This window comes from Enterobacter sp. LU1 (genome assembly GCF_008271405.2).
GTDB classification, from domain to species: domain Bacteria; phylum Pseudomonadota; class Gammaproteobacteria; order Enterobacterales; family Enterobacteriaceae; genus Enterobacter; species Enterobacter hormaechei_C.
The window spans coordinates 1,147,232-1,376,112 of sequence record NZ_CP043438.2 but is presented as its reverse complement, the minus strand read 5'-3'; the positions used below and the strand labels follow the sequence as shown (position 1 = coordinate 1,376,112).

At 56.3% G+C, this 228,881-nt stretch carries 218 protein-coding genes, 8 tRNA genes and 5 pseudogenes (2 of these 231 running past the window's edge); 106 read left to right on the top strand and 125 right to left on the bottom strand.

The annotated features are described in order from the left end of the window. The 8 genes from sucD to sdhC all read right to left on the bottom strand — a co-directional run. Window positions 1-309, bottom strand: partial view of a succinate--CoA ligase subunit alpha gene (gene sucD, locus FZF21_RS06615; protein WP_003858609.1) — the beginning only. Its footprint begins 561 nt before the window's first position; the window shows 309 of its 870 coding nt (coding positions 1-309); its start codon is at window positions 307-309; its stop codon lies off the left edge, out of view. Beyond that, complete coding sequence (gene sucC / locus FZF21_RS06610) at window positions 309-1,475, bottom strand: ADP-forming succinate--CoA ligase subunit beta (protein ID WP_017384968.1); 1,167 nt, start codon at window positions 1,473-1,475, stop codon at window positions 309-311. Before sucC ends, sucD begins: the two co-directional genes overlap by 1 nt. A gap of 85 nt (window positions 1,476-1,560) precedes the next feature. Then, window positions 1,561-2,787 (bottom strand): 2-oxoglutarate dehydrogenase complex dihydrolipoyllysine-residue succinyltransferase, encoded by a 1,227-nt coding sequence (odhB, locus tag FZF21_RS06605; RefSeq protein ID WP_003858613.1) that lies wholly within the window; start codon window positions 2,785-2,787, stop codon window positions 1,561-1,563. A 14-nt stretch (window positions 2,788-2,801) separates the two neighbouring features. Then, window positions 2,802-5,609, bottom strand: coding sequence for a 2-oxoglutarate dehydrogenase E1 component (sucA, locus tag FZF21_RS06600; RefSeq protein WP_003858615.1), 2,808 nt, complete (start codon window positions 5,607-5,609; stop codon window positions 2,802-2,804). Between the two features lie 238 nt (window positions 5,610-5,847). Further along, complete coding sequence (locus FZF21_RS06595; RefSeq protein WP_023303307.1) at window positions 5,848-6,564, bottom strand: succinate dehydrogenase iron-sulfur subunit; 717 nt, start codon at window positions 6,562-6,564, stop codon at window positions 5,848-5,850. A gap of 15 nt (window positions 6,565-6,579) precedes the next feature. After that, window positions 6,580-8,346, bottom strand: coding sequence for a succinate dehydrogenase flavoprotein subunit (sdhA, locus tag FZF21_RS06590; protein ID WP_003858619.1), 1,767 nt, complete (start codon window positions 8,344-8,346; stop codon window positions 6,580-6,582). After that, complete coding sequence (gene sdhD / locus FZF21_RS06585; protein ID WP_003858621.1) at window positions 8,346-8,693, bottom strand: succinate dehydrogenase membrane anchor subunit; 348 nt, start codon at window positions 8,691-8,693, stop codon at window positions 8,346-8,348. Before sdhD ends, sdhA begins: the two co-directional genes overlap by 1 nt. Further along, the gene (gene sdhC, locus FZF21_RS06580) at window positions 8,687-9,091 is read right to left on the bottom strand and encodes a succinate dehydrogenase cytochrome b556 subunit (protein ID WP_026080740.1); all 405 of its coding nucleotides are present in this window, start codon (window positions 9,089-9,091) and stop codon (window positions 8,687-8,689) included. Before sdhC ends, sdhD begins: the two co-directional genes overlap by 7 nt. 639 nt (window positions 9,092-9,730) lie before the next feature. Here sdhC and FZF21_RS06575 point away from each other — a divergent pair. Beyond that, window positions 9,731-11,014: a citrate synthase gene (locus FZF21_RS06575; protein WP_006809584.1), complete on the top strand. Its 1,284-nt coding sequence runs from the start codon at window positions 9,731-9,733 to the stop codon at window positions 11,012-11,014. A gap of 84 nt (window positions 11,015-11,098) precedes the next feature. Here the strand turns inward: FZF21_RS06575 and nei are convergent, their stop codons facing one another. The 7 genes from nei to FZF21_RS06540 form a co-directional block, all read right to left on the bottom strand. After that, on the bottom strand, window positions 11,099-11,890 hold the full coding sequence (gene nei, locus FZF21_RS06570) for an endonuclease VIII (RefSeq protein ID WP_149121003.1): 792 nt from the start codon (window positions 11,888-11,890) through the stop codon (window positions 11,099-11,101). Window positions 11,891-11,908: 18 nt separating this feature from the next. Continuing rightward, a complete protein-coding gene (pxpA, locus tag FZF21_RS06565; RefSeq protein ID WP_149121004.1) occupies window positions 11,909-12,649 on the bottom strand; it encodes a 5-oxoprolinase subunit PxpA in 741 nt (246 codons plus the stop codon). After that, window positions 12,636-13,568: a 5-oxoprolinase subunit PxpC gene (pxpC, locus tag FZF21_RS06560; RefSeq protein WP_047728001.1), complete on the bottom strand. Its 933-nt coding sequence runs from the start codon at window positions 13,566-13,568 to the stop codon at window positions 12,636-12,638. Before pxpC ends, pxpA begins: the two co-directional genes overlap by 14 nt. Then, window positions 13,562-14,218 (bottom strand): 5-oxoprolinase subunit PxpB, encoded by a 657-nt coding sequence (gene pxpB, locus FZF21_RS06555; protein WP_003858633.1) that lies wholly within the window; start codon window positions 14,216-14,218, stop codon window positions 13,562-13,564. Before pxpB ends, pxpC begins: the two co-directional genes overlap by 7 nt. A 14-nt stretch (window positions 14,219-14,232) precedes the next feature. Continuing rightward, the gene (locus FZF21_RS06550; protein WP_026094364.1) at window positions 14,233-14,976 is read right to left on the bottom strand and encodes a type 2 GTP cyclohydrolase I; all 744 of its coding nucleotides are present in this window, start codon (window positions 14,974-14,976) and stop codon (window positions 14,233-14,235) included. Window positions 14,977-14,986: 10 nt separating this feature from the next. Further along, window positions 14,987-16,399, bottom strand: coding sequence for a deoxyribodipyrimidine photo-lyase (gene phrB, locus FZF21_RS06545; protein WP_023303302.1), 1,413 nt, complete (start codon window positions 16,397-16,399; stop codon window positions 14,987-14,989). A gap of 601 nt (window positions 16,400-17,000) precedes the next feature. Further along, window positions 17,001-17,207 (bottom strand): YbfA family protein, encoded by a 207-nt coding sequence (locus FZF21_RS06540; RefSeq protein WP_003858637.1) that lies wholly within the window; start codon window positions 17,205-17,207, stop codon window positions 17,001-17,003. A gap of 309 nt (window positions 17,208-17,516) precedes the next feature. Between FZF21_RS06540 and kdpF the strand changes: the two genes are divergently transcribed. The 9 genes from kdpF (at window position 17,517) to potE (ending at window position 29,449) form a co-directional block, all read left to right on the top strand. Next, a complete protein-coding gene (gene kdpF, locus FZF21_RS06535; protein WP_003858638.1) occupies window positions 17,517-17,606 on the top strand; it encodes a K(+)-transporting ATPase subunit F in 90 nt (29 codons plus the stop codon). Beyond that, the gene (gene kdpA / locus FZF21_RS06530) at window positions 17,606-19,285 is read left to right on the top strand and encodes a potassium-transporting ATPase subunit KdpA (protein ID WP_023296127.1); all 1,680 of its coding nucleotides are present in this window, start codon (window positions 17,606-17,608) and stop codon (window positions 19,283-19,285) included. Before kdpF ends, kdpA begins: the two co-directional genes overlap by 1 nt. Before the next feature lie 18 nt (window positions 19,286-19,303). Continuing rightward, entirely contained in the window at window positions 19,304-21,352 is a 2,049-nt protein-coding gene (kdpB, locus tag FZF21_RS06525; RefSeq protein ID WP_023296126.1) for a potassium-transporting ATPase subunit KdpB, read from the top strand. A gap of 12 nt (window positions 21,353-21,364) precedes the next feature. Next, window positions 21,365-21,940, top strand: a complete 576-nt coding sequence (kdpC, locus tag FZF21_RS06520; RefSeq protein ID WP_015571119.1) for a potassium-transporting ATPase subunit KdpC — start codon at window positions 21,365-21,367, stop codon at window positions 21,938-21,940. Further along, window positions 21,941-24,628: a two-component system sensor histidine kinase KdpD gene (gene kdpD, locus FZF21_RS06515; RefSeq protein WP_149121005.1), complete on the top strand. Its 2,688-nt coding sequence runs from the start codon at window positions 21,941-21,943 to the stop codon at window positions 24,626-24,628. After that, window positions 24,625-25,302: a two-component system response regulator KdpE gene (gene kdpE / locus FZF21_RS06510; protein WP_003858643.1), complete on the top strand. Its 678-nt coding sequence runs from the start codon at window positions 24,625-24,627 to the stop codon at window positions 25,300-25,302. Before kdpD ends, kdpE begins: the two co-directional genes overlap by 4 nt. A gap of 278 nt (window positions 25,303-25,580) precedes the next feature. After that, a complete protein-coding gene (gene speFL / locus FZF21_RS06505) occupies window positions 25,581-25,685 on the top strand; it encodes a leader peptide SpeFL (RefSeq protein ID WP_003858645.1) in 105 nt (34 codons plus the stop codon). A gap of 255 nt (window positions 25,686-25,940) precedes the next feature. Then, window positions 25,941-28,139: an ornithine decarboxylase SpeF gene (gene speF / locus FZF21_RS06500; protein ID WP_015571121.1), complete on the top strand. Its 2,199-nt coding sequence runs from the start codon at window positions 25,941-25,943 to the stop codon at window positions 28,137-28,139. Continuing rightward, window positions 28,136-29,449 (top strand): putrescine-ornithine antiporter, encoded by a 1,314-nt coding sequence (potE, locus tag FZF21_RS06495; RefSeq protein WP_003858648.1) that lies wholly within the window; start codon window positions 28,136-28,138, stop codon window positions 29,447-29,449. Before speF ends, potE begins: the two co-directional genes overlap by 4 nt. Before the next feature lie 145 nt (window positions 29,450-29,594). On the opposite strand, the gene pgm is transcribed toward potE, so the two are convergent. Together pgm and seqA are read right to left on the bottom strand one after the other, a co-directional pair. Further along, complete coding sequence (pgm, locus tag FZF21_RS06490; RefSeq protein WP_017384980.1) at window positions 29,595-31,235, bottom strand: phosphoglucomutase (alpha-D-glucose-1,6-bisphosphate-dependent); 1,641 nt, start codon at window positions 31,233-31,235, stop codon at window positions 29,595-29,597. Between the two features lie 24 nt (window positions 31,236-31,259). Further along, a complete protein-coding gene (gene seqA / locus FZF21_RS06485; RefSeq protein WP_003858650.1) occupies window positions 31,260-31,805 on the bottom strand; it encodes a replication initiation negative regulator SeqA in 546 nt (181 codons plus the stop codon). 183 nt (window positions 31,806-31,988) lie between these two features. Between seqA and ybfF the strand changes: the two genes are divergently transcribed. The 4 genes from ybfF (at window position 31,989) to fur (ending at window position 34,602) form a co-directional block, all read left to right on the top strand. After that, entirely contained in the window at window positions 31,989-32,762 is a 774-nt protein-coding gene (gene ybfF, locus FZF21_RS06480; protein WP_047737873.1) for an esterase, read from the top strand. A 128-nt stretch (window positions 32,763-32,890) separates the two neighbouring features. Beyond that, window positions 32,891-33,178 carry a LexA regulated protein gene (ybfE, locus tag FZF21_RS06475; RefSeq protein WP_003858652.1) on the top strand — a complete coding sequence of 96 codons (288 nt, stop codon included), beginning with the start codon at window positions 32,891-32,893 and terminating at the stop codon, window positions 33,176-33,178. 155 nt (window positions 33,179-33,333) lie between these two features. Further along, on the top strand, window positions 33,334-33,864 hold the full coding sequence (gene fldA / locus FZF21_RS06470; RefSeq protein ID WP_003858653.1) for a flavodoxin FldA: 531 nt from the start codon (window positions 33,334-33,336) through the stop codon (window positions 33,862-33,864). Between the two features lie 291 nt (window positions 33,865-34,155). Beyond that, window positions 34,156-34,602 carry a ferric iron uptake transcriptional regulator gene (gene fur, locus FZF21_RS06460; protein ID WP_010428651.1) on the top strand — a complete coding sequence of 149 codons (447 nt, stop codon included), beginning with the start codon at window positions 34,156-34,158 and terminating at the stop codon, window positions 34,600-34,602. A gap of 142 nt (window positions 34,603-34,744) precedes the next feature. Here the strand turns inward: fur and chiQ are convergent, their stop codons facing one another. Further along, window positions 34,745-35,071, bottom strand: a complete 327-nt coding sequence (chiQ, locus tag FZF21_RS06455; RefSeq protein ID WP_032102682.1) for a ChiQ/YbfN family lipoprotein — start codon at window positions 35,069-35,071, stop codon at window positions 34,745-34,747. 47 nt (window positions 35,072-35,118) lie between these two features. Further along, window positions 35,119-36,516, bottom strand: a complete 1,398-nt coding sequence (chiP, locus tag FZF21_RS06450) for a chitoporin (protein WP_047737876.1) — start codon at window positions 36,514-36,516, stop codon at window positions 35,119-35,121. Between the two features lie 87 nt (window positions 36,517-36,603). Here chiP and FZF21_RS22180 point away from each other — a divergent pair. Next, window positions 36,604-36,702: pseudogene (locus tag FZF21_RS22180) on the top strand (methionine synthase); the annotation flags it as partial. Between the two features lie 260 nt (window positions 36,703-36,962). Here FZF21_RS22180 and glnS read toward each other — a convergent pair. Together glnS and nagE are read right to left on the bottom strand one after the other, a co-directional pair. After that, window positions 36,963-38,630, bottom strand: coding sequence for a glutamine--tRNA ligase (glnS, locus tag FZF21_RS06445; RefSeq protein WP_015571127.1), 1,668 nt, complete (start codon window positions 38,628-38,630; stop codon window positions 36,963-36,965). A 169-nt stretch (window positions 38,631-38,799) separates the two neighbouring features. Then, window positions 38,800-40,749, bottom strand: coding sequence for a PTS N-acetyl glucosamine transporter subunit IIABC (gene nagE, locus FZF21_RS06440; protein ID WP_017382457.1), 1,950 nt, complete (start codon window positions 40,747-40,749; stop codon window positions 38,800-38,802). 325 nt (window positions 40,750-41,074) lie between these two features. On the opposite strand from nagE, the gene nagB reads away from it, so the two are divergent. The 12 genes from nagB to FZF21_RS06380 all read left to right on the top strand — a co-directional run bounded on the left by nagB (window position 41,075) and on the right by FZF21_RS06380 (window position 47,940). Continuing rightward, on the top strand, window positions 41,075-41,875 hold the full coding sequence (nagB, locus tag FZF21_RS06435) for a glucosamine-6-phosphate deaminase (RefSeq protein ID WP_003858663.1): 801 nt from the start codon (window positions 41,075-41,077) through the stop codon (window positions 41,873-41,875). A gap of 55 nt (window positions 41,876-41,930) precedes the next feature. Further along, window positions 41,931-43,079, top strand: coding sequence for an N-acetylglucosamine-6-phosphate deacetylase (gene nagA, locus FZF21_RS06430; protein ID WP_032671309.1), 1,149 nt, complete (start codon window positions 41,931-41,933; stop codon window positions 43,077-43,079). Between the two features lie 8 nt (window positions 43,080-43,087). Then, entirely contained in the window at window positions 43,088-44,308 is a 1,221-nt protein-coding gene (locus FZF21_RS06425; protein WP_017694286.1) for an N-acetylglucosamine repressor, read from the top strand. A 45-nt stretch (window positions 44,309-44,353) separates the two neighbouring features. After that, the gene (gene nagD, locus FZF21_RS06420; RefSeq protein ID WP_003858667.1) at window positions 44,354-45,106 is read left to right on the top strand and encodes a ribonucleotide monophosphatase NagD; all 753 of its coding nucleotides are present in this window, start codon (window positions 44,354-44,356) and stop codon (window positions 45,104-45,106) included. Between the two features lie 250 nt (window positions 45,107-45,356). Next, entirely contained in the window at window positions 45,357-47,021 is a 1,665-nt protein-coding gene (gene asnB, locus FZF21_RS06415) for an asparagine synthase B (protein ID WP_015571128.1), read from the top strand. Between the two features lie 225 nt (window positions 47,022-47,246). Continuing rightward, window positions 47,247-47,323 (top strand) — tRNA-Met (locus FZF21_RS06410). 8 nt (window positions 47,324-47,331) lie between these two features. Further along, window positions 47,332-47,416: transfer RNA gene (locus tag FZF21_RS06405), tRNA-Leu, on the top strand. A gap of 23 nt (window positions 47,417-47,439) precedes the next feature. Then, window positions 47,440-47,514, top strand: a tRNA-Gln gene (locus tag FZF21_RS06400). Between the two features lie 32 nt (window positions 47,515-47,546). After that, window positions 47,547-47,621, top strand: a tRNA-Gln gene (locus FZF21_RS06395). A 17-nt stretch (window positions 47,622-47,638) separates the two neighbouring features. After that, window positions 47,639-47,715, top strand: a tRNA-Met gene (locus tag FZF21_RS06390). A 41-nt stretch (window positions 47,716-47,756) separates the two neighbouring features. Then, window positions 47,757-47,831, top strand: a tRNA-Gln gene (locus FZF21_RS06385). 34 nt (window positions 47,832-47,865) lie between these two features. Then, window positions 47,866-47,940, top strand: a tRNA-Gln gene (locus FZF21_RS06380). Between the two features lie 108 nt (window positions 47,941-48,048). On the opposite strand, the gene ubiF is transcribed toward FZF21_RS06380, so the two are convergent. Next, window positions 48,049-49,224, bottom strand: coding sequence for a 3-demethoxyubiquinol 3-hydroxylase (ubiF, locus tag FZF21_RS06375; RefSeq protein WP_047737878.1), 1,176 nt, complete (start codon window positions 49,222-49,224; stop codon window positions 48,049-48,051). Window positions 49,225-49,359: 135 nt separating this feature from the next. On the opposite strand from ubiF, the gene miaB reads away from it, so the two are divergent. From miaB to rihA, 10 genes are all read left to right on the top strand, one after another. After that, complete coding sequence (gene miaB, locus FZF21_RS06370) at window positions 49,360-50,784, top strand: tRNA (N6-isopentenyl adenosine(37)-C2)-methylthiotransferase MiaB (protein ID WP_017382461.1); 1,425 nt, start codon at window positions 49,360-49,362, stop codon at window positions 50,782-50,784. 163 nt (window positions 50,785-50,947) lie between these two features. Beyond that, window positions 50,948-51,994, top strand: coding sequence for a PhoH family protein (locus FZF21_RS06365; protein WP_003858674.1), 1,047 nt, complete (start codon window positions 50,948-50,950; stop codon window positions 51,992-51,994). Then, a complete protein-coding gene (gene ybeY / locus FZF21_RS06360; RefSeq protein ID WP_017694310.1) occupies window positions 51,991-52,458 on the top strand; it encodes an rRNA maturation RNase YbeY in 468 nt (155 codons plus the stop codon). Before FZF21_RS06365 ends, ybeY begins: the two co-directional genes overlap by 4 nt. A gap of 84 nt (window positions 52,459-52,542) precedes the next feature. Then, window positions 52,543-53,421, top strand: coding sequence for a CNNM family magnesium/cobalt transport protein CorC (corC, locus tag FZF21_RS06355; protein WP_003858679.1), 879 nt, complete (start codon window positions 52,543-52,545; stop codon window positions 53,419-53,421). A 5-nt stretch (window positions 53,422-53,426) separates the two neighbouring features. Then, window positions 53,427-54,965 (top strand): apolipoprotein N-acyltransferase, encoded by a 1,539-nt coding sequence (gene lnt / locus FZF21_RS06350; protein ID WP_063946096.1) that lies wholly within the window; start codon window positions 53,427-53,429, stop codon window positions 54,963-54,965. Between the two features lie 380 nt (window positions 54,966-55,345). Continuing rightward, window positions 55,346-56,251 (top strand): amino acid ABC transporter substrate-binding protein, encoded by a 906-nt coding sequence (locus FZF21_RS06345; RefSeq protein WP_003858681.1) that lies wholly within the window; start codon window positions 55,346-55,348, stop codon window positions 56,249-56,251. 155 nt (window positions 56,252-56,406) lie between these two features. Beyond that, window positions 56,407-57,147 carry a glutamate/aspartate ABC transporter permease GltJ gene (gene gltJ / locus FZF21_RS06340; protein WP_015571133.1) on the top strand — a complete coding sequence of 247 codons (741 nt, stop codon included), beginning with the start codon at window positions 56,407-56,409 and terminating at the stop codon, window positions 57,145-57,147. Then, complete coding sequence (gene gltK / locus FZF21_RS06335; protein ID WP_003858686.1) at window positions 57,148-57,822, top strand: glutamate/aspartate ABC transporter permease GltK; 675 nt, start codon at window positions 57,148-57,150, stop codon at window positions 57,820-57,822. After that, window positions 57,822-58,547: an amino acid ABC transporter ATP-binding protein gene (locus tag FZF21_RS06330; RefSeq protein ID WP_017382465.1), complete on the top strand. Its 726-nt coding sequence runs from the start codon at window positions 57,822-57,824 to the stop codon at window positions 58,545-58,547. Before gltK ends, FZF21_RS06330 begins: the two co-directional genes overlap by 1 nt. A gap of 119 nt (window positions 58,548-58,666) precedes the next feature. Next, window positions 58,667-59,608, top strand: coding sequence for a pyrimidine-specific ribonucleoside hydrolase RihA (gene rihA / locus FZF21_RS06325; protein ID WP_032671312.1), 942 nt, complete (start codon window positions 58,667-58,669; stop codon window positions 59,606-59,608). Between the two features lie 56 nt (window positions 59,609-59,664). On the opposite strand, the gene FZF21_RS06320 is transcribed toward rihA, so the two are convergent. After that, window positions 59,665-60,147 (bottom strand): zinc ribbon-containing protein, encoded by a 483-nt coding sequence (locus FZF21_RS06320; RefSeq protein ID WP_032649991.1) that lies wholly within the window; start codon window positions 60,145-60,147, stop codon window positions 59,665-59,667. 214 nt (window positions 60,148-60,361) lie between these two features. Here FZF21_RS06320 and leuS point away from each other — a divergent pair, with 214 nt between their 5' ends. From leuS to lipA, 14 genes and pseudogenes are all read left to right on the top strand, one after another. Next, window positions 60,362-62,944 carry a leucine--tRNA ligase gene (leuS, locus tag FZF21_RS06315; RefSeq protein ID WP_015571136.1) on the top strand — a complete coding sequence of 861 codons (2,583 nt, stop codon included), beginning with the start codon at window positions 60,362-60,364 and terminating at the stop codon, window positions 62,942-62,944. Window positions 62,945-62,958: 14 nt separating this feature from the next. Continuing rightward, window positions 62,959-63,444: pseudogene (gene lptE / locus FZF21_RS06310) on the top strand (LPS assembly lipoprotein LptE); the annotation flags it as partial. Window positions 63,445-63,527: 83 nt separating this feature from the next. After that, the gene (holA, locus tag FZF21_RS06305) at window positions 63,528-64,559 is read left to right on the top strand and encodes a DNA polymerase III subunit delta (protein ID WP_032671314.1); all 1,032 of its coding nucleotides are present in this window, start codon (window positions 63,528-63,530) and stop codon (window positions 64,557-64,559) included. Continuing rightward, the gene (gene nadD / locus FZF21_RS06300) at window positions 64,552-65,217 is read left to right on the top strand and encodes a nicotinate-nucleotide adenylyltransferase (RefSeq protein WP_047737886.1); all 666 of its coding nucleotides are present in this window, start codon (window positions 64,552-64,554) and stop codon (window positions 65,215-65,217) included. The genes holA and nadD overlap by 8 nt, the downstream gene beginning before the upstream one ends. Window positions 65,218-65,485: 268 nt before the next feature. Beyond that, window positions 65,486-65,803, top strand: coding sequence for a ribosome silencing factor (gene rsfS / locus FZF21_RS06295; protein WP_003858696.1), 318 nt, complete (start codon window positions 65,486-65,488; stop codon window positions 65,801-65,803). Between the two features lie 3 nt (window positions 65,804-65,806). Next, complete coding sequence (rlmH, locus tag FZF21_RS06290; RefSeq protein WP_003858701.1) at window positions 65,807-66,274, top strand: 23S rRNA (pseudouridine(1915)-N(3))-methyltransferase RlmH; 468 nt, start codon at window positions 65,807-65,809, stop codon at window positions 66,272-66,274. 28 nt (window positions 66,275-66,302) lie between these two features. Then, on the top strand, window positions 66,303-68,204 hold the full coding sequence (gene mrdA / locus FZF21_RS06285) for a peptidoglycan DD-transpeptidase MrdA (protein ID WP_015571138.1): 1,902 nt from the start codon (window positions 66,303-66,305) through the stop codon (window positions 68,202-68,204). A gap of 2 nt (window positions 68,205-68,206) precedes the next feature. Continuing rightward, window positions 68,207-69,319 (top strand): peptidoglycan glycosyltransferase MrdB, encoded by a 1,113-nt coding sequence (mrdB, locus tag FZF21_RS06280; protein WP_015571139.1) that lies wholly within the window; start codon window positions 68,207-68,209, stop codon window positions 69,317-69,319. Window positions 69,320-69,335: 16 nt separating this feature from the next. After that, entirely contained in the window at window positions 69,336-70,442 is a 1,107-nt protein-coding gene (gene rlpA / locus FZF21_RS06275; protein ID WP_023303295.1) for an endolytic peptidoglycan transglycosylase RlpA, read from the top strand. A gap of 139 nt (window positions 70,443-70,581) precedes the next feature. Then, entirely contained in the window at window positions 70,582-71,793 is a 1,212-nt protein-coding gene (dacA, locus tag FZF21_RS06270; RefSeq protein ID WP_003858714.1) for a D-alanyl-D-alanine carboxypeptidase DacA, read from the top strand. A gap of 107 nt (window positions 71,794-71,900) precedes the next feature. Next, the gene (ybeD, locus tag FZF21_RS06265) at window positions 71,901-72,164 is read left to right on the top strand and encodes a DUF493 family protein YbeD (RefSeq protein WP_003858718.1); all 264 of its coding nucleotides are present in this window, start codon (window positions 71,901-71,903) and stop codon (window positions 72,162-72,164) included. 94 nt (window positions 72,165-72,258) lie between these two features. Continuing rightward, window positions 72,259-72,900, top strand: coding sequence for a lipoyl(octanoyl) transferase LipB (gene lipB, locus FZF21_RS06260; protein ID WP_149121006.1), 642 nt, complete (start codon window positions 72,259-72,261; stop codon window positions 72,898-72,900). Between the two features lie 291 nt (window positions 72,901-73,191). Then, window positions 73,192-74,145 carry a YbeF family transcriptional regulator gene (locus FZF21_RS06255; RefSeq protein ID WP_017694314.1) on the top strand — a complete coding sequence of 318 codons (954 nt, stop codon included), beginning with the start codon at window positions 73,192-73,194 and terminating at the stop codon, window positions 74,143-74,145. Window positions 74,146-74,352: 207 nt separating this feature from the next. Continuing rightward, complete coding sequence (gene lipA, locus FZF21_RS06250; protein ID WP_006809637.1) at window positions 74,353-75,318, top strand: lipoyl synthase; 966 nt, start codon at window positions 74,353-74,355, stop codon at window positions 75,316-75,318. Window positions 75,319-75,397: 79 nt separating this feature from the next. On the opposite strand, the gene tatE is transcribed toward lipA, so the two are convergent. Continuing rightward, window positions 75,398-75,601: a twin-arginine translocase subunit TatE gene (gene tatE, locus FZF21_RS06245; RefSeq protein ID WP_003858723.1), complete on the bottom strand. Its 204-nt coding sequence runs from the start codon at window positions 75,599-75,601 to the stop codon at window positions 75,398-75,400. 125 nt (window positions 75,602-75,726) lie between these two features. Beyond that, window positions 75,727-76,515 (bottom strand): deaminated glutathione amidase, encoded by a 789-nt coding sequence (locus tag FZF21_RS06240; protein WP_045907127.1) that lies wholly within the window; start codon window positions 76,513-76,515, stop codon window positions 75,727-75,729. 67 nt (window positions 76,516-76,582) lie between these two features. On the opposite strand from FZF21_RS06240, the gene crcB reads away from it, so the two are divergent. Beyond that, the gene (gene crcB / locus FZF21_RS06235) at window positions 76,583-76,966 is read left to right on the top strand and encodes a fluoride efflux transporter CrcB (RefSeq protein ID WP_017382474.1); all 384 of its coding nucleotides are present in this window, start codon (window positions 76,583-76,585) and stop codon (window positions 76,964-76,966) included. A 219-nt stretch (window positions 76,967-77,185) separates the two neighbouring features. Here the strand turns inward: crcB and cspE are convergent, their stop codons facing one another. The 7 genes from cspE to FZF21_RS06200 all read right to left on the bottom strand — a co-directional run bounded on the left by cspE (window position 77,186) and on the right by FZF21_RS06200 (window position 84,648). Further along, on the bottom strand, window positions 77,186-77,395 hold the full coding sequence (gene cspE / locus FZF21_RS06230) for a transcription antiterminator/RNA stability regulator CspE (protein ID WP_002439184.1): 210 nt from the start codon (window positions 77,393-77,395) through the stop codon (window positions 77,186-77,188). Between the two features lie 190 nt (window positions 77,396-77,585). Continuing rightward, window positions 77,586-78,161 carry a lipid IV(A) palmitoyltransferase PagP gene (gene pagP / locus FZF21_RS06225; protein ID WP_017382475.1) on the bottom strand — a complete coding sequence of 192 codons (576 nt, stop codon included), beginning with the start codon at window positions 78,159-78,161 and terminating at the stop codon, window positions 77,586-77,588. 161 nt (window positions 78,162-78,322) lie between these two features. After that, the gene (locus FZF21_RS06220) at window positions 78,323-81,439 is read right to left on the bottom strand and encodes an efflux RND transporter permease subunit (RefSeq protein WP_063946094.1); all 3,117 of its coding nucleotides are present in this window, start codon (window positions 81,437-81,439) and stop codon (window positions 78,323-78,325) included. Further along, window positions 81,436-82,635 carry an efflux RND transporter periplasmic adaptor subunit gene (locus FZF21_RS06215; protein WP_149121007.1) on the bottom strand — a complete coding sequence of 400 codons (1,200 nt, stop codon included), beginning with the start codon at window positions 82,633-82,635 and terminating at the stop codon, window positions 81,436-81,438. Before FZF21_RS06215 ends, FZF21_RS06220 begins: the two co-directional genes overlap by 4 nt. Then, window positions 82,632-83,888 (bottom strand): TolC family protein, encoded by a 1,257-nt coding sequence (locus FZF21_RS06210; RefSeq protein WP_015571145.1) that lies wholly within the window; start codon window positions 83,886-83,888, stop codon window positions 82,632-82,634. The genes FZF21_RS06215 and FZF21_RS06210 overlap by 4 nt, the downstream gene beginning before the upstream one ends. Window positions 83,889-83,899: 11 nt before the next feature. Then, the gene (locus tag FZF21_RS06205) at window positions 83,900-84,193 is read right to left on the bottom strand and encodes a copper-binding protein (RefSeq protein ID WP_047737894.1); all 294 of its coding nucleotides are present in this window, start codon (window positions 84,191-84,193) and stop codon (window positions 83,900-83,902) included. Between the two features lie 53 nt (window positions 84,194-84,246). Further along, the gene (locus FZF21_RS06200) at window positions 84,247-84,648 is read right to left on the bottom strand and encodes a hypothetical protein (RefSeq protein ID WP_032620077.1); all 402 of its coding nucleotides are present in this window, start codon (window positions 84,646-84,648) and stop codon (window positions 84,247-84,249) included. 340 nt (window positions 84,649-84,988) lie between these two features. Between FZF21_RS06200 and dcuC the strand changes: the two genes are divergently transcribed. From dcuC to ptsP, 7 genes are all read left to right on the top strand, one after another. Further along, window positions 84,989-86,356 carry an anaerobic C4-dicarboxylate transporter DcuC gene (gene dcuC / locus FZF21_RS06195; protein WP_017382481.1) on the top strand — a complete coding sequence of 456 codons (1,368 nt, stop codon included), beginning with the start codon at window positions 84,989-84,991 and terminating at the stop codon, window positions 86,354-86,356. Between the two features lie 94 nt (window positions 86,357-86,450). Further along, a complete protein-coding gene (gene rna, locus FZF21_RS06190; RefSeq protein ID WP_047737896.1) occupies window positions 86,451-87,260 on the top strand; it encodes a ribonuclease I in 810 nt (269 codons plus the stop codon). A 173-nt stretch (window positions 87,261-87,433) separates the two neighbouring features. Beyond that, window positions 87,434-87,757: a fructose PTS transporter subunit IIB gene (locus tag FZF21_RS06185; protein ID WP_017382483.1), complete on the top strand. Its 324-nt coding sequence runs from the start codon at window positions 87,434-87,436 to the stop codon at window positions 87,755-87,757. 27 nt (window positions 87,758-87,784) lie between these two features. Continuing rightward, the gene (locus FZF21_RS06180) at window positions 87,785-89,035 is read left to right on the top strand and encodes a PTS fructose transporter subunit IIC (RefSeq protein WP_017382484.1); all 1,251 of its coding nucleotides are present in this window, start codon (window positions 87,785-87,787) and stop codon (window positions 89,033-89,035) included. An 11-nt stretch (window positions 89,036-89,046) separates the two neighbouring features. Then, window positions 89,047-90,159 (top strand): aminopeptidase, encoded by a 1,113-nt coding sequence (gene ypdF, locus FZF21_RS06175; RefSeq protein WP_047737898.1) that lies wholly within the window; start codon window positions 89,047-89,049, stop codon window positions 90,157-90,159. Continuing rightward, complete coding sequence (gene ypdE / locus FZF21_RS06170) at window positions 90,132-91,172, top strand: aminopeptidase (RefSeq protein WP_047737901.1); 1,041 nt, start codon at window positions 90,132-90,134, stop codon at window positions 91,170-91,172. The genes ypdF and ypdE overlap by 28 nt, the downstream gene beginning before the upstream one ends. 22 nt (window positions 91,173-91,194) lie before the next feature. Further along, on the top strand, window positions 91,195-93,690 hold the full coding sequence (ptsP, locus tag FZF21_RS06165; protein WP_047737904.1) for a phosphoenolpyruvate--protein phosphotransferase: 2,496 nt from the start codon (window positions 91,195-91,197) through the stop codon (window positions 93,688-93,690). A 3-nt stretch (window positions 93,691-93,693) separates the two neighbouring features. On the opposite strand, the gene FZF21_RS06160 is transcribed toward ptsP, so the two are convergent. After that, window positions 93,694-94,548 (bottom strand): AraC family transcriptional regulator, encoded by an 855-nt coding sequence (locus tag FZF21_RS06160; protein ID WP_063946092.1) that lies wholly within the window; start codon window positions 94,546-94,548, stop codon window positions 93,694-93,696. 1 nt (window position 94,549) lies between these two features. Next, window positions 94,550-95,170 (bottom strand): flavin reductase family protein, encoded by a 621-nt coding sequence (locus FZF21_RS06155; protein ID WP_003858756.1) that lies wholly within the window; start codon window positions 95,168-95,170, stop codon window positions 94,550-94,552. 262 nt (window positions 95,171-95,432) lie between these two features. Between FZF21_RS06155 and rnk the strand changes: the two genes are divergently transcribed. Continuing rightward, window positions 95,433-95,843 carry a nucleoside diphosphate kinase regulator gene (gene rnk / locus FZF21_RS06150; RefSeq protein WP_047737907.1) on the top strand — a complete coding sequence of 137 codons (411 nt, stop codon included), beginning with the start codon at window positions 95,433-95,435 and terminating at the stop codon, window positions 95,841-95,843. 137 nt (window positions 95,844-95,980) lie between these two features. Continuing rightward, a complete protein-coding gene (gene yldA / locus FZF21_RS22275) occupies window positions 95,981-96,070 on the top strand; it encodes a small membrane protein YldA (RefSeq protein ID WP_015571155.1) in 90 nt (29 codons plus the stop codon). Window positions 96,071-96,080: 10 nt separating this feature from the next. On the opposite strand, the gene FZF21_RS06145 is transcribed toward yldA, so the two are convergent. Then, window positions 96,081-97,319, bottom strand: coding sequence for a zinc-dependent alcohol dehydrogenase (locus tag FZF21_RS06145; protein ID WP_015571156.1), 1,239 nt, complete (start codon window positions 97,317-97,319; stop codon window positions 96,081-96,083). A gap of 181 nt (window positions 97,320-97,500) precedes the next feature. Between FZF21_RS06145 and uspG the strand changes: the two genes are divergently transcribed. Then, complete coding sequence (uspG, locus tag FZF21_RS06140) at window positions 97,501-97,929, top strand: universal stress protein UspG (protein ID WP_006809652.1); 429 nt, start codon at window positions 97,501-97,503, stop codon at window positions 97,927-97,929. A gap of 59 nt (window positions 97,930-97,988) precedes the next feature. Here the strand turns inward: uspG and ahpF are convergent, their stop codons facing one another. Beyond that, window positions 97,989-99,554, bottom strand: a complete 1,566-nt coding sequence (gene ahpF / locus FZF21_RS06135) for an alkyl hydroperoxide reductase subunit F (protein WP_017382489.1) — start codon at window positions 99,552-99,554, stop codon at window positions 97,989-97,991. A 188-nt stretch (window positions 99,555-99,742) separates the two neighbouring features. After that, entirely contained in the window at window positions 99,743-100,306 is a 564-nt protein-coding gene (gene ahpC / locus FZF21_RS06130; RefSeq protein ID WP_014882974.1) for an alkyl hydroperoxide reductase subunit C, read from the bottom strand. A 620-nt stretch (window positions 100,307-100,926) separates the two neighbouring features. On the opposite strand from ahpC, the gene FZF21_RS06125 reads away from it, so the two are divergent. The 3 genes from FZF21_RS06125 (at window position 100,927) to FZF21_RS06115 (ending at window position 103,808) form a co-directional block, all read left to right on the top strand. Continuing rightward, window positions 100,927-101,847: a LysR substrate-binding domain-containing protein gene (locus tag FZF21_RS06125; protein WP_017694326.1), complete on the top strand. Its 921-nt coding sequence runs from the start codon at window positions 100,927-100,929 to the stop codon at window positions 101,845-101,847. Window positions 101,848-101,973: 126 nt separating this feature from the next. Beyond that, a complete protein-coding gene (locus FZF21_RS06120; protein WP_017382491.1) occupies window positions 101,974-103,197 on the top strand; it encodes a phosphoadenosine phosphosulfate reductase in 1,224 nt (407 codons plus the stop codon). Beyond that, window positions 103,182-103,808 carry a ParB/RepB/Spo0J family partition protein gene (locus tag FZF21_RS06115; RefSeq protein ID WP_017382492.1) on the top strand — a complete coding sequence of 209 codons (627 nt, stop codon included), beginning with the start codon at window positions 103,182-103,184 and terminating at the stop codon, window positions 103,806-103,808. Before FZF21_RS06120 ends, FZF21_RS06115 begins: the two co-directional genes overlap by 16 nt. On the opposite strand, the gene FZF21_RS06110 is transcribed toward FZF21_RS06115, so the two are convergent. Further along, window positions 103,809-104,969 carry a pyridoxal phosphate-dependent aminotransferase gene (locus tag FZF21_RS06110; protein ID WP_032620087.1) on the bottom strand — a complete coding sequence of 387 codons (1,161 nt, stop codon included), beginning with the start codon at window positions 104,967-104,969 and terminating at the stop codon, window positions 103,809-103,811. It abuts the gene before it with no gap. Between the two features lie 122 nt (window positions 104,970-105,091). Between FZF21_RS06110 and FZF21_RS06105 the strand changes: the two genes are divergently transcribed. The 3 genes from FZF21_RS06105 to FZF21_RS06095 are packed head-to-tail and all read left to right on the top strand — an operon-like array spanning window position 105,092 to window position 106,931. Beyond that, entirely contained in the window at window positions 105,092-105,706 is a 615-nt protein-coding gene (locus FZF21_RS06105; RefSeq protein WP_017382494.1) for a methylthioribulose 1-phosphate dehydratase, read from the top strand. Then, a complete protein-coding gene (gene mtnC, locus FZF21_RS06100) occupies window positions 105,703-106,392 on the top strand; it encodes an acireductone synthase (RefSeq protein WP_017382495.1) in 690 nt (229 codons plus the stop codon). Before FZF21_RS06105 ends, mtnC begins: the two co-directional genes overlap by 4 nt. Beyond that, entirely contained in the window at window positions 106,389-106,931 is a 543-nt protein-coding gene (locus FZF21_RS06095) for an acireductone dioxygenase (protein ID WP_023296108.1), read from the top strand. The genes mtnC and FZF21_RS06095 overlap by 4 nt, the downstream gene beginning before the upstream one ends. Window positions 106,932-106,997: 66 nt before the next feature. Here FZF21_RS06095 and FZF21_RS06090 read toward each other — a convergent pair. Together FZF21_RS06090 and mtnA are read right to left on the bottom strand one after the other, a co-directional pair. Next, a pseudogene (locus FZF21_RS06090) lies at window positions 106,998-107,181 on the bottom strand (hypothetical protein). Window positions 107,182-107,223: 42 nt separating this feature from the next. Further along, window positions 107,224-108,240, bottom strand: a complete 1,017-nt coding sequence (gene mtnA / locus FZF21_RS06085) for an S-methyl-5-thioribose-1-phosphate isomerase (RefSeq protein WP_023296106.1) — start codon at window positions 108,238-108,240, stop codon at window positions 107,224-107,226. 102 nt (window positions 108,241-108,342) lie between these two features. Between mtnA and mtnK the strand changes: the two genes are divergently transcribed. Continuing rightward, window positions 108,343-109,542 carry an S-methyl-5-thioribose kinase gene (gene mtnK / locus FZF21_RS06080; RefSeq protein ID WP_047737910.1) on the top strand — a complete coding sequence of 400 codons (1,200 nt, stop codon included), beginning with the start codon at window positions 108,343-108,345 and terminating at the stop codon, window positions 109,540-109,542. Window positions 109,543-109,632: 90 nt separating this feature from the next. Here the strand turns inward: mtnK and FZF21_RS06075 are convergent, their stop codons facing one another. The 4 genes from FZF21_RS06075 to FZF21_RS06060 all read right to left on the bottom strand — a co-directional run bounded on the left by FZF21_RS06075 (window position 109,633) and on the right by FZF21_RS06060 (window position 114,545). Beyond that, on the bottom strand, window positions 109,633-110,874 hold the full coding sequence (locus tag FZF21_RS06075) for an LVIVD repeat-containing protein (protein ID WP_074173113.1): 1,242 nt from the start codon (window positions 110,872-110,874) through the stop codon (window positions 109,633-109,635). Window positions 110,875-110,966: 92 nt separating this feature from the next. Beyond that, a complete protein-coding gene (locus FZF21_RS06070) occupies window positions 110,967-112,031 on the bottom strand; it encodes a sugar ABC transporter substrate-binding protein (RefSeq protein WP_015571167.1) in 1,065 nt (354 codons plus the stop codon). Between the two features lie 19 nt (window positions 112,032-112,050). Next, on the bottom strand, window positions 112,051-113,046 hold the full coding sequence (locus FZF21_RS06065) for an ABC transporter permease (RefSeq protein ID WP_032103096.1): 996 nt from the start codon (window positions 113,044-113,046) through the stop codon (window positions 112,051-112,053). Next, window positions 113,043-114,545 carry a sugar ABC transporter ATP-binding protein gene (locus FZF21_RS06060; protein ID WP_023296101.1) on the bottom strand — a complete coding sequence of 501 codons (1,503 nt, stop codon included), beginning with the start codon at window positions 114,543-114,545 and terminating at the stop codon, window positions 113,043-113,045. Before FZF21_RS06060 ends, FZF21_RS06065 begins: the two co-directional genes overlap by 4 nt. A gap of 159 nt (window positions 114,546-114,704) precedes the next feature. On the opposite strand from FZF21_RS06060, the gene FZF21_RS06055 reads away from it, so the two are divergent. The 4 genes from FZF21_RS06055 to FZF21_RS06040 all read left to right on the top strand — a co-directional run bounded on the left by FZF21_RS06055 (window position 114,705) and on the right by FZF21_RS06040 (window position 117,459). Then, complete coding sequence (locus FZF21_RS06055) at window positions 114,705-115,793, top strand: oxidoreductase (RefSeq protein WP_047063326.1); 1,089 nt, start codon at window positions 114,705-114,707, stop codon at window positions 115,791-115,793. Window positions 115,794-115,850: 57 nt separating this feature from the next. Next, window positions 115,851-116,594 carry a 3-oxoacyl-ACP reductase family protein gene (locus FZF21_RS06050; RefSeq protein WP_017382507.1) on the top strand — a complete coding sequence of 248 codons (744 nt, stop codon included), beginning with the start codon at window positions 115,851-115,853 and terminating at the stop codon, window positions 116,592-116,594. A 183-nt stretch (window positions 116,595-116,777) separates the two neighbouring features. Next, window positions 116,778-117,074: a type II toxin-antitoxin system RelE/ParE family toxin gene (locus FZF21_RS06045; protein ID WP_023303272.1), complete on the top strand. Its 297-nt coding sequence runs from the start codon at window positions 116,778-116,780 to the stop codon at window positions 117,072-117,074. Then, the gene (locus FZF21_RS06040; protein ID WP_047737915.1) at window positions 117,055-117,459 is read left to right on the top strand and encodes a helix-turn-helix transcriptional regulator; all 405 of its coding nucleotides are present in this window, start codon (window positions 117,055-117,057) and stop codon (window positions 117,457-117,459) included. The genes FZF21_RS06045 and FZF21_RS06040 overlap by 20 nt, the downstream gene beginning before the upstream one ends. Here the strand turns inward: FZF21_RS06040 and FZF21_RS06035 are convergent. From FZF21_RS06035 to entC, 7 genes are all read right to left on the bottom strand, one after another. Further along, a complete protein-coding gene (locus FZF21_RS06035; RefSeq protein WP_006809671.1) occupies window positions 117,456-117,653 on the bottom strand; it encodes a YbdD/YjiX family protein in 198 nt (65 codons plus the stop codon). The two genes, FZF21_RS06040 and FZF21_RS06035, sit on opposite strands and share 4 nt — an antisense overlap. Before the next feature lie 60 nt (window positions 117,654-117,713). Next, a complete protein-coding gene (gene cstA / locus FZF21_RS06030; RefSeq protein ID WP_023303270.1) occupies window positions 117,714-119,819 on the bottom strand; it encodes a pyruvate/proton symporter CstA in 2,106 nt (701 codons plus the stop codon). A gap of 149 nt (window positions 119,820-119,968) precedes the next feature. Beyond that, entirely contained in the window at window positions 119,969-120,382 is a 414-nt protein-coding gene (gene entH, locus FZF21_RS06025; protein WP_015571173.1) for a proofreading thioesterase EntH, read from the bottom strand. Further along, window positions 120,382-121,134: a 2,3-dihydro-2,3-dihydroxybenzoate dehydrogenase EntA gene (entA, locus tag FZF21_RS06020; RefSeq protein WP_017694337.1), complete on the bottom strand. Its 753-nt coding sequence runs from the start codon at window positions 121,132-121,134 to the stop codon at window positions 120,382-120,384. The genes entH and entA overlap by 1 nt, the downstream gene beginning before the upstream one ends. Next, on the bottom strand, window positions 121,134-121,988 hold the full coding sequence (locus FZF21_RS06015) for an isochorismatase (protein ID WP_015571175.1): 855 nt from the start codon (window positions 121,986-121,988) through the stop codon (window positions 121,134-121,136). The genes entA and FZF21_RS06015 overlap by 1 nt, the downstream gene beginning before the upstream one ends. Before the next feature lie 10 nt (window positions 121,989-121,998). After that, window positions 121,999-123,609 carry a (2,3-dihydroxybenzoyl)adenylate synthase EntE gene (gene entE / locus FZF21_RS06010; protein ID WP_149121009.1) on the bottom strand — a complete coding sequence of 537 codons (1,611 nt, stop codon included), beginning with the start codon at window positions 123,607-123,609 and terminating at the stop codon, window positions 121,999-122,001. 9 nt (window positions 123,610-123,618) lie between these two features. Then, a complete protein-coding gene (gene entC / locus FZF21_RS06005; RefSeq protein WP_047737926.1) occupies window positions 123,619-124,794 on the bottom strand; it encodes an isochorismate synthase EntC in 1,176 nt (391 codons plus the stop codon). A gap of 187 nt (window positions 124,795-124,981) precedes the next feature. Here entC and fepB point away from each other — a divergent pair, with 187 nt between their 5' ends. Continuing rightward, entirely contained in the window at window positions 124,982-125,941 is a 960-nt protein-coding gene (gene fepB / locus FZF21_RS06000) for a Fe2+-enterobactin ABC transporter substrate-binding protein (RefSeq protein ID WP_017382513.1), read from the top strand. Window positions 125,942-126,018: 77 nt separating this feature from the next. Here fepB and entS read toward each other — a convergent pair whose 3' ends face one another. Continuing rightward, complete coding sequence (entS, locus tag FZF21_RS05995) at window positions 126,019-127,245, bottom strand: enterobactin transporter EntS (protein WP_017382514.1); 1,227 nt, start codon at window positions 127,243-127,245, stop codon at window positions 126,019-126,021. 109 nt (window positions 127,246-127,354) lie between these two features. On the opposite strand from entS, the gene fepD reads away from it, so the two are divergent. The 3 genes from fepD to fepC are packed head-to-tail and all read left to right on the top strand — an operon-like array spanning window position 127,355 to window position 130,145. Then, window positions 127,355-128,359: a Fe(3+)-siderophore ABC transporter permease gene (fepD, locus tag FZF21_RS05990; protein ID WP_023303266.1), complete on the top strand. Its 1,005-nt coding sequence runs from the start codon at window positions 127,355-127,357 to the stop codon at window positions 128,357-128,359. Then, on the top strand, window positions 128,359-129,348 hold the full coding sequence (gene fepG, locus FZF21_RS05985; RefSeq protein WP_074133898.1) for an iron-enterobactin ABC transporter permease: 990 nt from the start codon (window positions 128,359-128,361) through the stop codon (window positions 129,346-129,348). The genes fepD and fepG overlap by 1 nt, the downstream gene beginning before the upstream one ends. Beyond that, window positions 129,345-130,145 (top strand): iron-enterobactin ABC transporter ATP-binding protein, encoded by an 801-nt coding sequence (fepC, locus tag FZF21_RS05980; protein ID WP_047737932.1) that lies wholly within the window; start codon window positions 129,345-129,347, stop codon window positions 130,143-130,145. Before fepG ends, fepC begins: the two co-directional genes overlap by 4 nt. 89 nt (window positions 130,146-130,234) lie before the next feature. Here fepC and entF read toward each other — a convergent pair whose 3' ends face one another. From entF to fes, 3 genes are read right to left on the bottom strand one after another with little or no spacing between them, the layout of a single operon-like run. After that, window positions 130,235-134,092: an enterobactin non-ribosomal peptide synthetase EntF gene (gene entF / locus FZF21_RS05975; protein WP_047737934.1), complete on the bottom strand. Its 3,858-nt coding sequence runs from the start codon at window positions 134,090-134,092 to the stop codon at window positions 130,235-130,237. Continuing rightward, the gene (locus tag FZF21_RS05970) at window positions 134,089-134,301 is read right to left on the bottom strand and encodes an MbtH family NRPS accessory protein (protein ID WP_015571182.1); all 213 of its coding nucleotides are present in this window, start codon (window positions 134,299-134,301) and stop codon (window positions 134,089-134,091) included. Before FZF21_RS05970 ends, entF begins: the two co-directional genes overlap by 4 nt. Window positions 134,302-134,311: 10 nt before the next feature. Continuing rightward, window positions 134,312-135,511, bottom strand: a complete 1,200-nt coding sequence (gene fes, locus FZF21_RS05965; protein WP_047057852.1) for an enterochelin esterase — start codon at window positions 135,509-135,511, stop codon at window positions 134,312-134,314. A gap of 146 nt (window positions 135,512-135,657) precedes the next feature. Here fes and FZF21_RS05960 point away from each other — a divergent pair, with 146 nt between their 5' ends. Together FZF21_RS05960 and entD are read left to right on the top strand one after the other, a co-directional pair. Further along, window positions 135,658-137,907, top strand: a complete 2,250-nt coding sequence (locus tag FZF21_RS05960) for a TonB-dependent siderophore receptor (protein ID WP_032620108.1) — start codon at window positions 135,658-135,660, stop codon at window positions 137,905-137,907. A gap of 62 nt (window positions 137,908-137,969) precedes the next feature. Continuing rightward, a complete protein-coding gene (gene entD, locus FZF21_RS05955) occupies window positions 137,970-138,659 on the top strand; it encodes an enterobactin synthase subunit EntD (protein WP_039271382.1) in 690 nt (229 codons plus the stop codon). On the opposite strand, the gene FZF21_RS05950 is transcribed toward entD, so the two are convergent. The 5 genes from FZF21_RS05950 to betT form a co-directional block, all read right to left on the bottom strand. Beyond that, entirely contained in the window at window positions 138,595-139,434 is an 840-nt protein-coding gene (locus FZF21_RS05950) for a metal ABC transporter permease (RefSeq protein WP_023303259.1), read from the bottom strand. The genes entD and FZF21_RS05950 overlap by 65 nt on opposite strands. Further along, window positions 139,428-140,279: an iron/manganese ABC transporter permease subunit SitC gene (gene sitC / locus FZF21_RS05945; protein ID WP_023296090.1), complete on the bottom strand. Its 852-nt coding sequence runs from the start codon at window positions 140,277-140,279 to the stop codon at window positions 139,428-139,430. Before sitC ends, FZF21_RS05950 begins: the two co-directional genes overlap by 7 nt. Then, a complete protein-coding gene (gene sitB, locus FZF21_RS05940) occupies window positions 140,276-141,082 on the bottom strand; it encodes an iron/manganese ABC transporter ATP-binding protein SitB (RefSeq protein ID WP_032647626.1) in 807 nt (268 codons plus the stop codon). The genes sitC and sitB overlap by 4 nt, the downstream gene beginning before the upstream one ends. A gap of 2 nt (window positions 141,083-141,084) precedes the next feature. Continuing rightward, entirely contained in the window at window positions 141,085-141,996 is a 912-nt protein-coding gene (gene sitA, locus FZF21_RS05935; protein WP_040117351.1) for an iron/manganese ABC transporter substrate-binding protein SitA, read from the bottom strand. A gap of 235 nt (window positions 141,997-142,231) precedes the next feature. Beyond that, window positions 142,232-144,265, bottom strand: a complete 2,034-nt coding sequence (gene betT / locus FZF21_RS05930) for a choline BCCT transporter BetT (RefSeq protein ID WP_023303253.1) — start codon at window positions 144,263-144,265, stop codon at window positions 142,232-142,234. 128 nt (window positions 144,266-144,393) lie between these two features. On the opposite strand from betT, the gene betI reads away from it, so the two are divergent. Genes betI through betA form a run of 3 tightly spaced genes read left to right on the top strand, consistent with a single transcriptional unit; the run spans window position 144,394 to window position 148,145 of the window. Then, window positions 144,394-144,981: a transcriptional regulator BetI gene (gene betI / locus FZF21_RS05925; RefSeq protein ID WP_017382531.1), complete on the top strand. Its 588-nt coding sequence runs from the start codon at window positions 144,394-144,396 to the stop codon at window positions 144,979-144,981. Window positions 144,982-144,994: 13 nt separating this feature from the next. Next, window positions 144,995-146,467: a betaine-aldehyde dehydrogenase gene (gene betB / locus FZF21_RS05920; RefSeq protein WP_017694352.1), complete on the top strand. Its 1,473-nt coding sequence runs from the start codon at window positions 144,995-144,997 to the stop codon at window positions 146,465-146,467. Between the two features lie 13 nt (window positions 146,468-146,480). Further along, window positions 146,481-148,145, top strand: coding sequence for a choline dehydrogenase (betA, locus tag FZF21_RS05915; RefSeq protein ID WP_048209187.1), 1,665 nt, complete (start codon window positions 146,481-146,483; stop codon window positions 148,143-148,145). Window positions 148,146-148,238: 93 nt separating this feature from the next. Here the strand turns inward: betA and FZF21_RS05910 are convergent, their stop codons facing one another. Next, complete coding sequence (locus FZF21_RS05910) at window positions 148,239-148,937, bottom strand: GNAT family protein (RefSeq protein ID WP_032103078.1); 699 nt, start codon at window positions 148,935-148,937, stop codon at window positions 148,239-148,241. A gap of 200 nt (window positions 148,938-149,137) precedes the next feature. Here FZF21_RS05910 and FZF21_RS05905 point away from each other — a divergent pair, with 200 nt between their 5' ends. The 5 genes from FZF21_RS05905 (at window position 149,138) to FZF21_RS05885 (ending at window position 154,171) form a co-directional block, all read left to right on the top strand. Continuing rightward, window positions 149,138-150,706: an ABC transporter substrate-binding protein gene (locus FZF21_RS05905; RefSeq protein WP_063859374.1), complete on the top strand. Its 1,569-nt coding sequence runs from the start codon at window positions 149,138-149,140 to the stop codon at window positions 150,704-150,706. Window positions 150,707-150,804: 98 nt separating this feature from the next. After that, entirely contained in the window at window positions 150,805-151,818 is a 1,014-nt protein-coding gene (locus FZF21_RS05900; protein ID WP_023303249.1) for an ABC transporter permease, read from the top strand. Then, entirely contained in the window at window positions 151,818-152,651 is an 834-nt protein-coding gene (locus FZF21_RS05895) for an ABC transporter permease (protein WP_149121010.1), read from the top strand. The genes FZF21_RS05900 and FZF21_RS05895 overlap by 1 nt, the downstream gene beginning before the upstream one ends. Further along, window positions 152,644-153,480 (top strand): ABC transporter ATP-binding protein, encoded by an 837-nt coding sequence (locus FZF21_RS05890; RefSeq protein WP_023296076.1) that lies wholly within the window; start codon window positions 152,644-152,646, stop codon window positions 153,478-153,480. Before FZF21_RS05895 ends, FZF21_RS05890 begins: the two co-directional genes overlap by 8 nt. Further along, the gene (locus FZF21_RS05885; protein WP_032670418.1) at window positions 153,467-154,171 is read left to right on the top strand and encodes an ABC transporter ATP-binding protein; all 705 of its coding nucleotides are present in this window, start codon (window positions 153,467-153,469) and stop codon (window positions 154,169-154,171) included. The genes FZF21_RS05890 and FZF21_RS05885 overlap by 14 nt, the downstream gene beginning before the upstream one ends. 69 nt (window positions 154,172-154,240) lie before the next feature. On the opposite strand, the gene FZF21_RS05880 is transcribed toward FZF21_RS05885, so the two are convergent. From FZF21_RS05880 to budA, 4 genes are all read right to left on the bottom strand, one after another. Further along, entirely contained in the window at window positions 154,241-154,714 is a 474-nt protein-coding gene (locus FZF21_RS05880) for a cold shock domain-containing protein (protein WP_017382537.1), read from the bottom strand. Between the two features lie 137 nt (window positions 154,715-154,851). Then, the gene (locus FZF21_RS05875) at window positions 154,852-155,622 is read right to left on the bottom strand and encodes a (S)-acetoin forming diacetyl reductase (protein WP_015571194.1); all 771 of its coding nucleotides are present in this window, start codon (window positions 155,620-155,622) and stop codon (window positions 154,852-154,854) included. Window positions 155,623-155,642: 20 nt separating this feature from the next. Beyond that, window positions 155,643-157,277 (bottom strand): acetolactate synthase AlsS, encoded by a 1,635-nt coding sequence (alsS, locus tag FZF21_RS05870; RefSeq protein ID WP_225561392.1) that lies wholly within the window; start codon window positions 157,275-157,277, stop codon window positions 155,643-155,645. A gap of 58 nt (window positions 157,278-157,335) precedes the next feature. Further along, entirely contained in the window at window positions 157,336-158,115 is a 780-nt protein-coding gene (budA, locus tag FZF21_RS05865) for an acetolactate decarboxylase (protein WP_026080550.1), read from the bottom strand. A gap of 105 nt (window positions 158,116-158,220) precedes the next feature. Between budA and FZF21_RS05860 the strand changes: the two genes are divergently transcribed. Next, entirely contained in the window at window positions 158,221-159,102 is an 882-nt protein-coding gene (locus FZF21_RS05860; protein WP_149121011.1) for a LysR family transcriptional regulator, read from the top strand. A gap of 548 nt (window positions 159,103-159,650) precedes the next feature. Here FZF21_RS05860 and FZF21_RS05855 read toward each other — a convergent pair. Further along, a complete protein-coding gene (locus FZF21_RS05855; RefSeq protein ID WP_023296073.1) occupies window positions 159,651-160,319 on the bottom strand; it encodes an epoxyqueuosine reductase QueH in 669 nt (222 codons plus the stop codon). 369 nt (window positions 160,320-160,688) lie between these two features. Next, window positions 160,689-160,841 (bottom strand): annotated as a pseudogene (locus FZF21_RS05850) (ketopantoate reductase C-terminal domain-containing protein); the annotation flags it as partial. Between FZF21_RS05850 and FZF21_RS05845 the strand changes: the two are divergent. The 4 genes and pseudogenes from FZF21_RS05845 to FZF21_RS05830 all read left to right on the top strand — a co-directional run. Beyond that, a pseudogene (locus FZF21_RS05845) lies at window positions 160,837-161,060 on the top strand (glutamate-cysteine ligase family protein); the annotation flags it as partial. The pseudogenes FZF21_RS05850 and FZF21_RS05845 overlap by 5 nt on opposite strands. Before the next feature lie 343 nt (window positions 161,061-161,403). Beyond that, a complete protein-coding gene (locus tag FZF21_RS05840; RefSeq protein ID WP_100135175.1) occupies window positions 161,404-161,895 on the top strand; it encodes an Hcp family type VI secretion system effector in 492 nt (163 codons plus the stop codon). Window positions 161,896-161,905: 10 nt separating this feature from the next. Continuing rightward, complete coding sequence (locus FZF21_RS05835) at window positions 161,906-162,262, top strand: tlde1 domain-containing protein (RefSeq protein ID WP_006809708.1); 357 nt, start codon at window positions 161,906-161,908, stop codon at window positions 162,260-162,262. Next, entirely contained in the window at window positions 162,259-162,693 is a 435-nt protein-coding gene (locus FZF21_RS05830; protein ID WP_017694362.1) for a hypothetical protein, read from the top strand. The genes FZF21_RS05835 and FZF21_RS05830 overlap by 4 nt, the downstream gene beginning before the upstream one ends. A 50-nt stretch (window positions 162,694-162,743) precedes the next feature. On the opposite strand, the gene FZF21_RS05825 is transcribed toward FZF21_RS05830, so the two are convergent. After that, window positions 162,744-163,634 carry an oxidoreductase gene (locus tag FZF21_RS05825; RefSeq protein ID WP_149121012.1) on the bottom strand — a complete coding sequence of 297 codons (891 nt, stop codon included), beginning with the start codon at window positions 163,632-163,634 and terminating at the stop codon, window positions 162,744-162,746. 105 nt (window positions 163,635-163,739) lie between these two features. On the opposite strand from FZF21_RS05825, the gene FZF21_RS05820 reads away from it, so the two are divergent. Next, a complete protein-coding gene (locus FZF21_RS05820) occupies window positions 163,740-164,861 on the top strand; it encodes a YbdK family carboxylate-amine ligase (RefSeq protein ID WP_015571201.1) in 1,122 nt (373 codons plus the stop codon). Here FZF21_RS05820 and FZF21_RS05815 read toward each other — a convergent pair. The 3 genes from FZF21_RS05815 to FZF21_RS05805 form a co-directional block, all read right to left on the bottom strand. Continuing rightward, the gene (locus tag FZF21_RS05815) at window positions 164,791-167,946 is read right to left on the bottom strand and encodes an efflux RND transporter permease subunit (RefSeq protein WP_149121013.1); all 3,156 of its coding nucleotides are present in this window, start codon (window positions 167,944-167,946) and stop codon (window positions 164,791-164,793) included. The genes FZF21_RS05820 and FZF21_RS05815 overlap by 71 nt on opposite strands. 9 nt (window positions 167,947-167,955) lie before the next feature. Further along, the gene (locus tag FZF21_RS05810) at window positions 167,956-169,020 is read right to left on the bottom strand and encodes an efflux RND transporter periplasmic adaptor subunit (RefSeq protein ID WP_047737957.1); all 1,065 of its coding nucleotides are present in this window, start codon (window positions 169,018-169,020) and stop codon (window positions 167,956-167,958) included. A gap of 106 nt (window positions 169,021-169,126) precedes the next feature. Then, window positions 169,127-171,835 carry a cation-transporting P-type ATPase gene (locus FZF21_RS05805; protein WP_017382547.1) on the bottom strand — a complete coding sequence of 903 codons (2,709 nt, stop codon included), beginning with the start codon at window positions 171,833-171,835 and terminating at the stop codon, window positions 169,127-169,129. Window positions 171,836-172,323: 488 nt separating this feature from the next. On the opposite strand from FZF21_RS05805, the gene FZF21_RS05800 reads away from it, so the two are divergent. Then, window positions 172,324-172,572, top strand: coding sequence for a DUF1158 domain-containing protein (locus FZF21_RS05800; RefSeq protein WP_032103885.1), 249 nt, complete (start codon window positions 172,324-172,326; stop codon window positions 172,570-172,572). On the opposite strand, the gene FZF21_RS05795 is transcribed toward FZF21_RS05800, so the two are convergent. Further along, window positions 172,558-174,126, bottom strand: coding sequence for an alpha/beta hydrolase-fold protein (locus FZF21_RS05795; protein ID WP_047737959.1), 1,569 nt, complete (start codon window positions 174,124-174,126; stop codon window positions 172,558-172,560). The two genes, FZF21_RS05800 and FZF21_RS05795, sit on opposite strands and share 15 nt — an antisense overlap. A gap of 123 nt (window positions 174,127-174,249) precedes the next feature. Between FZF21_RS05795 and FZF21_RS05790 the strand changes: the two genes are divergently transcribed. Then, window positions 174,250-176,394, top strand: a complete 2,145-nt coding sequence (locus tag FZF21_RS05790; protein ID WP_047737962.1) for a TonB-dependent siderophore receptor — start codon at window positions 174,250-174,252, stop codon at window positions 176,392-176,394. 162 nt (window positions 176,395-176,556) lie between these two features. On the opposite strand, the gene FZF21_RS05785 is transcribed toward FZF21_RS05790, so the two are convergent. Further along, entirely contained in the window at window positions 176,557-176,898 is a 342-nt protein-coding gene (locus tag FZF21_RS05785) for a RamA family antibiotic efflux transcriptional regulator (RefSeq protein ID WP_032670430.1), read from the bottom strand. A gap of 32 nt (window positions 176,899-176,930) precedes the next feature. Then, entirely contained in the window at window positions 176,931-178,034 is a 1,104-nt protein-coding gene (locus FZF21_RS05780) for a RomA family MBL fold metallo-hydrolase (RefSeq protein ID WP_017382551.1), read from the bottom strand. Between the two features lie 191 nt (window positions 178,035-178,225). Between FZF21_RS05780 and FZF21_RS05775 the strand changes: the two genes are divergently transcribed. From FZF21_RS05775 to nfsB, 3 genes are all read left to right on the top strand, one after another. Beyond that, window positions 178,226-178,816, top strand: coding sequence for a TetR/AcrR family transcriptional regulator (locus tag FZF21_RS05775; RefSeq protein WP_003858882.1), 591 nt, complete (start codon window positions 178,226-178,228; stop codon window positions 178,814-178,816). After that, a complete protein-coding gene (locus FZF21_RS05770) occupies window positions 178,806-179,174 on the top strand; it encodes an MmcQ/YjbR family DNA-binding protein (protein ID WP_003858883.1) in 369 nt (122 codons plus the stop codon). The genes FZF21_RS05775 and FZF21_RS05770 overlap by 11 nt, the downstream gene beginning before the upstream one ends. Before the next feature lie 120 nt (window positions 179,175-179,294). Continuing rightward, window positions 179,295-179,948, top strand: coding sequence for an oxygen-insensitive NAD(P)H nitroreductase (gene nfsB, locus FZF21_RS05765; RefSeq protein ID WP_003858884.1), 654 nt, complete (start codon window positions 179,295-179,297; stop codon window positions 179,946-179,948). Between the two features lie 36 nt (window positions 179,949-179,984). Here the strand turns inward: nfsB and FZF21_RS05760 are convergent, their stop codons facing one another. The 3 genes from FZF21_RS05760 to FZF21_RS05750 form a co-directional block, all read right to left on the bottom strand. Further along, on the bottom strand, window positions 179,985-180,272 hold the full coding sequence (locus tag FZF21_RS05760) for a helix-turn-helix transcriptional regulator (RefSeq protein WP_015571209.1): 288 nt from the start codon (window positions 180,270-180,272) through the stop codon (window positions 179,985-179,987). Continuing rightward, the gene (locus FZF21_RS05755; protein ID WP_017382553.1) at window positions 180,253-180,582 is read right to left on the bottom strand and encodes a type II toxin-antitoxin system RelE/ParE family toxin; all 330 of its coding nucleotides are present in this window, start codon (window positions 180,580-180,582) and stop codon (window positions 180,253-180,255) included. Before FZF21_RS05755 ends, FZF21_RS05760 begins: the two co-directional genes overlap by 20 nt. 139 nt (window positions 180,583-180,721) lie before the next feature. Next, window positions 180,722-181,591, bottom strand: a complete 870-nt coding sequence (locus tag FZF21_RS05750; protein WP_017382554.1) for a helix-turn-helix transcriptional regulator — start codon at window positions 181,589-181,591, stop codon at window positions 180,722-180,724. A gap of 107 nt (window positions 181,592-181,698) precedes the next feature. On the opposite strand from FZF21_RS05750, the gene FZF21_RS05745 reads away from it, so the two are divergent. Together FZF21_RS05745 and FZF21_RS05740 are read left to right on the top strand one after the other, a co-directional pair. Continuing rightward, the gene (locus FZF21_RS05745) at window positions 181,699-183,135 is read left to right on the top strand and encodes an MFS transporter (protein WP_017382555.1); all 1,437 of its coding nucleotides are present in this window, start codon (window positions 181,699-181,701) and stop codon (window positions 183,133-183,135) included. A gap of 67 nt (window positions 183,136-183,202) precedes the next feature. Next, entirely contained in the window at window positions 183,203-184,447 is a 1,245-nt protein-coding gene (locus FZF21_RS05740; RefSeq protein ID WP_015571212.1) for a mechanosensitive ion channel family protein, read from the top strand. Here the strand turns inward: FZF21_RS05740 and FZF21_RS05735 are convergent, their stop codons facing one another. From FZF21_RS05735 to FZF21_RS05690, 10 genes are all read right to left on the bottom strand, one after another. Further along, window positions 184,448-185,419, bottom strand: coding sequence for a LacI family DNA-binding transcriptional regulator (locus tag FZF21_RS05735; protein ID WP_015571213.1), 972 nt, complete (start codon window positions 185,417-185,419; stop codon window positions 184,448-184,450). 75 nt (window positions 185,420-185,494) lie between these two features. Beyond that, on the bottom strand, window positions 185,495-186,637 hold the full coding sequence (locus tag FZF21_RS05730; RefSeq protein WP_149121014.1) for a Gfo/Idh/MocA family oxidoreductase: 1,143 nt from the start codon (window positions 186,635-186,637) through the stop codon (window positions 185,495-185,497). Next, the gene (locus FZF21_RS05725) at window positions 186,630-187,655 is read right to left on the bottom strand and encodes a sugar phosphate isomerase/epimerase (RefSeq protein ID WP_017694374.1); all 1,026 of its coding nucleotides are present in this window, start codon (window positions 187,653-187,655) and stop codon (window positions 186,630-186,632) included. The genes FZF21_RS05730 and FZF21_RS05725 overlap by 8 nt, the downstream gene beginning before the upstream one ends. A 15-nt stretch (window positions 187,656-187,670) precedes the next feature. Next, window positions 187,671-188,906, bottom strand: a complete 1,236-nt coding sequence (locus FZF21_RS05720; protein ID WP_015571216.1) for an MFS transporter — start codon at window positions 188,904-188,906, stop codon at window positions 187,671-187,673. 294 nt (window positions 188,907-189,200) lie between these two features. Continuing rightward, complete coding sequence (gene pheP / locus FZF21_RS05715; protein ID WP_017382559.1) at window positions 189,201-190,589, bottom strand: phenylalanine transporter; 1,389 nt, start codon at window positions 190,587-190,589, stop codon at window positions 189,201-189,203. A 102-nt stretch (window positions 190,590-190,691) separates the two neighbouring features. After that, window positions 190,692-192,665, bottom strand: coding sequence for a PhoX family phosphatase (locus FZF21_RS05710; protein ID WP_017694375.1), 1,974 nt, complete (start codon window positions 192,663-192,665; stop codon window positions 190,692-190,694). Window positions 192,666-192,792: 127 nt separating this feature from the next. Beyond that, window positions 192,793-194,976, bottom strand: coding sequence for a TonB-dependent siderophore receptor (locus FZF21_RS05705; RefSeq protein ID WP_017382561.1), 2,184 nt, complete (start codon window positions 194,974-194,976; stop codon window positions 192,793-192,795). A gap of 200 nt (window positions 194,977-195,176) precedes the next feature. Next, window positions 195,177-195,452, bottom strand: a complete 276-nt coding sequence (yahO, locus tag FZF21_RS05700) for a DUF1471 family periplasmic protein YahO (RefSeq protein ID WP_015571217.1) — start codon at window positions 195,450-195,452, stop codon at window positions 195,177-195,179. A 565-nt stretch (window positions 195,453-196,017) separates the two neighbouring features. Beyond that, window positions 196,018-197,286, bottom strand: a complete 1,269-nt coding sequence (locus FZF21_RS05695; RefSeq protein WP_047737973.1) for a Y-family DNA polymerase — start codon at window positions 197,284-197,286, stop codon at window positions 196,018-196,020. Beyond that, the gene (locus FZF21_RS05690) at window positions 197,286-197,591 is read right to left on the bottom strand and encodes a hypothetical protein (protein WP_047737976.1); all 306 of its coding nucleotides are present in this window, start codon (window positions 197,589-197,591) and stop codon (window positions 197,286-197,288) included. The genes FZF21_RS05695 and FZF21_RS05690 overlap by 1 nt, the downstream gene beginning before the upstream one ends. Before the next feature lie 111 nt (window positions 197,592-197,702). Here FZF21_RS05690 and FZF21_RS05685 point away from each other — a divergent pair, with 111 nt between their 5' ends. From FZF21_RS05685 to FZF21_RS05665, 5 genes are read left to right on the top strand one after another with little or no spacing between them, the layout of a single operon-like run. Continuing rightward, window positions 197,703-198,065 (top strand): GtrA family protein, encoded by a 363-nt coding sequence (locus FZF21_RS05685; RefSeq protein WP_047738158.1) that lies wholly within the window; start codon window positions 197,703-197,705, stop codon window positions 198,063-198,065. After that, window positions 198,062-198,976, top strand: a complete 915-nt coding sequence (locus tag FZF21_RS05680) for a glycosyltransferase family 2 protein (protein WP_047737979.1) — start codon at window positions 198,062-198,064, stop codon at window positions 198,974-198,976. Before FZF21_RS05685 ends, FZF21_RS05680 begins: the two co-directional genes overlap by 4 nt. Before the next feature lie 5 nt (window positions 198,977-198,981). After that, the gene (locus FZF21_RS05675) at window positions 198,982-199,443 is read left to right on the top strand and encodes a hypothetical protein (RefSeq protein ID WP_047737981.1); all 462 of its coding nucleotides are present in this window, start codon (window positions 198,982-198,984) and stop codon (window positions 199,441-199,443) included. After that, a complete protein-coding gene (locus tag FZF21_RS05670; protein WP_047737984.1) occupies window positions 199,430-200,677 on the top strand; it encodes a DUF6056 family protein in 1,248 nt (415 codons plus the stop codon). Before FZF21_RS05675 ends, FZF21_RS05670 begins: the two co-directional genes overlap by 14 nt. Then, entirely contained in the window at window positions 200,667-201,773 is a 1,107-nt protein-coding gene (locus FZF21_RS05665; protein ID WP_047737986.1) for an acyltransferase, read from the top strand. Before FZF21_RS05670 ends, FZF21_RS05665 begins: the two co-directional genes overlap by 11 nt. 34 nt (window positions 201,774-201,807) lie before the next feature. On the opposite strand, the gene FZF21_RS05660 is transcribed toward FZF21_RS05665, so the two are convergent. The 24 genes from FZF21_RS05660 to FZF21_RS05545 all read right to left on the bottom strand — a co-directional run bounded on the left by FZF21_RS05660 (window position 201,808) and on the right by FZF21_RS05545 (window position 222,160). Then, entirely contained in the window at window positions 201,808-203,868 is a 2,061-nt protein-coding gene (locus tag FZF21_RS05660) for a hypothetical protein (RefSeq protein WP_167497060.1), read from the bottom strand. Between the two features lie 58 nt (window positions 203,869-203,926). Further along, a complete protein-coding gene (locus tag FZF21_RS05655; RefSeq protein ID WP_047737989.1) occupies window positions 203,927-206,404 on the bottom strand; it encodes a host specificity factor TipJ family phage tail protein in 2,478 nt (825 codons plus the stop codon). After that, the gene (locus FZF21_RS05650; protein ID WP_149121386.1) at window positions 206,391-206,756 is read right to left on the bottom strand and encodes an NlpC/P60 family protein; all 366 of its coding nucleotides are present in this window, start codon (window positions 206,754-206,756) and stop codon (window positions 206,391-206,393) included. Before FZF21_RS05650 ends, FZF21_RS05655 begins: the two co-directional genes overlap by 14 nt. Before the next feature lie 13 nt (window positions 206,757-206,769). Beyond that, window positions 206,770-207,240, bottom strand: a complete 471-nt coding sequence (locus tag FZF21_RS05645; protein ID WP_149121015.1) for a hypothetical protein — start codon at window positions 207,238-207,240, stop codon at window positions 206,770-206,772. After that, entirely contained in the window at window positions 207,240-207,737 is a 498-nt protein-coding gene (locus FZF21_RS05640) for a hypothetical protein (RefSeq protein ID WP_047737995.1), read from the bottom strand. Before FZF21_RS05640 ends, FZF21_RS05645 begins: the two co-directional genes overlap by 1 nt. After that, a complete protein-coding gene (locus tag FZF21_RS05635; protein ID WP_149121016.1) occupies window positions 207,737-210,253 on the bottom strand; it encodes a tape measure protein in 2,517 nt (838 codons plus the stop codon). The genes FZF21_RS05640 and FZF21_RS05635 overlap by 1 nt, the downstream gene beginning before the upstream one ends. 57 nt (window positions 210,254-210,310) lie before the next feature. Then, a complete protein-coding gene (locus FZF21_RS05630; RefSeq protein ID WP_032668722.1) occupies window positions 210,311-210,673 on the bottom strand; it encodes a hypothetical protein in 363 nt (120 codons plus the stop codon). A gap of 109 nt (window positions 210,674-210,782) precedes the next feature. Continuing rightward, on the bottom strand, window positions 210,783-211,457 hold the full coding sequence (locus FZF21_RS05625) for a DUF6246 family protein (RefSeq protein WP_058681664.1): 675 nt from the start codon (window positions 211,455-211,457) through the stop codon (window positions 210,783-210,785). Between the two features lie 57 nt (window positions 211,458-211,514). Then, window positions 211,515-212,258 carry an Ig-like domain-containing protein gene (locus FZF21_RS05620; protein ID WP_063946073.1) on the bottom strand — a complete coding sequence of 248 codons (744 nt, stop codon included), beginning with the start codon at window positions 212,256-212,258 and terminating at the stop codon, window positions 211,515-211,517. A 63-nt stretch (window positions 212,259-212,321) separates the two neighbouring features. Beyond that, window positions 212,322-212,705: a hypothetical protein gene (locus FZF21_RS05615; RefSeq protein ID WP_063946072.1), complete on the bottom strand. Its 384-nt coding sequence runs from the start codon at window positions 212,703-212,705 to the stop codon at window positions 212,322-212,324. After that, entirely contained in the window at window positions 212,702-213,070 is a 369-nt protein-coding gene (locus tag FZF21_RS05610; protein WP_032652844.1) for a hypothetical protein, read from the bottom strand. Before FZF21_RS05610 ends, FZF21_RS05615 begins: the two co-directional genes overlap by 4 nt. 2 nt (window positions 213,071-213,072) lie before the next feature. Then, window positions 213,073-213,429 carry a hypothetical protein gene (locus FZF21_RS05605; RefSeq protein ID WP_063158903.1) on the bottom strand — a complete coding sequence of 119 codons (357 nt, stop codon included), beginning with the start codon at window positions 213,427-213,429 and terminating at the stop codon, window positions 213,073-213,075. Further along, window positions 213,429-213,602, bottom strand: coding sequence for a 50S ribosomal protein L13 (locus tag FZF21_RS05600; RefSeq protein ID WP_149121017.1), 174 nt, complete (start codon window positions 213,600-213,602; stop codon window positions 213,429-213,431). Before FZF21_RS05600 ends, FZF21_RS05605 begins: the two co-directional genes overlap by 1 nt. Before the next feature lie 45 nt (window positions 213,603-213,647). After that, window positions 213,648-214,139, bottom strand: coding sequence for an HNH endonuclease (locus FZF21_RS05595; protein ID WP_167497059.1), 492 nt, complete (start codon window positions 214,137-214,139; stop codon window positions 213,648-213,650). 109 nt (window positions 214,140-214,248) lie between these two features. Beyond that, window positions 214,249-214,647 carry a hypothetical protein gene (locus tag FZF21_RS05590; protein WP_149121019.1) on the bottom strand — a complete coding sequence of 133 codons (399 nt, stop codon included), beginning with the start codon at window positions 214,645-214,647 and terminating at the stop codon, window positions 214,249-214,251. Window positions 214,648-214,709: 62 nt separating this feature from the next. Beyond that, window positions 214,710-215,003, bottom strand: a complete 294-nt coding sequence (locus FZF21_RS05585; protein ID WP_023296439.1) for a hypothetical protein — start codon at window positions 215,001-215,003, stop codon at window positions 214,710-214,712. Between the two features lie 9 nt (window positions 215,004-215,012). Then, complete coding sequence (locus tag FZF21_RS05580) at window positions 215,013-216,089, bottom strand: major capsid protein (protein ID WP_063928195.1); 1,077 nt, start codon at window positions 216,087-216,089, stop codon at window positions 215,013-215,015. Window positions 216,090-216,106: 17 nt separating this feature from the next. Beyond that, a complete protein-coding gene (locus tag FZF21_RS05575) occupies window positions 216,107-216,556 on the bottom strand; it encodes a hypothetical protein (RefSeq protein WP_023300384.1) in 450 nt (149 codons plus the stop codon). Window positions 216,557-216,568: 12 nt separating this feature from the next. Beyond that, window positions 216,569-217,834: a hypothetical protein gene (locus FZF21_RS05570; protein ID WP_149121020.1), complete on the bottom strand. Its 1,266-nt coding sequence runs from the start codon at window positions 217,832-217,834 to the stop codon at window positions 216,569-216,571. A gap of 2 nt (window positions 217,835-217,836) precedes the next feature. After that, on the bottom strand, window positions 217,837-218,763 hold the full coding sequence (locus tag FZF21_RS05565) for a phage minor head protein (protein WP_149121021.1): 927 nt from the start codon (window positions 218,761-218,763) through the stop codon (window positions 217,837-217,839). Further along, a complete protein-coding gene (locus FZF21_RS05560) occupies window positions 218,723-220,072 on the bottom strand; it encodes a phage portal protein (RefSeq protein WP_149121022.1) in 1,350 nt (449 codons plus the stop codon). The genes FZF21_RS05565 and FZF21_RS05560 overlap by 41 nt, the downstream gene beginning before the upstream one ends. Window positions 220,073-220,249: 177 nt before the next feature. Next, window positions 220,250-221,503, bottom strand: coding sequence for a phage terminase large subunit (locus FZF21_RS05555; RefSeq protein ID WP_149121023.1), 1,254 nt, complete (start codon window positions 221,501-221,503; stop codon window positions 220,250-220,252). Continuing rightward, on the bottom strand, window positions 221,500-221,934 hold the full coding sequence (locus tag FZF21_RS05550) for a ubiquitin carboxyl-hydrolase (protein WP_149121024.1): 435 nt from the start codon (window positions 221,932-221,934) through the stop codon (window positions 221,500-221,502). The genes FZF21_RS05555 and FZF21_RS05550 overlap by 4 nt, the downstream gene beginning before the upstream one ends. Before the next feature lie 7 nt (window positions 221,935-221,941). Continuing rightward, entirely contained in the window at window positions 221,942-222,160 is a 219-nt protein-coding gene (locus FZF21_RS05545; RefSeq protein WP_149121025.1) for a hypothetical protein, read from the bottom strand. 54 nt (window positions 222,161-222,214) lie between these two features. Between FZF21_RS05545 and FZF21_RS05540 the strand changes: the two genes are divergently transcribed. Beyond that, window positions 222,215-222,856, top strand: coding sequence for a hypothetical protein (locus FZF21_RS05540; RefSeq protein ID WP_149121026.1), 642 nt, complete (start codon window positions 222,215-222,217; stop codon window positions 222,854-222,856). 278 nt (window positions 222,857-223,134) lie between these two features. Here the strand turns inward: FZF21_RS05540 and FZF21_RS05535 are convergent, their stop codons facing one another. From FZF21_RS05535 to FZF21_RS22175, 14 genes are all read right to left on the bottom strand, one after another. Further along, a complete protein-coding gene (locus FZF21_RS05535; RefSeq protein ID WP_149121028.1) occupies window positions 223,135-223,611 on the bottom strand; it encodes an Rz lytic protein in 477 nt (158 codons plus the stop codon). Beyond that, window positions 223,599-224,243: a glycoside hydrolase family 19 protein gene (locus FZF21_RS05530; protein ID WP_149121029.1), complete on the bottom strand. Its 645-nt coding sequence runs from the start codon at window positions 224,241-224,243 to the stop codon at window positions 223,599-223,601. Before FZF21_RS05530 ends, FZF21_RS05535 begins: the two co-directional genes overlap by 13 nt. After that, window positions 224,227-224,598 carry a phage holin family protein gene (locus FZF21_RS05525; protein ID WP_048961198.1) on the bottom strand — a complete coding sequence of 124 codons (372 nt, stop codon included), beginning with the start codon at window positions 224,596-224,598 and terminating at the stop codon, window positions 224,227-224,229. The genes FZF21_RS05530 and FZF21_RS05525 overlap by 17 nt, the downstream gene beginning before the upstream one ends. 172 nt (window positions 224,599-224,770) lie before the next feature. After that, window positions 224,771-224,845 (bottom strand) — tRNA-Thr (locus FZF21_RS05520). Window positions 224,846-224,849: 4 nt separating this feature from the next. Continuing rightward, window positions 224,850-225,356, bottom strand: coding sequence for an HNH endonuclease (locus FZF21_RS05515; RefSeq protein WP_063963200.1), 507 nt, complete (start codon window positions 225,354-225,356; stop codon window positions 224,850-224,852). Window positions 225,357-225,605: 249 nt separating this feature from the next. Continuing rightward, window positions 225,606-226,295 (bottom strand): bacteriophage antitermination protein Q, encoded by a 690-nt coding sequence (locus tag FZF21_RS05510; protein ID WP_149121030.1) that lies wholly within the window; start codon window positions 226,293-226,295, stop codon window positions 225,606-225,608. Then, on the bottom strand, window positions 226,292-226,432 hold the full coding sequence (locus tag FZF21_RS05505) for a YlcG family protein (protein WP_045332081.1): 141 nt from the start codon (window positions 226,430-226,432) through the stop codon (window positions 226,292-226,294). The genes FZF21_RS05510 and FZF21_RS05505 overlap by 4 nt, the downstream gene beginning before the upstream one ends. Beyond that, window positions 226,429-226,653 (bottom strand): hypothetical protein, encoded by a 225-nt coding sequence (locus FZF21_RS05500; protein ID WP_063452511.1) that lies wholly within the window; start codon window positions 226,651-226,653, stop codon window positions 226,429-226,431. The genes FZF21_RS05505 and FZF21_RS05500 overlap by 4 nt, the downstream gene beginning before the upstream one ends. Further along, window positions 226,650-227,261, bottom strand: a complete 612-nt coding sequence (locus FZF21_RS05495) for a recombination protein NinG (RefSeq protein WP_149121031.1) — start codon at window positions 227,259-227,261, stop codon at window positions 226,650-226,652. Before FZF21_RS05495 ends, FZF21_RS05500 begins: the two co-directional genes overlap by 4 nt. After that, a complete protein-coding gene (locus tag FZF21_RS05490; RefSeq protein WP_149121032.1) occupies window positions 227,254-227,424 on the bottom strand; it encodes a NinE family protein in 171 nt (56 codons plus the stop codon). Before FZF21_RS05490 ends, FZF21_RS05495 begins: the two co-directional genes overlap by 8 nt. Beyond that, window positions 227,424-227,879, bottom strand: coding sequence for a YbcN family protein (locus tag FZF21_RS05485; protein WP_032104836.1), 456 nt, complete (start codon window positions 227,877-227,879; stop codon window positions 227,424-227,426). The genes FZF21_RS05490 and FZF21_RS05485 overlap by 1 nt, the downstream gene beginning before the upstream one ends. A 212-nt stretch (window positions 227,880-228,091) precedes the next feature. Next, window positions 228,092-228,373 carry a hypothetical protein gene (locus FZF21_RS05480; RefSeq protein WP_097414431.1) on the bottom strand — a complete coding sequence of 94 codons (282 nt, stop codon included), beginning with the start codon at window positions 228,371-228,373 and terminating at the stop codon, window positions 228,092-228,094. Between the two features lie 144 nt (window positions 228,374-228,517). Next, the gene (locus FZF21_RS05475; protein WP_047359648.1) at window positions 228,518-228,802 is read right to left on the bottom strand and encodes a DUF4752 family protein; all 285 of its coding nucleotides are present in this window, start codon (window positions 228,800-228,802) and stop codon (window positions 228,518-228,520) included. After that, on the bottom strand, window positions 228,802-228,881 hold the end of the coding sequence (locus tag FZF21_RS22175; protein ID WP_244323626.1) for a hypothetical protein. The gene runs 673 nt beyond the window's last position; 80 of the gene's 753 nt are visible here — the last part of the coding sequence; its start codon lies off the right edge, out of view; it ends in the stop codon at window positions 228,802-228,804. Before FZF21_RS22175 ends, FZF21_RS05475 begins: the two co-directional genes overlap by 1 nt.

Below are 228,881 nucleotides of genomic sequence, written 5' to 3'. Positions count from 1 at the left end.
CAGCGTCGGGATGCCTTCGGTGATGGTGATGATCAGCTTAATGCCTGCGTCGATCGCTTCCAGAATAGAGTCTTTGCAGAACGGCGCCGGTACGTAGATCACGGTCGCGGTTGCGCCCGTCGCTTCTACCGCTTCACGCACGGTGTTGAACACCGGCAGGCCCAGGTGGGTGGTGCCGCCTTTACCTGGCGTTACGCCGCCAACCATCTGCGTACCGTAGGCAATCGCCTGTTCGGAGTGGAAAGTCCCCTGGCTACCGGTGAAGCCCTGGCAGATAACCTTGGTATCTTTATTAATTAAAACGGACATTATTTCCCCTCCACTGCGGCAACAACCTGCTGAGCTGCATCCGTCAGACTTTTCGCTGCAATAATATTCAGGCCGCTGTCAGCCAGTTTTTTCGCGCCGAGTTCAGCGTTGTTCCCTTCCAGACGTACAACAACCGGAACGTTAACGCCCACTTCTTCTACCGCGCCGATGATACCGTCGGCGATCAGGTCGCAACGCACGATACCGCCGAAGATGTTCACCAGAACCGCTTTCACGTTGCTGTCAGAGAGAATGATTTTGAACGCTTCGGTTACGCGCTCTTTGGTTGCGCCACCGCCCACGTCGAGGAAGTTCGCTGGCTCACCGCCGTGCAGCTTAACGATGTCCATGGTGCCCATTGCCAGGCCCGCACCGTTAACCATGCAGCCGATGTTGCCATCCAGCGCGACGTAGTTCAGCTCCCACTGTGCAGCCTGTGCTTCACGCGGATCTTCCTGAGACTGATCGCGCATTTCACGCAGATCGGACTGGCGGAACAGCGCGTTGCCGTCAGCGCCCAGCTTGCCGTCGAGGCAGATCAGGTCGCCCTGGGTGGTGATCACCAGCGGGTTGATCTCGATCAGCGCCAAATCGCGCTCCAGGAAGATGGTCGCCAGACCCATGAAGATCTTGGTGAACTGCTGAACCAGCTTGCCTTCCAGACCCAGTTTGAACGCCAGCTCACGCCCCTGGTAAGGCATTGGGCCCGCCAGCGGATCGATGGCCACTTTGTGGATCAGGTGCGGGGTTTCTTCCGCCACTTTTTCGATTTCCACGCCGCCTTCGGTAGACGCCATGAACACCACGCGACGGGAGCTACGGTCTACGACTGCGCCGAGGTACAGTTCTTTCGCGATGTCGGTTGCCGCTTCAACCAGGATCTGGTTAACCGGCTGGCCGTTCGCATCTGTCTGGTAGGTTACCAGACGCTTGCCGAGCCAATGTTCAGCAAACGCACGGATCTCTTCTTTGCTCTTAACAACCTTCACACCGCCCGCTTTACCACGGCCACCAGCGTGAACCTGACATTTAACTACCCACGGGCCGGAACCGATTTTAGACGCGGCTTCTTCTGCTTCACGCGGGGTAGTACAGGCATAACCCACCGGAGCCGGTAAGCCATACCGGGCAAACAGCTGTTTGGCCTGATATTCATGTAAGTTCATGTGTTCTATCCATCCTTCAGGTAATCGTTAGGTAGTGCTTTTATAGGCCCGGCAAGCAACGCGCCGCCGGGCAAGACTGCAAAAACTAGACGTCCAGCAGCAGACGCGTTGGATCTTCCAGCAGCTCTTTAATGGCAACCAGGAAGCCTACGGACTCGCGGCCGTCGATCAGGCGGTGATCATAAGAGAGCGCCAGGTACATCATCGGCAGGATCTCAACTTTACCGTCTACCGCCATTGGACGATCTTTAATGGCGTGCATACCCAGGATCGCGCTCTGCGGCGGGTTGATGATCGGGGTAGACATCAGCGAGCCGAACACACCACCGTTGGTAATGGTGAAGTTACCGCCAGTCAGGTCCTCAACGGTCAGCTTGCCGTCGCGGCCTTTCACGGCCAGCTCTTTGATTTTCTTCTCGATGTCAGCCATACCCAGGGTATCCACGTCACGCAGAACCGGGGTAACCAGGCCGCGCGGGGTAGAAACCGCCATGCTGACGTCGAAGTAGTTGTGGTAAACCACGTCATCGCCATCGATAGACGCGTTCACTTCCGGGTAGCGTTTCAGCGCTTCAACTACCGCTTTCACGTAGAAGGACATGAAGCCCAGACGGATACCGTGACGTTTTTCAAACGCGTCACCGTACTGCTTGCGCAGATCCATGATTGGCTTCATGTTGACTTCGTTAAAGGTGGTCAGCATCGCGGTGGAGTTTTTCGCTTCCAGCAGACGCTCGGCCACGCGCTTACGCAGGCGGGTCATCGGCACGCGTTTTTCGCTACGTGCGCCCAGAGCTGGCTGTGCCGCTGGTGCTGCCGCAGGGGCTTTCGCTTCCGCTTTCGCCTCAGAAGGCGCTTTTGCCAGATGCTTGTCGATGTCTTCGCGCGTCAGACGGCCACCCACGCCGGTGCCTTTGATGGCTGCCGGATCGAGGCTGTGCTCAGCCAGCAGGCGACGGATCGCCGGGCTGAGCGCGTCGTTGGTCTGATCGGACAGAGACGCCTGCTGGCGCTGGGCCGGGGTAGACGCTTTTTCTTCAGATTTGGCGCTGGACTCTTTGCCCGCGCTATTGCCTTCACGCAGGCGACCCAGGATCTGGCGAGAAGTGACGGTCGTACCTTCATCTTCCAGGACTGCATCCAGAATGCCATCCGCTGAAGCCGGTACTTCCAGTACCACTTTGTCAGTTTCGATTTCTACCAGCACTTCGTCACGGGTTACCGCGTCGCCTGGTTTTTTGTGCCAGGTGGCGACGGTTGCATCTGCTACGGACTCAGGCAGGTCGGGAACAAGAATATCTACGCTACTCATTATGTATCCTTTAATTAATCGACGTTCAGCGCGTCATTGACCAGATCTTGTTGCTGCTTCTGGTGAACGGACATATACCCTACCGCCGGAGAGGCGGAGGCCGGGCGACCTGCATAACGCAGGGCAGACCCAAATGGAATCACTTCACGGAAATGATGCTGGCTGCAATACCATGCGCCCTGGTTGAGCGGCTCTTCCTGGCACCAGACAAAATCATGAACGTGAGCGTACTGTTTCAGCACTTCCTGCATCGCCTGATGCGGGAACGGATAAAGCTGTTCGATACGCACGATGGCGACATCTTTCTGATCGTTCTTACGGCGCTGTTCCAGCAGGTCGTAATAAACCTTACCAGAACACATTACGACACGCTTAACGGCCTGCGGATCCAGCTCGTCAATTTCACCGATGGCCGGCAGGAAGGTGCCGTTTGCCAGCTCTTCCAGGCTGGAGACCGCCAGTGGATGGCGCAGCAGGGATTTTGGCGACATGACCACCAGCGGACGGCGCATACCGCGCAGCGCCTGACGACGTAGCATGTGGTAAACCTGAGCCGGAGTGGACGGCACGCAAACCTGCATATTCTGCTCGGCGCAGAGTTGCAGATAACGCTCCAGACGCGCGGAGGAGTGCTCCGGACCTTGTCCTTCATAGCCGTGCGGCAGCAGCATCACCAGACCGCACATACGGCCCCACTTCTGCTCACCGGAGGAGATGAACTGGTCGATGACGACCTGCGCACCGTTGGCGAAGTCACCGAACTGCGCTTCCCAGATGGTCAGAGTGCGGGGTTCTGCGGTGGCGTAGCCGTATTCGAAGGCCAGAACTGCTTCTTCTGACAGCACGGAGTCCCAGACCTTGAACTGGCCCTGACCGTTATGCACGTGCTGAAGCGGAGTGTACGTTGAACCGTTAGACTGGTTGTGCACAACCGCATGACGGTGGAAGAAGGTGCCACGACCCGCATCTTCACCGGACAGACGAACCGGAATACCTTCGTCAACCAGCGTCGCATAGGCCAGCGTTTCCGCGCCGCCCCAGTCGAACAGCTTCTCACCCGCCGCCATTGCCTGGCGATCGCCATAGATCTTGGCCACGCGGGACTGCATCTCGATCGCTTCCGGCACGGTGCTGATGCGTTTAGCCAGCTCCTGCAAACGCTTCATCTCAACCTTGTTCGGGTAGCTCTCGTCCCACTCGTGGTTGAGGTACGGCGACCAGGTGAAGGAGTGCATGTTCATTGGACGCAGCTCTTTCACTACGCATTCACCCGCATCCAGCGCGTCGCGGTAGAGGTTGACCATCTCGGTCGCATCTTCCAGCGTCGCCACTTTTTCGCTTTCCAGCTTGTCAGCATAGATTTTACGCGGCGTCGGGTGTTTTTTGATTTTCTGGTACATCAGCGGCTGGGTTGCACTTGGCTCATCCGCTTCGTTGTGGCCGTGACGGCGGTAGCAGAAGAGGTCAATGAACACGTCGCGCTTGAAGGTGTTACGGAAGTCCAGCGCCAGACGGGTAACGAAAGCAACGGCTTCAGGGTCATCCGCGTTAACGTGGAAAATTGGCGCCTGAACCATTTTACCGATGTCGGTGCAGTACGGGGTGGAACGCGCATCCAGCGGGTTAGAGGTGGTGAAGCCCACCTGGTTGTTGATTACGATGCGAACGGTACCGCCCACTTCATAACCACGCGCTTTCGACATGTTCAGGGTTTCCTGAACCACGCCCTGCCCTGTGACCGCCGCATCACCGTGAATAGTGATTGGCAGTACTTTATTGCTGCTCGGCTCGTCCAGACGATCCAGACGCGCACGCACGGAACCGATAACCACCGGGCTGACGATTTCCAGGTGCGACGGGTTAAACGCCAGCGCCAGGTGAACCTGACCGCCCTCGGTTTCGATATCGGACGAGAAGCCCATGTGGTACTTCACGTCACCGGTGCCGAGGTGCTCTTTATGTTTACCCGCAAATTCGTCGAACAGATCCTGCGGCTTTTTACCCAGCACGTTAACCAGCACGTTCAGGCGACCACGGTGCGCCATGCCCAGCACCACTTCGCGCGTGCCGCTCTTACCGGCATGACGAATCAGCTCTTTCAGCATCGGGACTAACGCATCGCCGCCCTCCAGTGAGAAGCGTTTTGCGCCAGGGAATTTCGCGCCCAGATAGCGCTCAAGGCCTTCCGCTGCGGTCAGTTCGCTGAGGAAACGTTTTTTCTCTTCTGCTGAGAAATTCGCGTGGCCTGCCACGGATTCGATACGCTGCTGGATCCAGCGTTTCTCTTCGGTGGAGGTAATGTGCATATATTCCGCGCCGATGGAGCCGCAGTAGGTTTGCTTGAGCGCGTCAATCAGATCGCCCAGCTTCATCGTGTCTTTGCCGATGGCAAAGGAACCTACGTTAAAGCTTTCCTGGAAATCGGCCTCGGTCAGATCGTGATAAGCCGGATCGAGATCCGCTACACGTTCCTGCTGCCACAGTCCCAGCGGATCGAGATTCGCATGCTGGTGACCACGGAAGCGATAAGCGTTGATAAGTTGCAGGACTTTAACCTGCTTCGCATTGGTGTCAGGGTCGGAAATCGCAGAAGAGTAACGTGAGGCATCCTTCGCCAGACGACGGAAATAATCACGTGTTTTTGAATGGAATTGATCCGGTTTGACCCCTGTACCAGGCAACTGCTGGAACATGGAACGCCAGTTTGCGTCCACTGAGTCAGGATCGGTTAAGAAGTCTTCATAGAGCTGTTCTATCCAGCTCTGGTTTGAACCAGAGAGGTAAGAAGAGTCCAGCCAGGCTTTCATTGCGCCGTTCTGCATCGTGATCCCTTAAGCATTTTTATGCTTACTTTCGCCGTAGAAACTACCACGCACACCACGTGTACGTGCCGGGGTTCACCTGCGAGCTCTTTTCATTTGGCCCGCGAAGGAACCTTTAGAAACTGTCTAAACTTCAGGGCAGTTTTTAAAGGTTTCTGCAATTTGCCCGGTGACGCTACGCTTACCGGGCCTACTGTTACGTAGGCCGGATAAGCGCAACGCCATCCGGCGTTGTTACTTACGCACTGCGCTGCAACAACATCGACTTAATATGCCCGATGGCGCGCGTCGGGTTCAGCCCCTTAGGACACACACTGACGCAGTTCATGATGCTATGGCAGCGGAATACGCTGAAAGCGTCACTTAGCCCTTCCAGACGATTCTCGGTTTCGGTATCGCGGCTGTCGATCAGGAAGCGATAGGCAGCCAGCAGACCCGCAGGGCCGATAAATTTATCCGGGTTCCACCAGAATGACGGGCATGACGTTGAACAGCATGCACAGAGAATACACTCGTACAACCCATCGAGTTTTTCACGCTGCTCAGGAGACTGTAAGTGCTCGCGAGCGGGTGGATTTTGCCCATTATTCAATAAGTAAGGCTTAATCTTCTCATATTGTGCATAGAATTGCCCCATGTCCACCACCAAATCACGCACGACCGGCAGGCCAGGCAGAGGACGGATCACAATTTTCTGGCCAGAACGCTGTAGCGCTGAAATTGGCGTAATACAGGCCAGACCGTTTTTGCCGTTCATGTTTACACCGTCAGAGCCACACACCCCTTCACGGCAGGAGCGGCGGAACGACAGCGTAGGATCTTTCTCTTTCAGCTGGATTAAGGCATCCAGCAGCATCATGTCACGACCTTCTTCCGCTTCGAGGGTGTAATCCTGCATACGCGGAGCATCGTCTACATCCGGGTTATAACGATAAACTGAGAATTCGAGTTTCATTATCCTGTCTCCGCATTAGTAGGTACGAATCTTCGGCGGGAACGCCGGACGCAGTTTCGGTTCCATGTTAACGCTACGACGCGTCATGGTTTCCGACTCTGGCAGATACAGGGAATGACACAGCCAGTTTTCGTCATCACGATCCGGGAAGTCGAAGCGGCTATGGGCGCCACGGCTTTCGGTACGGAAGTTTGCCGACATCGCAGTGGCGAACGCGGTTTCCATCAGGTTATCCAGCTCCAGGCACTCAACGCGCTGGGTGTTGAACTCGCTTGAGGTATCGTCCAGACGGGCATTCTTCAGACGCTCACGGATCGCTTTCAGCTGCTCAAGCCCTTTGGCCATCGCGTCACCTTCACGGAATACCGAGAAGTTGTGCTGCATACACTCCTGCAACGCCTTACGGATCTCCACCGGATCTTCGCCGTTACGATTACCGTTCCAGCGATTGAGGCGCTCAAGAGAGGCATCTATTTCGTCATCGGTCGCATCACGCAGCGCGCCCTGCTCGGCAATAGATTCCTGGAGATGCAGCCCCACCGCACGACCAAATACCACCAGGTCCAGCAGGGAGTTGCCGCCCAGACGGTTTGCGCCGTGCACGGATACGCAGGCAATTTCGCCTACCGCGAACAGGCCAGGGATGACCACGTCTTCGCCCTGCTCGTTCACGGTCAGCGCCTGACCGGTCACTTTGGTCGGAATACCGCCCATCATGTAGTGACAGGTTGGGATAACCGGAATTGGCTCTTTCACCGGGTCGACGTGCGCGAAGGTGCGGGACAGCTCCAGAATGCCCGGCAGACGGGATTCCAGCACTTCTTTACCCAGATGGTCGAGTTTCAGCTTCGCGTGTGGACCCCAAGGGCCGTCACAGCCGCGGCCTTCACGGATTTCGATCATGATGGAACGCGCCACCACGTCACGGCCCGCAAGGTCTTTTGCGTTTGGCGCATAACGCTCCATGAAGCGCTCGCCATGTTTGTTCAGCAGGTAACCACCTTCACCACGGCAGCCTTCTGTCACCAGTACGCCTGCACCGGCGATACCGGTTGGGTGGAACTGCCACATCTCCATGTCCTGCACCGGCACGCCAGCGCGGATCGCCATCCCAACGCCGTCACCGGTGTTGATATGGGCGTTGGTAGTGGACTGATAGATACGGCCTGCGCCGCCGGTCGCCAGCACGGTTGCGCGGGCTTTGAAGTAGACCACCTCACCGGTTTCGATGCACAGGGCGGTACAACCCACCACGGCGCCATCGGCGTTTTTCACCAGATCCAGCGCATACCACTCGGAGAAAATTGTGGTGTGGTTTTTCAGGTTCTGCTGATACAGCGTGTGCAGCAGCGCGTGGCCGGTACGGTCAGCCGCCGCTGCGGTACGTGCCGCCTGCTCGCCGCCGAAGTTTTTCGACTGGCCGCCAAACGGACGCTGATAGATGGTGCCATTTTCCAGACGAGAGAACGGCAGACCCATGTGGTCCAGCTCCAGAATCGCTTCCGGGCCGGTTTTACACATATATTCGATGGCATCCTGGTCACCGATGTAATCGGAACCTTTTACCGTATCGTACATATGCCATTCCCAGTTATCTTCATGGGAATTACCCAGCGCAACGGTGATACCGCCCTGCGCAGACACAGTGTGGGAACGGGTCGGGAATACTTTAGAGAGCAGCGCACAGGTCTGGCCGCTCTGGGAAATTTGTAGTGCGGCGCGCATACCTGCGCCACCCGCACCAATCACAACAGCATCAAATTCTCTGACTGGCAGTTTCATTACACACCCCACACCACAACAAATCCATAAATGACGTAAACCAGCAGAGCAACAACAATAATCAGTTGCAGCGGAAGGCGAATCGCCAGCGGTTTAACGTAATCGGTCAACACCTGCCACATGCCGATCCAGGCATGAATAAGGATGGAGAACAGAGCCAGCAGGGTGAACACTTTGGTGAAGGCCGATCCGAAGAAACCACTCCAGATTTCCCACGTCAGCGTGCCGCTGGTCGCGAAGAAACCGATCATATAGATGATGTAAAGGGTGAGAACGATGGCGGTAGCACGGACCAGGATGAAGTCATGTACGCCGTTGCGTCCTAATGCGGAGGCGTTGCTTACCATACGAGAACTCCTGCGAGAAGTGAAAGCACGACAGTGATCACAAATGAAATGTTAGCGGTACGTTTACCGGCCTCGAACGTCTCTTCCAGGTAGCCAAAGTCCATCAGCATATGGCGAACGCCGCCAACCACGTGATAGGCCAGCGCGGTCAGAATGCCCCACATGATAAATTTCACGAAGAAGCTGTTCATAATGGCTGAGGCCTGGAGGAATCCTTCAGGGGATGAGAGGCTGGTTCCCAGTAACCACAGCAAGATACCGACCGCCACAAACGTAATCACACCAGAAACACGGTGCAGAATGGACGCTATTGCTGTTACAGGGAATCGGATCGTTTTCAGATCCAGATTGACAGGTCTTTGTTTTTTCACATTTCTTATCATGAATAACGCCCACATGCTGTTCTTATTGTTTCCTTCCTCCGGACTGCGATGCGGGTCAGACAGCGTTCCTTTTCTATAACTGCGCGTCATGCAAAACATTGCTTCCAAATGCTAAAACGACACGTTACAACGCTGGGTGGCTCGGGATTGCAGGGTGTTCCGGAGACCTGGCGGCAGTATAGGCCGTTCACAAAATCATTACAATTAACCTACATACAGTTTGTTGGGTTTTCTCTGGAACAGTGATCGGGGTCACGATAACAACATCTTTTTAATTTTTAATCATCTGATTTGACAAATGTTAAACAATATTGTTACAAACGTCATCAGAAAAGGCATATAATGCGCAAAAGTTATGAGGTCTCTCTTTCACCTGACAAATAGTTATGTAACAGTGTGATGGTATTGACCGAAGTTATCAGGACAGTTATTAGTGATATACAGGTTTGAATAATTCGGACTGCAAAAACGCTGATTTGCTGTTGTTTCACTGATATTTCATTCGTTTACCTGCAAGGCGCCATAGCTCTGTACCCTGGTTTCTCCTCGTGAGCTGAGCGGTAAGCCAAATAACAATCTGGTAACGATGATTAACAGCTGAAAGCAAATCCGGTAAAGCGCAGTCTTAAGCATAAGGCGCTAAGGAGACCGTAAATGGCTGATACAAAGGCAAAACTCACCCTAAATGGTGATGATGCTATTGAACTGGATGTGCTAAAAGGCACGCTCGGTCAGGATGTTATTGATATCCGTACGCTGGGTTCCAAAGGAGTTTTCACCTTTGACCCTGGATTTACCTCTACCGCATCTTGCGAATCCAAAATCACCTACATTGACGGTGACGAAGGTATCCTGCTCCATCGCGGCTTCCCCATCGATCAGTTAGCCACCGAATCCAACTATCTGGAAGTGTGCTACATCCTGCTGAACGGCGAAAAACCGACGCAGGCGCAGTACGATGAATTCAAAACCACCGTGACCCGTCACACCATGATCCATGAGCAGATTACCCGTCTGTTCCATGCGTTCCGTCGTGACTCTCATCCGATGGCGGTCATGTGCGGTATTACCGGTGCGCTGGCGGCGTTCTACCACGATTCTCTGGACGTGAATAACCCACGTCACCGTGATATCGCGGCGTTCCGTCTGCTGTCTAAAATGCCTACCATGGCGGCGATGTGTTACAAATACTCTATCGGTCAGCCGTTTGTGTACCCACGCAACGACCTCTCCTACGCGGGTAACTTCCTGCGTATGATGTTCTCCACGCCGTGCGAAGAGTACGAAGTGAACCCGGTGCTGGAACGCGCGATGGACCGTATTCTGATCCTGCACGCTGACCACGAACAAAACGCCTCGACCTCTACCGTCCGTACCGCGGGCTCTTCCGGCGCGAACCCGTTCGCCTGTATCGCTGCGGGCATCGCCTCCCTGTGGGGACCGGCGCATGGCGGCGCGAACGAAGCGGCACTGAAGATGCTGGAAGAAATCAGCTCCGTTGAGCACATTCCTGAGTTCGTGCGCCGCGCGAAAGACAAGAATGACTCCTTCCGTCTGATGGGCTTCGGTCACCGTGTTTACAAAAACTACGACCCGCGCGCGACCGTCATGCGTGAGACCTGCCACGAAGTGCTGAAAGAGCTGGGCACCAAAGATGATCTGCTGGAAGTGGCGATGGAGCTGGAACACATCGCGCTGAACGACCCGTACTTCATCGAGAAGAAACTCTACCCGAACGTCGATTTCTACTCTGGCATTATTCTGAAAGCGATGGGCATTCCGTCTTCCATGTTCACCGTAATCTTCGCCATGGCCCGTACCGTGGGCTGGATTGCGCACTGGAACGAAATGCACAGCGAAGGCATGAAAATCGCGCGTCCTCGTCAGCTGTATACCGGCTACGAGCAGCGTGATTTTAAGTCTGACATTAAGCGCTAAAAAACACGCCCGGCGGCGCTTCGCTTGCCGGGCCTACAAGTGCGAGATGTAGGCCGGGTAAGGCGTAGCCACCACCCGGCTTTTTTACATCTGGCACCCAGGACACCAGTAAAACGGCCTGGAAGAGATCGTCGCCTTCTCAATCACCCCGCCGCACCGCTCGCACTTTTTACCTGCCCGATGAAACGTCTTGAAGCGGAACAGCGCCCCGTGATGCTTGTTCTCATCCACCACGCCGCGCGTGTTGTACGACAGACGTGGAATATCCAGTAACGCGTGCGACAGCGCCTCCAGCTGTTCATCGCTCAGCTGCGACGCTTTGCGCTGCGGCGCCAGCCCCACTTCCCAGAGGATCTCCACCCGCAGGTAGTTTCCCAGCCCCGCCAGAAATGCCTGATCGAGCAACAGCCCGGAAAACTGCCGGTTGCGGAATGTGGCGGATAACAACCGGGCTTTCACATCGCTTGCCGTCAGACGCATGTCGAGCACGTCCGGCCCGACCCGCTGTAAGAACGGATGCGTCAGCAGCTGCTCCGGCGTTAACATTTCGATATCAGAGGCGCTGTAAAGCAGGATCGCCTTATCCGCCGTTTGTAGCCGCACGCGCAGCACGCGGGTCGTTTGCGGCTGCTCGTCCGCCTCCACCACCCGCCAGACACCGTAAAGCTGATTATGGCTGTATAACGTCAGGTTATGGGAAAAGTGGGTGAGTAACGCCTTGCCGCGCGTTTCAATGTGGGTCACCGTCTGCCCCACCAGCTGCGATTCAAACGGCTTGAGTTGAGGAAAGGCAAACCAGACGTGTGTCAGAGGTTTGCCCTTTATCGCCGCCTCCAGGCTATCCGCCGCGCGGCGGATCTCCGGACCTTCTGGCATGTTATTGTCCTTTCATGATTATTCTGCGCTGACAACAATGCCCTCTTCCGAGAACGCCGCCCGCAGGCGTCGCGCAAACTGGAGCGCATGCTCGCCGTCACCGTGTAAGCACACCGTATCAGCCTGAACGTTTGCCGTTGTCCCCTCCGTTGAGGTTACTCGCCCGAAGCGCACCATCTCCAGGGTCTGCGCCAGCGCTTTACCTTCGTCGGTGATCAGCGCACCGGCCTGCGTACGCGGAACCAGGCTACCGTCCGGCAGGTATCCCCGATCGGCAAACACTTCCTGCCGCGTAGTCAGCCCCAGCCGTTCTCCGGCACGAATAAGCTCGCTGCCCGCCAGGCCTACCAGAATCAGTTGCGGATTACAGTCCCGCACCGCGCGGGCAATGGCGTCTGCCAGCACCGGATCTTTCGCCGCCTGGTTATAGAGCATGCCGTGCGGCTTGACGTGGCGCAACACGCCATTCTCAGCGCGCACTATCGCCTCCAGGGCGCCGATCTGGTAGAGCATTTGCGCGTAAACCGTCACAGGCGGCAGAACCATCACCGTGCGACCAAAGTTTTCCCGGTCGGGAAAGCTGGGGTGAGCGCCAATCGCCACGCGGTTTTTCATGGCATTGCGCACGCTCGCCAGCATGGTCTGCGCATCGCCGGCATGAAACCCGCAGGCGATGTTCACCGAGGAGACCAGCGTCATCAGCGCCGCATCGGCGCTGCTGCCCTCCCCCAGATCGGCGTTTAAATCAATCTTTACCATCGAGCCTCCACGCCAGCTGATCGAGATAACGCTGCTGATCCTGCCGGGCTTTCAGCGCCTCCTCCAGCGAACACTGCACAAAATGAATGGGCTGACCGAGAGGAATTTGCGCCAGATGGTAGCGATCCGCTTCGATAATGCAGGCAATACGCGGATATCCCCCCGTGGTTTGCGCATCGTTCATCAGTACGATGGGCTGCCCGTTGCCCGGCACCTGAATCACCCCGGGCAACAGACCATGGGAAAGCAGCTCCCGGTCAGTCGTGCGGGTCAGCGGCTGGCCCTGAAGCCGGTAACCCATGCGGTTACTCTGCGGGCTGATCTTCCATGGCGAGCGCCAGAAAGACTCTTTCGCGGCTTCATCAAACTCATGGTATTCCGGTCCTGGTAAGGCGCGGATCACGTTCCCCCACAGCAGCTGTTTCACGCCCTGCGTGGTGGTGAAATGGCGCGTTGAGATCTTTATCCGCAGACGATCGCCGTCACGCAGCAGCCGTCCTTCATGGCCGCCCATTCCCGCTTTCTGGTCGGTGCTGGATGAGCCCAACACCTCCGGCACGTCGATCCCCCCCGCCACCGCAAGATAGCTGCGCACGCCGTGCAGAGGACGCTTGAGCGTCAGACGCTGCCCGGCCTTCGCCCGCAGGCGCCAGCCGGTCCACACCGCTTTGCCGTCCAGCGTCGCGTCACAGCCCGCGCCGGTTAAGGCAAACCAGGTTTCCTGACCAAACTCAATCACGCACTGACCCAGCGTAATTTCTAACGCCGCCGTGCTGCCTGCGTTACCTACCAGCAGGTTGGCAATCTCCAGCGAAGGGCGATCGAGCGCACCGCAGTAGCTCACGCCCGACTGACGCAGCCCAAAACGCCCGGCATCCTGTACCGAGGTGTAAAGCCCTGCGCGAATAAGCGTTAACATACCCCCTCCTTCTGCGGGATAAAGCGCAGGGTATCCCCCGGACGCAGGAGTATGGGCGCATCCTGGCCTGGTTCAAATAACGGCGTGGACGTGTGCCCAATCAGCTGCCAGCCTCCCGGTGAGGCGAGCGGATAAATTCCCGTTTGCTCGCCACCAATCGCCACGCTGCCCGCCGGTACGCTCAGGCGCGGCTCAGCCCGGCGCGGAGTATGCAGCTGGGGCGATAACCCGCCCAGATAGGGGAAACCCGGCTGAAATCCCAAAAACCAGACAACATAGTCGACTGAGCTATGCAGCTCCACAACCTGCTTCTCCGTTAATCCACAGTGTTCGGCCACCACGCCAAGGTCGGGACCTCCCTTGCCGCCATAGACAACCGGGATCTCAATCGTCCGCGATTCCGGCTCCAGCGCCTCGCTCTCCTCCCACCAGCGTTGCAGACGCTCAATGGCATCCAGCGCCCCCGTGTGCGGATCACGCAGCACCACGGTGATATTATTCATACCCGGAATAGCTTCAACCACGCCGGGTAGCTCGGGCAGTCGCTGAGCCAGACGCCAGATACGCTTTTGCGTGGCAAGCGTCACCGGAGGCTCAAGCTCCAGAACTACCGCGGTTTCACCCAGAAGATAACAACGCGCTCGCTGCACTTAACTACCTCTCATCAGGCCGGATTAGGGATATCAATAAACGTCACATCCAGATCGGTATTTTCCGTCAGCCACTCGCTGAGGGCGCGGATGCCGCCACGCTCGGTGGCGTGATGGCCCGCCGCGTAAAAATGCAGGCCTTGTTCACGGGCTGAGTGAATGGTCTGCTCGGAGACTTCGCCGGTAATGAAGGCGTCGACACCAAAACGCGCCGCGCTGTCAATAAAGCCCTGGCCGCCGCCGGTGCACCATGCCACGCGCTTCACGGTATCCGGCCCGGTGTCGCCGCACCACAGCGGACGACGCCCCAGGCGCGCTTCGATCCACGAAGCCAGCTCCAGACCCGGAACCGGCATCGACAGTTCGCCCCACGGCACCAGAGGTTCAATTTCGCCCATCACGGTAATCCCCAGCAGCTGCGCAAGCTGAACGTTATTTCCCAGTTCAGGATGCGCATCGAGCGGCAGGTGATAGCCGTACAGATTGATGTCATTCGCCAGCAGCGTTTTGAGTCGGTTGCGCTTCATGCCGCGAATAATCGGTGATTCGTTTTTCCAGAAATAACCGTGGTGGACAATCACCGCATCGGCTTCCTGACGCACCGCCTCATCCAGCAGCGCCTGGCTTGCCGTCACGCCGGTGATGATTTTTTGCACCGCCTCGCGCCCCTCCACCTGCAAGCCATTCGGGCCGTAGTCGCTAAACGAAGCCGTGTTGAGTTTTTCGTTAATCAGGCGTTCCAGTTCACTGTTTTTCATCATCATTCTCTCAAACTTTTCGGGCGGCTTCGTACGCCGCCAGCGTGGCGACGCGCGCCTGTTTATGGTCGACAATGGGACGGGGATAGTTCAGGGTAACACGCTGTTTATCCGCCCATACCCAGGGCTCATGAATGGCTTTGGCCGGGACATCCTTTAGCTCAGGCAGCCAGCGACGGATAAACTCGCCGTCGGCGTCAAATCGTTGTCCCTGCGTGGTCGGATTGAAGATCCGAAAATAGGGAGCCGCATCCGTTCCGGTGGAGGCCGCCCACTGCCAGCCGCCGTTATTCGCCGCCAGATCGCCATCGATCAGCTGAGAGATAAAATAACGCTCTCCGGTTCGCCAGTCGATAAGCAGATCCTTCACCAGGAAGCTGGCGGTAATCATACGCAGACGGTTATGCATCCACCCGGTTTCATTGAGCTGCCGCATAGCCGCATCAACAATCGGGAAGCCGGTGAGCCCACGCTGCCATGCTTTAAGCAGCTTCTCATTCGACTGCCACTGTACCTGTTCGGTCCAACGAATAAAGGGCCGATGTTTACACAAATCAGGATGATACGTCATCAGATGGCGATAAAACTCACGCCAGATCAGTTCGTTCAGCCACACTGCGCCCGCCCCCCCGTCTAAGGCCTGAGGCTGTTCCGCCAGCAGGCGATGTAAACACTGGCGCGGAGAGAGCGCGCCCAGCGCTAAACAGGCCGACAAGCGGCTGGTGCCTTCAGTCGCTGGAAAATCCCGACGCGCCTCGTACTCTGCCGCCCCCTGCGTGCAGAACTGACGCAACCGGTCAATAGCTGCTTTCTCACTGGCGGGGAATACTGTTTCATCGAACGACTGCTGGGGATAATTCAGCCTGATCGCCGGCAGATCCGTTATCGTTTCCCCTCTCACGGTCGGGGCGGTAACGCACTCAGGTAGTCCCTCTTTCAGGCGTTTGATAAAGGCATTTTTAAACGGCGTGAAAACTTTATACATTTCGTGGCTACCGGTCATTACGCTGCCCGGCGCGAGCATCACGCTGTCATCAAAGCCTTCACAGACCACGCCCGCAAGGGTTTTCTCCAGCTGACGATCCCGCTGTTGCTCGTTGAATTCATACTGATAGTTGTAATAAAGATGCGTTACTGCGTGCTGCTGGCAGATTGCCTGCACCGTCTGGCGCTGCGCGGCAAAATCATGGGCCTCTTTATAGATCAGCGGAATGCCTTTTTCAGCCAGTGAATGTTGCAGGTCATTCAGATACGCGCTGAGTAGTGCCGCTTGCCGGGGCGCCATGTCGTGCTGTCGCCACTGTTCAGGCGTGGCGATAAACAGGGCCAGCACATTCGCGTCTTTAGCGCGGCAGGCCGCCGCGAGAGCGAAGTTGTCGTGAATGCGTAAATCCGCGCGAAACCAAACCAGATGGGTGGGCATAAAACTCCAGGCAATTGTCCATTATGTCCGTAAGGGCATGCCGTAAAAGGAAAAAGGCATGCATTGAACTACTTTGCCATGAAGTGTAGACGGGATGAAATAAAAAAGGCCGCCCGAGGCGGCCTTAACGCTACTTGTCCTGCGCTATCAGGGTAAAGGCAATAAACACATCCGGTTTATCACTCTTTACAACGAGTGCGCTGGCGACAATGAACGCGATGCATAAATAGCGTTTCACTATGCGGTCCCTGCTGCTAACCGCTCCACCTATCACCACCGGTGATAAATCGGTGGACACAAGCTCTGTGTGGAGCCTGACTCACGGTTGTGGTAACACCTTTCCCGGGACCGGTGCCCATTTGCGAGATGGCGGAAAGGGACGCTGCATAGTAGGCATCACGTGAGCAAAACGTCATCCATTGAACCTGTTTTTAAGAATTTATTTAGGAGTGAAGCGTTTGCTTATTAAACCAGCAGAAGTATGCTTGTAAGCCTCTGTGTGAGAGCTTGAAAACTACCCAACGGACCGCGAATCCCGAGGGACAAAAAAACCGCCACATTGCTGTAGGCGGTTTTTTTATGGCTACGATGTCACACCGTATCAGTAGAAATCGCAGGTCGCTTTCTCGGCCTGATCCATCCACACCGGCTTCTCGCTGGTTTTCGCCCAGACGCGGTGCAGGTAACTGTAGAAACGTGCGCGATCTTTCCAGAACAGCATCACCGGCAGGGCCAGCACGCCAGCCACTACGGCGAAAGTGCGACGCATGAAAATGATATGAGCCGGAAACTCTTTATAAAGATCCATAATTTTCTCCCCTGTAGTTGGCCGGAAACCGTCTCCGGAAAATGTGAAATCTGTGACCTGGTTAAAATAATACCGCTTTGTTTGTAATTTTACTACTCATCCGACCACTTATTTTCATTCATTTCGTGAATATTTACATTCCCGCCTGTAATTAAGTTACAAAAAAGTTAACGATTTACTTACCAATAGTTAAATTGTGGTCTTTCCCTTTTTATACTTTTTTTACACCTGCCCTTCTGATTTTTGCGAAATCTTTGCGCCATAAATCCTACCGTTTGTACAACAACAAAAGTCACCCGGAGGTGGATTGTGAGTGCAGGTCTGATTGCCGGCATCGTGCTGGTGTTCCTGTTATTGGGTTATCTGATTTATGCCCTGATTAATGCGGAGGCATTCTGATGGCTGCTCAGGCGTTTTTGCTTATTGCCAGCTTTTTACTGGTGCTGTTTGTGCTCGCCAGGCCGCTGGGAACAGCGCTGGCGCGTCTGATAAACAACGTGCCATTGCCGGGCACGCGAAATATTGAAAACGTGCTCTGGCGCATTTCAGGTATCAGCGATCGGGAAATGAACTGGCGCCAGTACCTAATGGCGATACTGCTTCTGAATATCCTGGGGCTTATTGCCCTCTTTACGCTGCTGATGCTCCAGGGCAGTCTGCCGTTGAACCCGCAGCAGTTACCGGGTTTATCCTGGCATCTGGCGCTGAACACGGCGGTCAGCTTTGTCACCAACACCAACTGGCAGTCTTACGCTGGTGAAACCACGCTCAGCTACTTCAGCCAGATGGCCGGGTTAACCGTGCAAAACTTTCTTTCTGCGGCCAGCGGTATCGCGGTGATCTTCGCCCTGACGCGCGCGTTTGCCCGTCAGAATGTCAGCACCCTCGGCAACGCCTGGGTTGATGTCACGCGCATCACCCTTTGGATCCTGGTGCCTGTTGCGCTGATTATTGCCCTGTTCTTTATTCAGCAAGGCACTCTGCAAAACCTGCTGCCTTATACCCCTTACACCTCGCTTGAAGGGGCCAGGGAACTCCTTCCTATGGGGCCGGTGGCGTCGCAGGAAGCGATCAAGATGCTGGGCACCAACGGCGGCGGCTTCTTCAACGCCAACTCATCGCATCCGTTTGAAAACCCAACGGCATTAACCAATTTTGTACAGATGCTGGCGATCTTCCTGATCCCCGCCGCGCTCTGCTTCGCCTTTGGCGATGTGGTTAACGATCGCCGCCAGGGACGTACGCTGCTGTGGGCGATGTCGTTGATCTTCGTGGTCTGCGTAGCACTGGTGATGTGGGCCGAATGGAACGGCAACAGCCACTTCATGCAGCTGGGGGCTAACAGCAATATCAACCTGGAAGGCAAAGAGAGCCGCTTCGGCATTCTTGCCAGCAGCCTCTATGCGGTGGTCACCACGGCGGCCTCCTGCGGGGCAGTGAACGCCATGCACGACTCTTTTACCGCGCTCGGCGGCATGATCCCGATGTGGCTGATGCAGATTGGCGAGGTAGTTTTCGGTGGGGTCGGTTCGGGGCTGTACGGCATGCTGTTGTTCGTTCTGCTCGCCGTGTTTATCGCCGGGCTAATGATCGGTCGCACGCCGGAGTATCTCGGCAAAAAAATCGACGTCCGCGAAATGAAATTAACCGCGCTGGCAATTCTGGTCACCCCCACCCTTGTGCTGCTCGGTACCGCGCTGGCGCTGATGACCGACGCCGGGCGCAACGGCATCTTTAACCCGGGCATTCACGGCTTTAGCGAAGTGCTTTACGCCGTTTCGTCTGCCGCCAACAACAACGGCAGCGCCTTTGCAGGATTAAGCGCCAACTCGCCGTTCTGGAACTGTTTGCTGGCGTTCTGCATGTTCATCGGACGTTTCGGCGTGATTATTCCCGTCATGGCGATCGCTGGAACACTGGTGAATAAGAAGATCCAGCCGACCACCACCGGTACGTTACCGACTCACGGCGCGCTGTTCGTCGGCCTGCTGATTGGCACCGTTTTGCTGGTGGGTGCCCTGACCTTTATCCCCGCCCTCGCGTTAGGCCCGGTTGCGGAATATCTCTCTTTACGCTGATTTTGCGGAGAATTTGTCATGAGTCGTAAACAACTGGCCCTGCTCGAACCGACGTTAGTTCGTCAGGCCCTCATGGATGCGGTAAAAAAACTGAGCCCGCGCGTGCAGTGGCACAACCCGGTGATGTTTATTGTCTGGACTGGAAGTTTACTTACCACCGCACTGGCGATTGCCATGGGAACGGGACACCTTTCGGGGAATGCAACCTTTACCGCCGCCATCAGCCTGTGGCTGTGGTTTACCGTGCTGTTCGCCAACTTCGCCGAAGCGTTAGCGGAAGGCCGCAGTAAGGCACAGGCCAACAGCCTGAAAGGAGTAAAAAAGACCGCCTTTGCGCGCAAATTACGCGAACCTAAATACGGCGCGCAGATGGACCACGTTCCGGCGGATGAACTGCGCAAAGGTGACGTGGTGCTGGTGGAAGCTGGCGACATCATCCCCTGCGACGGTGAGGTGATCGAGGGCGGCGCGTCGGTAGACGAAAGCGCCATTACCGGGGAATCCGCACCGGTGATCCGTGAGTCGGGCGGAGATTTCGCCTCAGTTACCGGCGGAACGCGCATTCTTTCCGACTGGCTGGTGATCCAGTGCAGCGTTAACCCGGGCGAAACCTTTCTCGACCGGATGATCGCCATGGTGGAAGGCGCACAGCGTCGTAAAACGCCGAACGAGATCGCCCTGACCATTCTGCTGGTGGCGCTCACCATTGTCTTCCTGCTGGCAACGGCGACCCTGTGGCCCTTCTCCGCCTACGGCGGTACAGCGGTTAGCATCACCGTACTGATCGCCCTGCTCGTCTGTCTGATCCCCACCACTATCGGCGGCCTGCTTTCCGCGATTGGCGTGGCGGGGATGAGCCGGATGCTGGGCGCGAACGTCATCGCCACCAGCGGACGCGCCGTTGAAGCGGCGGGTGACGTAGACGTGCTGCTGCTGGATAAAACCGGGACCATCACCCTGGGCAATCGTCAGGCCTCTGACTTTCTACCTGCTCCCGGCGTGGATGAAAAAACGCTGGCTGACGCGGCGCAGCTTTCCTCGCTGGCCGATGAAACGCCGGAAGGCCGCAGTATCGTGATCCTCGCCAAGCAGCGCTTTAACCTGCGCCAGCGCGACGTTCAGAGCCTGCACGCCACGTTCGTGCCCTTCACAGCGCAAACCCGAATGAGCGGAATTAACATTCAGGACCGGATGATCCGTAAAGGGTCCGTTGATGCCATTCGCCGTCATATTGAAGCCAATAATGGACACTTCCCCCCGGAAGTCGACCACCTGGTGGAAAGCGTGGCGCGTCAGGGAGCAACCCCGCTGGTGGTGGCGGAAGGTGCAAGCGTTCTGGGGGTTATCGCCCTGAAGGATATCGTTAAAGGCGGTATTAAAGAGCGTTTCGCCCAGATGCGTAAGATGGGCATTAAAACAGTGATGATCACCGGGGATAACCGTCTGACTGCGGCGGCCATTGCCGCCGAAGCGGGCGTGGATGATTTCCTTTCCGAAGCGACGCCGGAAGCGAAGCTGGCACTCATTCGCCAGTATCAGGCGGAAGGCCGTCTGGTGGCGATGACCGGCGACGGCACCAACGACGCCCCGGCGCTGGCGCAGGCCGACGTGGCGGTGGCGATGAACTCCGGTACCCAGGCGGCAAAAGAGGCGGGCAACATGGTGGATCTCGACTCGAACCCGACCAAGCTGATCGAAGTGGTACATATCGGGAAGCAGATGCTGATGACGCGCGGCTCGCTGACCACGTTCAGTATCGCCAACGACGTGGCGAAGTATTTCGCCATCATTCCGGCGGCTTTTGCGGCAACCTACCCGCAGTTGAATGCCCTGAACGTGATGCACCTGCACTCTCCGGCCTCGGCCATTTTGAGCGCGGTGATCTTCAACGCGCTGATTATTGTCTTTCTTATTCCGCTGGCGCTGAAAGGGGTGAGCTATAAGCCGCTGACGGCCGCCGCCATGCTGCGCCGTAACCTGTGGATTTACGGTCTGGGTGGGCTGGTGGTGCCCTTTATTGGGATCAAGGTTATCGACATGCTGTTAACGCTGTTCGGGCTGGTTTAAAAGGTGGATCCAATGACGATGTTACGTCCCGCTATACTGTTGTTTATTCTGCTGTCTCTGATTACCGGCGGGCTTTACCCGCTGATGACTACCGCGCTGGGCCAGTGGTGGTTTAAAGATCAGGCCAACGGCTCGCTGATTATCCAGAACGGTGAAAACCGCGGCTCGCGTCTGATTGGGCAGAACTTTACGGACCCGCGCTACTTCCAGGGACGCCCTTCCGCCACTGCGGAAAGCCCGTATAATCCAATGGCCTCCGGCGGCAGCAATCTGGCTGGCAGTAATCCTGACCTGGACAAAGCCGTTGCTGAACGCGTTGCCGCCCTGCGCGCCGCGAATCCGCAGGCCAGCCGTGAGGTGCCGGTTGAGCTGATCACCGCTTCCGCGAGCGGGCTGGATTACAGCCTGACGCCGGATGCGGTGGTGTGGCAGATCCCACGCGTGGCAGCCGCCCGTCAGCTGACCGTCGAGCAGGTGAGCCAGCTGGTCGCAGAACATACGCAAAAGCCGCTGGTCAGCTTCATCGGCATGCCGGTAGTGAACATTGTTGAGCTGAATCTGGCGCTGGACGCGCTAAGGAAGAACTAAATGACCGACGAGCCCATGCGCCCGGATCCGGACAGGCTGCTTGAACAGACGGCTGAAGCCCACCGCGGCAAGCTGAAAATTTTCTTCGGCGCCTGCGCGGGCGTCGGGAAAACCTTCGCCATGCTGACGGAAGCCCAGCGGCTTCGGGCGCAGGGGCTTGATATTCTCATCGGCGTGGTGGAAACCCACGGTCGCAAAGAGACGGCTGCGCTGCTGACGGGGCTGGCGACGCAGCCGCCCCAGCGTATCAGCCATCGCGGGCGGCTGGTCACGGAGTTTGATCTTGATGCCGCCCTCGCCCGCCGCCCTGCCCTGATCCTGATGGACGAACTAGCGCACAGCAATGCGCCAGGCTCCCGCCATCCGAAGCGCTGGCAGGATGTTGAGGAGCTGCTTGAGGCAGGCATTGACGTCTTCACCACGGTAAATGTTCAGCATCTGGAAAGCCTGAACGACGTAGTGAGCGGCGTAACCGGTATCCAGGTGCGGGAAACCGTCCCCGATCCGTTTTTTGATTCTGCCGATGAAGTCGTACTGGTTGACCTGCCGCCGGACGATCTACGCCAGCGCCTGCACGAAGGCAAAGTGTATATTGCCGGCCAGGCCGAACGCGCCATCGAACATTTTTTCCGCAAAGGAAACCTGATTGCCCTGCGCGAGCTGGCCCTGCGCCGCACCGCCGATCGCGTTGATGACCAGATGCGCGCCTGGCGAGACATACAGGGACAAGAGCGCGTCTGGCACACGCGGGACGCCATTCTGTTATGCATTGGTCACGGCAGCGGCAACGAAAAACTGGTTCGCACCGCCGCCCGGCTGGCAGCGAAATTTGGCAGCGTCTGGCACGCGGTCTACGTCGAAACGCCGCAGCTGCATGGCCTGCCAGAAAATCAGCGTCGCGCCATTTTGAGCGCGCTGCGGCTGGCGCAGGAGCTGGGTGCCGAAACCGCCACCCTTTCCGAACCGCAGGAAGATAAAGCCATTCTGCGCTACGCGCGCGAGCACAACCTGGGCAAGATTGTCATTGGACGTCGACAGCATCGCCGCTGGTTTAGCCGCGAATCTTTTGCCGACAGGCTGGCCCGCCGCGCGCCGGATCTTGATTTAGTCATCGTCGCGCTGGATGACAAGCCCGCCCCTCTGCCCAACCGTACGCCGGACGCTCGCACCTTTGGCGATAAATGGCGCATTCAGATCCGGGGTTGCCTGGTGGCAGTAGTCCTTTGCGCCCTGATTACGGTGATTGCCAGCCAGTGGCTCATCGCCTTCGACGCCGCCAATCTGGTCATGATTTATCTGCTCGGCGTCGTTGTGGTCGCGCTCTTTTATGGCCGCTGGCCGTCGGTGCTGGCAACGGTGATCAACGTCATCAGCTTCGACCTTTTTTTTATCGCTCCGCGCGGGACGCTTGCTGTCTCGGACGTGCAGTACATTCTGACCTTTGCCGTGATGCTTACCGTCGGGCTGGTGATCGGGAATCTGACGGCAGGCGTACGCTACCAGGCACGCATTGCCCGCTATCGCGAGCAGCGCACGCGCCATCTGTATGAAATGTCAAAATCGCTGGCGGTTGGCCGCACGCAGCGGGATATCGTGCAGACCAGCGAGCAGTTTATCCGTTCGACCTTTCATGCCAGTAACCTGATTTTGCTCCCCGACGAACAGGGGCGCCTTCGCCCGCTGACCTCCCCTTCGGGGATGACGCCCTGGGATGAAGCGATTGCCCGCTGGAGTTTCGATAAGGGGTTACCTGCCGGCGCCGGCACCGACACTCTGCCCGGCGTGCCTTACCGGATCCTGCCGCTGCGCAGCGCGGATAAAAATCACGGGCTGGTCATCGTCGAGCCGTCTAACCTGCGTCAGCTGATGATCCCAGAGCAGCAGCGCCTGCTGGAAACCTTCACCCTGCTGGTCGCCAGCGCCCTTGAACGGCTGGCGCTCACCGCCAGCGAAGAGCAGGCGCGGCTGGCAAGCGAGCGCGAAAGTATTCGCAATTCGCTGCTGGCAGCGCTGTCTCACGATTTGCGCACCCCGCTTACCGTGCTGTTTGGCCAGTCCGAAATTCTGACGCTGGATCTGGCGGCGGAAGGATCAAAGCACGCGATGCAGGCCAGCGAAATTCGCCAGCACGTGCTGAATACCACGCGCCTGGTGAACAACCTGCTGGACATGGCGCGCATTCAGTCCGGCGGGTTTAACCTCAAAAAAGAGTGGCTCACCCTTGAGGAGGTTGTCGGCAGTGCGCTGAAGATGCTGGAGCCGGGTCTCGGCGGGCGCCATATTGAGCTGGACATGCCGGAACCCCTGACGTTAATCCATGTGGATGGCCCGCTGTTTGAGCGCGTGCTGATTAATCTGCTGGAAAACGCGGCTAAATACGCCGGGACAAAGGCCCGGCTGGGGATTGCTGCCAGGGTGGATAAACGTGTGCTGCGGCTCGACGTCTGGGATACCGGGCCGGGTATTCCGGCTGGTCAGGAGCGCGCCATATTCGAAAAATTTGCGCGCGGTAATAAGGAATCCGCCATTCCGGGCGTTGGGCTGGGTCTGGCGATCTGCCAGGCGATTGTCGACGTGCATGGTGGCACCATTTCCGCAGAGAACCGCCCGGAAGGTGGGGCACGCTTTTGTGTTACACTTCCTCTTGAAACCCCACCAGAACTTGATGAATTACCAGAGGATTTGTGATTAACGTTCTGATTGTTGAAGATGAGCTCGCTATCAGCCGATTTCTGCGTACCGCGCTGGAAGGCGACGGCTTGCGCGTGCATGAAGCCGGTACGCTTCAACGGGGGTTAATTGAAGCCGCCACCCGCAAGCCAGATCTGGTGATCCTGGATCTGGGACTTCCGGATGGCGACGGCATCGATTTTATTCGTGAGGTGCGTCAGTGGAGCCAGATGCCCATTCTGGTGCTCTCTGCCCGCACCGAAGAGACGGATAAAATCGCCGCGCTGGATGCCGGAGCGGATGATTATCTGATCAAACCGTTTGGCATTGGCGAGTTACAGGCCCGGCTTCGTGTGGCGCTGCGTCGACACAGTGCCACGTCCCCTTCCGATCCGGTGTACGCCTTTGGCGATATCCGCGTCGATCTTGCCGCCCGCCGCATCGTGCGAGGGGAAGAAGAGATCCACCTTACGCCTATCGAATTTCGTCTGCTGGCCGTGCTGCTCAATAACCACGGAAAAGTGTTAACGCAGCGACAGCTGTTAAGCCAGGTCTGGGGACCGAATGCTGTCGAGCATAGTCACTATTTACGCATTTATATGGGACACCTTCGCCAGAAACTTGAAGCCGATCCCGCGCGTCCTCGTCATTTATTAACAGAAACCGGTATCGGATATCGGTTTATGATCTGAATAAGTATTCACTTTAATTTTAAATAAAAAACATACCAGCCTTAATAAAGCCATGAAAATAACGATGAGTTTATTTTCATGGCTATATTCGCCCTCTTTAAACACAATTAAAACATCAATTTAACACCAAACCAACAAAACAGCATTTTGATCTGCGTTATTCACTCAAAACGACTAATTATTTCTGAAATGATCGGTTATTGGTGATCTGTTTCACAGTTAATCCCTTTTTCCTGGATAAAATGACCATGCTTTCAATTACTGAAAGGAAACTGAACATGGAAAACAATAATCGTTTAATGCCCCATATAAGGCGGACAACACATATCATGATGTTTGCCCACCGTAACTGTTTTGACTTTCATCTCTTTAACGCCCGGTAGTCCTTCGACTTCTGGCGCATCTGCTTACAGGTTATCCTGAAAAACGCTATTTTACAGGCTGTTGCCTGTGAACACCTGCGCTCATTCCTTGTGATTCAGATTCTCCGCAACCGGGCGGACTGAATTCTACTCAGCAAAAAAGCAATTAACTGATTTCGTATCAGCGGACACGCTTTGCTTTTTTTTCCGGAAATAATCGATTTCTTTACCGCAAGAAGTCGAGGGCCCCATATTGCCTGAAATAAAGAGATAAAGATGAAAACGTTAAAAATTGCCGTCAGCCGTGCCTGCCCTGAATGCTTTACCACTTCGCGCGACATCGTGGATATCACCGCATCAGATTATATTGATGTGGCAGCCGTGGTTCTGGCCGTCAGCGATATTTTCAATGGCGCCATAGAAGAAATAGAAGCCACGGGATTCGGCATCCCGGTGTTTATTGCCACGCATAAAGAAGAAAGGGTTCCGGCTGAATTTCTGTCGCGTATTCACGGCGTTTTTGAGTACTCTGACACCAGCAATGCGTACTACGGACGCCAGCTTGAAGCGGCTGCGCAGAAGTACGAAACCCAGCTCCGCCCGCCGTTCTTCCGCGCGCTGGTCGATTACGTCCAGCAGGGGAACAGCGCGTTTGACTGCCCCGGACATCAGGGAGGCCAGTTCTTCCGCCGCCATCCGGCCGGAAACCAGTTTGTCGATTTCTTTGGCGAAACGCTTTTCCGCGCCGATCTGTGCAATGCCGACGTGGCAATGGGCGATCTGCTGATCCACGAAGGCGCGCCATGCATCGCCCAACAGCATGCGGCAAAAGTCTTTAATGCGGATAAAACCTACTTCGTGCTGAACGGCACCTCCTCTTCCAACAAGGTGGTGCTCAATGCTCTGCTCACGCCAGGAGATCTGGTGCTGTTCGATCGCAATAACCATAAATCTAATCACCACGGGGCGCTGTTACAGGCGGGCGCGACGCCGGTGTATCTGGAAACGGCGCGCAACCCGTACGGGTTTATCGGCGGTATCGACGCACACTGTTTCGACGAGAGCTACCTGCGGGAGCTGGTGTCAGAGGTCGCGCCTGGCCGTGCGCGGGATGAACGTCCGTTCCGTCTGGCGGTGATCCAGCTGGGCACCTACGACGGTACCATTTATAACGCCCGTCAGGTGGTGGATAAGATTGGTCACCTGTGCGATTACATTCTGTTTGACTCCGCCTGGGTGGGTTACGAGCAGTTTATCCCGATGATGGCCGACTGCTCGCCGCTGCTGCTGGAGCTGAACGAAAACGATCCGGGCATTCTGGTGACCCAGTCGGTGCATAAGCAGCAGGCGGGCTTCTCGCAAACCTCGCAAATCCATAAGAAGGACAGCCACATAAAAGGCCAGCCGCGCTATGTCCCGCATAAACGCCTCAACAACGCCTTTATGATGCACGCCTCCACCAGCCCGTTTTATCCGCTGTTTGCCGCCCTGGATATCAACGCCCGCATGCACGAGGGGCAAAGTGGGCGCAACATGTGGATGGACTGCGTGGTGACGGGTATCGAAGCGCGGAAACTGATCCTTCAGAACTGTCAGTTTATTCGTCCGTTCGTGCCGGAGACGGTGGATGGCCGTCCATGGGAAAGCTGGGATACGGCAGAGATTGCGACCGATCTGCGCTTCTTCCATTTCGTTCCGGGCGAACGCTGGCACGCCTTTGAGGGATACGCCGAGCATCAGTATTTTATCGATCCCTGCAAACTGCTGCTGACTACGCCGGGCATCAACGCCCGCACCGGTGAGTACGATGATTTCGGCGTGCCCGCGACCATCCTCGCCAACTTCCTGCGTGAAAACGGCATCGTGCCGGAAAAATGCGACCTCAATTCCATTCTGTTCCTGCTCACCCCGGCGGAGGACATGGGCAAATTGCAGCAGCTCGTCGCCCAGCTGGTGCGCTTCGAAAAACTGCTCCAGAGCGATGTGCCGCTGAAAGAGGTTCTGCCCTCTCTTTATAAGCAACATCCGGAACGTTATGCGGATTATACCCTGCGTCAGATTTGTCAGGAGATGCATGACCTCTACGCCCGCCATAACGTGAAGCAACTGCAAAAAGAGATGTTCCGCAAGTCTCACTTCCCACGCGTCATGATGAACCCGCAGGAGGCGAACTATGCCTATCTGCGCGGTGAGGTCGAGCTGGTGTCCCTGCGCGACGCGGAAGGCCGTATCGCCGCGGAAGGCGCGCTGCCTTACCCACCGGGGGTGTTGTGCGTGGTGCCGGGAGAAGTTTGGGGCGGTTCCGTGCTGCGCTATTTCGCCGCGCTGGAAGACGGGATCAATCTGCTGCCGGGTTTTGCGCCGGAGTTACAGGGGGTTTACGTCGAGGAGTGTGACGGTCGCAAACAGGTGCGCTGCTACGTCATCAAACAACCTGCCGCTCAGCCATCGCTGCTGAAAGGAGAAAAATTATGAGTAAGGCCAACAAGATGGGCGTGGTGCAACTCACTATTCTCACCATGGTGAATATGATGGGTTCGGGGATCATCATGCTCCCCACCAAGCTCGCTGAAGTGGGGACGATTTCGATTATCTCCTGGCTTGTTACCGCCGTGGGTTCGATGGCGCTGGCGTGGGCGTTTGCCAAGTGCGGTATGTTCAGCCGCAAGTCCGGCGGGATGGGTGGCTATGCCGAATATGCGTTTGGTAAGTCCGGTAACTTTATGGCGAACTATACCTATGGCGTGTCGCTGCTGATCGCCAATGTGGCGATTGCCATTTCCGCTGTCGGTTACGGCACAGAGCTGTTTGGCGCGACGCTGACCCCGGTGCAAATTGGGCTGGCGACCATCGGCGTGCTCTGGATCTGCACCGTCGCTAACTTTGGCGGCGCGCGCATCACCGGACAGCTCAGCAGCATCACCGTCTGGGGCGTCATCATCCCGGTTGTCGGCCTGTGCATCATCGGTTGGTTCTGGTTCAGCCCGACGCTGTACGCCAATTCCTGGAATCCGCATCACGTACCGTTCTTCACCGCCGTGGGATCGTCCATCGCCATGACGCTGTGGGCCTTCCTCGGGCTGGAGTCGGCCTGTGCGAATGCGGAAGTGGTGGAAAACCCGGAGAAAAATGTGCCGATCGCGGTACTCGGCGGGACGCTGGGGGCGGCGGTGATCTATATCGTCTCAACCAACGTGATTGCGGGAATTGTGCCCAACATGGATCTGGCTAACTCCACGGCGCCGTTCGGACTGGCGTTTGCGCAGATGTTTACGCCGGAGGTAGGGAAAGTGATCATGGGACTGATGGTGATGTCCTGCTGCGGCTCGCTGCTGGGCTGGCAGTTCACCATCGCCCAGGTATTCAAATCTTCCGCTGACGAAGGTTATTTCCCGAAAATCTTCTCCCGCGTCACCAAAGCGGATGCACCGGTGCAGGGCATGCTGGCGATTGTCATCTTCCAGAGCGGATTGTCGCTGATGACCATCAGCCCGTCACTGAACAGCCAGTTTAACGTGCTGGTCAACCTGGCGGTGGTGACGAACATCATTCCGTACATTCTGTCGATGGCGGCGCTGGTGATTATTCAGAAGGTGGCGAAGGTGGATCCGCGCAAAGCCCGGGCGGCCAATATCGTGGCGCTGATTGGGGCGATTTACAGCTTCTATGCGCTCTACTCGTCCGGTCAGGAGGCGATGCTGTATGGGGCGATGGTGACATTCATGGGCTGGACGCTGTACGGTCTGGTCTCACCACGGTTTGAACTGAAGAATAAACATAGTTAAAAAAGAAGCCCGGTGGCGCTGGCGCTTACCGGGCCTACGAGGTCAATGCAAAACGGCAACCCTGAGGTTGCCGTTTTTTATGTTTTCTCCCTCTCCCAGTGGGAGAGGGCCGGGGTGAGGGCATCAGCCCGCACCAGATCACGACTTACGCGTTTTTCAGCACTTCGCTGACAATCTCTACCGCTTCTTTCTCAATCTGCTGACGATGCTCAGCGCCGAGGAAGCTTTCACAATAGATTTTGTACGCATCTTCCGTACCGGATGGACGCGCGGCGAACCAGCCGTTTTCGGTCATCACTTTCAGGCCGCCGATCGATGCGCCGTTACCCGGCGCCGCCGTCAGACGCGCGGTGATCGGGTCACCTGCCAGGGTACTGGCACTGACCATCTCCGGAGAGAGTTTTGACAGGGCTGCTTTTTGCGCAGACGTGGCGCTAGCCTGAATACGGTTATAGCTTGGCGCACCAAAACGTTCCGCCAGCTCGTTGTAATGTTCCTGCGGGTTCTTACCGGTGACCGCGGTGATTTCCGCCGCCAGCAGGCACATGATGATGCCGTCTTTATCGGTTGACCATGGGGTGCCGTCGAAGCGCAGGAAGGATGCCCCCGCGCTCTCTTCACCGCCAAAGCCGAAGCTGCCGTCGTGCAGACCATCAACAAACCACTTAAAGCCCACCGGCACTTCCACCAGCTTGCGACCCAGCGCGTCGACCACACGGTCAATCATAGCGGAAGAGACCAGCGTTTTACCCACCGCGACCTCTTTGCCCCACTGCGGACGGTGCTGGAAGAGATAATTGATTGCAACAGCCAGGTAGTGGTTCGGGTTCATCAGCCCTGCCGGGGTGACGATACCGTGGCGGTCGTAGTCCGGGTCGTTGGCAAACGCCAGATCGAACTTGTCGCGCAGCGCCAGCAGGCCAGCCATTGCGCATTCGGAGGAGCAGTCCATACGGATCGCGCCGTCTTTGTCCAGGTGCATAAAGCGGAAGGTCTGATCGACGTGATCGTTCACGATGGTCAGATCCAGCTTGTAGTGCTCGGCAATGCGTTTCCAGTATTCAATACCGGAGCCGCCCAGTGGATCCACGCCCAGCTTCAGACCGGCTTTCTGGATAGCGGCCATATCGACGATATCCGCCAGCCCTTCCACGAACGGCTGCACCAGATCCTGCTCTTTCACGTGGCCGGAGGCCATGGCTTCATCCAGCGAGATGCGTTTCACACCGTTCAGACCGTTAGCCAGTAACGCGTTGGCACGATCTTCCACCACTTTCGTGACGTTGGTATCCGCCGGGCCACCGTTAGGTGGGTTGTACTTGATGCCGCCATCTTCCGGTGGGTTGTGGGACGGGGTGATCACAATGCCGTCAGCCTGCGCGCCACCTTTTTTGTTGTGTACCAGAATAGCGTTAGAAACCGCTGGCGTTGGCGTAAAACCGTTGTTCTCCTGAACAATCACGTCTACGCCGTTCGCCGCCAGCACTTCCAGCACGGAGATAAAAGCAGGTTCAGACAGGGCGTGGGTATCTTTCCCTACATAGCACGGACCGGTGACGCCATTTTTGGCGCGCTCTTCCGCGATGGCCTGAGCAATGGCCAGAATGTGCGGTTCGTTAAAGCTGTGGCGCGCCGCACTACCGCGGTGGCCAGATGTACCAAACTTCACTGCGTGTTCTGCGTTGCCCACCACCGGCTTCAGCACGTAGTACTGCGCGGTCAGTTGAGCGACGTTAATCAAATCGCGTTGTTGTGCAGGTTGTCCTGCACGGCTGTGATTTGCCATTGCCTGGTCCTTCTGATGCAAGGGTTAAATTGTACCGCAAACCTTTTCGATCAATTCCGCCGGGAACTGCATGGACTGCATGATATGTTCGATCATGCTGCACTTACGGCCCGTATTGGTGTTGGTGATCACCCAGTATGGTGTACCGGGAACGTGTTTGGGTTTGGTTTGGTTGCCATTTTGCAGCAGGGTCTGCTCGTCGCCTGCGAAGTAAACGCGCGTGCGACCGTGCAGCGACTCTGTCGCTTCTGCAAATGCGTTGTTATCCAGTGAGTAAAGTGTAGACAGCACCAGCATAAAGCGGTTAACCGCCTTTTTCTGCTCGGCATATTCATCGGACAGCAGCAGCTCGCGCATCGCTCGCACTTTGTCTTTTGCCGGCATGACGGCAGGTTTTACTTGTGCAACAACGCTCGGCTGAGACACGACATCTTTAGTGACAGGAGTGGGCTGTGAGGCGGCGGAAATTTTAAGCATGCGCCGTAAAATGTCGGACGCGCTCTCCCCAATATGCCGCGTCTGGCTGGCAATATACTGATAGAGTTCGTCATCAACTTCGATTGTTTTCATCTTAATCCAGTGCGATATCTTATCTGAATACAAGTCGTTGAGATTATAAGGTCAAATCCCAACAGCGGATAGCGTCAAACCAGGTTGGCGGCAAAAGTCAGATTAAACTGGATCCTTGCCCCCGGGCGGCAGAATGGTCAACATGATACCCTAACCTGACAAACCTAAAAAAAGAACTTTGCCATGAAATTGAATACCCGAGCGCAAACTGCACAATCGCCGAACAATAATTCTGCCATCGTACTGGTTCACGGCCTGTTTGGTAGCCTGGATAATCTGGGTGTGCTGGCGCGCGATTTAGTGACCGATCACGCGATCCTCCAGGTTGATATGCGCAATCACGGTCTTTCTGGGCGCTCGGAGGAGATGACCTACGCAGCCATGGCGCAGGATCTGCGGGACACCCTCGATGCGAATAATATCCAGAAAGCGACGCTTATCGGGCATTCAATGGGCGGCAAAGCGGTGATGGCGCTCACTGCGCTGGCCCCTGAGCGAATTTCCGGGCTGGTGGTCATCGACGTTGCGCCCGTCAATTACGACGTTCGCCGTCACGATGAGATTTTTGCCGCCATCAATGCGGTCACCGAAGCGGGTGTCGCAACCCGCCAACAGGCGGCTGCCGTTATGCGTGAGCATCTTGATGAGGAAGGAGTAGTTCAGTTCCTGCTGAAATCGTTTGTTAACGGACAATGGCGCTTTAACGTCCCGGTATTGTGGGATCAGTATTCGCACATTGTGGGCTGGGAAACCGTCCCCGCCTGGCCGCACCCTACCCTTTTTATTCGCGGCGGCAACTCCCCTTACGTCACTGATGCGTACCGTGACACGCTGCTGGCGCAATTCCCGCAGGCTCGCGCTCACGTTATTGCGGGTGCCGGGCACTGGGTACACGCGGAAAAACCGGATGCCGTCCTGCGCGCCATTCGCCGCTATCTTACTGATACAGCGAATTGATTAAAAAGCCAGCGACCGGAAGACGACGGGCTTCCAGTCGTTGGCGTGTGGATTTGGGTGATGTATGATGGCGCGCTTATCGCCCGGGCATTAGCAGGGCGGCGTGTTTCCCCCGAAGTCTCAGAATCATGGCCAAAGAACAAACGGACCGTACGACACTAGATCTGTTCGCGAATGAGCGTCGACCGGGACGACCGAAAACGAATCCGCTTTCGCGCGATGAACAGCTGCGTATCAATAAACGCAACCAGCTTAAACGCGATAAAAATCGTGGGCTTAAGCGTGTCGAACTGAAGCTGAATGCCGATGCCGTCGATGCGCTTAACGAGTTAGCTGACGCGCGCAACATCAGCCGCAGCGAACTGATCGAAGAGATGCTGATCGCCCAGCTTGAGACGTTACGCGGCAAGGCGTGAGTCAGAAAATCCCCAATATTACCTTTTTCATGTAGCACAGAGTGCAGTCCTGCGTGATAGCTGTTTCCGCAGGGTTGCCTGTTCTGCTATTATTGCCCTTATCCGTGGACAATTTGCGCCACCATACCATTAAGTTTCAAGAGGTTATTTTACTCATGGCAATCATCGGCATTTTCTTTGGCAGTGATACCGGCAATACTGAAAATATCGCAAAAAACATTCAAAAACAGCTCGGTAAAGACGTTGCTGATGTGCATGACATCGCCAAGAGCAGCAAAGAAGATCTCGAGGGCTATGACATCCTGCTGCTGGGCATCCCGACCTGGTACTACGGTGAAGCACAGTGTGACTGGGACGATTTCTTCCCGACGCTGGAAGAAGTAGACTTCAACGGCAAGCTGGTTGCCCTGTTTGGCTGTGGCGATCAGGAAGACTATGCTGAGTATTTCTGTGATGCGCTGGGCACTATTCGCGACATCATTGAGCCACGCGGTGCGGCGATCGTCGGTCACTGGCCAACGGCGGGTTACCATTTCGAAGCGTCCAAAGGTCTGGCAGATGACGATCACTTCGTTGGCCTGGCCATTGATGAAGACCGTCAGCCAGAGCTGACCGCTGAGCGTGTAGAAAAATGGGTTAAGCAGGTTCGTGAAGAGCTGAACCTGGACGATATCCTTAACGCCTGATATCTCTGCGGCGCAACTCCGGTTGCGCCCGTTTTCCAGGTAAAACCGATTAAATTAATTGCTACAAACTTTTAACTTTTTCGCCCAGACCTGTACAATATCCCCCTGGTAAAAAGTGGGTGCCATCGAACAAGTTTGTTGGTGATACCACGTTTTTATAAGCATACTTTGCTTGAGACTTGCAGTTTTCATTTAGCCATGGCAGTTCTATAATGAGACGCATTATCCCAAGTGCATTTTCTGTCACTTCTTCTTTTGAAGTGAATCGTTTAGCAACAGGACAGATTCCGCATGACTGACAACAATACCGCATTAAAGAAAGCTGGCCTGAAAGTAACGCTTCCTCGGTTAAAAATCCTTGAAGTGCTTCAGGGGCCAGACAATCACCATGTCAGTGCGGAAGACCTTTATAAGCGTCTTATCGATATGGGTGAAGAAATTGGGCTGGCAACCGTCTATCGTGTGCTGAACCAGTTTGATGACGCGGGCATTGTTACTCGTCATAATTTCGAAGGCGGTAAATCCGTGTTCGAGCTGACTCAGCAGCATCACCATGATCACCTGATCTGCCTCGACTGTGGCAAGGTCATTGAATTTAGCGATGATTCCATTGAATCACGCCAGCGTGAAATCGCCGCCCGTCATGGCATCCGCCTGACCAACCACAGCCTGTACCTGTACGGTCACTGCGCTGAAGGCGATTGCCGCGAAGACGACCACGCGCACGACGCGAAATAATATCGTGTTTATACTCTGAGCCAGCCGTAAGGTTGGCTTTTTTTTGCCTGAAAAAAGCCCGGTGGCGCTGCGCTTACCGGGCCTACGGGCTGTGACACCGTTGTAGGCCCGGTAAGCGCAGCGCCACCGGGCGTAAAGCAACTTATTTATTGTTATTGCGAATCTCGTCCCAGATCTTATCGCAACGCTTCGCCACTTCCTGATCGTTACCGCTTTTCCGCGCCTGGATACAGGCCTGGTAATCCATCACGCGAACATTTTCCTGCGTCGCAAACTGCTCATGCGCTTTCTCTTTTTTCAGCACATTCAGCACGCTCTGGCAGGCTTCAATCTTCTCTGGCGATCCTTGTGCTGTATTGATGCAGGCGCTATACGCCTCCTTCAGACGGGAGTCTTCTTTCTGCGCCTGATCCTGCGCACACGCCACCAGCCCCGATGCCAGCAGCGCAACGATTACCATTTTTTTCATCATATGCAGTCTCCATGCAGGCGGGATTTCGCCCGCCAGCGTGTTCATCAGAAGATTGTGAATGGCGCAATGACCATGAATTTCACGTCACGTTCATCCTGGAAGATGTTGCCGTAACCGCCCGCGTAGCTCGGGATATCGGAGTGGTTGTCATACTGGGTGAAGTGCAGTTTGAACATCGTGCCTTTCGCACGGCCCTCCTGAAGGGTGTAAATCGCATCCAGGCTGTATGAAGACTCTTTCAGACGGTAGTTCGGATCGTAGTAGGCGTCTGGCGTAGCCATATCTGCTGGCTTCGCGTCCCAGGCGTACGCGTAGGACGCACCCACCGCCCAGCCAGGCAGGTTCCAGTTCTTCAGGTCATACATTGCGCCGAAGAAGACCGCCTTTTCGCCGTCGGCGTTGAAGTCAGAGCGGTTATCCCACCAGATATCCAGACGACCATTGGAAGAGGCGTAGGTTGGCGTCATACGTTGCAGGAAGTAGCCCTGCTGCCCTTCTGCCTTGACCCATGTTCCCTCCAGACGTAAATCAACCTGACCTACCTTGTAGCCGAAGGTCAGCGCCTGTAACCACGCGGTGCCGTCATAGATATCATTTACGCTGCCATCACTGACTTTGTCGCGCGTACCGTAGAACTGATAGCTGGTGCTCAGCGGGCTACCCGCGATATCAAATTTGTAGCTGGCTTTAGCAAAGTACTGATCGATATAGCCTTCAGCCTGACCAAAAGCAGCTTCCAGCACCAGATCGTTTTTGAAGTCGTACTTCGCCCCCAGCGAGTGGAGATAATCAACTTTGGTTTTTTTATCATTCTGATAGAACTTGTCCATCTCAATGTGCCACGGCGCTTTGTACTCGTTGGTCCACATATAGGAGAAGCTCAACGCGCCCGCATCGCCGTAGTCAAAATTAGCACCGGCTTCCGCACCCTGATAGGTACCTGGCATAAAGCTCCAGTGCGGTGCTAACAGCGTCTGGCCGGTTGGCTGGATATAACCTCCACGCGCCCAGACCGGACCATATTTGAATTTTGCAGCCGCTTTATACAGGCTGATTCCGCTTTTATCGCCGGACCAGTCTTCGTCGTAGGCTTTATTGCTGGAGGAGAACGCAATTTCGTTCGGATGGCCGCTGTCGCCATTTTCGGCCATTTCAATTGCGGTGAACGCTGCAATATCGATCCCGAACATATCGGCGGCATATCCCGACTGGAAATCAAGGTTGGCGTTCCAGGTCGAGTGAGAAAGGTTGGTTTTGTATTTATCTTCAGTGACGTCTTTACGGTCACGCTCACGCTGCCAGTAATAAATACCGCCCGTGAGGGTGGAATCTTCGATGAAACCTGCTGCTTTTACCTCTGGCGCAACCACCAGGCCCGACATTGCTGTCACACCGGCGATAGCCAGCGCCAGCGCACTACGTTTGCCACTGAACGTACGCATAGATTATTCCTCTTTGACGAATTAAAACGCCTTAAACGGCGAAAAACAGAAAAGACCAAGTGGTCAGGGGTAGTCAGAAATACCCTCGAATTAACTACCGTCTTTAGGTTATTTTTCGCGACGCGAATTATCAATGCTTTTAATCAGGCAAAAGTCAGGATTATGACGAAGAGCACATATTTCGTAGTGCTTTGTAACATTTACCGGGAAGCAAGTACTGGCGGGGGAATGGGCTAATTTTCAGTAAGTAACATTGATATTGTGAATATATTTTTCAGCGTTTCTGTTTTTGGAAAACAACAAACTTTTTTAAATAAAATAAGTAGCACCACATTGACCTGGAATGTTGGCTTTAATTCATCATCCCGATGCTTAACGACATGATCGTTAAATAAAAAAACGCCGCATTACGCGGCGTTTGTTTCTCATTGACCATGCCAGCGTGATTATTCGCCGATCTTAGTCCAGGTATCACGCAGACCGACGGTACGGTTAAATACCGGTTTTTCTGCCGTGCTGTAACGGCTGTCCAGGCAGAAGTAACCCTCACGTTCAAACTGGAACGCTTTACCGGCTTCAGCGGCTTTCAGAGACGGCTCGGCATACCCCTGTTTGATAATCAACGACTCAGGGTTGATAACCGCCAGGAAGTCCTCCGCAGCGCCTGGGTTAGGTACGCTGAACAGACGATCGTAGAGACGGATCTCAACCGGCAGCGCATGCTGCGCACTCACCCAGTGGATCACACCTTTCACTTTACGGCCATCCGCCGGATCTTTACTCAGCGTCTCTGCGTCGTACGTACAGAAGATGGTCGTGATGTTACCTTCCGCATCTTTCTCTACGCGCTCGGCTTTGATCACATAGGCGTTACGCAGACGCACTTCTTTGCCCAGCACCAGACGCTTGTACTGCTTGTTCGCTTCTTCGCGGAAGTCGGCGCGATCGATCCAGATTTCACCGCTGAACGGCACGTCGCGGGTGCCCATTTCCGGTTTGTTTGGATGGTTAGGCATCGAGACCAGTTCGCTTCCACCCTGCGGATAGTTTTCGATGACCAGTTTCACTGGATCGATCACTGCCATCGCGCGCGGCGCGTTTTCGTTCAGGTCTTCGCGAATGCAGGATTCCAGAGACGCCATTTCGATGGTGTTGTCCTGCTTGGTAACGCCAATACGTTTGCAGAACTCACGAATAGACGCCGAGGTATAGCCACGACGACGCAGGCCAGAGATGGTGGGCATACGCGGGTCGTCCCAGCCTTCAACGTGCTTGTCGGTGACCAGCAGGTTCAGCTTACGCTTGGACATCACGGTGTATTCCAGGTTCAGACGAGAGAACTCGTACTGACGCGGATGCACAGGAATGGTGATGTTATCCAGCACCCAGTCGTACAGACGACGGTTGTCCTGGAATTCTAGCGTGCACAGAGAGTGCGTAATGCCTTCCAGCGCATCGCTGATGCAGTGGGTGAAGTCGTACATCGGGTAGATGCACCACTTGTTACCGGTCTGGTGGTGTTCAGCGAACTTAATGCGGTACAGCACCGGATCGCGCATCACGATGAACGGAGACGCCATATCGATTTTGGCACGCAGACACGCTTTACCTTCTTCGAAGCCACCGGCACGCATTTTTTCAAACAGCGCCAGGTTCTCTTCCACGCTACGATCGCGGAACGGGCTGTTTTTGCCAGGCTGAGTCAGCGTACCGCGGTATTCACGGATTTCGTCAGCAGACAATTCGTCGACGTATGCCAGACCTTTGTTAATCAGTTCAACCGCATAGGCATACAGCTGATCGAAATAGTCTGAGGAGTAGCAGATATCGCCAGACCAGTTGAAGCCCAGCCATTGCACGTCGTTTTTAATCGACTCAACGTATTCGATGTCTTCTTTTACTGGGTTGGTGTCATCGAAACGCAGGTTGCACTGCCCCTGGTAATCTTGCGCAATACCAAAGTTCAGGCAGATCGATTTGGCGTGACCAATATGCAGGTAGCCATTTGGCTCCGGCGGGAAACGCGTGTGGACTGTGGTGTGCTTACCACTGGCCAGATCTTCATCGATGATCTGACGAATAAAGTTACTCGGGCGGGCTTCTGCCTCACTCATCGTGGATTCCTCAAAGCGTAAACAACGTATAACGGCATATGATCTTATAAGCCGGACGTAGTGACAACCCTTAAAACGTCCCGGAAGAAAATAATGGGGGCAATTGCTGCAAAAAAAAGCGGCGGAGGATATCCCCCGCCGCTAAAGGCATAACTCTACTCAGGAGCGATTACTTGCCTTTAATCTCATACAGTGGCGTCTGGCCTGCAACCACCTGCCCCTGCGCCTGGATCACCAGACCGCTGAAGTCGTCGATGTTGCTGCACACGACCGGGCTTATCATGGAGCGCGCATTGGCATTCAGGAAGTCCAGATCCATTTCCAGAATCGGCTGACCTGCCGCCACTTCAGCCCCCTCTTCCACCAGACGAGTAAAGCCCTGACCGTTCAGCGCAACGGTATCGATACCCATATGGACAACGATCTCCGCGCCTTTTTCCGTTTCCAGGCAGAACGCGTGGTTGGTGTTGAAGATTTTCACGATAGTACCGGCAGCCGGAGAGACCACGGTTTTGTCCGTTGGTTTCACCGCCACGCCGTCACCGACCGCTTTGCTGGCGAAGGCTTCGTCAGGCACCTGCTCAAGCGCAACAACGTCACCTGTCACCGGAGAAACCAGCGCAGCGATGGTCACCGCGTTTGGCACAGCCTGCGGTTTTGCAACCGGCGCGTCAGCCACTGGCGCGTTATCCGTTGAGGCGGCAGCGACCGGCCCACGGGCAACCACTTTTTTCATTTCATCGCCGATAGATTCGGCTTTCGCACCCACGATTACCTGGATGGTTTGTTTGTTCAGTTTCACCACACCAGACGCACCCAGGCGTTTGCACATTGCATCGCTCACGCGCGCGGAGTCACCTACGGTCAGACGCAGACGGGTAATACAGGCATCGATCGCTTTCAGGTTGTCGGTGCCACCCACAGCGGCAATGTAGTTGGTTGCCAGCTGGGTTAAACCCTCTTCGGTATTGCTGTTGGCTTCACTGGTCACAACATCATCTTTCGTATCTTCGCGGCCCGGCGTCTTCAGGTTAAACATACGAATAACCGCGCTGAACAGAACGAAGTAGATAACGAAGAAGATCAGGCCCATCACCATCAGGATCCAGACGTTGCTGCTTGCCGCCGGCAGGTTGTACATCAACACATAGTCGATGGCGCCTGCGGAGAAGGAGAAGCCAGCATGGATACCCAGAAGGGTGGCAACGAACAGGCTGATACCGGTCAGGATCGCGTGCATCAGATACAGCAGCGGAGCCAGGAACATGAACAGGAATTCCAGTGGCTCGGTCACGCCGGTCAGGAAGGCGGTGATCGCAACGGACAGCAGCATCCCGCCAACCATTGGGCGACGCGCTTTCGGCGCAGCCAGGTACATTGCCAGCGCCGCGCCAGGCAGACCAAACATCATGATTGGGAAGAAGCCAGACATGAACATGCCCGCGGTGCCGTCGCCTGCGTAGAAGCGGTTGATATCACCGTGGAATACCGCGCCGGCCGCGTTGGTGAACTCACCAATCTGGAACCAGGCGATGGTGTTCAGTACCTGATGCAGACCGGTTGGGATCAGCAGACGGTTAATGAAACCGAAGATGCCCGCGCCCATTGCGCCCGCAGACACGATCCACTCGCCACCCGCATGGATAGCATGCTGCACCGGTGGCCAAACGTAGCCAAAGATGGCGGCGAGGATCAGACAGAAAAAGCCCGTCGCAATCGGCACAAAACGTTTACCGCCGAAGAAGCTCAGGAAGTCAGGAAGTTTGATACCTGCCCAACGGTTGTACACGGCGCCACCCACCAGGCCGGTAATGATACCTGCCAGCACACCCATATTGATTTCAGGGTTGATGGTTACCATCGCTTTCGTGAGGATGAAGTAACCGACAGCCCCTGCCAGTGCCGCGGCACCAGCGCTGTCTTTTGACCAGCTTGACGCCACACCGATGGCGAAAATCAGCGCCAGGTTGTCAAAAATTGCGCCGCCTGCCTGGGCGATAAACGGCACGTTAAGAAGATCGGGTTGCCCGAATCGCAGCAGCAACGCTGCAACCGGTAGCACGGCGATAGGGAGCTGCAAAGCCCTACCGAGGCGCTGGAAAAAACCTAAAATATTCATCCTATTCCCCCTACGAGACCCTTTGTTAAGACTCGCGCATAAACTATGTTTTTATTGTGTCACGAACGATAGATACAGTTGATGATTCACTGGCAGTGTGAGTGTGTGAAAAATTAATTCGTATCGCAAATTAAACACCTATTTTTTGTGATTATTGTCACCAAATATCGTATTAAACCCTCCCTTTCACTGGCTAACGACGAAAACTTATTTTATCATTCAAAAAATCAAGACGGATTGATCCGGCCTGAAAGGTTCCAGGTTACGCTTAGTTCAGGTTGCACTAATCATCCGCCCACTTTTACTTAAACTTTAGAGGTGAATAATGAGACTGATTCCCCTGGCAACAGCTGAACAAGTCGGAAAATGGGCTGCTCGTCATATCGTTAACCGCATCAACGCGTTCAAACCAACAGCCGATCGTCCTTTCGTTCTCGGTCTTCCAACCGGTGGCACGCCCCTGACCGCGTATAAAGCTCTGGTTGAAATGCACAAAGCGGGCCAGGTTAGCTTTAAACACGTTGTGACCTTCAACATGGACGAATATGTCGGCCTGCCGAAGGAACATCCGGAAAGTTACCACAGCTTTATGCACCGTAATTTCTTCGATCACGTTGATATTCCGGCTGAAAACATTAACCTGCTGAATGGAAACGCGCCTGATATTGACGCAGAATGCCGTCAGTATGAAGAAAAAATCCGTTCCTACGGTAAAATCCACCTGTTTATGGGCGGCGTAGGCAACGATGGTCATATCGCGTTCAACGAACCGGCATCTTCACTGGCTTCCCGTACCCGTATTAAAACGCTGACCCATGATACGCGCGTGGCTAACTCCCGCTTCTTTGACGGCGACGTCAATCAGGTGCCTAAATACGCGCTGACCGTGGGCGTGGGCACGCTGCTGGATGCCGAAGAAGTGATGATTCTGGTGCTGGGCGCGGTGAAAGCGCAAGCGCTTCAGGCTGCCGTTGAAGGTAACGTGAACCATATGTGGACGATCAGCTGCTTACAGCTGCATCCAAAAGCGGTTGTCGTGTGTGACGAACCGTCCACCATGGAGCTGAAAGTGAAAACGCTGAAATACTTCAACGAGCTGGAAGCTGAGAACATCAAAGGTCTGTAATTGAATAACCGCCTCTTTTATCCGGGGCGGTCGCTTTTTTTAACCGGGGGTCGATATGTACGCTTTAACCCACGGTCGGATTTATACCGGCCATGAAATTCTGGATGACCATGCGATTGTAATCGCCAATGGCCTGATTGAACGTGTTTGCCCGCTGGCGGAACTGCCGCCGGAGATCGAACAGCGTTCCCTCAATGGAGCAGTAATCTCCCCCGGTTTCATCGACGTACAGCTCAACGGCTGCGGCGGTGTCCAGTTTAACGATACCGCAGAGGCGGTATCGGTTGAAACGCTGGAAATCATGCAAAAAGCCAACGAGAAATCGGGCTGCACCAGCTATCTGCCAACGCTGATCACCAGCAGCGATGACCTGATGAAACAGGGTATCCGCGTCATGCGCGAATACCTGACAAAACATCCGAATCAGGCGCTGGGCCTGCACCTGGAAGGACCATGGCTGAATATGGTCAAGAAAGGCACCCATAACCCAAACTACGTGCGCAAACCGGATGCCGAGCTGGTGGATTACATGTGCGCCAATGCCGATGTGATCACCAAAGTAACGCTGGCCCCGGAAATGACCGGCACGGACGTTATCAGCAAACTGGCCGCCGCCGGGATTGTGGTGTCTGCGGGCCATTCGAACGCGACGCTGAAAGAGGCGAAGGCCGGTTTCCGCGCAGGCATTACGTTTGCCACACACCTTTATAACGCGATGCCCTATATTACTGGCCGCGAACCGGGACTGGTTGGCGCCATTCTGGATGAACCAGACGTCTACTGCGGCATTATCGCCGACGGCTTGCATGTCGATTACACCAACATCCGCAACGCCAAGCGTCTGAAAGGCGACAAGCTCTGCCTGGTGACGGATGCTACCGCTCCGGCAGGAGCGAATATTGAGCAGTTCATTTTTGCTGGTAAAACAATATACTACCGGAATGGACTGTGTGTGGATGAGAACGGCACGCTGAGCGGTTCTTCTCTGACGATGATCGAAGGGGTACGTAACCTCGTTGAACATTGCGGCATCGCGCTTGAGGAAGTGCTGCGCATGGCCACGCTTTATCCGGCGCGCGCCATTGGCGTCGATAAACAGCTCGGCGGTATTGCGCCAGGTATGGTTGCAAACCTGACGGCGTTCACACACGATTATAAAATTATTAAGACCATCGTTAATGGTAACGAGGTCGTCACTGAGTAAGTAAAAGTATGACACCAGGCGGACAAGCTCAAATCGGTAATGTCGATCTCGTTAAACAACTTAACAGCGCGGCGGTTTATCGCCTGATTGACCAGCACGGGCCAATCTCACGCATTCAGATAGCCGAACAAAGCCAGCTTGCTCCCGCCAGCGTGACAAAAATTACACGTCAGCTTATTGAGCGCGGCCTGATCAAAGAAGTCGATCAGCAGGCCTCCACCGGGGGCCGCCGCGCGATTTCCATCGTCACGGAAACCCGCAATTTTCAGGCCATTGGCGTTCGCTTAGGACGTCATGACACCACGCTTACGCTCTACGATCTGAGCAGCAAGGCCATTGCCGAAGAACACTACCCCCTTCCTGAGCGCACGCAGGAGACGCTTGAACATGCGTTGCTGAATACCATTGCGCAGTTTATCGAAAGCTGTCAGCGCAAGATCCGTGAACTCATCGCCATCTCGGTGATTTTGCCCGGCCTGGTTGACCCGGAAAGCGGCGTTATTCGCTACATGCCGCATATTAAGGTAGAGAACTGGGGGCTGGTTGAGGCGCTGGAAAAGCGCTTCAAGCTGACCTGCTTTGTTGGTCACGATATTCGCTCGCTGGCGCTGGCGGAGCACTACTTTGGTGCGAGCCAGGACTGCGAAGACTCTATTCTGGTGCGCGTTCACCGTGGTACAGGTGCGGGCATCATCTCGAATGGCCGTATTTTTATTGGCCGTAACGGTAACGTAGGCGAGATTGGTCATATCCAGGTGGAACCGCTTGGCGAGCGCTGCCACTGCGGTAACTTTGGCTGTCTTGAAACCGTTGCCGCCAATGCCGCCATTGAACATCGCGTTCGCCATCTGCTGGAGCAGGGTTACCAGAGCCGCGTCACGCTGGACGATTGTAAGATCGGCGCCATCTGCAAAGCGGCAAACAAAGGCGATGCGCTGGCCTGCGAAGTGATCGAACAGGTAGGACGCCACCTGGGTAAGACCATCGCCATTGCCATCAACCTGTTTAATCCGCAGAAAGTGGTGATTGCCGGCGAGATCGTTGAAGCCGAAAAAGTGTTACTGCCCGCCATTGAAGGCTGCATCAATACCCAGGCGCTGAAGGCATTTCGCCAGAATTTGCCGGTGGTGCGATCTACGCTCGATCACCGCTCGGCAATTGGCGCATTCGCCCTGGTAAAACGTGCCATGCTCAACGGGATCCTGCTGCAACATTTGCTGGAATCCTGATCGGACCTTATAGTAACGCCTTCTTTTTTTGATGTCGGATTGTCCATGACCATTAAGAATGTAATTTGTGATATCGACGGCGTGCTGATGCACGACAACGTTGCCGTGCCGGGTGCTGCGGAGTTTCTTCACCGCATCATCGACAAAGGAATGCCACTGGTTCTTCTCACGAACTACCCTTCACAGACTGGTCAGGATCTGGCAAACCGCTTTGCTACCGCAGGCGTCAACGTCCCGGACAGCGTGTTCTATACCTCTGCGATGGCGACCGCGGATTTCCTGAAGCGTCAGGAAGGCAAAAAAGCCTATGTCGTTGGTGAAGGTGCGCTGATCCACGAGCTGTATAAAGCGGGCTTCACCATCACCGACGTAAACCCGGATTTTGTCATCGTGGGCGAGACGCGCTCCTTTAACTGGGAGATGATGCATAAGGCAGCCTACTTTGTCGCCAACGGTGCGCGTTTTATCGCCACCAACCCGGACACGCACGGTCGTGGTTTTTATCCCGCCTGCGGTGCGCTGTGCGCCGGTATCGAAAAAATCTCGGGTCGTAAGCCGTTTGTTGTCGGTAAACCGAGCCCGTGGATTATCCGCGCCGCACTGAATACGATGCAGGCACACTCAGAAGAAACCGTCATTGTGGGCGACAACCTGCGCACCGATATTCTGGCTGGCTTCCAGGCGGGGCTTGAAACCATCCTGGTGCTTTCTGGCGTTTCACAGCTTGATGACATTGATACGATGCCGTTCCGACCAAGCTGGATTTACCCTTCTGTCGACGAAATCGACGTTATTTGATTCAGAACCACGCCTAAGGGCGTGGTTTTTCATTTCTGCCGTCTGAAAACATCACTTCATCTAACGAAATCAGCCCTTCATTGAGAAATCATCAATAGAATTGCTTAAGACATACTCTTTTTTTAAGATTCGGCAATCGCCATTGCACTTTTTACGTTTTCATCGGTAAAACGCTTGCGCCCCCTCCCCCTTTTGCGGCATTTTCATAAGCAAGCAACATCACAACGCAACAGGGTTAACGGAGAAGGTTATGTGTTCTATTTTTGGCGTACTGGATATTAAAACTGACGCGGGCGAACTGCGTAAAAAAGCACTCGAATTGTCCCGCCTGATGCGCCATCGCGGTCCGGACTGGTCAGGCGTATACGCCAGCGATAAAGCGATTCTGGCTCATGAACGTCTCTCCATTGTTGATGTCAACGCTGGCGCACAGCCGCTGTATAACGAGAAAAAAACGCACGCGCTGGCTGTTAACGGTGAAATTTACAACCATCAGGCGCTGCGCGCCGAGTACGGCGATCGCTACGCGTTTCAGACCGGCTCAGACTGCGAAGTGATCCTGGCGCTGTATCAGGAGAAAGGCCCGGAGTTCCTCGACGATCTGCAAGGTATGTTCGCCTTCGCGCTGTACGACAGCGAAAAAGACGCTTACCTGATTGGCCGCGACCATATCGGTATTATCCCGCTGTACATGGGACACGATGAGCACGGCAACTTCTACGTTGCCTCAGAGATGAAAGCCCTGGTACCGGTGTGCCGCACCATCAAAGAGTTCCCGGCAGGTAGCTACCTGTGGAGTAAAGACGGCGAGATCCGCCCGTACTACCAGCGCGACTGGTTTGATTATGAGGCGGTGAAAGACAACGTGACGGACAAAGCCGAACTGCGTCAGGCCCTGGAAGAGTCAGTGAAAAGCCACCTGATGTCAGACGTACCTTACGGCGTACTGCTCTCCGGCGGTCTGGACTCCTCCGTGATCTCCGCGATCACCAAGAAATTCGCCGCACGTCGCGTGGAAGATCAGGAGCGCTCTGAAGCCTGGTGGCCGCAGCTGCACTCCTTTGCCGTGGGTCTGGAAGGGGCACCTGACCTGAAAGCCGCCCAGGAAGTGGCAAATCATCTCGGCACGGTGCACCATGAAATTCACTTCACCGTACAGGAAGGTCTGGATGCGATCCGCGATGTGATCTATCACATTGAAACCTATGATGTGACCACCATTCGCGCCTCCACACCGATGTATTTGATGTCGCGGAAGATCAAAGCGATGGGCATCAAGATGGTGCTCTCCGGCGAGGGTTCTGACGAAGTGTTTGGCGGTTACCTCTATTTCCACAAAGCGCCAAACGCCAAAGAGCTGCATGAAGAAACGGTGCGTAAGCTACAGGCGCTGCACATGTTTGACTGCGCGCGCGCCAACAAAGCGATGTCCGCCTGGGGTGTGGAAGCCCGCGTGCCGTTCCTCGATAAGAAATTCCTTGATGTGGCGATGCGCATCAACCCGCAGGACAAAATGTGCGGCAACGGCAAAATGGAGAAACATATCCTGCGTGAATGTTTTGAATCCTACCTGCCGGCGAGCGTGGCGTGGCGTCAGAAAGAGCAGTTCTCCGATGGCGTGGGTTACAGCTGGATCGACACCCTGAAAGAGGTGGCGGCGAAACAGGTTTCTGATCAACAACTGGAAACTGCGAGCTTCCGTTTCCCGTACAACACGCCAGCCTCGAAAGAAGCGTATTTGTACCGTGAGATCTTTGAGGAGCTGTTCCCGGTTCCAAGCGCAGCAGAGTGCGTACCGGGTGGCCCATCGGTCGCCTGCTCTTCTGCTAAAGCCATTGAATGGGATGAATCATTCAAAGCGATGAACGATCCGTCAGGACGCGCGGTGGGCGTTCACCAGTCTGCCTATAAATAATGTTCAGAGTATCATCAGGCCCTCCGGGGCTTGATTTTTTTGCCTCTCTTTTCTCCGCATAAAATCGATTAATAACCAATAATTGTCGAATATTCGGCCTCGCTGTTCGCAACCTAACCAAACAGTCACATTCCGGCTATTTTCATTGAAAAAGGTGTTGACGCTGCAAGGGTCTATACGCATAATGCGCCCCGCAACGCCGATAAGGTAACGCGAAAAAAAGATGGCTACGTAGCTCAGTTGGTTAGAGCACATCACTCATAATGATGGGGTCACAGGTTCGAATCCCGTCGTAGCCACCATCTTTTTTGCGGGAGTGGCGAAATTGGTAGACGCACCAGATTTAGGTTCTGGCGCCGCAAGGTGTGCGAGTTCAAGTCTCGCCTCCCGCACCATTCCCAGGTAAGCGTTGCACGGATGGGGTATCGCCAAGCGGTAAGGCACCGGTTTTTGATACCGGCATTCCCTGGTTCGAATCCAGGTACCCCAGCCATATTTCTTCGATCATGCGGTTCTCCGCGGTATTGGGGTATCGCCAAGCGGTAAGGCACCGGTTTTTGATACCGGCATTCCCTGGTTCGAATCCAGGTACCCCAGCCATCGAAGATTGCAGTACTGGCTACGTAGCTCAGTTGGTTAGAGCACATCACTCATAATGATGGGGTCACAGGTTCGAATCCCGTCGTAGCCACCATATTTATGTTATCGAATACGATTCGGTAAACTGAACATTGTTGGGGTATCGCCAAGCGGTAAGGCACCGGATTCTGATTCCGGCATTCCGAGGTTCGAATCCTCGTACCCCAGCCACTTTAAAGTCGTTAAGCAGTTTGTTTAACGCAATTGGGGTGTCGCCAAGCGGTAAGGCTCTGGTTTCTGATACCAGCATTCCGGGGTTCGAATCCCTGCACCCCAGCCACTTAAAACAAACAAGCCCGCTCTGCGGGCTTTTTTGTTTTTGTTGTTCAGAATAGTGCGGCCTGATGCCCTCACCCTAACCCTCTCCCACGGGGAGAGGGAATAAAGATCAGAGTCCGAGGGCGTATTTCAGGGCCTGACGCTTCAGCCCACCGGCACGCTCCGCCGCCATCAATCCAATATTGCGCACTATACGCACCGGACCAACATCGTTGCTGAACCCGGCATAGAACAGATCCATCCCCGACTGCATAATGAAGTTATCCGCCATACGGCGCGTCTGGTAGCGCTTCAGTACCTGATGGCTGGCCCAGGCTTCCGCGTGGGCGCGAGCGTTACCCAGCACATCCAGTAACGCATCGACGTCACGGTATCCCAGATTCACCCCCTGCCCCGCCAGCGGATGAATGGTGTGCGCCGCGTCCCCCACCAGCACCAGTCCTTCACGGGCATACTGCAACGCATGGCGTCGCATCAGCGGGAATGCGCCGGCGGCAACCGGGGTCACGTTGCCCAGACGGCTCGGGAAGTGCTGGCGAATTTCGCGCTGCAACTGATCCATGGACAGACCCTGCAACTGTCGAATGCGCGCCGGTTTGTCGTACCACACCAGCGAAGCCCAGTTATCAAACAGCGGTAAGAATGCATGCGGGCCGTTCGGCGTAAAATGCTGCCACGTGCTTTCGCCCGGCGCGTTTTCTGACTGCACGGTGATCAGCATGCAGGACTGCTGGTACTGCCAGGCATGGATCCCAATGCCTGCCATCTGCCTGGCCTGCGAGTTCGCGCCATCCGCCCCCACCACCAGCTTCACGGCCAGCTCATCGTCGTTGTCCAGCGTCAGGAGATACCCGCCCTCATGACGATGCAGGCCTTTCAGCGAGTCCGGAACGCGCAGCGTCACCTTCGGGTGCGCCTCCAGCGCCTGCCAGAGTGCCTGCTGGAGCACGTTGTTTTCCACCATATAGCCCAGGCGCGGCAGTTTCAGCTCGGCGGCATCAAACGACACGTGAGCATTTTCCCACTCCCAGGTTTCAAGACGGCTGTATGGGTGCGCGCGCATCGCCAGCACCGCCTCCCAGACGCCCAGCCCGCGAAGCAGATCAACAGAGGCCGCGCTGATGGCGGAAATACGCACGTCCGGTTGGCTGGCAGGATCGAATGCCGGCGGAGCCGCCTGTTCAATAACGGTTACGTCAAATCCCTGCTGCGCCAGCCCCAGCGCCAGTGCGCCGCCGACCATACCGCCGCCAACAACGGCAACTTCGGTTTTCAGGAGTGTCATGGTCACTATTCCTTATTGGAGAATACCTTAAGTTTACCGGATTTTTGCGGCCCTGAGGTTGACAACCTTCATACTGGTCACAACCGCACCAAAGCATTACAATACGCGGCTTGCAATCCTGAGCTGAGCAAGTCGATGACTAAAAAACTCCATATAAAAACCTGGGGCTGTCAGATGAACGAATACGATTCATCGAAGATGGCCGATCTGCTGGATACCACCCACGGATACCAGCTGACTGAAAATGCGAAAGAAGCCGATGTGCTGCTGCTGAACACCTGTTCAATTCGTGAAAAAGCACAGGAAAAAGTTTTTCATGTGTTAGGCCGCTGGAAGCTTCTCAAACGGAAAAATCCGGACCTGATTATTGGCGTGGGTGGCTGCGTCGCATCGCAGGAAGGTAAGCTGATCCGCCAGAGAGCCCCCTATGTGGATATCGTTTTTGGCCCTCAGACCCTGCACCGCCTGCCAGAGATGATTAATCAGGTTCGCGGCAGCCGTAGCCCGGTGGTTGACGTGAGCTTCCCGGAGATCGAGAAATTTGACCGTCTGCCTGAGCCGCGCGCTGATGGCCCGACCGCCTTCGTCTCCATCATGGAAGGCTGCAACAAATACTGTACTTACTGCGTGGTGCCTTACACCCGCGGTGAAGAAGTGAGCCGCCCGGCAGACGATATTCTGTTTGAAATCGCGCAGCTTGCCGCGCAGGGCGTTCGTGAAGTGAACCTGCTGGGTCAGAACGTGAACGCCTGGCGCGGGGAAAACTACGACGGTACCACCGGCAGCTTTGCTGAACTGCTACGTCTGGTGGCGGCGATTGACGGCATCGACCGCATTCGCTTTACCACCAGCCATCCGATGGAATTTACCGACGACATTATTGACGTCTATCGCGATACGCCAGAGCTGGTGAGCTTCCTGCACCTGCCGATCCAGTGCGGTTCTGATCGCGTGCTGAACCTGATGGGTCGTCCACATACGGTGCTCGAGTATAAGTCCACCATCCGCAAGCTGCGTGAAGCGCGCCCGGATATCCAGATTAGCTCCGACTTTATCGTCGGCTTCCCTGGCGAAACCGCTGATGACTTTGAGCGCACCATGAAGCTCATCGGCGAGGTGAATTTCGACGTCAGCTACAGCTTTATCTTCTCTGCGCGCCCGGGCACCCCTGCGGCCGATATGGTTGACGATGTGCCGGAAGAAGAGAAAAAGCAGCGTCTGTATATTCTACAGGAGCGTATCAACCAGCAGGCCAACGCCTGGAGTCGTCGTATGCTCGGCACTGTCCAGCGTATTCTGGTGGAAGGCACCTCCCGTAAGAGCGTCATGGAACTGTCTGGTCGAACCGAAAATAACCGCGTGGTGAATTTTGAAGGCACCCCGGACATGATCGGTAAGTTTGTGGACGTCGAGATTGTCGAAGTACTCACGAACTCGCTGCGCGGGAAGGTGGTACGCACTGAGGACGAAATGGGTCTGCGTATTGCCGAGACGCCGGAATCTGTTATCTCTCGCACCCGCAAAGTCAACGATTCTGGCGTAGGTATTTACCAGCCGTGATCCTCCTGGCCTGCCTGTCCGGCAGGCCTTGTATTTCCTCTCATCACCCCCAATATCTACCGCAACGCTTGCGCCTTTATTCTGTGGCGTGAATAATTTCGGTAATGACCGTTTTATTACGCCGTGTGGCGGCGAGTCAGTTAACTACTCAAAGAGGAACAGTTTGAACATAGATACGCGTGAAATTAGCCTTGAGCCAGCAGACAACGCTCGCCTGCTGAGCCTGTGCGGGCCGTTTGATGACAACATCAAACAACTTGAGCGACGTCTGGGTATCGAAATCAATCGTCGCGATAACCATTTCAAACTCACCGGACGCCCAATCTGCGTCAACGCCGCGGCGGATATTCTCCGCAGCCTGTATGTTGATACCGCCCCGATGCGCGGTGAGATCCAGGATATTGAACCTGAACAGATCCACCTGGCCATTAAAGAGGCGCGCGTGCTTGAGCAGAGCGCGGAGAGCGTGCCGGACTATGGCAAAGCCATCAACATCAAAACTAAACGCGGCGTGATTAAGCCTCGTACCCCGAACCAGGCGCAGTACATCGCCAACATTCTCGACCACGACATCACCTTCGGTGTAGGCCCGGCGGGTACGGGTAAAACCTATCTGGCGGTTGCCGCTGCGGTTGATGCGCTCGAGCGTCAGGAGATCCGCCGTATCCTGCTGACCCGCCCTGCTGTTGAAGCCGGTGAAAAACTGGGCTTCCTGCCGGGCGATTTGAGTCAGAAAGTAGATCCCTACCTGCGCCCGCTGTATGACGCGCTGTTCGAAATGCTCGGCTTTGAGAAAGTTGAAAAGCTCATCGAGCGTAACGTGATTGAAGTTGCTCCGCTGGCCTACATGCGTGGCCGTACGCTTAACGACGCGTTCATCATTCTGGATGAGAGCCAGAACACCACCATCGAACAGATGAAGATGTTCCTGACGCGTATTGGCTTTAACTCGAAAGCGGTTATCACCGGTGACGTCACCCAGATTGACCTGCCGCGTAACACCAAATCGGGTCTGCGTCACGCCATCGAAGTCCTGGCCGAGGTAGAGGAAATCAGCTTTAACTTCTTCCACAGTGAAGACGTGGTACGCCATCCGGTCGTCGCGCGTATCGTTAACGCTTATGAGGCCTGGGAAGAGGCAGATCAGAAGCGCAGGGCCGAACTGGCCGCAGAACGTAAGCGCGAAGCGCAGGAGCATGAACAGAAATGAGTCAGGTGATCCTCGATTTACAGCTGGCCTGTGATGATAATTCCGGCATGCCAGAAGAGGCACAGTTTCAGAAATGGCTGGATGCCGTTATCCCCCAGTTTCAGGAAGAATCAGAGGTCACGATTCGCCTGGTGGATGAAGCAGAAAGCCATGAGCTCAACCTGACCTACCGCGGGAAAGATAAGCCGACCAACGTGCTCTCTTTCCCGTTCGAAGCCCCTCCGGGCATTGAGATGCCGCTGCTGGGCGATCTGATCATCTGCCGTCAGGTGGTTGAGCAGGAAGCCAAAGAGCAGCAAAAGCCGCTGGAAGCGCACTGGGCACACATGGTGGTGCACGGTAGCCTGCATCTTCTGGGTTACGACCATATTGAAGATGACGAAGCGGAAGAGATGGAATCCCTCGAGACAGAGATAATGCTTGCTCTGGGCTATGAGGATCCGTACATTGCCGAGAAAGAATAGTCAGTCACTGACTACCATGCCGCCGCGCAGGGACATAGCGCGGCGGTTAACATTGAACTAACAAGAGAACCCTTAACAAACGCCATGAGCGACGACAATTCACACAGTAGCGACACGACAACCACTAAAAAGGGATTTTTCTCCCTCATTCTGAACCAGCTTTTCCACGGCGAACCGAAAAACCGTGATGAACTGCTGGAGCTGATTCGTGATTCCGGGCAGAACGACCTTATCGACGAAGATACGCGCGAAATGCTCGAAGGGGTGATGGACATCGCCGACCAGCGCGTCCGCGACATCATGATCCCCCGCTCGCAGATGATTACCCTGAAACGCAACCAGACGCTGGACGAGTGCCTCGATGTGATTATCGAATCGGCTCACTCACGTTTCCCGGTCATCAGCGAAGACAAAGATCACATTGAAGGGATTTTGATGGCGAAAGATCTGCTGCCGTTTATGCGCAGCGATGCCGAAGCCTTCAGTATGGAAAAGGTGTTACGCCCGGCCGTGGTTGTGCCGGAAAGTAAACGTGTGGATCGGATGCTGAAGGAGTTTCGCTCCCAGCGCTATCACATGGCGATTGTTATTGATGAATTTGGTGGCGTTTCCGGTCTGGTCACAATCGAAGACATCCTTGAGCTGATCGTGGGCGAAATCGAAGATGAGTATGACGAAGAAGAGGATATCGACTTCCGTCAGCTGAGCCGCCACACCTGGACCGTGCGCGCGCTGGCCTCCATTGAAGACTTCAACGATACCTTTGGCACCAGCTTCAGCGATGAAGAAGTGGACACCATTGGTGGTCTGGTGATGCAGGCCTTCGGCCATCTTCCGGCCCGCGGTGAAACCGTTGACATCGATGGTTACCAGTTCAAGGTCGCAATGGCTGACAGCCGACGTATTATTCAGGTTCACGTCAGAATGCCGGACGACTCACCGGTGCCAAAACTGGAAGATTAATGTAAATGGCATTTGCCCCACTCTTTGAACGCCAGCGCGTCCGTTTGCTGCTGGCGCTGTTACTCGGAGCCAGCGGTACGCTGGCTTTTTCTCCTTACGATATCTGGCCAGCCGCTATTCTCTCCCTGATGGGGCTACAGGGTCTTACCCTGAACCGCCGTCCGGTACAGGCCGCGGCCATTGGCTACTTCTGGGGGCTGGGGCTGTTCGGCTCTGGTATCAACTGGGTCTACGTCAGTATCGCGCAATTTGGCGGAATGCCGGGGCCGGTTAACGTCTTCCTGGTTGTGCTGCTCGCCGCCTATCTCTCACTCTACACCGGCCTGTTCGCGGGCATCCTGTCTCGCCTGTGGCCAAAAACGACCTGGCTGCGCGTGGCGATAGCGGCACCCGTTGTCTGGCAAATCACCGAATTTCTGCGCGGCTGGGTACTGACCGGCTTCCCGTGGTTGCAGTTCGGCTATAGCCAGGTAGACGGCCCGCTGAAAGGCCTGGCCCCGGTCATGGGCGTGGAAGCCATCAATTTCCTGTTGATGATCGTCAGCGGCCTGCTGGTGCTGGCACTGGTGACACGTAACTGGAAGCCGCTGGTTGCCGCGTTGATCCTGTTTGCCCTGCCCTTCCCGCTGCGTTATATCCAGTGGTTTACGCTGGAGCCCGCGCGCGCCACGCAGGTTTCTCTGGTACAGGGCGATATCCCGCAGTCCCTGAAATGGGATGAGAATCAGCTGCTGAACACGCTGAAAATCTACGCCAACGCCACTGAAAAGGTGATGGGCAAATCGCAGCTCATCATCTGGCCTGAGTCTGCGATCCCGGACCTGGAGATCAATCAGCAGCCCTTCCTGAAGATGATGGACGATCTGCTGCGCGCGCGCGGCAGTACGCTGATCACCGGAATTGTGGATGCGCGTCTCAATCAGCAGAACCGCTATGACACGTACAACACGATCATTACGCTCGGTAAGGACAGCGAATACAGCTATACCTCCACCAATCGCTACAACAAAAACCACCTTGTACCGTTTGGCGAATTTGTTCCGCTGGAGTCTATTCTGCGCCCACTGGCACCGTTCTTTGATTTGCCGATGTCCTCATTCAGCCGGGGCCCTTACGTTCAGCCGCAGCTGCATGCGCACGGTTTTGCCCTGACGGCCGCCATTTGCTACGAGATTATCCTCGGCGAGCAGGTGCGCGATAATTTCCGCCCGGACACCGACTATCTGCTGACCATCTCAAACGATGCGTGGTTCGGTAAATCGATTGGCCCGTGGCAGCACTTCCAGATGGCGCGAATGCGTTCTCTGGAGCTGGCGCGTCCGTTGCTGCGCAGCACCAATAACGGCATTACCGCCGTGATTGGTCCGCAAGGTGAAATCCAGGCCATGATCCCGCAATTTACCCGTGAGGTGCTGACTACTAACGTCACGCCAACTACCGGGCTTACGCCTTACGCGCGCACCGGGCACTGGCCGCTGTGGATCCTGACTACGCTATTCGGCTTTGGCGCCGTACTGATGAGCCTGCGTCAGCGTCGTAAATAACCTTACCTTCTGTTGCCGGGTGGCGGCTACGCCTTACCCGGCCTACTCTCCAGCGCCGCCACCCGACAATTTCCTCCCAAACTTCAATTCTGGCACGCCTGTTGCTTTGTTTATTCACATCAACGCTGTCTGGCTTAACGTGCAACTTTGTCGCACCAGCGTAGATCATCGGTAGCACCGAAACGGTGCAACGAGGGATTATTGCCTCTGAATGGTGCGGCGCGCTTCGCAAAAATAAACAATAACGCAGCAAAATCTTTACATTAAGCCAGACTAAATGTTAACAAGCTTGCATAACACTGCACTCGCATTGCGCGAGATATAACAACATCACAATGGGTATCTATGCGTCACTGGCGCTGATAAGAAAGGAGTTGGGTATGCAATTACGTAAACTGGCCACAGCAATGCTGGTTATGGGAATGTCTGCGGGGGTTGTCCACGCTGAAGACGCTCCGGCAGCAGGAAGCACTCTCGACAAGATTGCCAAAAACGGCGTGATCGTGGTCGGCCACCGTGAATCTTCTGTCCCGTTCTCTTACTACGACAACACGCAAAAAGTCGTGGGCTATTCACAGGATTACTCCAACGCCATCGTTGAAGCCGTGAAGAAAAAGCTGAACAAACCTGACCTGCAAGTGAAGCTGATCCCCATCACTTCACAAAACCGTATTCCTCTGCTGCAAAACGGCACATTTGATTTTGAATGTGGCTCAACCACCAACAACCTTGAGCGTCAGAAACAGGCCGCTTTCTCGGACACCATCTTCGTTGTGGGCACCCGCCTGCTGACGAAGAAAGGCGGCGACATCAAAGATTTTGCTGACCTGAAAGGCAAAGCGGTTGTCGTGACCTCCGGTACCACGTCCGAAGTGCTGCTGCACAAGCTGAACGACGAGAAGAAAATGGACATGCGCATCATCAGCGCGAAAGACCATGGCGACTCCTTCCGTACCCTGGAAAGCGGCCGTGCTGTCGCGTTTATGATGGATGACGCCTTGCTGGCGGGCGAACGCGCGAAAGCGAAGAAACCAGACAACTGGGAAATCGTCGGTACCGCCCAGTCGAAAGAAGCCTACGGCTGTATGCTGCGTAAAGGTGACGAGGACTTCAAGAAACTGATCGATGACACCATCGCTCAGGCGCAAACCTCCGGCGAAGCGGCAAAATGGTTCGACAAATGGTTCAAGAACCCAATTCCACCAAAAAACCTGAACATGAACTTTGAACTGTCTGACGACATGAAAGCGCTGTTCAAATCACCAAACGACAAAGCTCTTAACTAATTAGAACGACAGGGGCGGGATCTCCTGCCCTCTCGATTGTCGGGAAGCATGGACAGACTATACGTTGAGTGGTCGTTCCCCACTCAGCGCAAAAATTGAGCTTCTCACCAATCTTCGAGGGTAGCGCTGCTACCCTTTTTTTTCTGGAGTTTACTATGTCAATTGACTGGAACTGGGGCATCTTTCTGCAACAAGCCCCGTTCGGCAACACCACCTATCTCGGCTGGCTGTGGAGCGGCTTTCAGGTTACCGTTGCGTTATCGATAACGGCGTGGATTATCGCGTTTCTTGTCGGTTCGCTGTTCGGTATTCTGCGTACCGTCCCTAACCGTTTTCTCTCTTCGATTGGCACGCTCTATGTGGAACTGTTCCGTAACGTTCCGCTGATCGTGCAGTTCTTTACCTGGTATCTGGTGATCCCGGAACTGCTGCCGGAAGATCTCGGCATGTGGTTTAAGGCCGAGCTGGATCCTAACGTACAATTTTTTGTCTCCTCTATGCTGTGTCTGGGGCTGTTCACCGCTGCGCGCGTCTGCGAGCAGGTACGTGCCGCCATACAGTCACTGCCGCGCGGGCAAAAGAATGCGGCACTGGCAATGGGCCTGACTCTGCCCCAGGCCTACCGTTACGTACTGCTGCCTAACGCTTACCGCGTCATCGTTCCGCCGATGACGTCCGAGATGATGAACCTGGTAAAAAACTCGGCTATCGCCTCAACCATCGGTCTGGTGGATATGGCGGCACAGGCGGGCAAACTGCTGGATTACTCCGCTCACGCCTGGGAATCCTTCACGGCGATTACGCTCGCCTATGTTCTGATTAACGCTTTCATCATGCTGGTGATGAACCTGGTTGAACGCAAAGTACGCCTGCCGGGCAATCTGGGGGGCAAATAAATGTACGATTTTGACTGGAGTTCCATTGTTCCCTCCATGCCCTATCTGCTGGATGGACTGGCAATCACCTTAAAGATCACCGTTATCGCCATTATCGTCGGTATTGTCTGGGGCACCCTGCTGGCAGTGATGCGCCTGTCGAGCTTTAAGCCGCTCGCCTGGTTTGCCACGGCTTACGTTAACGTGTTCCGCTCCATTCCACTGGTCATGGTGCTGCTGTGGTTTTATCTGATTGTTCCCGGCTTTTTACAGAACGTACTGGGACTGTCGCCAAAGACCGATATCCGCCTGATCTCTGCCATGGTGGCGTTTTCCATGTTTGAAGCCGCCTACTACTCAGAGATCATCCGCGCAGGTATTCAGAGTATCTCTCGCGGGCAGTCCAGCGCTGCGCTGGCGCTCGGTATGACGCACTGGCAGTCCATGAAGCTCATTATTTTGCCGCAGGCGTTTCGCGCCATGGTTCCGCTGCTGCTGACGCAGGGCATCGTCCTGTTCCAGGATACCTCCCTGGTCTACGTGCTGAGTCTGGCAGACTTCTTCCGTACCGCCTCCACCATTGGCGAACGTGACGGAACGCAGGTTGAGATGATCCTCTTCGCGGGCGGGGTCTATTTTGTGATTAGTTTAAGCGCATCGCTGTTGGTCAGCTGGCTGAAGAAAAGGACGGTATAATGATTTCCCTGAAAAATGTTTCTAAATGGTATGGGCACTTTCAGGTGCTGACCGACTGCTCAACAGAAGTAAAAAAAGGCGATGTGGTAGTGGTATGCGGCCCGTCCGGTTCCGGTAAGTCCACGCTTATCAAAACCGTTAATGGGCTGGAACCTGTCCAGCAGGGCGAGATTGTCGTTAACGGCACCAAAGTAAATGACAGGAAAACCAACCTTGCCCAGCTTCGCTCCCACGTAGGGATGGTGTTCCAGCATTTTGAGCTGTTCCCTCACCTGTCCATCATTGAGAACCTGACGCTGGCGCAGGTCAAAGTGCTGAAGCGCGACAAAAAAGCGGCGCGCGAAAAGGGGCTGAAGCTGCTGGAACGCGTCGGGCTGTCTGCGCATGCGAATAAGTTCCCGGCCCAGCTTTCGGGCGGCCAACAGCAGCGTGTGGCAATCGCGCGTGCGCTGTGCATGGATCCGGTGGCAATGCTGTTTGATGAGCCGACGTCCGCGCTCGACCCTGAGATGATCAACGAAGTGCTGGACGTCATGGTGGAGCTGGCGCACGAAGGGATGACCATGATGGTGGTGACGCACGAAATGGGCTTCGCCCGTAAAGTGGCCAACCGCGTGATCTTCATGGATGAAGGGAAAATTGTTGAAGACTCACCAAAAGAAGAGTTCTTCGCAAATCCTAAATCTGAACGTGCAAAAGACTTCCTCGCCAAAATCCTGCATTAATCTTTTTAGTGCGCAATCTGCGGATTGCGCACTGCTTCACGCTTTAGATCTCTTTTTCTATTCGGCGTCACATCGCAGCGTTAACCTTGTCACAAATAATGCTGAGAATGGAGAACGCTATGGCACAGCCAATTATTCTCGACTGCGATCCGGGTCATGATGACGCGATCGCACTCGTCCTTGCTCTTGCTTCCCCTGAACTGGACGTAAAAGCTGTCACCTCCTCCGCCGGGAACCAGACGCCGGATAAAACCTTGCGAAACGTGTTGCGCATGTTGACGCTGCTGAAACGCACCGATATTCCGGTCGCAGGTGGCGCCGTTAAGCCACTGATGCGCGAGCTGATCATTGCGGATAATGTTCACGGTGAAAGTGGGCTGGATGGCCCGGCGCTACCGGAGCCGAATTTCACACCGCAAAACTGCACTGCCGTCGAGCTCATGGCGAAGGTGCTGCGTGAGAGCGCAGAGCCCGTGACGTTGGTGGCGACCGGCCCGCAGACCAACGTAGCGCTGCTGCTGAACAGCCATCCTGAACTGCACAGCAACATCGCCCGTATCGTCATCATGGGCGGGGCAATGGGGCTGGGGAACTGGACGCCAGCAGCAGAGTTCAACATCTTCGTTGACCCGGAAGCCGCGGAAATCGTCTTCCAGTCTGGCCTGCCGATTGTGATGGCGGGGCTGGACGTTACCCACCGCGCACAAATTATGGCGCAGGACATCGAACGATTCCGTTCTGTGGGCAACCCGGTTGCAACGACCGTGGCCGAGCTGCTCGACTTCTTTATGGAGTATCACAAAGCCGAGAAGTGGGGCTTCCACGGCGCCCCGCTGCATGACCCATGCACCATCGCCTGGCTGCTGAAGCCGGAAATGTTTACCACGGTCGAGCGTTGGGTTGGTGTGGAAACACAGGGGAAATATACCCAGGGAATGACGGTGGTGGACTATTACTCATTGACGGGAAACAAGCCGAATACCACGGTAATGGTGGATATCGATCGGGAAGCGTTTGTGGATTTGCTGGCGGAGCGGCTGGCTTATTATTCTGCGGCCTGATGCCCTCACCCCGCCCCTCTCCCACAGGGAGAGGGTGCAAACAGTTTTGCTTTTACCTACGGCTCAAATGGCCGACGCTGGAACTGGTCGTGCCCGCACTTCGGACACAGCGGCAGCACCTCCGGCGTATAAACGGCGATATGATGGTGGCACTTCTCACACACCAGGTTCCCCAACCCCACTACTTCGCCGCTGTGATAGACACCATGGTGGTTTAAATCCTGAAACACCTCACGCCATTCCAGCTGAGTTTTATCGGTAATATCCGCCAGCTCCTGCCACAGGCTCTCTTTGATGACCCGCATAAAAACGCTGTCGGCGATCTCGTCCTGGCTCTCTTCATAGCTTCGCGCGAACTCCTCCAGGTCACGGCGCACGGCGCGCGTCACCTCTTCCACTTCGGTTCGCGTTAACTCACCCGTTTGCGTCACGCGTGCGCGTGCCTGTTCGACCAGCGCGTCGATATCACGCTCGCCGTTACGCAGCCGTTCCGTCAGAGTCGCTACCAGTTCACGGTAAAATTGAGCAACCTTGTTCATCATTTTGCCTCCCGGGTAAGTAACTGTCTCTAATAATAGACCTTATTTCGCCGCCGCTTTGTCAGGTGAAGCACAGACCCGGTAAATTCCTGCAAAGTGCATTTGCGTGAAAGGCTGTTTTGACGCGGGCGTTTGGGCTATGCTATGCGGATCTGAATTACCACATCCATTGGCTACATTTGTAGCTGTATTGAACACAGGACCACTGGCTGCCATGCAAGAGCAATACCGCCCGGAAGAGATAGAATCAAAAGTCCAGCAACACTGGGACGAGAAGCGCACCTTTGAAGTAACCGAAGACGAGAGCAAAGAGAAGTATTACTGCCTGTCGATGCTTCCCTATCCTTCTGGTCGACTACACATGGGCCACGTGCGTAACTACACCATCGGTGACGTGATTGCGCGCTACCAGCGTATGCTGGGCAAAAACGTTCTTCAGCCTATCGGCTGGGATGCGTTCGGCCTGCCTGCTGAAGGCGCGGCGGTGAAAAACAACACGGCACCGGCTCCGTGGACGTACGACAACATTGCGTACATGAAAAACCAGCTGAAAATGCTGGGCTTTGGCTATGACTGGAGTCGCGAGCTGGCAACCTGTACCCCGGAATACTACCGCTGGGAGCAGAAATTCTTTACCGAGCTGTATAAAAAAGGCCTGGTGTACAAGAAGACCTCTGCCGTTAACTGGTGCCCGAATGACCAGACCGTTCTCGCGAACGAACAGGTTATCGATGGCTGCTGCTGGCGCTGCGACACCAAAGTAGAGCGTAAAGAGATCCCGCAGTGGTTTATCAAAATCACCGCCTACGCTGACGAACTGCTGAACGATCTGGATAATCTGGACCACTGGCCAGATACCGTTAAGACCATGCAGCGCAACTGGATCGGCCGTTCCGAAGGTGTGGAAATTACCTTCAACGTTGAGAACTACGACCAGACCCTGACCGTCTATACCACCCGTCCGGACACCTTCATGGGCGCGACCTACCTGGCCGTGGCCGCAGGTCACCCGCTGGCGCAGAAAGCGGCAGAAAACAATCCGGAACTGGCGACCTTCATCGACGAATGCCGCAATACTAAAGTGGCCGAAGCCGACATGGCGACGATGGAGAAAAAAGGCGTTGATACCGGCTTTAAAGCCATTCACCCGCTGACGGGCGAAGCGATCCCTGTCTGGGCCGCCAACTTCGTACTGATGGAATACGGCACAGGCGCAGTGATGGCCGTGCCGGGTCACGACCAGCGCGACTACGAATTTGCCACCAAATACGGCCTGACCATCAAGCCTGTTATTCTTGCTGCTGACGGCTCTGAGCCCGATCTCTCTGAGCAAGCGCTGACTGAAAAAGGCACCCTGTTTAACTCCGGTGAGTTCAGCGGCCTGAGCTTCGAAGAAGGCTTCAACGCCATCGCCGACAAGCTGGCCTCCCTGGGCGTGGGCGAGCGTAAAGTGAACTACCGTCTGCGCGACTGGGGCGTTTCCCGTCAGCGTTACTGGGGTGCGCCAATCCCAATGGTGACTCTGGAAGATGGCACCGTGATGCCAACGCCGGAAGATCAGCTGCCGGTGATCCTGCCGGAAGACGTGGTCATGGACGGCATCACCAGCCCGATCAAAGCCGATCCTGAGTGGGCGAAAACCACCGTCAACGGTCAGCCAGCGCTGCGTGAAACCGACACCTTCGACACCTTTATGGAATCCTCCTGGTACTATGCGCGCTACACCTGCCCGCAGTACAAAGAAGGCATGCTGGATTCCGATGCAGCAAACTACTGGCTGCCGGTAGACATCTACATCGGTGGCATTGAACACGCCATCATGCACCTGCTCTATTTCCGCTTCTTCCATAAACTGATGCGTGACGCAGGCCTCGTCAACTCCGACGAGCCGGCAAAACAGCTGCTGTGTCAGGGCATGGTGCTGGCAGATGCGTTCTACTACGTTGGCGCGAACGGCGAGCGTAACTGGGTTTCTCCGGTTGATGCGATTGTGGAGCGCGACGAGAAAGGCCGTATCGTGAAGGCGAAAGACGCCGAAGGTCATGAACTGGTGTATACCGGCATGAGCAAGATGTCCAAGTCGAAAAATAACGGTATCGACCCGCAGGTAATGGTTGAGCGTTACGGCGCTGACACCGTGCGTCTGTTCATGATGTTCGCCTCCCCGGCAGATATGACGCTGGAATGGCAGGAATCTGGCGTTGAAGGGGCAAACCGCTTCCTGAAACGCGTCTGGAAACTGGTGTACGAGCACACCTCTCAGGGTGATGCGCCAGCGCTGAACGTGGCTGCACTGAGCGAAGATCAGCAGGCGCTGCGTCGTGATGTTCATAAAACCATTGCGAAAGTCACCGATGATATTGGTCGTCGTCAGACCTTCAATACCGCAATTGCGGCTATTATGGAACTGATGAACAAGCTGGCGAAAGCCCCGCAGGACGGCGAGCAGGATCGCGCCTTAATGCGTGAAGCGCTGCTGGCGGTCGTTCGCATGCTTAACCCGTTCACGCCGCACGTTAGCTTCACCCTGTGGCAGGAGCTGAAAGGCGAAGGCGATATCGACAACGCGCCGTGGCCAGTGGCGGATGAATCCGCTATGGTGGAAAACACCACGCTGGTGGTGGTGCAGGTTAACGGTAAAGTGCGCGGTAAAATTACCGTCGCGGTCGACGCAACCGAAGAACAGGTTCGCGAGCGCGCAGGCCAGGAGCATCTGGTCGCGAAATACCTTGAGGGCGTTACCGTACGTAAAGTGATCTACGTACCGGGTAAACTGCTGAATCTGGTCGTTGGCTAAGCGCGGGAGGAAACGTGCGACAACTGGCAACAATACTCTTATCTCTGGCGGTGCTTGTCACCGCTGGCTGCGGCTGGCACCTGCGCAACACCACGGCAGTGCCAGCTCAGATGAAAACGATGATCTTCGACTCATCCGATCCGAACGGACCGCTGAGCCGGGCCGTTCGTAACCAGCTGCGTTTGAACGGCGTTGAAATTATTGAGAAAGGAACACTTCGCCAGGACGTGCCATCGTTCCGTCTTCTGGGAATGAGTCTGAATAAAGACACGGCTTCTATTTTCCAGGATGGTCGTACGGCAGAGTACCAGATGGTAATGTCGGTTAACGCAACAGTATTGCTGCCGGGTAAGGACATTTATCCGATCAATACCAAAGTTTATCGTTCCTTCTTTGATAACCCACAAACAGCGCTAGCCAAAAGCGCTGAGCAGCAAATAATTATCAATGAAATGTATGATAAGGCAGCAGAACAGCTGATTCGTAAATTGCCAAGTATTATGGCAACTTCCAGACAAGGTGCTGACATCATTGAGAAACCAGATGTTAAATCAAATCTGGATTCAACTTTCATGGGTAACTGATGATCAGGTTGTATCCTGAACAACTCCGCGCGCAGCTCAACGAAGGGCTGCGCGCGGCCTATCTGCTACTCGGCAACGACCCCCTGTTACTTCAGGAAAGCCTTGATGCGGTTCGCCATGCGGCAGCCGCGCAGGGTTTCGATGAGCATCATACGTTCCAGATCGATAACAGTACCGACTGGAACGCTATCTTCTCGCTTTGTCAGGCCATGAGCCTGTTTGCCTCTCGTCAGACAATCCAGATCCTGCTGCCAGAGAATGGACCTAACGCTGCCATCAATGAACAGCTGGCTATGCTGGTGAGTTTGTTACACGGCGATCTGCTGCTTATCGTACGCGGCAACAAACTCACAAAAGCGCAGGAAAACGCGGCCTGGTTTACCCGGCTAGCCCCCAGTGCGGTGCTGGTCACCTGCCAGACGCCAGAGCAGGCGCATCTGCCAAAATGGGTTGCCGCGCGAGCAAAGCAGCACAATTTGCAGCTGGATGAGGCCGCCAGTCAGCTCCTGTGCTACTGCTACGAAGGCAACCTTCTGGCACTGGCGCAGGCGCTGGACAGGCTCGCCCTGCTGTGGCCCGATGGTAAGCTGACGCTGCCGCGCGTGGAACAGGCGGTGAATGATGCCGCGCACTTTACCCCCTTCCACTGGGTTGATGCGCTGCTGTCGGCGAAAAGTAAGCGTGCTCTGCACATCCTGCAACAGCTGCGCCTGGAAGGGAGTGAGCCGGTCATTCTGCTCCGTACGCTCCAGCGCGAATTACTGCTGCTGAACAACCTTAAACGCCAGTCAGCACACACGCCCCTGCGCGCCTTATTCGACAAACATCGCGTCTGGCAAAACCGTCGGGCGATGACCACGGAGGCGATAAACCGCCTGAGCCAGGAGCAGTTGCGTCAGGCAGTACAACTTCTGATGCGCGCCGAATTGACGTTAAAACAGGATTACGGCCAGTCTGTCTGGGCGGAGCTGGAGAGCCTCTCTTTGCTGCTCTGCCATAAGGCGCTGGCAGACGTATTTATCGATGGGTGATATGCATTCTTTACAGGCAATGTATGGCGGGACCTTCGACCCGGTACACTATGGGCATCTTAAGCCGGTAGAAATCCTCGCGAATTTGATTGGGTTGCAGCGGGTAATCATCATGCCCAACAATGTTCCGCCGCACCGTCCTCAGCCAGAAGCAACCAGCGAGCAGCGTAAAGCGATGCTCGCGCTGGCTATCGCCGATAAGCCTCTCTTCACGCTTGATGAGCGTGAACTGCGCAGGGATACCCCTTCCTGGACATCGCAAACGCTGCGGGAGTGGCGCGATGAGCAGGGGCCCATGAAACCGCTGGCGTTTATCATCGGCCAGGATTCCTTGCTCAACTTTCCCAGCTGGTACCAGTACGAAACCATTCTGGAAAACAGTCATCTGCTGGTCTGCCGCCGTCCGGGCTACCCGCTGACCATGCGCGACGCACAGCATCAGCAGTGGCTTGACGCGCATCTGACGGACAATATAGAAGACCTGCACAGTCTCCCCGCCGGGAAAATTTACCTCGCTGAAACGCCGTGGTTTAATATTTCCGCAACCCTCATCCGCGAGCGTCTCCAGCAGGGTTTAGACTGTGACGATCTCCTCCCCTCGCCCGTGCTGGCCTATATCCATGCGCACGGTCTGTATCAGAAAAGTACAGATGTCTGAGCATCGCCGGCGAAATTGTCCGTTAATGATTATCCTGCCTTGACAGGCTAAGCCATACTGATATCCTCCGCTGCCAGACTTTCCCGCCGATCGCTGCTTTACAGAAATTGTTTTACAAAAATGGCGATGCAATATCAGGCGGAGGGTGGGATGATACCCGCCTTCAAAAGCCGGGCGGTGACATTTGTCCCGCGACTGGCGTCAGTTCAGGTATACTGACTGACCACGAATTCATAGTTGTACAATCTCATACACCCAGGGGGAAAACTTGCAGGGTAAAGCACTCCAGGATTTTGTTATCGACAAAATTGATGACCTGAAAGGTCAGGACATCATCGCTATCGACGTTAAGGGTAAATCCAGCATCACCGACTGCATGATCATCTGCACCGGGACCTCAACTCGTCACGTTGTTTCGATTGCTGACCATGTTGTTCAGGAATCGCGCGCGGCAGGGCTGCTTCCGCTGGGCGTTGAAGGTGAAGCGACCGCTGACTGGGTGGTTGTCGATCTCGGCGATGTGATTGTCCACGTCATGCAGGAAGAGAGCCGTCGCCTGTATGAGCTGGAAAAACTCTGGGGTTAATGCGTGAAGTTGCAACTGGTCGCCGTCGGCACCAAAATGCCGGACTGGGTACAAACCGGTTTTACTGAGTATCTGCGTCGTTTTCCAAAAGATATGCCGTTCGAACTGGTGGAGATCCCAGCAGGAAAGCGCGGCAAGAACGCAGATATCAAACGTATTCTCGATAAAGAGGGAGAGCTGATGCTGGCTGCCGCAGGCAAAAACCGCATCGTGACCCTCGATATCCCGGGCAAACCCTGGGATACGCCGCAGCTGGCGCACGAACTGGAGCGCTGGAAGCAGGATGGTCGGGACGTCAGTCTGTTGATTGGCGGACCAGAGGGGTTATCTCCCGCCTGCAAAGCGGCAGCAGAACAAAGTTGGTCACTCTCGGCGCTGACGCTGCCCCACCCGCTTGTACGGGTTCTCGTGGCAGAAAGTTTGTATCGCGCATGGAGCATCACTACCAACCACCCTTATCACCGCGAGTAATGACTGACCAGGGTAATTTAAGCAGCGGATGAAACTACAGAATTCTTTTCGCGACTATACGGCTGAGTCCGCGCTGTTTGTGCGCCGGGCGCTGGTCGCCTTTACGGGGATTTTGCTGCTTACCGGCGTGCTGATCGCCAACCTCTATAATCTGCAAATTGTCCGCTATACCGATTACCAGACCCGCTCAAACGAAAACCGTATCAAGCTGGTGCCCATCGCGCCCAGCCGCGGCATTATCTACGATCGTAACGGCACGCCGCTGGCGCTTAATCGCACCATCTACCAGATAGAGATGATGCCCGAGAAAGTGGATAACGTGCAGGATACCCTAAACGCGCTGAGAAGCGTTGTCGACCTGACTGATGACGATATCGCTGCGTTCAAAAAAGAGCGCGCACGTTCTCACCGCTTCACCTCCATTCCGGTAAAAACCAACCTGACGGAAGTGCAGGTCGCCCGTTTTGCCGTTAACCAGTACCGTTTCCCCGGTGTGGAAGTCAAAGGCTATAAACGCCGCTACTATCCTTACGGCTCCGCGCTGACGCACGTCATTGGTTACGTCTCCAAAATCAACGATAAAGACGTCGAACGCCTTGATAAAGACGGCAAGCTGGCTAACTACGCCGCAACCCATGATATTGGCAAGCTGGGGATCGAACGTTATTACGAAGACGTGCTGCACGGTCAGACCGGGTATGAAGAGGTTGAAGTTAACAACCGTGGCCGCGTGATCCGTCAGCTGAAAGAGGTTCCCCCGCAGGCGGGGCATGACGTCTATCTGACGCTCGACCTGAAGCTACAGCAGTATATCGAGACGCTGCTGGCGGGTAGCCGTGCTGCGGTTATTGTGACCGACCCGCGTACCGGCGGCATTCTGGCGATGGTTTCGATGCCAAGCTACGATCCGAACCTGTTCGTGGATGGCATCTCCAGCAAGGATTACTCCGGCCTGCTCAACGATCCAAACACGCCGCTGGTGAATCGCGCGACGCAGGGGGTTTATCCTCCAGCTTCAACGGTTAAACCGTATGTTGCCGTGTCTGCGCTGAGCGCGGGCGTCATCACCCGTAATACCAGTCTGTTTGACCCCGGCTGGTGGCAGTTGCCTGGCTCTGAGAAACGCTACCGCGACTGGAAAAAATGGGGCCACGGCCATCTGAACGTGACCAAATCACTGGAGGAGTCGGCGGATACCTTCTTCTATCAGGTCGCCTACGACATGGGTATTGACCGTCTGTCTGAATGGATGAGCAAATTCGGCTACGGGCATTACACCGGCATAGATTTGGCGGAAGAGCGTTCCGGCAACATGCCAACCCGCGAATGGAAGCTGAAGCGCTTTAAAAAACCCTGGTATCAGGGTGACACCATTCCGGTAGGGATCGGCCAGGGCTACTGGACGGCAACGCCGCTGCAAATGAACAAGGCGATGATGATCCTCATTAACGATGGCGTTGTGAAAGTGCCGCACCTGCTGCAAAGCACCGTTGAAGACGGCAAAAAAGTGCCGTGGATACAGCCGCACGAGCCGCCGGTGGGTGACATTCATTCCGGATACTGGGAAATCGCGAAAGACGGCATGTACGGTGTAGCCAACCGCCCTAACGGGACGGCGCACAAATATTTCGCTGGCGCACCGTATAAGGTAGCCGCGAAATCAGGTACGGCTCAGGTCTTCGGTCTGAAAGCGAATGAAACTTATAACGCACATAAAATTGCCGAACGTCTGCGTGACCACAAGCTCATGACGGCGTTTGCCCCTTATGATAACCCGCAGGTTGCGGTGGCGATGATTCTTGAGAACGGCGGCGCAGGCCCGGCGGTGGGTACCATCATGCGTCAAATCCTTGACCACATCATGCTGGGTGACAACAACACCGAACTGCCAGCTGAAAACCCGGCAGCCGCTGCGGCGGAGGACCAATAATCATGACGGATAATCCGAATAAAAAATCGCTGTGGGACAAGATCCACATCGACCCTGCCATGCTGCTGATCCTGCTGGCTCTGCTGGTCTATAGCGCCCTCGTTATCTGGAGCGCCAGCGGCCAGGATATCGGCATGATGGAGCGTAAAATCGGCCAGATCGCCATGGGTCTGGTCATTATGGTGGTGATGGCGCAAATACCGCCGCGCGTGTACGAGGGCTGGGCGCCCTATCTCTATATTTTCTGTATCATTTTGTTGGTGGCAGTAGATGCTTTCGGCGCCATCTCGAAAGGGGCGCAACGCTGGCTGGATCTGGGGATTGTCCGCTTCCAGCCGTCGGAAATCGCCAAAATCGCCGTCCCGCTGATGGTGGCGCGCTTTATTAACCGCGACGTCTGCCCGCCGTCGTTGAAAAATACCGCCATTGCGCTGGTGCTGATTTTCCTGCCGACGCTGCTCGTGGCCGCACAGCCGGACCTCGGTACTTCAATTCTTATCGCCCTCTCCGGCCTGTTCGTCCTGTTCCTGTCCGGCCTGAGCTGGCGTCTGATTGGTATCGCCGTAGTGCTGGTTGCCGCGTTTATCCCCATCCTCTGGTTCTTCCTGATGCATGATTACCAGCGTCAGCGCGTTATGATGCTGCTCGATCCCGAGACCGATCCGCTGGGCGCAGGCTATCATATTATTCAGTCGAAGATTGCGATTGGCTCCGGAGGCCTGCGTGGTAAAGGCTGGCTGCACGGTACGCAGTCGCAGCTCGAATTTTTACCGGAACGCCACACCGACTTTATCTTTGCCGTTCTGGCTGAGGAGTTAGGGCTGGTTGGCATCCTGGTGCTGCTTGCACTCTACGTGCTGCTGATCATGCGAGGTTTGTGGATTGCCGCGCGCGCGCAAACCACCTTTGGTCGCGTGATGGCAGGCGGATTAATGTTGATTTTGTTCGTTTATGTCTTCGTAAATATTGGTATGGTGAGTGGTATTCTGCCGGTTGTTGGCGTACCGCTGCCGCTGGTGAGTTACGGGGGCTCGGCACTGATCGTGTTGATGGCCGGGTTTGGTATCGTCATGTCGATCCATACCCACAGGAAAATGTTGTCCAAAAGCGTATAAAAATAAGGGGATCGCAATGCGTAAGCAGTGGCTGGGGATCTGCATCGCAGCAAGTTTACTTGCCGCCTGTACAAGTGATGATGGTCAGCAACAGGCAACCGTCGCGCCGCCGCAGCCTGCGGTCTGTAATGGCCCGATTGTTGAGATTAGCGGTGCCGATCCCGTTTATGAACCGCTGAACGCCAGCGTGAATCAGGATTATCAGCGCGACGGTAAAAGCTATAAAATCGTTCAGGATCCTTCCCGTTTCAGCCAGGCTGGCTTTGCTGCCATCTATGACGCTGAGCCCGGCAGCAATCTGACCGCGTCGGGTGAAACCTTCGATCCGATGCAGATCACGGCGGCACACCCGACGTTGCCTGTCCCGAGCTATGCACGCATCACTAACCTGGCGAATGGCCGAATGATCGTGGTGCGTATCAACGATCGCGGTCCTTACGGCACCGATCGCGTGATCTCCCTGTCCCGCGCGGCGGCCGACCGTCTGAACACCTCAAACAATACTAAAGTGCGTATCGACCCGATTATCGTGGCGCAGGATGGTTCACTGTCTGGCCCGGGCACGGCCTGTACCACGGTCGCGAAACAGACCTATGCCCTGCCCGCTCGCCCGGATCTGAGCGGTGGTATGGGGGGCGCTTCAACGCCGGCAGAGCCCGCACAGCCGCAGGGTGAAGTGCGCGCTATCAGCAACGATACGCTGCAAAGTGAAGACGCGACAGGCGCCCCGGTGAAAAGCAGTGGTTTCCTTGGCGCACCCACCACGTTAGCGCCGGGCGTGATTGAATCAAATGAACCTGCCCCAGCGCCTGCGCCCGTCGCTGCTGCACCCGCTACACAACCCGCCCCGGTGACCGCGCCTGCTGCTACGCAGACGGCGGCGCCTGCGACGGCGAGCGGCAGCTACGTGGTTCAGGTTGGCGCCGTCAGCGATCGGACCCGTGCAGAGCAATATCAGCAGCGTTTAAGCAAGCAGTTTGGCGTGCCAGGCCGCGTTGAGCAAAACGGTGCGGTATGGCGTATCCAGATGGGTCCATTTGCCAGCAAATCGCAGGCAGCGTCCCTGCAACAGCGTTTGCAGAGCGAGGCGCAGCTCCAGTCGTTTATCGCTGTTGCAAAATAATTATTCGGTGGTATCCGAAATGTCAGTTTGTGTAAAGCACGTTAACACTCTCATGATGAAAGTCGGATGCCTGCCCGTATAGCATTTGCTATAGTAAGGCACTTTTTTTAATTCCATCACGGATGTCGTAGTTCTGACCATGAAGACCACTTTTTCTGCTCGTTTTGTGCAGCGCATGGCGCTGACCACGGCCCTTTGCGCTGCTGCGTTCTCCGCAGCTCACGCGGACGACCTGAACATCAAGACCATGATCCCTGGCGTTCCGCAGATCGACGCGGAATCCTACATCCTGATTGATTACAACTCCGGCAAAGTTCTGGCAGAACAGAACGCCGATGCCCGCCGCGATCCGGCCAGCCTGACCAAAATGATGACCAGCTATGTTATCGGCCAGGCCATGAAAGCAGGCAAATTCAAAGAAACCGACCTGGTGACTATCGGTAACGATGCGTGGGCAACCGGCAACCCGGTGTTCAAAGGTTCATCGCTGATGTTCCTGAAGCCAGGCATGCAGGTTCCGGTCTCTCAGCTTATCCGTGGCATCAACTTGCAGTCCGGTAACGACGCCTGCGTGGCCATGGCCGATTTTGCAGCGGGCAGCCAGGACGCGTTTGTGGGCCTGATGAACAGCTACGTCTCCGCCCTGGGCCTGAAAAACAGCCACTTCCAGACCGTTCACGGCCTGGACGCCGAGGGTCAGTACAGCTCCGCGCGTGACATGGCACTGATCGGTCAGGCGCTGATCCGCGACGTGCCAAACGAGTACTCTATCTACAAAGAGAAAGAGTTCACCTTCAACGGCATTCGTCAGACCAACCGTAACGGCCTGCTGTGGGACAACAGCCTGAACGTCGACGGCATCAAAACTGGCCACACCGATAAAGCCGGCTATAACCTGGTGGCCTCCGCCACTGAAGGCCAGATGCGTCTGATCTCTGCCGTGATGGGGGGACGTACGTTTAAAGGCCGCGAAACGGAAAGCAAAAAGCTGCTGACCTGGGGCTTCCGCTTCTTCGAAACCGTGAACCCGCTGAAAGCCGGTAAAGAATTTGCCTCTGAACCTGTCTGGTTTGGCGATAACGACCGCGCTTCCCTGGGCGTGGACAAAGATCTCTATCTGACGATCCCACGCGGTCGTATGAAAGATCTGAAAGCCAGCTACGTGCTGAATACCACCGAGCTGCACGCCCCGCTGCAAAAGAATCAGGTCGTGGGTACCATTAACTTCCAGCTGGATGGCAAAACCATCGATCAGCGCCCGCTGGTGGTGCTGGAGGAAATTCCTGAAGGCAATTTCTTCGGCAAAATCATTGATTACATTAAGCTGATGTTCCATCACTGGTTTGGTTAAAAATTGAACACTTGAAAGTGTGATTTTGATCCCCATATACTACGTATCAGTAAAACTCCCGCCCCGTGGCGGGAGTTATTATTTTTTATACACACGCCGGAGCTGACATGAAAACCAAACTTAACGAACTGCTTGAATTCCCTACCCCTTTTACTTACAAAGTAATGGGTCTGGCGAAACCTGAGCTGGTTGATCAGGTGGTTGAAGTGGTACAGCGCCATGCGCCGGGTGACTACTCTCCATCAGTCAAACCGAGCAGCAAAGGTAACTACCACTCGGTCTCAATCACCATCACTGCGACACACATTGAGCAGGTTGAGACGCTGTACGAAGAGCTCGGCAATATCGAAATTGTTCGTATGGTGCTGTAGTCCCCCTGCGGTTACCCGGTTTGCCGGGTAACCCACTTCCCCGCTGTGATATACTCCTCGTTACCTATTCTCCCTTGTCTTCGGAGACGTCCTTTTGTACCAGGATAAAATTCTTGTCCGCCATCTTGGGCTACAGCCTTACGAGCCAGTCTCTCAGGCTATGCATGAATTTACCGATATGCGCGATGACACCACCCCTGATGAAATCTGGCTGGTTGAACACTTGCCGGTGTTTACTCAAGGCCAGGCAGGAAAAGCCGAACATTTATTGATGACGGGTGATATCCCGGTGATCCAGAGCGATCGCGGTGGACAGGTAACCTACCACGGCCCGGGCCAGCAGGTAATGTATGTCCTGCTTAACCTGAAACGCAGAAAGCTGGGCGTGCGTGAGCTCGTGACCTTACTGGAACAAACCGTGGTGAACACGCTCGCTGAGTACGGTATCGATGCTCACCCTCGCGCCGATGCCCCGGGCGTCTATGTTGGAGAGATGAAGATCTGTTCGCTGGGGCTGCGTATCCGTAAAGGCTGCTCGTTCCACGGGCTGGCGCTGAATATCAATATGGATCTGACCCCTTTCCAGCGCATCAACCCATGCGGGTATGCCGGTATGGAAATGACGCAAATGCGCCAGTGGGTTTATACCGCCACCCCTGAGAATATCCGCCCCGTGCTTCTGAAGAAGTTTTTAGCGCTGCTTAACAATCCTGACTACGAATATATTGCTGCTTAACACACTTCCGGCAGTGGTTCGGTTATTTGACCAGCCACTGCTTAATTGCCGCATTTACGCTTTACAATAAACCGCATATTCTATATTTTCGAGTCGCCCATATATTAGCGTCCCATATTAATTAGAACCTTAATAGTACCATCACCGGGTATCGTGTAACGTGCGTGATAATCACCCAACTGCTTGTTTTCGATAAACAAGGGAAACTTGCGAAACACTTTACGAATCTCTGCAAGCATAATAAATAAATTCAACTATCATTCATATTGTGAATGGATACGGAGTAAGAGCGTGGAGCCTACTAATTTACCAGCCAAACGCCTGAATGAAACCAGCGGCGAAGATAAGCCGCAAATTTTCCGGACTTTACGTAATATTGATCTCAATTTATTGACTATTTTTGAGGCGGTATATGTCCACAAAGGTATCGTTAATGCTGCGAAAATTCTTAATCTCACGCCCTCCGCTATTAGCCAGTCAATTCAAAAATTGCGCGCGATATTTCCCGATCCCTTATTTATTCGTAAAGGCCAGGGCGTAACCCCCACCGCGTACGCCACCCATCTGCATGAGTACATCAGCCAGGGTCTGGAATCGATTCTGGGCGCGCTGGATCTCACCGGCAGTTACGATAAGCAACGAACCATCACCATAGGCACCTCTCCCTCTGTGGGCGTTCTGGTCATGCCCGCTATTTACCAGGCTGTTAAACAGCATGCGCCACAGCTGCTGATCCGCAACGTGCCCGTTAACGATCCGGAAACTCAGCTGGCACAATTCCAGACGGACCTGATCATCGACAGCAACAGCTTCGCGGCCAGGGCATTAGGGCATAACGTTCTCTATACCGACTCTCTGGCGCTCGTGTGTCGTCAGAATCATCCTGCATTGGGCGCAGCTTTGACGCCTGAAAATTTGCGTCATTACGAACATGCAACCTTTATGTCCGAGGGACAGGGTCCGGATCCGCTGCGCCAGCGTATTGACGAACTGTTCCCGGACCGTCTGATCAGCTTCAGCAGTTACAATATGTTTACCCTTGCGGCCCTGATTGGCAGCAGCGATTTGCTCTGTATTATGCCTGTGCGTCTCTTCACTCTGCTTCAAAAGTGCTGGCCGCTGGAGAGCATTCCATTGAGTCAACTTACGACGGAATCTGTTGAAATCTCACTGCATTACAACAAGCTAAGCCTGCGCGATCCGGTGCTGGAAAACGTCATTAACGTGATCCGCCAGGCGTTCTGATCCCGCCTTTCAGCACAAGCCCCTGCCGCAAGCGGGGCAAAAGGCACAAAACAACAACTATTTTACAAATTGGCGACCTGGCAGGCTGCTTTATCGCCCCTTTAAATGATATACTGCCTGTCGTTCGTTCAAAAATAGTTGATAATTACAACATTCCCTTGAATTGAAACGCTTTCCTTCGATATTCGCAACTGGAACACGCACGCTATGAGTAAACCCATTGTGATGGAACGCGGTGTTAAATACCGCGATGCCGATAAAATGGCCCTTATCCCGGTTAAAAACGTGGCTACAGAGCGCGAGGCGCTGTTAAGAAAACCGGAATGGATGAAAATCAAACTTCCGGCCGACTCTTCGCGTATCCAGGGGATCAAAGCGGCGATGCGCAAAAATGGCCTTCACTCTGTCTGTGAAGAGGCCTCCTGCCCTAACCTTGCTGAATGTTTCAATCACGGTACCGCGACATTTATGATTCTGGGTGCCATCTGCACCCGCCGCTGTCCGTTCTGTGACGTTGCCCATGGCCGTCCTGTTGCGCCTGACGCAAACGAACCGCAAAAACTGGCGCAGACGATTGCCGATATGGCGCTGCGTTATGTTGTTATCACCTCCGTTGACCGTGACGATCTGCGCGATGGCGGTGCTCAGCATTTTGCTGACTGTATTACCGCCATCCGCGAAAAAAGCCCGAACATTAAGATTGAGACGCTGGTGCCGGACTTCCGTGGCCGTATGGATCGCGCGCTCGATATCCTGACCGCGACGCCACCAGACGTATTCAACCACAACCTGGAGAACGTACCGCGTATCTACCGTCAGGTACGTCCCGGTGCAGACTACAACTGGTCGCTGAAGCTGCTGGAACGCTTTAAAGAAGCCCATCCGCATATTCCTACCAAGTCTGGCCTGATGGTCGGCCTGGGTGAAACCAACGCTGAGATCATTGAAGTGATGCGCGATCTTCGCCGCCACGGCGTCACCATGCTGACGCTGGGCCAGTACCTCCAGCCAAGCCGTCACCACCTGCCTGTACAGCGTTACGTGAGCCCGGATGAGTTCGATGAAATGAAAGCCGAAGCGATGGCGATGGGCTTTACCCATGCCGCGTGCGGTCCGTTTGTTCGCTCCTCTTATCACGCCGATATGCAGGCGAAGGGCGAAGAAGTGAAATAAAGCTGTAAAATTTATTTACAGTAAAACAAAAAACCGGCCTCGTGAGCCGGTTTTTTATGCAAGCCTTGCAGCATTGCCATTACTCTTTGTGTGAAAGCTTCTGTGCAGTGATGTCATCTTCGGCACTTTTCTTCGCTGCCGCGTCGTCATCGTTCATTGCTTTCTTAAAGCCCTTAATGGCAGCACCCAGGTCTCCACCCAGCGTGCGTAACTTCTTGGTACCGAACAGCAGGACGACCAGTGCGGCAACCACCAGCAGTTTGGTAATACTAATCTCACCCATAAATACCTTCTTTACATGAAACAGGCTGCATTCCGCCAAAAAACCTGAACGTATTAACGGTCATTTGGCGCGTGCACACAATAGCAATCTGTAACAAGGTGAATCAAGCATTGTTGAAAAAAACATCACATTAATTGCGGTGGCGCAAACCTGCGGTTGCGCAGAACAGGTAATTGCTGACGCGCAAGCGCTATTCGGGCGAAAATTATCTCCGTCAGCAATAACGCAGGCGTCTCCGCTGCTGCCGCAACCGTCACCCCCAGCGGATCGACAACCCTGCTCTGCCCGATATTTTTGTTACCACATTCACCCGCGGCTACCACGTAACAGGTGGTATCCAGCGCACGTGCTGCCAGCAGCGTCGCCCAGTGATGCTCCTTAAGCGGTCCTTTGACCCACGCGGCAGGCAGAACCAGCACCTCGGCCCCCTGCAATGCCAGGTTCAGCGCCAGCTCGGGAAAACGGATATCGTAGCAGGTCATCAGGCCAATCTTAAAACCCTCGACCTCAATCAGCGGCGGAATTACACTCCCCGGATCGACCAGGCGCGACTCCTGAACGCTGAACGCATCATACAGATGAAGTTTGGCGTAGCTCGCGACGATGGCACCCTCACGTATCGCCACCAGCGTGTTTACCGCGCGCCCCGGCGAGGACGGAACATGGACCGTCAAGATGGTGGTGAGCGTGTTGCCAACGCTTTCGGCCAGCAGTCGTTTCAGAAACGCCCCTTCCAGCGTTTGCGCAGACTTTACCGACAGGTCTGGATCGCCATCATCACGGGCCAGTAACGCCTCGGGAAGTACCAGCAACGATGCCCCCTTTTGCTTCGCCTGATGCATCAGGGAGACGCATTTTTCCGCGTTTTCATTCCAGTCCCGCGTCACCGCGAACTGCCCTACTGCAACATACATAATTGTCCCCCGGTTAAAAACAGCGTTACACTCGATGCACTTACACAGCAAATAGCAGGTATTGACAGTGTTACAACTACTTATAGCCGTTTTTATTGGTGGAGGCACGGGTAGCGTTGCGCGGTGGCTCTTAAGCATGCGGTTTAACCCCCTGCATCAGGCCATTCCGATGGGGACACTGGCGGCAAATCTGATCGGGGCGTTTATTATTGGGATGGGGCTGGCCTGGTTTAATCGCATGACCAACATCGACCCTATGTGGAAGGTTCTGATTACAACTGGTTTCTGCGGCGGTTTAACAACGTTTTCTACCTTCTCTGCGGAGGTGGTCTTTCTGTTTCAGGAAGGCCGGATGGGCTGGGCGCTGACCAACATTGCCGTTAACATGCTTGGCTCGTTTGCGATGACTGCGATCGCATTCTGGTTATTTTCCTCCGCCAGCGGACATTAAGCGCGGCAACCTTAATGTTGGCTTAATTTTTCTCTGTCACTCTTGGCTCAATATTGAACGAGGGTGATAGCATGAAAGAAACTCTGTCAGGCGTGGGTATGGTATTGCTAAGCGTCGCGATTGTGGCCAGCTTCCTGAAGATCTATCTTATTGGTTGATTCAGAACGAAAAAAACCCGCTCATTGAGCGGGTTTTGAAATTCTTGCTGACGCGTCTGAATTACAGAGCAATTACGTTAGCAGCAGAAGGGCCTTTGGCACCGTTAGTGATTTCGAACTCTACGCGCTGACCTTCAGCCAGAGTTTTGAAACCATTAGACTGGATTGCAGAGAAGTGTACGAACACGTCTTTGCTGCCATCTTCAGGAGTAATGAAACCGAATCCTTTGGACTCATTAAACCACTTAACGTTACCTTTAATCTTAGACATCAAAATTACCTTTACATTAAAAAACGACACAAATGCTGTGTCGGGTATCAGTACAACAATTGTGAGGCGTTTTGTCCAGCGGATCTTTGATAAAAAGTGACAAAAGTCGCGTTAATTTTCGCTGTTCGATTTTTATCCTTTACATTTCAATGTCTGTGCGTTTTTTGGCCGATTTAGCAGAAAAATTCAGTTAAAACTGAAACCGCATCCAGGCAAAGTAAACGTTACCGTTGTTATAGGTACCCGGTATGTAGGTCATCTGAAACGTTGCCGGACCATAGCCGATGGAGGCAAGCGGCAGCAGTACCGGAACAGGAATGTATTTCCAGTTATCACGCGCCGTGAACCCTGCCGTATAGCCCAGCCCCAGACGGAAGTTGTCGTCTGATAACGGACGCCAGGTTTTTTCCCAGCCGTAGCCACCAATAGGCTCCCATTTATTGTAGGAGTCCTTAAACGCCATCAGGTACAGGCCATGCCAGTTACCTTTTTCATCCCAGCGAGACTGACCGAAGCCGGCCCCCCACGGACGCTCGTTATAACGGTCAGTTTTTTCTTTATCGTAGGCAAAACGTGCATGCCACGTAATGGCCGGAATATAGAGATCGTAATGCTCAGGTTCATTCCATGTTTGCGCAACGTTATCCGTGAAGGTGGTGAACCAGCCTTTATCCGCTGTATTGCTGTCTGCATTAACCGCAGACGCAAACGATAACTGCCCAATAATAAACAACAAAATCAGGGGGAATTTAATTCGTACAATCACAATGCCATTACCATATTTAGTATTCGGTGCAGACCTTAACACAGAATACTTGAATGAACGCTTAACAGCATGGGTGTTATTCCTAATTACCATCCCGTTCCTGGGAATAATCTGAGGATACATAAACTGCATGCCTGAATAAGCACATGCAGTTGACATATTTAACGTTGATGTAACAATTTGTAGAGTGCGGGAATAACTAACATCGATAATAACGGTGCCGTTACCATGCCACCAATCATCGGCGCGGCAATACGTTGCATCACCTCCGAACCACTCCCACTCCCCCACATAATGGGCAGCAGTCCTGCCATAATAGTGGCGACCGTCATCACCTTCGGACGCACGCGCAGCACGGCACCTTCGTGGATCGCCCGCATCAGCACCGTATTTCCCCCTTCTGGCTCCAGCCTGTGATATTTATCGAGCGCATGATTCAAATAAAGAACCATAATTACGCCGAATTCTGCCGCCACTCCGGAAAGGGCGATAAAGCCAACGGCCCCCGCCACTGACAAATTATATTCAAGCAGCCACAGTAACCACACGCCCCCAATAAGCGCGAACGGCAATGTCCCCATTATTATCAGGACATTTGATATCCGCCTGAAGGTTAACCATAAAAGGACGAATATAATCATCAGCGTGACAGGTAAAACTATTTTGAGCGTCGCGGTCGCCCGTTCCAGATATTCAAACTGCCCGGACCAGGAGAGAGACACGCCCTGCGGCAATACCACCTTCTCCTCCACCCGTTTTTGCATTTCATCCACGGCGGACTTCAGATCGCGCCCGCGCAAGTCCACGTAGATCCAGCTGGAAAGGCGCGCGTTTTCACTTTTGAGCATCGGTGGGCCTTCCGTCACGACGATATCGGCCAATTCCCCCAGCGCCACCTGGCTACCGCTGGCGGTCACTACCGGCAACACCCGCAACGTGTCGACGTTATCACGCAAATCGCGGGGATAACGCAGGTTGATGGGATACCGCTCGCGTCCCTGGATCACCTCACCAATGTTATCGCCCCCGACCAGCGTGGAGACCAGGCTTTGCAGTTCATCGACGGACACGCCGTAGCGCGCGGCTTTTTGCCGGTCGATACGTATATCCACGTAGCGCCCGCCTTCCAGACGCTCCGCCAGCGCAGAGGAGACGCCAGGAACGTCCTTCACCACCTGCTCAATCTGCCGGGCCACGCGCTCAATGTCGGCAATATTATTGCCGTTCACCTTAATGCCGACCGGGCTTTTGATCCCGGTTGCTAGCATGTCCAGGCGGTTACGGACAGGCGGCACCCACACATTGGCAATACCCGGCAGCGACACGGTTTTATCAAGCTCCTCCACCAGCTTTTGCGGCGTCATTCCTGGCCGCCACTGCTCGCGGGGCTTAAAGTGAATGGTTGTTTCCAGCATGGTTAATGGCGCGGGATCGGTTGCCGACTCCGCCCGACCGGCTTTGCCAAACACGCTCGCGACCTCCGGTACGCTTTTGATCAAGCGGTCCGTCTGCTGAAGCAGCCGCGATGCCTCGCGAGCAGAGATCCCCGGCAGCGTGGAGGGCATATAGAGTAAATCCCCTTCATCCAGCGGCGGCATAAATTCGCTTCCCAGGCGGCTCAGCGGCCAGAGCGTGGCGATCAGCAGCAGACATGCCAGTGCCAGCGTCATTTTCGGGAAGGTCAGTACCTTGTCCAGCAGCGGCTCATACAGGCGGATCAGGAGGCGGTTGATCGGGTTTGCCTTCTCATCCGGGATTTTCCCGCGAATGAAAAAGCCCATTAGCACCGGCACCAGGGTGATCCCAAGCCCGGCGGCCACGGCCATCGACCAGGTTTTGGTGAACGCCAGCGGCGAGAACATTCGCCCCTCCTGCGCTTCCAGCGAAAAAACCGGTATAAATGACAGCGTGATGATTAACAGGCTGCAAAACAGCGCCGGTCCCACTTCGACCGCCGCCTTTTCCGCCAGACGCCAGTATTCCCCCGGCGCGGGCTCCTTGCCCGGATTATCATGCCGCCACTGCTCCAGCACCTTGTGCATGTTTTCAATCATCACAATTGCCGCATCCACCATCGCCCCGATGGCAATGGCGATCCCGCCGAGCGACATCATATTCGCGTTAATGCCCTGATAGTGCATCACCACAAAAGCACCGAGGATCCCCAGCGGCAGAGAGACCATCGCCACCAGCGCGGAGCGCAGGTGGAAAAGGAACAGCGCGCACACCAGTACCACCACGGCAAACTCTTCGAGCAGCTTGTGCGTCAGCGTTTTGACCGAGTCCTCAATCAGCGTGGAACGATCGTAGACCGGAACAATCTCGACGCCCTGCGGCAGCGTTTTTTGCAGCTTGCTCAGTTTCGCTTTTACCGCACGAAGCGTTTCCAGCGCATTCTGCCCGTAGCGCATCACGATCACGCCGCCAGCGACCTCCCCTTCACCGTTAAGCTCCGCCACGCCCCGGCGGATCTCCGGGCCAATGCCAATGGTGGCGACATCTTTCAGCAGGACAGGTACGCCATCGCGGGTGGCGATCACCACATTGCGAAAATCCTCCAGCGAGCGCAAATAGCCCGTTGTCCGCACCATATACTCCGCTTCGCCCATCTCCAGCAGGGCGCCGCCGCTCTCTTTATTGGCGGCCTGCACCGCGCCGGATAGCTGGCTGTGGGTAATATTCAGCGCGCGCATCTTCGCCGGGTCCGCCACGATCTGATACTGACGCACCATTCCGCCAATGCTTGCCACTTCAGATACATTCGGTACCGTCTTAAGCTCGAACTTAAGCGTCCAGTCCTGAAGGGCCCGCAGATCTGCCAGGCTGTGTTTTCCACTACGGTCGATCAGCGCATATTCGTAGATCCAGCCCACGCCCGTCGCATCTGGCCCCAGCGACACCTTCACGCCTGGCGGAAACTGCGCCTGTACCTGGCTTAAATATTCCAGCACCCGGGATCGCGCCCAGTAGAGATCGGTGCCATCCTCAAACAGCACGTACACATAAGCGTCACCAAACATTGAAAAACCACGCACGGTTTTAGCTCCCGGCACAGACAACATGGAGGTTGTCAGGGGCCAGGTCACCTGATCTTCAATCACCTGCGGCGCTTTTCCGGGGTAACTCGCTTTGATAATGACCTGCACATCAGACAGATCGGGCAACGCGTCCAGCGGCGCGCGCTGCACCGCCCACCAGCCCCAGCCGGCCATCATCAGCGCGGCCAGGATCACCAGCAGGCGGTTACGCAACGAGGCGCGAATCACAGCGGCAATCATGGCGTCACCTCCGGCATCACGCTACGCAGGCTGGCTTCGGAATCAATGAGGAATTGCCCGGACGTCACCACCTTATCGCCCTCTTTGACCCCGGACAGGATCGCCGTCCAGCCCTGCGCCGTCAGGCCGGTTTTCACCGTCACAGGCCGGAAATAACCGTCCCCGGTGGCCAGCAGCAGACGCGCAGACTCTCCGCTGTTAATTACCGCCTCTTCCGGCACCGCCAGCACCGGCGGACCTTTCATCTCTTCCGCACGCCTGACGGAGAGGTACATGCCTGGCTTCAGCTTATGTGCGGTATTTTCCAGCACGATACGGGCTTTCAGGGTTCGCGTGGTTGTCTCCATCTGCGGCAGCAATTCACTGACCGTGCCGTGGAATTGCTCCCCCGGCCAGCTTTCCGACGTTGCGACCACGTTGCTGCCTACTGCCAGAGACTGCGCCTGCGTTTGCGGGTAATCGACCACCAGCCAGACCGGATCGAGGCTGGCGATCTCAAACAGCGGCGCCGTTGCGGTGATTTGCGCCCCTTCCCGCACGTCCAGCTTCACCACATACCCCGCCCGGTCAGCGCGCAGGGTGAGCGTGGTCTGCGGCTTACCGCTACGCTCCAGCAAACGAATGACCTCTTCCGGCATAAATTGCAACGCCAGTCGCTCGCGTGCGGCGCGGGTCAATGCGGCATCGCCAAGCTGACGAACCGCGAGATACTCCTGCTGGGCGGTGGTCCACTGCGGGATCCACAGTTGCGCCAGCGCCTCTCCGGCTTTCACCTGCTGCTGCGGCGCATTAACAAACAATTTTGACACCACGCCATTGGCCGGGGCTGACACCACCGAGACGTTACGTTCATCCGTTGCAACCGTGGCAAAGGCCGAGAACGGCGAAACCAGCTGGCGCATCTCAACGTTGGTGGTTTTCATCCCCAGGTTTTGCTGCTGTTGAGTGCTGATGGCCACGCCTGACGCCGCCTGTGCTTCATCGGCGTAGCGCGGGACCAGATCCATATCCATAAAGGGGGATTTACCCGGCTTATCGAAGCGCTGACCGGGCACCATAGGGTCGTACCAGTAAAGCACCTTACGTTCAGAGGGTTGTGCAGCCGCAGCCGGCTGATGCGTCTGCTTCTTTCCGACAAAATAGCCGCCAGCGGCAGCTATCGCGATGGCAATCGCCATTAACGTTGTTTTTTTCATTGCGCCAGCTCCTGCGGGATCAGCCAGTTCACGGCAGCCCAGGTTCGCGCCATTTCGCGCTCCGCCTGGTTCACCGCCAGTTCCGTATCCAGTACGCCACGACGCGCCTCCAGCAGGGCCGGAAGCGCCGACTGTCCAGAGCGATATTGCGCCGTCAGTACCGCCAGCCGTTGACGCTGCAACGGTAGTACCTCGTCCCGCTGTCGCTGCCACACCGTTTGCGCAGCCTGATACTGCGCCACCAGCGTTTGCACCTGGGCAATGTGTTCACGTTTGAGCAGCGTCAGTTGATCCACCGCCTGCATTGAGCGGGAAACATCGGCGGCGTAATCCTTGTCCTGACGTTTTGACTGGAACAAAGGCAGATCCACGCTGAACATCACGCCAGCCATATCGTCATAGCCTTCGGCGCGGTGGGCGTAATAGACCTCCACATCCACATCGGGTATCGCCGCCACGGCAGATTGCGCTGAACGCGCTTTCGCGGTCTCGGCTTCACGTCGTGCGGCCTCCACTTCCGGGTGCCTGACGATCCCCTCCTGCAACGTTTTTTCATCGGCAGGAAGACGCTGATAGCGCGGCAGCGGACCGCGAACCGCCGTAATCGCGTGCCCCGTAAGCTCCAGCAGACGGCTTTGCGCCAGCTGCACATCCCGCTGCGCCAGCGTCTCTTTGTCGCGCATGGCGCTGAGGATCATTTGCAGGGCCAGTACGCTGTCCGGCGTTGCGCTTCCCGCCCCGACGCTCGCCTTCTGCACGCCCCGCTGGCGTTCGGTTTCACGGACCAGCGTTCTGGCCGTATTCAGCGCCTGCTGGGCCAGCGCCAGATCCAGCCAGGCCTGGGCGGTATCACGCTGAAGCGCGGCGCGGACGGCTTCGGATTTTGCCAGCACGCTTCGCGCCTGCGCCTGAAAGGTCTGCGCTTTACGTTCCCGCTTCTCTGAGCTGACGTAGCTTTGCATGATGCCAACCTTCTGCATGGTCATCCCTTCGCGCGTCAGCCGCCGATCGTTGCTGCCCTGTACCGGCACGTTTTCGATGCCGAATTTCAGTTTTGGGTCAGGTAATTGCCTGGCGGAATCCGCCATCGCATCCAGCGCCTGCGCTTCGTTACGGCTGGCGGAGAGTTCTGCTGAGTAGCGCTGGGCTTCGGTGAGGGTGTGTTCGAGCGTCCACGGCTCCGCCTGCGCGGCGGAGGTTAACAGGCCGAACAACACCCCACCGAGCCACAGGCTCAGTGTGTGTTGTTTCATGGTGACCTCGCTTAGCGTGCTGGCGTCAGCGAGATAATCTGGAAACCGTCACCCGCACGCTCAAGCGTGAAGGTCACTTCATCCCCTGGTTTGGCGTCATTCAGCGTGGCGCCGGCAGATAAAGTAAACGGCATGGTCATTGCTGGCCATTTTAGTTCCGGTATGGCCTTGTGCCGGAGCATGACGGCGCTGTCAGAGATCGACTGAACCACGCCGTGGCCCTGCCAGGTCTGGTTTGCCTGAACGGTATAAGAAGCGAAAGAGACGGACGCGCCAACCAGCGCGGAAAGGAATACGGTACGCATGATAAAACTCCTGTTAAACGTTAAGTAAATAAAATCAACGAATTAACAGGTTTTTACTCCCGAAACCGGCAGTAGCGGATCGTTGCCGGCGGCCCCACAGCAGGAGGGGTAACGGACCACGCAGAATGGCTTGCAGACGAGCACTCTGGGGTCGTTAAGGTCAGGGTCATGGCGGCAGGCAGCGCCACCAGATGCGGCTGGGCAGGATCTTTTTGTACCTGATCCGGCACACAATGCTTTTCACACAGCGGTGAAGCACCGGCAGCATAATGCGGCCCCGGTTGCGCCATCATCTCCATGTGCTGGATAGTGGCCACCTCACCCCGCAAATCCATTGAACATTGATGGGAGGCGACGGCCACCTGACTCTGGATCAACAGCCAGCCAAACGCCAGCAAAAACATCAGCAGATGTTTTTTGATAAAGCGCAGGCGATATGTCCAGCTGGCGTGCATATTCAGATCGTCGGATAGGGTAAAAGTGAACCGAGTATAAGCAGGCAAAAGAATGAAAGAGAAGTGGTTTTAAAGAGATTTACGTTTTAAATCGATTCTCGGCAAGTAATACTCAAAACCTTAACACTTCACCATCATTTTAATGACATATAATATCTATTCATCAGGTCAATAACGTCTTAATATAAATGACGCAGGGTTAGCAAAAATATCGTCATCAGTGCCTTTAGTAGTCTCTTTCTTGATTTTAATCAGCAAGGACTGGACATTTATTCGGCACATTTCAGCTTCTTTTTTATTGATTATTTGTCTCTCGGGCAGCAAGGATACAGGGGAAATCATGCTTACTTTTCTCGAACTCCTCATTGGAGTCGTGGTCATTGTCGGTGTAGCACGCTACATCATTAAAGGTTACTCAGCCACCGGCGTGCTATTTGTCGGCGGCCTGACGCTGCTGATCATTAGCGCGCTAATGGGTCATCAGGTTTTACCCGCCAGCGAAGCCAGCACCGGATATACCGCTACCGATATTGTGGAATATATAAAAATTCTGCTGATGAGCCGCGGCGGCGATCTGGGCATGATGATCATGATGCTCTGCGGATTTGCTGCCTATATGACCCATATCGGCGCGAATGATATGGTGGTAAAGCTGGCTTCTAAGCCGCTGCAATATATTAATTCCCCCTATCTGCTGATGGTCGCGGCCTATTTCCTGGCCTGTCTGATGTCATTAGCCGTTTCCTCAGCAACGGGCCTTGGCGTGCTGTTAATGGCAACGTTGTTCCCGGTAATGGTTAACGTCGGGATCAGCCGTGGCGCAGCGGCGGCTATTTGCGCCTCTCCGGCGGCGATTATTCTCTCCCCTACTTCCGGTGACGTAGTGCTGGCCGCAAAAGCCGCGGAAATGTCGTTGATTGACTTCGCCTTCAAAACCACACTGCCGATCTCCATCACCGCTATTCTCGGCATGGGCGTGGCGCATTTCTTCTGGCAGCGCTATCTCGATAAGAAAGAGAACGTCAGCCACGAAATGATGGACGTCAGCGAAATCACCACTACCGCCCCGGCGTTTTATTCCATCCTGCCCTTCACGCCGATTATTGGCGTGCTTATTTTCGACGGCAAATGGGGCCCGCAGCTGCACATCATCACTATCCTGGTGATCTGTATGCTGCTGGCGGCCATCCTGGAATTCGTTCGTGGTTTTAACACCCAGAAAGTGTTCACGGGTCTGGAAGTTGCCTTCCGCGGTATGGCGGATGCCTTCGCGGGCGTGGTGATGCTGCTGGTTGCCGCGGGGGTGTTTGCCCAGGGGCTGAGCACCATCGGCTTTATTCAGAGCCTGATCTCTATCGCCACCTCGTTCGGCTCGGCCAGTATTATCCTGATGCTGGTGCTGGTGGTGCTGACCATGCTGGCGGCGATGACGACCGGCTCCGGTAACGCGCCGTTCTACGCCTTTGTTGAGATGATCCCTAAGCTGGCGCACTCCTCCGGCATCAACCCGGCTTACCTGTCCATTCCGATGCTTCAGGCTTCCAACCTGGGCCGTACCATTTCTCCGGTATCGGGCGTGGTGGTTGCGGTTGCGGGGATGGCGAAAATCTCTCCGTTTGAAGTGGTAAAACGCACGTCAGTGCCGGTGCTGGTTGGCCTGATTATCGTTATTATCGCCACCGAAGTACTGGTTCCCGGCGCTGCCTAAGCGAAATTCCTGATTTCCAAAAAGCGCCTGCGGGCGCTTTTTGTGCTTTAATAACCCCCAGAAATTAATCGCGCCCAACCAATCAGGAAAGCAAATGTTCAGGAAGGATATCGTTATCCCGTCTGGCGCAGTAGCGCTTGCACTCTGTGTCTTCTCAATTCAGGCAGATCCGCTTAAGCCAACCCAGTACGGCGATTTCGATCGCTACGTTCTGGCCCTTTCCTGGCAAACCGGATTTTGCCAGAGCATGGTCGAACGTAACCGTGACGAACCGGAAGAGTGTCGCCTGCAAAAAGAGAGCAGCAACAAAACCGATTTTCTGACCGTCCACGGCTTATGGCCCGCGCTGCCGAAATCTATTGCCGCTCGCGGAGTGGATGAACGCCGCTGGATGCGCTTCGGCTGTGCCACTCGTCCGGTTCCGAATATGCCGGAAGCAAAAGCCAGCCGCAAATGTGACGCCGCAGAGACCGGACTATCGCTAACCGGCGCGGCGAAGCTGAACAGCGTGATGCCCGGCGCGGGCGGCAACTCCTGCCTTGAACGTTATGAATACGCGAAACACGGCGTCTGCTTTGGTTTTGATCCCGACGCTTACTTCGGCACCATGGTGCGCATGAACCAGGAAGTGAAGCACAGCGCGGCAGGAAAATTTCTGGCGGAAAATTATGGCAAAACCGTCCGCCGCAGCGACTTCGATGCCGCCGTGGCCAAAAGCTGGGGGAAACAGAGCGTAAAAGCGTTCAAGCTTACCTGCCATGGCAATCCGGCTTATCTGACCGAGATGCAGATCTCGCTGAACGGCAGCACCATCAACAACCCGCTCTCTGCCGGCTCCTTTACGCCTCAGCCGCATCCGGGCAACTGCGGTAAACAGTTTGTCATTGATAAAGCCGGTTACTGATACTGCGCCGGGCACCCTTTTGCCCGGTTTTTCATTGATTTCCGTGATATGACGATTAACCTCACACTTCCGCTCACCCGCATCATTTTTCCAGCTAATGCATTATTAATCCGGTAAACAGCACTGAAACCTCCCCGCCATAATCGTGGCGTTATCTACAGGAGGAATTTCACATGGCTAAAAAACTGATTGCACTGTGCGCCTGCCCGATGGGCCTGGCACATACCTTCATGGCAGCCCAGGCACTGGAAGACGCGGCGACGGAAGCCGGTTATGAGGTAAAAATTGAAACCCAGGGCGCGGACGGGATCCAGAATCGCCTGACCCCACAGGATATTGCCGACGCTGACATTATTATCCACGCCATCGCGATCACCCCGGAAGACAATGAGCGCTTCGAAACGCGCGACGTGTATGAGATTACGCTTCAGGACGCCATTAAAAACGCGGCAGGCACCCTGAAAGAGATCGAAGAGATGATTGCAGCAGAACAATAATAATCCTCACACCCAGGGGTTTTCGTCATGGCTATTAAAAAACGCAGCGCGGTTCGCCCGGACAGTCACGAGGGTGACACACTTGCCATCAAATCCGCACCGGTTGCCGCCGGTGCGTCTTTCTGGAAAGAGCTTCCACAGCACATTATGTCGGGGATATCCCGCATGGTGCCAACGCTTATCATGGGCGGGGTTATCCTCGCCATTTCACAGCTCATCGCCTACGTCTGGCTGGAGATCCCGCCTGACACCGGTATTCTCGACGCGCTTAACTCTGGCAAATTCACCGGTTTCAATCTCTCGGTATTGAAATTTGGCTATCTGACCGAATCGTTCGGCGGGCTGCTGTTCAGCTTCGCCATCCCGATGTTTGCCGCCTTTGTCGCCAACTCTATCGGCGGAAAGCTGGCCTTCCCGGCCGGGTTTATCGGTGGCCTTGTCGCCACGCAGCCGACGCTGGTGCTGAACTTTGATGCGGAAAAACTGACCTGGCTTGCCACCAAACCCGTGCCCTCCACGTTTATTGGCGCGCTGATTATCGCCATAGCCGCAGGCTATCTGGTCAAATGGCTGAATAGCCGTATTAACGTACCGCAGTATCTGCTGGCCTTTAAAAGCACCTTTCTGATCCCAATACTCTCGGCGCTGTTTGTGATGCTGGCGATGTATTACATCATCACGCCGATTGGCGGCTGGCTGAATGCAGGTATGCGGACCGTACTGCTGGCGGCGGGTCAGGCGGGCTCAATGATGTACGCCATCGGGATGGCGGCAGCCACGGCGATTGATCTTGGCGGCCCCATTAACAAAGCGGCGGGATTTGTTGGCCTGGGGCTGACAACCGATCATGTCCTGCCCATCACCTCCCGCGCCGTGGCGATTGTTATTCCGCCCATTGGTCTGGGGCTGGCCACGCTGATTGACCATCGTCTGACCGGCAAACGACTGTTTAGTCCGCAGCTTTATCCGCAAGGCAAAACGGCCATGTTCCTCGCCTTTATGGGCATCAGTGAAGGGGCCATCCCGTTCCTGCTGGAAAATCCGCTTGCGACGCTGCCGGCGTATATGGCGGGTGCGATCGCGGGTGCGATGACCGCCACCGCGCTCGGTGCCGTGCAGTGGTTCCCTGAATCGGCGATCTGGGCGTGGCCGCTGGTCACCAATCTGGGGGCGTACATGCTCAGTATTGTGGTCGGGGCGGCGATCACCGCGCTGTTGGTCGTGATTATTCGTAACAGTCTGCACAAGCGCGGAAAACTCGCTATCGACACGCTGTAACGGGGTGAACCATGGAATTACTGAGAAGGCTTCGTGCCTGGCTGGCTGCGGAAAAACTGGACGGCGTGCTCATCTCTTCGCGCCAGAATAAACAGCCGCACCTGGGCATTTCAACCGGTTCGGGCTATGTGCTGGTGACACAAACCGCGGCACATATCCTGGTGGATTTCCGTTACTACAGCGATATCGCTTCACGAGCGGCGGGCTATGAGATGCACCTGCTTAACACGGAGAACCCGTTTGCGCAGGCGGTGAATCAGATTATTGCGAAGGAAGATCTTACCCGTCTTGGCTTTGAGGGTGAATACGTGAGCTGGCAAACAGGCGTGCTGTGGCGCGATACCCTGAATACCACACTTTGCAGCACCTCGCTCGACGCGCTGCGGCAGATAAAAACCGCTGACGAAATCGACCGTATCCGTGCAGCATGCGGCATTGCCGACCGCGCCGCACGACACATCCGGCGTTTCATTCAGCCCGGTATGCGCGAGCGTGAAGTCGCTGCCGAGCTGGAGTGGTTTATGAAGCAGGAGGGTGCGGACAAGCCCTCTTTCGACACCATTGTCGCCAGCGGGCCGCGCGGTGCGCTGCCCCACGGCAAAGCCTCTGACAAAGTGATTATGCCTGGCGAGATGATCACCCTTGATTTCGGCGCCCAACACCAGGGGTATTGCTCGGATATGACAAGGACCTTTCTTGTCGCCGGGCAAAACACGCCGCCGGAGGAGCACCCTCTCTATGCGGTGTACCAGATCGTTCTGGCGGCACAACAGGCGGCCATTGATGCCATCCGCCCCGGCGTTTCCTGTCATCAGATCGATAGCGCTGCACGTTCCGTGATTGAACGTGCAGGTTACGGTCCGCAGTTCGGGCATAACACCGGTCATGCCATTGGTATTGATGTCCATGAAAATCCACGTTTTTCCCCTACCGACCGCACCCCGTTGCAGCCCGGCATGGTGCTGACCGTTGAGCCGGGGATCTACCTTGAACACCAGGGCGGGGTACGAATTGAAGATGTGGTGCTGGTGACGGAAACGGGCGCCGAGGTGCTTTATACCCTCGACAAACGGCTATTGCTGACGGGAGAACAAGAGTGGACAGAGATTTACTGCGCGCCCTGAGCGAAGCAGACGCCATTGCGGCCTCAGAGCAAGAGGTGCGCGACATCCTGCTCAGTGAGGCGCAAAAATACCATAAAGAGGTTCAGTTTGATGGGCTGGGTTCCGTGCTTATCCGCGTCAACCAGAGCCGGGGCCCGAAGGTGATGGTCTGCGCCCATATGGATGAAGTCGGTTTTATGGTGCGTAGCGTCTCGCGCGAAGGGGCCATTGATGTCCTGCCCATCGGCAACGTGCGCATGATGGCCCGTACCCTTCAGCCGGTGCGCATCACCACGCGTAACGGGGAAAAAATACCGGGACTGCTGGATGGGGATCTGAAAGGAGAAAACGTTGACAATTTACGTGTCGACATTGGCGCGACGTCGGCGGAGGAGGTGTTCGCCGCCGGTATCGACGCAGGCGACCGCGTGGCGTTCGATACACCCTTTCAGACCCTTCCCCACAATCGGGTGATGGGTAAAGCCTTCGACGATCGTCTCGGCTGTTACCTGCTGATCGCGCTGCTGCGTGAGCTGCACCAGACGCCGCTCGACTGCGAGCTTTGGCTGGTGGCCAGCTCAAGTGAAGAGGTCGGCCTGCGCGGCGGCCAGACCGCCACGCGCGCCATTCATCCTGATATCGCGCTGGTGCTGGATACCGCCTGCTGGTCAAAAAATTTCGATTATGGCAGCGCCAACCATCGCCAGATCGGTGCGGGCCCGATGCTGGTGCTGTACGACAAAACGCTCATCGCCCCAGCCAAACTGATTGCGCTGGCTGAGACGATCGCGCGCTCGCAAGGGATCCCGCTGCAAAAAGACATGTTCAGCAACGGCGGAACGGACGGCGGGGCGATCCATCTCTCCGGCACTGGTGTGCCGACTCTTGTGCTTGGTCCCCCGACCCGACACGGGCACTGCGCGGCATCCATTGCCGACGAAAAAGACATTCATCACACCCAACAACTGCTTGTCGCGCTTGTGGCAGGCATGAACCGTGAGACCGTGGATCATCTGACGGACTTCAGATGCTGATCTCACGCGGCCAGGAGGAAGTATGCTTTCAATTGAATTTTTCTGCCCACTGCCCAACGGCCTGCATGCGCGTCCGGCCTGGGCGTTAAAAGAGCAGTGCAGCGCATGGCGCAGCGACATCCGTTTTATCAACAGACGGCTTAACACTCACGCGGATGCCAAAAGCTCGCTGGCGCTGATCAGTACCGGTACGCTGTTTAATGACAGCTGCGTGCTGGAAATTAACGGCAGCGACGAGGAGCAGGCCCGACGCGTGCTGGAGGCGTATCTCACCGGCGCGTTTATCGACAGCGACAGTATTCCCTCCGGCGACGCGCCGCACGTTGCGCATCCCCTGCCCCGTTCGCTTGTAAGGCTTGCTCCCCACCTTCAGCACGGCATTACGCTCGCCAGTGGCATCGGGGCTGGCACTCTGCGAGGCTGGCAGAGCGATAACCTCAAACGTTATTGTCAGATCCCCGCCTCGCCGGAAGATATTACCCGCCTGGAACACAGCCTGGCGACGCTGGCTGAACAGCTCAACCACCGTCTGCGCGGGCTGGACGGCGAGAGTAAAACCATTCTCAGCGCGCATCTTTCGCTGATCCAGGATGAGGAGTTTGGCGGCACCATACGCCGACTGATCGCCGAGGAACGGCTAAGCCTTGCGGAGGCGATCATTCGTAATATGGAGCTGATCTGCGACAAGCTGTCGCTCTCCGCCAGCGACTACCTGCGTGAACGCGTCAGCGATATTCGCGACATCAGCGAGCAGCTTCTTAACATTACCTGGCCGGAGTTGCAGCAAACCTCCGCATTCACCCTCAGCGCTCCCACTATTCTGGTGGCGGAAGATCTGACGCCCAGCCAGTTTCTCAGCCTCGACACGCAGTATCTGAAAGGCATGGTGCTTGAAAAAACAGGCCGGACGTCGCATACGCTGATCCTGGCACGCGCGGCCTCCGTGCCTGTGCTGAGTGGTTTAACGGTCGCCTCGCTGGCGCCGTTGATGGGAAAAGAGGTCATTCTGGACGGCATCTGTAGCGTGCTGGTCGTTGAACCCAACGACGCGGTGAATGATTACTATAGCGTGGCGCAGCGCCTTGCCGACCGACGCCACCAGCAGCAGATCAAAGATGCGGGTCTTCCAGCACTCACCCGCGACAACGTACCGGTAGAGATTGCCGCCAACATCGGCAGCGCGCTGGAAGCGCCCGGGGCGTTTACCTGCGGCGCGCAGGGTATCGGGCTGTTTCGCACTGAAATGCTGTATATGGACAGAGACTCCGCGCCGGACGAGCAGGAGCAATTCGAAGCCTATCAGCAGGTGCTGCTCTCCGCGCAGGGCAAGCCGGTCATCTTTCGCACAATGGACATCGGCGGCGATAAGCAGATCCCTTACCTGAACATTCCCCAGGAAGAAAACCCGTTCCTCGGCTATCGCGCCGTTCGTATTTATCCCGAATTTGCCGATCTCTTCCGCACCCAACTGCGCGCGATCTTACGCGCAGGCGCGAGCGGCAATGCGCTGTTGATGATCCCGATGGTGCACAGTCTCGATCAGATTTTATGGATCAAACAGGAGCTGCAAAACGTTCGTGACGCCCTGGCCTCACAGGGGTTACGTCACACCGCGCACCTGCCGCTGGGGATCATGGTTGAAGTGCCTTCAGTCTGCTTTATCATCGATCACTTCTGCGAAGAGGTGGATTTCTTCAGTATCGGCTCGAACGATATGACTCAGTATCTCTACGCTGTCGATCGCAACAACCCGCGCGTTTCGGGGCTGTATAACCCCATCACACCGTCTTTTTTACGCATGGTTCGCCAGATTGTCGCCGCAGCGCATCGTCACGGGAAATGGGTCGGCATTTGCGGGGAACTTGGCGGAGAGCAGCGCTACCTCCCTCTTCTGCTTGGTCTGGGCTTAGATGAGTTCAGCATGAGCGGGCCGCGCATCCCTGCGGTAAAAACCCAGCTGCGTCAGCTGGACATGGCAACCTGCCGGGCGCTGGCGGAAAAGGCCTGCGACAGCCGCAGCGCAGAGGAGATTGAAGCCCTGTTGGCGGATTTCACACCGGAAGCGCCGCCGCGTCCCTTGCTGGCCCTGGAGACTATCGTGGTCAATGAGCCGCTGACCTCAAAAGAGCAGGTGCTTCAGTTCTTATGCGGAAATCTTGCGATTCATGGCAGGACCGAAAACCCGCTCGAACTTGAAGAAGATCTCTGGCAGCGCGAAGAGATTGTCACCACCGCCGTCGGGTTTGGCGTGGCGATCCCTCACACCAAATCGCAATGGATACGCCACTCCAGCATCAGCATTGCACGCCTGGACAAGGCGATTGACTGGGAGTCGGATTTGGGCGACGTCGAGCTGGTGATCATGCTGACGCTCGGCGCTCAGGAAGGGATTAATCACGTGAAGGTCTTTTCCCAGCTGGCGCGGAAGCTGGTCAATAAAACGTTTCGCGAGTCGCTGTTTGCAGCAACGACGCCGCAAAGTATCCTGGATCTGCTGAACGCTGAAATCACGTTCTGACTGTCACTGAAAGCGTGCGCGATACTCCCCCGGCGTCAGGCCAAACTGGCGCCGGAACAGACGGCTAAAATAGTCGCTATCGGCATAGCCGCAGCGCTTCGCCACTTCCCCCACCGGCAGGTGGTATTTTTGCAGGATGGTTCTCGCCTTCGCCATACGCACCCAACGAACGTAATCCACAAAACTCATCGTCCCCTGTTGGGAGAACAGGCGTGACAGATGGTTAGCCGAAATATTAAAAAGCGCGGCGACGCTGTCCCGCGACAGGGATTCAGCATAGTTTTCCTGCACCCAATTACAAATGCTCTGATAGAGAAAATCCCCGCGCGACAGTCCCGGTTCAGGCAGCGAAGACACCACTTTCCGGCACCAGTGCAGCAGGCTCAGCACCAGCGGTTGAATAATGGCCTGATCCTGCGGGGAAGTGCTCAGGTGCGTCAGGGCCATCAGCATCGCGGCACATTCGCCTCGTTCAGGATGAGGAAGCTCAACGTGTCGCTGCGCAGGCACGGATCGCCCGTGACGGGTATCATGAAACACCAGCCCCAGCCACGACGGCGCAAAAAGAATGCTCAGCAGCATGACCGGTCGTTCAAACACCGGGACGCTGGCGGCCTGGGCGGGAAGAAACAGCATTTCCCCCTGGCAGAGGGTCTGCTGCCCGGTAACCAGTCTGTTGCCATATTCCCCGCGAAGAACGACATCAAGCCGTGGCCAGTCGCGGCTCACGCTTCCGACAGCGTCAGACGCGCCACGTTGAGCAAACCAGACTCGCCCCAGCTGCTGTGGGTTGAGCACCAGGCCGCTCAACAGATCGGCAAAAAACTGCTGATCGGCGGGCAACAGGGTTGCGCGCATATCACCCCCTGCGCGCATCCGGGCGTACCAGGTCGAAGCGATGGCTGTCACTGATGGCGTAGTAGGCTGTAGGTCCACCCGCACGCAGAATGGGCTGCGCTTTCGCGGTCTGGTATATCCCCTCTTCCAGCAAACTCTCGGCGATATGGACGCCCACGACTTCGCCGAGCACCAGCCAGGTATCAATCGGTGTCCCATCCGCGCCGGTAAGCTGAATGCACTGTGACAATCGACACTCGAAATTCACCGGGCTTTCCGCCACGCGCGGCGAGCTCACAAGCTGGCTGGCTACGGGCGTCAGGCCGGCAAAGGTAAATTCATCCTCGCCATGAGGGAGCGTGGCGGAGGTTTCATTCATCGCCTCGGCCAGATCGCGCGTTGCGAGGTTCCAGACAAACTCCCCCGTTTCGGTAATATTCCGCACGCTATCCTTCCAGCCGTTGCTTGAAAAACCAATGATCGGTGGGCGATAGTTAAAGCAGTTAAAGAAGCTGTACGGGGCAAGGTTCAGTTGACCGGCCTTATCACAGGATGAGATCCAGCCAATCGGACGTGGACCGATAATGGCGTTCAGCGGGTCGTGCGGCAGGCCGTGCCCCTGAGACGGTTGGTAAAAGTACATATCGCTCTCTCTACGCTGGGGCTGCAACGCGCATTGCCCGGGTTCAGTCTTTCCAGCGTAACGAAATTTCCGTTCAGCGTGAATCGGGACGCCGGGTTTATTGCCAAAAATTCATATGGCGCATGATTGTGACCTTCATCACTTCAAACTTACGGTTTCAGACAGTATCATCAGATAAGTTAAACCCTCGCTGCCAGACGGCGAGGGTTTTCTTTTGGATTGGTTTCTGCGTTACACGCAGCATTAACGACATGGAGTAAAAATGTCCAGACCTACGATTATCATCAATGAACTCGACGCAGAACGTATTGACCGACTGTTGGAGAAACCAGAATTCGCCTCGCTGCCGGTAGCCGATGCGCTGAACGAAGAGCTCGACCGGGCGCAGATGTGTACGCCTGAGACCATGCCGCATGATGTGGTCACCATGAACAGCCAGGTGAAGTTCCGCAACCTGACCACCGGAGAGGAGCTCACTCGTACGCTGGTCTATCCGGGGCAGATGACCGACAGCAGCACGCAACTGTCGGTGCTGGCACCCGTGGGCGCAGCGCTGCTTGGACTGCGCACGGGCGATACCATCCACTGGGAACTCCCGGGCGGCGCCTCAGCTCACCTGGAAGTGCTTGAGCTGCTCTACCAGCCCGAAGCCGCTGGCGATTACCTGCGTTAATCCCTTCTGAACAAGCGACCCCGCTTTGCACAGAGGATGCACCCGCATCCTCTTTCCGCAAATTCACCCTATTGTGCTATACCGGACAAAAACCGCTTAATCCACGCTTAGTCTGTTGTAGTGCCGTGGGGACGGTCATGGGTGAGATACTTGTTATCACACTGGTTTTTCTCATCATCCTGGCGATCCTCGTCGTGGCGGTGCTGTATCTTGAGCGCCACTGGTGAGTGAGGAACCTCACACAACGCCGCCGGGGAAGGCATTCACCAGTCCCTTCACTTTCTGCTGCGCTGCCTCCGGGGTGTCTGCGCCAGGCACCAGGATCACCTTGCGGCACTCCTCCTCCCGTTTTTCGAAGATCTTATAGGCGCGTTCCGCATCAGCCAGCGGAAGATAGTGGGTCACAATATCTTCTGGGGTAAGCAGCCCTTTTTCGATGAGCGGCAGCAGCTCTCCCAGCCAGGCATGGACGTGGGTCTGCCCCATCTTAAAGCTCAGCCCTTTATCGAAGGCATCGCCAAACAGGAAGCCGTGAATAAAACCGGCGTACACGCCCGGCACGCTGACCACGCCGCCGCGCCGCACCGCAGCAATGCACTGGCGCAGGGCTTTGCCGCTGCTGCCTTCAATTTTCAGGTTACTGAGGATCGTTTCCGTGGTGCTGCCTTTGGCCTCAAACCCGACGGCATCAATCACCGCATCCACTCCGCGCTGTCCGGCCGTTTGCTCAATGATTTTCTCCGCCGCGTCGTTATCGTCATCAAAGTTAATCGGGATCGCGCCGTAGCGCTCCTGGGCAAACCGCAGTCGATAGGGATGATGGTCAACCACGAAAATCTGCTCTGCGCCGAGAAGCCGCGCGCAGGCAATGGTCAGTAACCCCACCGGCCCGGCCCCGAATACGGCGACGCTGGAGCCTTTCTGGATCTGCGCATTTTTTGCCGCCTGCCAGGCGGTAGGCAGAATATCTGACAGGAAAAGCGCTTTGTCGTCAGACAGCAGCTGGGGCACTTTAAACGGCCCCACGTTGCCTTTCGGGACGCGCACATACTCCGCCTGTCCGCCCGGCACGCCGCCGTAAAGATGGCTGTAGCCAAACAGCGCGGCAGGGGCGGGAATTTGCTTTTTGTTCAGCGCCGCGCCCTGCCCGCGGTTCGTGTTTTCGCAGGCCGCGTACTGTTGCATCTGGCAAAAGAAGCAGTCACCGCAGGCAATCACAAACGGGATCACCACCCGGTCACCTTTCTGCACGTTTTTCACTTCGCTCCCGCACTCCACCACCTCGCCCATAAATTCATGACCAAAAATATCGCCGTGCTGGACCTTGGGAATTTTTCCGCGATAAAGATGCAAATCAGAACCACAGATCGCCGTGGCCGTTACGCGCAGGATGATATCGTCAGGCTGTTCGATGCCCGGATCGGGGACATTATCGACCCGAACATGATGTGGACCGTGATAGGTGAGAGCTTTCATGCAACCTCCGAAAGGGTGTGGGTAAGCTTATAAAAGGGTAGCTACCTCTCGGGATCTGCCCCGGAATCCGGCTGTTTTGAGATTTATCCTGGCGAGATAAAAAAGTGCTGTCGGGATTACAGAAACCTTTTATATTTTGTGGTTGAATGATTTCAGCGTTTATAAACAAGGAGAAACGGTTATGTATCAAACAATCATTATGCCGGTTGATGTTTTCGAAATGGAACTGAGTGATAAGGCTGTACGTCACGCGGAATTTCTCGCGCAGCAGGACGGAGTTATTCATCTTCTGCATGTTTTACCGGGCTCTGCCAGCCTGAGCCTGCATCGTTTCGCTGCTGATGTGCGTCGTTTTGAAGAGCATTTACAGCATGAAGCCGAGACACGCCTGCAAACCATGGTCGGGCACTTCAGCATCGATCCTTCCCGCATCAAAACCCACGTCCGGTTCGGTAGCGTGCGCGACGCCGTTAATGAGCTGGCGGGGGAATTAAATGCCGACGTGGTAGTGATTGGTTCACGTAACCCTTCCATCACCACTCACCTGCTGGGGTCGAACGCCTCCAGCGTGATCCGCCACACCCACATTCCGGTGATGGTCGTGAGATAAAAAAAGAGGCCACCTTTTGGTGGCCTCTGGCATTGCAGGTGTCGTCTTGCTTTCTTTTATTATGCGGTTTTGGTGCGGATCAGATAATCAAACGAGCTCAGCGACGCTTTCGCACCTTCGCCAGTGGCGATGATGATCTGTTTGTACGGCACGGTGGTGCAGTCGCCCGCCGCAAATACGCCCTTCACGCTGGTTTCGCATTTCGCATCAATGATGATCTCGCCCATGCGGTTGCGCTCAATCGCGCCTTCCAGCCAGGTGGTGTTTGGCAGCAGGCCAATCTGAACAAAGATCCCTGCCAGCGCCACGCTGTGGATATCGCCACTCACGCGGTCACGGTATTCCAGACCGGTCACTTTGCTGCCGTCGCCTTTCACTTCTGTCGTCTGGGCATTGAGCACGATATCGACGTTATTCAGGCTACGTACTTTATCCTGCAACACCTGGTCCGCTTTCATCTCAGGGGCGAACTCCAGCAGGGTAACGTGTTCAACAATTCCCGCCAGATCGATAGCCGCTTCCACGCCGGAGTTACCGCCGCCGATCACCGCGACGCGTTTACCTTTGAACAGCGGGCCGTCACAGTGCGGGCAATAGGTCACGCCTTTGGTGCGATACTGATCTTCGCCCGGGACGTTCATGTTGCGCCATTTCGCGCCGGTGGCAATGATCACGCTGCGCGCCTTCAGCACCGCGCCGGACGCTGTTTCAATCTGGTGCAAACCACCCTCGACCGCCGCCGGAACCAGTTTGCTGGCGCTCTGGCTGTCAATGACATCCACGTCGTAGTCGCTGACGTGCGCTTTCAACGCCCCGGCCAGCTTCTGGCCTTCGGTTTTCGGCACGGAAATGTAGTTTTCAATGTCAACGGTATCCAGAACCTGACCACCGAAACGCTCGCCCATCAGACCGGTACGGATCCCTTTACGTGCGGAGTAGACCGCTGCCGCCGCGCCCGCCGGGCCGGAGCCAACAATCAGTACGTCGTACGCATCGCGTTGGTTCAACTCTTCCGCCGCACGTTTTTCTGCGCCGGTATCCACTTTGGCGACGATTTCGGTCAAGGTCATACGCCCCTGGCCGAACTCCTGACCATTCAGGTAAACCGCCGGAACGCCCATCACGTTGCGCTCGGTGATTTCGTTCTGGAACGTACCGCCGTCAATCGCCGTGTGCTTAATGCGTGGGTTGAGGACTGACATCAGGTTCAGCGCCTGCACCACGTCCGGACAGTTATGGCAGGAGAGTGAGTAATAGGTTTCAAACTCAAAATCACCGTCGATATCGCGGATCTGCTCCAGCAGCGCCTGCGCTTCTTTTGACGGATGACCACCGGTCCACAGCAGCGCCAGCACCAGGGACGTAAATTCGTGCCCCAGCGGAGAGCCCGCGAAACGCGGCCCCTGGTCAGACCCTGGGTTGGCGATCAGGAAAGAAGGCTTACGGACTGCCAGCGTGTTGTCTTCTTTGAAGGTCACCTTCGGCGACAGCTCAGCAATCTCTGTCAGCAGCGCTTTGATTTCTGCCGATTTCGCGCTGTCGTCCAGCGTGGCAATCAGCTCAACAGGTTTGGTCAGTTTCTCAAGGTAGGCCTTGAGCTGGGTTTTCATGTTAGCGTCGAGCATTATTCTTCCCTCTCTTAAAACGTCATCATGCAAGCCGCCTTATACGGGCTGCCTGAATGCAACTTGCATCATGGTGCTGGAATGAAATGGGCGCGGGGAGCGCCCATTGATTGCCGGGTGGCACTTCGTTTACCCGGCCTACGATACTGTAGGCCTGTGCAAGCGTAGCGCCGCCAGGCTTTACAGACTTAGATCTTGCCGACCAGGTCCAGAGATGGAGCCAGCGTCGCTTCGCCTTCTTTCCATTTCGCCGGGCACACTTCGCCTGGGTGAGAAGCAACGTACTGAGCCGCTTTCACTTTGCGCAGCAGGTCAGATGCATCACGGCCGATACCTTCAGCGGTAACTTCGATAGCCTGGATAATGCCCTGCGGGTCAACAACGAAGGTCGCGCGGTCTGCCAGGCCTTCATCTTCACGCATGTTGTCGAAGTTACGGGTCAGGGCGCCAGTCGGGTCGCCGATCATCGCGTATTTGATTTTCGCGATAGTTTCAGAGCTGCTGTGCCACGCTTTGTGGGTGAAGTGGGTATCGGTAGAAACAGAGTAAACGTCTACGCCCAGCTTTTGCAGTTCTTCGTAGTGGTCTGCCACGTCGCCCAGTTCGGTCGGGCAAACGAAGGTGAAGTCAGCCGGATAGAAGAAGAACACGCTCCAGCGGCCTTCGGTATCTTTCTCAGTTACTTCGATGAACTCACCGTTTTTGAACGCCTGGTTTTTGAAAGGTTTAATTTTGGTGTTAATCAAGGACATCTGTACTTCCTCCGTGTTTTCGTTGAGATGTAAGGTAACCAACTTTGTTCATCGGGGCTAATGCGTATGCTTTATCAAATCAATCAGCCAAACCTTACAACAACAACAAGACAGCAAGGTGAACCTTTTACAGGAAAGCCTGAAAGTAAAAAGGCCGCCTCAACGGGCGGCCCTGATACCTGAATTCCCCGCAGGTACATTCAGTGCCAGCCGAAGCTGGCGTTGCGTTGCGCTCTACATACCTTGTATCAAGGCCGTAACAGCGGTTTGATTACAGCATCCGTGCGCGCATTGAGCAATGCATAAGAGGGATAGTCCTGCCTATGGTTGTGATAGGCAGAATCGAACAGGTCTCAGAAACGTTATAATTTAATTTCATTATAAATTTCGCGCTATATATAAATGCCAGTTGTCATTCAAATAATTCAATCACACTTTAAAGATAAAATTATCTTAATAAATCTTGAAGTTGTGTTTCAATAATCCAAAGCCGTGATATATTAAGATCACTTAATTTTTAAATTAAGCGAGTTACCCCCACGGATTGTTAAAGGTAACTTCCCTCTGTCGTACTCCATGATGTGATAACGACAGCAAACACAGCACACTCAGGACGAAACATGGCCAACCTCTACGACCTAAAAAAATTCGATCTCAATCTGTTAGTCATCTTCGAATGCATTTACCAACATCTCAGTATCAGTAAGGCTGCCGAGACACTTTATATCACGCCATCCGCCGTGAGCCAGTCGCTGCAACGTCTGCGTGGCCAGCTCAATGACCCCCTGTTCATCCGCTCAGGTAAGGGAATTACGCCGACCACGGTGGGCACCAACCTGCATCATCATCTTGAACAGAATCTCAACCAAATTGAGCAGACGATCAACATGATGCATCACTCGGACATCAAGAAAAAGTTCGTTATCTATTGCTCTCAAATGATGTCGCCCGGCTATATGCTCGAACCAATGAAGCTGCTAATGTCAGAGGAAAATTACGAGATAGAACAACGAGATATGCTTATCTCTCCGGAATCCGCAGAGGACCTGCTCGCCTACCGTAAAGCCGACCTGATCTTTACTATTGCCCCAATTAAGAATCGCTCTGTGGTGTGTTCTCACTTTGCCACGGTGCCAATAGCGTTAATCTGCCGAGAAAACCATCCAAGACTCGCCGATACGGTCAGTCTTGAAGCGTTATACCGGGAAAAATTCACCTTTTACCAGAGTGCGCACCCGGGCGTTAAAGAGTTCCAGAATCGCGCCAATGACCTTTTCCCGGAAAGAGATATTGCTTTTCGCACGGACTCCATCATTTCGCTTATCTCCATGGTCAGTTCATCTGATCTGTTAGGCTTTATACCCGTATCAATCTATGAAGCCTATAAAGAGACGTTAAAATTAAAACGGATCGCCGCCCCATTTGAATTGCCCGAAATACATGTCTATATGCTTTACAGCCGTTCATCGCTGAACAGCAGTGTTTTTTCAACGTTCATTGAGAAAATGCATAAACTCTGTCTTTCCGCTCCGTCTGCGTAAAATCATTTATATGATGAATATAAAAATCGCAAACTGAAAAAATGATCCCGTGAAAATAATGAAAAATGATTTCATAATATCGTCTTAATTTTTTCCAGACATTTAACACGCAGGATGCGATTAACCATGTCGATCTATAAAATCCCTTTACAGGAAAATGTTTTAGACGCTTCAGCGGAACGCATAGACTGGACGCTAAACAATTTCTCCAGGGTATGCGTTTCCTTTTCCGGTGGAAAAGATTCTACCGTGATGCTGCATCTCGTTGCCCAGCAAGCACGGCAATTAAAGCGAAAAATAGATGTCATCTTTCTGGACTGGGAAGCGCAATTCTCCTCAACCATTCAGCATGTTGACACGATGAGAACGCTGTATCGGGATGTTATCCATCAGTTCTGGTGGGTAGCGCTTCCGCTCACGACCCAGAACGCCCTGTCACAGTTTCAACCTGAATGGCAGTGCTGGGAACCCGGGACAAACTGGGTTCGCCAGCCACCGGAAGATGCCATTACTGATTATCACTATTTCGATTTTTATCAGCAGGGAATGACGTTTGAAGTCTTCGTGCGAGAGTTTGCCGAATGGTATGCGCAAAAACGTCCTGCCGCCGTTATGGTGGGGATCCGCGCCGATGAATCCTACAACCGCTTTCTGGCTATCGCGTCGGCACGTAAGCAGCGCTTTTCTGACGATAAACCCTGGACGACCGTCGCACCGGGCGGGCACACCTGGTACATCTACCCTCTGTACGACTGGAAAACCGCCGACATCTGGACGTGGTTCGCGAAATCAAAATGTTGCTATAACCCGTTATACGACCTGATGTACAAGGCGGGGGTGCCGCCGCGTTATATGCGCATCTGCGAACCGTTTGGCCCGGAACAGCGTCAGGGCTTGTGGCTCTATCATGTCATTGAACCCGAACGCTGGGCGGCGATGTGTGAGCGTGCCTGCGGGGTGCGCAGCGGCGGTATTTATGCCGGGCACGATAACCATTTTTATGGCCACCGGAAGATCCTGAAACCAGACCATCTTGGCTGGCGCGAATACGCCATGCTGCTACTCGACAGCATGCCGCAAAATACGGCGGAACATTACCGCAATAAAATCGCGGTTTATCTCCACTGGTATCAAAAGCGAGGCATGAACGATATTCCCGATACGCAGGAGGGTGACATTGGTGCAAAAGATATCCCCTCCTGGCGACGCATTTGTAAGGTTTTACTCAACAATGACTATTGGTGCCGGGCACTTTCGTTTAGCCCAAATAAGCCCAAACACTATCAGCGCTACAGCGACAGAGTGAAAGCAAAACGCAAGGAATGGGGGATTTTATGCAACAACGAATAATCACCGAAATGGAAACGTACCTTCAGGCACTTTCTGAGGAAGAGCGAATAGCCGCTATTAATGCGTTTCGTCAGGCATTACATGAAATCAGCCCTTTTCGCGATCAGCCCGTCGATTGCGTATTGTGGATAAAAAAGACAAACATCAGCGCTAACGATTACAACCCAAATAACGTCGCGCCACCGGAAAAGCGGCTGCTCAGCAAGTCACTGGAGCTGGATGGATTCACACAGCCTATCGTGGTGACGGAAAATGCGCCACAGCACTACGAAATTGTCGATGGTTTTCACCGCCATGATATCGGCAGTAACCGGGCGCCCCTGAAGCGCCAGCTTAAGGGTTACCTTCCTGTCACCTGCCTGCGTAAAGCGCGGCAGGAAAAGTTCGACCGCATGGCGGCGACCATTCGCCACAACCGCGCGCGCGGACGCCACCAGATCAACGCCATGTCAGAAATCGTGCGCGAGCTGGTGCTTATGGGCTGGAGTGAGCAGAAAATTGGCCAGGAGTTGGGTATGGACAGCGATGAAGTACTGCGTCTGAAGCAGATCAACGGTCTGCTCGAACTCTTCGCAGACCGTCGTTTTTCTGAAGCCTGGACGGTGAAATAGTCAGAGCGCGTTTAACCGCGCTGCCGCTGCCAGCAGCGTCGATTCCTGCTTCGCAAAGCAAAGTCGGATCAGCTTATGCGGGAAGGGATCGGCGCAGAACACCGACAGCGGAATGGCCGCCACGCCCACCTCTTTCGTCAGCCACTGGCAGAAACTCACGTCGTCCAGATCGGAAATCGCGCTGTAGTCGGCCAGCAGGAAATAGGTCCCTTCACAGGGTAAAATCTCCAGACGGCTTTTGCTCAACGCAGCCACAAACCGATCCCGACGCGCACGGTAGAAATCCGGTAGCTCACGGTAGTGTCCGGGTTCGCTGCGCAGCATATCCGCCAGCGCCAGCTGAGCGGGTGTGTTCACCGCAAACGTCAGATACTGGTGCACTTTTCGCAGCTCAGCGCTGATGGCGGCGGGTGCCACGCAGTACCCGACCTTCCAGCCGGTCATATGGTAGGTTTTGCCAAATGACGATACCGCGATTGCACGCTCACGAAGCTGCGGATGCGCCAGCACGCTGGCATGCCCCTCTTCGGCGAAGCAGATATGCTCATACACCTCGTCGCTCAGAACATAGATTTCACGTTCGGCGATGGCCTGCCACAGGGCGGCAAAATCGCTCTTCTGCCACACCGTCGCCGATGGGTTGTGCGGCGTATTCAGGATCACCAGCCGGGTTTTATCGCTCAGCAGCGCGGCAAACGCCTGCCAGTCCGGACGAAAATGCGGCGGCTGGAGCGCCACGCGTTTCACTACGCCGCCGGCCAGTTCAATCGCCGGGGCGTAGCTATCGTAGCTCGGGTCAAAACAAATCACCTCATCGCCCGTACGCACCAGGGCGGTTATCGCCGCATACAGCGCTTCGGTCGCCCCTGCGGTTACCGTGATATCGCTGTTCGCATCAGGTTTATAGCCATACAGCTCAGCCGTTTTATCCGCAATGGCTTCACGCAACGCCTGCACGCCGGTCATCGGCGCGTACTGGTTGGCTCCCTGCGCCACGTGGTACGCCAGACGCTCCTGCAAATATTTCGGCCCGTCAAAATCCGGGAAACCTTGTGAGAGGTTAATGGCGTTGTGCTGCTGCGCCAGGGCGCTCATCTGGGTAAAAATCGTCGTGCCGAGATTTGGAAGTTTACTCTGTGGGATCAACGGGTTATTGCTCATTGTAGTGTGCCTGCCTGTAATACTTATGTTGCTGACACTATAACACGATGTTAGTCTTTGGCAATCAAGACGCTTAGACGTCTAAACGATATAAATATTCCTGACCGAGAGGGTAAAAGGAAATGACAGACAACCTGCAACTCACACACCTGGTCGAGGCCTGCCGCTGGATTGGCGCTAAAGGCTGGGCGCCCGCTACCGGCGGCAATATGTCCGTGCGTCAGGATGAACACCTGTGCTGGCTGAGCGAATCCGGAAAAGATAAAGGCAGCCTGACCACCGCCGATTTTCTACAGGTTGAAATCGCCACCAACCGTGCGCCGTCTGGCCGTAAACCGTCGGCAGAGACCGGGCTGCATACCCTCATCTATCGCCTGTTTCCCGAGGCTAACGCCGTCCTGCACGTTCACACTGTCAATGCCACGGTGCTGTCGCGTCTGGTCAACGAGGCCGAGCTGAAGATCACCGGTTTCGAGATGCAAAAATCCCTTACCGGGCAGACCACGCACCAGGATACGGTGGCCATCCCGGTGTTTGATAACGACCAGGACATCGACGCCCTCGCCTCGCGCATCGCCCATTACGCGCAGGAACGCCCGCTTAATTATGGTTTTCTTCTGCGCGGTCATGGCTTAACCTGCTGGGGACGCGACGTGGCCGAAGCCCGCCGTCATCTGGAAGGGTTAGAATTCTTATTTGAATGCGAAATGCGTTTACGACAATGGGAGAGAGTATGATTCGCGCGATTGTGACGGATATTGAAGGGACCACCAGCGATATCCGTTTTGTCCATGATGTTTTGTTCCCCTACGCGCGTGAGCGGCTGGCGGCCTTCGTGACCGCGCAGCAGTACGCCGAGCCGGTCAAATCGATTCTGGACAACCTGCGCGATGAAATCAGCGCTCCGCATGCCAGCGTCAGCGATCTCATCAACGTACTGTTTACCTTTATGGATGAAGACCGCAAATCGACGGCGCTCAAAGCCCTGCAAGGCATCATCTGGCAGGACGGTTACGTCAACGGTGACTTTACCGGACACCTCTATCCTGACGTACTGCCCGCGCTGGAAAAATGGAAGGCGCAAGGGATTGATCTCTATGTTTATTCCTCTGGCTCCGTCACCGCGCAGAAACTGTTATTTGGCTACAGCGACGAAGGTGATATTACTCATCTGTTCAGCGGCTATTTTGATACCCACATTGGCGCCAAGCGCGAGATGCAGTCTTATCAAAATATTGCGGCGCAAACGGGCATTGCCCCGTCGCAGATCCTGTTTCTGTCGGATATTCATCAGGAGCTGGACGCAGCTGAGCAGGCGGGTTTTCGCACCCTGCAACTGATTCGCGGTGAAGATGACGGCGCAAGCCATCATCATCAGATCCACCAGTTTGACGAGATTAATCCGGAGCAGATCCCTTCATGAGCGCATTGACCATTTATTCCGATAAAGACGCCAGTCAACACCAGTGGCACAGCGCCGACGCCGCCGAGATTGCCCAACAGCTCAACGCCAAAGGCGTGCGGTTTGAACGCTGGGCGGCGGATCGCGATTTAGGGCACGATCCCGCGCCTGAAGCCGTGATCGCGGCCTATCAGCATGCGATCGACAAGCTGGTGGCAGAGAAAGGTTACCAGAGCTGGGATGTGATCAGCCTGCGCGCCGACAATCCGCAGAAAGAGGCGCTGCGCGCGAAGTTCCTGAACGAACACACCCACGGCGAAGACGAAGTGCGCTTTTTCGTGGAAGGAGCGGGATTATTCTGCCTGCACATTGGCGATGAGGTGTACCAGGTGCTGTGCGAGAAAAACGACCTGATTTCCGTACCCGCGGGCACGCCGCACTGGTTTGATATGGGCTCAGAGCCGAACTTTACGGCGATTCGTATTTTCGATAACCCGGAGGGTTGGGTCGCACAGTTTACCGGGGATGCGATTGCGGATGCGTATCCACGCCTGGCATAGTCTGAACAGGCACGGTCAGCCCCCTCTCCCTGTGGGAGAGGGTTGGGGTGAGGGCACTCGCGCGCACTACGCGTTAAGCCCCTTAACATACCCCACCAGATGATCCAGCACCACGCCCCACCCTTCATGGAAGCCCATCTGCTCATGCTGCTCGCGGATCTCCTTCGTCGGATGACGCGCAATCGCTGAGGTCGCGCGGTGCATCCACCACGCGCTCCAGTTTTAAGTCTGTGTCAGGATCGAGCGTCACGATGTTGTCCTCTCAGGGCCCCCCCTTAAAGGATAGCCGGACTCAGGCAAATTTCCCTGCCGCTACCTCGTCCGGCGTGACCACGCCAGTATCCAGCACCCAGCCGCTAATCAGCGAGGCAGGCGTGACGTCAAACGCCGGGTTATAAACCTGCGCCTCTTGCGGCGCCCACTGCACCGCGCCAAAGCTTCCCGCCACGCCCGTCACTTCGCTGGCGGCGCGCTGCTCAATCGGGATCGCATCCCCGTTCGGGCAGTCCGGGTCTAGGGTCGTTTGCGGGGCAGCGACGTAGAACGGAATGCCGTGAAACTTCGCCAGCACCGCCAGGGAATAGGTGCCGATTTTGTTCGCCACGTCGCCGTTGGCGGCAATGCGGTCTGCACCCACCCACACGGCGTCCACCTGCCCTTTTGCCATCAGGCTGGCGGCCATGGAGTCGGTAATCAGCTGATACGGTACGCCCAGCTCGCCGAGTTCCCACGCGGTCAGCCTGCCGCCCTGCAATAGCGGACGGGTTTCATCCACCCAGACGTTGCTTACCTTGCCTTCCTGATGCGCGCGGGCAATCACCCCCAGCGCGGTACCGACGCCCGCCGTCGCCAGCCCGCCGGTGTTGCAGTGGGTCAGCAGATGGCTGCCGGGCTTCACCAGCGCGCTGCCCGCACTGGCAATAGCGTCACAGAGCCGTTTGTCTTCGTCAATCAGCCGCAGCGCTTCAGCCACCAGCGCCGGAATATAATCTTCCTGCCACAGCGCAATCTTCATGCGATCGAGGTTATTCATCAGGTTCACCGCCGTCGGGCGGGAGGCGCGCAGGGTTTCCAGCGCCACCGCCAGCTCGTCGCGGCTTTTGCCGCTTTCCGCTAACAGCGCCAGCAGCAGGCTTGCAGAGAGTCCAATCAGCGGCGCGCCGCGCACCCGCAGGGCGTGGATGTGCCCGACCAGCGCCTCGACCGTCGAGGCATCCAGCCAGCGTTTCTCCTGTGGAAGCGCCTGCTGGTCGAGAATAAAGAGCTGATTATCCGCCACCCGCAGGCTGGTCGTCTGTAATGTCTGCATGTCGTTAATTCCCTGTTGCGTTGTTGTAGCACATTGTGTCAGGATGAAATCCAGATGTATAGACGTCTACATGTCTTAATTAGCAAAACTGAGGAGCAGGCCATGTCGCAATACCGTACCTTTACCGCTCAGGACGCCGTGGAGTATGCCAGGCAGTTTGGCGGACTTGACGATCCTTCATCGCTGGTAGAGGCGCAGGAAATCGGCGACGGCAACCTCAACCTGGTCTTTAAAATTTTCGACCGCGCGGGCGTGAGCCGCATCGTCGTTAAGCAGGCGCTGCCCTATGTACGCTGCGTCGGCGAATCCTGGCCGCTGACGCTGGATCGTGCCCGTCTTGAAGCGCAAACCCTGGTCGAGCATTACCAGCACAGCCCGCAGCACACGGTAAAAATCCACCACTTTGACCCGGAACTGGCGGTGATGGTGATGGAAGATCTCTCCAGCCATCGCATCTGGCGCGGCGAGCTGATTAACAACATTTACTACCCCCAGGCGGCGCGTCAGCTGGGGGAATATCTGGCTCACACCCTGTTCCACACCAGCGATTTCTACCTGCACCCGCACGAGAAAAAAGCGCAGGTAGCGAAATTCATCAACCCGGAGATGTGCGAGATCACCGAAGATCTGTTCTTTAACGATCCGTACCAGATCCACGCGCGCAACAGCTACCCGGCCGAGCTGGAAAACGATGTTGCCGCCCTGCGCGACGACGCCCAGCTTAAAATCGCCGTGGCCTCCCTCAAGCACCGCTTTTTCTCGCACGCCGAAGCCCTGCTGCACGGAGACATTCACAGCGGTTCGATTTTTGTGGCCGACGGCAGCCTGAAGGCCATCGACGCTGAGTTCGGCTATTTTGGGCCGATTGGCTTTGACGTTGGCACCGCCATCGGCAACCTGCTGCTGAACTTCTGCGGCCTGCCTGGGCACCTCGGCATTCGCGATGCCGCCGCCGCGCGCGAGCAGCGCCTGACCGATATTCAGGAACTGTGGAACACCTTCGCGGAGCGCTTCCAGGCGCTGGCAATCGAGAAAGCCCGCGACGCCGCACTCAGCGCGCCGGGCTATGCCTCCGCGTTCCTGAAAAAGGTCTGGCATGAGGCCATCGGGTTCTGCGGCACCGAGCTGATTCGCCGCAGCGTCGGGCTTTCACACGTGGCGGATATCGATACCATCCAGGATGAAGCCATGCGCCACGAATGCCTCCGCCATGCAATATCCCTCGGTAAAGCGCTGATTGTCATTGCCGACCGCATCGACAGCGCGGAAGAGCTGGTGGCACGGGTGCGGCAGTACAGCTGAGTGCCAGTTTTGTGCCCGGTGGCGCTGCGCTTACCGGGCCTACGATTCGAATGTAGGCCGGGTAAGGCGAAGCTGCCACCCGGCAAAAACTCACCCCAGATACTCAATCACCGACATCCCGCCGTTATAGTCCGTGCTGTAAATAATCCCCTGCGCATCCACAAACACGTCGCACGACTGGATCACCTGCGGGCGGTTGGGCCGCGTATCCATCATCTTCTCCGGCGCGGCGGGCACCAGCGCCCCCGTTTCCACCGGTCGATACGGGTTCGAAATATCGTACGCCCGCACGCCCGCGTTCTGATACGTCGCAAAAATTAGCGTTGAGCTGACGAAGCTCCCCGGCCGGTTTTCGTGCAGGTTGTGCGGGCCGAAATGCGCCCCTTTCGCCACGTAGTCGGTTTCATCCGGCTGCGGGAAGGTCGAGATGCTGACCGGGTTCGACGGCTCGCGGATATCAAACAGCCAGATCAGCTTTTCGCCGTCTTCCTGATTGTCGAGCACCGCTTCGTCCAGCACCACCAGCAGGTCGCGGTCCGGCAGCGGCAGCGCGGTGTGCGTTCCGCCGCCAAACGGCGGGCTCCAGTTGCGATGGCTAATCAGCTTCGGCTGCGCGCGGTCCTTCACGTCCAGCAGCGTCAGGCCGCCGTCGCGCCAGCTGCCGTAGGCGGTGTCGCCGGCAATAATCGCATGGTGCAGGGCGTAACGTTTTCCTTCCGGCCAGTCCGGCTTCTCACCTTCGGCCTGGTTCATCCCGGGCAGCCACCAGCGCCCCGCGACTTCAGGCTTACGCGGGTCCGCAAGATCGATGGTCAGAAAGATGTAGTCGGTAAAGCCGTCGATCAGCGCTGAAACGTAGGCCCAGCGGCCACCGACGTACCAGATGCGGTGAATGCCGATGCCGCTCAGCGACAGAAAGCCGATTTCGCGTGGCCTGTCCGGCGTGGAGATATCAAAGACGCGAAGCCCGGCGCTCCAGACTTTATCCTGCACGTCGCTGACGGTCTCCCCCACCTGGCGGGTGTAGTAGACCTTCTCATCGGCAAAACGCGCATCGGCAAACAGATCCCGGGCGTTGATCACCAGCAGCAAATCGTCGTGCGCCTGGAGGTGTACGTTCCAGGTACCCGGCGGCGCGGGCACGTAACCTGCGGCTTTTGGTTTTTTCGGATCGCGCACGTCAACAATGGAAAAGCCCTGCGACACCATATGACCGATATAGGCGAAACCACGGTGCACCATCAGCTGTACACCGTCCGGACGACCGCCCTGGTCGCTATGGCCAATCAGCCGCATATTGCGGCTGTATTCGGGAGGGGGTAATTGAGACACCTTATGCTCCTTACGCCCGGTGGCGCTACGCTTACCGGGCCTACGGGTGCGAAATGTAGGCCGGGTAAGGCGCAGCCGCCACCCGGCTTGGTTTACTTGTTTTTAGCGGCAAGCGTCGCAAACCACGGCGCGATAAAATCTTCCGTCTGGCCCCAGCCCGGAATGATTTTCCCCAGAGACGCCACGTTCACCGCACCCGGCTGGGCGGTCAGCAGCGCCTGCGGAATAGCCGCCGCCTTGAAATCGTAGGTGGCAGGCGTCGCTTCTCCGGCAATCTTATTGGCGATCAGGCGTACGTTGGTCGCGCCAATCAGCTTCGGATCTACCGCCACGCTCACCTTCCACGGGCTACCCGGCTCGCGCATCAGTTGGAGATCCTGGTTGGAGATGTCGATGCTGTAGAGCTTGATCTCGGTGCGGCCGTTCTCTTTCAGCGCCTTATACGCGCCCTGACTGAAGGCATCCCAGGTCCCCCAGATGGCGTCGATTTTACCTTTCGGGTATTTCGCGAGGATCGCCCCCACCTTGTTGGCGGTGTCGCCCTGCACGTCAGAGGAGACCGCGCCGATGGACTCCAGCTCTTTAATCTCCGGATACTGCTTTTGCAGTTCTTTATACGCCGCCTGACGGCGCTCCATCGGCGGGAAGCCCGCGACCCACAGCTTGACGATATTGGCCTTGCCGTTGAAATCTTTCGCCAGTTGACCAAAAGAGAGGTTGGTCAGGGAGGCATCGTCCTGCTGGGTAACGGTTACGCCCGGGATCTCGCCGTTCACGGCGGTATCAAACACCGAAACTTTAATCCCGGCATCCACCGCCTTCTTTACCAGCGCGGTGGAGTACGGATCGCGCCCCTGAGAGAGAATAATCCCGTCGTATTTCTGGCTGATGGCCTGGTTCACGAAATCCTGGAATCTGGCGTCGTCCCCGTTACTTAAAAACGTGCTGACCTTAAAGCCGAGCTTTTTCCCTTCCTGAATCGCCCCGGCAACAAACTGCGTGGTGTTGTCGTCCGAGCCCAGGTTGCGGATCACCGCAATGCGAATGGGGCCGTCATGGCTGGCAATGGCGGCCGGAACCGGCGCGGGGGTAGCCGCCAGGCCCGGCAAAGAAGTGAGTAATCCAAGAGCTACCAAAGAGAGCGCAATCTTTTTCATTTATTATCCCGTTGTGTTGTCAGCGTTTTTGTATGTAAGTAATCGCCAGTGCCATCGCGAGCACCAGCCCTTTTATAATGTCCATGGCATAATACGGCACGGAGAGCATCACCAGCCCGTTCGACAGCACGCCGAGGATCACCGCCCCCACCAGCGTGCCCAGCGCGTTCGGCTTGCCGGACCCGGCCAGCGAGAACCCGATCCACGCCGCCGCCACCGCATCCATCAGGTAGCCGCCACCCGCATTCACCTGCGATGAACCGATACGCGAAGCCAGCAAAATTCCGCCCAGTCCCGCCAGCAGCGAGGCGATCACGTAGGCCGCCACCTTGTAGCGCGTGGTGCGAATACCGGAGAGACGCGCGGCTTCCGGGTTGCCGCCAATGGCGTACATCCGGCGTCCGTGGGTGGTCAGCGACAGGCCAAGCTGCGCCAGAATCGTCACCACCAGCATGACGATCACAATGGTCGGCACCTGCCCCAGCAGGCTGAACGCCGCCGGAATGGTCCCTTCCGCCATGTCGCCGCTCGGCAGCACCATGTTCTCGGTAATCGACCCGCCGTAGCTGTAGGTCATCGCCACGCCCTGGATGACAAACAGGCTGGCAAGGGTCGCGAGCATGTCCGGAATGCGCAGGATGACGATCAGAAAGGCGTTAAACAGGCCGACCAGCGTGCAGAGCGCAAGGGTAAGCAGAATCGACTCGGTGGTGCCGAAGCCGTGCCAGACGAAAAGCGAAATCACCAGCGCGTTCGCCAGCGACGCGGTTGACCCCACCGAGAGATCGAACCCGCCGACGGTCAGCGAAATCGAGACGCCGATGGCAATCACCGTCACGATGGCAATCGAGCGCAGAATGTTGATGATGTTGTTCGGATCGAGGAAGCTGTCCGACGCCAGGCCAAACACCGCTACCAGCGCGACGACGGTCAACAGCATGCCCCACCTGTAGAGAAAATCGAAAATCTGCTGACGGCCAGACGCCGCCGCGTTCACTGAAAGGGCCTTGCTCACGACGCCGTTCCTCCGGTTGAATAATAAAGTAGTGTCTCTTCCCGGGCCTCGGCTCCGGCGATTTCCGCCACGATGCGTCCGTCCCACAGCACGCAGATGCGGTCGCACAGCCCGACCAGCTCGGCGAACTCGCCCGAGGCGTAAATGACACCTTTGCCCTCGCGCGCCAGGCCGTCGATCAGCTGAAACAGATCGGTTTTGGCCTTCACGTCCACGCCTTTGGTCGGCTCGTCGAATATCAGCACGCTGGCGTCATTGCGCAGCCATTTGCCGATGGCGACCTTCTGCTGGTTACCGCCGGAAAGCCGACGCAGCACCTGCCCCGGCCCGCGCGTGCGCACACCGACGCGGGCGATCACCTCTTCTGCCCAGCGCCACGCCTGACGATGACCAAACAGGCTCCAGCGCGAGAAGCTGTTATCGGCGCACACGGCAAGGTTCATGCTCACCGGCTCGTCGATAAAAATGCCCTCTTTGCGCCGCTCCTCCGGCACCAGCGCCAGACCGCGCAGTACCGAGTCTGCCGGATCGCGCGGTTTCCAGGCCTGATGGTTCAGCTCGCCGCGCGCGACGCGGCTTTTGCTGGCGCCAAACAGCGCCTTGCAGAGTTCCGTTTTCCCCGCCCCCGCCAGCCCGGCAATGCCAAGGATTTCGCCTTTGCGCAGGTGCAGGGAGATATCTTTCAGCAGCGCATCGTCGTGCAGCCCTTCCACCCGCAGCAGCGTCTCCTCACCGTGCGGCGGGCGCGGGGGCGGATAGATATCGCTCAGCTCGTGGCCGAGCATCTTCTCAACAATCGCTTCGCCGCTCAGATCCGCCATCGGGCCGGACTCAATCAGCCTGCCGTCGCGAAGCACCGTCAGGGTGTCGCAGATGGCCTTCAGCTCGTGAATGCGGTGAGAGATAAACACCACGCCGATACCCTGCTGTTGCAGACGTCTTACTACCGCAAACAGACGCTCACTCTCGTGCGCGTCCAGCGGCGCGGTGGGCTCATCAAGAATGAGAAAACGGCAGTGGTGCGAGAGCGCCCGCGCAAGCAAAATCTGCTGTTTTTCAGCCAGCGTGCAACTGTCGATGGAGCGGCGTACGTCGAGCGAAACATCCAGCTGCGCCAGCGCCTGCCGCGCCTGCTGACGAACCGCGCGCCAGCTGTAGCGGTGCCCCGGATGCGCCAACTGGTCGAGCATGATGTTTTCGGCAATGCTTAACCCGGGGATGAGCGCCACATCCACCTCCTGCTGCACAAGGTGGATACCCAGCCGTTTGGCGTCCAGCGGCTCGCGGATACTTACCGGCTGGTTGTTAATGCAGATTTCGCCTTCATAACGATCGTGCGTCCCGCACAGCACCGCCATCAGCGTCGATTTCCCCGCGCCGTTGGCGCCGGTCAGCGCATGCACCGACCCGCCGTTCAGGGTGAAATCCACGCGCGACAGGGCCTGAAAGCCGGAAAAGGCCAGGCTGATACCGCGCATCTCAAGGCGACTGGAAACCATCCGCGTAAATCCTTCATTACTCTTCTGATTTAGCGAATTTTTCACAGCTCTTGTTGACTGACAACGACGTAAAAGGCATAAGTTAAAGCAAAATATTATTAGCCATCCGGATGTCCAGACATAACATCGGGTTAGCGCTTGCTAAAAAAGGACAACTTCATGAGCAACACCGATATCCGCGTCGTGCCCGGCCCGGCGAACTACTTCTCTCATCCGGGAAGCCTTGCCCACCTGGATGATTTCTTTACTCCGGAACAGCTTTCCCGCGCGGTGTGGATCTACGGCGAGCGGGCAATCGAGGGCGCACGCCCTTATCTGCCGCAGAGTTTTAACGCGACGGGGGCAAAACATCTGCTGTTTAAGGGCCATTGCAGCGAGCGTGACGTCACCCATCTGGTGAACGAGTCGGGTAGTGAAACCAGCGTGGTGATTGGCGTGGGCGGCGGTGCGGTAATGGATACCGTCAAGGCCGTGGCGCGTCGTCTGGGCGTGCCGTTCGTAGGCATTCCCACTATCGCCGCCACCTGCGCGGCGTGGACCCCGCTCTCCGTCTGGTACAACGATGCCGGTCAGGCGCTACAGTTTGAGATTTTTGACGACGCCAACTTTCTGGTGCTGGTGGAGCCGCAGATCATCCTTAACGCCCCGGCGGAATATCTGCTGGCGGGCATCGGCGATACGCTGGCGAAGTGGTACGAAGCGGCGGTGCTCGCCCCTCAACCTGAGAGTCTGCCGCTGACCGTGCGTCTTGGCCTGAACGGTGCGCTGGCGATCCGTGACGTGCTGCTGGCACGCAGCGAAGAAGCGCTTGCGGATCAGCAGCGCGGCGAACAGACGCAGGCGTTCCGGGACGTGGTGGATGCGATTATTGCCGGAGGCGGAATGGTCGGCGGTCTGGGTGAGCGCTATACCCGCGTGGCGGCGGCGCACGCGGTGCACAACGGCTTAACCGTGCTGCCGCAGACGGAAAAATACCTGCACGGCACCAAGGTGGCCTACGGCATTCTGGTGCAGAGCGCCCTGCTCGGTCAGGACGACGTGCTGGCGCAGCTGGTGGCGGCGTACCAGCGCTTCAATCTGCCGACCACGCTTCGCGAGCTGGACGTCGATATTCACAACCGCGACGAGCTGGATAAGGTCATTGCCCACACCCTGCGCCCGGTGGAGTCGATTCACTATCTGCCGGTGACGTTAACGCCTGAGGTGCTGCGCGCCGCGTTTGAGAAGGTGGAATCCTTCAGCCGTTAATCGCGCCGACGGGCTATACCTAATGATGATTCTCTCCACTCTTGCAACGAGGTCATCATGCAGATCGATTTAACAGGTAAAAAGGCGCTGGTTACTGGCGCCAGTCGTGGGCTGGGTCGGGCGATTGCGCTGTCGCTGGCACGCGCCGGTGCCGATGTGGTTATCACCTACGAAAAATCCGTCGATAAAGCCCAGCAGGTTGTCGATGAGATCAACGCGCTGGGGCGACACGGCGAGGCGATTCAGGCCGACAGCGCCAGCGCGCAGGCGATTCAGGATGCGGTCACGCAGGCGGCGCGCTCCCTCGGCGGGCTGGATATTCTGGTCAATAACGCCGGGATTGCGCGCGGCGGCCCGCTGGAGTCCATGACCCTGGCGGACATCGACGCTCTGATCAACGTCAACATCCGCGGCGTGGTGATCGCCATTCAGGAAGCGCTGGTGCATATGTCTGACGGCGGACGCATCATCAACATCGGTAGCTGTCTGGCGAACCGCGTGGCACAGCCGGGGATCGCCGTCTACTCGATGACCAAGTCTGCCCTTAACTCCCTCACCCGAGGTCTGGCCCGCGATTTAGGCCCGCGCGGCATTACCGTCAACCTGGTCCACCCCGGCCCGACCAACAGCGATATGAACCCGGAAGACGGCGAGCAGGCTGACTCTCAGCGTCAGCTTATTGCCCTGGGCCATTACGGCCAGCCGGAGGATATCGCAGCGGCGGTCACCTTCCTCGCCAGCCCGGCTGCGGGGCAAATTTCCGGCACCGGTCTGGATGTCGACGGCGGTCTGAACGCCTGATCGCAAATTTACTGTATGCCTCTGTCGCCCGGCAGAGGCCTGTTCGAGCCGCCTCGACGATTCGCGGTTTGCCGCTTTCTCGCGGTTTTTCTCCGCTCTACAGTACCCCATAAGAAATTCGGAATTTATCTAATAGTCTTATTATTTCCTTATAATTTGTGTGGGCGTACAGTGGAGGTACGGATGAAGATTGTCTGGTCAAAGAATGCAAAGAAAGAGTTTTCCAAAATCGATGGCCGATATCAGCGAAGAATCAAAGCAAAACTTGCTGAGCTGGACGATCGCTCAGCTCCCCGGCCCGATATCAAAAAAATATCGGCAACAGAAAATCATTTCCGGCTACGCGTTGGCGATTACCGCATTCTGATTACACTTCGGGACGATCCCGATAACCATTGTTATGTTTTGGCCGTCAAGCGCAGAACATCAACGACCTACCTTCACGAGGAGAAAGCCCCCTATGGCTGTTCAGCTAATTAAGGACGATGACGGAAAAGCGCAGTACGTCGTTATTCCCTATGATGAATACTTTCGTATGTGCTTACAGATGGCAGAAATTGACGACGAAACCGATGATGATCTAGAGGATATTGAAGTCGAACACGATTGTTATGATGACGTAGGATTACCTGGTGAAGTATGCGACATCATGCATAGCGAGAACGTCAGCCTACAGGCCGCCTGGCGCATTTTACGCGGCATGTCCCAGCAGGAGGTGGCGGAGAAGCTTGGCATCAGCCAGTCCGCCGTGTCACAGCTGGAAGCGCTGGACTCCCGACCGCAAAAGCGCACCCGCGAAAAGCTGGCGGCAATTTACGGCTGTAAACAGGAGCAGATCAGCCTCTATTTACCAAAAGAGGGTTAACAGCACTTCGCCCCGCCCTTGCCGCCGTAGCGGGCGTCCTGACGGTCGCGGAAAAATTCTTCGTAGGTCATGGGCGTCTGGTCCGGGTGGTTGACGCGCATATGCTCGACGTAGTTGTCGTAATCCGGCACGCCAATCATCATTTTAGCGGCCTGGCCCAGGTATTTACCTGCTTTGGAAAGGGTGTCGAACATAGTTCTGATCTCACAGGAAATGTAGGCCGGGTAAGGCGAAGCCGCCACCCGGCACACGGGTTAATGCGCCCCTTTCGCCTGGGTGACAATCTCGTCCAGGTTCTCAGGCATTGGCTCATACGGCGTCTCTTTCGCCGTCGGTTTGTCGACTTTCAACGCCGCCAGCGCGGTTTTCAGAGAATACAACGCCAGCACCACAACCACCACCATAAAGAAGATGGTCAGCCCGGCGTCCAGACGGTTGTTAAACACCAGCTGCGACAGTTGAGATTCGGTGTACTGTGCCGGGATCTTACCGCTGTCGATCATCGCCTGGAACTTGTTGGCGATCGCCAGGAAGCCCACCTTATTGTCCGGGCTGAAGGCTTTCTGCCAGCCCGCGGTCAGGGTACAGATCAGCAGCCACGCCGTTGGCACCAGCGCCACCCATGCGTAACGCTGGCGCTTCATCTTGAACAGGACTACGGCACAGAGCATCAGGGCCATGCCCGCCAGCATCTGGTTGGCGATACCGAACAGCGGCCACAGGGTGTTAATCCCGCCGAGCGGATCGACCACGCCCTGATGCAGGAAGTAGCCCCACGCCAGCACGCACAGCGCCGTCGCCAGCAGGTTAGCCGGGAGTGAATCGGTACGCTTCAGGTTCGGGGAGATCACCCCCAGCAGATCCTGCAACATAAAGCGCGCCGCACGCGTACCGGCATCCACCGCCGTCAGAATAAACAGCGCCTCGAACAGAATGGCGAAGTGATACCAGAACGAGACATCCATCAGCCCGCCCAGCGCGCCGTGCAGAATGTAGGCCATGCCCACCGCCAGCGTTGGCGCCCCGCCTGCGCGGGAGATAATTGACTGCTCGCCGACCTCATTAGCGATATGCGTCAACGTTTCAGGGGTAATCGTAAAGCCCCAGCCGCTGACCACCTGCGCGGCAGAGGCAACCACGTCAACGGTGCCGGCCGGGGCCAGTACCGCCATTGGGCTGTTCATCGCAAAGTAAACGCCCGGGTCAATAATACAGGCCGAAACCAGCGCCATAATCGCCACGAAGGATTCCATCAGCATGCCGCCGTAGCCAATCAGGCAGGCCTGATTTTCATTCGCCAGCATCTTCGGCGTGGTTCCGGAGGCGATCAGCGCGTGGAAGCCCGACACCGCGCCGCAGGCGATGGTGATAAACAGGAACGGGAACAGGTTACCGGTCCAGACCGGGCCGGTGCCGTCAATAAATTTGGTCAGCGCAGGCATGGTCAGGGTCGGGCGCATAATCAGAATGCCGATCGCCAGCCCGACGATGGTGCCGATTTTCAGGAAGGTGGAGAGGTAGTCACGCGGGGCCAGCAGCAGCCACACCGGCAGCACCGCCGCCACAAAGCCATAGCCCACCAGCATCCAGGTCAGCTGCACGCCGGTGAAGTCGAAGAACGGCGCCCAGGTCGGGCTTTCCGCTACCCAGCCGCCGGAGATAATGGCAAACACCAGGAACACCAGGCCAATAACTGAAACTTCACCAATGCGCCCCGGACGCAGATAGCGGATATAGATCCCCATAAACAGCGCCAGCGGAATGGTGAAGGCGACGGTATAGGTTCCCCACGGGCTGTGGGTCAAGGCTTTCACCACGATCATCGCCAGCACCGCGAGGATGATCACCATGATCATAAAGGTCGCCACCAGCGCAATCACCCCGGCGGTTGCGCCCATCTCCTCTTTCACCAGCTCACCCAGTGAACGACCGTCGCGGCGGGTGGAGACGAACAGCACCATGAAGTCCTGCACCGCGCCCGCCAGCACCACCCCCGCGAGGATCCAGATCATCCCTGGCAGGTAGCCCATCTGCGCGGCCAGTACCGGCCCCACCAGCGGGCCTGCCCCGGCAATCGCCGCGAAATGGTGACCGAACAGCACTTTTTTATCGGTCGGCACGTAGTCCAGACCGTCGTTATGACGCACGGCCGGCGTCATGCGCGTGCCGTCTACGCCCAGTACCGTCTTAGCGATATAGCGGCCATAAAAACGGTATGCGATCAGATAAATGCAGACGGAGGCGACGACGATCCACAGCGCGTTGATCTGCTCCCCCCGGTTGAGGGCGATATAGCCCAGGGCAAAGGCTCCCACCACGGAGAGCACCGCCCACGTAAGGTATTTCCCTGAGTTGTTCATAGTTGTTGTCCGTTGTTGTGAAACAGTGAGATGTTACATTTTGTTTCTAGAACAACGGATAAAATTTAACAACTTTGAAACGCAATAATGCGTGGTCAAACCAGAGATTTACACCACAGTGTTAAGCCGATCACTTTCAGCTGAATGACTTACCCCAACACCATCGTACTCAACCGACAGGTACAGCACCGCCGCCCCTGCTCGTCGAACACCACGATCTCCCAGCTCTGGCTGGAACGGCCCAGATGCAGCGGCTGACACACGCCGCGTACCTTACCGTGAGAGACCGCGCGGTGGTGCGTGGCATTCAGTTCCGTGCCCACCACGTTCTGCCCGTCACGGGTCATCAGAAAACCGGCCATTGAGCCCAGCGTTTCCGCCAGCGCCGCCGAGGCGCCGCCATGCAGCAGGCCAAACGGCTGGTGGGTGCGGGCATCCACCGGCATCTCTGCTTCCAGCGTATCGTCCCCGAGGCGGGTATAGACGATGCCAAGGTGCCCCACCATCGTATTCAGGCTGGTGGCGTTCAGCTCCTCGAGCGTTAAATGACGTTTCCAGATCATTACGCCCCCAGCGTGGAGCCGCCGTCCACCACGATATCCTGCAAGGTGATATGGCTGGCGGCATCGGATGCCAGGAACAGCACGGTCGCAGCAATCTCCTGTGGACGGGCAATTTTACCGAGCGGAATGCCGAGCTTGAACTGCTCGCCAAAGCCGCGAATGCGCCGCTGTTCCGCATCATCGCTGGTCCACAGGGTGCGCTGCATGTCGGTATCCGTTGAACCCGGCGACACCAGGTTACAGCGTACGCCGCTGCCCGCCAGTTCCAGCCCGACGGTCAGCGCCAGGCTTTTCAGCGCCGCTTTCGACGCGCCGTAGGCGCTCATGCCGATGCGCGGCGTGTGCGCCGCGTCAGAGGCCACCGTCACAATCGCCCCCCCCTGCTGATGACGGAACTGGCCCATCGTCTGCTGGAACAGGTTGAACGCGCCGCCGACGTTGACCGCAAAGGTCTGCTGCCAGTCCTCCTGCGAGAGCTGATCCGTCGCGCCCATACGCAGAATGCCCGCCGCGTTAACCAGCACATCGAGCCGCTCAAGGCTGCTGAGCAAACGCCCGCAGACGTCACTCGCCTGCGCCGCATCCGCCACGTCCAGCGTTTCGGTGGCAAACGGATATTCGCCGTGAGGGAAAGCCAGATCGAACCCGGTCACCTGCGCCCCGGCCTCCACAAATGCCAGCGCGGTCGCATAACCAATGCCCTTACCCGCGCCCGTCACCCAGACCGTTTTACCGGTGAAATCAAAAACCATCACTTCACCTCGCGGGAGAGCAGCGCCCACCAGGCATCGAGGGTCGGATTTTTTGCCAGCATCACGAAATCAATGTCGCCGTGCACTTTGCGCCAGCGGGCGGCCAGCGCCATCATCCGCACTGAATCCAGACCGTAGTCGATCAGGTTTTCGTCATCCATCGGCTCGTCGGACTCGTCCAGCAGCGGCAGGATCAGCTCACGCAGCGCGGCTTTCGTTGTCGGAACGGACGGCAGCAGTTCGTCGGTCATCACCACGCGGCCCGAACGTCCTGCCACGTATTTCAGCGACATCAGGTGCTCGTCGCGGGTGAAATCCGCCAGCGCGTCGGCGATAAAGAACGGTTTGATGTCGCGCATAAAGGCGTCGGTGGCGGTGGTCATGCAGCCGATGTGGGCGTACACGCCGGTGATCAAAAGCTGGTTGCGCCCGGTCTCTTTAAGCATCTGCTCCAGCGGCGAGCGGTGAAACGCGCTGTAGCGCCACTTCACCAGCACGGTGTCCGCTTCGTCCGGGGTCAGCTCAGCGACGATGCGCTGCTGCTCCGGCGAGCGAGTCAGGCCCGGCCCCCACATATCGTTCAGCAGGGCGCGGTCTTCATCGCTCTGATCTTTCGGCTGCGCGGTGTAGTACACCGGAATATTGTGCTCTTTGCAGTACGCGCGCAGTTTAGCGATGTTCGCCACTACCTGCTGCATCATGTCGCTATTTTCGCCCCAGAAGTTCAGGAAATACTCCTGCATATCGTGGATCAGCAGCGCGGCGCGCTCCGGTTCAAACGCCCAGTTCACTTTACTGGTCGGCAGTTCGGCGGCGGTTGGCAGCGCGTATGCGGTTAATTTTGGAATGGCCATTATCTGTTCCTCAGCCCCGGGCGCGTTCAGCAAGCCACAGGCGCAACTGTTTCTTATCAACTTTGCCGACCGGCGTGAGCGGAAGCGCATCCACGCTCTCAACGCGGTCCGGCAGCTTAAATTCGGCGACGCCCTGCTCGCGCAGGAAGCGGCGCACCTCCACCGCGCGCAGGGGCTGTTTCACCACCAGGTACGCGCAGCTTTTTTCGCCCAGCAGGCTGTCCTCCATGCTCACCAGCGCGGCGTGGATCACCGCGTCGTGGCGCAGCAGCAGGTTTTCGATCTCTTCGGCGGCGATCTTCTCGCCACCGCGGTTGATCTGATCTTTCTCGCGCCCCTGCACGGTGATGTAACCCTGCTCATCGATGGCGATCAGATCGCCCGAGCAGTAGAAACCGTTGGCATCAAAGGCGCTGGCGTTGTGTTCCGGGCTATTGAAATAGCCGCGGAAGGTGTAAGGGCCGCGCGTCATCAGACGCCCGACTTCCCCGCGCGGCAGCGGGTTGCCGTCCTCGTCCGCCACCCACACTTCATCGTCCGGGCACATCGGGCGGCCCTGGGTATTGATGATGCGCTCCGGCGCATCGTCGAGGGCGGTGTAGTTCACCAGCCCTTCCGCCATGCCAAACACCTGCTGAAGCTGGCAGCCAATTTCCGCCGGAATACGTGCCGCAAGCGTGGCGGAGAGACGTGCGCCGCCTACCTGGAGCAGTTCGAGGGATTTCAGCTGGGCGTTCCCCGCGCCGTCGGCAATCGCCTGCAACCACAGGCTGACCGCGGGCGGCACCAGTGAGGTGACGTTTATCTGATGCTGCTCAATCAGCGGGAAGCAGAGCGTGGCGCTCGGATCGTTCGCCAGCACCACGCAGCCGCCCGCCGTGAAAACGCCTAACGATCCCGGCGAGCTCATGGCGTAGTTATGCGCCGCGGGAAGTGCGTTCAGATAGCGGGTGTGCGCAGTGATTCCGCAGATTTCGTTGCTGCGACGGATGCTGTAGTCGTAGTCGTTGTGCGTACGCGGGATCAGCTTCGGCGTGCCGGTGCTGCCGCCGGAGAGCTGGAAGAACGCCACTTCGTCGGCGGGCGTCGGGTTCGGGATGAAATTGTCCGCCGGGCGTGCAATCGCCGCCTCCAGCGCGTGTTCGCCCTTATCGCCGCGTAGCAGCACAACGCGTACCGAGCGATGCGCATCCACAAAGGTATTGAGAAAATCATCACCCGCGAACAGCGTGTGGTCGCGCTCGGCAATCAGCACGGCGGGTTTGATCTGCTCCGCGTAGGCGTTGAGTTCGCTGCGCTGATGGCTAAAGAGCGCGTTGACCGGTGCGACGCCGATTTGCAGCAGCGCGAAGAAGGTGATGTAGAACTCGGCCACGTTGCCGAGCTGCACCAGCGCGGTCTCGCCGCGATGCAGCCCCTGCGCCTGAAGGACAGACGCCAGATTCGTCACCGCCTGATTAAACGCGCGGTAGGTGATGCGGCGATCGCCGTCAATTATCGCGACCGCATCGTTGTCCGCATGGTCCGTCAGGATGTGGGTCAGCGGCAGATCCTGCCAGTAGCCTTTTTCACGGTAGCGGCGGGCAAATTCCTCAGGCCAGCGGGTAAAAGGGATGGTCATGAGTATTCCTTAGTGCAAACCAAACACGTTGAGCATGGTGGAGAGCTTCACGCCCGTCTCGCGCCATTCGCCCACCGGGGAGGAAGCAGGCACAATGCCCGCGCCGGCAAACAGGCGAACGGTATTCTGATGCAGCCGCGCGCAGCGGATAGTTACCACCCACTCGCCGTTACCTTCGCTGTCGCACCAGCCGACGATGCCGCCGAACAGCTCACGATCGAACGGCTCCAGCTCGGCAATCAGCTCTTTTGCCGCCTGATGCGGGAAGCCGCTTAGCGCTGGCGTCGGGTGCAGCAGACAGGCCAGCGTCAGGGCGTTCTCGTTTTCACGCGCGTCACCTTCTACCGGCGTCGCCAGATGCCACAGCGTCGGGGTGGTGATGAGCTGCGGGGAAGCCGGCATGGTCAGATGATGGCTGCGCGGTTCCAGAATGGTTTTCATCGCCTGCGTTACCAGGTCGTGCTCGTGACGGTCTTTTTCGGAGGCCAGCAGCTTAGTGCCCGCTTCGCGATCCAGCACATCGTCCGGCTGACGGCGCGCAGAGCCCGCCAGCGGCAGCGAGCTAAAGTGCGCGCCCTCTTTACGCAGCAGCAGTTCCGGGCTGGCGCCCAGCAGCACGCCGCCGTCTTCCAGCGGTACGTGGAAGTTAAAGCTCGCCGGGTTCTGGGCGATAAGACGCTCCATCAGCGCGCTGCTATCAATCTGTTTGTCGGTGGCGATATCAATCAGGCGCGACAGCACCACCTTATTCACCTGCGGCGTGGCGGTGAGCGACGCGGCGCGGGCGACCATCTCCTCGAAAACCGGCTGCGGCGGGATCTCGGTGCGTTGTTGCACGTTCAGCGTCTGCGCGCCGGAGGCGTAGCGTGCGGACTGCTGACGCGCCGGGCGGGAGAAGGTTTGCCAGCGTTGCGGAATAAACAGCGATGACGGTTTGTGGGTATCGAAGGGGATCGCCCCTACCATCACCGGATGGGCAATGCCGCTGTTTTTCGCATTCAGGAAAGCCTGAGCTAATTTCTGCTGAAAGGGGCCCGCCGGATCGTCACCGCCGACGGCGGGTTCAGAAAAACGGGCAAAACAGCCTGACGTGGTAAAACTGCGATAGGGCGACATAAAGAAAAAGCTGTCTGATTGCAGCGTGGTCGCGGTGTGCTGAAGGTCCTCAGCCAATGACGTATCCATATCATCCTCCTAAAATGATAAAAGCAGTAATAATGATTATCATTTATATTTTCGTCGGCTAACCTAATCCCACATCGCCCTGGTGTCAACCGCAGAGCAAACAACTTGTGCGACTAACGCTTGCATACCTTCCCCGCAATCATGAAAATGAGAAGCATTAACTTCAACAAAAACAGGATGCCGCTCTGTGAAACTCCCTGCCGTTTGCCGTAATGCCTTTCTTTTAACAGGACTTTTTGTTTTAGGACTAACCTCAGCGACGGCCGCCGACTGGCCGCGTCAGGTCACAGACAGCCGCGGCGTTCATACGCTTGAGAGCAAACCGACGCGCATTGTTTCCACCAGCGTGACCCTAACCGGCTCCCTGCTGGCCATTGACGCCCCGGTTATTGCCAGCGGAGCCACCACGCCAAACAACCGCGTGGCGGATGCACAGGGCTTTTTACGTCAGTGGGGCGATATCGCGAAACAGCGTAAGGTTGCCCGGCTGTACATCGGCGAGCCGAGCGCCGAAGCCGTCGCGGCCCAGATGCCGGACCTGATTTTGATCAGCGCCACCGGCGGGGATTCCGCGCTGGCACTCTACGATCAGCTTTCCGCCATCGCCCCGACGCTTATCATTAACTACGACGACAAAAGCTGGCAGGAACTGCTGACCCAGCTGGGGACGATCACCGGGCAGGAAACACAGGCCGCAGAGCGCATCGCTGCCTTCGATAAACAGCTCGCCCAGGTGAAGCAGCAGATGAAGCTGCCGCCGCAGCCGGTGAACGCCATCGTCTACACCGCCGCGGCGCACACGGCGAACCTGTGGACGACAGACTCGGCTCAGGGCAAGCTGCTGCACCAGTTGGGCTTCACGCTGGCAGCGTTACCTGATGGATTGCACACCTCGAAAAGCCAGGGCAAGCGTCACGACATTATTCAACTGGGCGGGGAAAACCTGGCGACGGGGCTGAACGGCGAAGGGCTGTTCGTGTTTGCCGGCGACCAGAAAGACGTGGACGCGATTTACGCCAATCCGCTGCTGGCGCATCTGCCGTCGGTCAAGAACAAGCGCGTCTGGGCGCTGGGAACGGAGACGTTCCGCCTGGATTATTACAGCGCGTTGTTGGTGTTGCAGCGTTTGAATTCAATTTTTAAATAAGTGGCACGTTTCCCGTAGGCCCGGTAAGCGCAGCGCCACCGGGCGTTTTGTCGGGTGGCGGCTACGCCTTACCCGACCTACAGGTTCTGCCTGAACCGACGCAACTCCACCAAAACCGCCAATAAAATTACGCCAACCACGGCTAACACAAACCCGCTGCTGCTCGCCGACGCCACCGGGGTCATTATCGCCCCCAGCCCGCCGAGGATCGCTGCGCCAATCGCATCGCCCGTGACGTTCTGCGCCGTCCACAGGCCGTTAATGCGCCCGAGCATCCCTTCCGGCGTCTGGGTCTGGATCAGGGTGTACTGTAAAAGAGAGCTGACCGCGCTCAGCCAGCCAAAAATCACCAGACACATCACCCCCAGCGCCCACACCGGCATCAGGCTGAAGAAACCAATCGCGATAAACGAGGCCAGCGTCGCCACCAGCATGATTAACCCCGGTCTCGCGCTCTGCGCCAGGTTTCCGCTGGTCAGCGCCCCGCACGCGGCGCCGAGCGGAATGGCGGCGTACAGCACGCCAATCTCTGAGGCGCTCATCTGCCACTCGCCCGCCAGCGCCGGGTACAACACGCGTACGGCGCTCGCCATCGTCAGCAGGCCGCCGAGCAGCGCAATGCCGCCAATCAGCGGGTTGCTGAACAGAAAACGAATCGCGGCCATCAGGGACTTCAGCGGATGCTCGCGCGGCTGCGGCGGCGGTGGCAGGAGCGGCAGACGCAGCAGCGTCAGTGTGGTGATAAAGGTTCCCGCCGCGGCAAGGCCGTAGTTCCACGCCACGTTGCCGGTCGCCAGCAGCAGGCCGCCGACCATCGGCGAAATCACCGATCCCAGACGCACGGTGAGCATGGTGATCGCCCCCGCCTGCATCAGGTTCTCGCGCCCGACCAGCGCGGGCGTGGCCGCCAGCAGCGCCGTCACGCCTAACGAGGCAAAAAAGCCGTCCCACAGGCCCAGGGCATAAATCGCCATCAGCGACGGCTCCGGCAGCATTGCGTTCAGACACAGCCCGACAAAGCCCACCCCGCAGGTGCCGCGCGCCAGCAGGATCAGTTTTTTACGCTCGTAGCGGTCCGCCAGCACGCCGCCCACCATCAGGCCGATAAACATCGCCCCGCCGGTTAAGGTGACGGATAACCCCACCAGCCAGCTGGAGTGGGTCATGGTCTGGATCTGTACCGGCACGGCGACCCCGAGCAGGCCGAGGGATAAAATGGAGATAAAGCGGGCGATAAAAACCGCTCGAAACGCCGGGTGCGTTTTCAGCAGGCTGAGGTTGAGCAGCCAGGATTTTTGATTCATGACAAGGCCTTGAGGTATCGGTCTACCATTTCCATGGGCGCACATGCTAACATAGCCAAATAAGATAGATAACGATAATTACTATCATTATCACATCATGGACGTTGCTATGTCGTTTTCCTCTTCCGCGGTGCGCGCCGTAGCCGTGCCCGTTTTATTGCTGCTGTTGATCCTTGCGATTGCACTCAGTTTGCTGGTTGGCGCGAAGCCGCTGCCCGCGTCCGTTATTGTCGATGCGCTCTCCGGTACCTGCCAGAGCGCCGAGTGCATTATCGTGCTCGACGCCCGCCTGCCCCGCACCCTTGCCGGCCTGCTGGCCGGTGGCGCGCTCGGGCTTGCCGGTGCCCTGATGCAAACCCTCACCCGCAACCCGCTGGCGGACCCTGGCATTCTCGGCGTGAACTCTGGTGCCAGTTTCGCCATTGTGCTCGGCGCGGCGCTGTTTGGTTTCACCTCTCCGTCTGAACAGCTGGTGATGGCCTTCTGCGGCGCGCTGGCCGCCTCGCTGGTGGTGGCCTTTACCGGCAGCCAGGGCGGCGGACAGCTCAGCCCGGTACGTCTGACACTGGCGGGCGTGGCGCTCGCGGCGGTGCTGGAAGGCTTATCGAACGGCATCGCCCTGCTCAACCCGGACGTGTATGACCAGCTGCGCTTCTGGCAGGCCGGTTCGCTGGATATCCGTACCCTTGATACCCTGAAAGTGGTGGCATTCCCGGTGTTTATCTCTGCCGCCGTAGCGCTGTGTTTAAGCCGGGCGCTCAACAGCCTGAGCCTCGGCAGCGACACCGCGACCGCCCTCGGCAACCGCGTGGCGCGCACGCAGCTGACGGGCCTGCTTGTCATCACCGTGCTGTGCGGCAGCGCGACCGCCGTCGTCGGGCCGATTGCCTTTATCGGCCTGATGATGCCGCACATGGCGCGCTGGCTGGTGGGGGCGGATCACCGCTGGTCACTGCCGGTCACGCTGCTGGCGACCCCTGCCCTGCTGCTGTTTGCCGACGTACTGGGCCGCCTGCTGGTGCCGGGTGAATTGCGCGTCTCGGTGGTCAGCGCCTTTATCGGCGCGCCGGTGCTGATCTTCCTGGTACGACGCAGACGCGGGGGTGGCGCATGATGGCCCCGTCCCGTCGATTACTCACCAGCGTCGCCCTGCTGGTCGTCGCCAGTCTGCTGCTGGCGGTCTGGAGCCTGCAAAGCGGTGCCGTAACGCTTGATTTCGCGCAGGTCTTTCATGCTCTCACCGGCAGCGCGCCGCGTAACATCACCATGGTGGTCACCGAATGGCGACTGCCGCGCGTGGCGATGGCGATCCTGGTTGGCGCAGCGCTTGGCGTCAGCGGCGCAATATTCCAGTCGCTGATGCGTAACCCCCTCGGCAGCCCGGACGTGATGGGCCTGAATACCGGCGCGTGGAGCGGCGTGCTGGTGGCGATGGTGCTGTTCGGGCAGCATCTCACGGCCATTACCTTTACGGCGATGGCGGGCGGCATTCTCACCTCCCTGCTTATCTGGGCCCTGGCCTGGCGCAACGGCATCGACACCTTCCGCCTGATCATCATCGGGATCGGTATCCGCGCGATGCTGATGGCGTTTAACACCTGGCTTCTGCTACAGGCGTCGCTGGAAACCGCACTCTCCGCCGGGCTGTGGTACGCCGGTTCCCTCAACGGTCTGACGTGGGGAAAAACCTGGCCCGCCGCGCCGCTGATTATCCTGATGTTTATTGGCGCGCTGCTGCTGGTCAGGCGCATGCGGCTGCTGGAGATGGGCGACGACAGCGCCTGCGCGCTGGGCGTGAGCGTAGAGCGCTCGCGCCTGATGCTGATGCTGGTGGCGGTCTTGCTGACCGCAGCGTCTACCGCCATCGCCGGGCCGATCTCGTTTATTGCCCTTGTCGCGCCGCATATCGCGCGGCGACTTAGCGGCACCGCGCGCTGGGGATTAACCCAGGCAGCGCTGTGCGGCGCAGTATTACTGCTGGCCGCCGATCTCTGCGCTCAGCAGCTGTTTACGCCTTATCAACTGCCGGTGGGCGTGGTGACCGTCAGCCTCGGCGGGATTTACCTCATCGTCTTGCTCGTTCAGGAGTCACGCAAGAAATGACAGATTCAACACCCCGCTTGCGCGGCGAAAACTTGACCCTCGGCTACGGTAAAAAAATCATTGCCCGGGACTTATCCGTTGCCATTCCGGACGGCCACTTCACCGCCATTATCGGGCCAAACGGCTGCGGCAAATCGACATTGCTGCGCACGCTGAGCCGCCTGATGTCGCCGGTTGAGGGCAGCGTGTTCCTCGACGGGGAGCAGATCCAGCGCTTCGCCAGCAAAGAGGTTGCGCGCCGAATTGGGCTGCTGGCGCAAAACGCCACCACGCCGGGGGATATTACCGTGCAGGAGCTGGTCTCCCGCGGGCGCTATCCGCACCAGCCGCTGTTTACCCGCTGGCGCAAGGAGGACGACGAGGCCGTGAAGCGCGCGATGCAGGCGACGGGCATCACCGATCTGGCCCAGCAAAGCGTCGATACCCTCTCCGGCGGACAGCGCCAGCGCGCGTGGATCGCGATGGTGCTGGCGCAGGAGACCTCCATCATGCTGCTGGACGAGCCGACGACCTGGCTGGATATCAGCCATCAGATTGACCTGCTGGAGCTGCTGAGCGAACTGAACCGCACGCAGGGCTACACCCTGGCAGCGGTGCTGCACGATTTAAACCAGGCGTGCCGCTACGCTACGCATTTGATTGCGCTGCGCGACGGCGAGATTGTGGCGCAGGGCGCGCCGAAAGAGATTGTGACGCCGGATCTGATCGCGCGGATCTACGGCATGCGCTGCATGATTATTGAGGATCCGGTGGCGGGTACGCCGTTGGTGGTGCCGTTGGGCAAGCGTGCGGTCTGATGCCCTCACCCCGGCCCTCTCCCACAGGGAGAGGGAGCAAACCATCCCCTCTCCCCGTGGGAGAGGGTTAGGGTGAGGGGCTTTAAACGTTACCCCAAAATTTCCTTCAGTACCGGCCCAATCTTTTCAAACGCCTGCGGTGAAATGATATCCACGTGGGCGCAGTCCTGGCTGTACACCTCCAGCTCACCCACCCACGGCGCCCACGCGGCCTGCGGATCGAGGGTTCGCGTTCGCTCGGCGACAAACAGCGTCGCTTTACCGTCAAACCGCGCGCTATGTGCCGTGGTGAGCAGCCGCACCGCGTCCGCATAGTTGCCTTCAATGGCGTTAAACAACTCGCTGGAGCCCTGCCCCTGCTGGGCGGCAATAAACGCCTGGCGTTCGCGCTCAATTTCCGCCAGCACCTCCGGATCGAGGCCGTTGGCCTCTTTCTCCGCCCAGTTCTGGGTTTCCGGTGGCCAGGTATCCAGCAGGCCGAGGAACGCTACGTCTTCACCCTGCTCGCGCAGACGCGCCGCAATGCCCTGCGCCAGCGTGCCGCCGAGGGAATAGCCGAACAGATAATACGGTCCCTGCGGCTGTTGCTTACGCAACGTCTTCAGATGATGTTCGATCACCGCATCGAGATCCGCACACTGCTGCATCGGCCCCTCAGGCCGGGGAGACTGAATGCCGACGATTGACCAGCGCGGGCTGAGGTAGCGCGCCAGGACGCTAAACTGCCAGGCAAAGCCGGACGCCGGATGGAAGCAGAACAGCGTGGGGCCGTTGCTTTCACGCAGCGGGAGAACGGTTTCATACCCCAGACGCTGCGCCTGCTCGTCGCTCATCTGCGAGTCCAGCAGGGCGCTAAGCTTGCTCACCGTCGAGGCGACCATAATCTGCCCCGGCGTGACCTTGCGGCCGAACGCACGGCTGAGCTGAGCCGCAAGGCGCATCGCCAGCAGCGAGTGGCCGCCGAGGGCAAAGAAATCGGCCTCGATATCGTTCACCGCGCAGCCCAGCAGGGCAGAAAACGCCTGCGCCACGGTGACTTCAGTTTGCGTCTCGGGCGCGCGACCGGAAGTTTTGCTGGTCAGCTCCGGCAGCGGCAGCGCCTTGCGATCCAGTTTGCCGTTGGCGCTTAACGGCAGCGCGCTGATTTGCAGCAGCACCACCGGCACCATATGCGGCGGCAGCTGGGCTTTGAGTGATGCAAGCAGCGCGTCGCGATCCAGCGTTAAGCCGGATTCAGAGACAACGTATCCCACCAGCTGGCGGGCATCGCCGCCCGTGGCAGCCGCCTGGTTGAACACGCAGGCGTGCGCCACCGCCTGGGCCACATCCGGCAGCGCGAGCATCGCCCGGTCGATTTCGCCCAGCTCGATGCGCTGGCCGCGGATTTTCAGCTGATCGTCGCTGCGGCCCAGATATTCCACCGCGCCGTTGTCCAGCCAGCGGGCAACGTCCCCGGTGCGGTACATTCGCTCGCCGGGGGCAAACGGATCGGCGATAAAGCGGCTGGCGGTAAGGTCGGGGCGTCCCAGATACCCCTGCGCCAGCTGAATGCCGGTGAGATAGAGATCCCCCGCCACGCCGAACGGCACCGGGCGCATCATCGCGTCCAGAATGCGCAGCCCCGTATTCCACACCGGGAAGCCGATCGGCACGCTGTTGCCTTCCACCGCCGCCAGCTCGGGGCCGTACGCCGGATACCAGCTGACATCCACCGCCGCTTCGGTCGGGCCATAGAGGTTGTGCAGCGGCGCATGGGTGAGCTGTTCCCACTCGCGACACAGCGCAGTCGGCAACGCCTCGCCGCTACAGAACACCTGCTTCAGCGTCCTGCAACAGTCGACGTTTTCCGGCGTCAGCGAGGCGACGAACGCCGCCAGCATCGACGGCACGAAGTGGGTGGTGGTTACGCCATATTCTGCGAAGAAGCCCTGCATCGCCTGCGGATCGCGGTGCGCGTCCGGCTCGGCCATCACCAGCTTCGCCCCGGCGATAAACGGCCACCAGAACTCCCACACCGACACGTCAAAGCTGCACGGCGTTTTCTGCGCCACCACGTCATGCGCCGCCAGTGGATAATGATCCTGCATCCACTTCAGGCGGTTAACGATGGCGGTATGGCCGACCATCACCCCTTTTGGACGCCCCGTCGAACCGGAGGTAAAGATGATGTACGCGGTCTGCTCCGGCTTCGCCAGGCGCAGAGGTTCAGCATCGGTGGCCGGTAATAGTGTGTTGTAACTAAAGGTGGCGATCGGCAGATCGTTAAAGCGCGGAAGCTGCTCGTCGGTGGTAATGAGCAGCGACGGCTTCGCGTCCTCCAGCATCATCCGCAGACGGTCATCCGGGTAACCGGTATCCAGCGGCAGCCAGGCGGCGCCTGCTTCAACAATCCCGTGCAGCGCCAGGGTCAGGAACACCGAGCGCGGGAGCGCCACCGCCACGCTGTCGCCCAGCTTCACGCCGCGCGCGCGCAGCAGGTTTGCCAGCGCGACCACCTGCTCGCGCATCTGGCGGTAGTTCAGTTCAGTATGGGCATCCGCCAGCGCGGGGGCGTCCGGCGTTTTGCTCGCCTGCTCCGCCACAAGATCCGCCAGCGTGGTGGACGGCAGCGCCAGCCCGGTATCGTTGATGCGCGCCAGCCGGGCGTATTCCTGCTCTGATACGGTTTCCACGTCGCCACAGCGCAGGTCCGGATTGGCGGCAAACTGCGTCAGCATTGCGTTCAGGCGCGCCGCGTGCCCCTTCAGCGTCGCCTCGTCGTAACGCTGCCCGTTGGCGAGGATCTCAATGCTCAGTCCGCCCTGCTCGTCCGGGAACAGCGCCAGCTCCAGATCGTTCACCGGGCCGGTTGCCAGCGTGTGGGTAATGGCCTCCACGCCGTCGATATTCAGCTGATAATCGAACACCTTGACGTTCAGCACCGGACCAAAAAGGGCTTCGTCGCCTGCGGCACGTCCGCTGTCGCGCACGATCTGCTCGGCGTCGTAACGCTGATGGCGGCGCATCTTTTTCAGCTGGTTCGCCAGGCGCAGCGCCAGTTCCGGCAGGCTCTCCTGCGGGCGAATATTCACCGCCAGCGGCAGGACGTTGAGCACCGGTCCGGTCGCGGTCAGCGCGGCGGAGCCCATGCGGCGCATAAAGATAAACCCGGCGGCGTAGTCCAGCCGTCCGGTCAGGCGGCCCAGCCACAGCGCCACCAGCGCAAGGGCCAGATCGGTACGCTGCGCCTGGCCTGCCTTCTGTGCAAGCTGGCTGAACGCACGGCCGTCCATCGCAATTTTCAGGCGCAGGATATCGGTGGTGGCGGCGCGTCCCGGCAGCGGCGCGGAAGAGAGCGAGACCGGAGAAGGAAGCTGTTTGCGTTGTTCGGCCCAGAAAGCACCGTCGCGCTGATACGCCTCGCTGTCGCGATAGCGCTGATACTCCTCCACCACCTCGGCGAACGGGGTGAACGGCGAGGCCGGCGTGGATTCACCTTTCTGCCACGCAGCGTAAATGGCGGTGATCTGACGGGTAATAGCAGGGAAGCTGAAGCCATCTACCACAAGATGATGATACCGCTGATACCAGTACCAGTGGCTTTCTCCCACCTGGATCAGCTGGTGAAACGCCAGCGGCTGACCGCTGTCGACGCGCAGGTTCTGGTTGAGATCGGCCTCTATCAGCGCCACGGCGGCGTCGTGGGAGTCAACGCGCACGATGGACGGCTCCGGCAGGAGCATGGCCTCATCGATCCACTGCCACACCTCACCGTTATCTTCGGCAAAACGCATCCGCAGGGTGTCGGCCTGCATCATGCCTTCAGCGATGGCTTTTGCCAGCAATGGCGCATCGATAGCGCCTTTCAGCTCGGTGTAGTGCGCGACGCTCCAGGCGTTTGGCAGGGAGGTAAGCTGCTCTGCCATCCAGATCCCCGGCTGGGCGGCGACAAGAGGGAGACGGTTCATGCGCGCTCCCCCGCAAAACATGACGGCTCAAGCGTCTGCCACTGTTCCGCCAGCCACTGCTGGCACGCCTCCTGAGATTGCGGTTCGCAGACCACGCGCCAGCCCGCGGGCAACTCGCACTGCTGCGGCCACAGGCTGTACTGCCCCTGGTCATTTTGCAAAATGGCGAACTGTCCCTGCGGATTATCGAAAGGATTGCTGAATTCCATACAGACTCCGTTATTGAATAAGCGGCTGCCAGAGGGTCATCAGCCCCTGCGTCAGCCCACCGCGCCAGCAAAGCGCATCGTGTCCGCCGTCAACCTGACGCCAGAAAACCGGTTGCTGAGTGTATAGTTCGGCGAGGATCGCCTGGTTTGCGCGCAAAATAAGCGGCTCGTTGCGCCCGGCCTCAAGGACGATGCGCAGCCCGCGAGCGGTTTTGTCACCCGCTTTGAGTTGTTCGATGAGCAGCCCGTCCTGCTGCGCGCCGCGGTGCGGCCACCAGTAGGATCCGGACTGGCTGAGGATGCAGCCAAAACGCTGCGGCCAGTTGAGGCCCGCATAGAGGGAAGAGAGCCCGCCGAAGCTCTGACCCGCCACCACGGTATGGTCGGCGCGGTCGCTGAACGGGGCCATGCTTTTCACCTGCGGGAGAAGTTCGTCCTGCACCGCCAGCCAGAAATCAGGGTTACACGGCAGCTCGCGGCTGCGGTGTGCGGTGTCAATCACGTCGATTAAGACATAGACCGCAGGCGGCAGTTTGCCTTCAAGGGTGAGCGACGCCAGCGCAGGCCAGACGGGCATGCTTTCGGCCCAGAACTGCCCGTCGAGCAGCACCGCCAGCGGGCGCTCGGGGCTTTCATCCCCGGTGGTAAAAATCCACACGCGGCGACGGTTCTTCAGACGCGCGCTGTGCCACTCAATGCAGACAGGCTTTTTGTAAGGGGTATCGGGATGGTTCCAGCCGGGCTGTACGGGCGCCTCCGGCATCTCCAGCGCCGAGACTGCGTGCCCGCGCCCGCCGCGCCAGCTCTGGGCGTTCAGCGGGTCGGACACCGCGTGCGGCAACAGTTTGCGCCAGCCTTCGCGCAGCGCCATGCGGTCCGGCTGATCGCCTTCAAACACTGCGCTGGCAAAATCGTTTTCATTGTCGGAGGGGATAAAACAGTAGCTGCCGCGCCATTCGGGGCTGAACTCGCCCTGCCACTGCCAGACGTCGGTATCCGGGATACGTTCAAGGGACTGCGGACGGGCATTTTGATGGTGATCGGTCACACCGGTGACGTAGAGCCAGACGCGTTTAACCGTCGACGTTTTCTGCGTTCCCGCCGGGTCCCGCCACCAGAATGTCACGCGATAGTTTTCCTGATGACGTTCCCGTTCCGGCCCGTCTTTCGCCTGCCACCACGCTTCACTTCCGGTTGTTAACGCCGTCACCCTTATAACCCCATGTTTAACAGTCTTTTTTGTTTCAGAGCAAATTTTATTGATAATATTATTGATAACTATTTGCATTTGCAATAGCGTAATGCCCGCGCTGTGGGAAGCGCGCTCATTAAATAACCATAAAAGCGGGACGTACAATGAATAAGAAGATTCACTCTCTGGCCTTGCTGGTCAATTTAGGGATTTATGGTGTCGCGCTGCCCGTCATGGCAGACGACAACACCGCCTCCGCGCAGCATGAAGACACCATGGTGATCACCGCCGCCGAGCAGAATTTGCAGGCGCCGGGCGTGTCGACCATCACCGCCGACGAGATCCGCAAAAACCCGCCCGCGCGGGACGTGGCGGAAATCATCCGCACCATGCCGGGCGTTAACCTGACCGGCAACTCCACCAGCGGCCAGCGCGGGAATAACCGTCAGATTGACATTCGCGGCATGGGCCCGGAAAACACCCTGATCCTGATCGACGGCAAGCCGGTCACCAGCCGCAACTCCATCCGTCTGGGCTGGCGCGGCGAGCGTGATACCCGCGGCGATACCGGCTGGGTCCCGCCGGAGATGATCGAGCGCATCGAAGTGATCCGTGGCCCGGCTGCTGCCCGCTACGGTAACGGCGCGGCGGGCGGCGTGGTGAACATCATCACCAAAAAATTTGACGACCAGTGGCACGGCTCCTGGAACACCTACCTGAATGCGCCAGAGCATAAAGACGAAGGTTCCACCAAACGCACTAACTTCAGCCTGAGCGGCCCGCTGGGCGGGGATTTCAGCTTCCGCATGTACGGTAACCTGGATAAAACTCAGGCCGACGCCTGGGACATTAACCAGGGCCATCAGTCTGACCGTACCGGCACATATGCCGACACGCTGCCGGCAGGCCGTGAAGGGGTCGAGAATAAAGACATCAACGGCGTGGTGCGCTGGGACTTTGCGCCTATGCAGTCCCTGGAGTTTGAGGCGGGATACAGCCGCCAGAACAACCTTTACGCGGGCGATACCCAGAATACCAACAACGACAACAGCTCCAGCGGGCTGGTGAAGAAGAACTACGGTAAAGAGACTAACCGTATCTATCGTCAGAACTTCGCCGTGACCTGGAACGGCGGCTGGGATAACGGCATTACCACCAGCAACTGGGCGCAGTACGAGCACACCCGCAACTCACGTCTGGGCGAAGGCCTGGCGGGCGGTCTGGAAGGCCTGTTCAACAGCAATAAATTCACCGATACCGACCTGGCCGACGTGATGCTGCACAGCGAAATCAACCTGCCGATTGATTTCATTGTGAATCAAAACCTGACGCTCGGCACCGAGTGGAACCAGCAGCGCATGAAGGACTCGACCTCCTTCACGCAAACCCAGCAGGGCGGCACCATTCCGGGCATGAGCGAAGACCGTAGCCCGTACACTTCAGCGGAGATCTTTTCCCTGTTTGCCGAAAACAACATGGAGTTGACCGACAGCACCATGCTGACCCCTGCCCTGCGCTTCGACCACCACACCATTGTGGGTAATAACTGGAGCCCGTCCCTGAACCTGTCGCAGGGTCTGGGGGATGACTTCACCCTGAAGATGGGCATCGCGCGCGCCTATAAAGCGCCAAGCCTGTACCAGACCAACCCGAACTACCTGCTGTACAGTAAAGGCCAGGGCTGCTACGCCAGTTCCGACGGCGTGGGCTGCTACATGATGGGTAACGACGATCTGAAAGCGGAAACCAGCATCAACAAAGAGATTGGCCTGGAGTGGAAACGCGACGGCTGGCTGGCGGGCGTGACCTGGTTCCGCAACGACTACCGCAACAAGATTGAAGCGGGCTACGCGCCGATTGGCCAGACGTCCACCGGCAAAGTCACCACCGATATCTACCAGTGGGAAAACGTGCCGAAGGCGGTAGTAGAAGGTCTGGAAGGCTCCCTGAACGTGCCGGTCAGCGATACCATCAACTGGACCAACAACATCACCTACATGCTGCAAAGCAAGAACAAGGAGACCGGCGATCGTCTGTCGATCATCCCGGAGTATACGCTGAACTCTACCCTGAGCTGGCAGGTACGTCAGGATGTCTCATTGCAGTCGACCTTCACCTGGTATGGCAAGCAGCAGCCGAAGAAGTACAACTACAAAGGTCAGCCGGTGACCGGGTCTGAGAAAGACGAAGTCAGCCCGTACAGCATCGTTGGCCTGAGCGCGACCTGGGACGTGACCAAAAACGTCAGCCTGACCGGCGGCGTGGACAACGTCTTCGACAAGCGCCAGTGGCGTGCGGGTAACGCCCAGACCACGGGTAATACCACCACCGGCGCGTATATGTACGGTGCGGGCGCGTATACGTATAATGAACCGGGCCGTACCTGGTATATGAGCGTGAATACGCGTTTTTAAGGCACTGAAGTCAATCCTTCCCTCTCCCCTCCGGGGAGAGGGTCAGGGTGAGGGGAAAAACCATGCACACCACCCACAGCACATTTTCTCTCGCTGGCCACACCCTCCACCGCATCACTTTCGACCCCGCCACCTTTACCGACGCCGATCTCCTCTGGCTCCCCCACCACGCCCAGCTCGCTGACGCCGGACGCAAACGCAAGGCCGACCACCTGGCAGGCCGCATCGCCGCCGCGCACGCCTTACCTGACCACACCATGCCCGCCATCGGCCCCAGCGGGGAACCGCTCTGGCCGCAAGGTATTTCCGGCAGCATCACCCACAGCGGCACGCAGGCGATAGCCGTCGTCACGCAATACCCGGCGCTTATCGGCATCGATTGTGAAACGATCCTCTTCGAAAACGAAGCCAGGGAAATCAAAGACGGCATTATTGATACGCAGGAAGAACCTGTGCTTTCCCGCCAGGGATACCCGTTCGCCCTCGCCCTGACGCTGGTCTTCAGCGCCAAAGAGAGCCTGTTTAAGGCCCTCTTTCCGCAGGTACAGGCCTGGATGGGTTTTGACTGCGCCCGCGTTACCAAGCTCGACGACAAGACGCTCACGCTGGCGTTGACCCGTCAACTGGCAGGCTTTGAAGAAGGCACCGCCTTCCGCCTGCACTGGCAGCAGCACGGCGAACAAGTCATCACCCTGCTGTCACACGCTCCTGGCGACGAGCCTTCACGCTGGTCACCACAAACGTCACGATAAACACCATCGCGAACAGGACCACAATGGTCGGCGCAGGCGCGCTGTCGAGATAAAACGAGGCATAAACGCCGCTTACCGACACCAGCGCTGAAACGGCGACCGCCACCAGCAGCGCCATGTGAAAGCGTCGGGTAATCAGCACCGCCACGGCGCCGGGTGCAATCAGCAGGGAAATCGACAGAATGATCCCCACCGCTTTCAGCGTCGCAACGATGGTCAGCGAAACCATGCACAGTAAGCCGTAGTGCAGCCAGCGGGTGCGCAAGCCACTCGCCTGCGCCTGCTGATAGTCAAAGCAGAACAGCAGAAAATCGCGCCACTTCAGGCCAATCACCAGCGCAATCAGCCCCGCGACGAGACCGCTTTGCAGAATGTCCATCCCGTTGATACCCAGCATATCGCCGAACAGAATGTGGTCGAGATGCACCTCGGGTTTGACGGCGATATAGAGGATCAGCCCGGCGCCGAACATGCCGGAAAAGACGATCCCCATGACCGTATCCTGTTTGATGCGGCTGTTATCCTTCAGATATCCGGTGGCGACCGCGCAGAAAAGACCGGCTACGAACGCGCCCAGCGCCAGCGGCAGGCCCATCATCCAGGCCAGCACGACGCCGGGAAACACCGCGTGGCTCATGGCGTCGCCCATCAGCGCCCAGCCTTTCAGCACCAGAAAAACCGACAGCAGCGCGCAGGGCACGGCCACCATGAGTGAAATCAGCAGCGCGTTGTTCATAAACGCAAACTGGAACGGTTCGAGAAGCAGCGTCAACATGGGTGTGCCTCCCGCGCCCGACGTCGGCTGGCAAGCAGTCCGTGCTTCGGCGCAAAGACGAACGCCATCAGGAACAGCAGTGTCTGGGCCACGACGATAATGCCGCCGGTGGCGCCGTCCAGGTAATAGCTGGCCCACGCGCCGAGGAAGCTGGTGATGCTGCCAATGGCGACGGCAATCATCAGCAGGCGCGGGAAGCGGTCGGTCAGCAGCCACGCGGTCGCGCCGGGCGTGACCACCAGACAGATCACCAGAAATGCGCCGACGGTTTGCAGCGCCGCCACGGTAGAGACCGCCAGCAGCGTGAAGAAGAGAATTTTCAGGCGTTCAGGACGCAGGCCGATGGCGCGGGCGTGGTTCTCATCAAAAAAGGTCACCATCAGATCTTTCCATTTGAACAGCAGGATAACTATCGACACCACGCCGATAATCGCCAGCTGGACGATATCTTCCGGGGCGATAGCCAGAATATTGCCGAGGACGATGGTCTGAATGTTCACCGAGGTCGGGTTGAGCGAGACCATAAACAGCCCCAGCCCGAAAAACGAGGAGAAGATCAGCCCGATAATGGCGTCCTCCTTCAGGCGGCTGCGCTGGTTGAGAAACAGCATGCTGCCCGCCGCCAGCCCGCCCGATAAAAACGCCCCCAGCGAGAACGGCAGCCCGAGCATGTAGGCCCCCGCTACGCCCGGCACGATGGAGTGCGACAGCGCATCGCCGATCAGCGACCAGCCTTTGAGCATCAGATAGCAGGAGAGAAACGCGCACAGCCCGCCCACCATCGCCGAGACCCACATCGCGTTGAGCATGTACTCGTAGCCGAAGGGTTCGAGAAGCACGTTCATTTGGCCTCCTGACGGTGCGTGACGAAGGGGCGTTCGTCGTCGGTAATAATGCGATCTTCCGAGCCGCTGAGCACCACGTGGCGCAGCACGCCGCTAAAGGCGCGCTCGAGATTCTCGGCGGTAAAGGTGGTTTCCGTCGGGCCGCTCGCCAGCACGGTGCCTTTGACCATCACCGTGTAATCGCAGAATTCCGTGACCGAGCCCAGGTTATGGGTCGAGACCAGCATCGTTTTACCCTCGTCGCGCAGCTCCCGCAGCAGGCTGATGATCCTGGCTTCGGTTTTGACGTCCACGCCGGTAAACGGCTCGTCGAGCAGGATCACCTCGCCCTGCTGGGCAATCGCACGGGCCAGAAACACGCGCTTCTTCTGCCCGCCGGACAGCTCGCCAATCTGCCGATGGCGCAGCTCGAGCATATCTACACGCTTCAGGGCGTCGGTGACGATCTGCTTATCGCATTCTTTGGGACGACGCAGAAACCCCATATGCCCGTAGCGGCCCATCATCACCACGTCCTCGACGAGCACCGGAAACGACCAGTCGACCTCTTCCGACTGCGGCACGTAGGCGACCAGGTTCTGACGCAGCGCCCGGTGAGGCGGCAGCCCCAGAATGGAGATAGTGCCGCTCGCCGCCCGCACAAACCCCATCACCGCCTTAAACAGCGTGGACTTGCCGGAACCGTTCACCCCCACCAGGGCGGCAATCGATCCGCCCGGCACGCTGAACGACGCGTCGCGCAGCGCCGTGTGGCCGTTGCGGTAGGTCACGGTCACGTCGGTTACAACAATCCCTTTCTGCATGGTTACTCCTTCATCCCGTCGCGGATGCCCTGCACCAGCGTGCGGGTGGTGACGTTCAGCAGATCGATATAGGTCGGCACCGGGCCGTTTTCCGCGCTCAGAGAGTCGACGTACAGCACGCCGCCATAGTGGGCGCCGGTTTCACGCGCTACCTGACGGGCGGGCTTATCCGAGACCGTGCTTTCGCTGAACACCGCCGGAATGTGATGTTTTTTCACCAGATCGATAACCTTGCGCACCTGCTGGGGCGTGCCCTGCTGATCGGCGTTGATCGGCCACAGGTAAAGCTCCTTCAGGCCCAAATCCCGCGCCAGATAGGAGAACGCCCCTTCGCTGGTTACCATCCAGCGTTTGTCTTCAGGTATCTCCGCGACCTGCTTGCGCAGCGGTTCGAGAGTGGCGGTGATCTTCTGCTTGTAGGCTTCCGCATTGCGCTGATAGGTCTGTGCGTTGGCCGGATCGTACTTCACCAGCGCGTCGCGGATGTTATCGACGTAAATCAGGGCGTTATCCGGCGACATCCACGCGTGCGGATTGGGCTTGCCGTTATAGGGCCCTTCGCTGATGCCCATCGGGGTGATGCCTTTGGTGACAATCACCTCCGGCACGCCGTTCAGATGCTGATAAAAGCGCTGGAACCACAGCTCCAGATTCATGCCGTTCGCCAGGATCAGCTGTGCCTTCTGCGCGCGTTTGATATCGCCCGGGGTGGGCTGGTATTCGTGAATTTCCGCGCCCGGTTTGGTGATGGAGGTGACCTCTGCGGCATCCCCCGCCACGTTTTTCGCCATATCAGCAATAACGGTAAAAGTGGTGATGACCTGGAACTTTTCAGCCGCCAGCGCGCCGGTCGTGGTCGCAGTCATGAGCAGCGCGCCGAGCAACAGACGCTTCAATCCTTGCCGTGGATGCATCGCAGAAGTCTCCTGAGGTGATTAAATTCAAAGCGAAATTAGCCTGTGCTATAAGGTATAGCATAGGCTATATTTAAATGAAAATAATTATCATTAAAGTTGTGTCAATGAAGGGCGTGCCTGATGACGCTTCGCTTATCAGGCCTACGGTAAAGCAGATTTGTAGGCCGGGTAAGCGCAGCGCCACCCGGCAAGAAAGATGGCTGGATTGTTAACGACAGGGGTTTGTCATCATTTAAACATCCGGGAACATCACGCTATTCCCCGGCGCTTCCCTGTGCAGATGGATAAAGTTCAGGTGCCGTTCATACTGATCCAGAATGTCCGTGATCACCTGCTCCTTGCTGTAATCCATCAAATCGTTCCCCTGGCTGCCTTCCAGCAGGAAGGTCTCCAGCCGGTAGTAGGTCGACTTCCCGCTGCGCGCCCGGTAGGTAAAGCCGGGAACCGAATACTGCTGTGGCCAGATCTGATAGACAAAGTTCTGCTCGTCGCCCATGTGCACCAGCAGATCCAGGTGCCCCAGATTTTCGCCCTCTTCCGGGGGCAGGTTTTTCAGCTCCACGTAGGCGCCACGCAGCTTCAGCTCCTGGGCCACCTCTTCCATCGCCGGGAAGCAGACCGTCTCCATCATCTGGCTGGTGTAGCGCGTGCCGGGGTAGTTCATCAGGCGCGAGAGGCGTTTCTTCCAGCTCAGCCTGTCCTGCGCGCCCAGCGGACGCGGGGCGGTGTCGCGGCTGGCGCTGACGCGGCGGTAGTCTTCCACCTTAAGCGATTTATACAGCCCGGCCATCACGAAGAAGATCACGAAGCTGAACGGCAGGCCCATGATCACAGTGGTGTTCTGCAACGCCGAGATACCATTGGTCATCAGCATGCCGAGCGTCAGCAGGCCGATGGCGACGGACCAGAAGATGCGCAGCCAGTTCGGCGCGTCGCTGTTAATGTCCTTGAGCTTCGAGGTGAAGTTCCCCAGCACCAGCGCGCCGGAGTCCGCCGAGGTGACGTAGAACAGCAGGCCGGTAATGGTCGCTACGGACGCGCTAAAGGTAAACGCCGGATACTGCGCCAGCAGGCTGTAGAAGCCGCGCTCCGGGTGCGCCATCGCTTCCTGGGCAAAAGTCGCATTGCCGTGGATGATCTCGTGCAGCGCGCTGTTGCCGAAAATCGACAGCCACAGCAGGGTAAAGGTGAACGGGATGATCAGCGTGCCCATCACGAACTGACGGATGGTGCGCCCACGCGAAATACGCGCCAGGAACAGGCCGACAAACGGCGACCACGCCACCCACCACGCCCAGAAGAAGAGCGTCCAGTTGTTCATCCACTCTGTCGGACGGTCAAAGGCGAAGCTGTTCAGCGTCATTCCCATAAAGCGGTTCACGTAATCACCCACATTCAGCACTAAGGCATTGAGCAGGAACGAGGTGTCGCCCATAAACAGTACGAACAGGATCAGCCCCAGCGCCAGCGCGACGTTCAGCTCGGAGAGCACGCGAATCCCTTTATCCACGCCGGAGGTCACCGAGATGGTGGCGATAATCACCGACAGCGCAATCAGCGCCGCCTTCGCCGCCATCGAATCCGGGATGTCAAACAGCACGCTCAGCCCGTAGTTAAGCTGCACTACGCCAATTCCGAGCGTTGTCGCGATACCAAAGATGGTGCCGATCACCGCCGCGATGTCTACCGTGTGCCCAATAGGGCCGTTGATCTTTTTGCCGAAAATCGGGTACAGCGCGGAGCGGATGGTAAGGGGCAAATTATAACGATAGCTAAAGTATCCGAGCGCCATGCCCATCAGGGCATACATCGACCAGCCCGTCAGGCCGTAGTGGAAGAGCGTCCAGACCATCGCCTGGCGCGCGGCCTCCATCGTCTGCCCTGCCCCTTCCGGCGGCTGCATATACTGCGTGACCGGTTCCGCCACGGAGAAGAACATCAGGTCGATGCCGATGCCCGCGGCAAACAGCATCGCGGCCCAGCTCAGCAGGCTGAACTCGGGCTTGGACTGCTCTGGCCCGAGCTTCACCGACCCAAAGCGCGAACAGGCAATGCAGACCACGAAGACAATATAGAGCGTCGCCGCCAGCAGATAGTACCAGCCGAAGGTCTTCGACACCCAGTTCAGGGTGCGCCCAATCCACTCGGCAGAAAAATCACGAAAGAAAATGGTCGTCAGGGAAAACAACAAAATCAGCCCGGCGGACGTATAAAAAACGACCGGGTTGATTTTGTCTTTTTCTCTGTCCTGTGAAAGGTCTGTCATCCAGTATCCCCACTGTTTTTGTAACTATTGAAATCCAAATCCGCAACAATTAAGACACATTTTATATTGAACGTCCAATCAAAAACCGCTTTAATAGTTAACCAACGCTGATGAATGGAGTGGCAAAAATGCCCAAAGTGGGGATGCAGCCGATCCGGCGCAGGCAGCTAATCGATGCCACGCTGGAAGCAATTAATGAAGTGGGAATGCATGACGCAACCATCGCGCAAATCGCCCGTCGGGCGGGCGTGTCCACGGGGATCATCAGCCACTATTTCAAAGATAAAAACGGTCTGCTGGAAGCGACCATGCGTGACATCACCGGTCAGCTGCGCGACGCGGTATTAAGCCGTTTACGCGCCCTGCCGGACGGCAGCGCAGAGCAGCGATTGCAGGCGATTGTCGGCGGCAATTTTGATGAAACCCAGATCAGCGGCGCGGCGATGAAGGCCTGGCTGGCCTTCTGGGCCAGCAGCATGCATCAGCCGATGCTCTACCGTTTGCAGCAGGTCAGCAGCCGCCGATTGCTCTCAAACCTGGTGTACGAGTTCCGCCGCGAGCTGCCGCGTGAACAGGCTGAAGAGGCGGGCTACGGGCTTGCCGCACTGATTGACGGGCTATGGCTGCGCGCTGCGCTCAGCGGCAAACCGCTGGATAAAACCCTGGCCCAGTCGCTCACCAGCCACTTTATCAGCCAGCATCTACCGACCGATTAACCGAGGAGAATTTATGTCCCGAATGGCAGAACAGCAGCTTTATATTAATGGTGGTTATACATCCGCCACCAGCGGTCGCACCTTCGAGACCATCAATCCGGCGAACGGTGAAGTTCTGGCAACCGTGCAGGCCGCCGGGCGCGAAGACGTGGACCGCGCCGTGGAAAGCGCACAGCGCGGGCAGAAGATCTGGGCGGCGATGACCGCCATGGAGCGCTCGCGCATTTTGCGCCGCGCCGTCGATATCCTGCGCGAGCGCAACGACGAGCTGGCAACGCTGGAAACCCTCGACACCGGTAAAGCGTATTCCGAAACCTCGACCGTCGACATCGTTACCGGCGCGGACGTGCTGGAGTACTACGCGGGGCTGATCCCGGCGCTGGAAGGCAGCCAGATCCCGCTGCGCGACACCTCGTTCGTCTACACCCGCCGCGAGCCGCTGGGCGTGGTGGCGGGCATCGGCGCGTGGAACTACCCGATCCAGATCGCCCTGTGGAAATCGGCCCCGGCGCTGGCGGCGGGCAACGCGATGATCTTCAAGCCGAGCGAAGTGACTCCGCTTACCGCCCTGAAACTGGCGGAGATCTACACCGAAGCAGGCGTGCCGGACGGCGTGTTTAACGTCCTGCCGGGCGTGGGCGCAGAGACCGGCCAGTTCCTGACCGAACATCCGGGCATCGCCAAAGTCTCCTTCACCGGTGGCGTGGCCAGCGGCAAAAAGGTGATGGCGAACTCGGCGGCCTCGTCCCTGAAAGAGGTGACGATGGAGCTGGGCGGTAAATCTCCGCTGATAGTGTTTGACGACGCGGATCTGGATCTCGCGGCAGATATCGCCATGATGGCGAACTTCTTCAGCTCCGGTCAGGTGTGCACCAACGGCACCCGCGTGTTCGTGCCCGCGAAGGTCAAAGCCGCGTTTGAGCAAAAAATCGTTGAGCGCGTGGGCCGCATCCGCGCGGGCGACCTGTTCGATGAAAACACCAACTTTGGCCCGATGGTCAGCTTCCCGCACCGCGACAGCGTGCTGCGCTACATCGCCAAAGGCAAAGAGGAAGGCGCGCGCGTGCTGTGCGGCGGCGACGTGCTGAAGGGTGACGGCTTTGACAACGGCGCGTGGGTGGCCCCGACCGTGTTCACCGACTGCACCGACGAAATGACCATCGTGCGCGAAGAGATCTTCGGCCCGGTGATGTCCATTCTTACCTATGACACTGACGAAGAAGCCATTCGCCGCGCCAATGATACCGACTACGGTCTGGCGGCGGGCATCGTCACCGCCGATCTGAACCGCGCCCACGGCGCTATTCATCAGCTCGAAGCGGGCATCTGCTGGATCAACACCTGGGGCGAATCCGCCGCAGAGATGCCGGTCGGCGGCTACAAACACTCCGGCATTGGCCGTGAGAACGGCGTCATGACGCTTCAGAGTTACACCCAGGTGAAGTCCATCCAGGTTGAGATGGGTAAATTCCAGTCCATATTTTAACCGGGAGGTTTATTTGCAATTTGACTACATCATTATCGGAGCCGGCTCTGCCGGCAACGTTCTGGCAACACGACTGACTGAAGATCCGAACACCACCGTCCTGCTGCTTGAGGCGGGCGGGCCGGACTACCGCTTTGACTTCCGCACCCAGATGCCTGCCGCGCTGGCCTTCCCGTTGCAGGGCAAGCGCTACAACTGGGCGTATGAAACCGAGCCTGAGCCTTTCATGAACAATCGCCGCATGGAATGCGGACGAGGTAAAGGGCTGGGCGGCTCGTCGCTGATCAACGGCATGTGCTACGTGCGCGGCAACGCAATGGATCTGGATAACTGGGCGAAAGAACCGGGTCTGGAGCACTGGAGCTACCTCAACTGCCTGCCCTATTACCGCAAGGCAGAGACCCGCGACGTGGGGCCGAACGACTACCACGGCGGCGACGGTCCGGTGAGCGTCACCACCTCTAAGCCGGGCGTGAACCCGCTGTTTGAAGCGATGGTAGAGGCGGGCGTGCAGGCGGGCTACCCGCGCACCGACGACCTTAACGGCTATCAGCAGGAAGGCTTTGGCCCGATGGACCGCACGGTCACGCCGCAGGGCCGACGCGCCAGCACCGCGCGCGGCTATCTGGACCAGGCCAAACCGCGCCCGAATCTGACCATCCGCACCCACGCCATGACCGATCACATTATCTTTGACGGCAAGCGCGCGGTGGGCGTCGAGTGGCTGGAAGGCGAAAGCACCATTCCGTCAAAAGCGACGGCGAAGAAAGAGGTGCTGCTGTGCGCGGGCGCCATCGCGTCTCCGCAGATCCTCCAGCGCTCCGGCGTGGGCAACGCTGAACTGCTGAAGCAGTTTGATATCCCGCTGGTACATGATTTACCCGGGGTGGGTGAAAACTTGCAGGATCATCTGGAGATGTACCTTCAGTATGAATGTAAGGAGCCGGTCTCCCTCTACCCTGCCCTGCAATGGTGGAACCAGCCGAAGATTGGCGCGGAGTGGCTGTTTGGCGGCACAGGCGTGGGCGCTAGCAACCACTTCGAAGCGGGCGGATTTATCCGCAGCCGCGAGGAGTTCGAGTGGCCAAACATTCAGTATCACTTCCTGCCGGTGGCGATTAACTACAACGGCTCGAACGCGGTGAAAGAACATGGCTTCCAGTGCCACGTTGGCTCCATGCGCTCGCCGAGCCGCGGCCACGTGCGCATTAAGTCGCGCGATCCGCACCAGCATCCGGCGATCCTGTTCAACTATATGTCCCACGAGCAGGACTGGCAGGAGTTCCGCGACGCGATCCGCATCACCCGCGAGATCATGCACCAGCCAGCGCTGGACAAGTATCGCGGTCGTGAAATCAGCCCGGGCGTCGAATGCCAGACCGACGAACAGCTGGACGAGTTCGTGCGCAACCACGCCGAAACCGCCTTCCACCCGTGCGGCACCTGCAAGATGGGCTACGACGAAATGGCGGTGGTCGACGGCGAAGGCCGGGTTCATGGGCTGGAAGGGTTACGCGTAGTGGATGCGTCGATCATGCCGCAGATTATCACCGGCAACCTGAACGCCACCACCATCATGATTGGCGAAAAGATTGCCGACGCCATTCGCGGGCGCGAGCCGCTGGCGAAGAGCACGGCGGCGTATTATGTGGCGAACGGGGCGCCGGTTCGCCGCTGAGTGCGAACGTCTCCCCTCACCCCGGCCCTCTCCCAAAGGGAGAGGGTGTCATCGTCCCCTCTCCCTCTGGGAGAGGGTTAGGGTGAGGGGAAATTATTGCCGAAATGCTTCAAGCCGCTTAACCTGCCGTCCTTCCCCGTCAAAATTCTCCGCCGCCAGCCAGGCGCGCAGCTCTGCATCGCGCTGCGGCCATTCGCCGTCAATAATCGAAAGCATATCGCTGTCGCGGTTGCGTCCTTTACGCACCAGCTTCTGGCGCAGGCGCCCTTCCCAGACAAACCCCAGCCGCTCCGCCGCGTTGCGTGAGGCGATGTTCATCGAATCGCACTTCCACTCCAGCCGGCGATATTGATGCTCAAAGGCATTTTTCAGCAGCAGCCACACCGCTTCGGTACCCACGCGGGTGCCCTTCATTCTGCGCGACCAGGTGACGTGGCCGATCTCAACCGAGCCCTGAAAGCGTTCTATCGCCATATAGCTGACCAGCCCTACCGCCTTTTCGGTGCGCAGATCGATAACGGCAAAGGGCACCAGGTCGTCATCCAGCACCTTTCCCAGCACCCAGTGCGCAGTGGCCTCAACGCTCACAGGCTGGGTGCTGGCAAGCCACGTCCAGTCGCTGTCGTCACCCAGCGCATAGGCTTCAAACAAATCAGCCGAATGGCGGTCAGCATCCAGCGGCTCCAGGCGGCAATACTGCCCGGTGAGCAGGGTACGGGTTAACGCGCGGGCGCATTTCCAGTCCGGGACAATATCATTAACGGTTTGACCATGTTGATTGATTTCGGGCACGGCGGTGACTCCCTGAAAGGTAAGGAGTTTGTTATAGCAGGTTAAAAAGCGAACGAAAAGAGAGGTGACTCATAACCAGACCGAATGCGTTATTCCCGGAGGGCATAAGCAAAGCAGAATTTCGACTTTGAGGAAATCCTCAGCCAGCCTACCGTAACGGTGCATAAAACAATCACAATATATTTTCTTCAGGGATCGCTATGAATAAAAAACTGCTGCCGTTACTGGTGCTGGCTGCGCTCTCAAGCGCTGCTCACGCCGCTACCCCGCCCAACACGCTGGTTGTCGCCCAGGGTCTGGATGATATCGTGAGCCTTGACCCGGCCGAAGCCAACGAACTTTCCAGCATCCAGACCGTACCGAGTTTGTATCAGCGTCTGGTACAGCCGGACCGCGATAACCCGGAAAAAATCACCCCGGTTCTGGCCGAAAGCTGGGAAGCGGACGCGGCAGCAAAAACCCTGACCATCAAACTTAAGCCCGATGCAAAATTTGCCTCCGGCAACCCGCTGCGCCCGGAAGATGTGATCTTCTCATATACCCGCGCCGTGACGCTGAACAAATCCCCGGCGTTTATCCTCAACGTACTGGGCTGGGACGCCAGCAACATCGCCAGCCAGCTGAAGAAAGTGGACGACCATACCCTCACGCTTCGCTGGACGGCGGACGTCAGCCCGTCGGTAGCGCTGAATATACTCTCCACGCCGATTGCCTCCATCGTCGATGAAAAGCAGGTTACGGCGAACGTGAAGGATAACGACTTCGGCAACGCGTGGTTAAAAATGCACTCTGCGGGCAGCGGCGCGTTCAAAATGCGCGTTTACCAGCCGCATCAGGCCATCGTGCTGGAAGCCAACGAATCCGCGCCCGGCGGCGCGCCGAAGCTTAAAAGCATCATCATTAAAAACGTCCCCGATCCCGCTTCCCGCCGCCTGCTGATCCAGCAGGGTGATGCGGACGTGGCGCGCGATCTGGGTGCAGACCAGATAAGCGCCCTCAGCGGCAAGCCGGGCGTGAAGGTGCTGAGCATCCCTTCTGCCGAGCAAAACTATCTGGTGTTTAACACCGGCAACAGCGCTAACCCGCTGCTGAATAATCCAGCGTTCTGGGAAGCCTCGCGCTGGCTGGTGGATTATGAAGGCATCACCAAGGACCTGCTGAAAGGCCAGTATTTTGTTCATCAGAGCTTCCTGCCGGTCGGCCTGCCGGGCGCGCTGGAGGACAATCCGTTCACGTTTGACCCGGCAAAAGCAAAAGCGATCCTCGCCAGGGCGGGCATCAAAGACGCGCATTTCACGCTGGACGTAGAGAATAAACCGCCGTTCATCACCATCGCGCAATCCATGCAGGCGAGCTTCGCTCAGGGCGGCGTGAAGGTGGATCTGCTGCCCGCGGCGGGTAGCCAGGTATACGCCCGCGTGCGTGCGAAACAGCATCAGGCGGCCATACGTCTGTGGATCCCGGACTACTTCGATGCACACTCCAACGCCAGCGCCTTCGCATGGAATGACGGGAAATCCAGCACCGTGGCCGGGCTTAACGGCTGGAAAATTCCGGAGCTGAACAACGCTACGCTGGCGGCGGTTGCCGAGCCGGATCCGGCAAAACGTCTGGATCTGTATAAGAAGATGCAGGAACAGTTACAGCATAACTCGCCGTATGTGTTCGTTGACCAGGGCAAAACCCAGATCGTGGTGCGCGATAACGTGAAGGGGTATCAGCAGGGGCTGAACGCGGATATGGTCTGGTACGATCGCGTTACGAAGTAGCCCTTGTTGCCGGGTGGCGCTGCGCTTACCCGGCCTACGTTCCTGGTTTTTGCAGGCCGGGTAAGGCGAAGCCGCCACCCGGCATAAAGAGATTTCCCATGCCACATCTTTCCACCCGCGTGCTTCAGGGTCTGCTGACTCTCCTGCTCACGCTGTTCGGGCTACTGCTGGTCACGTTTGCGCTCTCTGCCTTTTCCCCGGTCGATCGCGTATTGCAGATCGTCGGCGATCACGCCAGCCAGTCCACTTACGATCAGGTTCGCCACCAGCTTGGGCTGGATCGGCCCCTGCCCGTGCAGTTCTGGCACTACCTGCAAAACCTCGCTCACGGTGATTTAGGCACCGCCAGCGCTACCGGTCAGCCGGTATTGCAGGACCTGCTGCACGCCTTTCCCGCCACGCTGGAACTGGCAACGCTGGCGCTAATTATCGGCACGGTACTCGGCGTGATTGCGGGTGTACTGTGCGCCCGCTACGCCGGTTCGCCACTGGACTTAGCGATCAGAACGCTCACCCTGCTCGGCAATTCGGTGCCAATATTCTGGCTCGGACTGCTGATGCTGGCTCTGTTCTACGCGAAACTACAGTGGAGCGCTGGCCCCGGCAGGCTGGACGACATCTGGCAATTCACCGTTGAGCCACGAACCGGATTTGCGCTGGTTGATACCTGGCTTTCCGGCGACCGCGAGGCGTTCCGCAACGCCATCAGCCACCTGGTGCTGCCGGTGCTGCTGCTGGCCTACTACTCGCTGGCAAGTATCACCCGACTGACGCGCTCCGCCTGTCTGAGCGAGATGAACAAAGAGTACATATTGCTCGCCCGCGCCAAGGGCGCCGGAGAGATGACCATCCTGCTGCGTCACGTGCTGCCGAACATTCGCAGCACCCTATTGACGGTGATTGCGCTGGCCTACACCAGCATGCTGGAGGGCGCGGTATTAACCGAAACCGTATTCTCGTGGCCGGGCATCGGGCGCTACCTCACCACGGCCCTGTTCGCCGGTGACACCACCGCCGTGATGGGCGGTACGCTGCTGATTGGCGTCTGCTTTGTTCTGATCAATAACCTTACCGACCTGCTTGTGCGGGCGACCGATCCCAGGGTGCGCTAATGCCGTTTTATCTCTTCTTACGCCGCCTGCGCCGCTCCCCTGCCGCGTTTTGCGGGCTGATCGCCATCGCGCTGCTGGTGCTTATTGCCCTGTTCGCGCCGTGGCTTGCGCCGCATGATCCCAACTGGCAGGACGCCGCCGCGCGTCTGCAACCGCCCAACGCGCAGCACTGGCTGGGTACCGACAGCTATGGGCGGGATCTGCTCTCCCGATTAATCTACGGCACCCGTCCGGCACTGGGGCTGGTGGCCTTAGTCACCGTTATTACCCTCCCCGCCGGTCTGCTGGTGGGGATTTTGTCAGGCTACTACGGCGGCTGGATGGAGCGCATCCTGATGCGCTTTACCGACGTGGTGATGTCGATGCCGCGCCTGATCCTCGCCTTCGCGTTTGTCGCGATGCTCGGCCCCGGTCTGGTGAACGGCGCGCTGGCGCTGGCCTTAACGACCTGGCCTACCTATGCGCGCCAGGCGCGCAGTGAAATCCAGCGTCTGCGCCACAGCGATTATCTGGCCGCCGCGGAGATGATGGGCATTCGCGGCCCGCGCCTGCTGGTCGGCCATATTCTGCCCCTGTGCCTGCCCTCCGCGATTGTACGGCTGGCGCTGGATCTGGCCGGGATCATTCTGGCCGCCGCCGGGCTGGGCTTCCTTGGCCTGGGCGCACGTCCACCGATGGCGGAATGGGGCGCGATGATAGCCGACGGCATGCAGGTCATTTTTGACCAGTGGTGGATTACCGCCATTCCAGGCGGGGCGATTCTGTTTGCCAGCCTGGCCTTTAACCTGCTGGGCGATGGCCTGCGCGACGTACTGGAGCCACAGCATGACTGAACACCGCGTCATCGTCGATGCGCTAAATATCGACTACCCCGCCGCGCGCGTGGTCAACAACCTGAGCTTTACGTTAGGCAACGAGCGGCTGGCGCTGGTGGGAGAATCCGGCTCCGGCAAGTCCATGTCTGCCCGCGCCCTGATGGGGCTGGTGCGCAAGCCCGGCATCGTGAGCGCTAAGCGGCTTAACGTGCTTGGCAACGACCTGCTGACCCTGAACAGCCGCCGCTGGCAGGCGCTGCGCGGCAACGGCATTGCGATGGTTCTACAGGACCCGCGCTACGCGCTAAACCCGGTGAAAACCGTCGCCGCCCAGCTTGATGAGGCGCTGACCCTCCATCAGCGCCTGCCCCGCGCCGAACGCCTGGCGCGCATTCACGATATCATCCGCGCCGTGGGGCTGAACGAGCACGTGCTCCAGCGCTATCCCGGCGAACTCTCCGGCGGCATGGGCCAGCGCGTGATGATCGCCATTGCGCTCGTCAACAACCCGCAGGTGCTGATCGCCGACGAACCGACTTCCGCGCTGGACGCACGCCTGCGCAACCAGATCCTGGAGCTGCTGGTACAGCAGTGCGAGGCGCGGCAGATGGCGATGCTGTTAATCAGCCACGACTTGCCGCTCGTCGCGGAACACTGTGACCGCGTGCTGGTGATGTATCAGGGTGAGAAAGTTGATGAAATGGCGGCGAGCCAGTTGCCGCAGGCAACCCATCCTTACACGCGCACGCTCTGGACCTGCCGCCCGAACGCCGGGACGTTCGGCCAGATGCTGCCGACGCTCGACCGTTCGCAACCGTGGAAGGAGGCCGACAATGGCACTCGTTGAGGTTAACCAGCTCCGGGTGAGTTTTGGTGAAAAAACGGCGGTTTCCGCCGCCAGTTTTGCGATCGAAAAAGGCGAAACCTTCAGCCTGATCGGTGAATCCGGCTGCGGCAAATCGACTCTTCTGCGCGTGCTGGCGGGGCTGCTGCGCGAGTGGCATGGCCACATTTCCGTCCTCGGGGAAAATTTACGGCCAGGACGACGTTTTGAAGGCGCGCTTCGCCGTAACGTGCAGATGGTGTTCCAGGATCCGTGGGCGTCTTTGCACCCGAACCACACCATTGCCCGCACCCTGTCGGAGCCGTTAAACATCCACGGCGAAACCCAGGTTGCCGAAAAGGTGGCGGATGCGCTGCAACAGGTGGGTCTGGCTGCCGACGCCGGCAGGCGTTACCCGCATCAGCTTTCCGGCGGACAGCGTCAGCGCGTGGCCATTGCCCGCGCGCTGCTGCTGCGCCCGCAGCTTCTGCTGCTGGATGAACCGACCTCGGCGCTGGATATGTCGGTACAGGCGGAGATCCTGAACCTGCTCAACCGCCTGAAGGCGCAGCACGGCATGACCTACCTGCTGGTGAGCCACGATGCGGACGTGATTGCGCATATGTCCGACCGGGCGGCATTTATGGCGCACGGGGAGATCCAGCGGGTATTTGACCGTGAAGCAATGTTGCGGGGCGAGCACAGGATGGGGTAAACCGTGCGGCGGCGAGTGCCGCACGCATTTCGTAGGCCGGGTAAGGCGTAGCCGCCACCCGGCAAAACGTTACTTCAGCAGCTTCACCGTGGCATCAATGTCGATCTCATCTTCAGTGAAGATCATCGTCGTGTTCTGGAAGGTAGTGATCGCCAGCTTCTTCACCGTGCGCATTTCGCCCGGCTTTTTCTCGGTTTTGGGTTTGATGCTGTTCATCAGCAGCCCGACCGACAGCACCGCATTCTCTTTGTCGATTTTGGTCTCAACGGGCTCTTCCTCGCTGAACACCACGAAGGATTTGATCGAGGTGAGCTTCACGCGCTCGCCCGCAATATAAAGATGCTTACTCTCCGGGATCACCTTCACCGCATACGCGGAAAGGCCTTTGCTGTTGGTGGTGGGCTCGAAGGTCACCGCCGCATCTTTCTTAATCAGATCAGGGTTGGCGACCTTAATCACATGAAAATAGCGGTTGTCGCCGTTTTCATCTTTGATAAATCCAAAGCCTTTATCTTTAAACCACGTTGTGATTGTACCGTTCATCGCTGTTACCGCCTGTCAGATCTTAAGACTAAAGTTTTGCAGCGCGCAGTGTAATGCACAATGGCTGACGAGACAAAAAAAAGCCCCTGCACGGGAGCAGGGGAAAGTTCATGTCAGAGCTTTTTAGTATTGTGTATTTAGTTGAACACCATCCCACCATCAATCAGCAGCGACTGACCTGTCATGTAGTCGGAATCCGGCCCGGCGAGGTAAGAGACGCAGGCGGCCACGTCTTCTGGCTCGGACAAACGGCCAAGCGTGATGCGTTTGGCAAAGGTTTCCGTCCCGTAGCCAAGCGGTTTACCCGCCGCCTCGGAGACCTGACGGTCGATTTCCGCCCACATCGGCGTTTTGACGATCCCCGGGCAGTAGGCGTTAACGGTGATCCCCAGCGGCGCGAGATCCCGCGCGGCGGTCTGGGTTAAGCCGCGCACCGCGAATTTACTGGAACTGTAGACGGCCAGCTCCGGGTTACCGGTGTGGCCCGCCTGGGAGCAGGCGTTGATAATTTTGCCGCCGTGCCCCTCTTTGCGAAAGGCGTCAATCGCGGCCTGAATGCCCCAGATCACCCCTTTCACGTTGATGTTGTAGACCTTGTCGACAATCTCCGGCGTGATGGATTCGATGGGCGTGGACGGCGCCACCCCGGCGTTATTGACGATGACGTTAAAACCGCCCAGCGCGGTGCGGGCTTTTTCCACCGCCGCGAACACCTGCTCGCGGTCAGAGACGTCCACCTTCACGGCGACGGCCTTCCCGCCGTTACGGTTGATCTCATCCGCGACCGCTTTCGCCGTCTCTTCGTTGTAATCCGCAATAGCAACGGCAAAACCATCCTTCACCAAGCGAAGCGCGATCGCTTTGCCAATCCCCTGGCCGGAGCCGGTTACGAGAGCCACTTTTTGCATTTCTCTGTCCTTATATTGATTCACAAAATCTGGCTGAGATGGAGCTGGCCCATCAGCAGCGGGTTATCGCTGTAGTCGACGGGAATGGCCACCACGGCCGGGCCATCGACATCCATTGCCGCACGCAGCGTCGGTTCGAGCGCATCCGCGCTCTCGACGGCAAAGCCTTTCGCACCGAACGCGTCGGCATAGACTTTGAAATCGACCGGGCCGAACTCGACGCCGGAAAGCCTCTGGTATTTTTTCTCTTCCTGGATGGCCACCATGTTGTAGGCGTTATCCACCCAGATGATGTGCAGCACATTGGCGTTGAGGCGTACGGCGGTTTCCAGCTCCATGCTCGACTGCAAAAAGCCGCCGTCCCCGGAGACCGAGACCACCTTGCGCCCCGGGTTGACCAGCCACGCGCCAATCGCCCACGGCAGCGCCACGCCCATGGTCTGCTGACCGTTGGAGATCATCACCTGACGCGCCCGGAAGCTGTAGAGGTAGCGGGCGATCCAGATGTGGAAGCTGCCCATGTCGACGGTGAGCGTCACGTCGTTGTTCACAATGTCCTGCATGGCGCGCACGATGCGCAGCGGATGCAGGGCAAACTGGTTAAGCGATGCGCCGCGACGGTCGAGGAGGTCCCGCTGATGCTGGCGATCGACAAGAATTTCCGAGGCGCGCTGGCTGAGTTCAAGTTTGTGCTCGATTCGACTGGCAAGCAGATTCAGCGTGGCGGCAATATCCCCGACCAGTTCCAGATCGGGAACATACTTGCGCTCCTCATAAGCGGGCAGCACGTCAATGTGCACCAGCGTCGCGTCGCCGCTGTTCCACATGGACGGCTCGTATTCCACCGGGCTGTAGCCGATGCAGATAATCAGGTCCGCCAGATGCAGCAGCCGGTCGCCCGCCTGGTTGTTAAAGAGTCCGACGCGTCCGGCGAAGCGGGTGAAGTGTTCCTGATTCACCGCCCCGGCGGCCTGATAGGTGCTGGTGACCGGAATACGGCTTCTCTCCAGCAGCTTATGCAGCGCGGCGCTGTTGGCGGGCTGGCTGGCCATCAGGCCGAGTAAGATGACCGGGTTTTTGGCCTTCGCGATAAGCTTCGCCACGTCGTTGATGGCTGACTCCGGCGCCGGGCCCATCAGCGCCGCGGTGCTGGCGGGTAAAATCGCCCCCGTGGTGGGCTGGTCGACAATATCCTGCGGCAGGCTGACAAACGCCCCGCCCGGCCTGCCCTGCTCGGCAGCGCGAAACGCGTTCGACACCACCTCGGCAATCGCGTCCGGTGAATTAACTTCGACGGCGTATTTGGTGACCGGGCTGAACATGGCGACGGTATCCATGCTCTGGTGCACCAGTTTCGCTTTATCTGCCCGCTTCACCGCCCCGCCCAGCGCCACCACCGGGTCACCTTCGCTGTTGGCGGTGGCGATGCCGGTGATCAGGTTGGAGCAGCCCGGCCCGGAGGTGACCAGCGCGACCCCGGCCTTACCGGTTAGCCGCCCTACCGCTGCCGCCATAAACGCCGCGTTCGCCTCGTGACGCACCGGGATAATCTCGATGGAGGAGTCCAGCAGGGAGTCAAAGACCTTGTCGATTTTTGCGCCCGGTATGCCGAACACCTGCTTCACACCCTGCGCTTCCAGCTGGCCGACAACCATATCGGCGCCGTGCGCCCACTGACGTGACTGTTTCTCACTGTTCACGGTAGTTCTCCTGTTAGTTTTCGACGGCGCGGATAGCCGCATCAAGGTTGCTGGGGTGCAGGTTGGCCTGTAAAAACGCGCTGTCGGCGGGCAGGTCAATCATCAGCTTGTGGATTTCGCCGAAGGTGAGCACGCCGTTCTCCAGCTGATAGTCGAGCAGGTGGCCCCCGCCCTGACGGTCGTCGGTGATAAAGTGTTCGTGATAGCCCGCCACGTTAATGCCCTGCATATGCTGCGGGGTGCGGAACCCGACCAGCACGCCCTCGCGCTGGTTAAAGCGGAACACCGGCTGGTCATCCAGCACGTCGGTCATCGCCCGGTACGGCGGTGTCTGGCGCGGTACGGTGCGGGTGTGCGCGTGGCGGAAATTGCCGTCGATGCGCAGCGCACAGAACAGGTTATCGGAAGGGATTTGCTGGTCGATCACGTCGTGGATCTGCTGACGGCTGACCGGCCCGTCGAAGGCTTTGCGGTACTGCGGCTGGAACCAGGTCATCACCGCGAACGGCGTTTTTTGCTCCGGCTTCGCGGCGCGGGCGCTGCCGTCGGCGCGCAGCTGGTACACCTGGCTGCTAAAGGCAATCATTTCACCGTCCAGCTCGTTAAAGGTACCGAGACCAAAATCACCGTGTGCCAGCAGGTCGGCGATGGTCGTCTCCCCTTCGTAGACGCCGCTTAGCAGGGCGCTCATTAGCGATGTCTGATAGATCACGCTGTCAGGATGCTGAGCCGAGAACCCACGCAGGGTCTCGCATAAACTCGCCTCACAGTCGCATGCAGATGAATGCATCATCATGCCCGTCCTCTTCAACTTTATTTATAAAGGTTAAATAAATGTTGACCCGATTCAGCAGAGAGTTCCAATATAGAATCCATGCTGGTTTGAGACGTTTTTGATATGGAACTTCGTTATCTGCGCTATTTTGTCGCGGTAGCACGCGAGCGACACTTCACCAGGGCGGCCAAAGCGCTGGGTATTTCACAGCCTCCTCTGAGTCAGCAGATCAAACGGCTCGAAGAGGAAGTGGGCACGCCGCTGTTCAGGCGCCTGACACGGGGCGTGGAGCTGACCGAAGCGGGAGAGGCCTTCTATGAGGACGCCTGTAAGATACTGGCGCTGAGCGATGCCGCGCTGGAGAAAGCCCGGGGCATCGCGCGCGGGCTGAACGGCAGCCTGTCGATTGGCATCACCAGTTCAGATGCTTTTCATCCCAAAATCTTCGCCCTGATTCGCCAGTTTCAGGTGCAGAACATGGCAGTGCAGGTTCACCAGGTGGAAGCCAATATGTCGTCGCTGACGACGATGCTGGCGGAGGGTGAGCTGGATATCGCCTTCGTGCGCCTGCCGTGTGAGAGCAGCAAGGCGTTTGAGTTAAAAATCCTCGACCGGGAGCCGATGGTGGTGGCGCTGCATCGCGACCATCCGCTGGCTGGAAGCGGCGATCTGGCGCTGGACCAGTTGCGTGATACGCCGGTGGTGCTGTTCCCGCAGGAGGTCGCGCCCGGCCTGTACGACAGGGTTTACGGCAACTGCGAGCGGGCCGGGATCGATATGCAACACACGCTGCAATCCTCACAACTTTCCTCTTCCCTGAGCATGGTCTCCGCTGGCGGCGGGTTCGCGCTGGTGCCGAAATCCATGGCCGCTATTTCTCCGCCGAATGTCACCTACCATGCGCTGCGCTCGCCGGAGCTTTATACCGATATCGCGCTCTGCTGGCGGCGCTTCGAACGTTCGCGGACGGTGAAGCGGTTTCTGGCGATGATGAGCGAGGGGTAGCTACGGTGCGGCTGTGCCCGGCGGCGCTGCGCTTGCGCGGGCCTACGGTTCGTGTCGCGGATAGGTTGGCTGGTTGGCGGTTTTGTAGGCCGGGTAAGGCGCAGCCGCCACCCGGCAATGCCCTTTGGAAGCCGCCTCGCAAACTTTTAAGCAACCTTATGTAATTCAGGGGCATCCCTTTTCATCCCTTCTTCACCTGCAACTTCCCGATTCTGCGGATCTCTTTGAACTGGCTGGCACCTGTGCGGCATACGTGAGCGTACTGGTGGAAACGGACGATGCGGTGACATTTTCCACGCTCTGTAAGCAACTGCTGGGTTGTTAGCGGAGTTTGTGAAGGAGCCTTATATAACGGCTCACTGAGTCGGCCTTACACAAAGGACAACGTTGTTTGATGAATGACTGTTAAGAGCGTTCAGCAGGCTTCGATGCCAGATCGACTTTCAGCCATCTCATGACTAAAAATTACTGTTCGTGCCGGGTGGGGCATGCAATTGTTAGAGGAATGCACAGGAAGGCGGTCACGCCACAGAGGGCGTGACATAAAATCAGGCCTGGTCGTCTTCTTTACCGTAGTAAAGCTTACCGATCTGAATGAGAGGACGGCCCTGGGATTTGCGGTGCAGGTTGCTGTCACGCAGTGAATAAACGCAGCCGCAGTATTCCTGCTGGTAGAACTGCTCGCGCTTGCTGATTTCAATCATGCGCGACGAACCGCCCTGTTTCCGCCAGTTATAGTCCCAATAGACCATACCCGGATAGTGGGCGGCGGCTCGCTGACCGCAGTCGTTGATTTGCTGCATATTTTTCCAGCGAGAGATGCCCAGTGAGCTGCTAATCACGTTGAAGCCATTTTCAGCGGCGTAAAGCGCAGTCCGCTCAAAGCGCATGTCAAAACACATGGTGCAGCGAATGCCGCGCTCGGGTTCCCATTCCATGCCTTTGGCGCGCTCAAACCAGTTATCTGTATCGTAATCCGCATCAATAAACGGTACGCCGTGCTGTTCGGCAAAGCGAATATTCTCATCCTTACGAATCAGATACTCTTTCTGCGGATGAATGTTCGGATTGTAGAAGAAGATGGTGTAGTCGATCCCTGAGGCCTGGATCGCCTCCATTACCTCACCAGAACACGGAGCGCAACAGGAGTGCAGCAGCAGTTTATCTGCCCCGTTTGGGAGTTCTAGTTTAGGGCGTTTGAAATCAGCGGTAGTCATAAATTTATTTGTTGAGGTAATGAGGACTGAAAACAGTGTAGCATCAGAGCTGTGCTATCGGGAATGGCGGCCAGTCTCATACATATCCCGCAATGCCTGTTATTGACACATAGCGGACGCATCTTTCACACGTTTCTATATAACCTGGTTAGCAAAACTATCTCCGCTGCACTTCTTCTCAGCAAGCAATTCCTGAATACGCTACGCAAATTAAACAAATATTTCAGGCCAAGATAGATCAGGCACGTTAACGCTGGATCATATGCGCGCTGGCGAAGCGTTTTGGTTTGCCGGTGAGCGCATTTGTGGGGAACTGATGCGAGGTTTTCACCCAGACCAATTCCCCAGACGTTAATACCACTATCTCTCTCACCCCGGCCCCTCGCTCCCCGCCGCCAGCAGCGGCACCACCACATCGCTGACGGGCACCGCAATCCCGTGCCTGCGGCCATAGCGCTGGATCACGCCGTTGCGTATGTCCCACTCCATCAGGCGATCCGCCTGACGGTCGGACAGGATCGACAGCATTAAAGATCTGCACTGGGACATTCGCCCCAGCCCGCACATTAGCACCATGCAGGTGCGGTCGACGGATAAGCCGCTGACGCTCAACAACGCGATTAATATCGCCTGGCTGATCCAGGCCACGTCACACTGGCTGCTGACCACGCGGCCTTATAAGCATCAGGAACGGGATTTTCTGCGGTACCTCTTTACCGTTTTCAGGTGTGTCGCTACGGATAGGTGGATATTCAGACGAGCCGTTATGAGTTTTTAAACAATTAATAAAGAGTCAAATAGACAGAATACCCAATAAACATTCAAGTATTTATTACATCTTCAATTAATATTCACTTAATTATTATTTAAGCAAAACCACCGTATTAATCATTAACAATTTATCCAGATCCAAACCATAAGCCCCCATACTTTCTTAATTTGCATCAACGAAACCGCAGATCGTTTTATATCCACCCTGTACAAAATTGACGGCCAATTTTGTACGCGCTAGCGTTGCACTAGTTACGTAACTAGCTAAACCATAAGGTCTTTTCAGGATTTCCTTAAATGGAGTTTTAAACAAATGGCTATTCCCGCTTATTTATGGCTTAAAGATGACGGCGGCGCCGATATAAAAGTCTCTGTCGATATATATGGACGTGAAGGTAGCATCGAGATTATCGCCTTAAATCACGCCATAATGCAGCCCACGGACAAGCATAACGGCAAGGCGACAAGTCTTCGCATCCATTCCCCCTATTCTTTCGATAAAGAGATCGACGCTTCCAGCCCCTATTTGTACAAGGCTGTTAGCACGGGCCAGAAGCTAAAATCCGCAGAGATAAAGTTTTACCGTATCAACGATGCTGGTCAGGAAGTGGAATATTTTTCCACCCTTCTGGAAGGCGTGAAGATCGCCAGCGTCTGTCCAATGATGCTTGATATCAAAGATCCTGACTATGAGAAGCATAACCATCTTGAGCTGGTAGAGCTGCTCTATGAAAAAATTACCTGGCGCTACGTGGACGGTAACATCATGCATTCAGATAGCTGGAATGACCGTAAGACGGCATAAGGAGAACGTTATGGGATGGAAGTATGAGCAATCAACTGGCAAGATGTATAAAGACGGCAAATTAATTGAGACAGGATATTCCGGTGCCCTTACCAATAAAAATAATCCGGACCGTCAGCATGTGAAGGGTCTGGGTCCATTGCCGCGCGGAACATATAAAATTGCGGGACATTCGAATTCTAAAGGACCCATTACCATTATCCTTGAGCAAACTTCGGGAGAGAGTTTTGGTCGTTCAGAGTTCCGCATTCATGGTGACCATAAGTACGGTCCAGCCGGATTTGCTTCGGAGGGGTGCATCATTCTCTCACTGTCAACGCGACGTAAAATCCTTCGTGACGGCGGTGAGCTTGAGGTAGTGCGATGAAATACCCAATCGTTCTGCTGCTTTGTGCGCTCACTGTCCCAGCCATTGCAGCCAGCACTGACTGGCCATCAGCACTTCATGGAATCGCCTCAGGTGACACACACTGGATTGAGCAAGCCCCAACGCTGGCTGCCACGGCTGACGCCAGGCAGGCGCAACTGCTGGAGGATGCTTTGGCCGCAGCGCTCACAACAAACACCAGCGCCACACTGAAAGCGCTCCAGACCATTGACGCGGGAAAGTGGCCGCACATGGTTGGCAGCGATATCGTCTGCACGCCGCCTCTAGAGAAATCCCCCGCCGAAGTCGACGCGTTCTATCAGCGCACCCGCCGGGCGCTGCTGGATACGGTTGAGGGTGCTCAGTGCCTCTGGATCCTGGAAGCAACAATGGAAGAGCTAAACGCTGAGAAAGCCCGTCAGGGTAAGTAAGAGTTACCCGGCGCACAACGGCCGGGTCTTCCTTCTCGCCAGACCCTGGCTCACCCCGGCCCCTCGCTCCCCGCCGCCAGCAGCGGCACCACCACATCGCTGACGGGCACCGCAATCCCGTGCCTGCGGCCGTAGCGCTGGATGACGCCATTACGGATATCCCACTCCATCGGGCGATCCGCCTGACGGTCGGCGAGGATCGACGTGCCCAAATCCACTGGCGCGCGCTGAAAGTTCGCCAGAATCTCCTGCGCCACGTCATCGGCCAGCTTCGCCCCTTCGGCGCGGGCGACGGTAAGCCCCTCGCGCAGGTAGGCCAGCGCCAGCTCGCTGATATCCTCGCGCCTGAACATCCCGGCGCGGCGATTGGCCAGCACCATCAGCCCGGCGACCGCGTTTTGCAGCAGCTTGCGCCAGGCGACGGTAGTGAAATCTGTCGAGAGCTCAACGTTACAGCGCGTGCCGCGAAGCGCCTCCACCACCCGCTGCGCCTGCGGCACGTCCGGCAGCGTCAGGCGCGGTTTGGCGCGCAGCCAGACGGAGGCATCCGGCTCGCGCTGGGCAGGGAACCAGACCACCGAGGGCAGCACCGTTGCGCCATTGACCAAAGGCGCAAGCTGGGCTTTCTGCTCCACGCCGTTTTGCAGCGCGCAGACCACGGTGTTTTCATCGCACAGAGCGCGCAGCCACCCGGCGCTGTCGGCATTTTGCGTCGTTTTGACCGCCAAAAAAACGAGGTCAACGGGGCGCGTAATGACGCTGGGATCGGTGAGTACCGGACCGGGCACCACAATTTCACCCTCATCATGACGCAGGCGCAGTTCCGGATGCGCGGTGCGCCCACACAGCAGCGGCGTGCGGCCCGCTTCATGCAGCACCGCGGCGATGGTGGTCCCAATCGCACCGGGTCCTGTCAGCGCAATGGTTGGATAGTCAGACATGGGTCACTCCCCTTTTGCTAAGCCTGCTATCAGTTATACCACCCTGAGACGAGCGCGCCACGCCCATTGTCTATACTCAACTCATAACAGACAACGGAGTGCGCCATGCCTTTACCCGACTTCAAATCCTCTGAACCTTATACCCTCGGCATTGAGCTCGAACTCCAGGTGGTTAACCCGCCGGGTTACGATCTGAGCCAGGACTCCTCTGCCCTCATCGCCGCCGTCAAAGACGACATCAAAGGGGGGGAAGTCAAACACGACATCACCGAAAGCATGCTCGAAATCGCCACCGGCGTGTGCCAGACCATCGACCAGGCAGCGGCGCAGTTTTCAGTGATGCAGCAGAGCATCCTGCGCGCGGCGGAAGATCAGCATATCCAGATCTGCGGCGGTGGGACGCATCCATTCCAGAAATGGCAGCGGCAGGAAGTGTGCGACGACGAGCGCTATAACGTCACGCTGGAGCGCTTTGGCTATCTGATTTTGCAGGCGACGGTGTTCGGCCAGCACGTACACGTCGGCTGTCGGACCGGGGACGACGCCATTTACCTGCTGCACGGCCTGTCGCGCTTTGTGCCACACTTTATCGCCCTGGCCGCCGCATCACCGTATATGCAGGGCACGGACACGAAGTTCGCCTCATCGCGTCTCAACATCTTCTCGGGCTTCCCGGATAACGGTCAGATGCCGTGGGTCAACAGCTGGCAGGAGTTCGAGGGGCTGTTCCGCCGCCTGAGCTCCACCAGCATGATCGACAGCATTAAGGATCTGCACTGGGACATCCGCCCCAGCCCGCACTTCGGCACCGTCGAGGTGCGGGTGATGGATACGCCGCTGACGCTCAGCCACGCCATTAACATCGCCGGGCTTATTCAGGCGACGTCGCACTGGCTGCTGACCGCGCGGCCGTATAAGCATCAGGAACGGGATTTTCTGCTCTATCGCTTTAACCGTTTTCAGGCCTGTCGCTACGGGCTGGAAGGCATTCTGACGGACGTACATACCGGCGAGCACAAAACCGTGGCGGAAGATATCGCCTGGCTGCTCGAGCAGGTTGCGCCGTCGGCCGAGAAGCTCGGCGCGACAAGCGCAATCAATGAGATTGCCCTGCTGTTAAAGCAGGGCAAGAGCGAGGCGCAGCGCATGCGGGACTTTATCGCCGATGGCGGCTCGCTGATTTCTCTGGTGCAGAAGCACTGTGAGCTGTGGGCGACGAGTCCGTAAGGCCGTGGCCCCACTCGCGCAGGCGCTGGAACAGCACGAACAGCGCCGGGATGAACACTATCCCCACCACGGTCGCCACCAGCATGCCGCTGAACACCGTAGTGCCGATGATGCGGCGGCTCTGGGCACCCGCCCCGGTCGCCAGCATCATCGGCAGGACGCCGATAATGAACGACACGGCGGTCATCATTACCGCGCGGAAGCGGCGCGATGCCCCCTCCCGTGCGGCATCGACAATCGCCATTCCATCCATGCGCCGGGCGCGGGCAAACTCCACGATAAGAATTGCGTTCTTGGCGGCGAGGGCTATCAGTAGCACCAGACCTATCTGCACGTATACGTCGTTGGCATAGCCCGCCAGCCACAGCCAGACCAGCGCCCCGCCGATGGCGAACAGCACCGAGAGCATCACGCTCGCCGGCAGCGTCCAGCTCTCGTACTGGGCGACGAGGAACAGCCACGCCATCACCACCGCCGCCAGCACGATCCATATCGCCTGATTGCCGGTCTGCTGCTCCTGATACGACATGCCGCTCCAGGCGTAGTCGTACCCGGCTGGCAGGTTTTCCGCCAGAATCTCGCCCATCGCCGCCATTGCGGTGCTGCTGCTCACCCCTTCCGCTGCCGAGCCGCTCACCGATACCGACGGGAACTGGTTGTACTGCTGAATAAATGGCGCGCCGACGGTCGGCGTGATGGTGATGAGGTTGCTCAGACGCACCCGCTCGCCGCTGTTGCTGCGCACGAACAGCTCGCTGATTTGCTCCGCGCGCTCGCGCCACTGCATCTCGTTCTGCATCACTACGTGGTAGACGCGGTTGTTGACGCTGAAATCCCCGGCGCGCGTGCCGCCAAAGGCGGTTTGCAGGCTGCTGAAGATGCGTGACACCGGCACGTCGAGGCGGGCCGCGCGCTCGCGGTCAACGGTGAGCGTCATCTGCGGTACGTTGCTGCTCCAGGTGGTGAACACGCGGCTCAGCTGCGGGTTCTGGTTGGCTTTCGCCAGCACCTCACGCGTCACGCGCTCCAGCTCCGCCGGGCTTTGCCCCGCCTGCGCCTGAATGCGCAGGTCGAAGCCGGAGGCGTTGCCCAGCCCCGGCAGCGTCGGCGGCGCAAAGGTCATGATGGTGGCTTCCGGCAGGGCCAGCAGCTGGCGCTGAAGGGTGCCCATCACCTCATCCAGCGGCGGACGCTCGCTCCAGTCTTTGAGCATGATGGAGATAAACCCGCCGTTCGATGCGCTGGTGCCGTTGAGGATGTTAAACCCGGAGACCTGAATCACGTCTTCTACCGCCGGGTTGTTAGCGATCAGCTCGCGCGCGGTGGTCATCACCGCTTCGGTGCGCTCCAGCGAGGCTGCCTCCGGCAACTGGACGCTGGCGAAGAAGTAGCCCTGATCCTCCTGCGGCAGGAAGCCCTTTGGCATCGACATAAAGCTGAATACCACCACCGCCGCCGCGCCTGCGGTGGCCAGCAGCGCCAGCCACGGACGGAGGTTAAACACGCTCACGATCCGGGTGTAAAGCGTGCGCGTGGCGTCCAGCCCGCGGTTAAACCCACGGAAAACGGCGGTGGGCTGTGCCGGACGCGGGCGCAGCAGCATCGCGCAGAGCGCGGGCGTCAGGGTGAGCGCCACGAGGCTTGAGAGCGTGACGGCGGTGGAGAGCGTCACCGCGAACTGGCGGTACAGCTCGCCGACAATCCCCGGCAGGAGCGCCACCGGCACAAACACCGCCAGCAGCACCAGCGTGGTGGCAATCACTGGCCCAGCGATCTGGCGCAGCGCCAGCGCGGTCGCCGCCGTCCGGCTCTGCCCTTCCGCCATCAGCGTTTCGACGCTCTCCACCACCACGATGGCGTCATCCACCACCATGGTCAGCGCCAGAATGATGGCGAACAGGCTCAGCGTATTGGCGGAGTAGCCGAACGTATAGAGCACCGCGAAGGTGCCCACCAGCGACACCGGAATGGCAAGGGCAACAATCAGCGTCGCGCGCCAGCTTTGCAGGAACAGGGACACCACGACCACCACCGCCAGCATCGTCAGCGCCAGCGAGACGCCAATCTCCTTGATGGTGGCGGCCACAAACGAGGTGGTGTCGAATTTGACTTCATAGACCAGATCGTCCGGGAAGCGCGTGGATAACCGTTCCAGCTCCGCGCGCACCGCATCGGCCACGCGCAGGGCGTTAGCGGACGGCGTCGGGTAGATGCCGAGGTAGGCGGAGTCGTGCCCGTTCAGCTGCGCGGCAGAGCTGTAGCTGCGCGAGCCAAGCTCGATGGTGGCGACGTCCTTCAGGCGCACCAGTTGCCCCATCTCCCCGGCGCGGATAATGATGCTGGCAAAGTCGTCGGCCTGGTTTAAGCGCCCCAGCCCGTTAATGGTCAGGGTCTGCTGCTGGCCGTTAAACACCGGCGGCGTGCCGACCTGGCCTGCCGCCCCCTGCACGTTCTGCTCGCGCAGCGCCTGTGCCACGTCATCGCTGGTCACGTTCAGGGCGTTCATGCGGTCCGGGCGCAGCCAGATGCGCATGCTGTAGTCCCGTGCGCCAAACATCTGTACCTGCCCTACGCCCGGCAGACGCGACAGCGCCTCGCGCACCTGGGTGCTGGCGTAGTTGCTGACGAACAGCGGCGTGTGGGTGTTGTTCGGTGAGTAAAGGCTTACCCCCATCATCAGGTTGGTGGCGCGCTTGCGCACCTGCACGCCGTTTTGCTGTGCCTCGGTCGGCAGCTGCGCCACGGCCTGCGCCACGCGGTTCTGCACGTCGATGGCGGCGAGATCAGGGTCGGTGCCTGCCGCAAAGGTAATGTTCAGGCTATAGCTACCCTCGTCCGAACTGGTGGACTCCATATAAAGCATATGATCCACCCCGTTCAGCTGGGTTTCCAGCGGCGTGGCGATGGCCTCCGCCACGTCAGCCGAGCTGGCGCCCGGCCATGACGCTGACACATTCACGACCGGCGGGGTGATCTGTGGGTACTGCTCCACCGGAATAATCCTCAGCGCGATGGCCCCCAGTAGGGTGATGACCAGCGCAATCACCATCGCAAAGCGCGGGCGTTTGATGAAAAACGTCAGCATGATGGCTCCTTAATTCAGTATCTGGACGGCAACGCCTGGCTGCACGCGCTGCGCACCGTCAGTAATCGCTCGCTCACCGGGCTTCAGGCCGGAGGCAATCTGGAACTGCTGGCCGATCTGTCCGGCGACCTTCAGCGGACGCATTTCGGCTTTATCCTCGGCGTTAACCACCCATGCGAAGAACCCGTCGCCATTCTGCTGTACGGCAGCGGCGGGCAGAGTCAGCACTGGTTGCTCACTTGACGGACGCAGGTAGACGTTCACGTTGCCGCCGGGCAGCAGCTGATGGCGCGGGTTGGCGAACTCGGCGCGCAGCATCACGCTGGCGGTGCGCGGGTCGATGCGGTTGTCCACGGAGGTGAGTTCCCCGCTGATGCGCTGGCCGTTGCTGTCAATCAGCACCTGCCAGGCCTGCTTCATGGCGTTGATATCTGCATGCTGTCCGGCTTTAGTGGCAAACGTGCCCTCTTCCAGCGCAAAGGCGATGCGGATGGGATCGAGCTGCACCACCTCCACCAGCACACCGCTGGCAGGATTTACCAGGCTGCCGACGTGAAAGTTGCTGTGCCCCACGCGCCCGTCAATCGGTGAGGTAATGCGCGTGTAGTTGAGGGTGACGCTGCGGGTCTCGAGACGGGCTTTCGCCTGCTCCAGCGCGGCGCTCGCTACGTCGCGCTGCATGCGGGCGTTGTCCACGTCGTGGCGGCTGATGGCGTTACTGCTGCCCAGGCTTTCGAAGCGGGACAGCTGCTGCTGCGCCTGACGCAGCGTGGCTTCGGCGCTTCTCACTTCGGCCTGCGCCAGACGCAGGGCGGCGCGCGGCTCGGCATCGTCCAGTTCGAACAACACGTCGCCTTTTTTCACGTACTGTCCGTCGCGGAAGTGGATTCTGGTGATGACGCCTTCCGTGCGGGCGCGCAGTTCAACGGTGTGGATAGCTTCGATGCGACCCGGGATCTGACGCTCGGCGGCGTGGGCGGTCTGCTCCACGGTGGCGACACGCACGGGAATGGCCGCGGCGAATGCGGGTGGCAGGGTGCAGGCGAGGAGCGCGAACAGGAGTGGGAATTTCATGGGAGTACCTCGGCGTTGTTTTCCCTCACCCCGGCCCTCTCCCTGTGGGAGAGGGAGGTCAGAGTTCCCTCTCCCTGTGGGAGAGGGTTAGGGTGAGGGCAAAAGGTTATGCAGCCTTACGGAACCTGCGGGTCAGTCGCTTCTCGATTTCGACGACGAAGAACATCACGCCCGCCACCGCCAGCGTCACGAACCAGTAGCGCAGCGGCAGCGCTTCGGTGCCGAACAGCATCTGCATAAACGGCAGGTAGATAATCGCCGCCTGGAGCAGGAACAGTACGCCCGTTACCAGCCAGATCCCTTTGTTCGCCAGCAGGCCGCGGTTCAGGGAGAACCCGTCGGTATTGCGGCAGTTAATCATGTATACCCACTGGGCGCAGACCAGCATCTGCAACAGCACGGTGCGGATGAACTCCGCGCTGTGGCCGCGCGGGGCCAGCCAGGCTTCCAGCGCAAAGGCGGCGATGGCAATCATGGTGCCGACGAAGGCCACGCGCCAGACGGCGTAGGCGTCCATCACGTGCTGCCCGGTCTGACGCGGCGGGCGGCGCATAATGTTGCGCTCGGCGGCCTCGAAGGCCAGGCCGAAGGAGAGCGTGGCGGAGGTCGCCATGTTCATCCACAGGATCAGCACTGGCGTCAGCGGAATGATGTTCCCCGCCAGCAGCGCAATCACAATCAATAGCCCCTGCGCCAGGTTGGTCGGCATGATGAACAGGATGGTCTTCTTCAGGTTGTCGTAAACGCGACGCCCCTCTTTTACCGCGCTGGCGATGGTGGCGAAGTTATCGTCCGTCAGGACCATGTCCGCCGCCTCTTTGGTCACTTCCGTGCCTTTGATGCCCATCGCGATACCCACGTCCGCCTGGCGCAGCGCCGGGGCATCGTTCACGCCGTCACCGGTCATGCCGACGATTTCGCCTTTGTCCTGCAACGCTTTCACCAGGCGCAGCTTATGCTCCGGGCTGGTACGGGCGAAGATGTCATACTTCACCGCCGCTTCCGCCAGCTCGGCGTCGTCCATCTTCTCCAGCTGGTAGCCGGTAACCGCCTGCTCGCTGTTGGTGATCCCCAGCATCTGGCCGATGCTCATCGCCGTCTGCGGGTGATCCCCGGTGATCATCTTCACGCGGATCCCCGCCTGCTGGCAGGCGTTAATCGCCTCAATCGCTTCCGGACGCGGCGGATCCATCATCCCGGCAATGCCGAGGAAGATCAGACCGTGGCTCAGGTCGTCGTGAGTTAATGCCTGCTCGCCGTTCGCTGGCTTGAACGCCGCGGCGACCATGCGCAGCCCCTGACGCGCATAGCGCTCCATCTCCGTTTCCCAGTACGCGCGGTCAAAGGCTTGCGCACCGTTGCGGGTCTGCTGCTGCTCACACAGGGCGAAAATCACGTCCGGCGCGCCGGTAATCAAAATCTGCTCCTCACTGCCAATCTGGTAGTGGGTGCTCATGTACTTGTACTGAGAGTCGAACGGGATCTTGTTAACCAGCGTGGTCACGACCGGCTCGAGGTGGGCCTTGGCCGCCAGCACCTTCAGCGCGCCCTCGGTTGGCCCGCCGGTGATGCCCCACAGGCCACGCTCGTCCTGAATCAGCTGGCTGTCGTTACACAGGTCGATGGTGCGCAGATACTGCTCCAGCACGGTGCCCGGCTGGATCTGCACCGGCTCGTCGCTGCCTTCGAGGTAGATGTTGCCCACCGGCTCGTAGCTGTTGCCGTCCACGCGATAGCAGGTGTCGGCGGTGATGATGGCTTTCACCGTCATCTCGTTCATGGTCAGGGTGCCGGTTTTATCCGAGCAGACCACGGTCATCGCGCCCAGGGTTTCAACCGTCGGCAGCTTGCGGATGATGGCCCGCTTGCGCGCCATCGCCTGTACGCCCAGCGAGAGGATGATGGAGATAATCGCTGGCAGACCTTCCGGTACGGAGGCTACCGCCAGGCTAATCAGGGAGAGCAGCAGCTCGCCCATCGGGATCTCGCGGAACACCAGGCTGAAGACAAACAGCGCGGCCATCATCGCCAGAATGATGGCGAAGATCGCTTTACCCAGCTTGTCCATCTGCACCAGCAGCGGGGTGCGGTGTTTTTCAATGCCCGCCATCATCTGGTTGATGTGGCCGAGTTCGGTCTCCTGGCCCGTGGCAATGACCACGCCAACGCCGCCGCCCGCGCTTACCGTCGTACCGGAAAAGACCAGGTTCGTGCGGTCGCCCAGCGGTAATTCGCCGTTCAGCGGGTTCGTGTGTTTATCCACCACGGTGGATTCACCGGTCAGAATTGCCTCTTCCACGCGTAAATTATGCGCTTCGATTAAGCGCATATCCGCCGGTATACGATCTCCTGCACGCAACACAATAATATCGCCCGGGACGATTTCCGTCGTCGGGATAGTTTCATGGTTGCCGTTACGAATAACGCGCGCCTCGCTGGAGAGCATATTGCGAATACTCTTCAGGGATTTTTCCGCGTTACTTTCCTGAATGTGGCCAATTAAGGCATTGATTACCGCCACGCCCAGAATAACCAGCGTATCAACCCAGTGTCCCATTACTGCCGTTAATACGGCGGCTGCCAGCAGGACGTAAATCAGGACATCGTTAAAATGCGCGAGAAAACGCAGCCAGCCCGGCTTGCCTTTTTTCTCCGGCAGCGCGTTCGGGCCATGCTTCTGTAAACGCGCCTGCGCCTCGGCACGGTCCAGGCCATTAGCCTGGCTCTGCGCCTGAGCAAGCACCTGCTCTACGGTCTGCTGGTACGCCTGCCCGCCTGCGGGTGGCATATTCTGCGAGAAATTTTTTTTGGTCATGGTATTTTTCCTTCAATATCCGGTGGACGGAAGCCGGAATTCCTTTCTGGCTTTAAATAATTCATTTTTAAGTCTTGCGGGTTAAATTGATCTACCGCAATATATTGACTACCCGGTTATTCAAAACTGATTAAAATTATTTCGACGCGTTGATTTTTACAAAATATTTCTAAACCAACACTAAACGAGGAGGAAGCATGTTTGGTATTTATCGCGGACGGCGTCTGGCGTTATACATTGTCGCAGCCATTGTTATTGCGACGTTAATTGGATATAGCACCTATAGCTTTGTAAAAATATTTTCGTGAGAAAGACGTTTATTTACATAACGCGATATTAATTTAATCGCCCCGAAAATATTATCTATTTTCTGTTATTAATTCGCAGAATAACGGTGGCCTTTTACCCAATTTTGCCAGCGGGGATGATATTGCTTTACGTTTCAGGATGCCGGACAATGACATTTTTAACTGACGATTAACATTACGATGAAACACCCGTTAGAATCGCTGCTCACCGCAGGGGGCATTTTGCTGATGGCCCTGCTCTCCTGCCTGCTGTTACCCGCGCCGTCGCTGGGTCTGGTGCTGGCGCAGAAGCTGGTTCAGACCTTTCATATGGTCGATCTGAATCAGCTGTACACCATTCTGTTCTGTCTGTGGTTTTTGGTGCTCGGCGCCATCGAATTCTTTGTCCTGCGTTTCATCTGGCGCCGCTGGTTTTCACTGGCGTCGTAAGCCAGTGAGATCGCGCATCCCGTGGATCAGCGCTTCACACCAGGCCGCGTAGTCGTGGCCGCTGGATGAGGGGTGGAAGCTGACGCGGTAGCCTTTATTCCTCAGCATCTGTTCAAAATCCTGCGTGGTGCGATAGATGCCGCCGCCCGGCCCCGTGGTTTCAAACTTCCCGGCCTGTAACCAGAAGCGCACCGGATACGGTGGAGACTGTTGGTATTGACGCGTCAGCCAGCCGGGGGCGTCACCTTCTGGAGCCCACCAGTAAGAACCGGAAAGGCTCAGCACGTTGCCAAACAGGCGCGGATAGCGCAGCGCCACCCATGAAGAGGCAATTCCCCCGTAGCTTGATCCTGCCAGTACGGTTTTTTGCCGCTGCAAGCCGATGCCCTTCCCCCGCAGCCACGGCAGCAGCTCGTGCGCCATAAAGTCAGCAAAATCCGGGTTCGGCGGCAGCTCGTTGCCGCGACGGGCGTGATCGAGGCTGTCGATAAACACCACGTTAATCGGAGGCAGGTGATGTCGGGCAATCAGACCGTCCAGCACGTTGGCAAAATGGTATTCGTCCTGATAAACCTGTCCGTCGAAAAGGATGAGCGTCCAGCGTGCAGGCTGTGCGCCGCGCGGTTGGTAGATCATCACGTCGCGGGCATTGCCGAGGATGTTGCTGCTCAGCCTCTGGCGGCTCAACGTCCCGTGTAACAGCGGCTGTGCCGTAGCCCGAACGGAGCAGTAGCGCGCCGGGCTGAGATCGAGCAGAGAATAGCGATTCCAGCGATCGGTCTTCTGCTCCCCAAAGCTATTCGGGTTAAGCGGATCGGCCTGCGCGCTTACCAGGATGGCGCGGCGTTGATCGCGGGCAGAGCCTTCAACGATCGGCACATCGGGGGCGAGCTTGTACTGCATCACCGTATCAGCGGGGACCACGTAGCTGCGGAACCAGACGTCGCTGTTGCCCAGGCGGAACAGCGGATCGTGATCCCCCGCCGGCGAGCCGAGAACGAAGACGTTATCCCGCGCGCCGCGCCACAGAAAGGTCACGCGCTTATGGCTCGCATCTACCGGCTCCACCATCGGCGTTCCCTGTCGACGCTGCGCCTGCCAGAACGCCTCGGTACTTCCACCGGCAGAAATGACGTTTGCCAGCGCCTTCAGCGTCGGGCTTTCTGGCGCCAGCATCTGCACGCGTGGTAACGGAGAGGTCTCTTTCATCCGCCACTGAAAACGCCACGGCTTGCCAGCTTCGCCGTGTAGCACCAGCGAGGTGTTCTGTTTCACCGGCAGGGCAAACAGCAGCGTGTGTTCCCCGTCCGCAGGACCGTTTTCGATCAGCGTGCGGATGCGACGGTTTTGCCCATCCAGCAGGCGCGCATCCGTCACGCCATGCAGCGTGGCGGAAACGTAATTTTCATCCAGCTCGGGCAGGGAGAAGCAGACTTCGCCGCTGGCATCAAACTTTCCCTGAACATCGCCCTGCCGGGACGACTGCTCGCACGTTGCCGCCACGGCGGGCAGCGCGCCGATCCCCAGCAGCAACCCACTCCATACCCTCTTCATTACCGCTTGTTCCCCAACGAAATTTGTTAACAACGCTAATGCAAATGGTAATAATTTGCAATATCATCAACGGCGTTTTACCGGTGTTTTTATGGCGATAGCAACCAAGGACGTTCAATAAAAATGTTTAAAAATAATAAGATAATGCAGCTCTGGCTGCTGAGTCTGGCGACGACCAGCGTCGCGGCTCAGGCAGAAACGAAAGAAGAAACGATTACGGTGACGCAGGGCGTGAGTGAAGAGCCCACTGCGCCCGTAAAAGGCATTGTGGCGACGAAAACGCTCTCCGCCACCAAGACCAGCGCGGAGATCGTGAAGACGCCGCAGTCGGTATCAGTGATCACCCGCGATCAGATGAACATGCAGGACGTCACCTCCGTTTCGCAGGCGCTGCGCTACTCGGCGGGCGTGTTTACCGAGTACCGGGGCTCGTCTAACCGTAACGACGAGGTGTTTGTGCGCGGCTTTAGCTACGTGCCGAAATTCCTCGACGGCTTAAGCTTTGGCGCAACGGCTTCCTCACAGACGGGCACAGTTGACCCGTGGCTGCTGGAGCGCGTGGAGCTGGTGCGCGGCCCGGCGTCGGTGCTGTTTGGACAGGTGAATCCGGGCGGGTTAATCAGTATGACCAGCAAGCGCCCGACGGCGGAGGCCATTCACAACGTGCAGTTCCGCACCGGCAATAACGATCTCGCCGAAGGTGCGTTTGATTTCGGCGGCAAGCTGAGCGACGACGGCCGCGTGCTGTATCGCGTGAACGGTATCGCCCGTACGCAGCATAATCAGGTGGACGATTATAAAGAGACGCGGATGGCGATCGCCCCGGCGATCACCTGGTACCCGAACGATCAGACCCGCTTTACGCTGCTGACCAGCTACCAGAAAGATCCGGATGCCGGATACCGCAACTTCCTGCCCGCGTATGGCACGGTGAAAAGTGCCGACGGGAAGTACATCCCGCGCGACTTTAACGTCAGCGATCCGAATTACAATCAATCCTGGCGCGAGCAGACGATGATTGGCTACGAGCTGGAACACCAGTTCGCCGACAACCTCACCTTCCGCCAGAACGCCCGTTACGCCACCATCAAGCAGAAATATCGTTATCTGGTTTACGCCAACAGCGCGGCCAACAGCACGGTGTTGACCCGTCGCGCCCAGCGTGAAGAGCGCACGACCAACGAATTTGGCCTTGATAACCAGCTGGAATATCTGCTGGAGACCGGAAGCGTCAACCACACCCTGCTCGGCGGGTTTGATTACAAGACCAGTAAGGATAAACAGCTGCTGGCGCGCGGGAGCGGCTCACAGTATGACCTCGACTGGACAAATCCGGTTTACGGCGTGAACGTGGATGAAAGTACCTTCAAAACGGCCACCGACGAGCAGCAAAATCTCGACCAGATGGGCCTGTATCTTCAGGATCAGATGAGCTGGAACAACTGGGAGTGGCTGGTTTCCGGGCGCTACGACTGGAGCGAAGTGCGTACCAACGACTTCACCGATAACAGCTTTACGCAGCAGAACGACAGCAAATTTACCTGGCGCACTGGCCTGCTGTACGCGTTTGATTCTGGCCTGTCGCCGTACATCAGCTACAGCACCTCGTTTGAACCGAACCTGCAAACCAACCGTGCGCCGGGCGTTGCGCCATTCAGGCCTACTACCGGGGAGCAGACCGAGATTGGCGTGAAATATCAGCCGGTCGACACCACGCTGATGACCCTGGCGCTGTACGATTTGACTCAGGACAACGTCGCGACCTATAACAGCGCTGAAGGCTGGTTCGAAAATGCGGGCAAGGTGCGTTCGAAAGGCGCTGAAGCGGAAATCCACGCCACGCTGATGGATAACATCAACCTGATTGGCTCCTACACTTACACCGATGCAAAAACCGAAAGCACCACGGTGGCGGGAACTGAAGGCAAAACGCCTGCGCGCATTCCAGCGCATATGGCATCGGCGTTCGCCAGCTATACCGTTCCGGGCGGAGCGCTGAAGAGCCTGACCGCTGGCGTGGGGATGCGCTACATCGGCACCAGCTACGGCGATGCGAAGAACACCTTCAAGGTGCCATCGGTGGATCTGTATGACGCGATGCTGCGCTACGATCTGGGCGAGATGAACCGCAGCCTGAAAGGGGCAAGCGTGCAGTTCAACGTCAATAACGTGGCAGACACGAAGTATGTGGCGTCATGCGCAAGCGATACGGCGTGCTTCTACGGGATTGGCCGGACGGTGACGGCGACGGTGAATTACAGCTGGTAGTTAAAGCCGGGTGGCGGCTATGCCTTACCCGGCCTGGATGTCCGCGCTATACGATGTGTTGTAGGCCCGGTAAGCGCAGCGCCACCGGGCAACTTAAAGGCACCGTGCACACAAAAAAGCCGGGTGGCGGCTACGCCTTACCCGGCCTGGATGTCGTCAATTTCAATGTGTCTGGCGGTGATTCTCTTTGCGATACGCCCCGGGCGGCTGGTTGAAGGTGCGGGTAAAGATGCGGGTAAACGTCTGCTGCGAGTCAAACCCGTAGCGCAGGCAGATATCGTACACGCGCTCGTCTGACTCACGCAGATCGCGCGCCGCCATCAGCAGCTTGCGTTCGCGGATGTAGCGCCCCAGACTTTCGCCTTTGTACTGCATAAATAGCCGCTGTAAATGCCATTTTGAGTAACCCGCATGGCGGGCAATCTCTTCGATGCGTAACGGCTGGTGTAGGTTGTCATCGATCCATTCGACAATCGTATCAATGACCTGAGCGGAAATCGTCATACTGCTCTCCCCCTCTGCTTCTCGCTTAAACATTATTCCCACCACTCGCGAAATTGTTGCGTGGTATCACTCACCCGCACGGGCTCGCCCAGCTCCGGCGTCAGCAGCCGGTAGTTTTTATCCTTACTGGCTTTCGCCAGCTGGATCAGTGGATCGTTCCAGGTATGTTTCGCCAGCACAAAACGCCCGTTATGTCCCGGCACGACCGCTTTGGCATTGAGATCTGCCGAGGCCTGCGCCGTTTCTGCCGGGTGCATATGGATGTACTTCCAGTCCTGGTCGTACTGGCCGTTTTCCATGATGGCTAAGTCAACTCCGCCAAACTGCTCGCCAATCGCTTTGAAGTGCGGGCCGTAACCGGAGTCTCCGCTGTAGTAGACCTTTCGCTCTGGGGTGACAAACATAAAGCTGCCCCACAGGGTCTGGTTACGCTTAATGCCGCGCCCGGAAAAATGGCGCGCCGGCAGAACGTGTACGGTCAGCGTATCGCTGATATGCACCGACTGGTTCCAGTCCCGCTCGTCGATAATCTCAGGGTTCATCCCCCAGTAGCGCAGATGCGACCCCACGCCCAGCGGGGTGACCACGCGCTTAACCTTCGGCAGCAGCGCCTTGATGGTGGCGTAATCCAGATGGTCATAGTGATCGTGGGAGATAATCAGCAGGTCGATCTCCGGCATGCTCTCCGCACGCCACGGGTACTCCCCCGCAAACGCTTTATTGAGGAAGGAGAACGGTGCGGCGTAGCTACTCAGAACCGGATCGATCAGGATGCGTTTCCCCGCCAGCTGCATATACCAGGAGGAGTGGCCGAGCCACACCAGCGTGTCCTGTTCAGGCGACAGGCTCGCCAGATCGGTTTTCACCAGCGGCAGCGGCTGCGCAGGACGGGCGTTTTCGGTTTTACGGGTAAGGAACTGCCACCACGCCACCAGCATATTTTGTTGCCCGGTAAAGCCCGGCGTAGGGAGCGTGTTATGGAATTGCCCGTCGCGATAGTGCGGAGAGGCTTCCACTTCAGAGAGCTGCGCACCCTGCGGTGGCTGGCCAAATCCGGCATTCAGTACAAACGGTAAACTGGCAGCTGAAGCAATAATCATGACTAACACCACGCAGATGAATAGAGGCTTTTTCATTTCCTGACCCGCCTACGCGCCCCATCCGATGGTTTGCGCGGGTGACACTTGATTATGAGTGAGTAAGCACTCATTATAGATAGGATGATTACGCCGTCAAGAAGGTTTTCGTTCTTTGACATTCCGCGTTGCAGCGTATCAAGGCTCGTGTTTCAATCAGGGCTTTTACAATTGACGGGAGGAAAAATTTAGTGGCACGTCCGAAGAGTGAAGATAAAAAACAGGCCTTACTGGAAGCAGCAACGGCTGCGTTTGCGCAGTCAGGTATTGCCGCCTCAACGGCGTTAATTGCCCGTAATGCGGGCGTCGCTGAAGGGACACTGTTTCGCTACTTTGCTACCAAAGACGATCTGCTGAATGCCCTCTACCTGCATCTGAAGCAGGATCTCTGCCAGACCATGCTGGCGAATCTCGATCGCACCATCACCGAGCCAAAAGAGCATACCCGCAATATCTGGAACAGCTATGTAGACTGGGGCATTCGTAACCCCCTGGCGCATGCGGCTATCCGCCAGATTGGCGTCAGTGAAAAGCTGAACGCCGAAACCGAGCAGGCGGTGAAAGACATGTTCCCTGAACTGCATGAACTGTGTCGTCGTTCGATCCGCCCGGTGTTTATGTCTGACGAGTTTAAGACCTTCGGTGATGCAATGTTCTTATCGCTGGCTGAAACCACCATGGAGTTTGCCGCGCGCGATCCGTCCCGTGCCGTCGATTTTAAAGCGCTGGGCTTTGAAGCCATGTGGCGCGGGCTTGCTGAGGAAGATAACCATGGACAGTAAATCCTTGCAGGAACATGCCAGACGCGTCGCGCTGGAGATGCCTTTTACCGAACATTGCTGGCCGTTTGGCCCGGAGTATGACGTGTTTAAGGTGGGCGGGAAAATTTTTATGCTGATGGCGACCGCACACGGTCGGGCCCACGTCAGCCTGAAATCCGATCCGGAAAAATCGCTGCTCAATCAGCAGATCTACCGTGGCGTGGAGCCCGGTTACCATCTGAATAAAAAACACTGGATCTCACTTTATGGCACGGACGACATCACGCCTGAACTGGTCACCGACCTGATTACGGATTCGTGGAATCTGGTCGTTGATAAACTGCCGAAAAAAGATCAGAAGTGGATTCGGCCAGCCTGATTGTTCGTCTGAGACGAACAGAATAAGCGCTCGAATCGCACTTATCTTTTCCCGCTTCGCGCGGTAATCTGCTTTCCTTTCACGCCCGCCCGCGGGCGAATTTCATCACCAGGAGTTGTTATGGATATTATTTCTGTCGCCCTGAAACGCCACTCTACCAAGGCGTTCGACCCAGCCAAAAAACTGACCGCAGAAGAAGCGGAAAAAATCAAAACGCTGCTGCAATACAGCCCGTCCAGCACCAACTCCCAGCCGTGGCACTTTATTGTTGCCAGCACTGAAGAGGGTAAAGCGCGCGTGGCAAAATCCGCGGCGGGCACCTATGTGTTTAACGAACGCAAAATGCTGGACGCCTCTCACGTGGTGGTGTTCTGCGCGAAAACCGCGATGGACGATGCCTGGCTTGAGCGCGTTGTCGATCAGGAAGAGGCTGACGGCCGTTTCGCCACGCCAGAAGCAAAAGCCGCGAACCACAAAGGCCGCTGCTATTTTGCCGACATGCACCGCGTGGATCTGAAAGATGACGACCAGTGGATGGCGAAGCAGGTTTACCTGAACGTCGGCAACTTCCTGCTGGGCGTGGCCGCGATGGGCCTGGATGCGGTACCCATCGAAGGGTTTGACGCCGCGATCCTCGACGAAGAGTTTGGCCTGAAAGAGAAAGGCTTCACCAGCCTGGTGGTGGTCCCGGTCGGGCATCACAGCGTGGAAGATTTCAACGCCACGCTGCCGAAATCTCGCCTGCCGCTGAGCACGATTGTGACTGAATGCTAAGCGCTTCTGGCACGCCGGCTATCGGCGTGCCCGTTTTCAGTAAAGCGTTATCTGCGGATGCTTTACCCCGCACACCAGCGCATAACGCGTTAATGTATCGAGACTCGCCCGGGTAATATTTGCTTCCATTCGTGATACCGTCGGTGCGCTGACGCCCATCCGCTCCGCCACCTGGGCGCGCGTCAGACCAGCATGATTGCGCCATTGCGCCAGCATCTCCCGCAGGCGTTCCTTGCGCTCTTCTGCATCAAAGGAAGCCTGAACTTCTGAATCGCTTAACAGTTCAGCTCTGAGTTCGTCCCAGTCAATAATCTTTTTGCTCATCCAACATCTCCTGTTGTCGTTTCAGTGCCAGACGGAGTTCAGCAGAGGGCGTTTTTTGCGTCTTCTTGATAAACACCCGCAGCAGAAAAATGGTTCTTTCCCGCTGATAAACGTAGATCCCACGAGTATGGATCAGCCCGACGGTTCGGATTTCGAACAAACCATTGGGTAAGGGTTTGCTGTCAGGTTCACGCAATACTGTCGGGTTGTTGCGTAATTTATCAAGCTGGCGAATCAGCTTCGCCTGTACTCCCGCAGGCAATGAGAGGATCTCCTCCCTGACTGCCGCATGAACGATAAGTCTGAACACTGTATTTCATCCCTGATAATATTAGCATGTAAGGCAATTTGCATTAAAGGCTAATTTTGCCTTTCGTGATTCACCTTACCAGCTTATTCCAGGCAGGACCGGATCCGCGTTGATTCCCTGAAAGCCCCTCGCAAAAAACTTATTTCCCCTGCTCCGCCAGCCACGCCATCGCCCTCTCCCCTGCCTCATCCACGGGTAAATAGACCAGCAGCCGCGATCCGTTTCGCGGGGCGGAGTACCAGTACATCTGCTGGAGATGAAAATCCCCCAGCTCGGGATGGGTGAACAGCTTGAGCTGGTTCTCCACACCGCGCACGTCGTTACGCTGGTGCCACAGGGTTTTGAACTCTTCGGACACCGCAAAAAAACGCGCCAGCTTCGCTTCCCAGAGCGGGTCGCCACGGTGCTCAGCCATGGCCGCGCGGAAGTAGGAGACGAAAATCGGCAGCACGTCGTCACGTTTGCCGAGCCGCGCGCGCCACGCCGGATGGGTGAGGAACAGGTAAATACAGTTGCGATCTTCCGGCGGGATGGCGTTGAAATCGACGCCCATCAGGTGTCCGAAGCTGTCGTTCCAGGCCACGATATCGAAATTCGGTTTCTGAATACTGGCTGGTTTCGGCATCAGGGTATCCAGCAGGCGACGCGTGCCTTCGCTGATCCCCTCGCAACACACCGCCTGCGGGGCTTCGCCCGGCGGCAAACCGGCGAGCACAAAAAGATGTCGGGCTTCGGTCGGGGTGCATTGCAGCGCTTTTGCGATGGCGGCCATCACCGCGCTGGACGGATTGACGTCCCGGCCCTGTTCCAGCCAGGTGTACCAGGTCACGCCGACATCCGCGAGCATCGCCACCTCCTCTCGCCGCAGGCCCGGCGTGCGGCGGCGGCCGCTGCGCGGTAAGCCGAGCCGCTGCGGATCGAGGCTTTCGCGCCGGGCACGCAAAAACGCGCCCAGCTGCTTGCGGGTGTCATCCTGGAGAGAGGTGACAGGTTCAGACATCAGCGCCATAACATCTCCTGCATGGTAGTGTCAGTACCAGTATAAGCAAGAACTGGTACCCGTTTATCAGATGGTTGATGCTACGACTCTACGCTGTTTGACGCAATGGAGTCACCATGAATACGTCAGTTGTTTCACCGGGTCGTGCGGGCCTGATATTGCTGTTAACCGGCCAGATGCTGCCGCTGATTGATACCTCAATCACCAACGTGGCGCTGGATTCCATCACCCATTCGTTACACGCCACCGCCACCGAACTGGAGCTGATCGTCGCCCTCTACGGCGTGGCCTTTGCCGTCTGCCTGGCCCCCGGCAGCAAGCTGGGCGATAACCTTGGCCGCCGTCGCCTGTTTATGTGGGGCGTGGCGTGTTTTGGCCTGGCCTCACTGCTGTGCGGCATGGCGGGCAATATCGAACAGTTGCTTGGCGCGCGCATTCTTCAGGGCGCGGGCGCCGCGCTGATCATGCCGCAAATTCTCGCGACGTTGCATGTGACGTTAAAAGGAACGGCACACGCCAGAGCGATCAGCCTGTTCGGGGGTATCGGCGGAATTGCATTTATCGTCGGCCAGATGGGTGGCGGCTGGCTGGTGTCGGCGGACATCGCCGGGCTGGGCTGGCGCAACGCCTTCTTTATCAACGTGCCGATTTGTCTGGTGGTGCTGGCGCTGAGCCGTCGCTACGTGCCGGAAACCCGCCGCGACACGCCGTCGCGCATTGACTGGACCGGGACTGTCCTGCTGACGGCAATACTGTGCTGTCTGCTGTTCCCGATGGCGCTCGGCCCGCAGTGGCACTGGTCGTGGCCGCTGAAGGCCGCACTGCTGGCGATTGTGCCGCTGGCCTGTTTGATGGTACTGAACGCGCGCAAAAAAGAGCGTGAGAATGCCCACCCGCTTATCGCGCCGCGCCTGTTGCAGTTGCGCAGCATCCGCTTTGGCGTGCTGATCGGGATACTCTTTTTCAGCGTCTGGTCCGGGTTCATGTTCTGTATGGCGTTGACCATGCAAAGCGGTCTGGGGATGGCGCCGTGGCAGTCCGGGAACAGCTTTATCGCGCTCGGCGTCACCTATTTTATTTCTGCCTGGTTCGCCCCACGCCTGATTGCCCGCTACAGCACCAGCGCCATCCTGCTGACCGGGCTTGCGATTCAGCTTGTCGGTCTGGTGGCGCTGATCGCCACGTTCCGTCACTGGGGTATGCAGAATACCGCGCTGACGCTGGCCCCGGCCACCGGGCTGGTGGGTTACGGGCAGGCGCTGATTGTAAACAGCTTCTACCGTATCGGGATGCGCGATATTCAGCCTGACGACGCGGGGGCCGCGAGCGCGATTTTAAGCACGCTGCAACAGGCTGCGCTGGGGCTTGGCCCGGCCATTTTCGGCGCGATTTTGCTGCACGGGCTGCAAAATCATCACGGAGATTATACCCAGGCGGTCAACGTCTTCCTGATGGTGGAAACGGCCATGATGGTGGTGCTGGCGCTGGTCACGCTGCGTATGCGTCATCGTCTGTGTTTACCGGTCGTCAAGGCCTGTCCGGCGACAAAATAAAACTGCCTGAATTTGCATAATAGATCCGCAGCCGCCATTATGGGGCTGCATCAATACAGGAGACGTTATGCAGGAATTAATTGCTCAGGTTGAAGAGTTAGGGATTGAAATTAATCACACCACCTCTTTAGTGATTATCTTTGGTATTATTTTTCTTACGGCCATTATCGTTCATTTTATTCTGCACAAAGTGGTGCTGCGCGCATTCGAGAAACGCGCCCAGGCCAGCAGTCATTTATGGTTGCAGATCATTACGCAGAACAAATTATTTCACCGTCTGGCGTTTACCCTCCAGGGGATAATCGTCAACGTTCAGGCGGTTCTGTGGCTGCAAAAAGGCAGCGAAGCGGCGGAATTACTCACCACCTGCGCGAAATTGTGGGTGATGGTTTATGCCCTGCTCTCCTTCTTCTCGCTGCTGGACGTGATTTTCAATCTGTCGCAGAAAATGGCTACCGCCTCGCAGCTGCCGCTGAAGGGGATATTCCAGGGCGTTAAGCTGGTGAGTGCCATTCTGGTGGGGATACTGATTATCTCCCTGCTGATCGGTCAGTCACCCGCCATTCTGATAAGCGGCCTGGGTGCGATGGCTGCCGTTCTGATGCTGGTCTTTAAAGACCCGATACTCGGCCTGGTGGCGGGCATTCAGCTCTCCGCCAACGACATGCTCAAGCTCGGCGACTGGCTGGAGATGCCTAAGTACGGCGCCAACGGCACGGTGACCGACATCGGCCTGACCACCGTTAAAGTGCGAAACTTCGATAACACCATCACCACCATCCCGACCTGGGCGCTGGTGTCCGATGCGTTCATCAACTGGAGCGGCATGTCCGCCTCCGGTGGTCGCCGCATCAAGCGTAGCCTGAATATCGATACCACCAGCATTCATTTCCTCGACGAGCAGGAGCAGCAGAAACTGATTCAGGCGAAACTGCTGAAGCCGTATCTGGCGGCGCGTCATGAGGAAATTAACCTGTGGAATCAGCAGAACGGCGAAGGGGAATCGGTATTAAACCTGCGCAAGATGACCAATATCGGCACCTTCCGTGCCTACCTGAATGAATATCTGCGTAACCACCCGCGCATTCGCAAAGATATGACGCTGATGGTGCGCCAGCTCGCGCCGGATGCCAACGGGCTGCCGATTGAAATATATGCCTTTACCAACACGGTGATCTGGGCGGAATACGAAGATATTCAGGCCGACATCTTCGATCATATTTTCGCGGTGGTAGATGAATTTGGCCTGCGTATTCACCAGTCGCCAACCGGAAACGATATTCGCTCGCTGGCTGGCGTCATCGCCAGATAATCAGGAGCTGGCGCGGGAAATAAAGCGCCAGTCCATCATGACCCTTTCCGTGGGCGCATCCGGGTTGTCGATCTTATTTAACAGCAGATTGACCGCCTTGCGCCCGATATCCCGCGACGGCTGTTCAATAGTGGTGAGTGAAATCATCTCCGCCAGCTCGGTGCCGTCAAAGCCGACCACCGCGATATCTTCTGGCACCCGCAGCCCTGCCTGCTGAATGGCGCGCAGCGCCCCCGCCGCCAGCGTATCGGAAACGGCAAACACCGCATCCGGCGGGTTTGCTTTTAACAGGTTTTGCATCGCCGCCATGCCCGCACCAGAGCTGAGCTCACTGGCGTACTCCACCGCCTGATAATCCAGATCCCGCAGGTGTATGACGCTCTTATAGCCGCGCTCGCGCAGACGGGCATATTTGTAGCTGAGGTCGTGGTTGATGAGCGCAATGCGTTTGCGTCCCCCGTCGGCAAGCTGGCTGACAACGTGCTGGGAGGCATCAACATCATTAATCCCCACGCAGGAGACCGCGCCCGCATCGGCGTATTCAGCGCACTGCACCCACGGCGCGTTGCCAATCAGCGCGGCCAGCTCCGGCAGTTTCGAGAATGCATCCATGGTGATAATGCCGTCGACGATTTTGCCGGAGAGCAGGCTTAAGCCCGAGCGGGAGCGCTCAATATCCGAGCCGGAGTTGCACAGCAGAATGCGATAGCCGTTCTTTTCTGCCTCGGCTTCAATGCCCTTCACCACTTCGGCGCAGAACGGGTTGGCGATGTTCGAGACCATCACCAGGATCATATAGCTGCGGGCAGTGCGCAGCTGACGCGCCAGCAGATTGGGCTGATAGTTACTCTCCTGGATCGCCTGCAAAACGCGCTCGCGGTTTTTCGCCTTCACGGTATCGCTGTTATTCAGTACGCGGGAGACCGTTGCCACGGATACCCCGGCCAGTTGAGCGATTTTCTGAATTGACATAGTGACGATACATCCTGCGGTTAGCGTTTTGTGCAGGCTACCATAAATTGATTGCCCGGCGAACCGGGCAATGCGTCAGTATTCCACGCGCACCCAGCGCTGCTGCTGATGACTTTTCATAATCGCATCAATGATATACATCACACAGGCGCCATCGTGGAAGGTGGCAAACTGCGGATTATCCGGCATCGCGCCCGCCTGCACGGCACGGTAAAACTGCGCCATCATATTTTTAAAGGCATCCGGCCAGCCTTCAATGTGCCCGCCGGGGAAGTGGGCGCTGTCGGCCACGTCACGGTTCATCAGGCCCGGATCGTCGCTGAGAATCTGGTTTGCCCTGGCGCGATGGCCGACCCACAGCTGCTGCGGGATTTCCTGATCCCACGCCACCGACTGCTCGCTGCCGTTAATTTCAAAGGTCAGGCGATTTTTTCGCCCCGCGCTCACCTGCGAGACGCTAAAGCTGCCCTTGCTGCCGTCGTCAAAGCGGAACAGCACCGAGCCAAAGTCTTCGGTGGTGACCGGTTTGTCTTCATACTCCGCCTGCTCGTCATGGGAGAAGGTCTGATGACCGCCCGCGCTGGCCTTGCGCGTCGGCCAGACGGTGGATAAATCAGCCATCACCTCGGTAATGCGCCTGCCGGTCACATACTGTACCGTATCGCACCAGTGGGAGCCGATATCCGCCACCACCCGCGACGCGCCACCGAGCGCGGCATCCACCCGCCAGTTGTAGTCGGTTTCCAGCAGCATCCAGTCCTGTAAATAGCTGCCGTGCGAAGCAAACAGCCGCCCGAGGCTGCCCGTACGCATCATGCTCGCCGCCTGGCGCACCATCGCAAACTGGCGATAGACAAAACTCACGCCATGCACCACGCCTGCCTGCTCCGCCAGCGCCACCAGCTCGCGCGCCTCGTCCGGCGTCATGCACAGCGGCTTTTCGGAAAACACGTGCTTGCCCGCGCGCAGGATCTGGCAGTTAATCTCCGCGTGCAGGTGGTTCGGCGTGCAGTTGTGCACCGCGTGCAGATTAGGGAGCGCGAGCAGTTCCTCCACGCTGGCACAGGCGTGCGGCACATTGAGCTGGCGCGATTTTTCCTGCGCCTTAACGATCGAGCCGTCACAGAGCGCGACCACCTGCACAAACCCGAGACGCCTGAGCGCCTCGATATGGGCCGGGCCAATAAACCCGCTGCCGATAATCCCGACGTTAATCATGGCTGCCCCCTGCGGCGAAATCATCAAACGCCCGTCCGGAAACCGGGATGATATGACGGCGGATAAATTCACTGCCCTCACTCGCGCCGGTATCGCCATCCTTCAGGCAGCACTCCCACTCCAGCACCGCCCAGCCGTCGTAGTCGTACTGGGTCAGCTTGCTGAAAATGCCCTTAAAGTCGATCTGTCCGTCGCCGGGCGAGCGGAAGCGTCCGGCGCGGTTGATCCACGGCTGGTAGCCGCCGTAGACGCCGCTGCGCCCGCTGGGGCGGAACTCGGCGTCCTTCACGTGGAACGCTTTAATGCGCGCATGGTAGATATCAATAAAGGTCAGATAGTCCATCTGCTGGAGCAGCATATGGCTTGGATCGTAGAGAATATTACAGCGCGGATGGTTATCGACCAGCGCCAGAAAACGCTCGAAGGTTACGCCGTCGTGCAGATCTTCCCCCGGATGCAGCTCAAAGCAGACGTCCACGCCCTGCTCGTCGAAGGTATCCAGAATCGGCCGCCAGCGGGCTGCCAGCTCCCCGAATGCATTCTGAAAACGCTGCTCGTTGTGCGGCGGCCACGGGTAGAAAAACGGCCAGGCCAGCGATCCGGAGAAGGTGGCGTGTGCTTTCAGGCCTAATCGGGCCGAGGCGACCGCCGCCTGCTTCAGCTTTTCCGTCGCCCACGCCTGACGCGCCGCCTCGTTACCCCGCACGGAAGCAGGGGCGAAGTGGTCAAACGCCTCGCTGTAAACCGGGTTTACCGCCACAAGCTGCCCTTCCAGATGGGTCGACAGCTCGCTGATGACCAGCCCGTGCGCGGCCAGCTTGCCCGCGATTTCATCGCAGTAGGCCTGACTCTCTGCGGCTTTCTCCACATCAAAGATATGCGGATGGTTGCAGGGGATCTGCACCGCTTTGTAACCCTTCCCCGCCGCCCATCCTGCCAGCCCGTCGAGCGTGTTGAAGGGCGCTTCCCCGCCAATAAACTGCGACAGAAAAATGCCCGGTCCTTTCATTGTCCTCATACCACCTCCTGAACGTTACGCCTTGTCATCGTCATACTTAAACGTGAGAAGGAAAATCAGCGCGATCGCCGCGGCAGCCACCGCCGGGATCCACCAGAATGTGACCCACGCCTGCGGCACGGTCTGCCCTGCCACCAGACGGTTATAGAGCGCGCCGGAAATCTGCGAGCCGAGCAGCATGCCGATGCCGTAGGTGAACATCACGATCATGCTCTGCGCCTGGCCTTTGACCTTTTCGCCCGCCACGCGGTCGGTGTAGATAAAGCCAACGACAAAGAAGAAATCGTAGCAGACGCCGTGGAGCAGAATGCCGAGATACAGCAGAATGCGCCCCTCCTCGCTGACGCCCAGCGCGAACATGGCATAACGCACGAACCACGCCAGCATGCCGATCAGCAGCATATATTTCACGCCCAGGCGGCGGAACAGCAGAGGAATAACCAGCATGAAGACGATCTCAGACATCTGCCCGAAGGACATGGCGGTGCTGACGTCGGCAATGCCGGCATCCGCCAGATACGAGGCGGTGTAGGCGTAATAGGTGCCGAGCGGGACGGAGATCAGCATCGCGCAGACGGAGAAGACGAAGAAGTGGCGGGTTTTGAGCAGAGCGAAGGCGTCCGCGCAGAAGAGATCCCGCACCTTTACCGGCAGGCCTTTCGCCGGGGCGGGCGTGTGCGGCAGCGTCAGGCTGTAGATCGCCAGCAACACGGAGCTGACCGCCGCCACCTGGAAGATGGTGACGCTGGACGCCACGCCGGTGACGCCGATGAAAATGCCCGCCGCGATCCAGCCGATGGTGCCGAACACGCGCACTACCGGGAAGGTTTTATCCACGTTCGCCAGACTGTGAAACGCAATGTTGTTGGTCAGCGCCAGCGTCGGCATATAGCAGAGCGTATAGCCAAACAGCAGGCCAATCAGCAGCGCGCCGTTCTCAGCAATCAACGCCCCCGGCACGAACCAGAGGATCGCCGCGCCCGCGAGGTGCATCACCGCCATCACCTTCTGCGAGGCGAAGAAGCGGTCCACCAGCATCCCGAGCACGAACGGCGAAAGAATGGAAGCGATGGGTCCGGCAGAGAACGCGTCGCCAATCAGCAAAGACATGTTGTGCCGGGTCATCACCAGGCCAAGCGTGACCGACCAGCTACCCCAGATAAAAAATTGCAGAAACATCATCAGCGACAGACGCGGCACCAGCAGCCGGTGCTGCGTTATCGCCTTTTCACTACTCTCAGTTGACACCATGATAAGCCTCACCCGGAAAAAGTAATCGATTACAAATTCGTTCAAATGAAAAGTAATCGATTACAAAACAAAGATCCTCTGGATCAAAACAGAATTGGGAGGGGAGTCACGATAACGGTGAAGGGGAGGTGCCGGGTGACGGCTGCGCCTTACCCGGCCTACTAAATAACGTCCCCGAACATGTAGGCCCGGTAAGCGCAGCGCCACCGGGCGTGAAGGCGGGTGCGGTCTGGTTTGGTGCGGTCTGGTGCCCTCACCCCGGCCCTCTCCCACAGGGAGAGGGAGAAAACCGCGCTACTTTTTGCGTGAAAGCTTAAACGCGATAAACAGGAACACCACCCACACCGGCAGCAGCATCGCTGACAGGCGCATCTCATCCATGGTGCACATCAGCACCAGAATCAGGCCGAGGAAGGCGATACAGAGGTAGTTCCCCGCCGGATAGAGCAGCGCTTTAAACTGCGTCTCGCGCCCCTTGCGTCGCATCGCCGCGCGGAAGCGAAGGTGCGCCAGGCAGATCATGATCCAGTTCAGCAGCAGCGTGGCGACAACCAGCGCCATCAGCAGGCCAAACGCCTCTTTCGGCAGCAGATAGTTAATCAGCACCACCAGCGAGGTGATAGCGCCAGAAAGGAACAGCGAATTGATCGGCACGCCGCGACGGCTGACGCGGGTGAGGAACTTCGGCGCGTTGCCCTGTACGGAGAGGCCAAACAGCATGCGGCTGTTGGAGTAAACCCCGCTGTTGTAAACCGACAATGACGCCACGAGAATGACGAAGTTGAGCGCCGAAGCCACCACGTTGCTGTTCAAATCGTGGAAGATCATCACGAACGGGCTACTGTCAGATTTCACTTCTACCCACGGATAGAGCGCCAGCAGCACCACCAGCGAGCCGATATAGAACAGCAGGATACGGTACACCACCTGGTTGACCGCTTTCGGAATGCTTTTGTGCGGATCGCGCGCTTCAGCCGCGGTGATGCCAATCAGCTCCAGCCCGCCGAAGGAGAACATAATGACCGCCAGCGACAGGATCAGCCCTTTCCAGCCGGTCGCCAGAAAGCCGCCGTGCTGCCACAGGTTGTCGATGCTTGCACGCTCGCCGCCGTGACCGGAGAACAGCAGCCACAGGCCAAAGCCGATCATGCCAATAATCGCCAGCACCTTGATCAGCGCAAACCAGAACTCGGTCTCGCCATACAGGCGCACGTTCACAAGGTTAACGGCGTTAATGATGATGAAGAAGGCCGCGGCCCAAATCCACGTCGGCACGTCCGGGAGCCAGTACTGCATATAGATGCCGGCGGCGGTCAGCTCTGCCATGCCCACCAGCACGAACATCACCCAGTAGTTCCAGCCGGAGAGGAAGCCTGCGAACGGCCCCCAGTATTTATAGGCAAAGTGTGCGAAGGAGCCGGACACCGGCTCTTCAACGACCATCTCGCCGAGCTGGCGCATGATCAGGAAGGCGATAATCCCGGCGATAGCGTAACCCAGCAGAACCGCCGGGCCAGCCATTTGAATGGCGGGGCCGATGCCGAGAAACAGCCCGGTACCGATCGCGCCGCCAAGGGCAATTAACTGAATATGTCGATTTTGCAAACCACGTTGCAGCGTCGGACTCTGATCCGACGAAGCTTCAGCGCTACCATGGCCTGAAGCGGATGACGCGTCTTTCACGCCCTACCCCTGTCTCTTTTTTAGAAGGGGCACGTTTTAACACTTCATGCTGGTGGTAGCAAGCTTAACGCCGGGCCAGCGCATGCGCCCGGCGGATAAACGTCACGACCCGATGATCCCGCCGTCCGCTTTGGTAATCACCACCGTTGACGATCGCGGACGCCCGTTCGGGCTGGCGTCTGGCCAGTTGGAAACAGCGCGCGGATTGGCCGGGTCGGTAATATCATCCCCGCCCTCCCCCGGATGCTGAATGTTGATAAACAGCGTGCGGTTGTCAGGCGTAAACGCAATGCCGGTGATTTCGCACCCGCGCGGCCCGGTCAGGAAACGGCGATACTCGTTGGTGCCCGGAATGGTGGCCACCATCTGGTTATTGCCCATCCCCTCGTACGCTTTCTTATTGATGGTGCTGGAGGAGACGTCGGTCTGGATCCACAGGACGCCCTGGTGATCGAACGACAACCCATCCGGGCTGCCGAATGCCGCGCCCTGCATGGAGCCTTTGGCCTTCGGATCGTCGCCGTCGGTACGCCCGGCCATAACCAGAATATCCCACTTAAAGCGTGCGGCGGCAGGATCGGCACCCTCTTCGTGCCAGTGCATGATGTGACCAAACACGTTGTTGGCGCGCGGGTTAGCGGCATCGACCGGTGCCTTCCCCTCTTTACCGCGATCGCTGTTGTTGGTGAGCGTACAGTAGACGCTGCCGCTGGCGTGCGGATCGACGGCAATCCACTCGGGACGATCCATTTTCGTTGCCCCCACCGCGTCGGCCGCCAGGCGGGTTTTGATCAGCAGATCGCCCTGGCTTTCAAACCCGTTGCTTTTATCCAGGCCATTTTGCCCGAAGATCAGCGGCAGCCAGTCGCCGCTTCCGTCCTGGTTGAACCTGGCGACGTACAGCGTGCCGGACGTCAGCAGCTGCATATTGGCTTCCCGGTTCGCGGGATCGTATTTTTTGTCGGAGACAAACTTATAGATATACTCAAACTTCTGGTCGTCGCCCATGTAGACCACCACGCGATTATCGGCGGCGAGCGTGACGGCGGCCCCCTCATGCTTGAAGCGGCCCAGCGCGGTGTGCTTGCGCGGGGTGGAGGTCGGGTTGAAGGGATCGATCTCCACCACCCAGCCGAAACGGTTGGGTTCGTTAGGGGTTTTATCGACGCTAAACCGCTCATCCACCTCGTTCCAGCGATAGGACTCATCGCTGTCGCTGATGCCGTAGCGTTTTTCCAGCGGATTGAGATCGGCTTTTTTCACAAAAATGTCCGACCAGTTCTCCTCGCAGGTGAGATAGGTGCCCCACGGCGTGTGGCCGTTGGCGCAGTTCTGCATGGTGCCCAGAACGCGTTCCCCCTGCGGATCGGCGGCGGTTTTCATTAAATCCTGATGCCGCGCCGGGCCGGTAAGCTGCATCGGCGTATTGACGGTAATACGCCGGGCGAAGGAAGACGGACGCACCACCTCCCAGCCGCTGCCCGTTTTTTTCACTTCCACCACCGACACGCCCATCGCGTTCTGCCCCTTGCGGGCTTTATCGAGGCTCCAGTTCGCCGTACCGTCGGTAAACAGCATCCCGTTATCGATGTATTCATGGTTCAGCGCCAGCAGGCCATGTTCCGGGTTTTGCGCCCCCTGCGGCAGGCTAAACCACGCCATGCCGTCGTGGTGCATGCCCGCCTGCACAGCCTGTTCGTCTGTGGTATTGCTGGCGTCCGGCTTAAATGCCGGCATGTTGTCTTTGATCCCCGTCGGATCACCCCAGCGATAGAACGGGCGGGCAATATAGCCTTCTGGCACCCTGACCGTGTCTTCCGTGGAGACGTCGATGCTGGTAAAGCCCAGGGAAACCGCTTTTGCCAGCGCGGAAGGCTTCGATACCGCGGCAATGGCATTTTCGGGTGTGATCAGATACGGGAATGATACGGCGGCCCCCGCTACGGCCCCCATCTGGAGAAAACGGCGGCGGGAGAGGAACACCTCTGCAACCTCGGAGAATACCGGGTTAGCGCTGCGGTTACTGATATCGTCGCGATGTTCTTTTTTAAATACGGATTTGAGGGGTCTGCCCATAGCGGCTTCCTGTCATTGGCCAAGAGGTAAGGATGTGGCGACCAGTGTAAGAAGCTTTTATTACAATTTTATAACACGACAACGAAGGGATTGGGGCGTCCCTGCCCCGGATAACGAGGTGGAACGCTTAGAACTCGTAGCCAACCGAGACCTTAAAGGTACGCGGCTCGCCCTGAGTGATGTAAGTACCGGAATCATCCACGCTTGACCAGTAGTTCTCGTTGGTCACGTTGTCGATGCCTGCCCGCACGGTCATCTGGTTTTCATTGTGGTTCACCGCGAAGCGATAGCGCATGCCCAGATCCAGCGTGGTGTAGCTGTCCAGCTTTTTGGTGTTCGCAAGATCGGCATACTGCGTGCCGGAGTGGTTAACGCGTGCGGTCGCCGTCAGGCCTTCAATCGGCTTGATATCGTACTCTGCGCCCAGCACGGCGTAGAAGCTCGGAATACCGATCGCATCGTTGCCCTGATTGACGCCGTTTTTGGTTTTGGTCAGCTCGGCCTGCAACCAGGTGGCGCTGGCATTCAGGCGCATCCCAAGCATTGGCTCGCCGAAGACGTTCAGCTCCACGCCGCGGTTACGCTGTTCTGCATCCAGGCCGTAGTGACCGCTGTCGTCAAGGATCGCCGACGGCATTTTGATCTCAAACAGCGCCAGAGAGCCGCCCACGCGGCCAAAGTCCGCCTTTACGCCCACTTCGTTCTGCTTAGAGTGCACGATACCGGTGCTCTGGCCGTAGTTAGTAGCAGTGTTCGGCGCAGTTTCACCGGGCTGTAACGCCTCGGTGTGGTTGGCGTAGAGGGAAATTTCCTCCCACGGTTTATAGACTACGCCGTAGGTTGGCATCCAGCGGCTGCCGTCGAAACCGTCCGCGTCGTTTTCCGCGCCGGTGATTTTGTTGTACCCGCGGATGACAACTTTCTGATGACGTGCGCCTGCGGTGAACAGCAGCTTGTCGTCCAGTACGCCCAGCGTATCGCTCAGCAGCCAGCCCTGGGTACGGGTGCGCCCGCTGGTCAGCGGATCGCTGTATTTCCCGCCTAAGCCGTTGAAGTTAGTGCTGTCCGGCATATCAACGCCGGTGTTGTGATAGATGTTGGTGGTCGGGTTATCTGCCGCCGCCGACATTTTCCACGCGATTTTTTCGTTTTTGGTCATCGCTGAATACCCGACGTTGACCTTGTGCGAGACAAAACCGGTGTCAAAGTTACCGCGAATGCCCGCCATGCCGCTGACGGAATCGCTGATGCGGTTGGTATCAAGGCGGCTGACCGTCGCATTACCGCTCTTATCGAGGAGCTTCGGCGCGCTGTAGATCCCTTCTTCGTGCGCGTGCTGCGCGCCGAGACCGGTATATGCCGTCCAGCTATCGGTGATGTCATACTCGCTGCGCCACATCCCGAACTCGTTTTCGATATCGCTGTAGGCCCACTTCTGCGAGAAGTTACGATCGTTCTTCGGCGGTTCAGGCACAAAGTCCACCGCCGAGATGTTGACGCTGGTTGGGCTGCCGTGGAAGGTTTTTTTCTGGTAGCCCAGGTCCAGCGAGGTGCGGAAGCGGTCGCCTTTGTAATCCAGGCCGGTGGAGAGCAGCGTGGTGCGGCGGCGGTCGTTCGGCACGCCGGTTTCCCCTTCGCGATGCACGAGGTTCACGCGCGCGCCAAACTGGTCGTTATCGCCAAAGCGACGACCCGCATCCAGCGTGGTGCCAATCTGGGAATCCGAGGTGTAGTCAACGCCCACTTTCGCCTGCGGGGTGTCGCCCGCGTGTTTAGGCTCAAGGTTGATCATCCCGCCCACGCCGGAGCTTGCGGCGCCGTTCATCAGGGAGTTGGCCCCTTTGAAGATCTCGATACGGTCGACCATCTGGGCATCCACCACCTGACGCGGCAGCACCCCGGACAATCCGCCAAAGGTCATATCGTCGCCGTCAAACTTCAGGCCGCGAATGCGGAAGGTTTCCGCGCTGTTGCCGTAACCCTGAACAAATTGTACGCCCGCGTCGTTGGCAACCACGTCAGCAATGGTTTTTGCCTGCTGATCTTCCACCAGCTTCGAGGTGTAGCTGATGATGTTGAACGGCACGTCCATGGCATTCTGCTGACCGAGCATACCCATGCGCCCGCCGTTCGCCACCTGTCCGTCGAGGAAGGCTGGAAGCAGCTGGTCACCACCGGGTTTGAAATCACTCCCCGCCGTGGACTGGACCACGATGGTGTCCTCTTTTTTCTCATCCGCCGCAAAAGCGGAGTGTGTAACCGCGCCGATGGCAATCGCCAGCAGCGTTTTGTGCATTGTGGTGTTGTTCATAATGAGCTCTTAACGTGCGCGCAAAAATGACCCGTTGTCGGGCCTTAAAAGTTATTAAAAGAAATGCAAATGAGAACTATACGCATTATGAATGCGTAATCAAGTGTCAACGGACATCTCTGAGCGAGAAGAGACAAGAAACAAGGCTGGCGGGAGGTATGGCGCGCAACCACCCCGAAACAGGGGTGGTTGCTAAGGCATTATTTTTTCTTGAAAATATCGGCGGTACCGTGAATTTTGTTGTTGGTGTTGCCGGAAGTCAGCACCAGAACATCAGCACCTTCTTTATCGGCTTTCTCGATCAGCTCTTTTTTCGCGTCGTCTACCGAGACTTCATTGGAAGTGCTAACCGTACCGATTTTTTCATACTGTGATTCCACTTTCTCAAACTCGTTTTTCGTCAGCAGTTCAGCCGCAAAGGTATTGGTGGTAAACAGAAATGCAGCGCCCATCAAAATAGCAGTCGTTTTTTTCATAACCTTTTTCCTTGAGATTAATCAGCAACTACGAAAAGCCCCACGAGTAAGAGTGAGGTGATATGAGCATGGTAGAGGAATAGCAAAATTGCCATAGGGTAAGAAAAATACTGTTATAACAGTCAATTGTGCTGTGAAAAATGTGCGTTAACGCTACTTTCGCGAGGGGTATTTCATGGAGAAAATCAGCAGGACGTCGCGCAGGCGGCAATCTGTGAAATTTAATGGCACGCCCTGTAGGATTCGAACCTACGACCTACGGCTTAGAAGAACGTAGAGTACTATTTAACGCACTGTAATATCATTGGTTTTTCCGCGCTCGCTACGCATTTGTGTCATTATGTGTCGTTACCTGCTTTCTCGTTTTCTTGTGATACATCCATGCATGACACATCTATGACACAGAGAATGCATAGCCATGCCCCTTGCATCGCTATGTAATTTCCCAATCTCACAACTTTGCGTAACTCCTTCCAGTTTCGCAACTTGCCGCTTTACGCCCAATGCCTTCATCAGCATAATCACCACCGATCCGATTGTAAGATTTATCAGGTGCGCACCTCTTTTATCGGACAACAAGCAAATCTGCAAATCTCGTAGTGTATCGAGGCGACAGCATTTCACGCTTCATCTGCCACTGCTGCTGAATGCCCTGCCCGGCAAAATAGAGCGTGCCCTTTCCATCCTTTGCGTTAAGTTGATCCAGTACCTCCATCAACTTCTCGCTACCAGCGCGTGGTGCGCAGTCGTCGAAAAGGTTTAGCTGGGCGACGCCCTGGCTGAAGAAATCGCCCAGCATGACACCCGCTTTCTGGTACCGGTGACCGTCCTTCCAGATTTTGTCCAGACACTTTACCGCGGCGTTGATGATGTCTCTGCTGTCCTGCGTTGGCGTGAGCAGCCTTACCGATGCGCTGTTTCCGTAATACGGCTCATTAAGGGCAAACGGAGAGGTCTTAACGAAGGCGGATATAAAACGGCAATACTGGTGCTCGCCGCGAAGCTTTTCAGCACCACGGGCCGCGTAGCTGCAAATAGCCTGCCGCATTTGCTCATAGTCAGTAATGCGTTCACCAAAAGATCGGCTGCATACAATTTCCTGCTTCACCGGCGCGAACTCTTCCAGATCCAGGCATGGCTCGCCGCGCAGCTCACGGACGGTTCGCTCCAGCACCACATTAAAGTGTTTTCGGATAATCCACGTACTCTGCTCTGAAAGGTCCAGTGCGGTTTTGATGCCCATGGCGTTCAGCTTCTTGCTGATGCGACGACCAACGCCCCAGACATCCTCTACAGGAACGAGCGCAAGCAACCTCCGCTGTCGGTCGACGTTTGAGAGATCGACCACGCCGCCCGTCTGCCGCTGCCATTTTTTCGCAGCATGGTTAGCCAGCTTCGCCAGCGTCTTGGTCTGGGCTATGCCGACTCCGACTGTGAGATGTGTCCGCTGTAATATCGTCGAGCGGATCTCTTTCCCAAATTCAGTCAGGTCCCGGCAGTTTCTTACGCCAGTCAGATCGCAGAATGCTTCGTCTATGCTGTAAATTTCCACGCGCGGGCTCATTTCTTCCAGCGTGGTCATTACCCGGCTGGACATGTCTGCATAGAGCTCGTAGTTGCTGCTGAAGCAAACAACACCAGCGCGCCGGAACAACTCCTTCTGCTTGAAGAACGGCTCACCCATCGCTATCCCGGCAGCCTTTGCCTCGGCGCTGCGTGCTATTACGCAACCGTCATTATTCGACAGTACGACAACAGGCCGCCCGCGCAGATCTGGTCTGAATACCGTCTCACAGCTCGCATAAAATGAGTTCACATCGACCAGGGCAAACATCACATCACCGGATTGTCGTCTGTGAACGCAGCAGCACCATTGATAAAGAAGGTCACCACCCCCATCACCTTAACCTCATCAAGGGCATCCCCTTCTATGCTTTCACCGTCTTCTGTGATGAGCGCACCGCCCATAACGACCGCGAACTGTAGCTGGCCGAACGCATGCACCAGCACGCGCGTTCCTTTGTCGGGCACAAGATCAGGCTGAAAAATCGCATATCCACCTGATGTTTCAACCAGGCATGAGTAGCGGTTAACGCTACATAACTGTTCAAGTTTGTATCGCTGAGCTTTTGCCTCCATGGCCCCTCCAAAAACAACTGTATTTATGTACAGTATCGTCAAATATGAGAGTCGATCAAGTTGGACAGTGATGCTAAACTTCAGACCTTTCCGAATTTGCTGATTTTTATAATGTTAAAGCTCTTTGCTAAGTACACATCGATCGGCGTCATAAACACGCTCATTCACTGGGTTGTGTTCGCTATTTGCATATACGCGTTTCACACAGGTCAGGCTCTTGGCAACTTCGCCGGGTTCGTCGTGGCGGTGTCATTCAGCTTCTTTGCAAACGCCAGGTTCACGTTTAAGTCTTCGACAACCACGATGCGCTACATGCTGTATGTAGGGTTTATGGGATCCTTGAGCGCTGCTGTTGGATGGTGCGCTGATAAGTCTGGCATGGCACCAATTATCACTCTAATTATTTTCTCCGCCATCAGCCTGGTGTGCGGATTCATTTATTCAAAGTTCATTGTCTTTAGGGATGCGAAATGAAAATTTCTCTGGTCGTTCCCGTCTTCAACGAAGAAGACGCGATACCTATTTTTTATAAAACTGTTCGGGAATTTGAAGAGCTTAAACAGCATGAAGTAGAGATAGTCTTCATAAACGATGGCAGCAAAGATGCTACAGAGTCAATAATTGATGCGATTGCTGTTGCCGATCCGCTTGTGGTCCCGCTGTCATTCACTCGCAACTTTGGTAAAGAGCCTGCTCTGTTCGCCGGGCTTGACCATGCTACCGGTGAAGCAATTATCCCAATTGACGTAGACTTGCAGGACCCTATCGAAGTCATTCCGCACCTGATAGAGAAATGGCAGGCCGGGGCTGATATGGTTCTGGCTAAACGCTCTGATCGCTCTGCCGATGGCAGATTGAAGCGCAAGACCGCTGAGTGGTTCTATAAGCTGCACAACAAAATTAGTAACCCGCAGATCGAGGAAAACGTTGGTGACTTCCGTCTGATGTCCCGTGAGGTGGTCGAAAACATCAAGCTCATGCCAGAGAGAAACCTCTTCATGAAGGGGATTCTGAGTTGGGTTGGTGGTCGCACGGATGTTGTTGAATATGCCCGTGCAGAACGCGTAGCAGGAAGTACAAAATTCAATGGTTGGAAGCTATGGAATCTTGCGCTCGAAGGCATAACCAGTTTCTCAACATTTCCGCTTCGCATGTGGACATATATTGGGCTTGTAGTCGCTGGCGTGGCATTCATATATGGATCATGGATGATAATCGACACTATTGCCTTTGGTAATGCCGTTCGTGGATATCCCTCTCTTCTTGTTTCAATATTATTTCTTGGCGGAATTCAACTAATCGGAATAGGTGTGCTTGGTGAGTACATTGGAAGAATATACGTAGAAGTCAAGAAACGTCCAAAATACATATTAAAAAAGGATTGAAGGGAATGATTTACAATTTGAGAGGATACATAATTATACCAATCTGCATTATATGCTGCATTTTAACATACATAATTTATAACTCATGGAACAAGCCCATAGCCATCGACAATAACCATTACAAAAACTACAGCAGCTTATTAAAATATGGAATTGACGAATGTAATATAGAGAATGGAAAAGCTTTTATTTCTGGATGGGCGATTTCTGACAAATCCATAAAAAGTAATGTGCCTGATGCCGCACAGGTTTTTTTACTAATAGGTAACAAAACTTATCAACTAAAAACAAGAAGTAGAAAGAGAGTAGATGTCGCAAAATTTTATAGCCTGCCTGATACATTCAACCATTCGGGATTTTACGCATCTGCGCACTTACCGGAGTTGAATAATTACGATAAAAAAACAATAATTATAATTAAGGGCTTAGAAAAAAATAAAAGTGGGTTTAAATATGATTGCAAATAAAAGAAACAAAGTTGAATTTATATTGATATTTTTAATTTTGATTGTGGTTTATATCAACTCAAATCATACAATATTATCTGACGATACATTTTTTGCGAATGTATTATCAAAGACGAATATTATTGACTACACAAGAGGCAGGTATAATCACTGGAGTGGCAGATACCTCTTAGAAGCGTTAATGGTTGAATTTATAAGATTTGAGTTCATTACAAAGATTCTAATCATATCGTCTGTGGTTATTATGGGGTATTCCATTGCCATTATTTCACAATCAAAAAAAAGCTTCAGAATATCATTGGCGTTATTTGTTTCATTTTTGTTAATGCTGGACATTAATACTTATAGTCAGTCCGTATTTTGGTTTTCAGGAGCGTACAACTATGTAATACCAATTTCTTTAGGTATATTTGCTTTGTCTTTATACAAAATAAATATAAAAACAACAAAATTTAGGGTTATATTAATTTCGGCTTTATTATTTTTCTCATGTAACAATGAACAATTTGGCGCGGTAACTTTATTATTTCTGGCTATGATTTCCTGTTATAAAATTGGCACATCAACTCTTAAAAAAATCGATTTGCTGTACTTCCTTATTGTGCTTGTAAGTTTTTTAAGCAATATTCTCGCTCCTGGGAATAAAATAAGATTCAATATTGAATCAAGTAAGTTCCCAGAATACTATAGCTACGGCCTATTCGATAAGATATCTTTAGGGATGGATAAGCTAAACGCTCACATTTTAAGTGGACATAATTATTTAGTTCTAGCGCTAGCAATTATTATACTTTGTCATATAATTAAAGAAAACAAAACCAATATAACATCAGTAACAACCACCATTACTTGCGGGATTTACATCACATTTGTACTGTCAGAGCATTATAATTTATTTTCCTTTACAAACACGATCAGCTTAACGAATGGTTATTTAAGTGGAGGTACTGCAAACCCAGTAACTTGGAGGGAACATACCTTGTATATATCATATCTATTTACAATGATATTTTTATCATCAATATATTGCTATTTATTGAGTACAATAGAAGAAAAGAAAAAATTCTATTTGGGTGCTGCTATAAGCCTCTGTTCTATCTCGTCAGCAATAATGATAGGCTTTTCACCGACAGTATACTCAAGCGGAACGCGTGTAATGTTTATTTTTGACATTACTTTACTTATAGTGCTTGTTTTAGCAATGAGCTTCAAAAGGTTTGAGCATGAAGACTGATAGCTCGTCTAATGTGAACAGAGAAGTCTTATCTATACAGTATCTTCGCGGGATAGCTGCAATCATAGTGTTCTTCTCTCATTTCAAAAATACAATCAACGAGATAAGCCTAGTTAACATCAGGTATCTCGGTGATTCGCTGTTCTCTAACGGCGGATTCGGCGTTGACCTGTTCTTTGTGATTAGTGGGTTCGTAATCGCGCTCTCCACAGAAAAAGATTTAGGGCGAAAGATGGGCGCTATCTCATTTGTGATTAAGAGGGCGTTCAGAATCTACCCACTCCTTATTGTAGGAGTCATTGCTATCGGATACCTTCAAAATATCCCGGTAAGCAAAATGCTATGGTCGATGATTCCGTTGCATCTTGATTATATGTCAAAGCCGCCATTCTTTGGTTACAACTCACTATATGTCGCCTGGACTATTACGTTTGAGCTTAGCTTTTACCTTCTGTTTATGGTATCTATGCTTGTGAGCCACAAATACAGAGCAATCGTATGTACATTAGCTATTTTTTCGCTATTCATAATTATAAGGGTCACTACAGGTAGCGAGATTACGCTGTCTGCCACTTCACCAATAAACCATATCAATTCGTGGCTTATGCCAGTGGCATCGATATACTCATCCTCAATGATGTTTAACTTTATCTATGGGATGATTGCATATTATGCATACAAGCATATAAGGACTGGAGCACTTCACGGAACCATCTTAAATACATGTCTGATCACTATGATTGTTTGCTCATTCTTCATGCTGATTGGTAATTCAGCAATAATGGGGCACGGACCAGAAAAATGGGGCGTTGTTTCTTTTGGTCTTATACTATCTTTAACAATTTACGAGAAGAACTATGGAATCTTCCATAGCAAGTCGCTATTGCATCTTGGTGCAATATCATACTCACTCTACTTGATACATCCAGTGGTGCTTTACTTCCTCAGCATCAATAACTGGTTCGATATTCGAGTATCAGGATTCCCTAAATTTATAATTGGTACATTTATTGTTATTTCAATATCAACAATAACATATGAGTTTTTAGAAAAAAAACCATCAAATTTTGGAAGAAAGATATTGGCGTATGTATAAAGGAAATAGGCCAGCCAGATGGCTGGCCTATTATTTAAAATGCTACCCAGTTTGTACCGTCTGATTTATACGTTTCGGTCTTATATTGAGTCGCCAGAGATCTTACAGAGGTCCCATTTATTGTTTGACCAGAACCAGATAAAGGAACGACAGCAACTCCATTTGCGCTAGCGTCTGTTTTAGTAACCCTGACGACTTTCCCTGGACACATAGCAGCATTTGGCAAAGCAACACTAGCTGAACCAGACGTAGCATTGTACATAACGTCATCATCAAATGCACCTAACTGCAAAGCAGTTGTAGTGATGGATGTTTTAGAACCGTGGATGATATTAAGTGTACCTCCGTTACTCCTGGTGGCGTGTGATGAATACCCTGATGAATCTATAGATAATATTTCCATATTGCTATTATCTAGTGATATAGCAGACGTACCATTTGGATTTGATGTTTTAATTATTGCATTATGCATCTTACAAGATTGGCTATTTTGCAAGGCTAAACCAACTCCAGAAGAGCCTCTGTGGTTATCTATAAGCGATACCCCGCTAAAATCAATGTTAGAGCACCCAACGCAAACTATCCCTGGACCATAGTTGTTAATTATCTTAGGTCTTATTTTAGAGTTCGCTGAGGATATTGAAGAGTAACTCTCAAGTCTAATTGCAGGGTCAATTTGAGTTTCACCAACCCCCCAAATAGTGGTTGTGTCATCAATCACAGTATTTCTTGGACTAGCGATCCTAATTCCTATACCATTAACTTCAAATACATTACAATTTTGCATGCTTACAAGGTTTGGTTTAATAATGCTAATCCCATTCATGCGAGGTATAACATTTGCATCTGTGTACGTTTCAATTTTATCAATTAATGCACCATCAAGATAACCGAAATCGTATACCCAATCACCGTCTGAAGTACCGCAATTCAAAGCCCTCCAGTTTCTGAATATTGCATCAGCCACACGACAGTTGTTCAAGTATCCTGAGCGGTATGCTGATTTACATCCACTAAATATAATATTTTCAATTCTTGGCTTTATGTCCTGCGAGTTACCCTCTGGAGCCTGCCAGATACCAACTCCGCCACCGACAAGAATTAGTCCATCCAAGTTAAGGTGTTCTGTATAACGTGTTAATAAGCAACAATATGGGCTGCTAATTCTAAGTCCTTTAACAGTTATATATTGAAAGGAATCATAACCGCCTGAGACATCTGTTGATGTTCCTGTAAGTGAAACTGCTGGGGTGTTTACGTTTGTGCAGATTAGAGTTACTCCGCCCCTTGGTGCTTCCCAGTAGAACCAGTCGTAAATTAGTTGTCCAGCTATTGATAACGGTTCGATGTTATACGTACCATTTACGTAATGTTGAATTTTCTTTTTCGTTTTTAAGGCGTATGCAATTGCATTGTTGAAACTTATAGAGTTTTGAGCAGATGTGCGAGATGGACTTGCACCAAACTTTGCCGGTTCTATGAAATTAAATTCGGCGGATACATAAAGTCCATTATTTAACGCAAATACACTACCACCATCTGCGACAAGTGGCCCGCTTACAACAATTCCCGAGTTTCCCCCGCCATCTCCTGCAGCATAATATCCATTCCATGTAACATTATCTCCAACCTTCAGGTTACCAGCCTTCATATCAGCAACAGTCTGGTAAACTCGAGAGTATTTAGGGTTGAGATATCCATTTTCGATATCAGTGCGTAGAGATGCATCGCCGACGCTAATCCATGCACCAATGCCAATACCACCGGTCGTCTCTGGTGTTGACCCTGCCAGAACAGTTTTAGGGAATGTTCCATCCCAACGGTAATACTCTCCCGTCGTCTCAAGACGCAAAACCTGATTTGGCAGGGTAAGAGTGTTCCCGCCTTCGAAACTATCAAGTGTGATATAACCAAACTGGGAGATAGCCTGTGAAGCCGTGTACTCTATTCCTGATATGGTCCAGTGTTGAACGCCAAACCTGTCAGTATACGTATGCTCCTGAGAGGTAACGAACTCATCAATTTTACCGGCGTTAAATTTCAAATCGCGCGGTGATTCGCTCGGAACCGAATTCTGAGTAGGTGTAGTAGCCATATTAATTCCATAAAAAAACCCGGCGCGGTGGCCAGGTCTGGTTGGTCGGGGAAGGTTCTTATTCGTAGATGGCGTCGCTGTATTCCGCGACGGTTAGAGATACCGTGTTATCTGTGTTCGGTTTGATGCTGTTGACTGTCCATAGCTGACTGTCCAGTTCCTCCACTGTCGCAATGAGATAGCGCGACGGGAGCTGTACAGTGTCTCCGTTCCAGATATTGAGCTGAATGTCGGGTATTGCCGCGGTGAAACCGTACTTCGTGTCGCTGCGTGCAGTCGCCGGATAGCGCAGTGTCGGATTGCCCAGACTGTTGGTCACCAGCACATACATCGAGCCGGTAAAGACGATCGGCTCGCTGGTATCGAAGTTATTCCCGGCGCGTCCGGTGATGTAACCCTGCTGCTGGTTGCTGTCGTAGATGTCTGGCATCTGAATGACGCTGCCTACCTGAATAATTCCGTCCTCGAAAACTTTGGCGTTCATCTTCACGCGCGAGTAGATAAGGCGTTTGGTTTCGCGTAATGCGCGCTCCCGGGCCTGATACTCATTACGGAAGCCGACGATCTCCAGCTTATTCGGGTTCTCCGCTTCCTGCTCGACTATGGCGCCGTTCAGCACGCGGTAGTTGATGTACGTCTTATTGTTCGTGGTCGGGTGGACGTAGGACACCTGTACGCCGTCGTAGCCGCCAGGAAGCGTGGCCTCGTATGTCATTTTGTACTCGTCAGTTTTCATGTTCGCCCGGTTGAATACGGCCGCCGGGTAATCAACCTTCTGGTCTCGAGTAAACGTCAGCACGCCGTCATCCCAGTACGCCACCACCGACGCCGCATTGCAGATCGCCTGCACGCGGTCGCCGAGTGAGTCGTTCTCGTCGTCAAACGTGTAGTCGAAGTAGCCCAGTCGCTCATCAGGCAGGCTTTCGGCGATCGAGTACAGCCCGTACAGGTCAATGCTGCTGACCGGTTGCTCCCCCATCACAATCCAGGTATGCGCCACCGCATCAGCGAACGAGCGCGACGGCCGCAGTGTGTAATCCACTGCATGCGTGTCCAGGTTATAAGTGATGGTGTGGCGCGTCACCAGTGCGTTATATTTGCGCTCGCGGCTCCCCAGCGCGTTCTCGGTCGCCCTCACCTTCACTCGTACCAGCGTGTCGGTCGGGTGAACGACATTCGTACGGATGTTGATGCTATGGATCTCTTCGACCTTCAGCAGTGACGCGTCGCCGGAGTTATCCGTGCGCTGGAAGCTGACCGCGTACTTCCCGAAACCGCCGGACGGTGTGATTTTGTCGGTGCGGTAGAAGACTTCGCTGGTTGACTGGTGCGGTGTCGTCTGCCGGTACGTAAACGTCTGCTGCGTGCCCGGCACCTGGTTGTAGTCATCGTCAATTTTCCAGATGACAACCTTCCAGTTGGTCTCTTTCTTCCCGCCGAGGCTGGACTGGGTATGAAGCCACAGCTGCGTTGACTCGACCGGGGAGAAGAACGGCCCAACCACCAGCGCCTCGTTATCGTTCAGGATGAACTTCGTAGTGTTGATCGTGGCATTCGCCGGAATATCCTGCGGCCCCTCCAGCTGGTTCATCGTAAACGTGTACCAGCGCACCGGGTTAACCACAGCGCCATCGTTTGTTTCAACGGCGGAAATCAACGTGCCGGAGAAATTTGCGTCAGTGGTGACGCTGCCTGATGCTGTGTTGTACGTAACGTTGATGGTGAAGGTTACAGCGTGCGGCAGCACCAGCCCCATGAAATAGTCGAACTCAGCCTGCTTAACGATTTTCATCGCTATCTGGCCGCCGGAATACGTTCCGCTGACCACCGTGTTTGCCGTTGCTGTTTCGATCGGGAAGTCGCTGGCTTCGTTCTGCCCGGGAACCTCCTGCCCGTCGACGTCATCGAACCCGTAACCTTCAACGATCTGCGGGATTACTTCGCCAGGCTGGAAGAACTGGAATTCAGCACCTGCAAGAGAGCCCAGGCTTGATTCTGAGTAGCGCACGGACTCGTAATCGTATTTGCCGATACCGATACACATCCATTCAGTGACGTACTTCAGGCCTCCGTCTGTGGACGTCTGGTGCACGTATTCGAACACCGACTCCTGAATCAGATCCGGGAACGAACGGATTTGGCCGTAAATGTCCGGCTTGGCTTTGTAGACGCGCGCGGTGTTTGTCTGACCGGTCAGGCTATTGTTCGGTGAGTCGACGGTATTACCGCCGTTGTTCGCGATTGCCGGCTTCGGCGCCAGGAACGAAAACACTTGACCAACGACTTTAAAAATCGGGCTCAGGATGTCGCCGACAATGCCCTTCGGCTGGTCGAATATCTGGATGTGGTCCAGCTCACTCAGCTCAAACGCCAGTTCGTCATCGTCGCCCAGCTTCACACCATTGCGGACGATCAGCAGGTCGCGGTGGAAAGTAGCGTCATTGGCCGCCAGCCAGTCATAAAAAAGGGTGCCGTTTGGCACCCTGCAACGCACCTTAGGCGTTCCTGGAAAATTCGATATCTCAACCAGCGCCATGTTCGAAAAACTCCACTTTGGTGAATGCCCGCTGAATGACCAGCAACGAGTCCATGCGCACGCTTCCGTTCTCGCCGCGCGAGTGCAGCGCCTGCCGGTTCAGTACCAGACCAACATGCGCCGGTTGCGTGCCGCGGTACCCGACGAATATCCCGCCCTCGACCGGTTTATCGACCTGGCGCCAGAAAACAACGTCACCCTGATAGCAGGTGAAGAAGTCCGCCCCGGCTTCGTAGTCCGGCGTCTGGTGCAGCTCAATGCCGAGAACGTGCCGGTAATACAGCACGCACAAGCCCCAGCAATCCACCTTATCGAACGAGCAGGCCCGGTTAGCCCACGGCACGCCGATCATCCTGCTAATAAAATCAGAGGTACTGAAGTCCCGTGTACTCGACTGGATCATAAAGGCGACCAATATTGTTATTCAGAGGGTTGGTGACGGAGAGCGTGACCGATGCGGCATCAGCATCGATATCCACCGTCTTGACGTAAAGCTGCCAGGACTTAATCGGCACCGACACATCGCCGCTGTCGAATATCTGCCGGGTGGCCGTGATGGCCGTCAGCCGGGCCGCCCCCTTCCACTGCTTCATCAGCGCTTTGATGTCAGACGACAGCAGCCCTAATTTCACCGTCGCGTCGATTACCGGCGTACCGCTCTGCTGGCTCTCTTCGATTTCAAAGCGCGCTGGCGTGAACGTCTGGCCGCCAAGCGTCTTCGGGAAGAACTGCTTATCAACAAGGCGGACATAGCCGAAGGATGGATGGTAGAACGTGATGGTGTCGTACAGTCCGCGCGTCGGGCGCTGCTGCTTATAAGCTCTGAAGGTAGGCATCACGGCACTCTCGGTAAAGATTCCGGGTCTCGCCCGTCAGGATAACCAGTAACAACAATATCCAGCCACGAATCCCACGGCGGCGGAAGTTCAACAATGATATCGTCGAACTCGTCGTCAGCGTTATAGAGGTGGTTCGCAATAACGGTCCCCGTCCAGGTCACCACCCCGCCGTCGATACTGGTTTGCAACGGCATCTGGGTGAAATGAAGCTCCTGGAGTTGCAGGCCACTGCCGCCCAGATTGATATTCATCCTGAACCAGTTCAGGCCCCGGTTGAGATAGTTTGGGCTGCGTAGCCACTGCTGGAATGCTCTTTCCTCAGCCAGAGTGAAGATCCACGTCAGTGACCAGGTCACTTTCAGGTCGTCGGTTTGATTCTCGAAGATAGCCGGGCCGACCGCTGGCTGATCGGTCTGAAACCCGGTATCGAGAGTCATGTTTTTGCTGGCCTTCTGCGCCAGCGGCAGCCAGTCGGGATAGTCGATAATTGGCATCAGCCCTGACCCCTTGGCGTGCGTTTGGCAGTAGTATTTCCTGTGATTGCCTGACTCATAATGCCCCCATTGTTCATATCGGCAACGAACGCCTCGACAGTCAGAGTATTTCCAGCTTGCGTGGCTCTGGCGTCATACATATGCTGTCCTGATGACATATCATTGAATATGACGCTAACCTGAATTCCACCGCCTCCGGCAGTCATGTCTTTATTGCTGATCACCTTGCCGTTGTCGCCAGGTATCATGTACTGCTTGCCGGTACTGGCCTGGTAAATCTCAGGCTTCCCTCGCTCACCGACCTGATAAAGACCTCCTGCATTCACCGGGCCGCCATTGTAACGCATACCGGTTAAAGCAAGGCCCTGTGCCAGGCCTACCGTTGAAGCAATTCCTGTCATGGCAGGAACTGAGTTGGCCCCAAATGAAGCGAGGCTCGCCATGGCGGCGGCAGGAGCCCAAGCTGTAGCCAAGATTGCAGCCTGAGATGCTCCAGCAGCAGTAGCCGCTGCGCCCAATGTCTGCCCTATAATGAAGTTTTTGAGGGCCTCTACTCCAACCTGGACTAGCGCATTTACCACGCTGTTCAGCATCGTATTCCCGAGTGAACGCATAGCATCCTGCGCTGACATCGTTCCGGTGATCAGCCCGGTTAACGCATTGGATGCATTACCTGAAAACGCATCCACCGCGCTTGTCAGCATTTCATAACCAAGACCTTGCTGGCTGAGCAATTGCCACTGAGCGGCTGTCATCTGCTCATTGAACTGGTTTTCCTGCGCAGTCTTTAAGGCAAGGTACTGGGCATCGGTAGCTGCCTTTGCAGCAACGAACTGATCGTAATTTATTTTCCCTTTTTGGTAACTTTGCTGGAGTATCGCCTGTTCCTGCTGCTGATATTGCTGCATCAGGGCTAACTTCTGGTTATTTTCGTTCACCAGTTGCTGTACCGGGTCAACTTCGGCTCGGGCAGAAGCTACCGGATTGACTGCGGCCTGGGCGTTAATCTTGGCGAGGTTATTCTGGTGCTCGAGCGCCATTTTCTCCGTGGCAGCGTTATACTCCTTGAGATCTATTTTCCCAGCGTTCAGTGCGGCCTTCAGATTTTGCATGGATTCGGCGTAGGATTTATTCTCCGCCTGCAAAGGCATTGCCTTAAGTGCTTCAGTTACCCCTCTGGCTGCCGCTGCTGCATCCCATGCTTTGGCGGCGTATTCTCCAGCCTCTTTAATCTGTGCTTGAGTTGCAGCGCTACCGAGTGACTGCTGAGCATTCAGAACAGCTTGCGCACGAGACAATTCACCCAAGCTTCCTGCGGAAAGTTGCGCCTTCTGTCTAAGATCTTCCAGCTTTTCGTTAACGGTCTGCTGCGCCTTAGCATATTTTTCTGCTTCCTTTTCGGCCTGAGTCTTTTTCTTTTTGCCTGTACCAGCAACAGCCTTTATCTCGATCGGCTTTGTGTTAGCCGCGGTCTGCGATGCTTTGGAAACAGCGGCCAGGTCGCCAACCAGCATGGCAGCTTTATTACTCAGCCCGGCCAGCGCTTTGTTTTGCGCCTCCCAGCCATCAAGCCCAAGCCATGACCAGGTGCGCGCGCGGCGGGTAAACATTTCAGCGGTGCTGTTCAGATCCGATATCTGAGCATCTGCCGACGCCGCTTTACCCACCAGCCGGTCGAGCGCAGCAGTCATTGAGTCGATAACCGCAACCAGGCCATTGCTGGCTCCTGTTGCCTGGTTAACTGAATCGATCATCGACAGGAATGAGTTTGTCAGCGCGGTATTAGCTTGAGCCAGAGTGCGAGGAAGTTTTTCGAACTCTGCATTTACTGAGCCGGTTTGTTTCTGGATGGCATTAAGCGCATCTTCTGCTGTCAGCTTCCCGTCCAACATCAGTTGACGCAGTTCGCCGATACTTACGCCCATCCCGGCGGCGATCTGCCGCGCCAGTTCAGGCATTTGCTCAAGGATGGAGTTGAACTCCTCAGCCCGGACAGTGCCGGAGGGAATTGACTGGCCGAACTGACGAAGAGCATTAGCCATTTCCTCGGTGGATGATCCGCCGATGCGCCCGATTTTCTGAAGTGTTTCGGTAAGCTGGATGATCTGGCCGTTGGTCGCTCCAGTATCGCGCAACGCCGTGCTGAGAGTCTCCCACAGCTTTGCTGTATCCTGTAGCGAACCACCCGTTGCCGAACTGATGCGCATCAGACTCTGCATAGTCTGCGAGGCTGTAGCTGCACTACCAGTAAGTCTCTCTATACGAGCGTTGAGCTGGCTCATGTTGTCAGCAGCAACGAGGAATGCACGCCCCCAGTCAACAACTATCGATGCAGCTATGGCCCCGGCAACTTTGTTTATGCTGGTCTGGAGTTGGTCAAACTTACTGGCCGCTTTTGACGCTCCGCCACTCATCTTCTCAAGGCGCTCATTTACTTTGCGCTGGGCCTCAATCAGATTCGCAACATCCATCTGCACCTGATAGACGATATTGCCTACCTGTTCACTGTTGGCCATGCTTTTCTCCGGGCATAAAAAAACCCGCCGGAGCGGGTTTTAATGTTCAAGTGTTTATTACTTACATCTATTTGGAATGTCTTTTTCTGCAATCTCACCTTGCTTTGTGAGATCGTAAATTGTCGGATCGTCTATAGAAATCTGGCTTGCCTTTTCAACCACAGGGGCAATAAATACCAATGAGGCTTTATTATCACCTTTGGTCACTTCAGCCTTGCCGCATACGTTTCCAAATCTAGCGTACACTGTGTCTCTGTCGTCAGGGAAGAAATTAACTTCCTTTAATGAAACGACTTTTACGTCTTTTGGAAAGAAACCGCTTTCTGCTCTTTGTTTCACAGCATTGACAATTTCTGCATCAGTAGCCGCCATAACACAAGGTGCAGCGAGCAGCGTTCCCAATAAAATTAATGTACGCATCTTTCTATTCCCCATTGGTAAAAGTGGAAACATCGTAACCAGGAATAGCACAGTTGCAACGGAAAAGGATGATTTATTGTTCTCAGGGTATCGTTTTATAGAAGGTCGGTTACTTCTTTTTCGCATTCTCGCGTCGAACTGCCTGTTTAGCCAGATATTCGTCGGCGATGCTGTCGTACTCTTCGCGAGTGAACCCTTTCTGCTCAGGGTATTTCGCCGCTAGCAGCATCTGGAATTCGGTCATAGTTAGCTTTGACGCCTCATCACGACTCATGCCAAAGTGGCTACGCGCCGCGCTGATGTAGTCGAAGGCTTTAAATTCAGTGGTTCGCTCGCCTGTTTCGTGGCGCTGCAACTGGCGAACCTTTGCTTTGCCAACGATACCGTGCTGCATGAGGTGCTGAGCCAGCACGATGATGTCGTTCTTCGGCATCTTTCCAGGTCGGTATACAACGCAATGTCGCCACCCTTTCCATTCGCCGATCATGGACGTCAAGTCTTCATCGCAGCACGCCTGTAACACCTGCATGCACGTGGATAAAAGCTTCTCAGCGGCACGGTTGAAAGAGGGGGATAACCATTCAGGAAATCGTCCAAAAGTGCTCGCGCACGCTTCAGTGAGCTGAGAAACCTCAATGCCATGGATGATGGCATACGCCTGCACAATCTCTTCCGGAGTGCCGATCCTCGTCATGGCCTCAAATGAAGGTCGGAGCAGGTAATCTTTTCCGCCTTCGCGACTGTCGCTGACGGAGATTTCGCCAATATCGGTTAAAACGGTCATAGGCATTCCAGTAAACGGTCATTATCAAGGGCAGCACGCCGCCCTTTTGAATGTCCGTTAGGTAACGGTAACCGTATGCACGGCCACAAAGTTTCCGTCTTCAGTGTTGATAATGATCTGCGCGCTGCCGGTGGCGACACGCGTCACAGTAACGGTGCTGCCTGAGGCGGTGGCCGTTGCTTTGGTCGCATCGGTAGTCGCTACAGTGAAGTCTTTGTTGGTTGCGCCAGTTGGTGCGATATTCACAGTGAAGGTGCTGGTACCGCCCGCCGTGCCGGTGCTGGTTGTCGGAGTTACCGTCACGCCAGTCACCGCTACTGCGGTCAGTTCGTTAACTTCGATGGTACTCGCGTCGCCGACTTTGAACTCAGTTGAGAACGTTACGATGTCGTTGGTTCCACCGTCAGAGCTCAGGGCATTAACGGTCATGTAGCCGACAAACTCCACCGGGCCGTAATCCATACGCACCCAAATGCCGGGCTGCTTTTTAGCCTTAAGCTGTGCAGCAAAATACGTGATGAACTTTCCGATCCCGTACTGGTCAAGCTTGTCCTTTTTACGGACCTCACCTTCGAAACTAATCGTGAAATCGCTGTTGGTGATGATGGTTTCGACATAGCCGCCGCCGTCATCCGCATCAGATGTAACCGAGTTTGGGTTGAAGTCGAAGCCCTTTGATGTTCCAGCAGCCAGAGATTTCCACTCTGATTCTTCAGGTTTAACATCAGGGCAGCCGTCAGCGACCTCCAGCACGATCGCACCGCCGAACAGGCGCTCGTTCGAGTTAGGGCAGTCAGCCATGTGAAACTCCTCTTTGACGTATAAAAGAAAACCCGCCGGAGCGGGTTATTTGGTTGGTAATGGCTAGTCGCCAAATGTGCAGGCAAATTGCAATCGGAAGACTATTCGCCCTTCTTCTGTGGGCACCGGCGCGGGAATTGCGCCCATGTTCTGGATGTAGCCGACACATTCGTCAGCCATGGGGTTGGCCTGGACATAATCAATGATTGACTGAGCCGCCGTTGCCGCCGCCTGGTTTTTGTCCTTTGCGCCAATCACATCTACCAGGACATAGTTATCGTTCCCGAGGTCATTTCTGATGGGGGTTCCGCCATTTGGTCTGAACACCATAATCGCTTTCGAAAGATCATTCGGGTCATTGAAACTAAGAAGCTGAACCAGGAAACCGGTAGTAAGACCGGCATCGCCAAACATGTTCCTGACTCGCTGATACATAGGAGGATTCATAGAGACATTTCCTTGGCGATCACAGCATCAATCTGTCGCTGCGTGTCTTCAAACCCTTTGGTTAAAAACTCCTTCCTGGCCGTCGCCCGGCGGAAGTTCTGAGGTACGCTTGGGTCATGGACATATGCAGCATAGTTAGCTGAATAACCCACCCGGCCAGTCACGCGATTGCCATTTACAGTAATCTCGCGGAACTGGCTATTGATGAGGGTGGATGTATCGATCGGGGTATAGAGCGCCGCTTGAGATCCGCCGATAATCAAAGCTGATTGCATCGCCCTGACGACCTTTCTCCCCTGAATATCACCAACCAGAGCATTAAGGTTTTTCTTAGCCTGGCTGATGCCCTTCACTTTGATGCCCATAGCTACACTCCCGTAATTAACGCCCAGTCATCTTCCAGGCCATCGAGAGTGTCGTTCCAGCGCGTAACGTGACGAATCTCATCGGCACCTGCCACGACCGGGTCTGTTTCTGTGCTGACGCCAATCAGGATGTAATCGCCCTCATCGGCCAGAGCGTAAGCCGTGAAAAAGGTGTTTTTGACTACAACCTCTTTGCCAATGGAGCCGAGCTTTGCCGACAGTCCGCCGATGTAGTCGCACATGATGGTTTCAGGCGGTTCATATGGGTCGACAGGATCGCCCCACTCGTCATTACCGCCCGCGCCCTTACGCCATATCGTGCACGGCTTGTTGTAAGACCATGAAGCAGTAGACGACATCAGCCCTCCTTCCAGCGCAGCACCTTCGCGCCGGTCGCCCGGATGCGCGGGCAGTTGATATGCCACTCGCCGTCCGATTTAACGTAGCCGGTGGTCTCCCGCCCGGTGTCGGTCATCACCCAGACGCGGGTGAACGAGCGCGGCAGCCCGTACTTAACTGATTTGTACGTCATCACTTATCCCCAATAAAAAACCCGCCGGAGCGGGTTTAATTAACCTTATATGTTCCTAGCGAATTCGCCGTGAAGTGATGATCTTGTATTTCTCAGCCACTCTTCGACTTCGTGACGTGATTTAGATGAAAAATGATTGCGTACACCTTTAACCTGAACACTGCCTCGCCATGCTGCGTCCGCCTTGTTCCAAGTCAACCCCTTAACGCCGGTGGTATTTTTAGCGCTGCGTTTTTGGTTTTGGAGATTTTCTGAGACGCTGGCAACTCGTAGATTGCTAATATCATTATTGACCCTAACCCCGTCAATGTGATCAATCTGCAAGCCCTCGGGTATTTCTCCATTGTGGAGTTGCCAAACAATGCGATGAGCGGCTATTTCTTTGCCGTTAAGCTTCGTTCGGTAATAACCATAGGAACTTATTGACCCTACGGGATCACCTGCTTTTATTCTTCGACCAACATTTATTTTCCATCTAAGAAATGACGGTGAGGTCGGGTCATATGAAAAATATTCAGATAGAATATGGCTAGCCATGCTCGTTACCTCCATAACGACGTTGTGGTTAGAGCCGAATCCATGTTAGCGCATGATTCGGCTTGTTTATTTTACCACCAACTGTTTATTCAAACAGTATTAATCGTCGTTATTTTTGGCAAAAACATCCTCCCTTACCGATCCAGATACCAGCGAATGCCGGTGCGGCGGTAGGGTCAGCAGGAATCAGGGCAATGGCGCAGCCGTACTTATCCAACCCGCGCAGCAGGTTCACTGATGCTTTCCAGCGATCGGTGAACGACTGGTACCGGAAAGATCGCGACGCTCCGCTTGGAGCCGTCTGGCTGGAGATGTATTTATCCCCCTGCCCGAGCCCCATAAGCGCCAGCAGATAGAGCTGAATCAGCAGCGCGGTCGACGCCGGATAATGCGCATCGAGACACTCCTGAATGCTGTTAGCCTGGTCGACGAGAGCCTGAAGAACAAAATCGGGAATGGTAATTCCCTGGCTCTCCAGATACTCCTTCGCCTGTTCGAGAGTTACCATTATCGACTCCGTGAAATACCCCGCCGGAGCGGGGCATAAAAAAACCGCCTTAGCGGCGGCTGTTATTCAGCAGGGAAAAGCTTTTCGAGTTCGCCATCTGGCAACAGCTCACTGAGCTTTTCAGCGCCCAAGGTGCCCTTGAACTCAATGCCCAGCTCAGTAAGGCGGTCCTGAATAATCTCTTTGCGAGATTTCTCACCAGTACCGGCATCAGGTGTTGCTGGTTTCAGCTCGCCACCAGCTTCGCCTTTCATCAGCCGAACGTTAGACTTCAACGCCGGATGAAGCTCTTTCAACTCCACCACGTCGCCAACCTTCACGCCGAACCATGGGCGCACAACTTCGTATTTAGCCATGCTGTTTCCTTACGCCAGGTTAGCGCCGTAGACAACGCCAGACAGGCCCTGATCGTCTGCGGTGATTTGCAGACCTTCAGCAGACATGATCTGGAAGTTGTAGTTAACGTTAGGCAGTGGGCGCGGCAGCGGAACAACACCTACGGCCATGCCTACCAGTGGAGAGATCACGTCACGGCGACGAACGTACGCGATAAACTCGTTGCCGGTCAGCGCGAAGCTCATGCGGATTTCTTTCACTGGCGCGAACGGCAGAACCGCCTGCAATACAGTGCCGCTTACAACGCCATTCACCACGTACGGCTGCGCGAGGTTTGCCCAGATTTCCGGGGAAACCCACATCACATCGTATGCGGCAACTTTGTTGGTGCGCGCGGTTGTACCGAATGCCCCTTTACCGAAGAATGCGAAGATCGCAGTCATGTCAGCGGTGGTCAGGTCGATGTTCGCGCCACCAGCACCAGATCCGAGGTTAATCTTCTTGGTGTTGCGGTGGTTCTTGATACCCTGCGCAGGATAGGACTGAACCTGAATTTTTGAATCGCCGTTCAGGTAGTAGTTGACGCGCTTCTGGTTGAACTTGCGCATCTTCGCCATCTGCGAGTCCAGCACCAGGTCGATGCCCACAGAGTTCAAGCCAGCAGCATGACGCCAGTTAACACCGTAACCAGCAGTGAACACCGGAATCGGGTCCCCGTCGCTCGCGTAGTCAGTATGGTCGAAGGAGAACGGCGCCTGGCCATCAATGCTTACTGACACGTCGTCAGCGATGTCGCCTACCACGTTATACAGCTTGGCGGTTTTACCGACCGGCAGCACCGTCTGAACTCCGATCAGGTCGTTCACGATTTCCATGCCAACTTCCTGATCCCGCAGTTGCAGCACTTGGTTGTCAATCTCAGCCCAGAAGTCACGGGAGAAACCGCCAACGGCGTTACAGGCCAGCATGTCAGCAGTCATCATCGCGCGGTTAGCTGCAATGATGGAATCGTTCTGTAGGTTCCACATGTTGCGGTTTGCCCACAGCTCATTCCAGTGCCCGCCAAGGCGGGAGTTAGTCGCCAGCGTCTCTTTTGAGAAGTACATATGTTTTTGTCCTTTTGTTACGCGCCAGCAGCGGCGGCAGTACCAACGCGCATGCGCACGCGGATGAAGTCGGTGGTGCTGGCCGCGATGGTGTATTCATCCTGGCTGTATCCGATCACTGAATCAGTGTCATCGGTTGCCAGGGTAAACTGACCGGCAGTGCCCAGCTTGATCGGGCTGTCTTTTTTATACGCACCAGGCAGGCAGCGCAGCGCCAGCTCACGACCTTCTTCGACGTAGTTACCTACTGCCGAATCCCCGGCAGGGATTTCTTCGGTGATTGTCAGGCCCTGGTGGTAACCGACATCGATGATGTACAGGCGTCCGGTTAGCGCAGTGGCCTGAGCGAATTTATCGGATGAGTTGATGGTTGCGGCGGTACCCGGTAGCAGCGCTGCCGCCGTAGTACGGGTTTCGGTCTTGTACAGAGACTGACCGTCGATATTAACGCGACGATAACGTGGCATTATTCCGGCTCCTTACTTGAAGTGTTCGTCTGCGGCAGGTGCGCCGGTTTCTTTGTGCTGCTGAGCATTGTTGGTGCCCAGCGGAGCAGCTTCGCCCAGCGACTTGAACATTGCGTCCAGGGCATCGCCAGAAAGCGCGTTGGCCACGATGTCGCCATGAACCGCAGCAACCGCATCACGCTTTGTTTTTTCTTCCGCACGAGAGTTTGCAGTTAGCGTTTCAGTAAGCTTGTCCTGATTGGCCTGTAGGCCGGTGATCGCATCCTTAATCGGGTTCAGGGCTTCGGCGAAGTTTGCGGCCAGGCCTTTACCGATTTCGCTGATCAGCTCTTGTTTCTCTTCAGTGGTTAAAGGCATGTCGCCCTCCGTTTTGTGGTTTGGTGCAGGCTGTTCCTGCGGTGTGAATAGAGCTTTGAATTTGTTAGCGACGACCGCCACCCAAGACTCCTGGCGCGCTACTGCGGTGCCGGTATCGTCGAAGGTGATTACGCCGCCCTCAGACTTGTAGCCAAACACCTCAGCGGTTCCGCCGTTACGGATGATTACCGCTTGCGAGTCAGTGAAATCAGCAACCCATGCGTATTCATCCGCGCCCGCCGCAAACTTCGCTTTGGCTGCGCGATCGAGACGCTGCTCGCGCTCACGGTAGGATTCACCCACCAGTGCGCCCGAGTTAGCCTTGAGCGGTTGAGCCAGATCGGCATTGACCATCAGGCCAACTCCCTGCTCAGGGGTTGCCGCCCCGACTTCGTGCAACAGGATCGCGTCGTGGTCCATGCTGTAGATCTTGGCTACCCAGTCGGCGCCGGTAGCGCGTTGCTGTTCGTTCGGTTCAAGCTGGTCGAGGAAAGCGGCCACGCTGGTATGAATAGGCGGCACGTCATCTCCACGCTCGATAGCTGCGACGCGCTCGAGTAGTTCTCGACCACCTTCAGACTCACTGGCACGGGCAACATCAACCCACTTTTCGAGGTAGATACGGTTACCGGACTTCTTAACGTTGCGGTTCCATGCGCCGATATGGCCTGCGTTAATCCCCTCCGGGGAGAAAGCAGACACGAACTGACCATTAACCTGAGGGTGGCCCAGCGGCGCCAGGGTACCTTCCAGCCCCTTATAGTGGGCGTCGATTTGTTCTTGCGTGTACAACCCGCCATTCATGACGACGTTTGCCGGCAGCGTGTAACTCGGCAGTACCAGATGCTCGCGATCGTTGTAGGTTTCGCGCCTGATAGACTGGCTGTTCACCTTCGTGGTGATATTGACCTGCATAGGCATAGTTATTTCTCCGCCCAGGCGTAACCGCGCGCCTGCATCGATTTATATTCCTGTTTGAGTTTCGTGATGGTGTCCGGGTATTCCGGCTTACCGTCCGCATCCACCAGCACCGACTGCTGACTGCATTTGCAGTTGATGGAGTTGCCATCTTTGCTATACCAGTCACGCACCTCTTCGTTGGTGTAGAGATGGGCATGGCGCACTGAGTGGGTATGTCGCGTTGTCGGTGACAGAGCCGAAATGTGAACCAGAAGCGTTTTAAGGCCGTAAAGGTCATTCGCCTCCTGGTCTTCATCCCACTTAGCCCGGCGCAGCGCGGTAGTCACTTCAGTGCGTGCTATACGGTTTGCCCGGCGCTTCTCGATTCCTGTCTGTTCTGTCAGGTTGCGGGCAATGTCCAGCGGATTGAGACCACGGCCCACGCCATCAGTCAGCACACGCGCCATGTCGCGCTTAACGTCAGCCGTCAGTCCCTTCATTTCCTCAAACACACGGGCATGCACCAGCGCCATGCGTTGCTGGTACGGGTCGCTTGCGAGGATGGACGCCAGCGACTCACGACCTGCGGCATACACAGGTGACTGCTGGCTGAGGTTGTAGAACGACTGCCCTGTACCTTTCTCCGATGCCAGATCGATGTACTCGTAAAACCACAAGTCGTAATCGCCACCTTCAAGCAGTACCTGATCAACCAGGTAACTGGCATCGTTCAGGATGATGGAGAGTAGCGTTGGGTTTAGCTGGTATTCGTATCTGGCGTTTACTGCGAGGGAGGAAGGTATTTTGTCGAGTGCTGATTTGTACGCTTTGCCAATCTTATTCATCCGCCTGGCGAAGTCTTTCATTGCCCGGCGTTCCAGCGCATCGGCCCCGGTCGGATCTTGATAATTACGCGGCAGAATCGGTGGCTTCGTCTTGTTCGTCGCCATCCTCTTCTCCTAACGGCTCTTCGTCGTCATTGTCATAGCCCGCAGCTGTACGAATCTCTTCACGGGTGAACGCTGGTTCATCGCCGCTGCCCTGCATGGTCTGGTTAATCTCGCCCATGGTCTTGGCGTTAGTGAGCTTCTCAGTACCGGTCTGTTCGTTCAGGTCATCCCAGATAACAGCCTTCTGGCTGACTGAGTCGACGATCTGTAGGTCGATGAGCTTGTCGCAAAAGTCCTCTATCTCGAAAGCGAGGTCTACACGGCGCGACTGGCAGCGAGCGTTGAAATACTTCTGATCTTCGGTGCTCGAGCGCTCAGCCTGCTGGTTGCCAACCAGAATACGCGTAGGAATATCAACTCCTGCGGCGGCTGTTTGCAGGTTAACGTCATAGGTTGGAGACGGGTCAGAAACCGGAGAAACGAGGGAGGTTACGCTGGCCCCCTGGAGAGAAAGAAGCACATCATTTCCGCGATTCATCTCGCGTGCAGCGTCATTAAATTTATCCTGCAACTCATCTACTTTAACGCCGTACATAGATGCAATGCTGCCAAAGTCGATTTCCTTGTCGAAACTAAGTGCTAACTGGCGAGCGGCGTTCTTCAGGAATGACTCACCAGACCCGCCCTCTACCTTCTCCAGGCTCACAAAGGCGTTATAAGCTGGCTCAAGGAAGCCAATAGCATCGTCTGAGTAATCACCAAGGATGAAAACGCGATCGGGGTGGATATTGACGCGGCGACTTGAACCATTCGGCAACCGTTCGGCGTACTGCCACATCTTCGGCTGGCCGTACGTCTTCGAATTCAGTCCAGTGTCCCACTCGCTTACGGTGAGCGATCCTGCCCACGCAACGGATATTTTCTGAAGACCTCGTCCTTTGGTAACCGGAAGGTTCCAGTCTTTTTCGTCGCGGATGTGCAGAAGGATTCCTGCATAACGACCGACAAGGCGACGGCGATCCGCCTCGGCAAATGAGCGCCAGAAACGGTTGTTGAATACCTGCTTTGACTTCTTTTCCCAGGCAGTTTCGTTTTCGCTCTCGTCTGCATCGTCACCCTCGATGATTTCCGGGTTAGTCTGCCAGCACTTGCCCACCAGCTTCTCAACTGCACCGTGAGCGATACCACCGCGACGGTACAGGGCGTAGAGGTTTTCGTAGGTGACCTGCTCAGGGAAGCCATACTCGCACCATGCTGAATGGCGCTTATTGTCCAGCCCCATTGTAGGCGCCATCAGCCCCATACGGGCGCGAGCCATCCGCGCATCGTTCAACGCATGGTTGACGGCGAGAGTTAATTTGTCAGTCATGGTTTGTCCGTTGGTGGGATTTGGTCAATAAAAAAGGCTGCTATTCGGTCTCATGGTTATCTTTTTCGTAGAATCAGGAAGTGCATCCACAAAAGGCAGAATAACTGGCCCAGAGCGAAACCAAGCGCGAATACTGGGAGAAAATCAACATGCATGTGTTACCTCGAAATTTGTAACTTAACGTCCTTGCAGACGCTTAGGAATCATCATCCCGGCCATCTGCCCTTTGCGCTTAATGTGTCCGTCAAGGCTGTAGCGAATGCCATCCCAGCAGTGTTCGTAACCATCGGCGAGCTTCGGCAACACCTCACCGGTGATGCGGTCCGTTTTGTACGACCACATGCGAGCCTCGCGCGCCACGTTCTTGCAGCGGGGATGGATAATGATTTCGTCGAAGCCGCGAAGATGGGCGATTCCGTCCTCAACGCTCCCCTGCCATTTCTCGGCGGCGGAGATGTTGAACCCCTGCCGTTTGAGATAGCTGATTGTCTCAGGTCGCGCAGAGTCGGCCTTGATGGGCCAGTCACGCGATCCGGGAATTGTGTCATACAGCTCTGGCATGTGGTCGAGCTCTGTCTGCTGCCCGTATGCCTCGTATTCAATGTACAGCCGGTTATGCAGGATGAACGAGCGCACCAGAGTGTTCGGGTCTTTCGCGAAACCGAAGTCAGCTCCGAAGAACAGGCGTTCGGCCTCTTTCCATAACTGGTCCGAGAATTCAGCGATCCGGTACTTTCCGGCCAGGACCTGCTTATCAGAGTTTTCGAGGTAAGCGCCTTCCCACACCCATGCGTATGTCGCCGGGTCGAGGCGGCGCTGATCGTTCTGTCGCTCACCTTCAAGCACGTCAGGGAACCACGGGTTATCCGTATAGTTCATCTCAACGGTGATGCAGTCGTCGCCGGCTTCTTTGCGGAAACGTTTATCCGTTGCGCTGCCGTCGCGCTCCGGGTTCCAGGTCACCCAAATCTCTGAGCCTTCCTCACGAACGGTCGGGCTCAGCTTCTGCCAGGCTATTTCGCTGACTGATTCAGCCTCATCTACCCAGCAAAGCAGGATGCGCGCTTTCGACTTGATGCTGTCGAGGTTATGCCGCAGGCCGCAGAACACGTAGTTAACGCTCTTGTCGATGGTGCGGATGTACTTCTCGCCGATATCAAAGTTGGAAGCCAGCCATGGAACAGACAGGATCGCCTGTTTCACCTCCTGCATGCTCGACTCTTCCAGGGAGTTCATGAACTCACGCGCGCAGAGCACTACGCCGCTTTCACCGTTCATCATCGACTGGTAAGCCTTTACCGCAGTCATCAGTGCGAAGGTGCGCGTCTTGGCGCTACCACGTCCACCGTGCGAGCATCGATAACGCTTATTCACCGCAGTGAACAGCGGCGCAAGCTTGGCGGGGATCGGCAGTTGAACGGATTCACTCATGATTTCGGCTCAACGGGAAGCAACTGGATGACAGTCGGCTTCGGAGTCATAGTTCCGTCTGAAGATTTGTGGTCGATTTCCTGGCTGACTTTGTCGCCGTACTTTTTCGGGTTCATGCGGGCCAGGGCCCATTTTCGCGTGTCGATGCGAAGACGTGCTTTAGCTACTGCGGCAGCCTCTTCATTCACACGGTCAGCAATATCGAACATATCTTCGAAAATCGCGTCAGCGCGTGTCTCAGTGGCTTTCGCGTATTGGTCGCGAAACTCTGCATGTTGTGCCAACCAGCGGAACACCGTCGCCTTGTTAGGCATCCCGGGTCGATCACAAACTTTGCGCAGGCTTTCCCCATCGGCAAGCAGTGAACAGATGTCAGCAGCCACCTCTGGTAGATAATCAGAAGGGCGGCCAGTCTTTGGTTTGGTCGCCATAGTTTCGTTACTCCGTTGTTTTTTCTTCTGGCTGTTCGTCCTGCTCTGCCGGCACTGGCGTGAACTCCACTCGCTTTACATCGGCAGGAGCGAAATACAGCCACTGGCCTGTTTCGGTCGCCAGCGGCACAAAGCCATTAACCAGCTCAGGCTGACGTCGTGACATCTTGCCCGTGAAGGTTTCGCCTGTTTGGGTTGTTAGCGTGATTTGGTAGATGTCGGACATTGTCGCCTCTATAATCGAACGATCGTGGCATTTTTAGTTAATTGAGGAGGTCTCATGTCAATGAATTTTGACATTTTTATGGAAGTTTCAGGATTCACCTTCGACCCTAAAACATTCGAAAAAATCATGCTTGGCAATAATAAATTAGCTAGCTGCTTAACAACTCACTTAGCTATTGAACGCTTTCTTGAGGCGTGGATATGCTCTTACGTTGGAATTAAAGACCTTTTCGTTAACGACTCCAAAGACAAAAGCAAGGTTCGATTTTCTATGAATTTTATGGGTAAAGCCAAGCTTGCCCAGCGCATGGGTTTACCATTGCCTGCATACCGCATCATTGAAAAGCTGAACAACATTAGAAACAACTTTGCACATCAACACGACTATGAAGGGGCGACTCACAGTGAATTTATTGAAATTATTGAAAACGTTGACAAGCTTCCTTCATATGACCACAAGGCTTTAGGAGATTTAGATTACATGGTTTTCATTGATGACGGCCAAAATCAGCAAAAACACAATCTATCTTCAGAAACATGCCCTCATGAACTGCGTTATGCGGCCATCACTTATGGCTTACTTGTTAGATGTATGCTTCACATGATTAACGAGCTACCTATTACCAGAAGCAATAATTACGGCGTTGCTGCTGGATATCAAGGTTCATCAATTACCTTCAAAGGTTCAGCTCTCTGAAGCTATACACCGCTATAATTCTTTTTTCATTATCGAAGCCCCTCAGAGAAGAGCTTCTGTAACGGCCTACTTATTTTCGGTCTGCTTATCCCATTCATCGCGGAACCTGGATGGGTTGTCGAAACCTTCACTGCACTGGTTGATTTTCATCATTTCGCCCTTTCTCAATTTTGCGAATTGCCGCACGGTCGATGTTGCACTGCCCGACTATCCCGTAAAGCGTCGCGTTCATCGAAACACTGTCACCGTATGAGGGTTGGTCTGGCAGATCCGGCACATCAAGGCGCGACGTCAGCTCCGCCGGAAGGTTCAGGGCCGGCTGCTTTATCACCCGGTATTCCACGGGCGGCTTCTGCTGCTGCGCGCAACCGCTCAACAGCGGCATCAGGAACAGGAGCAGCAGCGCACTTATCTGCCGCCAGGTAGCGCTTAATCTCGCTCTGGAGCATTCGGTTCTGCTTGGCCGACTCAGCCCTTTGCTCTGCGACCTCTGACATGACCACGTTTTGCCTGTTAACGGCGCCAGCAAGATCTTTAACGCTCCCCGCCAGATCGTCATTTTTAGCCCTCAGGTCGTTGATCTGCACATCCTTGCTGTCGTTAAGCTGTGTCAGCCTGTCGTTCGTCGCCGTCAACTGATGATTGCGGGCGTTCAGCCCCCACAGGCAGATAGCGACAAGGATGATGAACGCGCAAGGAATAATAATGTGCGCATTATTTTTGAAAATGCGGAATAAACTGATTAACCCGAACATAAAACCCCCTTAGCTTTAGTCAAGCGGGCTTTCCTGTCCTCCAGTCCGTTGGTACCACCGTTGATGATTCTGGTGATGCGGCTAACATCATCTGAGTCAGCGATAGCGTTAAGTCCGTGATTGCTCCACCAGGCAGCTGCGGATTCAGCAGCATATTGAGGCTGAGTAAGTAGTTCTGGGCTCTTTACGATATCAACGCCCAGCTGATTCACCAGCGCGGCGTAATTCGCCTTCCCCGTCACCTGAATCAGGCCGCGCCCTCGGTAACGATATCCATCACCGCTGTTGCGATCGCCGTTCCCGTTCCGGTTGGCGTAGATGATGCTGCCAATCATTTTCTGGTCGGCCGGGTGAGCATTCTGGCCCGAATCAACACGACCATATCTGAAAGCGTCTTCTTGGCTGATTCGATTACCGAACATCGCCAGCAATGCGCCGTAGCGGTAATTCAGGCTCTCTTCCACATGAACGAAACCAGATGATTCATGCCCCACCTGCGCGAGGAAGTGCGCCTGCCTTAACGGTGTGCTTATGTCGTACTTCTGCATTGCAGCCAGCACGACTGGAAACCACTTCCCGGCCAGTTCCGCACTGGTGCCCGTTGCTTGCTGGAATTTACTGAGGGTCAGCATTTGCTTTGTCTCCCGGTTCATTCAGGCCAAGGCGACGGCGCGCATAGGCGAAAAGCGAATCCACCCCCACATATCCTACGCCCGCCGAGATCGGCCAGCAAAGTTCAGGGGGAAAATTCCAGTTGAAGATTGCCCATATAGCCGTGAGTGTCGGCTGAGCGAAGAAGCAAAGGATCCCGCACATCGTTGCGCCGGCGATCCGGTCTTTCCACTTTGATTTCGCGCCGCGCGAGGTAGCGAGTATCGACATGACAAAAGCCAGTACCGAATAGCCAGCTTCGTTTTTGTGGTTTACAAGCCACGCAAGCATCACCGCCCAGGTATCTGGTCTGTCTTGCATAGTGGTTTTCTTCATGTTCGCACCTGCTTGGTGCTGGTTGATTAGGTCAGGCCCTCGGGACGATTTAACAAGTAGGCGTGTCGATGATGGTTCCCGGGGCCTGGAATAAAAAACCTGGCGACAAGCCAGGAAGATGAGGGTAAGGCAATGCCGGCTCTCTGGCCGAAGGGTCCCAGGTAGTGGGTACTGGTGCCGGGCAAAGGAATCGAACCTCTGACGCGCAGCTTACAAGGCTGCCGTTCTGCCACTGAACTAGACCGGCGAAATTAGTCAAGTTGATGAGCCATCTTGTTACTCTGCACTTCCTCCATCCATTTAATAAGCTCAGCTTTATCTCGCCCGCTTTTATAAAATCTCTTGGAGTTTATACAGATTGAGGCGTCAATTCGCCCAGATTTCCTGACAGTTAGGGAGCCGCAATTCGTGCGTAATTTAAGGTAGTCACGGCTACGATTTTCAGCCTGGAGCTTATAATCTGCAATCCTCAGGTTTTCTAAGGAATTGTTTTTAGTATTTCTATCAATGTGATCAATTGTCATGCCATCTGGGATTTCACCATTTGCTATGGCCCAGACAAGTCGATGCGCTTTATATTTCACGCCGTCTATTTTGACGTAGTAGTAACCGTGGTTATCAAGACTCCCGGCCCTGGCGCCTTTTTTTGCTCTGGTGCTAGCATCAACCTTCCACCTCAACCCACTTTCACTACTGCCATCAACTTCCAAAAACTGTCTAGCCTTTGCGATTGGTAAAGGGATTGTTTTTGCGCTCATGCGTTTTCCTTGCTTTGAAATGAACCTTTGCCGCAATGGAAATCAGCCCGTCGAGGCTCGCCAGCACTAACTGACTTCCTCAAAGGCTCATTTCAAAGGGTTTGGTTCGACGTAGTTGAATGCGCATTGCGGTGCGCTTGTGAAATTTGGGAATAAAAAAGCCCAAGGCGTTAACCTCGGGCTTGTATTCTTTGTGTCGACAATCAAAGCTATGGCGACGATATCAGATTTACATGAAATATATGCGTTTCAATCCAGTTTTGCAAGACTTGAGTCCAAATTTGTCGCCTTTTGTTGTGAACGTGATCGCGTAACCTGCAATAAAGCCCCGCCATCCAGGCGCAGGAAGATGCGGCGCATCTCTACCCAGCGGTCTGTAAAGGTCTCTGACCAGTTCTTTGGTGTTACGCCCACCAGCGACGCCAGCGCCTGGTATTCGTACGTCTCACGTCCAGACAACTCTGCTTTCACGTCCTGCGCCGCCAGCCATATCAGTTTCTTCAGGCGCTCCATCGTCTTGCTGGCCACCTTCTTCGCGCCGAGCTGTTCCCGAAACTCTGCCCATGCCCACTGGGTGATAGCCACCTGGTACTCGAAGCGGATATTCTCGCTGTAGTTCCACAGCAGCCAAGCTTTCTGGTGGTCTTCCAGAGACAGCACGGCGCGGCGCCACGATGCGGTCAAGAACTCAACCGGGCCCACCAGCGCGATTGACGATCCCTTGGCGCGGGACTGGCTGCCGCTCATCGCCGGGCCGTCTGGGTTAACTTTACGGCCGGTTACCGGGTCAGTGACTTTCTTACGTCCCCGGCTGCGCGCCGTCGCGGTGAACTGTGCATTCTCGGCGAAAGCTACCAGTTGCCCTTTCGTCGCCCCGCTCAGATCTGCGGTCGCCACAATGAGCTGCTGACGTACGTATTCCAGTTGCTGGTTGTTCATTGTGCGGCTCCTGCTGGGTGATAGATGCGAACGAAGTTACGGAGGATGCGGTAATCCACCAGCACGGAGCCCGGGCGGCGGTAAATCCGTAGGCGCTGCCAGCGCGTGCGGAGTATCTCAAGCGTTTCTGGTTTCACACTCCATCCTCCATGACTTGTGCATAGTTCAGATACTTCCCCCAACAACTGACCAGAACCCGTGCTTTCACAACTGCTTTCTCTTCATTGCACCACCGGCAGAACCAGTTAACAGCACCTTCGACCTCTTGCTTAACCTTGTCGGCATTATCGAAGCGCACAGGGTAAACAACATCATCGAAAATAGCCGCCGTGGTCATTGGGTATTGGATTTTACTCATGCTGCCTCCTGCTGTTTTAGTGCGCGAAGATCTGCCCTGGCTTTGGCGCGGATGCCATCCAGCTCTTCACGGGTGTATCGGTGGTTTTCGTTGTTGGATTCGAGGGACAGTACGCGTTCTTCACCGATCAGTTCGACCAAGGCTGCACGATAGGCCTCGATATTCCCTGATTTATGAACGTTGCAGACTGGACACTGTAACCACAAATTATCTGGGTTGAAGCGCAGCTGTGGTGCAGCCGCTGTGGTGCGGTAATGTCCGGCATGCCATACAAAAGCGCTCTTAGTGCCGCATGAGATGCAGCCATAACCGGCAGCAAGCAGCATTTCACGTCGCCAGTCGTTGAAGGCGCGTTGAGTCATCTGCACCCAGTGACGGAGCGGCTTCAGCTCATTACGCCGCGCAGCGCGCCGTTGGCGACCTGCCTTCTCTTCGGTGCGCTGACGCTGCGCTTCCTTCTGCTTAGCGGCTTCACGGGCTTTTGCGGTCTGTTCTTTGCCAATCGCGCTGGCGCATTCGAATGAGCAAACTACCTGCCCGTCGCGGACCGGGTGGAACCACTGGCGACAAGCTTTATGGGCGCACTTGCGGCGCGGTAACTTAGCCATGCGCCCTCCGTGCCACGAGACGCAGCCATTTCTGATCCACCAGGCGGGCGGTGTAATCTTTCATGGTCGGGATATCGGACGGCTTAACCGCGGGCTTACGCTTGCGGCGCGCCGGAACGCGGAAGATTTCATTGGTGATGACGCGGGAAAGTGGAGTAGACATCAGGCCTCCTGCTTATCGCGCAGCTGCTGGTATTCACAGCTCTGCGGGATGGTCAGGTGGCAGCCGATATTCATCGCCCAGGCTTCGACTTTGCACAGAAAAATGTACATCTCGCCGGTTTCCAGCTCGGACGTATGGCGGAGAGATTGAACCGTGGTGACCTCGCCGGACACGACGTCCACGCGGTCTTTGCTTTCGTAGCCGAGATAGGTGTGCTTCATCGCGTCTTTGACCCACTCGGGTGTAGCGAAGGTCTTGCCGCGGGCGATGAGGTACTCGCTAATTTCCGTGTACCACATGTGGCTGAGCGCGTTCTGCGACAGGCTGCGTTTCTCGCGCCACGGCTTCACCTGCAGGCGGAAGCATTGCCCGGCATCCAGCAATGGCTGAATCTGCTGGCCGATGGCCGCGAAGTTACCGCGATGGAGTTTGATGCCGTCTACTGGCAGTGTCATACGGCCTCCTTAACGGAAACCGCAGAATGCAGAAAATCGCAGGTGCATTTCTGCATCTGTGACAAGGTGAGGAGTTCAGATTGTGGTCGCATTTAAGTCCCCTTAAATGCGCAGAAGTCACCAATGGGTGTTCAGACCATCAGCAAAGAAAGTATGGACGGTTGATTCAACAAAATCAACTGAAGAGAAAGGCCTCCGGAGAGGCCAATGAGTTAGTCGTCCACGCGTTTAAAGCACAGCGGGCAAACATCATTTCCACCGTGCTCTTCGTATGCGCTTTTAACAGCATCAGTCATCTCTTTAAAGCTTTCGAATAGATGACTACCGTTGCTTTTTTTATAAGCTCCGGCTGCGTATTTGTAGATGTCGGACTCTTCTATGCCCTCATCAACATAAGCGCCCTCATGATGAGGGCACTGCGTTAAAGCGCCAACCCTACCAAGCATCTCCAATGCCCAACACTCTTGTTTCATGCAAAGTTGATCGATACTCATAACGCCTCCTGCTGGTTTTACATCGCCAAATGAATGTACCACCAAGCAAGAGGAAATGAAGCAGTTAAATTGTAAAACATGTCTATATATCAATGAGTTAAAATAGTTTGCTATTTTTCTTACAGCCTTGCTGCGTCGAATGGGTTAGGCATGTCGATCACCTTTTGGTCGGATGATGTGGATCGTCATTCCGCTTTCGGTAGTAATGACCACTCTCTGCCCTGGCTCGATATCTGCCAGCCGGAACGCCTCGTAAAACGAGTCCATGGCCAGTGTTTGCTCGTCCTTGCGATTCCACAATCTCCACCCGCGGCGAATCAGCATGCCTATGACCCAGCCATACGTTTTAACTGCAAGATGTAGCCAGGCGAGGATCATCGTTGCGAAAAATAACCAGTCAGTCACGCTGAAATCTTTGAATGCATCCATCACTTCACCTCCTGCCGCGGTGCTGCTGCTATCGCCACATCCCAGAACTCACGGAACAACGAGTAAGCGCCAGTGAGGT

Excerpts from the sequence above, each read along its gene's own strand:
- ybeY (WP_017694310.1), top strand. The coding sequence starts at position 51,991 with ATGAGTCAGGTGATCCTCGATTTACAGCTGGCCTGTGATGATAATTCC.
- ybeD (WP_003858718.1), top strand. The coding sequence starts at position 71,901 with ATGAAAACCAAACTTAACGAACTGCTTGAATTCCCTACCCCTTTTACT.
- FZF21_RS05760 (WP_015571209.1), bottom strand. The coding sequence starts at position 180,272 with ATGAGCAAAAAGATTATTGACTGGGACGAACTCAGAGCTGAACTGTTA.
- entS (WP_017382514.1), bottom strand. The coding sequence starts at position 127,245 with ATGAATCAAAAATCCTGGCTGCTCAACCTCAGCCTGCTGAAAACGCAC.
- FZF21_RS06425 (WP_017694286.1), top strand. The coding sequence starts at position 43,088 with ATGACACCAGGCGGACAAGCTCAAATCGGTAATGTCGATCTCGTTAAA.
- FZF21_RS06035 (WP_006809671.1), bottom strand. The coding sequence starts at position 117,653 with ATGTTCGACACCCTTTCCAAAGCAGGTAAATACCTGGGCCAGGCCGCT.
- ptsP (WP_047737904.1), top strand. The coding sequence starts at position 91,195 with ATGCTTTCAATTGAATTTTTCTGCCCACTGCCCAACGGCCTGCATGCG.
- FZF21_RS05810 (WP_047737957.1), bottom strand. The coding sequence starts at position 169,020 with ATGAAATTCCCACTCCTGTTCGCGCTCCTCGCCTGCACCCTGCCACCC.
- FZF21_RS05800 (WP_032103885.1), top strand. The coding sequence starts at position 172,324 with ATGAAACACCCGTTAGAATCGCTGCTCACCGCAGGGGGCATTTTGCTG.
- FZF21_RS05950 (WP_023303259.1), bottom strand. The coding sequence starts at position 139,434 with ATGTTGACGCTGCTTCTCGAACCGTTCCAGTTTGCGTTTATGAACAAC.
- pxpA (WP_149121004.1), bottom strand. The coding sequence starts at position 12,649 with ATGGTAAAGATTGATTTAAACGCCGATCTGGGGGAGGGCAGCAGCGCC.
- ahpC (WP_014882974.1), bottom strand. The coding sequence starts at position 100,306 with ATGTCCTTGATTAACACCAAAATTAAACCTTTCAAAAACCAGGCGTTC.
- FZF21_RS05675 (WP_047737981.1), top strand. The coding sequence starts at position 198,982 with ATGATTTACAATTTGAGAGGATACATAATTATACCAATCTGCATTATA.
- FZF21_RS06015 (WP_015571175.1), bottom strand. The coding sequence starts at position 121,988 with ATGGCCATTCCAAAATTAACCGCATACGCGCTGCCAACCGCCGCCGAA.
- FZF21_RS06595 (WP_023303307.1), bottom strand. The coding sequence starts at position 6,564 with ATGAAACTCGAATTCTCAGTTTATCGTTATAACCCGGATGTAGACGAT.
- entA (WP_017694337.1), bottom strand. The coding sequence starts at position 121,134 with ATGGTTTTTGATTTCACCGGTAAAACGGTCTGGGTGACGGGCGCGGGT.
- FZF21_RS05595 (WP_167497059.1), bottom strand. The coding sequence starts at position 214,139 with ATGGCTAGCCATATTCTATCTGAATATTTTTCATATGACCCGACCTCA.
- FZF21_RS05725 (WP_017694374.1), bottom strand. The coding sequence starts at position 187,655 with ATGAGGACAATGAAAGGACCGGGCATTTTTCTGTCGCAGTTTATTGGC.
- FZF21_RS06145 (WP_015571156.1), bottom strand. The coding sequence starts at position 97,319 with ATGAAAGCTCTCACCTATCACGGTCCACATCATGTTCGGGTCGATAAT.
- yldA (WP_015571155.1), top strand. The coding sequence starts at position 95,981 with ATGGGTGAGATACTTGTTATCACACTGGTTTTTCTCATCATCCTGGCG.
- entF (WP_047737934.1), bottom strand. The coding sequence starts at position 134,092 with ATGAACCGTCTCCCTCTTGTCGCCGCCCAGCCGGGGATCTGGATGGCA.
- FZF21_RS05635 (WP_149121016.1), bottom strand. The coding sequence starts at position 210,253 with ATGGCCAACAGTGAACAGGTAGGCAATATCGTCTATCAGGTGCAGATG.
- FZF21_RS05685 (WP_047738158.1), top strand. The coding sequence starts at position 197,703 with ATGTTAAAGCTCTTTGCTAAGTACACATCGATCGGCGTCATAAACACG.
- FZF21_RS05750 (WP_017382554.1), bottom strand. The coding sequence starts at position 181,591 with ATGGCGCTGATGTCTGAACCTGTCACCTCTCTCCAGGATGACACCCGC.
- nagA (WP_032671309.1), top strand. The coding sequence starts at position 41,931 with ATGTACGCTTTAACCCACGGTCGGATTTATACCGGCCATGAAATTCTG.
- mtnC (WP_017382495.1), top strand. The coding sequence starts at position 105,703 with ATGATTCGCGCGATTGTGACGGATATTGAAGGGACCACCAGCGATATC.
- kdpA (WP_023296127.1), top strand. The coding sequence starts at position 17,606 with ATGGCTGCTCAGGCGTTTTTGCTTATTGCCAGCTTTTTACTGGTGCTG.
- budA (WP_026080550.1), bottom strand. The coding sequence starts at position 158,115 with ATGATGCATTCATCTGCATGCGACTGTGAGGCGAGTTTATGCGAGACC.
- FZF21_RS05805 (WP_017382547.1), bottom strand. The coding sequence starts at position 171,835 with ATGACCAAAAAAAATTTCTCGCAGAATATGCCACCCGCAGGCGGGCAG.
- potE (WP_003858648.1), top strand. The coding sequence starts at position 28,136 with ATGAGTAAGGCCAACAAGATGGGCGTGGTGCAACTCACTATTCTCACC.
- FZF21_RS05690 (WP_047737976.1), bottom strand. The coding sequence starts at position 197,591 with ATGGAGGCAAAAGCTCAGCGATACAAACTTGAACAGTTATGTAGCGTT.
- odhB (WP_003858613.1), bottom strand. The coding sequence starts at position 2,787 with ATGAGTAGCGTAGATATTCTTGTTCCCGACCTGCCTGAGTCCGTAGCA.
- FZF21_RS05490 (WP_149121032.1), bottom strand. The coding sequence starts at position 227,424 with ATGTCTACTCCACTTTCCCGCGTCATCACCAATGAAATCTTCCGCGTT.
- mrdA (WP_015571138.1), top strand. The coding sequence starts at position 66,303 with ATGAAACTACAGAATTCTTTTCGCGACTATACGGCTGAGTCCGCGCTG.
- sdhC (WP_026080740.1), bottom strand. The coding sequence starts at position 9,091 with ATGTGGGCGTTATTCATGATAAGAAATGTGAAAAAACAAAGACCTGTC.
- sdhD (WP_003858621.1), bottom strand. The coding sequence starts at position 8,693 with ATGGTAAGCAACGCCTCCGCATTAGGACGCAACGGCGTACATGACTTC.
- FZF21_RS05545 (WP_149121025.1), bottom strand. The coding sequence starts at position 222,160 with ATGTCCGACATCTACCAAATCACGCTAACAACCCAAACAGGCGAAACC.
- FZF21_RS05680 (WP_047737979.1), top strand. The coding sequence starts at position 198,062 with ATGAAAATTTCTCTGGTCGTTCCCGTCTTCAACGAAGAAGACGCGATA.
- betI (WP_017382531.1), top strand. The coding sequence starts at position 144,394 with ATGCCCAAAGTGGGGATGCAGCCGATCCGGCGCAGGCAGCTAATCGAT.
- FZF21_RS05650 (WP_149121386.1), bottom strand. The coding sequence starts at position 206,756 with ATGATCGGCGTGCCGTGGGCTAACCGGGCCTGCTCGTTCGATAAGGTG.
- FZF21_RS05550 (WP_149121024.1), bottom strand. The coding sequence starts at position 221,934 with ATGGCGACCAAACCAAAGACTGGCCGCCCTTCTGATTATCTACCAGAG.
- nagE (WP_017382457.1), bottom strand. The coding sequence starts at position 40,749 with ATGAATATTTTAGGTTTTTTCCAGCGCCTCGGTAGGGCTTTGCAGCTC.
- FZF21_RS05840 (WP_100135175.1), top strand. The coding sequence starts at position 161,404 with ATGGCTATTCCCGCTTATTTATGGCTTAAAGATGACGGCGGCGCCGAT.
- corC (WP_003858679.1), top strand. The coding sequence starts at position 52,543 with ATGAGCGACGACAATTCACACAGTAGCGACACGACAACCACTAAAAAG.
- mtnK (WP_047737910.1), top strand. The coding sequence starts at position 108,343 with ATGTCGCAATACCGTACCTTTACCGCTCAGGACGCCGTGGAGTATGCC.
- ybfE (WP_003858652.1), top strand. The coding sequence starts at position 32,891 with ATGGCCAAAGAACAAACGGACCGTACGACACTAGATCTGTTCGCGAAT.
- kdpD (WP_149121005.1), top strand. The coding sequence starts at position 21,941 with ATGACCGACGAGCCCATGCGCCCGGATCCGGACAGGCTGCTTGAACAG.
- FZF21_RS05560 (WP_149121022.1), bottom strand. The coding sequence starts at position 220,072 with ATGACTGACAAATTAACTCTCGCCGTCAACCATGCGTTGAACGATGCG.
- FZF21_RS05660 (WP_167497060.1), bottom strand. The coding sequence starts at position 203,868 with ATGGCTACTACACCTACTCAGAATTCGGTTCCGAGCGAATCACCGCGC.
- FZF21_RS05530 (WP_149121029.1), bottom strand. The coding sequence starts at position 224,243 with ATGCTGACCCTCAGTAAATTCCAGCAAGCAACGGGCACCAGTGCGGAA.
- FZF21_RS05510 (WP_149121030.1), bottom strand. The coding sequence starts at position 226,295 with ATGAACAACCAGCAACTGGAATACGTACGTCAGCAGCTCATTGTGGCG.
- FZF21_RS06240 (WP_045907127.1), bottom strand. The coding sequence starts at position 76,515 with ATGTATGTTGCAGTAGGGCAGTTCGCGGTGACGCGGGACTGGAATGAA.
- glnS (WP_015571127.1), bottom strand. The coding sequence starts at position 38,630 with ATGAGTGAGGCAGAAGCCCGCCCGAGTAACTTTATTCGTCAGATCATC.
- FZF21_RS05565 (WP_149121021.1), bottom strand. The coding sequence starts at position 218,763 with ATGGCGACGAACAAGACGAAGCCACCGATTCTGCCGCGTAATTATCAA.
- FZF21_RS05720 (WP_015571216.1), bottom strand. The coding sequence starts at position 188,906 with ATGGTGTCAACTGAGAGTAGTGAAAAGGCGATAACGCAGCACCGGCTG.
- nagB (WP_003858663.1), top strand. The coding sequence starts at position 41,075 with ATGAGACTGATTCCCCTGGCAACAGCTGAACAAGTCGGAAAATGGGCT.
- fldA (WP_003858653.1), top strand. The coding sequence starts at position 33,334 with ATGGCAATCATCGGCATTTTCTTTGGCAGTGATACCGGCAATACTGAA.
- kdpB (WP_023296126.1), top strand. The coding sequence starts at position 19,304 with ATGAGTCGTAAACAACTGGCCCTGCTCGAACCGACGTTAGTTCGTCAG.
- mtnA (WP_023296106.1), bottom strand. The coding sequence starts at position 108,240 with ATGCAGACATTACAGACGACCAGCCTGCGGGTGGCGGATAATCAGCTC.
- fur (WP_010428651.1), top strand. The coding sequence starts at position 34,156 with ATGACTGACAACAATACCGCATTAAAGAAAGCTGGCCTGAAAGTAACG.
- FZF21_RS06040 (WP_047737915.1), top strand. The coding sequence starts at position 117,055 with ATGGCTGTTCAGCTAATTAAGGACGATGACGGAAAAGCGCAGTACGTC.
- FZF21_RS05640 (WP_047737995.1), bottom strand. The coding sequence starts at position 207,737 with ATGCCAATTATCGACTATCCCGACTGGCTGCCGCTGGCGCAGAAGGCC.
- FZF21_RS05885 (WP_032670418.1), top strand. The coding sequence starts at position 153,467 with ATGGCACTCGTTGAGGTTAACCAGCTCCGGGTGAGTTTTGGTGAAAAA.
- FZF21_RS05745 (WP_017382555.1), top strand. The coding sequence starts at position 181,699 with ATGAATACGTCAGTTGTTTCACCGGGTCGTGCGGGCCTGATATTGCTG.
- FZF21_RS05905 (WP_063859374.1), top strand. The coding sequence starts at position 149,138 with ATGAATAAAAAACTGCTGCCGTTACTGGTGCTGGCTGCGCTCTCAAGC.
- FZF21_RS05585 (WP_023296439.1), bottom strand. The coding sequence starts at position 215,003 with ATGGCTAAATACGAAGTTGTGCGCCCATGGTTCGGCGTGAAGGTTGGC.
- FZF21_RS05580 (WP_063928195.1), bottom strand. The coding sequence starts at position 216,089 with ATGTACTTCTCAAAAGAGACGCTGGCGACTAACTCCCGCCTTGGCGGG.
- FZF21_RS06205 (WP_047737894.1), bottom strand. The coding sequence starts at position 84,193 with ATGCGTACCGTATTCCTTTCCGCGCTGGTTGGCGCGTCCGTCTCTTTC.
- chiQ (WP_032102682.1), bottom strand. The coding sequence starts at position 35,071 with ATGAAAAAAATGGTAATCGTTGCGCTGCTGGCATCGGGGCTGGTGGCG.
- FZF21_RS05710 (WP_017694375.1), bottom strand. The coding sequence starts at position 192,665 with ATGGGCAGACCCCTCAAATCCGTATTTAAAAAAGAACATCGCGACGAT.
- FZF21_RS05500 (WP_063452511.1), bottom strand. The coding sequence starts at position 226,653 with ATGAGTAAAATCCAATACCCAATGACCACGGCGGCTATTTTCGATGAT.
- speF (WP_015571121.1), top strand. The coding sequence starts at position 25,941 with ATGAAAACGTTAAAAATTGCCGTCAGCCGTGCCTGCCCTGAATGCTTT.
- FZF21_RS06125 (WP_017694326.1), top strand. The coding sequence starts at position 100,927 with ATGGCCAACCTCTACGACCTAAAAAAATTCGATCTCAATCTGTTAGTC.
- FZF21_RS05615 (WP_063946072.1), bottom strand. The coding sequence starts at position 212,705 with ATGAATCCTCCTATGTATCAGCGAGTCAGGAACATGTTTGGCGATGCC.
- phrB (WP_023303302.1), bottom strand. The coding sequence starts at position 16,399 with ATGCCCACCCATCTGGTTTGGTTTCGCGCGGATTTACGCATTCACGAC.
- FZF21_RS05475 (WP_047359648.1), bottom strand. The coding sequence starts at position 228,802 with ATGGATGCATTCAAAGATTTCAGCGTGACTGACTGGTTATTTTTCGCA.
- FZF21_RS05835 (WP_006809708.1), top strand. The coding sequence starts at position 161,906 with ATGGGATGGAAGTATGAGCAATCAACTGGCAAGATGTATAAAGACGGC.
- ybfF (WP_047737873.1), top strand. The coding sequence starts at position 31,989 with ATGAAATTGAATACCCGAGCGCAAACTGCACAATCGCCGAACAATAAT.
- entD (WP_039271382.1), top strand. The coding sequence starts at position 137,970 with ATGCACACCACCCACAGCACATTTTCTCTCGCTGGCCACACCCTCCAC.
- ahpF (WP_017382489.1), bottom strand. The coding sequence starts at position 99,554 with ATGCTCGACGCTAACATGAAAACCCAGCTCAAGGCCTACCTTGAGAAA.
- FZF21_RS05670 (WP_047737984.1), top strand. The coding sequence starts at position 199,430 with ATGATTGCAAATAAAAGAAACAAAGTTGAATTTATATTGATATTTTTA.
- chiP (WP_047737876.1), bottom strand. The coding sequence starts at position 36,516 with ATGCGTACGTTCAGTGGCAAACGTAGTGCGCTGGCGCTGGCTATCGCC.
- FZF21_RS06345 (WP_003858681.1), top strand. The coding sequence starts at position 55,346 with ATGCAATTACGTAAACTGGCCACAGCAATGCTGGTTATGGGAATGTCT.
- ypdF (WP_047737898.1), top strand. The coding sequence starts at position 89,047 with ATGGAATTACTGAGAAGGCTTCGTGCCTGGCTGGCTGCGGAAAAACTG.
- sucA (WP_003858615.1), bottom strand. The coding sequence starts at position 5,609 with ATGCAGAACGGCGCAATGAAAGCCTGGCTGGACTCTTCTTACCTCTCT.
- mrdB (WP_015571139.1), top strand. The coding sequence starts at position 68,207 with ATGACGGATAATCCGAATAAAAAATCGCTGTGGGACAAGATCCACATC.
- FZF21_RS05790 (WP_047737962.1), top strand. The coding sequence starts at position 174,250 with ATGTTTAAAAATAATAAGATAATGCAGCTCTGGCTGCTGAGTCTGGCG.
- lnt (WP_063946096.1), top strand. The coding sequence starts at position 53,427 with ATGGCATTTGCCCCACTCTTTGAACGCCAGCGCGTCCGTTTGCTGCTG.
- FZF21_RS05590 (WP_149121019.1), bottom strand. The coding sequence starts at position 214,647 with ATGGTAACTCTCGAACAGGCGAAGGAGTATCTGGAGAGCCAGGGAATT.
- FZF21_RS05875 (WP_015571194.1), bottom strand. The coding sequence starts at position 155,622 with ATGCAAAAAGTGGCTCTCGTAACCGGCTCCGGCCAGGGGATTGGCAAA.
- FZF21_RS05555 (WP_149121023.1), bottom strand. The coding sequence starts at position 221,503 with ATGAGTGAATCCGTTCAACTGCCGATCCCCGCCAAGCTTGCGCCGCTG.
- FZF21_RS05970 (WP_015571182.1), bottom strand. The coding sequence starts at position 134,301 with ATGGAATTCAGCAATCCTTTCGATAATCCGCAGGGACAGTTCGCCATT.
- FZF21_RS05600 (WP_149121017.1), bottom strand. The coding sequence starts at position 213,602 with ATGACGTACAAATCAGTTAAGTACGGGCTGCCGCGCTCGTTCACCCGC.
- FZF21_RS06185 (WP_017382483.1), top strand. The coding sequence starts at position 87,434 with ATGGCTAAAAAACTGATTGCACTGTGCGCCTGCCCGATGGGCCTGGCA.
- FZF21_RS06120 (WP_017382491.1), top strand. The coding sequence starts at position 101,974 with ATGTCGATCTATAAAATCCCTTTACAGGAAAATGTTTTAGACGCTTCA.
- FZF21_RS06200 (WP_032620077.1), bottom strand. The coding sequence starts at position 84,648 with ATGCACGCCAGCTGGACATATCGCCTGCGCTTTATCAAAAAACATCTG.
- FZF21_RS06210 (WP_015571145.1), bottom strand. The coding sequence starts at position 83,888 with ATGAAACAACACACACTGAGCCTGTGGCTCGGTGGGGTGTTGTTCGGC.
- FZF21_RS06115 (WP_017382492.1), top strand. The coding sequence starts at position 103,182 with ATGCAACAACGAATAATCACCGAAATGGAAACGTACCTTCAGGCACTT.
- FZF21_RS06155 (WP_003858756.1), bottom strand. The coding sequence starts at position 95,170 with ATGTACTTTTACCAACCGTCTCAGGGGCACGGCCTGCCGCACGACCCG.
- FZF21_RS05820 (WP_015571201.1), top strand. The coding sequence starts at position 163,740 with ATGCCTTTACCCGACTTCAAATCCTCTGAACCTTATACCCTCGGCATT.
- FZF21_RS05525 (WP_048961198.1), bottom strand. The coding sequence starts at position 224,598 with ATGAAGAAAACCACTATGCAAGACAGACCAGATACCTGGGCGGTGATG.
- entH (WP_015571173.1), bottom strand. The coding sequence starts at position 120,382 with ATGATCTGGAAACGTCATTTAACGCTCGAGGAGCTGAACGCCACCAGC.
- FZF21_RS05895 (WP_149121010.1), top strand. The coding sequence starts at position 151,818 with ATGCCGTTTTATCTCTTCTTACGCCGCCTGCGCCGCTCCCCTGCCGCG.
- gltJ (WP_015571133.1), top strand. The coding sequence starts at position 56,407 with ATGTCAATTGACTGGAACTGGGGCATCTTTCTGCAACAAGCCCCGTTC.
- speFL (WP_003858645.1), top strand. The coding sequence starts at position 25,581 with ATGGAAAACAATAATCGTTTAATGCCCCATATAAGGCGGACAACACAT.
- FZF21_RS06180 (WP_017382484.1), top strand. The coding sequence starts at position 87,785 with ATGGCTATTAAAAAACGCAGCGCGGTTCGCCCGGACAGTCACGAGGGT.
- FZF21_RS06220 (WP_063946094.1), bottom strand. The coding sequence starts at position 81,439 with ATGATTGCCGCTGTGATTCGCGCCTCGTTGCGTAACCGCCTGCTGGTG.
- FZF21_RS05780 (WP_017382551.1), bottom strand. The coding sequence starts at position 178,034 with ATGAAAAAGCCTCTATTCATCTGCGTGGTGTTAGTCATGATTATTGCT.
- FZF21_RS06060 (WP_023296101.1), bottom strand. The coding sequence starts at position 114,545 with ATGGTTTCCAGTCGCCTTGAGATGCGCGGTATCAGCCTGGCCTTTTCC.
- FZF21_RS05645 (WP_149121015.1), bottom strand. The coding sequence starts at position 207,240 with ATGCCTACCTTCAGAGCTTATAAGCAGCAGCGCCCGACGCGCGGACTG.
- miaB (WP_017382461.1), top strand. The coding sequence starts at position 49,360 with ATGACTAAAAAACTCCATATAAAAACCTGGGGCTGTCAGATGAACGAA.
- FZF21_RS05515 (WP_063963200.1), bottom strand. The coding sequence starts at position 225,356 with ATGAGCGCAAAAACAATCCCTTTACCAATCGCAAAGGCTAGACAGTTT.
- nadD (WP_047737886.1), top strand. The coding sequence starts at position 64,552 with ATGGGTGATATGCATTCTTTACAGGCAATGTATGGCGGGACCTTCGAC.
- alsS (WP_225561392.1), bottom strand. The coding sequence starts at position 157,277 with ATGGTTGTCGGCCAGCTGGAAGCGCAGGGTGTGAAGCAGGTGTTCGGC.
- seqA (WP_003858650.1), bottom strand. The coding sequence starts at position 31,805 with ATGAAAACAATCGAAGTTGATGACGAACTCTATCAGTATATTGCCAGC.
- FZF21_RS05540 (WP_149121026.1), top strand. The coding sequence starts at position 222,215 with ATGTCAATGAATTTTGACATTTTTATGGAAGTTTCAGGATTCACCTTC.
- rlpA (WP_023303295.1), top strand. The coding sequence starts at position 69,336 with ATGCGTAAGCAGTGGCTGGGGATCTGCATCGCAGCAAGTTTACTTGCC.
- FZF21_RS06320 (WP_032649991.1), bottom strand. The coding sequence starts at position 60,147 with ATGAACAAGGTTGCTCAATTTTACCGTGAACTGGTAGCGACTCTGACG.
- FZF21_RS05815 (WP_149121013.1), bottom strand. The coding sequence starts at position 167,946 with ATGCTGACGTTTTTCATCAAACGCCCGCGCTTTGCGATGGTGATTGCG.
- FZF21_RS05695 (WP_047737973.1), bottom strand. The coding sequence starts at position 197,286 with ATGTTTGCCCTGGTCGATGTGAACTCATTTTATGCGAGCTGTGAGACG.
- yahO (WP_015571217.1), bottom strand. The coding sequence starts at position 195,452 with ATGAAAAAAACGACTGCTATTTTGATGGGCGCTGCATTTCTGTTTACC.
- FZF21_RS05570 (WP_149121020.1), bottom strand. The coding sequence starts at position 217,834 with ATGCCTATGCAGGTCAATATCACCACGAAGGTGAACAGCCAGTCTATC.
- FZF21_RS05830 (WP_017694362.1), top strand. The coding sequence starts at position 162,259 with ATGAAATACCCAATCGTTCTGCTGCTTTGTGCGCTCACTGTCCCAGCC.
- fepD (WP_023303266.1), top strand. The coding sequence starts at position 127,355 with ATGTCGTTTTCCTCTTCCGCGGTGCGCGCCGTAGCCGTGCCCGTTTTA.
- cspE (WP_002439184.1), bottom strand. The coding sequence starts at position 77,395 with ATGTCTAAGATTAAAGGTAACGTTAAGTGGTTTAATGAGTCCAAAGGA.
- nfsB (WP_003858884.1), top strand. The coding sequence starts at position 179,295 with ATGGATATTATTTCTGTCGCCCTGAAACGCCACTCTACCAAGGCGTTC.
- FZF21_RS05705 (WP_017382561.1), bottom strand. The coding sequence starts at position 194,976 with ATGAACAACACCACAATGCACAAAACGCTGCTGGCGATTGCCATCGGC.
- FZF21_RS05890 (WP_023296076.1), top strand. The coding sequence starts at position 152,644 with ATGACTGAACACCGCGTCATCGTCGATGCGCTAAATATCGACTACCCC.
- FZF21_RS05855 (WP_023296073.1), bottom strand. The coding sequence starts at position 160,319 with ATGACTACCGCTGATTTCAAACGCCCTAAACTAGAACTCCCAAACGGG.
- FZF21_RS05535 (WP_149121028.1), bottom strand. The coding sequence starts at position 223,611 with ATGTTCGGGTTAATCAGTTTATTCCGCATTTTCAAAAATAATGCGCAC.
- FZF21_RS05655 (WP_047737989.1), bottom strand. The coding sequence starts at position 206,404 with ATGGCGCTGGTTGAGATATCGAATTTTCCAGGAACGCCTAAGGTGCGT.
- sucC (WP_017384968.1), bottom strand. The coding sequence starts at position 1,475 with ATGAACTTACATGAATATCAGGCCAAACAGCTGTTTGCCCGGTATGGC.
- dcuC (WP_017382481.1), top strand. The coding sequence starts at position 84,989 with ATGCTTACTTTTCTCGAACTCCTCATTGGAGTCGTGGTCATTGTCGGT.
- FZF21_RS06050 (WP_017382507.1), top strand. The coding sequence starts at position 115,851 with ATGCAGATCGATTTAACAGGTAAAAAGGCGCTGGTTACTGGCGCCAGT.
- sitA (WP_040117351.1), bottom strand. The coding sequence starts at position 141,996 with ATGCATCCACGGCAAGGATTGAAGCGTCTGTTGCTCGGCGCGCTGCTC.
- FZF21_RS06540 (WP_003858637.1), bottom strand. The coding sequence starts at position 17,207 with ATGGATCTTTATAAAGAGTTTCCGGCTCATATCATTTTCATGCGTCGC.
- entC (WP_047737926.1), bottom strand. The coding sequence starts at position 124,794 with ATGGATACGTCATTGGCTGAGGACCTTCAGCACACCGCGACCACGCTG.
- kdpC (WP_015571119.1), top strand. The coding sequence starts at position 21,365 with ATGACGATGTTACGTCCCGCTATACTGTTGTTTATTCTGCTGTCTCTG.
- nei (WP_149121003.1), bottom strand. The coding sequence starts at position 11,890 with ATGCCAGAAGGTCCGGAGATCCGCCGCGCGGCGGATAGCCTGGAGGCG.
- FZF21_RS05610 (WP_032652844.1), bottom strand. The coding sequence starts at position 213,070 with ATGGGCATCAAAGTGAAGGGCATCAGCCAGGCTAAGAAAAACCTTAAT.
- nagD (WP_003858667.1), top strand. The coding sequence starts at position 44,354 with ATGACCATTAAGAATGTAATTTGTGATATCGACGGCGTGCTGATGCAC.
- FZF21_RS06110 (WP_032620087.1), bottom strand. The coding sequence starts at position 104,969 with ATGAGCAATAACCCGTTGATCCCACAGAGTAAACTTCCAAATCTCGGC.
- FZF21_RS05785 (WP_032670430.1), bottom strand. The coding sequence starts at position 176,898 with ATGACGATTTCCGCTCAGGTCATTGATACGATTGTCGAATGGATCGAT.
- sitC (WP_023296090.1), bottom strand. The coding sequence starts at position 140,279 with ATGAACGTGCTTCTCGAACCCTTCGGCTACGAGTACATGCTCAACGCG.
- tatE (WP_003858723.1), bottom strand. The coding sequence starts at position 75,601 with ATGGGTGAGATTAGTATTACCAAACTGCTGGTGGTTGCCGCACTGGTC.
- FZF21_RS06550 (WP_026094364.1), bottom strand. The coding sequence starts at position 14,976 with ATGAAAAACAGTGAACTGGAACGCCTGATTAACGAAAAACTCAACACG.
- gltK (WP_003858686.1), top strand. The coding sequence starts at position 57,148 with ATGTACGATTTTGACTGGAGTTCCATTGTTCCCTCCATGCCCTATCTG.
- entE (WP_149121009.1), bottom strand. The coding sequence starts at position 123,609 with ATGACCATCCCTTTTACCCGCTGGCCTGAGGAATTTGCCCGCCGCTAC.
- rna (WP_047737896.1), top strand. The coding sequence starts at position 86,451 with ATGTTCAGGAAGGATATCGTTATCCCGTCTGGCGCAGTAGCGCTTGCA.
- sitB (WP_032647626.1), bottom strand. The coding sequence starts at position 141,082 with ATGCAGAAAGGGATTGTTGTAACCGACGTGACCGTGACCTACCGCAAC.
- pgm (WP_017384980.1), bottom strand. The coding sequence starts at position 31,235 with ATGGCAAATCACAGCCGTGCAGGACAACCTGCACAACAACGCGATTTG.
- FZF21_RS06330 (WP_017382465.1), top strand. The coding sequence starts at position 57,822 with ATGATTTCCCTGAAAAATGTTTCTAAATGGTATGGGCACTTTCAGGTG.
- FZF21_RS05740 (WP_015571212.1), top strand. The coding sequence starts at position 183,203 with ATGCAGGAATTAATTGCTCAGGTTGAAGAGTTAGGGATTGAAATTAAT.
- lipA (WP_006809637.1), top strand. The coding sequence starts at position 74,353 with ATGAGTAAACCCATTGTGATGGAACGCGGTGTTAAATACCGCGATGCC.
- FZF21_RS05630 (WP_032668722.1), bottom strand. The coding sequence starts at position 210,673 with ATGCGTACATTAATTTTATTGGGAACGCTGCTCGCTGCACCTTGTGTT.
- FZF21_RS06055 (WP_047063326.1), top strand. The coding sequence starts at position 114,705 with ATGAGCAACACCGATATCCGCGTCGTGCCCGGCCCGGCGAACTACTTC.
- fepG (WP_074133898.1), top strand. The coding sequence starts at position 128,359 with ATGGCCCCGTCCCGTCGATTACTCACCAGCGTCGCCCTGCTGGTCGTC.
- holA (WP_032671314.1), top strand. The coding sequence starts at position 63,528 with ATGATCAGGTTGTATCCTGAACAACTCCGCGCGCAGCTCAACGAAGGG.
- FZF21_RS05480 (WP_097414431.1), bottom strand. The coding sequence starts at position 228,373 with ATGAGTATCGATCAACTTTGCATGAAACAAGAGTGTTGGGCATTGGAG.
- FZF21_RS06160 (WP_063946092.1), bottom strand. The coding sequence starts at position 94,548 with ATGCGCGCAACCCTGTTGCCCGCCGATCAGCAGTTTTTTGCCGATCTG.
- rnk (WP_047737907.1), top strand. The coding sequence starts at position 95,433 with ATGTCCAGACCTACGATTATCATCAATGAACTCGACGCAGAACGTATT.
- betB (WP_017694352.1), top strand. The coding sequence starts at position 144,995 with ATGTCCCGAATGGCAGAACAGCAGCTTTATATTAATGGTGGTTATACA.
- FZF21_RS05605 (WP_063158903.1), bottom strand. The coding sequence starts at position 213,429 with ATGTCGTCTACTGCTTCATGGTCTTACAACAAGCCGTGCACGATATGG.
- betT (WP_023303253.1), bottom strand. The coding sequence starts at position 144,265 with ATGACAGACCTTTCACAGGACAGAGAAAAAGACAAAATCAACCCGGTC.
- rihA (WP_032671312.1), top strand. The coding sequence starts at position 58,667 with ATGGCACAGCCAATTATTCTCGACTGCGATCCGGGTCATGATGACGCG.
- FZF21_RS05625 (WP_058681664.1), bottom strand. The coding sequence starts at position 211,457 with ATGACCGTTTTAACCGATATTGGCGAAATCTCCGTCAGCGACAGTCGC.
- FZF21_RS05795 (WP_047737959.1), bottom strand. The coding sequence starts at position 174,126 with ATGAAGAGGGTATGGAGTGGGTTGCTGCTGGGGATCGGCGCGCTGCCC.
- FZF21_RS05730 (WP_149121014.1), bottom strand. The coding sequence starts at position 186,637 with ATGATTAACGTCGGGATTATCGGCAGCGGGTTTATTGGCCCGGCCCAT.
- cstA (WP_023303270.1), bottom strand. The coding sequence starts at position 119,819 with ATGAACAACTCAGGGAAATACCTTACGTGGGCGGTGCTCTCCGTGGTG.
- leuS (WP_015571136.1), top strand. The coding sequence starts at position 60,362 with ATGCAAGAGCAATACCGCCCGGAAGAGATAGAATCAAAAGTCCAGCAA.
- FZF21_RS05495 (WP_149121031.1), bottom strand. The coding sequence starts at position 227,261 with ATGGCTAAGTTACCGCGCCGCAAGTGCGCCCATAAAGCTTGTCGCCAG.
- FZF21_RS05825 (WP_149121012.1), bottom strand. The coding sequence starts at position 163,634 with ATGTCTGACTATCCAACCATTGCGCTGACAGGACCCGGTGCGATTGGG.
- FZF21_RS05620 (WP_063946073.1), bottom strand. The coding sequence starts at position 212,258 with ATGGCTGACTGCCCTAACTCGAACGAGCGCCTGTTCGGCGGTGCGATC.
- FZF21_RS05860 (WP_149121011.1), top strand. The coding sequence starts at position 158,221 with ATGGAACTTCGTTATCTGCGCTATTTTGTCGCGGTAGCACGCGAGCGA.
- FZF21_RS06105 (WP_017382494.1), top strand. The coding sequence starts at position 105,092 with ATGACAGACAACCTGCAACTCACACACCTGGTCGAGGCCTGCCGCTGG.
- FZF21_RS06095 (WP_023296108.1), top strand. The coding sequence starts at position 106,389 with ATGAGCGCATTGACCATTTATTCCGATAAAGACGCCAGTCAACACCAG.
- uspG (WP_006809652.1), top strand. The coding sequence starts at position 97,501 with ATGTATCAAACAATCATTATGCCGGTTGATGTTTTCGAAATGGAACTG.
- FZF21_RS05665 (WP_047737986.1), top strand. The coding sequence starts at position 200,667 with ATGAAGACTGATAGCTCGTCTAATGTGAACAGAGAAGTCTTATCTATA.
- FZF21_RS05900 (WP_023303249.1), top strand. The coding sequence starts at position 150,805 with ATGCCACATCTTTCCACCCGCGTGCTTCAGGGTCTGCTGACTCTCCTG.
- fepC (WP_047737932.1), top strand. The coding sequence starts at position 129,345 with ATGACAGATTCAACACCCCGCTTGCGCGGCGAAAACTTGACCCTCGGC.
- FZF21_RS05485 (WP_032104836.1), bottom strand. The coding sequence starts at position 227,879 with ATGACACTGCCAGTAGACGGCATCAAACTCCATCGCGGTAACTTCGCG.
- FZF21_RS06070 (WP_015571167.1), bottom strand. The coding sequence starts at position 112,031 with ATGAAAAAGATTGCGCTCTCTTTGGTAGCTCTTGGATTACTCACTTCT.
- dacA (WP_003858714.1), top strand. The coding sequence starts at position 70,582 with ATGAAGACCACTTTTTCTGCTCGTTTTGTGCAGCGCATGGCGCTGACC.
- FZF21_RS05575 (WP_023300384.1), bottom strand. The coding sequence starts at position 216,556 with ATGCCACGTTATCGTCGCGTTAATATCGACGGTCAGTCTCTGTACAAG.
- FZF21_RS06215 (WP_149121007.1), bottom strand. The coding sequence starts at position 82,635 with ATGAAAAAAACAACGTTAATGGCGATTGCCATCGCGATAGCTGCCGCT.
- FZF21_RS06045 (WP_023303272.1), top strand. The coding sequence starts at position 116,778 with ATGAAGATTGTCTGGTCAAAGAATGCAAAGAAAGAGTTTTCCAAAATC.
- ubiF (WP_047737878.1), bottom strand. The coding sequence starts at position 49,224 with ATGACACTCCTGAAAACCGAAGTTGCCGTTGTTGGCGGCGGTATGGTC.
- FZF21_RS05735 (WP_015571213.1), bottom strand. The coding sequence starts at position 185,419 with ATGTCAATTCAGAAAATCGCTCAACTGGCCGGGGTATCCGTGGCAACG.
- FZF21_RS05770 (WP_003858883.1), top strand. The coding sequence starts at position 178,806 with ATGGACAGTAAATCCTTGCAGGAACATGCCAGACGCGTCGCGCTGGAG.
- FZF21_RS06575 (WP_006809584.1), top strand. The coding sequence starts at position 9,731 with ATGGCTGATACAAAGGCAAAACTCACCCTAAATGGTGATGATGCTATT.
- sdhA (WP_003858619.1), bottom strand. The coding sequence starts at position 8,346 with ATGAAACTGCCAGTCAGAGAATTTGATGCTGTTGTGATTGGTGCGGGT.
- asnB (WP_015571128.1), top strand. The coding sequence starts at position 45,357 with ATGTGTTCTATTTTTGGCGTACTGGATATTAAAACTGACGCGGGCGAA.
- pxpC (WP_047728001.1), bottom strand. The coding sequence starts at position 13,568 with ATGTTAACGCTTATTCGCGCAGGGCTTTACACCTCGGTACAGGATGCC.
- FZF21_RS05960 (WP_032620108.1), top strand. The coding sequence starts at position 135,658 with ATGAATAAGAAGATTCACTCTCTGGCCTTGCTGGTCAATTTAGGGATT.
- FZF21_RS05880 (WP_017382537.1), bottom strand. The coding sequence starts at position 154,714 with ATGAACGGTACAATCACAACGTGGTTTAAAGATAAAGGCTTTGGATTT.